Genomic DNA, 225,363 nt, shown 5'->3' on the forward strand with positions numbered 1-225,363 from the left:
CTGCACCAGGGTACCCTCGCTCCAGGGGCTGACGACCGGGCCGAAATGGCTGGTCACGTTGGACGAGCCCATGGCGAACTCGTCCAGGTTGACCTTGCCCAGCATGACCGCGCCGTCCCGCCACAGGTTGGACGTCACGGTGGATTCATACGGGGGCTTGAAGCCTTCCAGGATGTGGCTGCCGGCGGTGGTCTGGAAGCCTTCCGTGCAGAACAGGTCCTTGACCGCGATCGGCAGGCCGTTCATCGGGCCGGCCTCGCCCTTGGCGCGCCGGGCGTCGGCCCGTTCGGCCATCGCGATCGCCTGGTCCGGTGTCTCGGTGATGAAGGCGTTCAGGGGGCGCGACGCTTCCACGGCGCGGACATGCGCCTCGGTCAGCTCGACGCTGGTGAACTCGCCCTTGGCCATCCCGGCCAGGGCCTCGGTCATGGTCAGCTTGGTCAGATCCGTCATCACTCGACAACCTTCGGCACGACGAAGAAGCCCTCGGCACTGTCCGGGGCGTTGAGCAGCACGGCGTCGCGGATGCCGCCGTCGGTGACGGCGTCGGGTCGGCGGCGCAGCTTGTGGGGTGCCACGCTGGTCATCGGTTGCACGCCGACGGTATCGACCTCGTTCAATTGCTCGACGAAGTTCAGGATGTTGCTGAGTTCGCCGGCCAGGTGGTCCTGGTCGGCCTCGGGCACCTTGATGCGGGCCAAGTGGGCGATCTTCGCCACGGTGGCCTTATCGAGCGACATGGGGTAAGTCTCTCCGTCCGCGAACGCCTCGTGCCGGAGCACTGCCCCGGCCGACGGCAGAAAATGGTAATTTTCCGGCAGTGTGCCTTTATGACTGTGTGCCGAAAGTAACACCCGATATGGCGATCCGCAAGCTCACGGACCTTCTCGACGTCGTACCCCGCGGCAAGCGGCTGCTGGGGCTCGACCTGGGCACAAAGACCATCGGCATGGCGATCTCCGACCCCGGATTCTCCGTGGCGTCGCCGATCGGCACGATCAAGCGCACCAAGTTCACGGTGGACGCGCGCGAACTGGCCCGGATCATCAAGGACCGGGAGGTCGGCGCCGTTGTGATCGGACTGCCGGTCAACATGGACGGCAGCGAGGGGCCCTCGGCCGAGCGCGCCCGGCAGTTCGGCGCCAGCATGCTGGAGCACAGGGACATCCTCGGCGGGGAGCAGGAGATCGCGTTCTGGGACGAGCGGCTGTCCACCAGCGCGGTCCAGCGCATGATGATCGACGCCGACATGCCCCGGAAGCGCCGCGCCGAAGTGGTGGACAAGATGGCTGCCGCCTACATCCTCCAGGGCGCGCTCGACGCGCTCGCGGGAATGCGCGCGGCGGCGCGGCTGGCCGAGGAGGAACGGCTCGAACAGGAACGTTTCGACCGGGAAAGCGGCGGGGAGGAAGGGACCGAAGACGGCAATTCCTGAATGTCCCAGATCTTCATCGTCTTCACCGCCCTCACGCCGATCTTCATCCTGATCCTGCTGGGATACGTGCTGCGCCGGCGCCGGTTCGTCCCGGACGAAGCCTGGGTGCCGGTCGAGAAGCTCACCTATTACATCTTCTTTCCGCTCCTGCTGCTGGACAACCTGTCCAGGGCGAACCTGGGCGACCTCGCGGTTCTCCCCATGGGACTGGCCCTGGTCTCGGCGATCCTGACCACCACCCTGTTCCTGCTCCTGCTGCGCAGGCACCTCCATCCCGACGGTCCCGCCTTCACCTCCGTCTTCCAGGGATCGGTGAGGCCGAACACCTTCGTCGGGCTGGCGGCCGCCGCGGCACTGTTCGGCAAGCCCGGCGTCACGCTGTTCGCGATCGGTCTGGCGACGGTCGTGCCGCTGGTCAACGTGCTGTGCGTGATCGTGCTGTCCCGCTACGGTTCCGGCAACGGCAGCTCGATCCGGGCGGTCGCCCTGGGCATCCTGCGCAACCCCATCATCATCGGCGTCGCGGCCGGAGCGGCGCTCAACCTCAGCGGCATCGGCCGGCCGCCCCTGATCGGCCCCGTCTTCGAGATCCTGGGCGACGCGGCCCTGCCGCTCGGCCTGCTGGCGGTCGGCGCCGGCCTGGACCTCGCGGCGGCGCGTTCCGCCGGAGGGGCCGTGCTCCAGTCGTCGCTGACGAAACTGCTGGTCGTCCCGGGGCTGACGGCGCTGTACGGCGCCGTCTTCGGGGTCCACGGCCTGACACTGACGGTGGCGGTGCTGTTCAACAGCCTGCCGGCCGCAGCGTCCGCCTATGTGCTGGCACGCCAGATGGGCGGCGACGCCCGGCTGATGGCCGGCACGATCACCCTCCAGACGGTCCTGGCCCTGCCCTCCATTCCGCTCGCATTGCTGCTGTTCGGATGAAACCTCAGTCCCTCCCGGACTGTTTCAAGGCAGAACGGGTCATCCGGAGCCGAATGGGTCGGGGGTGGTACAGAGGTTGGATTGCGAAACGCGACAGAGCCGGCATTTGCCGCCCCTCACCGCTATCAGGGCGTTCGAGGCGGCGGGGCGGCATGGCAGCTTCACGGGTGCCGCGCATGAATTGGGCGTGACCCCGGCGGCGATCAGCCATCATGTCAAGATGCTGGAAAGCTGGCTTGGCGTCGTCCTGTTCCGTCGGTTCGCCCGTGGCCTGGAACTGACCGGGGACGGGCGCCGCTACCTGCCGCGGCTGACCAGCGCGCTGGACGAGATCGCCTCGGTGACCGGCGACCTGATCAGCGAACGGGTCGACCGCGACTGAGCCGGCCCGTCGCCCGGCGGGCAGCCGTCAGGCGCGCCAGAACGGCTTGGCCGCTTCCCGTTCCAGATCGGCACGGGACAGGCCGATGTCGCGCAGCAGGTGATCGTCCATCTCGCCCAGGCGGTGGCGCTGCCGAACCCGGTCCTGCCAGTCCAGCAAGGTATCGAAGACGGTCACCAGAAGGCGGCTGATGCTCTTTAGGCTGGCGCTCTTCAGGCTGATGTCGAAAGCAAGGGGTGCGAACTTGCGAATACCGACGGTCATCTTGGCTCTCCTCATGCGAAAGCGGGGTCGGGGCGGCTCCGGCTTCGGCCGGTCATCATCGAGGGACATCATCGTGATGACCGAATATTTGCGCGACCCGGTTCTTGCGCACAAACGACGCTTTCTCATAAAACCAATTAGGAAAACTAATCCGCTTGTGTGACGCTGTTTACAGGAGCGGGACGCTCTTCGTGCTTTACTTCCATTTGCCCGGAAGCAAATCGACGAAGGTGTCGCCATGCCCGAACGATCGCAGCAGCAAGGCACGAAGCCGGTATTCAACCCGCGGGATCCGGACTTCATCCGGGATCCCTATCCGGCATACCGCCGCCTCGGAAGGGACGGTCCGATCCGCTGGGACGCCGCCGGCGGATACTGGCTGGCGACTGGCTACGAGCTTTGCGCCTCCATACTGAAGGACAGGCGGTTCGGCCGCCGGTACGAGCTGGTGATCGAGCACCGCTACGGTCCCGGGATGATGGCGGAAACAGTGTTCCGCAGGCTGGGCGCCACCATGCTCATGCAGGAACCGCCGACGCACACCCGGCTCCGCGGCCTCGTCAGCAAGGCTTTCACCGCCAGGCGCGTCGAACGGCTCCGGCCCGGGATCCGGTCGATGGTGGCGCAAATGCTGGACAGCATCGCACCCTTGGGGACCATGGACGTCATCCGCGACTTCGCCCAGGTACTGCCGGTGAACGTCATCTGCGACATGCTTGGCATCCCGACCGCCGACCGGTGGCGCTTCAGGAACACGGCCGCCGCCAGCACCAGGATGCTCGACCCTGTTCCCATGGACCGGAGGGAGATCGACGAGGCCAACACCATGTTCGATGAACAGTTCGCCTATTTCACCGACCTGTTCGCCCTCCGCCGGCGCGATCCCGCCGACGACCTGATCACCGCGCTCCTGCATGTGGAAGACGAAGCCGGCGGGCTGACGCACGACGAACTGCTGGCCAACATATGGCTCCTGTTCGTCGCCGGACACGAGACGACACGGAACCTCATCGGTAACGGCCTGCTGGCGCTCCATCGCCACCCGGGAGAACTCGCCCGGCTGCGAGCCGACGCCAGTCTCCTTCCCACGGCGGTCGACGAGCTGCTTCGCTTCGATTCCCCGGTCCAGTTCGTCAGCCGGACCGCCTTCGAGGACGTGACGATGGGCGAGGTGCGGATCGCCAAGGATCAGGTGGTTCTCTGCCTGCTGGGAGCCGCGAACCGCGACCCCGTGATGTTCGCCGACCCCGACAGGCTCGATGTCGGCCGGCCCGACGTCAGGCCCCTGTCGTTCGGCGGCGGCATCCATTACTGCCTCGGCGCCCAGCTGACCCTGATCGAGGGGCAGGAAGCCTTCGCGGGATTGATCGGCCGGCTGCCCGGCCTGCGGCTGGACGATATCGACGCCCCGGCCTGGCAGCCGAACTTCACCATCCGCGGATTGGCTAGGATGGGAGCGAGGTGGTGACGAAGCTTGCGCGCGCCGCTCATGGGAACCGCGGCCGGCGGGCTTAGCCTCCTTGCATCCCGGTCCGGCCTTCCCATAGACTCCATGAGCAAAACTAATCATCGAACTGGACCATGGGCCGCCGCCTGCCACCGCTGAACGCCATACGCGCCTTCGAGGCCGCCGCGCGCCATCTCAGCTTCACCCGGGCGGCGGAGGAGCTGAACGTGACCCAGGCCGCGATCAGCCACCAGATCAAGGGGCTGGAGGACGTGCTGGGCGTGCCGCTGTTCCGGCGGCTCAACCGGGCGCTGGTGCTGACCGAGGCCGGCCAGGGCTACCTGCCGCCGCTGCGGGAAGCGCTGGACCAGATCGCCGACGCGACGGCGAAGCTCAAGGCCGCCGACGGCGGCGGCTCGCTCACCATCAGCACCATCGCCTCCTTCGCCGCCAAATGGCTCGTCCCCCGGCTGCCTCGTTTCCAGGAGCGACACCCCCACCTGGACGTCCTGCTGTCCACGACGCCGCAGATGGTCGATTTCACCCAGCAGGACGTGGATGCGGCGATCCGGTTCGGGCGCGGCGGCTGGGACGGGGTGCGGGCGGAGAAGCTTCTGACCGAGGACATCTTCCCGGTCTGCTCGCCCGCCCTGCTCGAAAGCCCCAAACACCTGCGCAAGCCGGAAGACCTGGCCGGGTTCACCCTGCTGCACGACGATTTCCTGATCGGCTGGACCATGTGGCTCCAGTCGGCCGGCGTGCGCGGCGTGGACGCGGCCCGCGGTCCCCGCTTCACGGATTCGGCCCTGGTGCTTCAGGCCGCGGTGGCCGGCCACGGCATCGCCCTGGCGCGGCGCGTGCTGGCGGCCGACGACCTGGATGCCGGCCGGCTGGTCGCTCCCTTCGGTATCACCCTGCCGACCGAGCTGGCCTATTACTTCGTGGCCCCGCCCCGCTACTTCGACCGGCCCAAGGTGGCGGCCTTCTATGACTGGGTTTGCGGCGAGGCCCGTGACTACAGGAAGGCAGAGGATCGCGCGGGCACGGCGGCCGCGCTTGTCAACGGCGCCGGCCAGTCCCTATAACCGGCCAGTCCCTATAAAAGGGCGACGACCCGCCGTTTCCCAGCCCCGTGAATTTCCCTCTCCGCTGCCGGATGCACCGTCCATGACATCGACCACCCGTCCCGCCCCCTCCGGTCCGCTCGCCGGGCTGAAGGTCTTCGACATGAGCCGCGTCCTGGCGGGTCCCAGCGCCACCCAGGTGCTGGGCGACCTGGGCGCCGACGTGGTCAAGGTGGAGCGGCCCGGCCAGGGCGACGACACGCGGAAATGGGGACCTCCCTATGTGTGCGACGCCGACGGCAACGACACGACGGAGAGCGCCTATTACCTGTCGGCCAACCGCAACAAGCGGTCGATCACACTCGACTTCACCAAGCCGGAGGGGCAGGCCCTGGCCCGCCGCATGATCGCCCGAAGCGACATCCTGCTGGAGAACTACAAGGTCGGGACGCTGAGCCGGTACAATCTCGGCTACGAGCAACTGAAGGACGAGTTTCCGGGACTGATCTACTGCTCGGTCACCGGGTTCGGTCAGACCGGCCCCTATGCGCCCCGGGCGGGCTACGATTTCCTGGTCCAGGCCATGGGCGGGATCATGAGCGTGACCGGCGAGCCGGACGGCGACCCGCAGAAGCTGGGCGTCGGCATCGCGGACCTGATGACCGGGATGTACGGCCTCGTCGCCATCCTGGCGGCGCTGCACCACCGCACCCGGACCGGCAAGGGACAGCATATCGACATGGCGCTGCTGGACACCCAGGTCGCCTGGCTGTCCTATGCCGGCCAGTATTACCTGACCAGCGGCGAGACGCCGCCGCGGATGGGCAACGCGCACCCGACGATCGTTCCCTACGAAGCCTTCCCGGCTTCCGACGGCTACATCATCCTGGGTGTCGGCAACGACGGCCAGTATGCGAAGTTCTGCCAGTTCGCCGGCCATCCGGAACTGGCGACCGACCCGCGCTTCGCCACCAACGAGCTGCGGGTGCGCAACCGGCACGACCTGATCCCGACCCTGCGCCAAGTGATCTCGACCAGGCCACGGGACCACTGGCTGAAGGGCCTGGAGCCCCTGGGCGTCCCGTGCAGCCCGATCAACCGGATCGACCAGGTGTTCGACGATCCGCAGGTGAAGGCCCGGGGCATGGAGATCGCCCTGCCCCATCCGCTGGCTCCCGAGCCGGTCCACCTGCTCGCCAGCCCGATGCGGTTCTCCGACACGCCGGTCGATTACCGCCACGCTCCGCCGACGCTGGGCCAGCACACCGACGAGGTGTTCGGCGACTGGCTCGGGCTGGACGAGGCCGAGGTCCGGCGGATGCGGGAAGCCGGCATCATCTGATCACCGCGTCTCGACGTCCGGATCGACGGCGGCCTGGGCCACCGTTTCCGATTCCTCCGCAGCCCGGTCCCAGTCCCGGTAGCGCCTGCGGGCCTCGGTCACCTTCACCAGGTAACGCCGGGTCTCCTCGAAGGGCAGCCGCTCGCTGAGATGGTCGAACACCTCCTCCGGCGGGAGCTGGTTGATTAGGGGAGCCGCCCTTCCGATGTTCGTCGTGCCGTTGAACGCCCGCGCCACGTTGCCCGCCCCCGTGTTGTAGGCGGCGATGGCGCTGTAGAGCCGGCTTTCAGGATGCTCGACATCCTTCAGGTAGCGGGTATCCAGCAGCTTCAGGTAGGCGGTGCCGAGCTTGACGTTGGTATCGACGTCATACAGCGTTTCGGGGTTGAGCATCGGGGCGGACTCGCCGTTGACGAACCGATGGGCGTCCAGCCCGCCGCTGGTCGGCACCAACTGCATCAGGCCGAAGGCCGGGATATGGGAACGGGCGCGCGGGTTGAAGGCGCTCTCCGTCTCGATGACCGCGAGGATCAGCGAGGGCGGGATGCCGAACTCGCCGGATTCCCGGAACACCGCCTCCGCGTACCGCGCGGCCAGTTTCGCATAGGCTCCTTCCGTGAAGGGAATGCGGTAGCTCAGCATGGTGCGCTCCCGGCCGTCCTCGCCGACGACGGCGGTCCTCGTCACCGTTTCGGGCGACAGGCTCCGGGCGGTATCGGCCGGCAGGATCTCGGCCAGCACGGCCCGGCCGCCGGGCTCCTCCGGGCCGGCGGCGTCCGCCCAGTCCGGGGGCAAGGGCATGCCCTGCTCCTCCATCATGCCCATGGCTTTCTCCAGGACACGGTCGCGCCCCGGCAGGTCGGTAGACGTGTCGGTCAGCGCCCTGTCCACGACCTTGCGAAGGCGCTCCAGCCCCGCCGCTTCCCCCGCGCCCGCCTCGTCTTCCGGCTCGACCAGGACCTGGGCCAGGAACTCCCCGTGCTCGAAGTCCGAGACGCCGCGGCTCAGCCAGCCGTCCTCGTAGAAGACCCACTCCTTGCGGGTCGGCAGGAGGGCGTTCTCCTCGCCCCAGAAAGCGGCGCATTGCCCCCACATCTCGGTATGCATGTCGCTGACCGCCTCCGCCAGCATGGCCATGGCCCGCTGCTCCTCCGCGGAGGGTCCCAGAGGCACCGGAGGTGCCGTCGCGGCGATGGGATAGACCGCCTGCACCACGGGGGCTGCCCGAGTTCCGGCGGTGACCCGCGGCTCCAGGGGTTCGCCCTCCCTGCCGGCCAGCCCGGTCACGCAGCCGGTGAGGAGAGCCGCCGTCATGCAGGCCGTCAGGAGCGGTGCCGCGCGGCGCGCGGCCCGGTCGGTGTCATGATGGTTCCTGGACATTGTCGTTTCCTCCGGTTGGATGGCCGCTCCGGCGGACCCGGACTCGGACTAGGCCCCGTGCCGGGCGGCCGTCGCCTTCACTCGGCCGCGCAGGCGACCATGCGGGTGCGGCCCAGCTCCGCGCGCAGTTCCGCCACCTCGGCACGGAGCCGCTCGACGACACCGTTCAGGTCATCGGCCGGAGGCTTGGCCGACGGGTCGCGCCCGCGAAGCTGGGCCAGCCCGTCGAGGATCAGCGTGCGATGGACGTACATCACGCAGCCCAGCTCCCCGCCGGTCCGGTACGCGGCCGCGGCCTCGGCGCGGCGGCGCACCGCCAGCCAGATGCCGGCCCCGACATAAAGCGCGATGAGCACGACCACGGCGGACACCATCGCCGTCATCACGAACCCCAGCATGGCCAGGGTCTGCCGGAGCGGACCGAACCAGCCGGCCGCCGTATCGACCAGGGCGCCCACCGGTTCGCCGAGCTTCCTCACCTCGCCGACCGCCTTGCCGATCTCCCCTTGCGCCGCCTGGACGGCACGGCCGATCGGACCGCCCGGCCCCAGCGGAGCGAAGGCATCGCGCAGCGGGCCGATCGGGATCGTGACCGGCCGGTCGGGAATGCGGATGGCCGGCAGCGTCTCGTTCAGCAGCTTTCCCGTTTCCACGTCGATCTTCGCGAAGCCGCTCCCGAACGAGACGGTGCGCGACGGCACCTGGATCTGGCGCGCGCCGGCGAAGCCGAGCTGCCCCGCCTCGATGCGCAGGTCCTGTATGCTTCCCAGCCGCTGGAAAACGCCGTCGATCTGGCCGTTCAAGCGCTCCAGGCTGTCGGCCACCCCGCCATAGGTCCGCCCGATCGTCTCCAGCCTCGGCATGATCTCCCCGTTCACGGTCTGGACGACGGTCTCGATCCTTTCCCGCGTCGCCCGGCCGGCTTCCAGCACCAGCATGCCGGCGAACAGCACGCCGCCCAGGATCACGGCAGGCGGCGCCAGGGCCAGCGTCAGCAGCGAAAGTCCCTTCAGTCTTACGGTGATGTCGTGCATCTCTTCGCCTCCTTCGTCTTGAGGAGCGCACGAAATCACAAGACTTGAAGCCGGATCAGTGAAGCAGTTCACGCCGATCTACAGTAACCGATACAATCAAATTCGCCTCGTCTACGGTTTTTCTCCAAGTATATATTATATCGATTTAGGTATATTCGGGGATCGGCCCCCGCGCCGCCGCGTGAAAAATCCGCTCCCGGCCGTTCTCCAGCCCTATATGAAGCGCATTGGCAGTCCTGCACCGGGAGATCCCGATGATACTGACAGACAAACGCACCACGCTGGCCGCCGCGGCGGCCCTGGGCGTCCTGGCCGCCACGCCGGCGGCCCTGGCGCACCATGGCTGGGGCAGCTATGACAGCACCGCGCTGACGACCCTGGACGGCACCGTCCAGTCCGTGTCCTTCGGCAACCCCCACACCTCGATCCAGCTGGAGGCGCAGGGCAAGACCTGGTTCATCGTGCTGGCACCGCCCTCGCGCATGACCACCCGGGGACTGCCTGACGGCACGCTGCGCCAGGGACAGACGGTCAGCCTCGACGGCTATGTCCACAAGAACGAGCCGGCGGAGCTGCGGGCGGAGCGGATCCGGGTCGACGGCAAGTCGGTCGAGCTGCGCTGATGGAGCACGCCGGCGCCGGGCCGGCCTGGGCGCTCGCCCTGGAGCATTCCGCGCTGGGCGAGACGCTCCGCCAGGCCCTCTGGCTCTATCCCGCCGCCAACGTCCTGCATGTGCTGGCGGTCGTCGCCATGGTCGGCAGCATCTTCGCCTTCGACCTGCGGATCATGGGCGTCGCCCGGTCGTTGCCCGTGGCGGCGCTGGCGCGGCTCCTGCTGCCGATCGCCGCAGGCGGGTTCGCGGTGGCGGCCGTGACCGGCTTCCTGCTGTTCACCGCCGATGCCACGGCCGTCTGGAACAATCCGGTCTTCGTCTACAAGCTGGGCCTGATCGGCCTGGGCCTCGTCAACATCGTCGTCTTCCACGTGATACCGTGGCGCGGGGTGGAGACTTGGAACGCGGAGGTCCCGTCGCCCGCTCCCGCGATGGCGGGAGCTTTCGTTTCCGCCGGGGTATGGGCGGGCACCGCGACCCTGGGGCGTCTGATCGCCTATTTCTAGGTGATTGCGGGGCGGGAACCACGTCCTTATAGTCCCGCCCCATCATGACCATCCCGCCGCGCGCTCCCGGTCGCCCCCGTCACCTGCTGGCTCTGCAAGGCATGCCGGCCGCGGAGCTGACAATCCTGCTCGATCGAGCCGACGATCCGCCCACGGATCGGCCGCTCGCCGGGCGCCGCGTCGGCGGCCTTTTCCCGGCCGATGCCGAACCCCTGCGCGCGGCCTTCGAGACGGCCGTGCTCCGGCTCGGCGGCGAGGCTTCCGACGATCTGCCGGGCTGCGCCGCGGCACTCGTCCGGCATGCCCGACCCGGCGGCGTCCCATGGGTGGCGAGCCACGCTCCCTGCGCGATCGTCAATGCGGGCGACGGCGGCCACGAGGATCCCGTCCGGGCGCTGGCCGACGCCGTGGAGATGCGCCGCCGCCTGGGCGACCTGCGGGGCCGGGTCGTGGCGCTCGCGGGCGACATCCTGCACCATGGCGCGGCCTTGTCGTCGATCCACATGCTGAACGCGCTGGGCGCCTTCGTCCGCGTGGTGGCACCCCCGACCCTGCTGCCTCCCGAAATCGACCGGCTGGGCGCCGAGGTCCACCACCTCCCGGGGGACGGCCTGCGCGGGGCCGACGCGGTGATCCGTTACCCGCTCGATGCCGGGCAATCTCTTGGCACCCTCGTCCCGTCGCGGCGGGAGTTCGACGAGGTCTTCGAGATCAGCGGCAAGGCGCCCCTCGTCCGGACCGATCAGGCGACCCTGGCCTCGGCGATCGCCGCCTGCCTCGACCATGTCACCCGCGAGGCTGCGTGATGGCGCGGCGCATGGCGTACCGGAATGCGAGGCTGCTGGACCCCGCCACCGGCCTCGACGCGGCGGGGGCGTTGCTGACCGACGGCGAAGTGATCGCCGACCTCGGCCCGGGGCTGTTCGCCGACGGCGTGCCGGACGGGATCGAGGTGATCGACCTCGGCGGCCAGTGCCTGGCGCCGGGCCTGATCGACATGCGGGTGACGGCCGGAAACCGGGAGGAGGCGACCCACGAGGCCGCCGCGGCCGGCGGCGTCACCGCCATGGTCTGCCTGCCGCCGGGCGCGGGCCACGGTTCCGGCTCTCCCGTCCGCACTTTCCATTACGGCCGCGCCACCGACGGATCGGGCGGCCTCGCCGAGATGGCGCTTGCCGCCCGCTCCGGCGCCCTGGCCTTCACCGACGGCGAAGCCGCGATCGCCGACGCGGCCGTCATGCTCCGCGTGCTGCGCTACGCGGCCGGCCTCGGACGCCCCGTCATCCAGCACCCGGAGGAACCGGCCCTTGCCGAAGGCGGCCAGATGAACGCCGGCGAAGTGGCGACCCGCATGGGCCTGCCGGGCATCCCGGCCCAGGCCGAGGTCATCCTGATCGAGCGGGACCTGCGCCTGGTCGAACTGACGGGAGCCCGCTACCACGTCGCCCACGTCTCGACCGGTGCCGCCGTGGAGGCGATCCGCGACGCCAAGCGGCGCGGCCTGCCGGTCACCTGCGACACCGCGCCGGCCTATTTCGCTCTGACCGAGACCGACGTCATCGGCTACCGCACCGCCGCCAAGCTGTCGCCGCCGCTCCGCGGGGAGATGGACCGGCGCGCCGTCGTGGAAGGCTTGGCGGACGGCACCATCGACGCCGTCGCCAGCGATCACAGGCCCCACCCGGACGACCGCAAGGATGTTCCCTTCGTGGACGCCGCCTGCGGCATCGTCGGCCTGGAAACCCTGCTGCCGCTGCTGCTGGAACTGGTCCACAACGGCAAGCTGCCGCTGCTGCGGGCCCTGGCCGCCGTGACCTGCAATCCGGCCGATCTGCTGGGACTGCCGCTCGGGCGCCTCGCCCCGGGAAAGGCCGCCGACCTCACCGTGTTCGATCCCGACCGGCTGTGGCGGGTCGATGCCGCCCGTTTCGCAAGCCGCGCCCGCAACTCGCCCTTCGACCGCCGTCCCGTCACCGGCCGCGCCACCCGCACCGTCGTCGGCGGCGCCACCGTCTTCAACCTGGACGCATGATCCCCTCGATCAACCGGAATTCAGCAGCATGCCCGATCCGATAAGCTGGGGTTTCTCCTGGCCCTACCTGCTCGCCGCCGCCGTCGCGGGATATCTCCTGGGGTCGATCCCGTTCGGCCTGGTGCTGTCCCGGATCGCCGGCTACGGCGACATCCGGAAGATCGGCTCCGGCAATATCGGCGCCACCAACGTCCTGCGCACCGGCAACAAGCCGCTCGCCGCGCTGACCCTCATCCTGGACAGCGGCAAGGGCGCCTTCGCCGTCCTGATCGCCAAGCAATTCGGTCCCGACGCCGCCGTGCTGGCGGGGGCCGGGTCGATGCTCGGGCACACCTTTCCGGTCTGGCTCGGCTTCAACGGCGGCAAGGGAGTCGCCACGGCGCTGGGTGTCCTTCTGGCCATCTCCTGGCCGGTCGGGGTGATCGCCTGCCTCACCTGGCTGCTGGTCGCCTTCGCGCTGCGCTATTCGTCCCTGTCGGCCCTGGTGGCGCTGGGAATCAGTCCGCTGACCGGCTGGTACTTCGCAGGTCCCCAGGTCGGCCAGCTCTGCGCCTTCATCGCGCTGCTGGTCTATATCCGCCACCACGCCAACATCCGCCGCCTGCTCAAGGGCGAGGAGCCCAGGATCGGGTCGAAGAAGAAGGCCGAATCCGCTTCCTGACAGGCGGGAGTTGCCACCCCTTGGCACGGGGGACTATCGTTGCCGTCGAGATTGACCCCGGGGAGAAGCGTCCAGCCATGCCGATCAAATCCATCCTGCTCCACATGGCCAACGACGAGCAGCACGCCGACCGCCTCCACCGGGGGATCGAGCTGGCGAAGCGCTTCGACGCCCATCTGGAGATCCTGTACATCGCCACCCCGGTCACGATGCCGGCCGGCATCACCGGACGTGGCGCCTCCTACGCGTATCTGGCCGAGGCGACGGCCATCGCCCACGAGAAGGCGGATGAGGTCGAGCACGAGGTCAGGAGGCACTGCGCCGACGTGACCTACTCCTTCCGGGTCGAGGAGGGCGACCACGTCACCCTGCTGGCCCGGCGGACCCCGTTCGTCGATCTGGCCGTGGTCAGCCAGTCGCACCCGGCGAACCTGGAGGACCGCGTCCGCCTCCAGATCCCCGACCAGCTGCCGATGCAGGCGGCCTGCCCGACGATCGTCCTGCCGTGGGAACGGCGGACCCCCACTTCCGGCAAGCACACGCTGATCGCCTGGAAAAACACGCGCGAGGCGGGGCGCGCCGTGCGCGACGCGATCCCCTTCCTGTCCGACGCGGAAGCCGTGACCGTCCTGACCATCGAGCGGCCCGGCAAGCCGGACCCCTCGGGCGCCGAGATCTGCGACTACCTGTCCAAGCACGACGTAAACGTCACGTTGCGCAACAACATCAACGACAACGACTCGAGCGTCGGCGAGATCATCCTCCAGGTCGCCGGGGAGTTGGACTGCGACGCCCTGGTGATGGGCGCCTATGGCCACTCCCGCCTTCGGGAACTGATCATCGGCGGGGTGACCCGGCACATCCTGGGCCACATGGACCTGCCCGTCCTGATGTCGCACTGACCCTAGGGCACCCGGGCCGGAAGCCGGTCAGGACTGCCCGGGTCCGGCCTTGCGCCCTTCGGCGCCCTTCGCCTTGTTGTCCTGGCCCTGCCGTTCGGCCTCGATCCTGTTGCGTGCGTTCGGACCGGTTCCGATCGGCTGCTCGTTCCCATGGGTCGGCTTGCCTAAGGGATCGATCTCTTCGCTGTGCGTGCCCTTCGTCATGGCGTTTCTCCGGCCTGGTTTGATGGGACTGCCGATCCTCGCCGTCTCGGCGGGGGCGGCAGGGTTCCCAACAGGTCCCGGCAGCTCCTGTCACGCCCCTACAGGAAGAACACCACCGTCGTCAGCGCGAACAGCGGGATCAGGATCAGCCCCGACCAGGCCATGTAGCCGAAGAAGCTGGGCATGTTGACCCCGCGCTCCTCGGCGATCGCCTTGACCATGAAGTTCGGCGCGTTGCCGATATAGGTGTTGGCGCCCATGAACACCGCGCCGGCCGAGATCGCCAGCAGCGTGTTGGGCACGTCGTGCATCAGGTGCATCGGGTCGCCGCCCGCCGTGTTGAAGAACACCAGGTATGTCGGCGCATTGTCCAGGAAGCTCGACAGGATGCCGGTCGCCCAGAAATACATGTAGTTGACCGGCTGCCCGTCCGGCGTCGTGACGGCGGTGACGATGCCGCTGAGCGCGCCGTCGGTTCCGGCCCGCAGGATCGCGATGGCCGGGATGATGGTCAGGAAGATCCCGGCGAACAGCTTGGCGACCTCCAGGATCGGGAACCAGCTGAAGGCGTTCAGCTGCCGGCTCTCGTTGCTGGTCAGCTTCAGCGACAGCAGCGCGATCCCGATCAGCAGGACGTCCCGCGCGACGTTCTGGATGTCCACATGCACATGATACACCTCGAAGCCGATGCCCGGCTTCCAGACGCCGCTGAGCAGTACCGCGGCGATCACGCCCACCAGCAGCAGGATGTTGATCCCGCCCTCGATGCCCAGCTTCTCGGCATCCCGGGGCTTCTCCTTCCGGGGCGGCTCCCTGGTATAGAGGAAGCTGTCCATCGCGAAGAAGATCACCAGCAGGACCGCTGAGATCAGCGCCATGGGCAGCAGCATTTGCCGCGTCGTCCAGAAGAAGTCGACGCCCTTCAGGAAGCCCAGGAACAGCGGCGGGTCCCCCAGCGGCGTCAGCGATCCGCCGATATTGGCGACCAGGAAGATGAAGAAGACGACCACGTGGACCTTGTGGCGCCGCCCGTCGTTGGCCTTCAGCAGCGGGCGGATCAGCAGCATGGCGGCCCCGGTCGTGCCCATCCAGCTCGCGATCACGGTGCCGAGCAGCAGCATGCCGGTATTCACCATCGGCGTGCCGGTCAGGCTCCCGGTCACCCTGACGCCGCCGGCCACCGTGAACAGGGCCAGCAGCAGCACGATGAAGGGGATGTATTCCAGCAGGACGGTATGAAGGACCTCGTAAAGGGCGAGGTCGAATCCATATGTCAGGGCGAACGGGACCAGGAAGGACAGCGCCCAGAAGGCCGATATCTTGCCGAAATGATGGTGCCAGATGTTCGGCGCCAGCAGCGGGAAGAGCGCTATGGAGAGCAGGATCCCCGCGAACGGCAGGACCCAGAGCAGCCCCAGCGACGCTCCGTCCAGATGGGGCGCGCCGCCATGCTCCCCCGCCGCTTCGGCCGCCGCCGCCAGCTCGGGGAAGGTGAGCACGAGGCAGGAGATGAACAGCGCAACGAGGGCGCCGGGCGCACCCACGATGCGGCGGAGGGGTGCTGTCACGTCGCTTTCCATGTATCTCGGCAATTTTCGACAAGCCATTCGGTAAGGCGGCGGAGTATGCCGCCGGATACGATACAAGCCAAGCTGAAAGCCGCCCTCACCGGGCCGGGCAGGCGAAAAGCGTCAGCGGCCGGTCCGCGACCCCGGTGACGGCCGCCAGATCGCGGCAGCCCTCCGCGGAGCAGATCCGGTAGTCGGCGGTAAAGCCGGAGTTGGCGAGGTCCAGGCGGTCGAGGGGCGGAACCGCGGGCCGGTAGACCCAGGAGCCGTCCACCAGCCTCGCCCCGTCCGGCACCTCCATCCCGGCGCCGCTGCCGCGCACGCGCGCCTCCTCGACCAGCAGGCGCCCGTCCACGATCCGCCAATCCTCCCGCCACTCGATCTTCTCGACCGAGTGGGTCCATCCCAGGGAGAAGGCTTCGACCGGAAGACGCGCCAGCGGCGCGCCCGCGGCCGAAGCGCCGGCCAGGGCGATGCACAGGGCCGCCGCCGGAGCCGCCATCGCTCAGACGGTCCGGTCAACCGGCTGGCTTTCCGCCGCCTTGCGCGTCCGCCACCAATGGAACGCGACGAAGCCGGCGGACAGGGCAAGTCCCAGCTCGTCGGTGATCGGCAGGGCGACCACCAGCAGGAATGCCGCCGCCGTCGCCCAGATCCGCTCGAACACGTTCAGCCGCGCCCGCAGGTATCCGATCGACGCGGCGCCCCACAGCCCGACCGAAATGAATGCCTTCACGACGATATAGACAGTCGCGATCGGATCGTCGGTCTGGAGCATCAGGGCCGGCGCATAGACCGCCATGAACGGCACGACGAAGCCGGCCACGGCGATCCGCATGCATTGCAGGCCGATCTGCAAGCCGCCGGCCCGCGCGATCGGGGCGGCGGCGAAGGCGGCCAGCGCCACCGGCGGGGTCAGGTCGGCCATGATGCCGAAATAGAACACGAACATGTGGCTGACGATCAGCGGCACCCCCAGATCGAGCAGCGCCGGCCCCACCAGCGAACTGGTGATGATGTAGTTGGGGATGGTCGGGATGCCCATTCCCAGCACCAGGCAGGTCAGCATGGTCAGCACGAGGCTGAGGAACAGGCTGCCTTCGCCCACCGACACGATCACGCGGACGAAGTTCGATCCCAGGCCGGTCAGGGTCATGGTGCCGATGATCACGCCAACCAGGGCGCAGGCGACGCCGACGCTCAGCGCGTTGCGGGCACCCTCGGCCAGGCTTTCCACGGCGAGGTTCAAGGTTTCCCGCCCGCCCCGGGTCGCCAGGTTCACCGCGATCAGCGCCAGGATCAGAAGGTAGACCGCCGTGATTCCGTACTGGAAGAAGGCCGATGCCGCGAAGCCCAGCACGATCCAGAAGACCACGCGAAGCGCCATCGGTCCGAGCAGCGTGGCGACCGAGGTCCCCAGGATGATCAGCGCGGTCAGGCCCAGGCCCACGGTGCCGGCGAACAGCGGCGTATATCCGGAGAACAGCAGGTAGACCAGCACCGCCAGCGGCAGGATCAGGTACCATTTCTCCCGGATCGCCGCCAGCGGGCTCGGGCAGTCCTCCTTCGGCAGCCCCATCAGGCTCAGGCGCCCGGCCTCCAGGTGGACCATCCACAGGACGGTCGCGAAATACAGGATCGCCGGGATGATCGCCGCCTTGACGATCTCGACGTAAGGCACGTTGATCGTCTCGGCCATGATGAAGGCGACCGCGCCCATGACCGGCGGCATGATCTGGCCGCCCATGCTGGCGGTTGCCTCTACCGCTCCGGCGAAGGCCGGGCGGTAGCCGAAGCGCTTCATCAGCGGAATGGTGAACTGCCCCGTGGTCACCACGTTGGCGACACCGGAGCCGTTGATCGTTCCCATCAGCGCCGAGGAAACGACCGCCACCTTGGCGGGACCGCCGCGCTGGTGCCCGACGGTGCCCATGGCGACGTCGGTGAACAGGCTGATCATCCCGGCGCGTTCCAGGAAGCTGCCGAACAGGATGAACAGGAAGATGTAGGTCGAGGATACGAAGATCGGCGTGCCGTAGATGCCCTCGGTGCCCAGGAACATCTGGTCGACCACCTGGTCGAAGCCGTAGCCGCGATGGTCCAGCGGCGCCGGCAGGTACTCCCCGAACAGGGCGTACCCCAGGAAGACCGCGCAGACGATCGGCAGGGCGATGCCCATGATCCGCCGCGCCGCCTCGAACACCAGCGCTATGCCGATGAACCCGATCACGATGTCTGTCGTGCTGGGATCGCCGGCCCGCAGCAGCAGGTCGTTCTCGAAATACCAATGGTAGAGCCCGATGACGAACCCCAGGACGCCGATGGCCCAGTCCGACCAGAACGCGCCGCCGCGCCCCGGACGGAGCGAGGCGCACAGGGCGAAGGTCAGCAGCAGCAGGAAGCCCACATGGAGCGACCGCACCACCAGGCTGGACAGCGGCGTATAGGACGCGGTGTAGACCTGGAAAAGCGAGAAGACCACCGCGATGGCGAAGATCACCTTGCCGGTGGACGTGGACCTGTCCGTCGGCCCGGCATGCAGCGGACTGGAAGTCTCCGCCGGACCGCGGCCGGGTTGAAGGATCTCGGCTTCGGTATTGGCCGCCATGCGGCTTTACCTCCGGAAGGCGTCGGAAAGGAATGGGACGGACGCCGTCCCCGGGAGGTCCCGGGGAACGGCGGTCGGTTTCGGCATCGTCACTTCAGGATGCCGGCTTCGCGGAAATACTTCTCGGCGCCGGCATGCAGCGGGATCGGCATGCCCTTGACGCCCTCTTCCGGCTTGATGTCCTTGGCCGTCGCATGGGCCGAAGCCAGCGACCCCAGGTTCTCGTACATCGACTTGGTCATCTGATAGACCAAGTCGTCGCTGACACCGGAGTGGGTCACCAGGAAATTGACCACGGCGGCCGTCGGGACGTCCTCGGTCTGGCCGTCATAGGTGCCGGCGGGGATGGTCTCCGCCACGTAGACCGGGTTGCCCACGCCGGAAACCACGTCGGCCGGGATCGGCACGATGGTGATCGGGTTGGTCGCGGCCAGGTCGCGGATCGAGGCGACGCCCAGGCCGGCGGACTGGAGCGTGGCGTCGATCTGGCGGTTCTTGACCAGCTCGACCGATTCCGCGAAGGGCAGGTACTCGACCTTGCCGAAATCCTCGTAGGTCATCCCGGCGGCCTTGAAGATGGCGCGGGCGTTCAGTTCGGTGCCGGAGCGCGGCGCCCCGACCGAGACCCGCTTGCCCTTCAGGTCGGCCAGGGTCTTGATCCCGCTGTCGCCGCGGGCGACGATCTGGATGAAATTCGGGTAGATAGCGGCCATGCCGCGGATCTTGGAGAGCTTGCTCTTGAAGCCGGCCTCCTCGTCCCCGGCCCACGCGGCGGCGACCGAATCGCCGAGCGAGAAGCCCACCTCGCCTCGGCCCTGCTGGAGCAGGTTCAGGTTCTCCACCGATGCCTTGGTCGACTGGACGGAAGTCCGCGCCTCGGGGATCTTGTCCGCATAGATCTTGGAGAGCGCCACGCCCAGCGGATAGTAGACGCCGCTGGTACCGCCCGTAAGGACATTGACGAACTCGTCGGCTTTCGCCCCGCCCGTCCCAGGTGCGGCCACGCCGACCGCCATGAATGCGGCCGTAGCGGCGGCAAGGAGCATCCTCTTCATCATCAACCTCCCGGACTTATGGATTTTTCTCACGCGCAATTGCGAGGGTAATCGTCGCACCGGCGATTTGCCACATAGAACAACAGCGCGCAACGATGCTTGTCCGCCGCCCACCCGCGGATTACGGTCCTCAAGCCCAGCTTTCGGCGCGACGCGAGGAACGACATCATGGACATGACCGGAGAATACAGAATCTCCGCCCCCCGTTCGCGGGTATGGGAAGCGCTCAACGATCCCGAGATCCTGAAGCAGTGCATCCCCGGCTGCGAGGAGATCCAGAAGCAGTCCGACACCGAGATGACCGCGAAGGTGACCGCCAAGGTCGGCCCGGTGAAGGCCAAGTTCGCGGGCAAGGTGACGCTCAGCGACATCGATCCGCCCAACGGCTACACCATCACCGGGGAGGGCAGCGGCGGCGCCGCCGGGTTCGGCAAGGGCGGGGCAAAGGTCAACCTCGCCGACGCCGGTTCCGACACGGTGCTGACATACACCGCCCATGCCCAGGTCGGCGGCAAGCTGGCCCAGATCGGCTCCCGCCTGATCGACGGCACGGCGCGCAAGATGGCCGACGACTTCTTCGCCAAGTTCACCGAAGTCGTCGGCCGCCCGGCGGATGCGCCGGTCGCGGAACCGGCGGTGATGGACGCGTCCAGGGCCGAAGCCTCCCCTGTCGTCGAGTCCCCGGCGGCTTCCGCTTCTCCGTCGGTCGAGGACACCCTGGTGCAGCCGGCCGCCGCCCTGAGCAGCGAGACGGCAGCCGTCCCGCCGCCGGCACCCGCCCGGACGGAAGCTCCGGCACCCGCCACGGTCGAGCAGAGCCGCGGCCTGCAGCCGATGATCTGGATCCCGCTGGTCATCGTTCTGGTCGGCGCGCTTCTCTGGGCTTTCACCTGATTCCCGGCCACTTCAAGGCCCACGCCGTGGTTCTGGATGCGTAGGCTACGGCGAGGGCATCGCGGATCGCCACGCGCACGGGGCATGGTCCCGGTGAGGCAAACTTACCTGCCTGGAAGGGCCTTCAAGGGATTGGCGAAAGCGACTCCCAGGGGCTCGAAATGGCGCTCGTTGGCCGTCAGGACGGTCAGGCCGTGCGCGGCCGCGGTGGCGGCAATGGTGATGTCCTCGAATCCGGGATCATGGCCGCGCGCCCGGTCGAGGATAAGGCCGGCATGACGTGCCACCGCGATATCGAACGACAAGATTTGCCCGGCATGGAAATGCTCGACGGCGGCCAGCCAGCGGCGCAGGTTCTGCGCCTTGGTCGTCGCGGCGATCCGGAGGCAGCGGGCAATGCCCGCTTCGATCTCGGCTATGGTGATCGCAGAGAGATAGAGCCGATCTCCATTCATCCGCATCCAAGCCGCGAACGACTCCGCGCCGACCTGTTTCTTAGTCGGCGCGGAGGCAGACAGGATGTTCGTATCCAGAAGATACACGGTCAAGGACCATCGTCTTCCAACGTACGGGCGGGTTTTCGCGACCGTTCGGGAATGTCTCCCGGTTCGCCGGGGAAAGCCAGCAACAGATCGGCGAAGTCCGGAACTTTGGAAATCCTCTCCCACTCTTCGAAAGATACGAGCACGGCCTCCTTGCGGCCATGTCGGGTGATGACGGCCGGCTCACCGGCCACGACCCGATCGACCACGGCGGAAAGCGTCGCTTTTGCATCCTTGAGCTGGATTTCCCTCATGGGAAGCCTCCATATGACCATCGATAGTCATATACTGTCCGCGTGACACTCTCAAGGACGTAAGGATAACCGTCGCAGTGTCGGAGATCCGCCCCCGGCCGAGCCCACCCTGTGCGTCCGTCCTCAAGCCGCGGGGAATAGCTTCAAGTCCACTGGCCGCCGCCAGGATCGCTTGACCTGCCCAACCCGCTCTCATAGCCTGTCATGCATGATTGTTGCCGGTGGAACAAGGCAGTGGGACAAGCTGCCGTCCGGCAGGCGGAGCGATCGTCGGACCGGGTAATTGGGGGAGAGTACACATGCCAACCGTTTCCTTGCAGGTTAACGGCAAGTCCGTATCGCGCGAGGTCGAAGGGCGCACGCTGCTGGTGCAGTTGCTGCGCGAGCATCTCGGGCTGACCGGCACCCATGTCGGCTGCGACACCAGCCAGTGCGGCGCCTGCGTCGTCCATGTGGACGGCCGCTCGGTCAAGAGCTGCACCATGCTGGCGGTCCAGGCCGAGGGCACCGAGGTCACCACGATCGAGGGCCTCGCGGCACCCGACGGCACGCTTCACCCGATGCAGGCGGCGTTCCGCGAGCACCACGGCCTGCAGTGCGGCTTCTGCACGCCCGGCATGGTGATGAGCGCCGTAGACCTGGCGCAGACCCACGGGCACCTTGACGAGAAGACCGTCCGCGAGGGGCTGGAGGGCAACATCTGCCGCTGCACCGGATACCACAACATCGTCAAGGCCGTGCTGGCGGGGGCGGAGGCGATGAGCGCCGGCGTTCCCAAGGCCGCCGAGTAAGCGGCGGGGAGGGAAAGAGCCATGTACGCCTTCGAATATCACCGCCCGGCGACCCTGGCCGAAGCCGCGCAGCTCGCTTCCGGCAACGAGGACGCCAAGATCCTGGCCGGCGGCCAGACCCTGATCCCGACGCTGAAGCAACGGCTGGCGCAGCCCAGCGACGTGGTCGACCTGGGCGCCGTGGCCGAGCTGCGCGGCATCTGCGAGGACGGCGACACCCTGGTGATCGGCGCCACCACGCCGCACGCCGAGGTCGCGGCGAGCGCCGTGGTCAAGCGCCTGATCCCGGCGCTGGCGAAGCTGGCGGAGGGGATCGGCGACGCCCAGGTGCGCAACCGCGGCACCCTCGGCGGGTCGATCTGCAACAACGACCCGTCCGCCGACTACCCTGCCGCCCTGGTCGGGCTGGGCGCCACCGTTCACACCACGACGCGGAAGATCGCGGCGGAGGATTTCTTCACCGGCATGTTCGAGACCGCGCTGGAGCCGAACGAGATCGTGACGGCGGTGGCTTTCCCGAAGCCGGGCAAGGCGGCCTACGTCAAGTTCCCCAACCCGGCCAGCCGCTACGCCACCGTCGGCGTGTTCGTCGCCGAGACCGGCGCGGGGATCCGGGTGGCGGTCACCGGCGCCGCGCCGTCCGTGTACCGCTGGACCGAGGCCGAGCAGGCCCTGGCCGGCGGGCTGAGCCCCGCGGCGCTGGACGCCTTGGCCGTGGATGCCGACGGCCTCAACGCCGACATCCATGCCAGCGCCGAGTACAGGGCCAGCTTGGTCAAAGTCATGGCCAAGCGGGCGGTCGCGGCCTGCGGCTGACAGTCGGCGCATAGCAACGCGGAAAGGATCATGGATGAACACGGATAGGCACGGATGAGCACGGATTCTTCGTGCGGAACTCCTGCCGGCAGGATCCGTGTCCATCCGTGCCTATCCCGTTCATCCGTGCTCCCTGGACGTCCTTCGGACCCGACATTCCATTGAAATCACCGAGATCATGACAAATCCCCTGCCCGCCTCCGTCGATGAAACACTGGAGCTGCTTCAGCGTGGCGATTACGTCGCCGAGCGGTCGCTGGCGACGGCCCTCTATCTCGCCCTGAAGCTGAACCGCCCGCTGTTCCTCGAAGGGGAGGCCGGCACCGGCAAGACCGAGATCGCTAAGGTGCTGAGCGCCACGCTCGGCCGCCGGCTGGTCCGGCTGCAATGCTACGAGGGCCTGGACGTCGCCTCCGCGGTGTACGAGTGGAACTACGCCCGCCAGATGATCGAGATCCGCCTTGCCGAGGCGACCGGCGGGAAGAGCCGCGAAAGCCTGGGCGGGGACATCTTCTCTCCCGAGTTCCTGATCAAGCGGCCGCTGCTCCAGGCGCTGGAGTCCGATGCCGCCGGCCCGCCCGTCCTGCTGATCGACGAACTGGACCGCACCGACGAGCCGTTCGAGGCCTACCTCCTCGAGGTCCTGTCCGACTTCCAGATCACCATCCCGGAAATCGGAACCATCAAGGCGGAGCAGCCGCCGACCGTCATCATCACCTCGAACCGCACGCGCGAGATCCACGACGCGCTGAAGCGCCGCTGCTTCTACCACTGGGTCGACTATCCGAACGCCGCCCGCGAGCAGGACATCCTGCGGGTCAAGGCCCCGAACGTGCCCGAGCACCTTTCCCGCCAGGTCGTGGGCTTCGTCCAGCGGCTCCGGGGCATGGACCTGTTCAAGCTGCCCGGCGTCGCCGAGACGCTGGACTGGGCGCAGGCCCTGACCCAGCTCGACCGCCTCGAACTCGACCCGGAGACGATCAACGACACCCTGGGCACCCTGCTGAAGTACCAGGACGACATCGCCAAGATCCAGGGCAGCGAGGCCAACCGCATCCTGACCCAGGTCAAGGCCGAGCTGTCCGCCGCCCACCCGGCCTGAGGCCGCCATGGTCCAGGACACAAGCGACAGCCAGCAGGACATCCAGATCGACGGCGGACGCCTCTCCGCCAACATCATGCATTTCGCCCGCTGCCTGCGCGCCGCCGGGCTGCCGATCGGCCCGGGCAAGGTGCTCCAGGCGCTGGAAGCGGTCGAGGCCGTCGGCATCGGCAACCGCCGCGATTTCTACTGGACGCTGCACGCCGTCTTCGTCAACCGCCGCGACCAGCGGGAGCTGTTCGACCAGGCATTCCACGTCTTCTGGCGCAACCCGGACATACTCAAGCGCATGATGGCGCTGCTCCTGCCCGCCCTGAAGGCGGACCTGAAGCAGGAGGGACCCGAGATGTCGCGCCGCCTCGCCGAGGCGTTGCAAACCAACAAGCCTAGACCTGGCGAGAGCGACGGCGGCGAGCAGGACCAGGAGATCGAGATCGACGCCTCGCTGACCTGGTCGGACCGCGAGCTGATCCAGACCATGGATTTCGAGAAGATGTCGGCGGCCGAGATCGCCATGGCGAAGTCGGTGATCAAGCGCATGTCGCTGCCGATCATGACCGTCCCGACCCGCCGGTTCCAGCTCAGCCACCTGGGCCACCGCGCCGACCTGCGCGCGACCCTGCGGCAGACGCTCCGCTCCGGCGGCGACGTGATCGATCTGGCGACCAAGCGGCGGCGGGAACGCCATCCGCCGCTGGTAGTCCTGTGCGACATCTCCGGCTCCATGAGCCGCTATTCGCGCATGCTGCTCCATTTCCTGCATGCGGTGACCAACGACCGCGACCGGGTCCATACCTTCCTGTTCGGCACCCGGCTGACCAACGTGACGCGCTACCTGCGCTACAAGGACATCGACGTGTCGCTGGAGAAGGTCTCCGGCGCAGTTCAGGACTGGTCGGGCGGCACCCGCATCGGACGCAGCCTGCACGAGTTCAACCGGGTCTGGTCTCGCCGGGTCCTCGGGCAGGGCGCCGTCGTCATCCTGATCACCGACGGCCTCGACCGCGATGCGGCGGAGGGACTGGGCGAGGAGATCGAACGCCTCCACAAGAGCTGCCGGCGGCTCATCTGGCTGAACCCCCTCTTGCGCTATGACGGGTTCGAGCCGAAATCCAGTGGCATCAGGGCCATCATGCCCCATGTCGATGATTTCCGACCGGTCCACAACTTGGCCAGCCTCGCCGATCTGGCGAAGGTGCTCGACCATGTCGGACCCCGACGCCACGGCGGCATGGCGCGATGGCTAGCGGAGGTGGCTTCAGCATGACGTACGAGAACAACATCCCGGAGATCGCGGCGGCGCTGCGGGCCGAGGGCAAGCGCGTAGCACTGGCAACCGTCGTCTCGACCTGGGGCTCCTCGCCCCGGCCGGTCGGCAGCCAGCTCGTGGTGGACGAGACCGGCGCCATGCAGGGCTCCGTGTCGGGCGGCTGCATCGAAGGAGCCGTGGTCCACGAGGCCATGCAGGCCATGCAGGACGGCGAGCCGCGCATGCTCAGCTTCGGCGTCGCCGACGAGCAGGCCTGGGAAGTGGGCCTCGCCTGCGGCGGCAAGGTGCAGGTCTATGTCGAGGCGGTGGAATGAAGACCGAGATCCTTCAGCGCCTGGTCAGGGCGCGCGCGGAGAAATGCCCGGTGGCCCTGGTCACGGACCTCGGCTCCGGCCTCCAAACGCTGGTCCACGAGGACGTCGCCCACGGCGGCTTCGGCCTCGACCGGGAGGAACTGGCCGAGGTCCGCCGCTTCCTCCGCGAGGACCGCAGCGGCATCGTGGAGATCGGCGATGCCCGGCTGTTCATCCACTCCTACAACCCGCCGCTGCGGATCATCATCATCGGCGCCGTCCACATCGCTCAGGCCCTGGCGCCCATGGCCTCGCTGGCCGGCTACGACGTGGTCGTGGTCGATCCCCGACGGGCCTTCGCGACCGACGCGCGCTTCCCCGGAATCTCCATGAACGGCGAATGGCCGGACGACGCGCTGAAGCAGCTTGCGGTCGACAGCCGCACCGCCATCGTCACCCTGACCCACGATCCCAAGCTGGATGATCCGGCGCTCCACGTGGCGCTGCGCTCCCCGGCCTTCTATGTCGGCTCGCTGGGCAGCCGCAAGACCCACGGCAAGCGGGTGGACCGCCTGCGCGAGGCCGGCTACACCGAAGCCGAGATCGCCCGCATCCACGCCCCCGTCGGCTTGGCCATCGACGCGGTCACCCCGGCCGAGATCGCCCTGGCGATCATGGCCCAGATCACCCAGGTGCTGCGCCGGGAACCCTCCGCCGCCGTGGCGGCGGCCTGACCGGGCATGCGCTTCGGTCAGGTCTCCCCCGCAGACGCCGTCGGCGCCATCCTGGTGCATTCCGTCCGGACCGGCGGCATCGCCTTCAAGAAGGGACGGCTGCTCACCGCCGAGGACGCCGCGGCGCTCGACCGCGCCGGCATCGGGCGGGTGACCGCCGCCCGCCTGGAAGACGGCGATGTCGGCGAGGACGCCGCGGCGTCCCGTATCGCCCGGGCCGCGGCCGGTCCCGGCCTGGACGTGGCCGCCGCCTTCACCGGCCGGGTCAACCTGTTCGCCACGGCCCCGGGGATTTGCGTCATCGACGTGGACCGGTTGAACCGGCTGAACCTCCTGGACGAGTCGGCAACCGTCGCCACCCTGCCCGCGTCAGCGCCGGTCGAGGCGGGCCAGATGGTCGCGACCATCAAGATCATCCCCTTCGCGGCTCCTGAAGCCGTCGTCGCCCGGGCCGAAGCCATCGCCGCCGAAGGTGGGCCGCTGATCCGGGTCGCCGCGTTCCAACCCCTGCGCGCCGCCCTGATCCAGACCCGCCTGGCCGGCATGAAGGAGTCCGTCCTGGACAAGACGGTCGGCGTCACCCGCGGCCGGCTGACCGCCATCGGCTCCGAACTGGCGGGCGACATCCGCGTGGACCATGCCGAGGCCGCGGTCGCCGACGCCGTCGCGACCGCGGCGTCCTCCGGCATCGACCTGCTGCTGATCGCGGGCGCATCGGCCATCACCGACCGGCGCGACGTGCTGCCTGCCGGCATCGAGCGGGCCGGCGGCACCGTCGAGCATTTCGGCATGCCGGTGGACCCCGGCAACCTGCTCCTGCTGGCGCGCGTCGGCGGGATGCCCGTCCTGGGCCTCCCCGGCTGCGCCCGATCGCCCAAGCTCAACGGCTTCGACTGGGTGCTCCAGCGTATGGCGGCCGGCATCCCGGTGACGCGGCGGGACATCATGATGATGGGAGCCGGCGGCCTGCTGACCGAGATCCCGACCCGCCCCCTGCCCCGCGCCTCGACTCCCGCGGCCGAGCCGCAGGCAGCCCGCGCTCCGCGCATCGCTGCGCTGATCCTGGCAGCCGGCCAGTCGCGCCGGATGGGCGCGCTGAACAAGATGATCGCTGATGTGGACGGCAAGCCGATGGTGGCCCATGTGCTGGATGCCGTCACCGCCTCCCGGGCCGGCCCCGTCACCGTCGTGACGGGCCATGACCCGGACGCGGTCCGGGCCGTGCTGGCCGGCCATGAGATCCGCTTCGTCCACAATCCCCGCTACGCCGAGGGGCTCAGTACCTCGCTCCGCGCCGGCATCGCGGCCCTGCCCGACGACATCGACGGCGTGCTGGTCTGCCTGGGCGACATGCCGCGCGTCGGGGCGGAGACGCTGAACCGCCTGATCGCCGCCTTCAGCCCGCAGGAGGGCCGCGCCATCTGCGTTCCGACCGTCGGCGGCAAGCGCGGCAATCCCGTCCTGTGGGATCGCCGCTTCTTCGCCGAGATGCGGGGCCTCGCCGGCGACGTGGGCGCCAAGCACCTGATCGGCCTCCATGCCGACCAGGTCTGCGAGGTCGCCATGGAAGGCGATGGCGTCCTCCTGGACATCGACACGCCGGAAGCGCTCCATGCCCTGAATTCTTGAGGGTCATGAAGTCTTGTGGGGCGGAAAACCGTTCCCGGCCGTTCCATCCGGGACAGGCCGACCAGGGAGAACCCTTATGCAGAACCAGAAACCGCAGATGGACGAGGAGACGCTTGCTTTCCTGCTCCAGGTCTTCCAGACGGTCAGGGCGGGCCAGGCCGCGGAACTGCACGAATATCTGATACGCGGCCTGCCGCCCAACCTGCGAAACGAGAAAGGCGACAGCCTGCTGATGATCGCCGCCTACCACGGGCACGCCGACGCGGTGCGGGAGCTTCTCGCCCATGGCGCCGACATGGAGATGGCGAACGACCGCGGGCAGACCCCCCTGGCGGCAGCCGCCTTCAAGGGCGATATCGGGATCGTCCGCATGCTGCTCGATGCCGGTGCCGACGTGGACGGCTGCGGCGACACGGGAAGGACGGCGCTGATGACCGCCGCGATGTTCAACCGGACCGAGATCGTCGACCTGCTGCTGGAGCGCGGCGCCACCATAGACCGCGTCGATGCCGGCGGCCACACGGCCCGGGCCGCCGCCGAGGCCATGAACGCGCCCGACACGCCGGGACAGCTTGCCCGCGCCGCGGCACGTAGCTAGACCGGGCGTTCCAACCTTCCCTACCCTCCTCGCGCGCAGGCCCGACCCATGACCAGCATTCCCTACATCGACGAAGCCCGGCTCTGGAAACGCCACATGGCGATGGCCAGGATCGGCGCGCTGCCGGGCGGCGGCGTCAATCGCCCGGCGCTCTCGCCCGGCGATGCGCAATCGCGCAGTCTGCTGGCCCGGTGGGCCGGAGAACTCGGGTTCTCCGTCGCGACCGACCCCATCGGCAACCTATTCGTCCGCCGCCCCGGCACCGACGACTCCCTGCCGCCCGTAATGAGCGGTTCCCACCTCGACACCCAGCCGACCGGCGGCAAGTTCGACGGCGCTTTCGGCGTGCTCGCGGCCTTCGAGGCGCTTCAGGCGATCCACGAGGCGGGAATCGTGACGAAGCGCCCCATCGAGGTCGTTTCCTGGACCAACGAGGAAGGTTCCCGCTTCCAGCCCGGCTGCTCCGGCTCGTCGGCCTTCACCGGTGCCGTGCCGCTCGACCGCATCCTGACTGCGGTCGACCGCGACGGCATCTCGGCGCGCGACGCCCTGGCCGCCGTCCTGGCGAGCGAGCGCGGCATGGCGATGCGTCCCCTCGGTTTCCCGGTGGCGGCATTCCTGGAATGCCACATCGAGCAGGGGCCGAAGCTGGAGGAGGCCGGGCTGCCGGTCGGCATCGTCACGGGCATCCAAGGCTCGCGCTGGTTCGCGGTGGAAGTGCTGGGCGACGAGGCCCATGCGGGAACCACGCCCCGGCGCAACCGCCGCGATGCGCTGGTAGCTGCTATCGGCATGGTCTCGGCGCTGGAGCGGCTGATGCACGACGAGGAGGACCGGGTCCGCTTCACGGTCGGCCGGTTCGAGGTCCAGCCCGGATCGCCCAACACCATTCCCGGCCGGGTCTTCTTCACGATCGATTTCCGTCATCCCGAGGCCTCGACCCTGAAGCGGCTCGGCGACCAGGTGGACGCGGTCTGCCGGGCCCATGCCGGCCCCTGCGCCGTGACCATCGAGGAAACCTTCCACAGCCTGCCGACCGAGTTCGACCCAGCGGTGATCGCCGCCATGCGCGGCGCCGCCGAACGCCTGGGCATCCGGACCCTGGACCTGGCGTCGGGCGCGCTGCACGACGCCAAGTTCCTCCAGGACGTCTGCCCCAGCGGCATGGTGTTCGTTCCCTGCGAAGGCGGCATCAGCCACAACGAGGCGGAGAACGCCAAGCCCTCCGACCTGGCGGACGGTGCCCGGGTCCTGGCCGAAGCCCTGGTCACCCTCGCCAACGCCTGACGGCTTCAAGGCGAGGTGCGACGCATCGCCCAGGGGGCGGCGCGGCATGCGGCGGTGCACAATGCCCGCCGCACCCCGCGCATCCCATCCGGAGAACCGCCCCATGGCCGAAGTCCTGTTCTACGCCAAGCCCGGCTGCCCCGCCAACGCCAAGCAGAAGACCCAGCTCGAAGCCGCCGGCCACACGGTCGTCGCCCGGGACCTGCTGTCCGAGCCCTGGACGCCGGAGACGCTGCGCCCCTACTTCAACGACCGCCCGGTCGAGGAGTGGTTCAACCGCTTCGCCCCGGCGGTCCGCAGCAAGGAAGTCGTGCCGGCCGACCTGGACGAGGCGGCGGCGCTCGAAGTCCTGATCAGGGACCCCGAGCTGATCCGCCGCCCGCTGATCCAGGTCGGCGACCGGCGCGAGGTCGGCTACGATCCGACCACCCTGAACGCCTGGATCAGCCTGATCCCCGTCTCCGACGGCCTCTCCTGCGACGAGAAGCACGCCCAGGGCCGCTGCGACCACGGCCACGGGCACCACCACCACTGAACTCCAGCAAGTCCGCCCCTGGCGGCGCTCAGGGGACCTGGGCGCCGCGGGTGTTGACGTACACCGCGTAGAGCGACGTGCTGGCGGTCATGAACAAGCGGTTCTTCCGGGGACCGCCGAAGCAGACGTTCGAGCAGACTTCCGGCAGATGGATCTTGCCGATCAGCATACCCTGGGGATTGAAGACGTGGACGCCGTCATACCCTTCCCCACCCCAGCCGGCCGACGCCCACAGGTTCCCGTCCACGTCGGTGCGCATGCCGTCGGCGGCGCCGGCGCCCATGTCGGCGAAGACCCGGCCGTTGGTCAGGCGCGTGCCGTCCGCCACGTCGAACACCCGGATGTGCTTCGGCCCGTCGTCCCCCGTGTCGGCGATGTAGAGCTTCGTCTCGTCGGGTGAGAAGCACAGGCCGTTCGGCCGGCGGAAGTCGCCGGCTACCACGGTCGCCTGACCCGTCGCGGGGTCCAGGCGGTAGACGTTGGTCGGCAGCTCGAACTCGGCCTTGCCGCCCTCGTAGTCGCCCAGGATGCCGTACCCGGGATCGGTGAACCAGATGCCGCCGTCCGAATGCACGACGGCGTCGTTCGGGGCGTTGAGCCTCTTCTCCTCGAACCGGTCGATCAGCACCGTGACGGTACCGTCGTACTCCGTCCGCGTGACCCGCCGGGCGCCGTGCTCGCAGGTGATCAACCGGCCCTGGCGGTCGCGGGTGTTGCCGTTGGCATAGTTCGACACCGGACGGAAGACGCTGACCGCCCCCGATTCCTCGGTCCACCGCATCAGTCGGTTGTTGGGAATGTCGCTCCACACCAGGTAACCGCCATCCCGGAAATAGACCGGCCCCTCCGCCCAGCGGAGCCCCTTGGCCAAGCGTTCGACGTTGGCGTTGCCGATCCGGTACTTGGCGAAGCTCGGGTCCAGCACCTCGACGGCCGGGTCGGGGTATCGCACGGGTTGCGGGTCGCCCCAGTCGCGGGCCAGGACGGGGCCTGCCGCGAAGGCCGCTGCCGAAGCAGCACCTGCTTTCAGAATCGTACGCCTGTCCATATTCATGGTGTTTCCTCCCGTGTCGGCAGCAGATTTTCAGGCTGCATTCTCTGGTTGACCAGGAGAGGATCGCATTCGATCGCCGTCGTGGCGATATGCAAAGTCAGTCTATACCGGTTCGAACTCTCCCGGGCCTTGCGAGGGAACTAGTCGCATCCTTGCTGGTTGTAGGGCAACGCGGGCGTGACCCGCGATCTTCAACTGCCGACGAGAGTGTGATGTCATGCCAATAACGTCCGAAGTACGGGGATTGGGCAGACTGTGCCTCGTGGCCGGTGCTGCCCTGGCGCTGGCCGCCTGCGCCAACGATATCCCGGCGCCAACCGAACAAGTGACGCTGTCGGACAACATCATCCGGAATGCCGAGAACGCCGGCGCGGTCCAATACTCCCCCGTGGAACTCAACATGGCGCGCGAGAAGCTGGAAGCCGCCCGACGCGAGATGCAGGACGAGAACAACGCCGAGGCCCGGCGCCTCGCCGAGCAGGCCGAGGTCGATGCCCGTCTCGCCGAACTCCGCTCCCGCACCCAGACCACCAAGGACGCGGTCGCCGCGGTCCAGGCCAGCATCGACACGCTTCGGCGTGAGCTGAACGCACGGCCGACCAGTTGAGGGAGACGCGACCAATGGGAAATCACATGACCGTCATTCGCCGCCTGGCGCTGGGCGCCTCGGCCTGCGCGCTGCTGGCCGCCTGCGCGAACGCCCCGACCGAAACGTCCAGCGTCAGCCAGGCCAACTCGGCCTATCAGTCGGCCCGCAACGATCCGCAGGTGGTCAACACGGCCGCGCTTGAGCTGCAGCGCGCCGAGCAGGCCCTGCGCGAGGCCCAGGACGCGCAGTCGGCCGGCGAGGAGGTCGACGTGGTCGACCACGAGGCTTACCTGGCGTCGCGCCGGGCCGAGATCGCGACCCAGACCGCCGAGCTCAAGGCGGCGCAGCAGCAGATCGAGCAGGCGAACCAGAGCCGCGACCAGGTCCTGCTAAATGCCCGCTCCGGACAGGTCCAGAGCCTCCAACGCCAGCTTTCGGAACTGCAGGCGAAGCAGACCGAGCGCGGCATGGTCCTGACTCTGGGCGACGTGCTGTTCGAGGTCGGCAAGGCCGAGTTGCGGTCGAGCGCCCAGCGCACCATCACCGATCTCGCCGCCTTCATGCGCCAGAATCCGGAACGGTCGGTGGAAGTCACGGGCTTCACCGACAGCACCGGCAGCGTCGAGCTGAACCAGGAACTGTCCGAAAACCGCGCCGAGGCCGTTCGCCGCGCCCTCGTGGCCCAGGGCATCAACCCGCAGCGGATCGTCACGCGGGGCCTCGGCCCGGCGCTTCCGGTCGCCAGCAACAACACGTCCGGGGGACGGCAACAGAACCGCCGCGTCGAGATCACCATCTCCGACGAAACCGGGTCGATCCCCCCGCGGGCCTGACCGGGAACCATCCGCCGCCCGTCCGGTTGGCCAGGAGATGGTACGCGGACAGGCGGCGGAGGGCCCAGGCTCCATGAAACCATCCCGGATCAGAAACGCCGCGCGATCGCTCGGGATCGTCATGTTGACGGCCCTGAGCGTCGGCGCCGCGGCCCGGCACTCCCCGGCGCTCGACCGGCAGGCCTCCGAAGGAACGGTTCCCACCGAGGTGATCGACGGCGATACCGTGCAGGCCGGTTCGGAAGTATACGAACTGGCGGGCATCGACGCGCCGGAACTGGGACAGCGGTGCCTGAACAGCGCTTCCCTGTACGCCTGCGGGCAGGAAGCCAGCTTCGCGCTCCGCAAGATGATCGGGATCACGGCGGTATCCTGCACGCGCCAGCCCGATGGCGACGGGGTGGAATGCGCGGGCAGCGCCGGCAACCTCGGCCTCCTGCTGGTGAAGCAGGGCTTCGCCGTGGCCCGTCCGGGGGCCGCGCCCGCCTATCTGGAAGCGCAGCGGGTCGCCAAGGACAGCAAGCTGGGGATCTGGCGGGGCGACTTCGTCCCATCGGTCCGCTGGCGGCAGGGCGACAGGCTGGAGGCGGAGCGACAGTCCCCGGCTCCTTGCCCCGTCAAGGCCGCCGTCGAGCAGTCGGGCCGCAAGGTCTACCTGGTGCCGACCGACAGCGTCTACGACAAGGTCACGCCCGATCAGGAAGCCGGGGGCCGCCTGTTCTGCAGCGACGAGGAAGCCCGTGCCGCCGGTTTCGAGCGGCCGGCCTCCTGACGCGGACGTCCGGATCTCCGGGAACTCGAACGCCTTTGAAATGGTTTGCCCCATGCTGGACGACGCCCCGGACGTCGGGGTGCGCGCATGTGGGAGCGGGAGTGGACAATGCAGGAAAACCGGACGGTTGACATGCCCTTGAGCGGTCTTTTCGCCAACCTGAGGCAGGAGGCGACGCTGCTGGTCAAGCGGGAGATCGAGCTGGCCCGGGTCGAGGCCGGACAGAAGGTGGGGCAGATAAGCCGCGGCGCGGTGGCCCTGGCGGTCGGCGGCGCCGTGCTGTTCATCGGCATCCTGTTCCTGATGCTGGCGGGAACCTGGGGCCTGTCCGAGTATATCGAGCCCTGGATTTCGGCGCTGGTGGTCGGCGGCATCGTGCTGCTGGTCGGCGTCGTCATGCTGCTGAAGGGCATCAGCAACATGAAGAAGCTGAACCTGACGCCGGAGCGGACGCTGGAAACCCTCAAGGGCGACGCCAGCCTGGTCCGGGGCCGCACGCCATGACCGGCTACGGCCGCTCACCGGACGAGATCCAGCGCGAGATCGGCGAGACCCAGGCGAACCTTGCCCGGGCGATCTCGCAGCTGGAGCGCAAGTTCAAGCCGAGCGAGTGGCTGGAGGATGTCACGGGAACGCTGCGTTCCCGCGGCGGTCACCGGCTGGCCGATGCGATCCGGGACAATCCGGTGCCTGCCGGACTGATCGCCCTCGGGATCGCCTGGCTGGCGGTCTCCGTCGCATCGACCACGCCCCAGCCCGACCGCTTCGCCGCCGATGGCAAGGGATGGCGCCGCCGGGCGGTCCTGTCGGCGCAATCGCTGATCGGCGACGAGGTCCGCAACCTGGAGAACCAGGGGCTGGGCCGGATCGAGGACATCATGATCGACGTCCCGACCGGGCGCGTCGCCTACGCCGTGCTGTCGTTCGGCGGCATCATGGGGATGGGAGGCAAGCTCTTCGCCCTGCCCTGGCAGGCGCTGCGCGTCGACGAGCGGCGCCGGCAGGTCTGGATCGACATCGACAGGGCGCGCCTGCGCGAGGCTCCCGGCTTCGACAAGGACGACTGGCCGGACATGGCCGACCTGTCCTGGGGGCACCGTGTCCACGGCTTCTGGATGGGGCGCGACGGCGACGTGCTGCACAGGCGCGTCATGTCGGCCGGGAGCCTCGCCGGCGACACCGTGCGCAACCGGGCCGGCCAGGATCTGGGGACCATCGAGGCCACCATGGTGGACCTGGCGGACGGCAGGGTCGTCTACACGGTCCTGGCGTTCGGCGGCACCCTGGGCTTCGGGGAGAAGCTGTTCGCCGTTCCCTGGCGCGTGCTCAGGCTCAACGAGCAGGAAAAACGCTTCATCCTGGACGCCGATCCGGAGCGGCTGAAGCAGATGCAGGGCTTCGACAAGGACAAGTGGCCCGACATGGCCGATCCCGCCTGGAGCAGCCGCATAGAGATGCAGTTCGCCCGCTGACGGCCCGCCGGCCCTCAGTGGCCGGGCAGGACGAGGATCTGGCGGTACGGGAGGGTCTGGCGGGACAGAGTCACCGTGGCGCTGTCCGACGTCCTGACCTCGTAAGTGCCGCCCATCCGCTGAAGGAAGCCCGCGAGCGTCGAGGCGTTGAAATAGTGCATCGGGACCACCAGCGCCGGCTGGATCTGGGCGATCACCTCGACCATGTAGTCCTGCGCCATGGTGTATGAACCGTCCACCGGCACCAGCAGCACGTCGATGACGCCCAGTTCCGCCAGGTGCATGTCGGTCAGGGTATGGTGCAGGTGGCCCAGGTGGGCGACGCACAGGCCGCCGGCCTCGAACACGAAGATCGAGTTGCCGCTCACCCGCGTGCCCCCGTAATCCCTCACGTTGGTCGGGACGTTCCGCACCCGCATGTCGCGCAGGGTCACGTCATGGACCGCCATGCCGTCCTCGTCGCCCCAGCCGCGCAGCACATGCCGGATTCCGGGGTCCGGCCGGTCGGTGTAGTGGGTCGAATGCGCGTTGTTCATCGTCACGATGTCGGGCAGCCGGTCCGGCCGCAGATAGCCGTTGTAGTCGGTCACCGCCGACACGTCCTCCGGGCTCTCGATCAGGAAACTGGAATGGCCGAGGAAGGTCAGCCGCAGCGATCCCGCGGCCGGGGCCGCCGCCTGCCTGATCGCCGCGAGGTGGAGCAGCGTGCCGGGGCCGGACGCCACCGGCTGGCACATGGCCATGGCGGCCGACGGGCCGGCCAAGCCGGCGAGGAACGTGAGGATGCCCGCGATCAGGCGGCGGAACATGGCTTGGAACGGCATCGAAGCGACCTCCCCGATTGGTCCGGCCCCCTTGGGTCCGGGAAGCCCCATCAAGCTTGAAGCGGAAGCGCTCTCGATCAAGCCTCGCCGGGTGAACTACAGTGCCTCCTGTACTGTTTTCCAAGAAACAATATGAATCCCGGACACCGGGCCGGGACATCGGGCCAGGACATCGGAAAGGAGCGTGAGGTGAGGGGATCAGCGTCGATCAGGACCATGCTTGTGCTGGGTGCCGCCGCGGCGGCATTGGCATCCTGCGCAAACCCCAATGCGGACAAGGCCGCCGACGCGCGGCGGACACTCGTCGGCATGCCGAAGGAAACCTTGCTGTCCTGCGCCGGGGTGCCGCAACGCTCCGCCCAGGTCGACGGCACGGAGTTCATGACCTACACCAGCCGGGAATACAGCGGCGGCGGACCGAGCACCTCGTTCGGCGTTGCCGGCGGCAGCGGCGGCTCCGGCGTCGGTTTCGGCATCGGCATCCCCCTGTTCGGCGGGGGCGGCGGCTACTCCAGCAGTTGCGACGCGACCTTCACGGTACGCAACGGCGTGGTCGAGCAGCTCTCCTATACCGGCTCGGCCGGCGCTTCGGCCTCGCTGGGGCAGTGCTACCGGATCGTGGAGAACTGCCTGGAACTCGTGCCGGGAGGCACCCTGCCGCCGCGCTGACGCCGGCAGCCCCCGTCAGCGGGCGGTATCCCGCAGGTTCGCGCTGAAGACGCGGATCGCGTCGGCCAGGTCGGGCACGGCCCGCTCGGTCGCGGCCGCGCCCTCCTCGATGGCGTCCGCCGCCCGGTCGAACTCCAGCAGCCCGACATGGCCGAGCCGGGGCGCGATCTGGACGTCGGGCGGATCGGACGCGAGGCGCGCCCGCCCGATCCGGTCGGTGATGATCCCCAGGGAGGACACCATCACGCCGAACAGGCTCGGCCCCTCGTAGTCGCGGCTGAAGACGCGCCGGGTCAGGGAGTCCAGCCGCGACGGCGGCGGCGTTTCCGGAGTGCTCTGCGTCTCTTCGAGCACCTGGAGCAGATCGAATCCGGCGGCGGTCGCGATGCTGGCGCCGGGTTTGCGCGCCTTGCCCAGGATGTCGGCGTTGAGGTTGACCGCGATCACCATCTCGGCGCCCAGCGCCCGGCAGGCCGCCACGGGAACGGGGTCCACCAGGGCGCCGTCCACCAGCCAGCGCTGGTCGATGCAGATCGGCGGAAAGACGCCGGGAAGCGAAAAGGACGCGCGCAGCGCCTCCGCCAGGCCGCCCGTCCTCAGCCACACCTCGTGGCCGGTCACCAGGTCGGTCGCGATGGCGGCGAAAGGGATCGGCAGATCCTCGATCTGCTGGCTGCCCATGTGCTTCTTCATCTCGGCCATCAGGCGGCCGCCGCCGATCAGGCCGCCGCTGCGCACCCGCAGGTCCAGATAGCTGACGATCTTCATGCGGCTGAGATTGCGCGCCCATTCCTCCAGCGTATCGAGGTGGCCGGCGAGGTAGGAACCGCCGACCAGGGCGCCGACGGAGGTTCCGGTGACGATGTCCGGCTCGATGCCGAGGCGCTTCAGGCTGCGGATAACCCCGATATGGGCCCATCCGCGCGCGACGCCGGCGCCGAGCGCCAGGCCGATGCGGGGACGGGTGCGGATCAGGCTGGCTTCGTCGGGCATGCGAGCACCTGGCTGATGCTTTGAAAAGACCACCGTGTAACGAAAGGCTACACGGTCATAGTTAATGCTTGGTCAAAGGATATGGCCCCGGCCACCCTGCGGCTGTGGCGTCATTCACCCCGTCTGTCTTCCCGCATCCACCTCCGGCCGGCGGGGGACAGGCACCCATGGGACAAGTCACCGCTGGCTAAATGCCTTCGGATCGGTCAAGTTCCGATCGATCCCTGAACTCGCCGGCTTCGACGGGCGAGCATCCGCGTCCTGTTCCGCGCCTCATGAAAACCAATCCGTCCTCATCCGTGACAAAAACCTTCGACCAGCCGACGACCCGCCACACGGCCACCTGGCCGCTGCTGAAGCGCCTGGTCCTGACCTACCTGAAGCCCTACCGCTGGATCCTGGCGCAGGCTCTGCTGTGGATGGCCGTGGCGGCTGCGACGACCGGCATGATGGCCAAGCTGATGGAACCGATCATCGACGAGGTGTTCCAGAACCGCAATCAGGCCATGCTGCTTCCGGTCGCCGCCGGTGTGCTTATCGCCTTCGGGTTGCGGGGGATATCGACCTACTTCCACAGCGTCCAGATGAACAAAATCGGCCAGCGGATCGTGGCCGACGTCCAGGGCGACATGTATGCCCACCTGCTGCGCTCCGACCTGTCGTTCTTCCACGGCACCTCGGCCGGGCAGCTCATCTCGCGCATGGTCAACGATGTCGGACTGATGCGGCTGGCCGTCGCGGAATGCCTGACCGGACTGGGCAAGAGCGTGCTGACCCTGGTGATCCTGGTCGGCGTGATGTTCCACCAGGACTGGGTGCTGGCGACCGGGGCCTTCGTGGTCTTCCCGGTGGCGGCCTATTTCGTGGCGCGGATCGGCAAGCGGCTGCGCAAGGTCTCGGCCAACACCCAGGCGGAGTTGGGCCACTTCTCGACCATCCTGAACCAGACGCTCCAGGGCGCGCGCCACGTCAAGGCGTACGGAATGGAGACGTACGAGCAGAAGCGGGTCGGCGGGATCATCGAGAACCTGTACGAGCTGGTCCACAAGGGCTTCAGGGTGTCGGCCATGTCGGGACCGGTTACGGAGATCCTCAGCGGCCTGGCGATCGTCACGGTGATCGTCTACGGCGGCTACCAGGTGATCAGCGGGGAGCGCACCCCCGGCGCCCTGTTCTCCTTCATCACCGCGTTCCTGCTGGCCTACGAGCCGATGAAGCGGATGGCGAAGCTGAACGGCCAGCTCCAAGGCGGCCTCGCCGCGGCCGACCGGGTCTTCGCCCTGCTCGACACGGCGCCCGCCATCGTGGACCGGGCCGGCGCCCGTACGCTCGACGTCGCCCGGCACGACGTCCGGTTCGACGACGTCCATTTCTCCTACGGCGACGACAAGCAGGCGCTCCACGGGATCACCCTCGACGTGCCGGATGGCCAGACGGTGGCGCTGGTCGGCCCTTCCGGCGCCGGCAAGTCGACGCTGCTGAACCTGATCCCGCGCTTCTACGACGTCACCGGCGGCGCCGTCAGGATCGGCGGCGTCGATGTGCGCGACGTGACGCTGGAGAGCCTGCGGAGCCGCATCGCCCTGGTCAGCCAGGAGGTGGCGCTGTTCGACGACTCGATCCGGGCCAACATCGCCTATGGCAGGATCGGGGCTACGGAGGACGAGATCATCGCCGCCGCCAAGGCGGCCGCCGCCCACGACTTCATCCTGGGCCTGCCCGACGGCTACGACACGCTGGTCGGCGAGTTCGGCGTCAAGCTGTCCGGCGGGCAGCGCCAGCGGATCTCGATCGCGCGCGCCATGCTCCGGAACGCCCCGATCCTGCTGCTCGACGAGGCGACCTCGGCCCTCGATACGGAATCGGAACGCGCCGTCCAGGGCGCCCTGAGGGCGCTTCAGCGGGGGCGGACGACGCTCGTGGTGGCGCACCGGCTGTCCACGATCGTCGATGCCGACCGGGTCTACGTGATCGACGGGGGACGGGTCGCCGAGACCGGAACCCATGCCGAGCTCCTGCGGCGCGACGGGATCTATGCCCGACTGTGGGGCATGCAGAGCGGCAACGCCGCCGCCGCCTCGGAACCCATGATGCAAGCGAGGTCGGTCTGACGGGCAGATTTTTTTAACGGAGGGGGGATTGCACCGGGTGGCCCATCCGTTAATCTAAGGATGATGCGTTGAGAGCAAGACCTCCCGCATATGCTTCCCCCGCCATATTCCGTTCTCCAACACGGTAGGTCGCCGTGCCAGATATTGTCATCTCCGAACCCATGCACGAAGCCGCGGTCCATGACCTGGGCCGCAGTTTCGAAGTCCGATACGACCATGCACTGGCGCGCGACGGCGCCGCCCTCAGCGGGGCTGTGGCCGATGCCCGCGCGCTGATCGTGCGCGACCGCACGATCATCGACGCAGACCTGCTCGACGCCGCGCCTCGCCTGCGGGTGATCGGTTGCCTGGGCGCCTGCGCGGCGCAGGTCGACCTGGAGGCTTGCCGCGCCCGGGGCATCGAGATCCACGCCTACGAGGCGGGGGCCGAACAGACGCCGGTCGACCGCGTCGTCGCCGGACTGGTCCGCCTGCTCGGCCGTTCCGGCTGGACGCCCGGCGGCGGCGACCGGACGCTGGGCCTCGTCGGGTTCAACCCGGTCGCGCGGGAGGTCGCCGGCCGGGCTCGTGCCCTGGGTCTGACCGTCTGGGCCTACGACCCGCTGGTCGACAGCGAGAGCCCGCTGTGGGCCGACCTGGGCGTCCATCCCACCGGCCTGCTCAGCCTTCTGGAGAGCTGCGACGCGGTCAGCCTCCACCTCCGCCTGACCGACGAGACCCGCGAGTTGATCGACTGGGAAACCATCACCGAGATGCGCCCGGGCGCCGTCCTGATCAACGCGTCCCATCCGGGCCTCGTCGACAACGGCGCCGTCATCGGCGCGGTCCGGACCGGGCGACTGGCCGGCGCGCTGCTCGACCTGGAAGAGGGCGATTCCGAACCCGAGCTGGACACCCGCAACGCGGCCGACGCACGGATCGGCGCCTTGATCGCCCACAAGGTTCGGACCACACTGGAGCGGCGCGAGGAGGCTTGAGCGCCGCCGACGGGGTAATCATAAAACGGGAGGAAGGCCGATGCGTGTCGTCATCGCGCTGCTGAAGCACGAAACGAACACCTTTTCTCCCGTGCCCACGCCGCTGGAGCGGTTCGGCAACGGCGGGCCGGCGTGGGGGGCGGACGCGTTCCGCGCCTACCGCGGGACCGCCACGCCGATGGGCGCCTTCATCGACCTGGCCGAGGCCGAGGGGGCCGACATCGTGACGCCGGTCGCGGCGGAGGCCTGGCCCAGCGGCCCGGTCAGCGACGACGCCTATGCAAGGTTGACCGACTCGATCCTGGAGGAAGTCGCCCGGGGCTGCGACTGCGTGCTGCTGGACCTGCACGGCGCCATGGTGACCCGCAGCTTCGAGGACGGCGAGGGCGAACTGCTGGCCCGCGTCCGCGCCGCCGCCCCCCATGTGCCGATCGGCGTCGCCCTCGACCTTCACGGCAACCTGTCGGAAAAGATCGTCTCCAACGCGACCGCCATCGCCGGGTTCAAGACCTATCCCCACGTCGACATGTACGAGACCGGTGACCGCGTCGGCAGGATCACGCTGGGCGCCCTGAAGGGGACCTGCCGGCCCGCCATGGCCTGGGGCAACCGGCCGATGCTGCCGCATGTGATGCGCATGGGCACCGATGAAGCCCCCATGCGCGACCTCATGCAGGAGGCGCGGCGGCTGGAGCGGAACGGCGCCCTGGCGGTCAGCGTGTTCGGCGGCTTTCCCCATGCCGACATCCGCGACGCCGGGATCAGCGTGGTCACCGTGACAGAAGGCGACCGGGCCGGCGCCGAAGCGATCCGCGACAGCCTCCTGGACGAAGCCTGGCGCCGCCGGGAGGAGTTCGTCTACCACGCCGAGCCGCTTGACAGGTCGGTGGGCCGCGCCCGCGACCTCGCCGACGGCCCGGTGCTCCTGCTCGACCACTCCGACAATTGCGGCTCCGGCGGCACCCAGGACGTGACCGCCGTGCTGGCGGAGATCATGCGGCAGGGCCTGAAGGACGTCGTCGCCTTCGCGATCCACGACCCGGCCTCGGTCGCCCGGCTGATCGAGGCCGGGGTCGGCGCCCGGGTCACGCTCGACATCGGCGGCAAGCTGCCGATGCCCGCCCTCGGGCTGGAAGGGCGCCCGCTCACCGTCGCCGGCACGGTCCGCGTCATTACCGACGGCGAGTACACGATCCGGGGGCCGATGTATACGGGAGTGCGCGTCGGCATGGGCCGTACCGTGGTGCTCGACACCGGGACGGTCGAGATCGTGCTGATCGAGCGCCACCACGAGCCCTGGGACCTGGGTTGCCTGCTCAGCCTCGGCATCGATCCCGCGGCGAAAAAATACATCATGCTGAAGTCGCGCATCCATTATCGTGCCGGCTTCCAGCCCATCGCCCGGCACATCGTGGAATGCGCCGGCGAGGGGGTGACAACCTCGGACTACGGCCGGCTCCATTTCGAGCGGGTCCGCCGTCCGGTCTTTCCACTCGACAAGATGTGAAGCCCTGCCATCGTGCGTATCCTCGTGGTCCAGAACAGCCGGCGCGCGCCCGCCGGGCTGCTCGGCGAATATCTCTCCGACTTCGGCGCCGACCTCGTCACCGTCACTCCGCCCGAAGGTGAAGCCCTGCCCGCCGGCATCGACGGCTTCGACGGCGCGCTGGTGCTCGGCGGCCCGCAGTTCGCGGGCGACGACCAAGCCAATCCCTACCTGCCCGAACTGCTGGACCTGATGCGCCGCTTCGCCGAGGCGGACCGGCCCCTGCTGGGCGTCTGCCTGGGCGCGCAGCTGCTGGCCCGGGCGCATGGCGAACGGGTCTACAAGCACAGTCAGGTGGAACGCGGCTTCTGCCCGGTCACCCGGACGGATGCCGGAGCCGCCGACCCCCTGCTGGGTCCGCTGGGACCCGTCCGCCACATCATGCAGTGGCACTACGACACGTTCGACCTGCCGCAGGACGCCGTCCTGCTGGCGACCGGACCGGACTGCGCCAACCAGGCTTTCCGGCTGGGCGGGACCCAGTACGGCCTCCAGTTCCACCCGGAAGTCACGCCGGAGATCGTCCGCGACTGGGTCGCCATGTTCCGGACCGAAGCCGGCCCGGACGAGGATTACGACTCGATCGCCCGCGAGATGGAGGTCGGTCTCGCAGAACACCTCCCCGAAGCGGCATCCTTCGCCCGCGACCTGGCCCGCAATTGGCTTGACCTGGTGGCCCGCCGGGCGGATCGGTAGAGCGGGTTCCGCCCACGGCTGTCCGGCACGATACTTGCCTATCTACCAAAAGATGATTCTTGGGATACTTTGTCTTCTTTTTGTCGTCATGCCCGGACTTGATCCGGGCATCTCCGGCCACGGAGCCCTGGTGAGACCTGCGATACGATGCCCGGATCAAGTCCGGGCATGACGAAAAGGGAGCGTTTTCGTCCGAGACCAAGCCTTTTGAGAAAAAAGCAAATATCGTGCCGTACAGCCGTGGGTTCCGCCCGGGCTGACCCCGTTCTCCATGCGGCCTGCCGCTCTACTCGCCGTGATGCATCGGCCCACCTGTCCCGGTTGGGTCGAACTGGACGAAAACCGCGCTGGTTCATGCGGAGGGGCGGCGTCCCGCCGCCCAAGGTGCGCGGGACGCGCACCCTCCAACAGTGATCTACCGCTGTGCCGCGCGAACAGCCTCCAGCAGGGCTGAGTCCGGTTCCGCTCCGGCGGCGATCGCGTGGTCGCGCCTGAACGCCGCGATGGCCCCGTGGGTCTTCGGTCCCATCAGGCCGTCGGCCGGACCCGGATCGTAGCCGGCGGCCTTCAGCAGCGTCTGGATTTCCCGCAGCTCCGCCCTGGTCACCGGCCGCGGCCGTTCCGGCGCCTGCACCGCCGCCGGTGCGGGGGCGCTGGGCGCGGGAACCGCCTCGCGCGCCGGCGCCACGGCCTGCGGGACCGGCGCCGCCGCGACCGGCTTGGGCGGCCGGACGATGCCGGGATTGTTCAGGGCCGCCAGATAGAACAGGCCGAACAGCGAAGCGGACAGCAGGCCGATGACGATGACGGGAGCGGCCCCGATGCGCGGCATGCTCACGGCACCCTGAAGCCTGAACTGGGCAAGATCGATCGCCATGGAAGCACCCCGGCCGCCGATGATGTGGAAGTGCCCCGGATTTTATCAGCTTCCCTGTCTGGAGGTGACGGAAATCTCACGCCATTCGCCGGGTGCCAGCCCTTCGACGGTCCAGTCCCCAACGGCGCGCCGAATCAGGCGCAGCGTCGGAAACCCGACCGCGGCCGTCATCCGGCGGACCTGCCGGTTGCGCCCCTCGCGGAGCGTCAGTTCGATCCAGGATGTCGGGATGCTGGCCCGGTACCGGATCGGCGGATCGCGCGGCCAGAGATCGGCCGGCTCGTCGATCAGCCGAGCGCCGGCCGGCAGCGTCGGGCCGTCCTTGAGCGTGACGCCGCGCCGGAGCGACTCCAGCGCCGACTCGTCCGGAACACCCTCGACCTGCGCCCAATAGGTCTTCGGCCGCTTGTGGCGCGGGTCGGCGATCCGGGCGTTCAAGGCGCCGTCGTCGGTCAGGACCAGCAGCCCCTCGCTGTCGCGGTCGAGACGGCCGGCGACATAGACCCCGGGGATCTTGACGTAGTCGGCCAGGGTCGCCCGGCCATGCTCTCGGTCGGTGAATTGCGAGAGGACGTCATAGGGCTTGTTGAACAGGATGACCCCGCCCCGCCGCCGCCCCGACCTCACGGACCAGCCCTCATATATGGCACGAAGCCATGCCGCGGCGTTCCAGATAGCGCTGGTGATACTCCTCCGCGCGCCAGAAGGTGGAGGCCGGGGTGATCTCGGTCACGATCGGCCGGACGAACCGGCCGGAGGCCTGGGCGCGCTCCTTCGATGCCCGGGCCTCCGCCTCCTGCTCCGGCGAATGGGTGAAGATGGCCGAGCGGTACTGGGCACCGACATCCGGCCCCTGGCAGTTGAGCGTGGTCGGATCATGGATCTGCCAGAACACTTCGAGAAGCTGCGCGTAGGATACCCGCGCCGGATCGTACTCGACCTGGACGACCTCCGCATGGCCGGTCTCGTCGGTGCAGACATCGTCATAGGTCGGGTTCTCCCGGGTTCCGCCGAGATACCCGACCGACGTGTCGGTCACGCCGTCCACGTGGCGGAACGCCGCCTCCACGCCCCAGAAGCAGCCGGCACCGAATGTCGCTTTCTCCATGATCCGCCTCCAGTCGGGATGCCGCCTCCAGCAGGCGGCAGCCGTTTGCGAGTATGTTGAGGCGCCCGGTCCGTCCGTCCAGTGCTCCGGCCCTGCTAACGCAGATACAGGCTCAGGAAATCGAAGGTGCGCTGCTCGGCCAGCTTGCCTGCCGCCGCCTCGGCTCCCGTGGTGCCGCTCCGGGCGAAGCCGTGTCCGACACCAGGATAAGTGTGAATGGCGACCCCTGCAACGGGACACAGGCGTTCCACCAAACGCTTGCGCGTTTCGGGCGGAATGAAGGGGTCCTCCGCGCCCAGGTGCATCATGAACGGGCGGGTCAGCTTCACGGCCTCGCCGAGATGCTTCTCGATCCTTGTGCCGTAAAAGGCGACGTTGGCCTGCGTGTCGCCTCGGCACGCCATCAGGTAGGCGATGCGCCCGCCCATGCAGTAGCCGACGGTCGCGACGCGCTCGTTGCAGGGCCCCATTTCCCGCAGGTGGAGGACCGCGGCCCTGACATCGTCCAGCATCTGATCGTCGCTCACTTCCGACATCCGGCGCCGGCCTTCCTCCAGCGCCTGGTCGGTTCCCGGCTCCAGCTCCGGCAGGCTGCCCTGCCGCCAGGTGAGATCGGGGCAGACAGCCAGGAACCCTGCCTTCGCGAACCGGTCGGCCGTTTCCCGCATTGACCTGTTGAGCCCGAAGATCTCGTGGATCAGCACGACCCCGCCGACGCGCTCGCGCTCGGGCACGGCCAGGTAAGCCGGCATCCGCTGGTCATGCACATCGATCATTATGTCCGGCATCTGTCTTCCCCCTGCGACTACGGCCCTCGTTGATTCGGGAAACCGTGTATTAACCAAACGATGCTACACGGCTGGGTGACGCGTGGGGAGACTCCCGAACGCCATAGCCAACCTAAAGATGATCCACCCATGACGCCCAGGCTTCCGGCCTTCCTGCTTGCCGTCGGAATGACCCTCTGCACGGGGCTTTCCGCTGGGGCCCAGCCAAGCAGAACGGGAGATTGGGGCAAGGTCGCGGCGCCAGCACCCGGTCCGCCCAGGATCTTCGGATCATACACGAACGGATGTATCGCCGGGGCGCGGTCCCTGCCGCCCGAGGGTCCGGGGCATCAGGTCGTCCGCCTGTCGCGCAATCGCTATTTCGGCCACCCGGAAACCGTCGACTACCTGCTGAACCTGGGGCGCCGCGTCGCGGGCGCCGGCCTGGGGATCGCGCTGATCGGCGACATGTCCCAGCCGCGCGGCGGGCCGATGGCGTTCGGCCATGCCAGCCACGAGATCGGACTGGATGCCGACATCTGGTTCCGCCTCGACCTGCCTCCCCTGCCCCGCAGCGGGCGCGAAGACCTCGACCTGCCCAGCATGGTCGACTTCAAGGCGAGACGGGTCGATCCCAGGCGCTTCACCGCCCGGCAGGCCGACCTGGTCCGGTTCGCGGCGATGGATCCCCGCGTCGCCCGGATCTTCGTCAATCCCGCCATCAAGCAGGCGCTGTGCGAGCGTCCCTGGAGCGATCGGTCCTGGCTGCGCCTGGTCCGTCCGTGGCACGGACATGACGCCCATTTCCATGTCAGGCTGAACTGCCCTGCCGGTCAGCCCGACTGCATCTCCCAGGATGCGCCGCCGGACGGCGACGGCTGCGGCGCGGAACTGGCCGATTGGCTGGCCCGGCTGACTCCGCCGGCCAAGGCACCGGCCAAGCCTAGGGCCGCTCCGGCGAAGCCGGCCCTTGCCCCGGTACCGTCCGCCTGCTCCGCCGTCCTCGCGATGCCGCCGCGCTAAGCAAGCCGCTGTTCAAAACATCGGCAGAACGCCTCGCTATTGAGCATTAAATTTCCGTTAACAAACGTCTTGCGCAAGTTTCCATCATCTGCGTACTATCGTTATCGATAATGATACTGGCGAGGGCGGTATGGCGCGGCTCGGCGAAGCGGGAGCGGTTCAGTTCAGCAAGGCGCGCAAGGGCAGCGTGCTCTACGACGACCTGCGCCGCCAGATCGTCAAGGGCGCGCTGAAGCCCGGCGAGACGATGCTGGAGATCACGGTCGCCCGGGAATACGGGTGCAGCCAGGGCACCGTCCGCGAAGCGCTGATGCGCCTGCAGGAGGACGGCCTCGTGGTCCGCAGCGGCTACCGGGGAACGACGGTCTCCGTCACCGGCCCCACCGAGGCGCGGGAGATGCAGTTCCTCCGCCTCCATCTGGAGACCCAGGGCATCCGCCGCGCGGCGCTGCTCGCCGACGACAGCCTTCTGGCCCGGCTGTCCAGGGTGGTCGACGAGATGGAACGGGTTGCGGAAGCCGGCGACGAGTATGCCCTGACCGAACTGGACTGCGAGTTCCACCTGGCGATCTTCGCGCGGGCCGGCATGCCGGCGCTCGACGCGATCCTCAGCCGCTGCCTGCTCCACCTGCACCGGCTGACGCTGGCCGAACCGGGCCGCACCCGCCCGCTGCTGATCTCGGCGCGGCGCCATTGGGACGTGGTCGAGGCGCTGCGGACCCGCGATCCCGAGACCGCGGTGACCGCGATCACCCATCACATCAACACCGTTCTGGAAACCGGCTTGGCCGGGGAGGAGGGCTGATGGCTCTTCAAGGAGCCGAATCCATGCTGACCGATACGCCGGCGCCCCACGTGCCGGCCGCAGGAACGCCGGTCGCCGAGGTTCGCGACCTCCAGGTGGGGTTCCGTACCGACGACGGCAGCTTCAACGTGCTGGACGGCGTGTCCTTCACGGTGCGCAGCGGACGCACCCTGTGCCTGGTCGGCGAGTCCGGCTGCGGCAAGAGCGTGACCGCCCTGTCGCTCATGGGCCTCCTGGCGCCGACCGCCATCGTCGGCCGGGGCGAGATCCTGCTGGACGGCACGGACCTGCTCAAGCTGAATCGCAATGAACTCAACGAGCGGCGCGGCGACCGGATGGCGATGATCTTCCAGGAGCCGATGACCTCGCTCAATCCGGTCTTCACCATCGGGGATCAGATCGTCGAGGGCATCCGGCGCCATCGTCCCGTCGGTCGGGCGGAGGCCGAAAGGCACGCGGTGGAGATGCTGAAGCGGGTGCGCATCCCCGCGGCCGAGCAGCGGATGAAGGACTATCCGCACCAGCTCTCGGGCGGCATGCGGCAGCGGGTCATGATCGCCATGGCGCTCGCCAACGATCCCCGCCTGCTGATCGCGGACGAACCGACCACGGCGCTCGACGTGACGATCCAGGCGCAGATCCTGGACCTGATCCGCACCCTCCAGGACGAGACGGGCACCGCGGTCCTCCTGATCACCCACGACCTGGGCGTGGTGGCGGAAGTCGGCGACGACGTGGCCGTGATGTATGCCGGCCGGATCGTCGAGCAGGCGTCCGTGGCCGACCTGTTCGCCGATCCGCAGCACCCCTACACCCTGGGCCTGCTCAGCTCGATCCCCCGTCTCGACGCCGACATCGGGCGCCTGCCGACCATCCTCGGCTCGGTCCCGGCCCCGGCCGACATGCCGCAGGGCTGCCGCTTCTCCACCCGATGCCCCTTCGCCGTGGAGAAGTGCAGGACCGAGGAGCCGCCGCTGGCCGACCTGTCCGCCGGCCACGCCGTCGCCTGCTGGAGGGCGCCGCTGGAAGAGCGCGCCGCCTGAGCCGCTGGAGACTTGACAAGGGAGACCGCCATGAAGACGGCACCCGACGACACCATTCTCGAAATCGAGAACCTGACCAAACACTTCGCGACCTCCAAGTCGCTGCTGCCCGGAAGCGGCCGCTCCGTCAAGGCGGTGGACGGCGTCAGCTTCACCGTCCGCAAGGGCGAGACCCTGGCGATCGTCGGCGAGAGCGGCTGCGGCAAGTCCACCCTGGCCCGACTGATCCTGCGCCTGATCGACCCGACCGGAGGCACCGTCCGCTTCCACGGCCAGGACATCGCGACCATACCCGAACGCAGCATGCGCCCGCTCCGCGCCCGCATGCAGATGATCTTCCAGGACCCCTTCGCCTCGCTCAATCCGCGCATGACCGTGGCGGAGATCCTGACCGAGCCGATGCAGGTCCACAAGCTCGGCACCCGCCGGGAGCAGCGCGAGCGCATGGTCGAGTTGCTGGAACTGGTCGGGCTGACCGCCCGACACGCCGACCGCTACCCGCATGAGTTCAGCGGAGGCCAGCGCCAGCGCATCGGCATCGCCCGCGCCCTGGCCGCCGGCCCCGAACTGGTGATCGGTGACGAGCCGGTCTCCGCCCTGGACGTTTCGGTCCAGGCGCAGGTGATCAACCTTCTGGAGGACCTGAAGCGGCGACTGGGCCTGACGCTGGTGATCATCTCCCACGACCTTGCCGTGGTCCGGCACATGTCCGACCGGGTCGGGGTGATATACCTGGGCAAGATGGTCGAGCTGGCGGACACCAAGGCCCTTTTCTCCTCGCCCCGCCATCCCTACACGCGGGCGCTGATGTCGGCGGTGCCGCTGCCCGATCCCGGCGCCCGCCCGGAGCGGCAGTTGCTGGAGGGCGACGTGCCAAGCCCTCTCAATCCCCCGAGCGGCTGCCGGTTCCACACCCGCTGCCCCTACGTCCGGGAGCGCTGCCGGACCGAGGAGCCGGTGATGGGCATGAACGACGACGATCACGGCGTCGCCTGCCATTACTGGCGGGAGATCGATGCCCTGCCCCGCCCCGGCACCGCCGAGGCCCGTCCGATCAGCGCGGCCTATGCCACGCGCCGCGCCCTCTACATGGAGCGCAGGGCGCTCCAGGAAGACGCGCCGACACCGTAAGGCGCCGGCGTAACAAGCAAGAACAGGGAGCTTCGAGACAGATGACCATGAAGAACTGGCAAACCGGCCTGCTGGCCGCGGGCTTCATCGCCCTGACCGCATCCGCAGCGGGCGCGCAGACCCTGCGCGTCGGCCTCCAGGAGGACCCCGACCTGCTCGACCCGGACCTCGCCCGGTCCTTCGTCGGCCGCATCGTCTTCACCAGCCTGTGCGACAAGCTGGTGGACCTGGGTCCCGACCTGGAATTCGTGCCTCAGCTCGCGACCGAATGGTCGTGGTCGCCCGACAACAAGGCGCTGACCCTGAAGCTGCGCCAGGGCGCGACCTTCCACGACGGCGAGCCGTTCAACGCCGAGGCGGTGAAGTTCAACATCGAGCGCTCGCTCACCCTCCCGGGCTCGACCCGGCGGAGCGAGATCGCCGCGGTGACCTCGGTCGACGTGGTCGATCCCTACACCGTGCGCCTCAACCTGTCTCAGCCGTTCGCCCCGCTTCTGGCGGCCCTGTCGGACCGCGCCGGCATGATGATCTCGCCCAAGGCGGCCCGCGAGGCCGGCGATAACTTCAGCCGCACCCCCGTATGCTCCGGCCCCTACAAGTTCGTCGAGCGGGTCGCCCAGGACCGGATCGTGCTGGAGAAGTTCCCGGAATACTGGAACGCCGACGCCTATCCGCTGGCGCAGGTGAGCTACCTGCCGATCCCCGACACCACGGTCCGGCTGGCGAACCTCCAGTCCGGCGGCCTCGACATCATCGAGCGGACGGCGCCGGCCGACCTGCCGACGGTCCGCGGCGACAGCTCCCTCAAGCTGGAGCAGGCGACCAGCCTGGGCTACCAGGGCATCACGCTGAACGTCGGCAACGGCCCCCGCGCCGACCAGCCGCTCGGCAAGGATCCCAAGGTGCGCGAGGCGTTCGAGCTGGCGATCGACCGCACCATCATCAACCAGGTCGGGTTCGAGGGCGAGCACACCGTCGGCAACCAGCCGGTGGCTCCCACCAACCCGTTCTACGCCAAGGGCGTGCCGGTGCCGGAGCGCGACCTGGAGCGGGCCAAGAAGCTGCTTGAGGAAGCCGGCCACGGCCGGGTGAAGGTCGAGCTGATGACCCCCAACGCCCCGGACAGCCTGCGCGTCGCCGAAGTGATCCAGGCGCTGGCGGGCGAGGCCGGGTTCGACGTGTCGGTCAACGCGACCGAGTTCGCGACCGGCCTGGACCGGCAGACCCGCGGCGATTTCGAGGCGTTCCTGATCGGCTGGAGCGGCCGGGCCGACCCCGACGGCAACATCCACACCTTCATCTCGTGCAAGGGCGGACTGAACGACGGCAAGTACTGCAACCCCCAGGTCGACGAACACCTGAACGCCGCGCGGACCACGACCGACACCGCGGCGCGCAAGGCCGAGTACGCCAAGGCGGCGGAACTCTACCTGGCCGACCGGCAGCGGATTTACATGTACCACCAGAACTGGTTCTGGGCGATGACGGCCGGCCTGGAAGGCTTCAAGCCCCACCCCGACGGCATGATCCGCCTGGAAGGCGTCTCGCTCAAGAAGTAATCCGCGACGCTCCCGGACCCCGAGACACCCCTGGACCCTGTCCCCTCGCCCTTTTCGGGGGCGAGGGCGAGGATACGCAAAGGAACGTCCCTTGCTGGCTTACATGGCGCGGCGTCTCGCCGTCAGCATCCCGACCCTGCTGCTGATCTCCATGCTCGTCTTCTCGCTCCAACTCCTCCTGCCCGGCGACCCGGCGCTCGCCATCGCCGGGGAGGAGCGCAGCCCGGAGGTGCTGGAGGCGATCCGCGAGCGGTACCACCTGAACGACCCCGTGCCGGTCCAGTACTGGTACTGGCTGACCGGCGTGCTGTCCGGCGACATGGGTGAATCGATCCGCAGCCGCATGCCGGTGACCGAGCTGATCCTGAGCAAGCTGCCGGTCACCATCCAGCTCGCCGTCATGGCGATGATCATAGCGCTGGCGATCGGCATCCCGGCCGGCATCGTGTCCGCCGTCCGCAAGGGCTCCGGCTGGGATGTCGGGGCCAACGTGGTGGCCCTGTCCGGTATCTCGATCCCCAATTTCTGGCTCGGCATCATGCTGATCATGCTGGTATCGGTGCAGTGGGGCCTGCTGCCGGCATCCGGCTACGCCAACCCGCTGGAAGACCCGATCCGCAACATCCAGACCATGATCATGCCGGCCTTCGTGCTGGGCACCGGCATCGCCGCGATCATGATGCGGCACACCCGCAGCGCGATGCTCTCGTCGCTCCGCGCCGACTATGTCCGCACCGCCCGCGCCAAGGGGCTGTCGGAGCGGGTCGTGGTGCTTCGCCACGCGCTCCGCAACGCGCTGATCCCGGTCGTCACCCTGGGCACGCTCCAGCTCGGCGAACTGCTGTCGGGCGCCGTACTGACCGAGCAGATCTTCACCATCCCCGGCTTCGGCAAGCTGATCGTGGACGCCGTGTTCAACCGCGACTACGCGGTCGTGCAGGGCGTCGTCCTGTTCACCGGCACCGCCTTCATCCTGATGAACCTGCTGGCCGACATGCTGTATTTCCTGCTGAACCCGCGGCTTCGCGCCTGAGGGAGGGCACCGCCATGAGCATCACCAACGCGGTCGCGACCGCACCCCCCGCCGCCTGGTACCGGTCGCGCGTCTGGCGGAAGCTGGGCCGCAACCGGACGGCGCTGGCCGGCGGCGTCATCGTGCTGCTGTTCGTCCTGATGGCGATCGCGGCCCCGCTGATCGCCCCCTACGAACCCAACGTGTCGAGCTGGCTGACCGTCCGAAAGCCGCCCAGCGCCGCCCACTGGATGGGCACCGACGATGTCGGCCGGGACGTCATGTCCAGGCTGATCCACGGCAGCCGGGCCTCGCTGTCCGCCGGCATCATCTCGGTCGTCATCGCCCTCGCGATCGGCGTGCCGCTGGGCGTCGTCTCCGGCTACTACGGCGGCTGGCTGGACGCCGTGATCTCCCGGGTGACGGAGGCGGTGCTGGCCTGCCCGTTCCTGATCCTGGCGATCGCGCTGGCGGCCTTCCTCGGCCCCAGCCTGACCAACGCCATGATCGCGATCGGCATCTCCGCCGCCCCGATCTTCGCCAGGCTCGCGCGCGGACAGGTGCTGTCGGTCAAGACCGAGGACTATGTCCAGGGCGCCCGCGCGGTCGGCTGCTCCGACCTGCGGATCATCCGCCGCTACATCCTGCCCAACATCTTCCCGCCGCTGCTGGTCCAGTCCACCCTGACCATCGCCACCGCGATCATCGCGGAGGCCAGCCTGTCCTTCCTCGGCCTCGGCCAGCAGCCGCCCGACCCGAGCTGGGGCAGCATGCTCAACACCGCCAAGAACTTCATCACCCAGGCGCCCTGGATGGCGATCTGGCCGGGCATCGCGATCTTCGTGGTGGTGTTCGGCTTCAACATCCTGGGTGACGGGCTGCGCGACGCCCTCGACCCGCGCGACAGCCGCTGAACGAAGAAAACCAAAGGGAATCGCTCATAATGTTCACCACCCGTCCGGAAATCCTCGGCACCTTCGGCGCCGTCACCTCGACCCACTGGCTGGCCTCAGCCGCCGGCATGGCGGTGCTGGAGAAGGGCGGCAACGCCTTCGACGCCGCCGTGGCTACCGGCTTCGTCCTCCAGATCGTCGAGCCGCACCTGAACGGGCCGGCCGGCGAGGTGCCGATCCTGATCTACAACGCGTCGGAGGACCGGGTCCGAGTGATCTGCGGCCAAGGCACCGCGCCGGGCGCCGCGACGATCCAGGCCTATCGCGACCAGGGCCTGTCGCTGATCCCCGGCACCGGCCTGCTCGCCGCCGTGGTCCCCGGCGCGTTCGACGCCTGGCTCACCATGCTGCGCGACCACGGCACCATGGAGCTGGCCGACGTGCTGGAGCCGGCGATCTACTACGCCGAGACCGGCCATCCCATGCTGGCCCGCGTCTCCCAGTCGATCGACACGGTCAGCGCCATGTTCCGGGAGGACTGGCCGACCTCCGCCGCGACCTGGCTGCCGAACGGCGAGGTGCCGAAGCCGGGCGCCCTGTTCCGCAACGAGCGCCTGGCCGCCACGTACAAGCGGCTGGTGCGCGAGGCCCAGGGGCCGACCCGCGAGTCCCGCATCCAGGCCGCCCGCGACCAGTTCTACCGCGGCTTCGTGGCCGAGGCGATCGACGGCTTCTGCCGGACCAACGAGGTCATGGACGTCTCCGGCCGCCGCCACCGCGGGCTGCTGAGCGGGCAGGACATGGCCGGCTGGAAGGCGACCTACGAGGACCCGCTGACCTACGACTACCGCAACTACACCGTCTGCAAGACCGGCCCCTGGGGCCAGGGTCCCGTCTTCCTCCAGCAGATCGCGTTGCTGAAGGGCTTCGACCTCGACAGCATGGACCCGAACGGCCCCGACTTCATCCATACCGTGATCGAGTGCATGAAGCTCGCCTTCGCCGACCGGGAGGCCTATTACGGCGATCCCGACTTCGTCGAGGTGCCGGTCGAGACCCTGCTGTCCGACGCCTACAACGACGAGCGCCGCAAGCTGGTCGGCGACACGGCGTCGCTGGAGCTGCGGCCGGGCCGCATCCCCGGCTTCGAGGGGCAGGCCGACCGGGCGGTTCCCGGCGTCGCGGGCCATGCGGGAAGCGACAGCGGCGCCGGGGCCGGCGAGCCGACCATGGCGCACCTGTCCGAGCAGCGCGGCGAGCGGCGCGGCGACACCTGCCATATCGACGTGATCGACCGCTGGGGCAACATGGTCTCCGCGACGCCCAGCGGCGGCTGGCTGCAAAGCTCCCCGATCATCCCGGAGCTGGGCTTCGCCCTGACCAGCCGGGCGCAGATGTTCTGGCTGGAGGAAGGCCTGCCGTCCAGCCTGGCGCCGGGCAAGCGCCCGCGTACGACGCTGACCCCGTCCATGGCGCTGCGCGACGGCAAGCCCTACATGGCGTTCGGTACCCCGGGCGGCGACCAGCAGGACCAGTGGCAGCCGATCTTCTTCCTGCGCCATGTCCATTACGGCCTGAACCTGCAGGAGACGATCGACCAGCCGCTGTTCCACACCGACCATTTCCCCGGCTCGTTCTATCCGCGCGCCAGCCGTCCGGGCAGCCTTTCGGTGGAGGCGAACCTGCCCGCCTCGACCATTGAGGAATTGCTGCGGCGCGGGCATAACGTCGAAGTAATGCCGGAATGGTCGATCGGCCGTCTGTGCGCTGCATCCCGGGAGCATGGCATCATCAAGGCGGCGGCGACGCCGCGCCTGATGCAGGCCTACGCGATCGGGCGTTAAGACAGGGGGCTCCCTCCTTCCGGGGAGGAGGGAGCCTTTTCAAGGAAGGCCCCACCGTAATGGACTCGAAGTGACCCCGGAGATTACCCAACTCGCCGTCATGGCGGCCGTCCTGCTGGGCGTCGGACTGTTCGGCGGGATTCTCGCCGGCCTGCTGGGCGTCGGCGGCGGTATCGTCATCGTTCCCGTGCTCTACCACCTGCTCGACCTGCTCGACATCGACAGCGACGTGGCGATGCAGCTCGCGGTCGGCACGTCGCTCTCCACCATCATCCCGACCTCGATCATGTCGATGCGCGCTCACCTGAAGAAGGACGCCGTCGACGTGGCCCTGCTGAAGAGCTGGGGACCCGCCATCGCGTTCGGCGTGGTGATCGGTGCCGTCCTCATCGGGCTGGTCGAAGGCGAGGTGCTGATCGCGGTGTTCGCCGTCACGGCCGCCGCGGTCGCCCTCCACATGGCGTTCGCGCCGGAGAGCCTGCGGCTGTCCGACCACCTGCCCGGGGGCATTCCCCGCTTCGGCATCGGCACCCTGATCGGCCTGATCTCCACCATGATGGGGATCGGCGGCGGCACCCTGACCGTGCCGACGCTGGTGCTGTGCAGCTATCCGATCCGCCGCGCCGTCGGCACCGCCTCCGCGATCGGCCTGATCATCGCCTTCCCAGGCACCATCGGTGCCATCATCGGCGGCTGGGGCAACGACGAACTGCCGCCCTTCTCGCTCGGCAACGTCAACCTCGTCGCCTTCGCGATCCTCGCCCCCGCCACCATGTTCGCGGCTCCCTGGGGCGCCAGGATGGCCCACGCCATCGCGACCCGCGCGCTCCGCGCCGTCTTCGCCCTGTTCCTGGGCATCACATCGGCCCGGATGTTCCTCGACCTGCTGACGTAGGTCGGCCTCGGCCGAAGGCCGACCTACGCCGCGGGCACGCAGCTCCTGACCTAATTTTGTCACAGCTTCCGGTCTCGCAGGCAATCCTTCGTCAACTTTGGATCGTCACCCTTAAGGTCCGACGCCAAAGTAGCAGACGAAGGACCGACCGTGCACTCAGCCATGCCCTCCACGCCGCCCACCAACCTGTCGCTGGCCGATGTCGCGCGTCTGATGGATCAGCCCTCGGTCGCCAATCGGATCGATACGGCCGGCAAGGTCGCGGAACAGATCCGCCAGGGCGGGCTTTCCGGGTCGGCCGCCGACATGGCCGCCGACATCCTGATGCGTTTCGCGCAGGATGCCGAGATCGCGGTCCGCCAAGCCGTCGCCTGGCAGTTCCGGAACAACGACCGTCTGCCGGAATCCCTCGCGATCCATCTGGCCGAGGACGTGGCGGAGGTGGCGGCCCCCGTGCTGAGCCACCATGCCGGCTTCGAGGACGCCTTCCTGACAACCCTGATCGGCAAGGGCGACCAGCGCAAGATGGAGGCGATCGCCGGACGGCCCCGCCTGTCCACCGTGGTCTCAGATGCCCTGATCGACGCCGGCGACGTGGCGGTCGTGTCCTGCCTGCTGGCCAATTCGGGCGCCGAGATCGCGCCGGACGGGTTCGGCCGCATCGTGGACCGGCACGGCGACCACCAGTCGGTGGCGACGATGGTCGCCCAGCATCCGATGCTGCCGGCGCCCGTCGCCTGGAAGCTGCTGGGCCGGGTTTCGGCTGCGGTCATGCGCGACCTCGCCAAGCGCCACAAGATCCCGGACATGGTGCTCGAACGCTGCATCACCCGCGGCCGGGAAGCCGCCATGATGATGATGATCCGTCCCATGCTGGCCGACGGCGCGCATCTGCGGGGCTTCCTGGAGCAGATGCACTGGCAGCGCCAGCTGACCACCGACCTGCTGTTCCGCATGCTGTGCGCCGGCGACCTGGAGGCCTTCATCACCGGGATGGCCGTCCGCTGCGGCGTCACCCGCGAAGCCGCGGCGGTCATGGTGATGGACGAGCGCCCGGCGGGCCTCCGCGCCGCCTTCGACCAGGCCGGCATGAAGGCCTGGCTGATGGAACCCTTCCGCATCGCCCTGGGCGTCGCGCGGCGCTGGCCCCGGGCGACGCTGGCCAGCCGCCGCCGCGATTTCCAGATCGAGGTGCTGGCCCGCGTCTTCGCCGAGTGCGCCGACACCGAGGAGCGCGACGTCAGCGACCTGATCCTCCAGGTCTTCGACCTGAGGGGCGACCGCTCCGTCGCCGAGGCCCGGGACCGGCTCAACCTGCCGTCTCCCGGCGTCCGATAATCCTAACGAAGGGGTTAATACGGCCTTGTCATTCCGTTCGGACCGACGGTTGGGCTAATAACCCCGGATGACCAGCCCACGACCCGAAGCGCTCCCTGGCGGGCGACCGATGACGAGCGGCATACGAATCATACCCCATGGCATCGCCCCGCCTCAGGAACCCGCACCCGATCCGCTGATGCAACGGGATGCGGTGTTCAACGCCGTGCTGATGGCCGTGATGGCGGGCCGGCGGGTGATGGTCGTGTCCGATGCCGGTGCGGATGCCGGCAGGGCGCTGGGCCGCCGCCTGGCCGGCCACATGAACTCGTCCTGCGGCCTGGGGCTGGTGGCGACCGCCCATCGCGGCGCCACCGTCGAAGATCTGCTCATGCAGGTATCGTCCGACCTGGGCGCCGGAGAGTCCCACGACCTGGAACAGTTGGCGCTGGCGCTGGAACGCGGGCTGGAAGCCGCCGGATCGGGCCTGCTGGTCGTCCTGGACGCGCACCTGCTCGACGTCGGCACCGTGACCGACCTGTTCGAGCTGTCCGGAAGCGATACCGACGACGGCCTCTACATGCAGGTCCTGCTGGCCGGAAGCCCGGCACTGGACCAGCTTTTCGACCGGCCTGCCCTGGCCGGCGCCGCCCGGCAGGTGGCAAGCGCGCGATGGAGCATCGGGCAGGCTGCGCCCGAACCCTCGCCGGAGCCCGCTCCCGGCATTTATCCGAATCCCGCACCTGCCCGCCCGGCACCGGCAGCGGAGCCGCGGCCGCCGGTCGGCGGGGCTCCCGCCCGACCCGCGTTCCGGCCCATTCCCCTGCACATGCTTGAACCCGATCCGCCGCCGCCCGATCGTCGGGGGCTTCGATGGGCGGTCGCGGGATTCCTGGTCCTCCTGGCGTTCGGCGCCGGTTTCGTGACCAACGCCCTGTGGCCGGAGGCGCCCCGTTCCACGGCCGATCTGCTGGACGGCGACGGGCGGTCGGCGCTGACGGCCGGCTTGCCGTCCCCGCCGCCGACGCCGTCTTTCCCGCAGGCGGCTCCCGGAATCCTGCCGGCCGAGCCCGCGCCGCAGCCTGCCGCGACCGAACTCCCGCCCGAATGGGATCAGCCGGCCGCCCAGCGTCCGCAGCAGCCGGCGCAGCCCCGGAGCGCGGCGACCCAGCCGAAGGCGCCGGAACGGCCCGGTGCATCCGCCGCTCCGGCTCCCGCGGATGCGCGCCCCGTCGTGGCGCCCCCCGTCCGGCTGACGCCGCCGCCGCCACCTCCCGAACCGGCCCCGCGCCGGCAGGTCGCCCAGCAGCCGGCCGCGCCCCGCGACGTCTGCGCCGAGGGGGCCGGCGGCCGGGCGGCGCGCGACGCGTCCCTGTCCGGCTTTGCCGAGGGGTTCATGTCGGACCTGAAGAGCCTCGGCCGCTGCCTCGGCAGCCTCGCCCAGCCGTGACCGGTGCCGGGCGGCCTGTCTAACGGCCGCGGAACACCGGCTTGCGCTTTTCCATGAAGGCGCGCCTGCCCTCGGTGTAATCCTCGCTGGCGAAGCAGCCGCGCACCAGGCGTTCGCACATCTCGGCGTCGGGTTCGCCCGCCGGCTTGCCCAGTTCCTCGATCATCAGCTTGACCGAGCGCACGGTGAGCGGCGCGTTGTCGGCGATGGTGGCGCAGGTCTCCGCCACGGCGCGGTCCAGGTCGCCGTCCGGCACCATCCGGTTGATCAGGCCGATCCGCATCGCCTCCTCCGCCGGAAAGCGCCGGGCGGTGAAGAAGATCTCCTTCGCGAAGGCCGGCCCGACCAGGTCGTGCAGCCGCTTGACCCCGCTGAAGCGGTAGCCCAGGCCCAGCCGTCCGGCCGGAATGGCGAAGGTCGAGCCTTCCGCCGCGATCCGGATGTCGCAGCTGATCGCGACCCCCAGGCCGCCGCCGATGCAATAGCCCCGGATCATGGCGATCGTCGGCTTCGCCACCGTCTGAAGCGCCCGCATCGATCCCTCGGCCAAGTCCTCGTAGGCCAGCACGGCCTCTTCCGAGGAGCGCATCTCCTCGAACTCGGAAATGTCCGCGCCGGAGATGAAGGCCTTGTCGCCGGCCCCGCGCAGCACGATGACCTTGACGTCCTCGTTGGCCTCGAACCGGGCGAGCGCCTCCGGCAGGGCCTGCCACATCTCGACCTTCAGAGCATTGTGGCGTTCCGGGTTCGAGAAGGTGATCCAGCCGATCGGCCCCTGCCGTTCGGCGATCAAGCGGTCGGTCATGCGTTTCCCCTGAAAAGCGGTCTGTCTGCCGGTGCTGTCCGGACGACCTTACAGTCAGACCACTTCGAGCGCCACGAGCGCCTTGGCGAAATCGGCCGCGAAATCCTCTCCCTTGCGGACCACCAGGATACCGCCGCCCTGGCGCCGCAGCCGGGCGCCGACCGGCTCCGCGTCCAGCTTGGAGGCGACCACGATCAGCGGGATGCACTGGGTCACCTCGCAGACCCGGATCATCCGGGCGACGTCCACGCCGTCCAGGATGTCGATGATGTTGCTGATCAGGATCAGGTCGGGCCGGGTCCGGATCGCGCTTTCGATCCCCTGGAACGAGTTGGACAGGGCCACCAGCCGGAAGCCGGTCGCCCGGATTTCCGGCTCCATCAGGCGGAGCTGGATGTTGCGCGGGCCGATGAACAGCACCGTCTTCTGGGCCGCCGTCCGGCGCAGCGCCGGCGAGGGGTGGAAGTCCGGCAGCGACTTGAGGACCCGGCGGCCCTCCTCGCTGCCCGGATCGCGCCGGGACTCGACGATCCGCCCGATCGCCTGGACATGCTCCAGGATGCCCTCGACCGCCGCTTCGCGGAAGTTGCCGGTCGCGATGATGTAGTCTTCGAGGTGGTGGGCGATCAGCGCGATGGTCGGAAAGCCGAAACTGGCGGCGGCGCCCTTGATGCTGTGGACATGCCGCAACAGTTCGAACGAGTCCGGCTTGACCGCAGTCTCCTTGGAGAAGCGGACGACCATCTCCTCTACGGTGCCTAACCTTTCGATGACGTCGTCGATGAAGAAAGGTAATAGTTCAGCAACCAGATCGGCATCAATGGTATGGTCGCTTGCCATCGTTGGCCCCGAAAAACAGTATCCCTACACTATACAGCGCCACACTTCCGAAGGCATCGACATCCTGGCCGCGTATTAAAATGCCGCACCGGCGATACCCCTCGCGAACATGCTTTAAGTTCGTTTACGAATTTACTTGGACTTCCCGGCGCCGCGCACCGTTTTGCGCCGGCGGGAATCTACGCTATAGGAGGGCTGTCGGGTGACGCAGCGTAGCGGAGAGGTTCGGGTTTAATGAATGTCAGCATCGACATGGGTTCGACGCAGGGAGGATCGCCGGCGACGCTGAATCTGGAGGAACTGCTGGCGACCCGGCTGCTGGTCCAGGGCAACTCCGGTTCCGGCAAGTCGCACCTCCTGCGCCGCCTGGTCGAACAGAGCGCCGCCTGGGTCCAGCAGGCGATCCTCGACCCCGAAGGGGATTTCGTGACCCTGGCCGAACGGTTCGGCCATGTGGTGGTCGATGCCTCGGCCCATTCCGAAGGGCAGCTCCAGCGGATCGCGGCGCGGGTGCGCGAGCATCGCGTGTCGGTCGTGCTCAACCTGGAAGGGCTCGACGTCGAGCTTCAGATGCGCCACGCCGCCGCTTTCCTCGGCGGGCTGTTCGACGCCGACCGGGACTTCTGGTACCCGATGCTGGTCGTGGTGGACGAGGCCCAGATGTTCGCCCCCGCGGCGGCCGGCGAGGTCGCGGACGAGGCGCGCAAGGTGTCGCTCGGCGCCATGACCAACCTGATGTGCCGCGGGCGCAAGCGCGGGCTTGCCGGCGTCATCGCGACCCAGCGCCTCGCCAAGCTCGCCAAGAACGTCGCGGCGGAAGCCTCCAACTTCCTGATGGGCCGCACCTTCCTCGACATCGACATGGCGCGCGCCGCCGACCTGCTGGGCATGGAGCGCCGCCAGGCCGAGATGTTCCGCGACCTGGAACGCGGCCATTTCATAGCCCTGGGGCCGGCCCTGTCCCGCCGCCCGCTGCCGCTCCGCATCGGCACGGTCGAGACCACCGGGCGGACCGGCAGCCCCAAGCTGACTCCGCTGCCCTCGACCGCGCCGGAGGACGCCCGGGACCTGATCCTCCAGCCCGGCGAGCCCGAGCCGCCGCCCCGCCCGGTGATTCGCCGGCCGGCCCCGGCCGCCGCCCCCAACATGGACATCCTGTTCCAGCTCGCCCAGTCGCGCCCCGTCCTGACGCCGCCGCCCGAGGAGGCGGAGGAGCAGGGGCCGGAGATCGACCGCGAACCTCTTCTGGACGACATCCTGCGCAAGATCCTGGCCGACCCGGAAGCCGCGTTCCGATCGGTCGCGGTGCTGTACCAGGATTTCCTGGTCCGCTGCCGCATCCACAAGGTTCCCGGCGCTCCCCTGGACCTCGCCGCCTTCAAGCGCCGACTGTCCGCCGCCCGCGCCGGCGTCGGCGAGCAGACCGCCGACGGTCCCGAATGGGAGCAGGCGTCCGCCATCGCCGCCGACCTGCCGGAGGACATCCAGGGCGTTTTCCTGCTGATCGCCCGCGCCGCCATCGAGCGTGCGCCCTGCCCGTCCGACGCCGAACTGGCCCGCGCCGTCGGCAGCCGGTCGCCGGGCCGCGCCCGCCGGCTGCTGACCTACATGGACCAGCGCGGCTTCGTGGTCAGCCGCAACGACGGCGCCGGCAACCGCATCATCGCCCTGCCCGGCCTGGGATGGGAGACCGCCCCCGGCGACCCCAACGCCTCCGACGACGCGGCGGCCCCGCAGGGCGGCCTGTTCGACGTGGCGTGACAGGTCGGGGTTCGGATAAAGGAGGAGGGTGCGCGTCCCGCGCACCATGGGCGGCGGGACGCCGCCCCTCCGCACAGATCCCCTACCCCTCCAGCCGCGCCGGGGAGACCAGCCCGTAGCGGTTGATCTTCCGGTGAAGGGTCGAGCGGCTGATATGCAGCTCGTCAGCGGCACGGGTCACGCACCACTGGTGGCGGCGCAGGACCGACAGCAGGATGCCGGCCTCGCCCGACGGCAGCGGGTCCGGCGGGGTCGGCGCCGCCGGGGGTCGGGTGACCTCGGCCGGCAGGTCCTCCAGCCGGATCACGCCGCCTTCCGACAGGGCAGAGGCCACCCGCATCACGTTCTGCAGCTGGCGGATGTTGCCCGGCCAGCGGCAGGCCAGCAGGGCCGACAGCGCCGGTGGGTCGATCCGGGCCGGAGCCGCCACGCCGCGGATCAGGTCGGCCTTGTCGGACCGATCGCGCAGCGGCGGCAGGGTCAGGGACAGGCCGTTCAGCCTGTAATACAGGTCCTCGCGGAACCGCCCGTCGGCGACCAGCCTCTCCAGGTCCTGGTGGGTCGCGCAGATGACGCTGAGATCGACCGCGATCGGCCGGTCATGGCCCAGCGGTAGGATCTCCCGCTCGGCCAGCACCCGCAGCAGCCGGGTTTGCGCCCCCAGCGGCATGTCCCCGATCTCGTCCAGGAACAGCGTTCCGCCGTCCGCCAGCTGGACCTTGCCGCGGACGCCGCCGCGCCGGGCGCCGGTGAAGGCGCCCTCGGCATAGCCGAACAGCTCGCTCTCGATCAGGCTTTCGGGAATGGCCGCGCAGTTGATCCCGACGAACGGCCGGGCGGCGCGGGCGCCCGCCCGGTGGATCGCCTGGGCGACCGCTTCCTTGCCGGTGCCGGTCTCGCCCAGGATCATGATGCCGATGCCCTTGTCCAGCACCCGCCGGATGCGCTGGACATTGCCCGCCATCGCGGGATCGTTGCCGGCCAGCCGGTCCAGGTCGAGCGGCCCCGAGACCGCACCCGGCAGCGACGGGGCCGGCACCTCCCGCCGCGGCCTCTCGCCCACCGCCGATCCCCGCAGCAAGCGCCCGGTCGGCGGGCGCAACGTGGCATACCAGGTGGCGCCCGTCGCCAGGCAGCGCAGCGGCTGCGGGATGCCGGTGCGCTGACGGCCGATCAGCGCCTCCATGGTGATGCCGAACAGCTCGTAAAGGCTCCTGCCCAGCAGCGGCCCCGCGTCCCCCGTGAGGCCCGCCCGGAGCGCGGTCTGGTTGGCGCCCAGGATCGTACCGCCGCCGTCCACCGCCAGCAGCCCGTCGATCACCAGATCCGCCAGTTCGCGCCCGGCGCTCAGGCCGACCACCCAGTGCCGCCGCGACCGCGCCAGGAAATAGCCGTCCTCCATCAGCCGGGCGGATCGCTTGACAAGTTCCAGCGCCAGCATCTGGCTGCGCCGGTCCGCCGGGGCCGTCATGTTGGAAACGTCCAGCACGCCCAGCATCTGGCCGGAAGGGTCGAAGATCGGCGCCACCGTGCAGGTCAGGCTGGTGTGCCGGGTGCGGAAATGCTCCTGCCGGTGGACGGTAAGCGGCTCGCGCGTTGCGATGCAGGTGCCCACCCCGTTGGTGCCCTCCTGCGCCTCCGACCAGATCGAGCCGAGATAGAGGCCGGCCTGCTTCAGCTCCTGCTCGAAGCTGGCATGGCCCAGGTAATCCACCGCGATGCCGTTGGCGTCGGTCAGCATGACGACATAGTCGGACCCGGCGACCTGCGCGTAGAGGCGCCGCAGTTCGGCGGTGGCGATGCCGATGAACTCCTCCATCGGCTCGCGGAACCCGCCCAGCTCCGTCTGGGTCAGGACCACCGGGCGCCCCGGCCGGGCCGGATCGAGCTGGTGGCTGTTGAGGCAGCGCGCCCAGGAGCGCCGGATCAGGTCGGGCGGGTCGGCTTCCCGTCCCGCCGCCGCTCCCGTTACGCTGGACAGTATCAGATCGACGTGCTCCCGCTCTGGCGCATGGAGACGGACCATTGCCTTCCTCCCATCATGCCGACGTTGGATCGCCGTTATCGGTCGAGTGTAGCACCAGCCCGCCGCCCGCGGTATCGGCACGCTCCCTTATGCACTGGTCATAAAGTCGGACATCAGCCGGTTGAACTCCCCGGCCTTCTCCATGTGGACCATGTGCCCGGCGCCGTCGAGCACGTGCCGCCGGCCAACCGCCTCGGCGTGCGCCGCCGGGATGATCCGGTCCGCGGCACCCCACACCGCCTGCACCGGCGCCGTCACCTGCCCCAGCCTGCCGGCCAGCACATGGGCCTGGCGCCCGCCCGCGAAGGCCGCGTCCGCGATCGACCGCAGCGCCGCCCCGACCCCGTCCAGCCGCTTGTACTTCAGCAGCTCCTCGATCATGTCGCGGCTGACCAGCGACGGGTCGGCGAACAGCATCTCCAGCACCGACTTCATCTCCTTGCGCCGTTCGGCGGCGATGAAGCCTTCGATGTAGTCCAGGTTGACTTCCTCCCCCAGCCCGGCGGAGCAGACCAGGGTCACCGTGGCGACCCGCGAAGGCTCCTCCGCCGCCAGGTGAAGCGCCACGGCTCCCCCCATGGAATGCCCGCCCAGGTGCGCCCGCCGGATGCCCAGCGCGTCGAGGAAGTCCCGCACCGCGCCGGCCAGTTCCGGCACGCCGCCTTCCACCCCGTGCTTGACCGACCCGCCATGCCCCGGCAAGTCCAGCGCATAGACGGGGCGGTCCTCCGCCAGCGCCGGCTGGTTGAACTGCCAGTTGTTCAGGTCGCCGCCGAAGCCGTGGATCAGCACCAGGGGCGCCGCCCCTTCCGCTCCCTCGCCCATCACCAGATAGCGCAGCCGCCGCCCGCCGGCCTCGACGAACCGGGGTTCCGGCCCGGCCGCCTCGCCCGCCTCCGCCGCCTCGACCGCGAACTCCTCCTGGAACCGCGCGATGAAGGCGTCGATGTCGGCGTCGGGCACGCCCGGGTCGGCGACGACGCCCAGCAGCGCGCCGACCGGGACGGTCTGCCCGGCCTCGACCGTGCGGCGGCGCAGGGTGCCGGCGACCGGGGATTCATAGACGTTGGTGATCTTGGTCGTCTCGATCTCCAGGATCTCGTCCCCTTCCCGGACGGTGGCGCCTTCCTCGACCAGCCACGCGGTGACGGCACCCTCGGTCATCGCCAGGCCCCATTTGGGCATGGCCAGGGCCTTGATCTCGTTTGTCATGGATTGAAGTCCTTTCCAGGCAATCACCCGCCGGCCGGCACCGCTCCGGCGCCGGCCGGTCCGTTTCCTCCGGTCACGCCATGACGTGGCGGACGGCCTCGGCGATCCTGTCCGGCGACGGGATGTAGGCGTCCTCCAGCTCCGGCGCGAAGGGCACCGGCACGTGCGGCGGCGTCACCATGCGGATCGGGGCCTTCAGCGCCTTGAAGGCGTTCTGCGCCACCAGCGCGGAGACGTCGGCCGCCATGCCGCAGCGCGGGCTGGCCTCGTCCACCACCACCAGCCGGCCGGTATCCTCGACCGCCTCGATGATGGTGTCCTCGTCCAGCGGGGAGGTCGTGCGCGGGTCGATCACCGTGCAGGCGATGCCCTCCTTCTCCAGCAGGTCGGCCGCCTTGTTGGCGAAGCCGACCATCCGGCCGAACGCGACGATCGTGACGTCGTCGCCCTCGCGGGTCAGGTTCGCCTCGCCGAACGGGATCGTGTAGGGCTCGTCGGGCACCTCCTCGATCTCGTCGTACATCACCTTGTGCTCCAGGAAGATCACCGGATCGTTGTCGCGGATCGACTGGATCAGCAACCCCTTGGCCTCGTAGGCGGAAGACGGCACCACGACCTTCAGCCCCGGAATGTGGGTGAAGACGGGATAGAGGCACTGGCTGTGCTGGCTGGCGGCGCGGAACCCGGCCCCGTACATGGTCCGGATCACCACCGGCGTGACCGCCTTGCCGCCGAACATGTAGCGGAACTTGGCCGCCTGGTTGAAGATCTGGTCGAAGCAGACGCCCATGAAATCCACGAACATCAGCTCGGCCACCGGCCGCAACCCGGTCGCGGCGGCGCCGACGGCGGCGCCGATGAAGGCGCTCTCGGTGATCGGCGTGTCGAGCACCCGGTCGCGCCCGAACTCCGGCATCAGCCCCTTCGTCACGCCCAGCACGCCGCCCCAGGCGTCGTCCTCGCCGGGAGCGCCCATGCCGCCCACATTGTCCTCGCCCATCACGATGACGGTCGGGTCGCGCCGCATCTCCTGGGCCAGCGCCTCGTTGATCGCCTGGCGGTATGACTTCTTCGACATGATGGCACCCTCTCAGTACGAGACGTAGACGTCGGTCAGCAGGCGGTCGGGGGCCGGCGGCGGGGCCGCCTTGGACTCCATGACGGACCGGTCGATCAGCGACTTGACCTCGCCCTCGATCTCGTCGAGCTGGGCGGGCTCCAGCAGCCCGGCCTCGGTCACACGCTGGCGGAAGAATTTCAGCGGGTCGCGCTCGCGCCGCGCCGTCTCGACCTCGCCGGGCGCGCGGTAGGTCATGGCGTCGCCCTCGAAATGGCCGTAGTAGCGGGTCAGCCTGACATGCAGCAGGCTCGGCCCGCCGCCGCCCCGCGCCCGCCCGACCGCCTCTCCGGCGGCTTGGTGGATCGCGAAGAAGTCGTTGCCGTCCAGTTCATAGGAGGGAATGTCGAACGCCGCCGCCCGCTTGGACTGGCTGCCGGCCACCGACCAGACGCTGGCGGTCGCCTCGGCATAGCCGTTGTCCTCGACCACGAAGATGACCGGCAGGTTCCAGACCTTGGCGAGGTTGTAGCTTTCCAGCGTGGTGCCCTGGTTGGACGCGCCGTCGCCGACGAAGGCCACGGCGACGCCGCCCGTCTTCAGGGTCTTGGCGGTCAGGGCGGCGCCGCAGACCAGCGGCGGGCCGCCGCCGACGATGCCGTTGGCGCCCATCATGCCGCGCGACAGGTCGGCGATGTGCATGGAGCCGCCCTTGCCGCCGCACAGCCCGTCGCCCCGGCCGAAGATCTCCTTCATCATGCCGACGACGTCGCAGCCCTTGGCGATGCAGTGGCCGTGGCCGCGGTGGGTGCTGGCGATGTTGTCGCGGCCGTCCAGGTGCATGCACACGCCGACGGCCGAAGCCTCCTCGCCGGCATAGAGATGGACGAATCCCGGAATGCCGCCTTCGGAGAACTCGGTATGCACACGCTCCTCGAACTCGCGGATCGTGCACATGGTGCGATAGCTCTGGAGTAGCTCTTCTCGATTGAGCTGCATGTCTGCTCCTCCCTCGGGTGCGGACCCTTGTGGACCGGGTCCGTGACGAGGGAAGAGCAACCGCCGTGCCATCAGGCCAAGCTATTGGCGGACAACGGTTTTCGGCTGAAATCCAGGCGCCGGTGCGACGCCTGTTGCGACAGGCCTGCGACAGGTGTCGCAGGCGCGGTTCAGGACTCGGGCGTCTTCGGCACCCACTGGCGGGCGAAGTCCAGCATGGCGGCCCGGTGCTCCTCCAGGAAACGCATCTGGAGCGCCACGAGATCCACCGGTGACCGCACTTTGGCGAACTCCTCCATGAACCGGGCGTTGATCTCGACCGACAGGCGCAGATAGGTGTTGACCCCGACCAGCGTCGGCACGACCCCACCCCCGGAGGTGGCCACCTGCATCGCCTTCTGGAAATTGTGCGCGACCTCCCCGGCCATCGCCTCGGCCTCGTGGACGACCTGCTCGGCGAGGCTCGCCAGCTTGTCCACGTCCTGGTCCACGCCAAGCTCCTCGGCCATGGCCTCGGCCGCCTCTTCGGAAGCGGCGGCCTCCGGCTCCGAAGCGGGGGCCTCGGGCTCGGGAATCGCGGCCTCGAGGGCGGCGGGCTGCGGCACAGGTTCGGCAGGTGCCGCTTCCGCCACCGGAGCCGCTTCCGCGACGACCGCGGCCTCTGGCTCGACCGGGATCTGCTCTGCGGTTTCCACCGGGTCCGTCACGGCGTCCGGCACATTCTCCGCGCTTTTCGAGCGGGACCGTACGGCGGGCTTACGGGCGGGGGTGGCAGGCTTGGCGTCGGATTGGGCAGACTGTCTGCCGGTCCGCCTTGTAGGATTCTTGGTGGCAACCATCGCTCGATCCGCTCCAGCAGAATTGCATTGCCTCCATCGTGCGACATCTTTTGCTGCTATGCAACATCGATACTACGGAGGCATTCTGACAGAACGCCGCAAGGGATGTTCACTTGAAGTTGCATAAATATCCTGGAGCTGCATCAAGGCGCCCAGGACGGCGCGTCGCAGGCCGGTCCCGGCAGGAAGCGCCGGGACCGGCCTGCGATCCGAACCGCCGGCATTTGAAGGCGTTACCGGCCGATTTCGAACCGGACCGCCTTCACCGCCATCAGACCCTTCGGCGGCCCGCGACGGCGTTGTAGATCCAGAGCACGACGATGGCGCCGATCACGGCGACGATCAGGCTCCAGATATTGAAGCCGGTGACCCCGGTCCCGCCGACCGCGCTGAACAGAAAGCCGCCGACGAAAGCGCCGACGATACCGAGCACCAGGTTGGTGACGAGGCCCGACCCGGAGCCGTGCATGATCTTGCTGGCGATCCAGCCTGCGATAAGTCCCAGAATGACCCAAGCGATGATCGACATTTTTCCCCCTGTGGATTGATCAAGGGTTCAACAAACACCGCCGGTTCCCGTTCAATGCCAAGATGCGCCTGCCGTAATATCCCGTCATATCGCCGCGTCGGAGGGCAGCAGTTCCGTGATCCAGCCCGGCACGATCCGCGCCAGGTCGAGTGCGGAAGCCCCTGTCTCCCCGTCGTCCAGCGCATCCCCGCGTTCCAGGAATTCCCGGAGCGCGGTTCCGATGCGCCCGCCGGGATCGTCAGGCACGGCATAGCGGGCCGGGTCCCCGCCGAACGGATCGGGCAGCGACACCGGCCCGATCACCACGCGGGGAGCGTGGAAGACGAACCGGGCGTTCTCCCCCGCCGCCCGGTTGCTGCCGGCCGCGAAGATGGCGGTGCAGGCCGAGGCGCACATGTTGTAACCGGCGACCACCGTCCCGACGGCCCCGTGATCCAGCACCGCCTCGCGCACGCGGTCGGCGGCCCCCGCGTAGCCGCCGGGGCTGTCCAGCACCAGACGGACCGGTTCGCCCCGGTGGGCCTCGATGAAGGCGACGATCTCGCGTCCCGCCCTGTGGGTCAGCCCGCCGGAAACGAACAGGTCGGTCCGCCTCGCCCCCACCGCCGCGTCGCGCACGTTCCCGACCGCGTCGGCCAAGCGATCCGACAGCACGACGCCCGCCGCGACCGCCAGGACGATCGCCACCCGCACGGCCAGCCCCCGCCTGCCCAAATTTGCAATCATGCCGACTGAACCTTGTTTTCCCAGGTCGTACCCGTCAATGGATAGCCAGCCTCAGCAAGGGAGACCAGACCATGAAATACGCTTTGGGGGATGTTCGGGTTCAGACCGAAGGCGATGCCTGGTGGATAGCGCCCAACGCCGTCGTCATCGGCAACGTGATCATGAAGCGCAACGCGAGCGTCTGGTGGAACGCGGTCATCCGCGGCGACAACGAGCCGATCACGATCGGCGAGAACTCCAACATCCAGGATGGCTGCGTGCTCCACACCGATCCCGGCTTCCCGATGGACATCGGTTCGGACGTCACGATCGGCCACATGGTCATGCTGCACGGATGCACCATCGGCGACGGTTCCCTGGTCGGGATCGGCAGCATCGTCCTGAACGGCGCGAAGATCGGGAAAAACTGCCTGATCGGGGCCAACAGCCTGATCACCGAGGGGAAGGAGATCCCCGACAACTCCATGGTGGTGGGGTCCCCCGGCAAGGTGATTCGGCAGCTCACCGAGGAACAGATCGCCGAGATGCGCAAGGGCGCCGACCGCTACGTCGCAAACTGGCAGAGGTTCAAGCAACATCTGGTTGCGGATAACTGAAGCCCGGCTTCCAAAATCCTGCTTCTCCACGCTTGTTTGCGCCGCACAAGACGTAGCTGATTGTGCGGCGCACTACGAGTCCGATGCTCCTCCTAAAGGCCGATGTTCGGCGCTCTGAAATGTAGCTATTCCAACTGTTGCATATGCAACCTGTTTGATACCAAACCGACGCGCCTCCCAAAGGCATGAATGGCCGGCATCAGGCGGATCGCATCCAGGCACACAACAGAGCACGCCAATCAGAGCCATGGGAGGACACGCAATGTGGCCCCAGATTTATGATCCATTCGGAAGCATGATGTTTTCGACCCTTGTGGCGGCGATTCCGATCGTCGTCCTGCTGGGGGCGATCGGCATCTTCCATATGAAGGCCCACTATGCCGCCGGGCTGGGTCTCGTCGCCTCGCTGGCGGTCGCCATCGTCGGTTTCGGCATGCCTGTCGGCATGGCGAGCATGTCGGCGGTGTACGGCGCGGCCTACGGGATGCTGCCGATCGGCTGGATCATCCTGAACGTTATCTTTCTCTACCAGTTGACCAACGAGAAGGGTGAGTTCACCGTCCTCCAGGACAGCATCGCCTCGATCACGCGGGACCGGCGCCTCCAGATCCTGCTGATCGCCTTCTGCTTCGGCGCCTTCTTCGAGGGAGCCGCCGGTTTCGGCACCCCGGTCGCCGTGACCGGCGCCATGCTGATCGGCTTGGGCTTTTCCCCGCTGGCGGCTTCCGGCCTGTCGCTGATCGCCAACACGGCGCCGGTCGCCTACGGCGCGCTCGGCACCCCGGTGATCGCGCTGTCGGCCGTCACGGGCCTCGACCTGCTGGAACTCAGCGGCATGATCGGCCGACAGCTTCCCTTCTTCTCCGTGATCGTGCCGTTCTGGCTGATCTGGGCCTTCGTCGGCTTCCGCGGCATGATGCAGATCTGGCCGGCCCTGCTGGTCGCGGGCGTCGCCTTCGCGGTGCCGCAGTTCCTGGTGTCCAACTTCCACGGCCCCTGGCTGGTCGACGTGGTTGCGGCGATCGTGTCCATGGGCGCGCTGACCTTCTTCCTCAAGGGCTGGAAACCTGCCGAGCTGTGGCTCTCGACCACGCGCGACAACTCCATGCACCGCGCCCGGCCCGTCGGCGCGCAGGTGGTCCATGACAGCGAGTACGAGCGCCGCGCCTCGCTTTATACCCGCAACCAGATCATCAAGGCCTGGGTACCCTGGATCATCCTGAGCGTCTTCGTCTTCCTGTGGGGGGTTCCGCAGATCAAGGCGTTCCTGGACGGCATCTGGATCCTGAAGATCCCGGTCGAGGGCCTGCACAACCTCGTCCAGAAGGTCCCGCCGGTCGTGGCGGCTCCGGTCGCAGAGCCTGCGATCTACAGCCTCAACCTGATGTCGGCGACCGGCACCGGCATCTTCCTGGCCGCTATCGTCAGCGGTTTCGTCCTGGGCTATTCGCCGGTGGCCCTGGTCAAGATGTACTTCAAGACCTTCTACCTGATCCGCTTCTCCCTGCTGACCATCGCCGGCATGCTGGCGCTGGGCTACGTGACGAAGTACTCCGGAACCGACGCGACCCTGGGCCTGGCCTTCGCCCAGGCCGGCTGGCTCTACCCCCTGTTCGGCACCATGCTGGGCTGGCTGGGCGTGGCGCTGACCGGCTCGGACACGGCGTCCAACGTGCTGTTCGGCGGCCTGCAGAAGATCACGTCGGAGCAGCTCGGCCTCAACCCGGTCCTGATGGCGTCGGCCAACAGCTCGGGCGGCGTGATGGGCAAGATGATCGACGCCCAGAGCATCGTCGTCGCCTCCACCGCGACTCGCTGGTACGGACACGAGGGCGACATCCTGCGCTATGTGTTCTTCCACAGCCTGGCGCTCGCGGTCCTGGTCGGCCTGCTGATCATGGCCCAGGCCTATGTCTGGCCGTTCACCTTGCTGGTCTGGTGATCCGAAAGTAAGGGGACGCCGCCGCCCTTAGGGGGCGGCGGCGTCCCGCCCCTTCCAACACGGGCCGGCACGGGTTTATGATGCCGATCCGGGAGGTATGGCCGATGGACCACCGTGACGCTCTGGCACCCCTGATCGAGCTGATCGGCGTCTTCGCCGCCTCGGCGGCAAGTCCCCTGACCGCCGCCGCCGTCTTCATCCTGGCCGTCTGTCTGGGCCGCTATCCCCGCTATCTTGCCCTCGCCGCCGCTATCGGCGTCTCCGACGGCGCCCTGGGCGAAATGGCCGGCGTCACTACCGTCGGAATGATCTTCGCAACCCTGACCGGCGCCGCCGCCACGCTCCTGCAAGCGTGGTGCGTCTGGCCGGTGGTATCCGTCATGAAGAACGCCGGAAACGCCGTCGTCAGGTTCGTGTCGGGCCGCGGCGCCGATATCGGGGAACCGCCATCGTGAAAGGGGCGATGCGTGTGAAAGTACCCACTCAAAGATCCGCCCGATCTGCGGCTGATTTGGCTCTCCCGGCAACCCACGATCACGATAGCTAAAATGCTTGACGGTACGAAAGGAAATAGGATAATTATCCTTACTATCCTTGACCGGCAGAGAAAGCATTCCGCATGAACGCCCCCGCCCCCCAGCTCGCCATCCGCCAGGAACTCTTCTGCGAAGCGATCGCCGCCGGGGCTTCGGCGGCGGAGGCTGCCCGCAAGGCGGGCTACTCGCCCAAGGGGGCGAAGCAGCGCGGGCATTTCCTGCTGGGCAAGGAAGAGATCCGCGTCCGCATCGACCGGCTTCGCGCCGACCGGCGGGCGTTCCACCAAGCCCGCCTCGACAAGGCCGCGGAGATGATGGAAACGATCATCGCCGATGCCATGGAAGCGAAGAAGCCCGGCATCGCCATGCGCGGAGTCGAATTCCAACTAAAGCTGCTCGGCGTCATCCAGGACCGCCGCATCAGCCACCATTTCCACGGTGAACGCGACGTGGCCGACGCCGATATCGAGGCCATGACCCCCGACCCGGTGGAATGGATGGACGCCGTCCCGCCCGCTCCCGTCGAGCCCGCTTCCGTCCAGCCTGCTACCGTCCCGGCGGCGCCCGAGCCGGAAATCGAAGCCCCGGTAGTGACCAAGGATGACCTTTCGCCGGCTTCGGAGGATGACCCCGCCCCTGCCCCCTCCCCGGTCCTGCCCCCGGGGTTGATCGAAGCCTTCAAGGCCGGCCTCCCGCCCGACTTCCTGGAAGATCTACCTGCCGATCTCCTGGACGACCTGCCCGACGAGATCGCCGGCCTGTCCTGGACCGAACTGGCCGCGCGCATCAGCCAGGTCGAGGCCGCATCGGGCGCCTGACCGGCCGCCGGCGCAGTGCCCTTGCATCGTGGTCATGAAAGATTCGCCGTAGATCCACCGTCGCCCGTCAGGGCGTACGCCGACCCGCGCACCCCGCCCCGCCGAACCCATCGGATTCACCGTGCGGGATCATTGGCCGCCCTTCGACCTCTCCGGCGCCCTCTCCGCCAGGGATGCCATCAGGTCGGAGAAGCGGTCGCCCTGGATCATGATATGGTCCCGCAGCAGGCGTTCCGCCCGATCGCCGTCCATCTTCAGGATCGCGTCCACCACGGCCTCGTGTTCGGCCAGCGAGTTCGCGACGCGGTTCATTACCTGGAGCTGGATGCGCCGGTATGGCTTCAGGCGGCGGTGAAGCGCCGCGCACTGCTCGATCAGGAAGGCGTTGTGGCTCGCCGCGTAGATCGCATGGTGGAACCGCTCGTTCTCATAATAGTAGGCGTCGGTATCGGCGGTCTCCGCCGCCCTACGGCAAGCCTCGTGGGAATCCGTCAGGTTCCGGCGGTCCGCGTCGGTCTGGCGCCGCGCGGCGAGCCGTCCGGCCATGCCTTCCAGTCCAGCCATCACTTCGAACATCTGGACCAGCCGCTCCGGCCCGACTTCCGTGACGACCGCGCCGCGCCGTGGGCGGATCTCGATCAGGCCGGCCGATGCCAGCTGGAACAAAGCCTCGCGGACCGGCGTGCGCGAGACGCCGAAACGCGCGGCCAGCGTCATCTCGTCCAGCCGGTATCCCGGCGGCATGGCGCCGGTGAGGATTTCGTTCTCGATCCGGTCCCTCAGCTTGAGCCGCGGTTCGTCCGGGTCCCGTACAGTCATGTCCACACAAACCTCATTCTTGTATACAAGACCGGTTGACTTTGTCTACAGGATCGCGCTTCATAATGCACACCGGCGCCGATCGCATACAAGACCCCTGTGTGGAGGAAGAATCATGCGAATGCCAGCAAAGCTGATGAGGCCCGCCCCATGAATACGAGCACTTCCTTCCTCGGCGACCTGATGGTCTCGATCGCGGATCGCGGCCGGTCGCTTCTCGGCCGCAGCGGGTCCGCCGGCGGACCCCTGTCGCCCGCCGACCTCGCCACCCTGTGCGAGGCGCTGCTGAGCGGGCGGGGCGAGGCATCCGGCGTGGCGCTGGCAGGCGAGATCCTGGCCCATTGGCGAAAGCTGGACACGGACGCGCGCCGCGCCTTCCTGATCCTGCTGGCGGAACGGTTCGGCCCCGACAAGGCCAAGCTGGAGCGCGCGATCGAGGGCTATCATGCGTCGGGCGACGCCAAGGCCATCCTGGCCCTGCACAAGGCGGCGGAGCCGCGGCGGCAGGAAGTGATCCGCCGCCTGAACCTGGCGCCGTGCGGGACGGAGGCGCTGGTCCGCATCCGGGAGGAACTGACCCGCCATCTCGGCAGCCATCCCGACCTCGCGGCGCTGGACGCCGACTTCGTCCACCTGTTCTCGTCCTGGTTCAACCGGGGCTTTCTGGTGCTGCGCCGGATCGACTGGACGACGCCGGCCAATATCCTGGAAAAGATCATCCGGTACGAGGCCGTCCACACGATCCGGGACTGGAACGACCTGCGTCGCCGGCTGGAGCCGACCGATCGCCGCTGCTTCGGCTTCTTCCACCCCCAGTTGATCGACGAGCCGCTGATCTTCGTCCAGGTCGCCCTGGCCAAGGACACCCCGTCGGCCATCGGCACCCTGCTGGCTGAGGACCGTCAGCCGATCCCGGCGGCCGAGGCGACCACCGCCGTCTTCTATTCGATTTCGAACTGTCAGGAAGGGCTGCGCGGCGTCTCCTTCGGCAACTTCCTGATCAAGCAGGTGGTCGAGGACCTGAAGCGGGAGCTTCCCGGCCTCTCGACCTTCGTCACCTTGTCGCCCGTCCCGGGTTTCGCCGGCTGGCTGGCTCGCGAGCGGTCGGACGAGGCTTCGATAATGCTGACATCCGATGACAAAACGGCGCTCGCGGCGCTGGACCGGCCGGACTGGCACGCCGATACCGCGGTCCGGGACAAGGTCCAGGCGGCGCTGATCCCTGCCGCCGCCAGCTATCTGCTCAAGGCCAAGTCGCCTTCGGGCAAGCCGGTCGATCCGGTCGCCAAGTTCCACCTGGGCAACGGCGCCCGGCTGGAGCGGCTCAACTTCCTGGGCGACCTGTCGGAGCGCGGTCTCCGCCAGGCCCACGGGCTGATGGTCAACTACCTGTACAAGCTCGACGATATCGAGACCAACCACGAGCGCTTCGCCGCCCAGGGCGAGGTCGTCGCCTCCAGCGCGGTGCGCAAGCTGCTGCGTGCCGACACGCAACAGCAGAAGCAGTCCGGCAAGGACAAAGCGAAAATTCCCGCAGGCAAAGGTTAGAGCGATGCCAAATCATCTGTTCGCGCTGATGCGCGACCGCATGCCGGCCGATGACCGGACCTTCATCGAGACGCCCGCCCCCGATAAATCCGGAAGCGGGTCCCGGGTCCTGACCTACGGGGACGCGGTGGCGCTGTCGTCGCGCATGGCGAACCTGCTGGTCAGGCTCGGCGTCCAGCCCGGCGACCGGGTCGCCGTCCAGCTGGAAAAGAGCGCCGAGGCGATCGTCATTTATCTCGCCTGCCTGCGTGCCGGTGCCGTCTACCTGCCGCTCAACACGGCCTATACCCTGGCCGAGCTGGATTATTTCCTGGGCGACGCGGAACCGCGGGTCGTCGTCTGCGCCCCCTCCGCCCGGCAGGCGCTGGAGCCGCTGGCCCGGTCCAAGGGCGTGGCGGCGATCGAGACGCTGGGCACGGACGGAACCGGCTCGCTGATGGACGGCGCCGCCGCGTGCGGGACCGATTTCATCGACGTGGATCGCGGCCCCGACGATCTCGCGGCGATCCTCTACACTTCCGGGACGACCGGCCGCTCCAAGGGCGCGATGCTCAGCCACGACAACCTGGCATCGAACGCCCTTGCCCTTGCCGACACGTGGCGCTTCTCGCCGGACGACGTGCTGCTTCACGCGCTTCCGATCTTCCACACCCACGGCCTGTTCGTCGCCACCAACGTCACGCTGATGGCCGGCTCCTCCCTGATCTTCGTGTCGCGGTTCGACGCCGAAACCATGCTCCGGCTGATGCCGCGCGCGACGGTCATGATGGGCGTTCCGACCTTCTATGTCCGCCTGCTCCAGCATCCGGGACTGACCCGCGACGCCGTCGCCCACATGCGCCTGTTCGTCTCCGGCTCCGCCCCGCTGCTGGCCGAGACGCACGACGCCTGGGCCGAGCGGACCGGCCACCGCATCCTGGAGCGGTACGGCATGACCGAGACCAACATGAACACCTCCAACCCCTATGACGGCGACCGGATCGCCGGCACGGTCGGCCCCGCCCTGCCCGGCGTCACCATCCGGGTGACGGAGCCCGACAACGGAAAGCCCCTGCCCGGCGGCGAGATCGGCATGATCGAGGTCAAGGGACCCAACGTCTTCAAGGGTTACTGGCGGATGCCGGAGAAGACGGCGGCCGAGTTCAGGCCCGACGGGTTCTTCATCACCGGCGACCTGGGCAAGATCGACGGTCGCGGCTACGTCCACATCGTCGGGCGCGGCAAGGACCTCGTCATCACCGGCGGCTACAACGTCTATCCCAAGGAGGTCGAGGTCGAGATCGACGCCCTTCCGGGCGTGGTCGAGAGCGCCGTGATCGGCGTCCCCCATGCTGACTTCGGCGAGGGCGTGACGGCCCTGGTGGTCCGCAAGCCGGGCACCGACATCGACGAGCGCTCGATCCTCCAGGCGCTCGAAGGCCGGCTCGCCAAGTACAAGCAGCCGAAGCGCGTCTTGTTCGTCGACGAACTGCCCCGCAACACCATGGGCAAGGTGCAGAAGAACCTCCTGCGCGACGCCAACAAGGATCTCTACGCCCGCGCCAAGACGGGCTGATCCCGGCACCGGGGCCGAAACACCATAAGATTCTGAGGAAACGTTCAAATGGTCATCTACGGAGTTGCACTCCTGTCGATATGCATGCTCGTGGGCATGATCGTCGGCGAACTGCTCGGCATGGCGATCGGCGTCCAGGCCAATGTGGGCGGCGTCGGCATCGCGATGCTCCTGCTGATCCTGGCGACCGACTACCTGAAGAAGGATTTCCGGCTGGACCAGTGGTGCCAGCAGGGCATCGGCTTCTGGAGCGCCATCTATATCCCGATCGTCGTCGCCATGGCGGCCCAGCAGAACGTGGTCGCCGCCCTGAAGGGCGGTCCCGCGGCCGTGCTGGCCGGCACCCTGGCGGTGGTCGTCAGCTTCGCCCTGGTCCCGGCGATCACCCGGATCGGCCAGCCGCGCGACGAAGCGGAGCGGGCCGATCCCGTGGCCGTCAAGGGCGGGGAGTGACGGGATATGCTTGAAGCCCTCGCCGATATCCTCGTCAAGAACGCTCTCGTCACCGCCTTCGCCGTGGTCGGCGTCACTATCTGGATCTCCTACCAACTCTCGGCCAAGCTCACGCGCGGCCGGCTGCACGGGTCGGCCATCGCGATCATCCTGGGGCTGGTCGCGGCCTATTTCGGCGGTCTGTTCACCGGCGGGAACAAAGGGATCGCCGACGTGCCCCTGCTGGCCGGCATCGGCCTGATGGGAGGCGCCATGCTCCGCGACTTCGCGATCATTGCGACCGCCTTCGGCGTCAGCTTCGGCGAGATCCGCAAGGCCGGCGTCAGCGGCGTGGTCGCGCTGTTCGCCGGGATCATCGTCTCCTTCGTGATCGGCGCCGCCGTCGCCATGGCCTTCGGCTATTCCGACGCGGTCAGCATGGCGACCATCGGGGCGGGAGCCGTGACCTACATCGTAGGCCCGGTGACGGGAGCCGCGCTCGGCGCCAGTTCGGACGTGATGGCCCTCAGCATCGCCGCCGGCCTGATCAAGTCGATCCTGGTGATGATCGGCACGCCCTTCGTCGCCAAGAGCATCGGCCTGGACAATCCCCGCTCCGCGATGGTGTTCGGCGGGCTTATGGGCACCACCAGCGGGGTCGCAGGCGGGCTCGCCGCGACCGATCCGAAGCTGGTTCCCTACGGCGCCATGACGGCGACCTTCTATACCGGCCTGGGATGCCTGTTGGCGCCGTCGGTGCTGTTCATCGCGACCCGTGCCCTGGTCGGCTGACGGCGGAGCCGAAGCGGCTTGACACCGATGCCCCGGATCGTGCCTCTGGTCAACACGCGATCCGGGACCACTTCTGGTAGGTTCCTGCGCCGCACCAACGACCAGCCCGAAGTTCCTGATGCCCACACTCTCCGGAAGCCGCCGCTTCCAGCAACTGCGTACGATCTCGGGACTGGTGCTGTTCGCCTATGTGCTGATGCACATGCTGAACCATTCGCTGGGCTTGATCTCGCTCGAGGCCATGGACCGCTGGCGCTTCCTGCTCTCCTGGCAGTTCGCCGGGGGCTGGATCGTCATCCTGACGGCGGCGGTGGTCCATGCTGCCCACGCGCTGTGGTCGTTGTACGATCGGCGGGTGATGCGCATGCCGGCGTGGCAGTTCATGCAGCTTCTGCTCGGGCTCGCCATTCCGTTCCTGCTGATCGAGCACGTGCTGGGCACGCGGGCAGTCACCGAACTCTACGGCGTGCAGCCCAGCTACGCCCTGGTCCAGCTGACGTACTGGCGGCTGGCGCCCCACCTCGGCATCCTGCAAAGCACGGTCATGGTCGTCTCCTGGGTCCATGGCTGCGTCGGGCTGCACTTTTGGCTGCGGCTCCGGCCCTGGTACCGATCCGTGGCGCCCGGCCTCTTCACCCTGGCGGTGCTGGTCCCGACCCTGGCGCTCCTGGGTTTCGTCGTGTCCGGGCGGGCTCTGCTGGTCGAGACGGCGGACGGCGCCGCGATCGCCGAAATACTCAAGGCGGCCCAGATCCCCGGGCCGACGTCGGCCGCCTTCGTCAGCCAGACGGCCCTGAACTTCCGCTACGGCTTCGCGGCGCTGATCGTCGCCATCCTGTTCGCCCGGGGCGTCCGCAACCTTCTGTCGTCACGGTTCGGTACGATCACGCTCAGCTATGCCGAAGGCCCCACCGTGACCCTGCTGCCCGGGGCCAGCATACTGGAGATGAGCCGGGCCTACGGCATCCCGCACGCGTCCGTCTGCGGCGGACGGGGGCGATGCTCGACCTGCCGCGTCAGCGTCAGGCACGGCCGCGACCGGCTGCCTCCGCCCTCCTCCGCCGAACAGCGCGTGCTGTCCCGGATCGGGGCGGCGCCCGATGTCCGCCTTGCCTGCATGGTCAGGCCGAAGCACAGCCTGACCGTGCGCCCGCTGATACCGCCGGCGTCGAATCCCGAACTGGCGCTCCAGCCTTCGACCCACCTGGAAGGCCAGGAGCGGGAGATCGTGATCCTGTTCGCCGACATACGGGGCTTCACCAGCCTGTCGGAGGCGCGGCTGCCCTACGACGTGGTGTTCATCCTGAACCGCTATTTCGAAGCCGTCGGGCAGGCGGTGGAAAGCAACAACGGCCACATAGACAAATTCATCGGCGACGGCATGATGGCGCTGTTCGGCATCAGCGACGACCCGGTCAGGGCCGCGAAGGATGCGCTCGTGACGGCCCGGGCCATCGCCGAGCGCATCGACCGGCTGAACCGCGACCTTGAACACGACCTGCCCCATCCCTTGCGTGTCGCCATCGGCATCCATGCCGGAACGGTGATCCTGGGCGAGATGGGCTATGGCCGCGCCCGCTCCTTCACCGCCATCGGCGACCCGGTCAACACCACCTCCCGGCTGGAGCAGATCGCCAAGGACAACGAGGTAGAGCTGGTGGTCAGCCGCGAGGTCGAGGCGCGGGCCGGCATCGACCTGGGCCGGCATCCCCTCCAGTTCGTCCCGGTCCGCGGCCGGAAGGCGGCGATGGAGGTGCGGCTCATCAGCTCGGCCGCGGCACTGGCGGCATCTCCCGTCGCCTGACGCCGGTCAGTCCTCGCCAGCGGCCGGCCGGACGGCCGCGAGGGTGGCGAGCGCCGCCTTGCCCGACGAGACGGGCTGGGCCGGCGGCTCGACGACGATCGGTCCGGGTCCGAGCCGATCGTCCTTCAGGCGGCCGACGACCCGGAAGGCGACGACCACGGCGGCCAGCCCGAAGACGAGCGCGCCCGCCGCCTGGCCGATCACGATCCCCTGCGCGCCGCCCGCCCAGGCGCCCAGCGTGACGAAGGGGATCGTTCCCAGTGTGGCGCGTCCCCAGTTGAAGCCGGTGGACAGCAACGGGAAGCCCAGGTTGTTGAAAGCCGCGTTGGCGACGAACAGGCAGCCGATGAACAGGAAACCTCCGGCGGTCAGCGTGCAGAACAGGCGCACGATGTCGGCCGCCACGCCTTCCACCGAGAAGACCTGCACGAGCAGGTCCTGGCCCAGGAACAGGACGAACCAGACCGACGCGACGTAGGTCAGCATCACCGTCAGGCTGGCCCGCAGGGTCTCGCGGATGCGCTCATAGATCCGGGCGCCCAGGTTCTGCGCGAAGATCGGACCGACCGCGCCGCTGAGCGCGAAGATCACGCCGAACGCGACCGGCACGACCCGGTCGACGATCGCCAGCCCGGCCACCGCCGCGTCGCCGAACTTCGCCATGGAGAAGGTCACGTAGGCCGAGGCGACGGGTGTCGCGACATTGGTCAGGATCGCCGGCCCCGCGACCCTGAACAGCTGCCGGGCGTCCCGCGGAAGCGCCGCCATCGAGGGACGTCCCACCAGCCCGTGGACCGTGGACGCGCCGTGCCACCCGATCGCGACCAGGACGCACCGGGAAAGCAGCGCCGCGATCGCGGCCCCCATCAGGTCGAGGTCGAAACCGAAGATCAGGATCGGGTCCAGCACGGCCGTCGCCAGCCCGGCGAACAGGGTCACGTTCATGGACCGCCGGGCGTCCCCGACGGCCCGCAGCAGCGCCGAGCAGCACATGCCGACGCCGAGCAGCGGCATGGTCGGCGAGACGATCGTCAGGTAGGTCTCGGCGAACCGCTTGGTCTCCCCCCGGGCTCCGAGCGCCGACAGGATGGGGTCGAGGAACGGAACCGTCAGGATGCCGACCGCGAGGCTCGCCACCAGCATGACGACGAGGCTGGAGCCGGCGAGCCGGCGGGCCTCCTCCCGGTCGCCGGACCCGATCGCCCGGGCGACGATGGCGCCGGTGCCGATGGTCAGGCCGATGCACAGGGAGATCTGGAAGAACAGGATCGTCCCGGCGAACCCGACCGCCGCGGCCAGTTCCCTGACCCCCAGCATGGAGATGTAGAACAGGTTCGCCAGATCGACCGCGAAGACCGCCATCAGGCCGACGGAACCGGTGGTCGTCATCACCACGACGTGGCGCAGCGGCGATCCCGACGTGAACTTGGGCGCCTGGGCCTGACCTTTGCCGGAAGCGACGGCCATGGATCCTATCCTTCGTTGTGCCAAGACCGGCAACATGCTGGAAAAACAAGCTATACCGTTTCGCGTAACCTGTCGTGAGCGGTCTCTGCTGATATGCAGAGACAGAGGTGTGTGGCAATGGCGGGCAAAAATAGGTATCCTCCGTCCTTCGCCCTCTCCTGAGATCCGACGCTTCCGTAACATCCAGCAAAAAGATTCATGCCACTGGTCAACCACACTGCGCGGGCTTCATCGCCTGCCGGCGCCCCGGTTCCCTTTGCCGAAGAGGACGTGTCGCGCGTCTTCGATCAGAAAACCCTTCAGCGTGCCCGCGGACTGCTGCTCGCCGGCGCTGCACGGCTTCTGCCTGCCCGGGAGCATATCGCCGCGACGGTGACGGACCTGGGACGGACCCACACGGTGATGGTGGTGCCGTCGCATCGCAACCAGCGCGTCACCCTGGAGCGGACCTGCACCTGCGGACGCTCGACCTGCGCGCACATGGCGGCGGCGGCACTCCTGGCGCTGGACAGCCGGCCCGAATGGCGGCGGGCGGTGCAGCCGTCGTTCCTGGACCGGGTGGCCGCCCCCAAGGCGCCGGCCGCGCCGGAGCCGGCCCCTCCCGGGGTCACTCCCGGAGCCCCCGCCGGAATTCCGCTGGCCTACTGGACGCTGGAGGCCGGCCAGGGCGACGCCGCCCTGTACGTGACCGCCACCCTGGCGGTCGGCGGCGCGCCCGAGCGGCCCGCCACTCCCCGGCAGGTGGTCGACCACGCCGCCGGGATCGAGCAGGCCGGAGCCGATCGGACCGTCGCCCGCCTGCTGGGCGCCGGAGCGCTGGTCCGCACGCCGGTGCCGAAGGGCAAGGCCGACGCGGTCGACAAGCTGCTCCGCTGCCTGCTGGCGACCGGACGGGTGCGGTGGCACAGCGGCGTTCCGCTGGTCTCCGGTCCCAAGCGCGTGGTCCGCGCGTTCCGGGATCCGCGGACCGGGACGCTGCGGCCGACCGGCCTGCCGGAGGGCGGAGCCCTGATCAAGGGCCTGGGCCACTGGTGCGTCGATCCCGGGGCGGGACAGATCTGCGCGGTCGATCTACAGATCGTCACCATGCCGAAGGCGGCGGCCGCGACGCCGCCGGCCAAGTCGGCATCGGCGAAGCCGGAGGTGCAGAAGCCACGCATCGTGACCCGCCGGACCGCGCAGCGGACTCCGGCGCCTCGGATGGTGCCGGCCGACGTTCCGCCCCGGCCGCCGCGGTCCGATCCCGCCGTGATCGTCGAGCGCAGCCCGAAGATCACGGCCCGCCTCGGCCGCGTCGTGTCGGCCGGTGAAGGCATGATCGACATCCTGCGGTTGGCGTTCGATTACGGCGATCCCGGCCAGCCGGCGGAGATCGAGGCCGACGACCAGCGCCAGTTCGCCCGGATCGAGACGCCGGACGGGCCGCCCGTGTTCGCGCGGCGCGACAAGGCCGCCGAGCAGGAGGCCATGGCGCGCCTCGCCCGGATCGGCTTCGCCCAGCTCCGGATCGACCCGCCGAAGGGTTCCTTGGAAGACCGGGGCACGCGGGTCCACCGCATGACCGGCAAGGATCCCGACGCCGCGTGGCGTGCCTTCTTCACCACCCAGGTTCCGGCGCTGGAAGCCGAGGGCTGGACCGTCCATATCGGTTCCGACTTCGGCACCCGCATGGTCGAGTCCGCCGGCGACGTCGCCATCACCGTGCGCGATGCCGGCGAAGGCTGGTTCGACATGGAGGTCGGCGTCGAGATCGAGGGCCAGCGCCGCTCCCTGCTGCCCATCCTGGCCCGCCTGATCGACCGCGGCGGAATGGCCGCGATGCGTGTGATCGACGGGCAGGCCCACGTGATGCTGGAGGACGGCAGCGTGCTGGCGGTTCCGGCCGACAGGATCAAGCGGCTGTTCAGCGTCCTCGAGGCCATGCTGGAGACCGGCCGGCGGTTCGAGGAGAAACTCCAGGTACCGATGGGCGAGGCCGACCTGCTGGTCGACATCGACGACCTGGTGTCCCGCCGCCCGGACGAGAGCGCCCAGATCGAGGCGTTCCTCCGCAAGCTGACCGAGGACGAGACCCTGCCCGAGGTGGCGGCTCCGGCCAGCTTCCGCGGCGACCTGCGCGACTATCAGCGCACCGGCCTTGCCTGGCTGCAGCGTCTGGCGGCCAACAACGTCGCCGGAATCCTGGCCGACGACATGGGCCTGGGCAAGACCGCGCAGACACTGGCGCACATCGCCCTGGAGCACGAGAGCGGCCGGCTGGAGGATCCTTGCCTGGTGGTGGTTCCGACCAGCTTGGTACCCAACTGGGTCAACGAGGCGAAGCGCTTCACGCCGCACCTGCGCACCCTGGTGCTGCATGGCCTGGACCGGCACGAGCGCCGGGCCGAGATCGCCTCGGCCCAGATCGTGATCACGACCTACGGCGTGGTCGCCCGCGACATGGACCTGATGAAGGATTGCCCGTGGCACCTGGTCGTGCTGGACGAGGCCCAGGCGATCAAGAACCCGGACTCCCGTTCTACCCGCGCCGTCTGCGCGCTGAGGGCGAAGCACAGGCTGTGCCTGTCCGGAACGCCGGTCGAGAACAATTTGGGCGAACTCTGGGCCCAGTTCGCCTTCCTGATGCCCGGGTTGCTGGGTGACCGGAAGGATTTCCAGAAGCGGTTCCGGACACCGATCGAGAAGCGCGGCGACGCGACCCGCGCCGGCCTGCTGGTGCGCCGGACCCGGCCGTTCCTGTTGCGCCGGACCAAGTCCGAGGTGGCGAAGGAATTGCCGCCCAAGACCGAGGTGATCCGGCATATCGAGCTGGACCAGGAACAGCGCGACCTCTACGAGACGATCCGCCTGTCGGTCCACGAGAAGGTGCGGGCGGCGATCGCCAACAGCGGCCTGTCCGGCAACGCCATCACCGTGATCGACGCGCTGCTGAAACTGCGTCAGGTCTGCTGCGATCCCAGGCTGGTCAAGATTCCGGCGGCGGCCTCCGTCGGCGAAAGCGCCAAGCTGAGCAGCCTGATCGAGATGGTCGGCGAGATGGTGCCGGAAGGCCGCCGGATCCTGATCTTCTCCCAGTTCACCTCGATGCTGGAGCTGATCAAGCCGGAGCTGCGCAAGGCCGGCATCGCCTTCGTGGAACTGACCGGGGCCACCCGCGACCGCAACGAGCCGGTCGAGCGGTTCCAGCGCGGCGACGTGCCGGTCTTCCTGATCAGCCTGAAGGCCGGCGGGCGGGGACTGAACCTGACCGCCGCCGACACGGTCATCCACTACGATCCCTGGTGGAACCCGGCGGCCGAGAACCAGGCGACCGACCGCGCGCACCGGATCGGGCAGGACAAGCCCGTCTTCGTCTACAAGCTGATCGCCGCCGACACCGTGGAAGAGCGGATCCTTGAGCTTCAGCGCCGCAAGGACAATCTCGCCGCGGCGACGATCGAGGGGACGGCCCTGTTCAGCACCCTCGGCACCGGCGACATCGACTACCTGTTCGGGGAGGCGGACGAGGAGGAATGAGCAGGCCGGGAAATAGATAATCCTGGCCGACGTTCCGCCGCATGTGTAGCTTGCGCCGATCTCCTCCAGCCGTGAGTTCGATGACCGAGTTCCGAGAACGCCGTATCCCGACAGGCCAGGGTGTCAGAGCCGTCGCTCTGGCGCTGGTGTTCTGCCTGTTGTCGGCCTTCTGCTGGACAGGGATCCCGACCGCGCCGGGATCCGCCGCCGCGCCGTCGTCGCCGTCCGGCGGGGCCTCCGGATCGGGCGGCGGCGATGCGGGCGCCGGTGAGAGATTCCATCTGCCCCGGCAGCTCTTCGTGGAGGCGTCGCGCGCGCCCTTGCGCGATCCGCCGATGCCGGAACCGATCTTCGCCGTCCTCGTGGCGATCGCCTTCATGGCGGCCGGGGACCTGATTTCCGCGCCGGACCGCCTGTACGCTCCGGTCCCGGTTCCGGGTATGGGCTGGGCAAGCCCCCGCATTCCCACGGGTCCCCCCGTCGCCGGCTGACAGCCTTCGAAACTCCCGCCATCGCTGCAATGCCTTGATCATGCCGAAAGCCGGCGTGAGAAAGTTGTCATCCGTGCTTCATTTCTCCAAGACGAAGATCTGGATCATCTCGGCCGTCTGTGCGCTGGGTGTCCTCTTCACGCTGCCAAACTTCATCCCCGCTGGAATCCTGCCGGGCTGGATGGCGCAGCAACGCGTAAACCTGGGCCTCGACCTCCAGGGCGGTTCCTACCTGCTGCTGGAAGTCGACATGGACACCGTCGTGCGCGAGCGCCTGGAAAGCGCGCTCGACAGCGCTCGGACGGCGCTTCGCACCGCCGGCATCCGCTACACCGACCTCGCGGTCCGCGACCGGGCGGTCACCTTCGCGCTGCCCGACCCGGACCAGGCGGAGGCCGCGCGCACGGCGCTCGCCGACCTGCTGGGAACCGGGCTGAGCCCGGCGCAGCGGGATTTCGCCTTCTCCTCGGACGGCGGACGGGTCCGCCTGGACTTCACCGATGCCGCGGTCAGCGACCGTGCGGCACGGGCCGTAGAGCAGTCGATAGAGATCGTCCGCCGGCGGATCGACGAGACCGGCGTCAACGAGCCGGTGATCGCCCGCCAGGGGACGAACCGCATCCTGGTCCAGCTGCCCGGCGTGACCGATCCCGACCGGGTGAAGCGTCTGCTCGGCCAGACCGCAAAGATGACCTTCCACCTGCTGGGCGACCAGACCGTTGCGCCGGGCACCCCCGCCCCCGCCGGAACCCAGTGGCTTCCTTCGGTCGATCCGGCGTCCCGCGGGCAGCAGTACCTGGTGCGCCGGAAGATCGAGGTGGACGGCGCCAGCCTGCTCGACGCCCGCCCCGGCAACGACCAGCGCAGCGGAAGCTGGGTGGTCAATTTCGAGTTCGACGGGCCGGGCGCCCGGCGCTTCGGCGAGATCACCAGGCAGAACGTGGGCCGGCCCTTCGCCATCGTGCTCGACGGCAAGGTGATCAGCGCACCGGTCATCCGCGAGCCGATCACCGGCGGCCGTGGCCAGATCAGCGGTAATTTTACCACCCAGGGAGCCAACGACCTGGCGGTCCTGCTCCGCGCGGGAGCCCTGCCGGCGCCGCTGACGATCATCGAGGAACGCACGATCGGGCCCGACCTGGGCGCCGATTCGATCCGCGCCGGCATCATCGCCTGCCTCGTGGGCTTCGTGCTGGTCGTCGGCTACATGGTGATGTCCTACGGGCTGTTCGGCGTGTTCGCCAACATCGCCCTGATCTTCAACCTGTTCCTCACCGTGGCCGCGCTGTCGCTTCTCCAGGCGACGCTGACACTTCCGGGCATCGCCGGAATCCTGCTGACGCTGGGCATGTCGGTCGACGCCAATATCCTGATCAACGAACGCATCCGGGAGGAAACCAGGCGCGGCCGGTCGGCCTTCGCCGCGATGGAGACCGGCTTCACCCGCGCCTTCGCCACCATCATGGACAGCAACCTGACGACGCTGATCAAGATGGTGCTGCTCTACGCTGTGGGAACGGGAACGATCCGCGGTTTCGCGGTCACGATCAGCCTGGGCATCATCACGTCGATGTTCACCGCCACGGTGGTGACCCGCCTGCTGATGGTCACCTGGCTCAAGCGGAATCGGCCCAAGGTGCTGCCGATCTCGACCGGGTTCCGGCTCGCGCCCGACGACACGAAGATCCCGTTCATGCGCGGCAAACGGATGGGGCTGATCCTGTCGGTCCTGTTGAGCCTCGCCTCGGTCGGCCTGTTCTTCAAGCCGGGGCTGAACTACGGCGTCGACTTCGCGGGCGGAATCGTGATCGAGGTCCGGACGGAGCAGCCCGCCGACTTCCCCGAACTTCGCGAGAGCCTCGCCCAACTCAACCTGGGTCCCGTGCAACTCCAGCAGTTCGGCCAGCCGACCGACGTGCTGATCCGCTTCGAGCGGCAGCCCGGCAACGAGGCGGCCCAGCAGCAGGCGGTCAGGGCGGTCCAGGACAAGCTGGCGTCCGAGTTCCCCGGCACCACGATCCGGCGCGTCGAATCCGTGGGGGCATCGGTCAGCGGAGAGCTGTTCGAGCAAGGGATGCTGGCGCTCGGTTTGGCGGCCATCGCGATGCTGATCTATATCTGGTTCCGCTTCGAGTGGCAGTTCGGCGTCGGCGCGGTCGTCACCATGCTGCTCGACGTGACCAAGACGATCGGCTTCTTCGCGCTGACCGGCATGCAGTTCAACCTGACGGCCATCGCGGCGATCCTGACCATCATGGGCTACTCGATCAACGACAAGGTCGTCGTCTACGACCGCGTCCGGGAGAACCTGCGGCTGTACCGCAAGATGCCGCTGGGAGAATTGATCGACCGGAGCATCAACGAGACGCTGAGCCGGACCATCGGCACCTCGGTGGCGCTCTTCCTGGCGACCCTGCCGCTCGCGCTGTTCGGCGGCGAGGCGCTGCAGGAGTTCGCGCTGGTTCTGCTGTTCGGCGTCGTGCTGGCGACATCGTCATCGATCTTCATCGCGGCGCCGATCCTGCTGTATCTGGGCGAGCACCGGCTGCGCCGGGGTACGACGGAGGCGGCCCCCGATGCCGTCGGCGGCGCTCCCAGCACGCCCTGATCCTGCAGGATTGTTCCCGCTCGGCTGTTTCATCAGTTCTGCCGGCGAGACGAAGACAGACGTTGGCAAGGCCGGCTCCTCTCAGAAAGCCGGCCATCGCCCGAATAAGGAAATTTGGACAAATGGAAGAATTCGGGCTGTGGCCCCAGATGGTTGCCCTCGGGCAGGTCATCGCGATCGATCTTGTACTGGCCGGCGACAACGCGATCGTCGTCGGCATGGCGGCCGCGGGAGTTCCCATCGAGCAGCGCCGCAAAGTCATCTTCTGGGGCATCGGCGCCGCCATCGGCCTGCGCATCTTCTTCGCGCTGATCACCACCCAGCTTCTCGCCATCATCGGCCTGACGCTGGCCGGCGGCGTGCTGCTGCTGTGGGTCTGCTGGAAGATGTTCCGCGAGTTGCGGGACCAGGGCAAGGGGGAGATGGCACCGGACGAAGCGCTGGCGTCGGATGCCCCGGCGCCAGGGCATACCAAGAGCTTCGGCTCCGCCATATGGCAGATCGTGGTGGCCGACGTGTCCATGTCGCTCGACAACGTGCTGGCGGTCGCCGGCGCCGCCAAGGAACACCCGACGATCCTCGTGATCGGGCTGCTGCTGTCGGTCGCCTTGATGGGCGCCGCCGCCAACATGATCGCCCATGTCCTGCACAAGTACCGCTGGATCGGCTGGGTCGGCCTCGCCATCATCACCTACGTGGCGCTCGACATGATCTACCGCGGAAGCCAGGAAGTCGCGCAGCATACCACGTGGCTGCTCTGACCTCCCGGAACTCAGGCCTTCGACCGCTGCTCCGTCCGCCGCAGCGCAGGCAGGCTGTGCGCACCCATCCCGGCCACCATGGCGACCACGAATAGCCATGTGGCCGGATCGCCGTATGAAAGAGCGGCGAGCGCCGGGCCGGGGCAGTAGCCGACCAGCCCCCAGCCGGCGCCGAACAGCACGGCACCGAGGGCAAGCCTGGCGTCCAATCCGGACTTCGTCGGCGCGGCGAACCGGTCGCCGCAGACCGGCCGCTCGCACCGGCGGGCCGCCCTGAAGCCGATCATCGCGATCGGAATGGCCGTCCCCATCACGAAGGCGAGGCTGGGGTCCCAGTTTCCGGCGACATCGAGGAAGGCAAGCACTTTCGCCGGATCGATCATTCCGGAGACGACGAGGCCGGCGCCGAACAGCAGGCCGGACACCAGCGCGACGATCATCATGGGCATGTCCTCATGCTCCCAGCAGGTGGCGGGCCACGAAGACGACCGCTGCCCCGCTCGCCATGAACAGACCGGTCGCGATGAGCGAGCGGAAGGACAAGCGCGCGAGCCCGCAGACACCATGGCCGCTGGTACAGCCGCTGCCCAGCCTGGTGCCGTAGCCGACCAGCAATCCGGCTACGATCAGCAGCATCGGAGAGGCCTGCAGGGCGGCAGGCCTGCCGATCCCGGCTCCTGCCCAGAGCAGCAGGGGAGCGGCGAGAAGGCCCGCCAGGAAACAGAGTCGCCAGCCGATATCGCTGCCGCGCGCGGTCGCCAGACCGCCGACGATACCGCTGACGCCCATGATACGCCCGGCCCCGTACCACAGCAGGGCCGCGGCGGCGCCGATCAGCGCGCCGCCCGCTGCCGAAGAATACGGCGTGAACGCGTCCATTTCGAGTGCCCCCGCTCGTTAAATTAGCATTGACTTATATAAAGCGGCGGCCCTAGCGTCGCAACTGCATTCTTCTCCATATCCGAGGTATCTCCCATGTCCGGAACCTGGACGAACACCACGGCCGACCTGTCGGCCGCCATCAAGGAACTGCGCGGCGGCGCTCCCGCGGTCATGCAGAGCTTTTCGGCTCTGGCGCAGGCCGCCTTGAAGGCCGACGCCCTGGACACCAAGACGAAGGAGCTGATCGCGCTCGCGATCGCCGTCGCCACCCGGTGCGACGGCTGCGTCGCCTTCCACGCCGAAGCCGCCGTGAAGCAGGGCGCCACGCGACAGGAAGTGCTGGAGACGATGGGCATGGCCGTCTACATGGGCGCGGGCCCCAGCGTCATGTATGCTGCCCAGGCGCTGGAGGCCTATGACGAGTTCCGCGATGTCAAGGCCCGCAACGGGTGACCTGGGCCGGGAGTCCACTACGGAAATGAGCATGGCGATCGGTTGGCTGCAATCGATTCCCGCCTTGCGGGACCTGGACGACGCGGCACGCGGAATCCTCGCCCGGCAGGCGGAGCTGGTCACCCTGAAGGCCGGGACGGTGCTGTTCCGGCCGGGCGATCTCTGCGCGAACTTCCTGATCGTCCTGGAAGGCTCGGTGCGTGTCCACCTGCTGTCCGAACTGGGACGCGAGATCGTGCTGTACCGGGTCGGCCCCGGTTCGACCTGTATCCTGACCACGTCCTGCCTGATCGGAAACGAAGGCTACAGCGCGGAAGGCGTGACCGAAGCGGAAGTATCGGCGGTGGCACTGCCCAAGGCTGCGTTCGATACCCTGATCACCCGATCCGGCATTTTCCGTGACTTCGTATTCCGGAGCTTCGGGGCCAGGCTGACCGACCTGATGAGGCTGGTCAGCGAGGTGGCGTTCGGCAGGATCGAATGCCGGCTGGCCGAGGCGCTGGTCAAGCATGCGCCCGGAGGCGGCGTGGTTCCCCTCACCCATCAGGCCCTGGCGACCGAGCTCGGCACCGCCCGCGAGGTCGTCAGCCGCCAATTGAAGGAGTTCGAGCACCGGGGATTGGTCGGCCTGGGACGCGGCAGGCTGGAGGTGCTGGACCCCGGCAACCTGCGATATCTTGCCACGGCGGCACCCGGCTGACACCGAATGTGACTTAGTCACTGAGCCAAACGGCGCACGGCGCGATGCTCGCGGCACGGCCCCAAGATGGAGCCCCCAAGATGGAAAGGGAACGTGCCATGTCGCTGCCAAAGAATATGGGAATGATCGACCGCGCCCTGCGGATCGTAGCCGGCCTCGTGCTGATCTCGCTGGTTTTCGTCGGTCCCCAGAGCCCGTGGGGCTGGATCGGCGTGGTTCCCCTGCTGACCGCCTTCATCGGCTTCTGCCCGGCCTACACCCTGCTGGGCATCCGTACCTGCCCGCTCAAGCAAGCCTGACCGGACGGATCGGCAACTACGCCGGTGCGACCCGGCGCAGTTGCCGGCCGATCACGTCCAGGAACGCGTCGGCGCCCGGCCAGCTCGTGATCCGCCCAAGCTGGCGGCGTCCGTGGAACAGGAAGAAGACCGGTATGCCATGGACGCCGAAGCGGGTCGCCATGTCGAAGTCGTCATAGACATTGTCATGGAACCAGCGCACGTCCGGGGACTGGAAGCGCTCCGGCGCCGTCATCATCGCCCGCTTGGCGATGTCGCAGTTGGGACAGTTGCGTCCCCACAGGAACAGAACCGTCAAGGCTTCCGGCGCGTCCTCGGCCAGCGCCGCGTCCAGGTCGGCACTGCCGACCCGGCGCATCGGGAACAGATCGAAGAAATCCGACAGCTCGGCTCCGGCCAAGGCGCTACTCTCCGGCGGACGGGTTGGTAACGGTCTGGATGACCTCGAAGCCTTCGAATTCCGGATGCCCCAGGTACAGGGGCTTGTTGCCGCCGGCACCCTTGTGGGCATCGCGGAAGGCCTCCGAGCGGGTCCAGCCCTGGAAGTGCTCCTCCGACTGCCAGACCGTGTGGGAGCTGTAGAGCCGGTGATCGTCACGCTGCGGGCCGCGCAGCATGTGGAACTCGACGAAACCGGGAACCTTGTGCAGGTGGCTCTCCCGGTTCAGCCAGACCGCCTCGAAATCGGCTTCCGCGCCGGGCACCACCTTGAAGCGGTTCATCGCGATGAACATTCCGCTGTTCCTCCTGCCTTGCCGCGCGGCGAACTCCGCCGCGGCTCCTTCGGTCCCAGACATGTCGCACCGGCGGGGCTTCTGGCAAGTGCGAATGCGCCGAACGCCGTTCACTCCGCCGGCGCGGCATGCGGAGCACGGCGGCCTCGCGTTCAGCGTGCCGCCGCTTAGATAGTTACCGGACCCCATAAAAAATACCCGGACAGTCTGGCGACGGTCCGGGGCGGGAAGTCTCGGTTGCGTTTGCTGGAGTTTAACGGGTTGCCGTTAGGGCTTCACGATCACTCCCCAGGGTGCGCGGCCGACCGGGATCGACTTGATGACCCTGCTGTTCTCGACATCGATAACGCTGATGTCACTGCTGACGCCGTTGGTGGAATAAAGACGCTTCTCGTCGGGCGACAGCGCCAGGTTCCAGACGCGCTGCCCGACCAGATGGTACTTGCGCACCTCGTAGGTCGCGGGATCGACTTCCGCCACGCGGTTGCTGGGTCCCAGGGCGACGAAGGCGCGCTTCATGTCCTTGGTGATCTGGATACCGACGGGCTGGATGGCCTCCTTCGATACGCCGCTGACGGCGAACTCGATCTTCTTGACCGGCTGGCGGGTCGCGGAGTCGATCACGCTGACGGTTCCGCCGATCTCGGCCGAGACCCACACGTGCTTGCCGTCGGAGGTGAACTCGGCCACGCGCGGCCGGCTGTCCACCAGCACGTTGGCGACGATCTCCTTGGTGGAGGTGTCGATGAAGTGGGCCATGTTGGTGGTTTCGGACGTATTTACCAGCAGCTTGCCATCCGGGCTGATGCCCATCCCCTCCGGCTCGACGCCGACCTGGATCTCGGCCAGGATCTTGCCGCCCTTCGTGTCCACGACGGAGACCATGTTGTCGTCCTCGTTGGCGACGTACAGCACGTTCTCGGTCGGATGGTGGACGAACAGTTCCGGGTCCGGTCCGGACGGCAGGCGGCCGACGACCTTGTTGGAGGACAGGTCGATCACGTCGATCCGGTTCTCGTCGCCGATGCAGACATAGAGCTGCGTCATGTCGTGGTTGAAGGTGATCCCGCGCGGCCGGCGCCCGACGCGGATCGTTTCCGTGACGGCCAGCGTTTCGCCGTCCACAACCGAAATGGTGTTATCCTTTTCGTTGGAGACGTAGATCGTGTCGGCCATGGCCGGCAATGAGGAGGCGACCGCGAGGACGCTTCCCAGCAAAATGCGCTTCAATGTGCCAAGGGAGGCCACCATGTGACGTTTCCTCATGTTTATCGCTCTTCTTCTCCGGATATACTTTCATAAGACACGTAAGTCAGCGCAACATATTTCTATGGTGGATTCACATATTCATTTTTTGACTGAACCGGGATTCCACTTCTTCCTTGGTGTGATTGCCGAATTTTCCCGAATCCTCCTTTTCAGTTCGGACTCAGGGCGTCACGCGATGCTCGACGGCGATGCGAATCAGATCCCGTATGCTGCGCGCGCCCAGCTTCGTCTTCATGATCGTGCAGGTATTGCTCACCGTCTTGTAGCTGACGCCCAGGCGTTCGGCGATGTCGGCGATGGCGCTCCCCTGCCCCAACTCCGCCAGGACGCGCAGTTCCCGGGCCGTCAATCCCTGCAAGGGACTGCGGTTCGGGGCGAAGCTCATCACGGCGACCTCGCGCGCCATGTCGCGGCTCAGGTAGATGCCGCCTGCCAGTACCGTCCCGACGGCCGCGACCAGCTCCTCCGGCGCATCGTTCTTGGTGACGTAGCCTCGGGCTCCTGCCTCCAGGGCGCGTGCCGCGAAGACGGCATCCTCATGCATGCTGAAGACGAGGACGCGGATATCCGGAACCATGCGGCGCAGCCGATCGAGCAGGTCCAGTCCGCCGATGTCGGGCAGTCCCAGGTCCAGGACGACGGCGTCGGGAGGCTCGGCCCCGCAGAGCTCCAAAGCCCGGGCGCCGCTGTCGGCTTCCATGATCTCGTAGGGACCAGCGGAGGCGAGGAGCCGCCGGCAGCCGGTCCGGACCACCGGATGGTCGTCCACCAGCAGCAGTCTCTCAGGCTTTCCGGCGGGCGTTCCTGCCATCTTCTTTCTCCTCTTGCGTCCGGGGGGAGCCCGGGACGAACGGGATCATCCCCTGGACCGTCACGCCGCCCCCGGGCTGCGACAGGATGGCGATCGACCCGCCAAGCGCCCTCACCTGGTCGGACATCGCATGGATGCCGATCCCGGCCCGGTCGTCGCTGGCGATACCCCGACCGTCGTCCCGAACGCTGAACCCGACCGCGTCACCCGCGCCGGGTTCCCGCACGGAACGGAGCTCGACCTCCACCCTCGTGGCGCCGGCATGACGGGCGACGTTCATCAGGCTTTCCTGCACGACCCGATAGAGGGTCACCGACGCGGTATCGTCAAGCCGGTCGATGGTATGGGCGACATCCCCGGGCAGACGGAGGTGCCAGTCGATGCCCGGCTCGTTGACGCGCCAGCGCTTGACGGTATCGGCAAGCACCGCGGACAGCGGCAAATGCTCCAGCGCCATGGGCCGCAGCCGGTCGAGCAGGCGCCGGCTCATGCGCTGGACGGTATCGGCGAGGCCCAGCACGGTTTCGCATCGCTCGGTGACGGCACCGCCGGCAGCATCGGGCAGGGTCCGGGCGACCTGTGCGAGCGACCGGATCTCGACCCGGATCCCGAAAAGGCAGGGTCCCAGCTCGTCATGGATCTCGCCAGCGATCTGGCGCCGCTCCGCCTCCTGGACCTCGATCAGCTTGCGGCCGAGTTCGCGGTTCCTGTCCTCCGCCTGGCGCAATTCCAGGGCCAGCGTGTTGATCGTTTCGCCGATGCGCCGGAGTTCGCGCACCCGGATCGGTTCCAGGTGGACCTGGTACTCGTGGCGGCCCAGCCGCTCCAGGGCTCCCGACAATTGCGCCAGGGGCCGCAGCGCCCGCTCCATGGCGATCCAGGAGAGGATTATCGCGGCAGCCGAGACCATCGCCAGGATCAGCGCCAAGTTCGTCAGATCGGCCCAGACCTCGGCGATCTCGTCTTCCGGCGCCGCCACGACCAGGACCCGCGCGGGCGCGCCGTTCGACAGGCGCATCCTGATCTCCTCCTGCCGGTGGTCGGGACCGACCAGCCGGTAGAACCAGTCCGGAACACGGGTCGTCACCAGCGCCGGCAGGGCGGTCGCGGCACCGTCGGCGGCGATCGCGATCCGGACATGCCTGAGCGGCAGCATCGCCAGTGCGGAACTGATGGCATCCGCCGCCGACCGGGGATCGGGAGCGCCGGCCAGCGTCCGGATCACCAGCGTCGTCGCCAGCTCCATGCCCGCGTCCACCTCCGTTTCGACCGCGGTCCTGGCATTGACCACGACCGCTATGCCGGCCACCAGCACCGCCAGGGCAAGCACGGCGGAGAACAGAAGCACGAAGCGGAGCTTGAACGACACGACGGGATCTCCTGAGGCACCCGACTGGCGGCGGACTCGCGGCCGCGATACGGTCCGGGGGCGCGGACAGGAAGTCCGCGCCCCCGGGGTCAGATTGCCTCAGCCTCGACGATGGGGAAAGCGTCAGATCTCCTCGTCGCCCCCGAAGAAATCGCCGCCCTCGTCGGCCGCGAACTCCTCGGGAACCTGTTCCTCGACCGCGCCGACGGCTTCATCGGCCATCGCCTCGCCCGACGAGAACATGCTGCCGAGCGCATTGCCGATCAGCATGCCGCCGGCGACGCCCATGGCCGTCTGCATGGCGCCCGCCATGAAGCCGCCGCCCTGGCGCTGCTGGTGTTGCGGGTTGGCGTAGGCGGCCACCCGCGGGTCGCCGGGAGGGGCGGCATGCCGCTGGCTTCCCCACGGCGAGTTGGACGGCGGCGCCGGCTGGCGCTGCTGCGACCCGCCGCCGAACAGGCTGCCGAACAGTCCGCCGCCCCCAGACGCCGGGCGGGACTGCAGTTCCTGCTCCAGCTCCTGGATGCGGGCCTGGGAGGCGGCAAGGGCCTGCTCCTGGATGACGATCGCTTGCGCCATCAGGTAGGGAGCCGCAGGCTGACGGGCCACCTGCTCGCGGATAAAGCCCTCGGCCTGGGCGTCGCGCGGGCCGGACTGGGCCTCCGCTTGCCGCAGCTTGCCGAAAAGCTCGTCGATGATCTGGCGTTCGTTGTTGTCCATGATTGTCCCGCTGAGATTGTTTTTATGGCGATGGGGCGAAGGATCGGTGTCCGCCCGGCTATTCCTCGCGCTGCCCGGTGAGCTGGAGCAGCATCTGGAACAGGTTGATGAAGTTCAGGTAGAGGCTGAGGGCGCCCATCACGGCCAGCTTCGTGTTGGTGTCATGGCCGTAATGCTCGGCGTAGCTCTCCTTGATGTTCTGGGTGTCGTAGGCGGTCAGGCCGGTGAACACCACCACGCCGATCACGGAGATGGCGAACTGCAGCGCGCTCGACCCGAGGAAGACGTTGACGATGCTGGCGATCACGATGCCGATCAGGCCCATGATCAGGAACGAGCCCATCTTCGACAGGTCGGTCTTGGTCGTGTAGCCCCACAGGCTGGTCGCAGCGAACATCGCCGAGGTGATGAAGAAGACCCGGGCGACGCTGGCCCCGGTGAAGACCAGGAAGATCGACGCCATCGACACGCCCATCACGGCGCAGAACGCCCAGAACGTCATCTGGAGCGCCGACGAGGACATCTGCTCGAAGCGCCAGGACAGCACGAAGATGAAGGCGAGCGGCGCCAGCATCACCACCCACTTCAGGGGCGTGGTGAAGATCGGCACGTAGAGCGCCGGGGTGCTGGCGACGAAGGCGGCGATCAGGCCGGTGATGGCCAGACCCAGCACCATGAAATTGTAGACCCGCAGCATGTGCTTGCGCAGGCCCTCGTCGAAGGCGCCCTGATCGACGGCACGGCCGAAGACTCCCGGCTGGTTGGGCGGCTGCCGGTTCGGATACTGGTTGAACATGGTTGCTCCCTGATCCTGGTTGTCTCAACAGGCTGGTTGATGTTTGGTCACAGGCCGGAGGGTCACCGGCTGATCCGGGCGGCCAGCGTCAGCAGGTCATCCCGGTCGGCCGATCCGCCCAGGACATAGGCGAACCATCCGGACTGCCAATAGGCGATGGTCACGCCGTCGACCTCCTCGGCATAGGGCTGGTCGATGCTGAAGCTGTCGGTCTCCACCGCGAAAAGGGTCAGCGACTCCCCGGACGGACCATGGAACAGAACCTGGACGGCATTGCCCTGGTCCCAGGGGACGAGGTGCGAGGCGACCGGCGTGAAGGTCCTGGGCAGGTGCGGCAGCGGTATCGCCGGGCTTGAGCCGGTGGCGAGGTCGGCGATACGTTCCGGCGCCGTCGCGGAGCGCGTGAACAGGGCGTTGCGCTCCTCCACCAGGATCGTCCGGTGAGCATCGACCGCCTCGTCGGCATAGACAGGCAGGATATGTGCCGCGGACGCGGGGTCCGCGCCGAGGCCGCCGAACGTTGCGTGGGCGAGCCAGCCCGTGGCGAGCAGAAGCGACGCCGCGATGGCACGCCGGCTGCGATGCAGCGTCCTGCGAAGCGCGAGGCGGCGGCCAAGGCGCTCGGCCGGAAGGATGGCCTTGTCCACCCCGGCGACGGTCGCGGCCTCCGTCAGGGCCAGCCGCAATTCGTCCCTCCGGCACAGGTCGTCCATGACCTGCGCGGCAAGCTGGGGATGCCGCGACAGGTATTCCTCTACCTCGATGCGGCGTTCGGCATCGAGCTGGTCGTCGACATAGGCCATCAGGTCGAGTTCGGATATCGGTTCGGTCATGGCTCACCTCACCAGGCGCAGGGAGGGTCTGTTCCCGGCCGGCACGTCGATCGGCGCGGCCGCCGAACTCCCGCGCAGGGCTTCCCGGGCACGGGCAAGGCGCGACATCACGGTGCCGACCGGGATGTCCAGCAGTTCGGCCGCGTCCTTGTAACTGAAGTTCTCGACGGCGATCAGCACCATCACCTCGCGCTGGTCGTCCGGCAGGCGCATCAGCGACGCGATGGTCTCGCTGAAATGCACCTGGGTGAACTGGGTGGGGGGAACGGCCTCCGACGCGAGGGACCCGATCTGGTCGGCGACCTCGCCCTCGAGAGCGCGCCGCCGCAGGGCCGAAGCATTCGTGTTGTGCATGATGCCGAACAGCCACTTGCGCAAGTCCCGGCGGGGGTCCCAAGACCCGGCGCCCTCGATCGCGCGCGCAAGGGTTTCCTGCACCAGATCGTCGGACTGGTCGGTGTTGCCGGTGAGCGCCAGGGCGTAGCGGCGGAGCGGCAGGATATGGTCTTTGAGCAGCGGGTGCATGGCCATCGTCTCGTTCCGCACATATTCGCGTGGCTCGACGATTTATTCCCCGGGCTTCCACGATCCGGGAAAATTTCTTCACCGGGATGGAGATCCCGCCGCCGGCTGCGATGCAGCCTTTGAATATCCCCCACGGGACCTTAGATTGAGACCATGACACATATCGACGACCGTAGGCTCGACCGCCGTTTCGAGCGACTGGAGCGGCAACTGCCTGCGAGTGCCGCGCGCGTGCTGCGCTGGCTGCGCGATCCCCAAGCCACCTGGGTCAGGATTCCCGTCGGACTGCTGCTGGTGATCGGCGGGCTTCTCAGCTTCCTGCCGATCCTGGGGATCTGGATGCTGCCGCTGGGTCTGCTTCTGCTGGCCCAGGACATACCCGTCCTCAAGCGCCCGACCAGCAGGGCGATGATCCGCCTGGAGCGCCGGTGGGTGGAGTGGCGCCGCCGGCGGGCGGCGAGGAACCAGTAACGCCCGGTCAACGAAAAAGGGGAGAGCCGGTATTGCGGCACTCCCCTTTCCGGATCTTCCCAAGGCTCAACCGAGCCACAGGCCGACATTCATCATCGCCAGGCCGAACACGGCCCTCAGCAGGATGGCCGTCTCGAGCGGGGAGCCGGTCATGCCGTGTCCCCTCAGGCGACCAGCCGGCGGCGGACATACTTGATGCGACCGGCCCGGAAGTCTTCGAGATCGCCGCGGCAGACCCCGATGTCCGCCAGATCTTCGTCGGTCATGCTCAGCAGCGTGCTGAGATCGGAGTGGCGTACCAGGGTGCCTCCATGCTGCCGGCGCGCGACCGACGGGATGCCGTCACGGTCGATGCCGATGTCGCTCAAGGCGCGGTCGCTGAGGCGGTCGAGCTGGGCCCTGGTCTGGTAAAGGGTCCAGTACCGGTAAAGGAGCGAGGAAACCCTGGCAAAGATGCTGCGATCCTCGGACGGCTTCGCCGTCTCGGGACGGGAGCCGCGGAAGCCGGAGATGGTCGGCTGGATCAGTTCGTTGGAATTGGTGGTGTAGGCGGTCATGAGTCGCTCCCAAGGAATACAGTACGGGTAGCGCTTCTCTCCCTGCTTCGATTCTTCGGCTCGAATGCTTGTTCGGTTCGGGTCGGATCGGTTCGTGTCAGGCCGACTCGGCGGCCGGACGTTCCAACCCTTCAGTTACCGATAGTGCCCCGCAGCGCTCCGACGCTGTTGAGGCCGCCGGTGTGGACACGGAGGCCATGGCGGCCTTCCAGCGCTGCGGCAGCCCAGGAAAGATTGCCGCTGGTGACATCGACGTCCTGGCGGTCGCGGGGGGAAAGCGAGTCCAGCTCGGCCTGCAGGCGACGCTGCTCCAGGTGCGCTTCGGCCCGATGGAACCACCCGGCGACGGTATTCGCCAGAATCCGGCGGGCAGCGTGGAAGAACCCGGTGTGGATGGGCTGAGTGACGTTCATGCTCGACATAGTGCCGTTCCTTTTGACTGGGCGGACGGCGCCTCTCTCCCGGATATCCGTAACTTGCTCTTCTTGGATAGGCTTTGGCGGCGTGAGGCTCAGTGGCTCTCACGCAGGATGCCGAACGTGCCGGCGGCTTTCGCGCCACCCTGGCTGTTGGCGGCCTTCGCAGGCGTCAGTCTGGTCTCGGCGGCGTCGTAGGCGATCCGCACGATGTCGCCGCGGTACAGACCCATGTCCTTGAGTTCGGCATCGGACAGCTGCGACAGTTCCGAATAGGTGGACCGGAAAGCGCGGTACTGGCTCCAGATCTGGCCGATATGCTTGAAGAGGTTCATAACTCGATCTCCGACGGTAACTGGCGCCGGCGAGGTCGATCGAGCCCCGCGATGGCCAGGAGTAGATTGCAAGCCGCATCCCTGTGGCGCGTCTTCCCTCCCCGGCTGGGCGTGGCTCTTGTTCGGCCCGATGCTTAGTAAGGTATGTTTGCACCGCCGGCCTCGCCAACGCATATGCTGCATAGCAGCATTGAGAGAGGCGATGAAACAAATGGCGCAATGAAAACGGTCCGTTAACCGGTTTTCGGCTGATGCTGCAGTGCAATATATCGGTCCGGAAAGCGCCGCGCGCAAGGGTGCTGGATAGCCAAGTCCGAAAGTATGCGGACTCTGTCGGGCAAGGCGCCCATTTCGGCCGTTTGACGGAACGGTCGGGACACCTATAGGTTCATTCGGAAGAATTACGAAGAAAACCGAAAGGGAGTCACGGATGCCCTCCGCAAAGCCATCGCTCGCGCTGGTCTCGATACTCGCGGCCGACCGTGTCGGCCTGGTTTCCGCCATCGCCGGCCGCCTCTACGATCTCGGCATCAACCTGCGGGACACGACTTTCGCGGCGATGGGCCAGGGCGCGGAATTCAGCGCAGTCTGCGAGCTTCCGGGCGATCTCGGGACCGCGGAACTGGAGCGCGAGCTGGCCGCCCTTCCCGAGCTGGCGGAAGCCCGGGTGGATGTCACCGAATACGAATACGAAGCGACGCCGGGACCCGAAAGCCTCGTCACCCATACCATCGAGCTGAGCGGCGGCGACCAGTTGGGGCTGATCGCCCGGCTGGCGGAGGTTTTCCGGGAGTACGGCGCGAACATCGTTCGGCTCGAGGCGCAGACGATCCCGGGTTCCGGCGGTGACCGCTACATGACTCGCTTCGCGGTCGCCATTCCGCCCGCCCGGGCGGAAATCTGCCTCTCGGCGGTGGCCAACACGGCAGGCAGCCTTAGACTTGATTGCAGCGTCGAGGAGGCGTGATTCCCCGGGACACGCGATCGCGATGGTGCAATCACGATAGGGCGTAGGCATGGCGAGCACTGCGAAACGGACCGACCCCAAGCTTTGGGAGAAGGTGAAGCAGGAGGTGACCGCCGGCGAAAAAGGCGGCCATGCCGGGCAATGGTCGGCCCGCAAGGCGCAGTTCGCCGTTCAGGAGTACAAGCGTCGGGGCGGCGGCTACGAGGGCGGCAAGAAGAAGGACAACAGCCTTCGCCAGTGGACCGAGGAGGAGTGGGGAACCCGGTCGGGCGCGAAGAGCACCGAGACCGGCGAACGTTACCTGCCGAAGGAGGCGCGCGACTCCCTGAGCCAGGAGGAGTACCGGCGCACTACCGCGAAGAAACGCACGGACATGCGCAAGGGCAAGCAGTTCTCGGGACAGCCGGCCGACGTCGCCGAGAAGACGGCGAAGCATCGCGGCACCGGCAAAGCGACGTAGCGCCCACCGGTCGATCAGCGCTGCCGGGTTATCTTTTCGGCGGAATCCCCCTGCCTGGAGCCCCAGGCAGGCACAATATGACCATGACCGATGTGTTGTGGCTGAACCGGGCAGCGAGGGACCTGGACATCGGACTATCCTGTACCCAACGCCCGGCAGGGGCCGAACAGGGGAGGAGACGATGGAGTCGACCAAGCACGGCGCGGCAGCCGGAGATGGCAAGCCTCCGGCCAGCGGGGACTGGACCATCGACCAGGGATGGGAGTCCTACGCCGCTGAGGAACACGCGGTCTGGAAGACCCTGTACGAGCGGCAGAGCAAGCTGCTGCCCGGCAGGGCCTGCGCCGAATTCATCGAAGGCATGCGCGACCTGGGGATGGATACCGACCGTATCCCCGATTTCCGCCGCCTCAGCGAGGTGCTGGAGAAGCGGACGGGCTGGCGGGTGGTGGCGGTACCAGGCCTGGTGCCTGACGGGGTGTTCTTCGATCACCTGGCCAACCGCCGGTTCCCGGCCGGGCAGTTCATCCGCAGGCCCGACCAACTCGACTACCTGGAAGAGCCCGACGTCTTCCACGACGTTTTCGGGCATGTGCCCATGCTGGTCCACCCGGTGTTCGCCGACTACATGGAAGCCTATGGCAAGGGTGGCCTGCGGGCGCAGGGCATGGGAGTTCTGGCCAACCTGGCACGGGTCTACTGGTACACCGTGGAGTTCGGCCTGATCCGGAGCGGGGATGACCTCCGGATCTATGGTTCGGGTATCGCCTCGTCCTATACGGAAACCATCTTCGCGCTCAACGATCCGTCGCCCAACCGCATTCGCTTCGACCTGGAGCGGGTCATGCGGACGCTGTACAGGATCGACGATTTCCAGGAAACTTACTTCGTCATCGACAGCTTCGATGAACTGCTGGCCCTGGCCGATATCGATTTCGGGCCGATCTATCGACGGGTGGCGGCTTTGCCCGACCTGGAGCCGGGAACGATCGATCCGGGCGACGACGTCCTGGACAAGGGTACCGGCGCCTACCACGCGGCCCGGCGGCGGGTGGCTTGAGACAGACAGCTTGAGGATCGACAGGTGGTCAGGATGGACTTCGAGAACCGCACCGTCGTCATCACCGGCGCGGCCGGAAACCTGGGCCGAGCCGCTGCGGCCGCCTTCGCCGAGCGCGGCGCCCGGTTGGCGCTGCTTGACCACGACGGAGGCATGCTCGACAAGGTCTTCTCGGATGCAAGCGACACCCGGTTGACGATCCAGGTCGACCTGCTGGACCGGAACGCGGTTGAGGGCGCCGTTCGGCAGGTCGTGGATCGGTTCGGCCGGATCGACGTCCTGTGCAACATCGCGGGTGGGTTCCGCATGGGCGATCCGGTCCACGAGACCGACGGCGCCACATGGGACTTCCTTATGGACATCAACGCGCGCTCGCTGATCCATGCCGCCGGAGCGGTCGTACCCCACATGCTGAGGGCGGGAGGCGGAAAGGTCGTCAACGTGGGAGCCAAGGCGGCCCAGCAGGGCGTGGCCGGAATGGGCGCCTACTGCGCGGCCAAAGGCGCGGTGATCCGGCTGACCGAATCCATGGCGGCTGAATTGCGCGAGCGCGGCATCAACGTCAACTGCGTGCTGCCCACAATCATCGATACCCCGGAGAACCGGGCCGGCATGCCCAAGGCCGACCCGTCGCGCTGGGTCGCCCCGGCCGATCTGGCCGCCGTGATCCTGTTCCTGGCGTCCGACGCCGCCCGTGCCGTCCATGGTGCAGCGGTGCCGGTGACAGGGCTGAGCTGACAGTCATCGGCCGAGGACGTGCAGCCGCAAGGCCTCGGCCAGATCCTCGTCACTGAAGGGCTTGGTAAGGATCGGACGTTCCCGGTGCTCCTCCGGCAAGGCATCCGCGCCGTGCCCCGTGGTGAAGATGAACGGGATGCCCTTCGCGGCGAGGGCATCCGCGACGGCATCGATCCGCTCGCCTCCCAGGCTGACGTCCAGGAGCGCACCGCCGAAGCCGCCGGCCTCTACCAGTCCGATCGCCTGCCCGACCGTGGTGGCCGGACCGACGAGACCGGCTCCCAGGTCCTCCAGGATATTCTCGACCACCATCGCGACCAGAAGCTCGTCCTCGACGACCAGGACCGATGGCGTGGCGTTCGGCTGACTGTTGCTCAATTGTGCCTCGCAATTGGATGGGCCCGGCACCCAGGGTGGCCGGCACCGACGAACACTCCTATTATGGGTTCGGACCACGGGAACGGCCAGGGGCCGTATCCTTCCGTACCTGTTCCCGTTTGCGCCGCATCGAACATGGTACCGGCGCGACGGTCGGCTTCTCCGACGCCGATGGATGTTGATGAGGGCAGTCCGCGCGGGATAGTTTGAACCCAACGGAACGTTGAGGTGTTCAGCATCCGCAGGTAGGGGAGGCGACCATAGCTATCCGTAAAGCCAAGGCCGGCGGTTCCGCCGCGTCGATCGGCGCGACTTCCATCGCCCAGCAGACGGGAGAGACCATCGAACGCGACCGTCTGCGGGCGGAGATCGACCGCCTGCGCCAGGAGGTCGGAAGCCTCACCCAGCGCCTGGACGAAGCGAACGATCAGCGGGTGGCGGACGCCGACCGCCACCAGATCGAAGTCGAGCGGCTTGAATCCACGCTCAGGCACTTGCGCTCCGAGTTGGAAGACGCTCGGCGCCCGTGGCTGACCAAGCTGTGGCGGAAGTGACGACGGCGGGCGGAGCCGAGCGCGGCTCCGCCCGGGCGGATCAGGCGGCCAGCAGGTCGGCCAGGGTCAGGGCTATCACCTGCGTCGCCTTGCGCAGGTCTTCCAGCACCAGCTTCTCGTCCGCCCGATGCCCGTTGGCATCCAGCAGCGAGCGCGGACCCGCGCCGTACAGCACGGTGGGAATGCCTGCCGCGCTGTACAGCCGCGCATCGGTGTAGAGCGGCACGCCGTTCGCCGGGATTTCCTCGCCGATGATGTCGCGCGCGTGGTGCTGGATCAGCGCCGCCAGCTTCTCATGACCCGGCAGCGGGGTAAGCGGCCGGGCGAGCAGGATCCGGCGGATGGCGACCCGGATCCCTGGGGTTTCGGCGCAGGTCCTCTCGATGAAGGCACGCATGTCGGCCTCCACCTGTTCCGGGTTCTCCTCCGGGATCATGCGGCGGTCTATCCGGAGCGTCACCACGTCGGGCACGACGTTGGTATTGATGCCGCCGCTGATCAACCCGACCACCAGGGTCGGATGGTCGATGCCATCCACTTCCGACCTGGTGCTCCCGAAATCGTCGTTGAGGGCATAGAGCGCGGTCAACAACCGGTTGGCGGCCCGGAGCGCATCCACACCGGTATCGGGCCGAGCGGCATGGGCCGACTTGCCTTCGACCCGCACTTCCAGGTGCAGGCAACCGTTGTGCGCGACGACGACGTTATAGGAGAAGCCGGCGCTGATCGCGAAGTCAGGCTTGCTGATCCCCTGCTCCAGCAGCCAGCCCGGACCGATCAGGCCGCCGGCCTCCTCGTCGTAGGTCAGGTGCAGCTCGACGGTGCCGGCCAGCGGCAGCCCGCTTTCCTCCAGGGCCTTCAGGGCGAAGGCGTAGGTCGCGAAGTCGGACTTGGAGACGGCGACGCCCCGCCCGTACATGACGCCGTCGCGGATCTCCGCGCCATAGGGATCGGTCGACCAGCCCTCGCCCGGCGGAACCACGTCGCCATGGGCATTCAACGCCACCACCGGCCCCGGACCAAACTTCCGCCGGATCACGAGGTTCGTGGCGCTGATCATGCCGTTGGCCTTGACTGTGGCCTCGGGCACCACATGCCGCTCGACGGTGAAGCCCATCCCCTCCAGCAGTTCGGCGGAACGCGCGGCGTGGGCGGCGCAGTCACCCGGCGGATTGTCCGACGGCACCTTGACCAGTTCGGCAAGAAACTCGGTCTGGGCCTTGTGCCGCCGGTCTATGCTGTCTCGGATCTTCTGCTGCTGGTCGGGAGTCATGGCGTCCTCATTCTGCGCGTGGCGTTCGCCTTCGAGATCCCGGAGCGTAAACCTTCAAAATGATGTTTTCAATATTGAGGAACAGTGAAAATGCATTTTTGGAAGCCGCAGACCTGGGTGGCCGGGGGCGTCCGGAACAAAGAAAAGGTTTCGACCGTTGGGCAGGCTTCATGCCGAGGCGATGCGACGAATGCCCGAGCCGACACCCTCCACCACGATAGTCATCGCGGCCCCCGCCCGCAGCAGGGTGCGGAGCAATTGACGGCACCCGGCCTGCAGGATCGGGCCGCCCCATGACCGCGACCGGACCGATGGAACCCGACTCCGATCCGCCGGTCCGTCATCCCTGGGCGGACCTGCCCTTGCGGTTGGCGGACCTGGTTATCATCGTGGCCCTGGCGATCGGCGCGCTGTTGGCCCTCCGGCTGTTCCTGACCCCTCGGGAGATCACCAGCGGCTTGGTGATATCCTTCCTGATCGGCCAGAACGTGGCCCTGGTGGCGATAATCTGGCTGATCGCGGTCGCTTGGCGACGGACGCCCTGGCACGCACTGGGCTTCGTGCCCGCCGGCGGACGCTGGTACCGCAGGATCGTCCCCTTGGCCTTGCTGGTCCAGGTCTTGGTCATCCTGACCAACGTCCTGATTTCGCTGGGCCTCGGCGAGCCGTTCGACAATCCGCAGATCGCGCTGATCATGCCGGAGCCGGGCGACTGGACCGCCATGGTCGGCATCCTGCTCGCGACCTCCGTGCTTGCCCCCTTCGCCGAGGAACTGGCCTTGAGGGCGGTGCTCTATGGCTGGCTCCGCCACCATGCCGGCCCGCTCCTGTCGGCGCTGGTGAGCGCCATGGTGTTCGCCATGTTGCACGGAAGCCTGATCCTATTGCCCGGAACGTTCCTGGTCGGTCTGGTGCTAGCCTGGGTCTATGAGCGGAGCGGTTCGCTGATCCCCTGCATCCTGCTGCATGGATGCTTCAACGCGATCTCGACTCTGCTCGTCTTCGCCGTCGCGGCCAATGCATGAGGGACCCCTTATCTGCATGAGTGAAGTTGCATGAGCGAGAAACCGGACAAGCGGGCCCTGGCCTGCGTCATGGGCGACATGAACATGGTGCGCGCCCTGGGCATGGGCGGCATCGGCTGCGCGCTGGTGACAGGACCCGGCGACCCGGCCCTTCATTCGCGCTACACGCGGCAGGCCATTTTCTGGGACGACTTCGAGAACGGCCACGCCGAGCTGATCGACCTTCTGGTCGGGTTCGCCTCCCGCCAGCCGGAACCGCCGGTGCTCTACTATCAGCAGGACGCCCAGCTGCTGATGGTGTCGAGGCACCGCGACCGGCTGGCCGGTTCGTTCAAGTTCGTCGTGCCGGAAGCCGGCCTGGTCGAGGATCTGGTGGACAAGGCCCGGTTCCAGATCCTGGCGGAGCGCCTGCGGCTGCCGGTTCCACGGACCCGCCGGATCGATTTTTCCGTCGGGGCGCCGGACGTGGTGCCGTCGGACATCGACCTGCGCTTTCCGATCATCGTCAAGCCGCTGACCCGCTACATCGCATGGGGTGCCATCGGGGGGGCCGGCAAGGCGTTGCGGATCGACAGTCCCGGGGAACTCCAGGCTTTGTGGCCCGACCTGGTCGCCGGCGGAATGGACCTGCTCGCCCAGGAGATGATCCCCGGTCCGGAAACCCGGATCGAGAGCTACCACTGCTACGTCGACACCGCCGGCAGCGTGGTCGGCGAGTATACCGGGCGCAAGATCAGGACCTATCCCGAAGCTCTCGGCCACAGCACGGCCCTGACGATAACCGACGAGGCGGACGTCAGGGCGCTGGGACGGGAGATGGTCGACAAGCTGGCACTGACCGGAGTCGCCAAGTTCGACTTCAAGCGCGCACCGGACGGCACGCTGCACCTGCTGGAGGTCAATCCCCGTTTCAACCTGTGGCACTATGTCGGGGCGGTCGCCGGGGTCAACCTCCCTGCCCTGGTCTACGGCGACCTGCTGGGCCTGCGCCGCCCCGCGGTGCCGCGCGCCCGGGCGGGAGCCTCCTGGTGCAACATCACCAGGGACAAGCTGGCGGCACGTGAAAGCGGGGTGCCCATGGCGGAGTGGTGGCCCTGGATGATCCGGTGCGAGGCCAAATCCATAACCTTGCGCGATCCCATGCCGTTCCTGCGCAAGACGGTGTCGCGCGTACTGCCGGCGCGCTGGCGATGATCGCCGTCATCTCGGACATCCATGCAAACCTGGAAGCCCTCGAAGCGACGCTCGCGGCGATCCGGACCGAGCGGGTCGCGCGTATCCTCTGCCTGGGCGACATCGTCGGCTACAATGCCGATCCGGCCGGATGCATCGACCTGCTGAGGGAAGCCGGCGCCGTCTGCGTCGCCGGGAATCACGACCGTGCGGTGACCGGGCAGATCACGACCGAAGGCTTCAACCCCCTGGCCGCCCGCGCGGTCGAGTGGACCAGGATGCGGCTCGGCCCCGGCGACCTGGACTGGCTGCGGGACCTTCCCCTCAAGCTCGACCTCGCCGAGGAGGGCGGCCCCGGACTGGTAGCCGTCCACGGTGCGCTCCACCCCGACACCGGATGCGAGCTGGTAAGGCTGGACACCGACGAGCGACGCGCGCTGAGCTTCGCGGCGCTGGAAGCGCACCCGTCGGGTGCCCGGATCTGCGCCTTCGGCCACACCCACCGCATCGGGATCTTTGAGAAGCGGGAGAATGCGGTGACCGCCCACCAGGGCGACGGGGCGGTCATCCGGGACGGATCGTTCTTTCTCGTCAACCCCGGGACTGTCGGCCAGCCGCGGAGTTCCGATCGCCGGGCCAGCTTCATGCTGGTCGACCCCGCGACCCGGACCCTCCAGGTACGCCGGGTTTCCTATGATTACCGGCGGGCGATGGCGAAGACCCGGAAAGCCGGCTTGGCCGCCCGCCTGTCCCGGGTGCCGGAGCCCTTGAGAGGCCCCATCCGCCGGATTTATCACGCGATCCGCGGCCGGACGTAGCGTATCGAGCGGCAAGTCATGGATTGCCTGGTGCTGCCCTCGGCTTCAGAAGCCGGCGGCGCAGCGACCGGAGCGATCTGTCGATGCGGCCGAGGCCGGCTTCGACCTTCCGGCCCAGCCGGTCGGGCCCGATGGAGACCCAGGTCATGGGCGCCTGGGCATTGGACAGGTGGGCCTTGTGTCCCGAGGACCCCGCCATGAAGTCGTAAGCGGCCTCGCCCCGGTCCAGGGCGTCCTCGATGGCCAGGACATGGCTGACGAGGCCGGGCTTCAACTTGTTGTCGGACTCGTAGGCGAAGCCGCTTTGGTAGTTCAGCACCGTGCCACGCCAGACGAAATTGTAGAGATAGCCGAAATCCGCGCCGCCGGCCGCGGCGCGGCATAGTCTCACCACGCCGGAATGGATGCCGCGCCGGATCAGCTCGCGATGGAACGTGCCGAACATGGGATTGCTGAAGGCGTCGGTCTTTCCCCGCGCGGCCCAGACTTGGCGGTGGAGCGTTTCGAGCCCGTCGAAGAAGGCCAGGGCTTGGCCCTCGTCAGAGGCCACCTGGAAGTCGATGCCGCCGCGCGCCTCGTACAGCCGGATGGCCCGGTTGACGCCGGCGCGGGTGCTCTTGCCGAGGCCGGCGCGGTAATTCCCTCCCCGCTTGCGCACGGCGCCCAGATCGACCCACTTGGCCGAGTCCGAGCGGCGCACCTGGAGGCGGTATCCGAGCTGGTCCGCCAGGGAGCGCACGGCCCCCTCCGTCCGCTGGTCCAGGCCCGCCAGCACCAGTTCGTCGCAGCCGGGAAGATTGCGCGCCATCCAGAGCAGGCAGGCCGAGGTCACCTCGTCGGCGCAGGACCGGTCGGCAAGGATCCCGTTGTACTCGATCGTCAGGTTATCGATCCCACGATCGCCGGTCTCGTGGAGCAGCCAGGACGGTGTCCGCACCACGCCGTAGCGCCAGACCGTCCGCCGGCACAGGATCGCCAGCCCCACGACCTGCCCGGCCCGCTTCGCCACCAGCACATGGGGCTTGGCCCATTCCGGCAGTTGGTCCAGCCAGCAGCCGATCCAGTGCCAAGACAGGAAGAACGAGCCGTCGGCCCGCGGCTCCAAGTCCGTCCAGGCGGCCTCCAGGCCGGGCATGCGACTGGCCGGCAGGAAATCGATTTCCACCGCCAAGTCGTGTTTCAACGAACTACCATCCATCCTGATCGCTTAGCTGCCTTGCAATTATACCCTGGGCGAAACGACTTTGCATAACAACCCGATGGAGCCGCGGGGCCAGCGTTCATTGGACTTACGACTGTTGTCGGGCGTGGCGCGACCGGCTGCCGAGCCTATCTTGAGGAGCGTGGGCATCCCCTCGGAGCTCATCCCGCAGCGGCTTAATTACATACCAGCCATGTCATACAGGGACCATCTGCGGCGCCCTGCCGCGGAAAATATTGTTGTGCGGTGCGCTGCGTTTGTACATATATGACGGCAACCCCGGTGACAGCCAGATAAGACGCGATGTCCAATATTCTGAGAGAGACGGTCCTAGAGGTCCACCACTGGACCGACAGCCTGTTCAGCCTGAAAACCACACGCGATCCCGGCTTCCGTTTCGACAGCGGCGAGTTCGCCATGATGGGCCTCGAAGTCGACGGGCGTCCGCTGCTGCGCGCCTACAGCGTGGTCAGCTCCCCCTACGAGGAGCAGTTGGAGTTCCTGTCGATCAAGGTTCCCAACGGTCCCCTGACCAGCCGCCTGCAACACGTCAAGCCGGGCGACACCATCCTGATCAACCGGAAAGCCACCGGAACCCTGCTGCTGCACAATCTGCTGCCCGGCAAGACCCTGTGGCTGCTGTCCACCGGCACCGGCCTGGCGCCTTTCCTGTCGATCGCCAAGGACCCGACCGTCTATGACCGGTTCGACCGGATCGTCATCACCCACACCGTGCGCCACAAGGCGGAGCTGGAGTGCGGGGAGAAGGCGCTGGAGATCCTTCGCGAGAACGAATATATCGGCGAACTCGCCGCCGAGAAGCTGGTCTACTATCCGACCGTGACGCGGGAGGCATTCCGCAACGAAGGCCGGATCACCGATCTTCTGCGATCCGGCAAGGTGTACCAGGACCTCGGCCTGACGCCGCTCGACCCCGCGGGCGACCGCGTCATGATCTGCGGCAACCCGCACATGACTTCCGAGCTGACCCGGTACATGGAAGAGCTCGGTTTCGAGATGGGCGCCAACAACAAGCCGGGCACCTTCGTCATCGAGAAGGCCTTCGCCCAACGCTGACCGGCGGGCGCTGACCGGCGGGGATCGGACGGAAGCCTCCGGGCCAGCCGTCCGATCCCGAAACCGTCAGAGTCCCGACGCCAGCGCCATCAGCCGCTGCCAATTCAGCGAAGACGCGATCTGGAGGTGGATCAGGCCGATCCAACCCTTCCGGCGGAAGTCCAGATACACGTCGTCCGGCAGGGCATCGAATTTCCCAGGATTGATTCCCAGGAATCCGGTCAGGTTGAACACCTCCCCGCCGTTCAGCTTGATTTCCGCCGTATAGCGGTCCAGCAGGTCATGGCTCCTGAGAGCCTCGGCGAACTGCCGGGTGTCGGCGATCTGGTTCTGGTAGGCCCGACAGAACTCCATGGCCTCCTGGCCGGCTTTCGAAAGCTCGCCGCCCGCCTCGAAGATCGGCGGGCCGTCCGGGAATTCCCCCGCCTCGTCGATGCAGACGGTGAACTCGCCGGGCTTCGCGGTTTCCATCAGGACCAGCGGGTAGCGCCTGACATAGGCGGGCACATAGGTGTCCGCCCGCCACGCCGGCCGGCCGTCCTGCTCGCGCAGGAACAGGTTCTGCCGGTCGCGCAATCCCAGCAGGACGATCGGCATGCAGACGGGGCCGTCCGTGAACAGGATCGGGTAGTCTCGCGCCGACAGGGCGAACTCCTCGATCATCACGGGGAGGCTGTTGGCCTCGGCCGCGAAGCCGAGATCCGACGACGCACGCAGGCGGGCCGCTCCGTGGCGGTTGCGGTCGAGCGGGACGGGCCTGCGGTAGAAAAGAGGCAGTTTGGATGCCGAATCGGCTGCCGCTTCGGGGCTGCCGGAGTGTTGGACGGCGCTGCTGTCGGTCACGCGTGGTGCTCCTGTGCTCAGGCTTCCAGAACGACCTCGACCTCCGGCATGTCGCTCAGCCGCTCGGCCAGCAGCGGCGTGCAGCTCACTTCCAGGATACCGAAAGCCGAAGAGGGGAGAACCCGGTCGAGTTCCCCCACTAGGCCATTGCCTGACAGAAACTCCTTAAGAATTTCTACGTTTACGTCGCGTTCCTGGCGCCCGCGGGATCGCGCCGGCGCCGGCTGCGAGAAGTGGACCTTGTACCGCCTGAACATCTATGCCGCCGCTCCGTGGCATTTCTTGTATTTCTTGCCGCTGCCGCAGGGGCACGGGTCGTTCCGCCCGATCTTTGACGCGACACGGGGTCGCGGGCCCATGATGCCGTCGACATAGTACCAGCGGTCGTCGCGCCGGGCGAAGCGGCCGGTCTCGTGATGCACATGGGGCTTTCCCTGCATCGTGAAGTGGGCCACGAATTCGACGAACCCTTCGGAGTCGTCCTTGCCGCCGTCGGTCGTCGAGCGCACTTCCAGCCCGGTCCACTCGCTGCCCTTCGCCCACTGCTCGGTGTCGGCCCGGCTGAAGTCGCCGCGGGTCTCCGGCAGCAGGGAGCTTTCCAGATAATCGACGTTGGCCGTCGCGAAGGCGGAGTAGCGCGAGCGCATCAGGGCTTCGGCCGTGGGCGGCGAGTCCGTGCCGGCAAGATAGGGGCCGCAGCAGTCGTCGAAGGCGCGGCCGGATTTGCAGTAGCAGTCGGTCATATGTCGGGTCTCCCTGTTTCGGGGCATTGGTTTAGCGGAACCGATCCTTCGATGCCACGGGCAACAGGGGTGCAAACGGCGCGGTAGGCGCGACGAACCCGCCGGGCTATGATGAGCGCCTCATTTCCCGATCGGGGCCCTGTGGTGACCAAGACGATTTCCCAAGCGCATCTGAGCAACGTGCTGCGCGACGCGACGATCCCCGAACTGCCAGGCCATTACCGGGGCAAGGTCCGCGACAACTACGATCTGCCCGACGGACGGCGCATCATCATCGCCACCGACCGGCTGAGCGCGTTCGACCGCATCCTGACCGCCGTGCCGTTCAAGGGGGAGGCGCTGACCCAGATCGCCCGCTTCTGGTTCGAGCGGACGGCCGACGTCTGCCCCAACCACGTCATCGACTACCCCGATCCCAATGTCGTCGTATGCCGCCGGCTGGAAATCATGCCCGTCGAGATCGTCGTCCGCGACTATCTCACCGGCACGACCAGCACGTCGATCTGGTCGATGTACAAGGCCGGGCAGCGCGACATGTACGGTATCCGTCTGCCGGACGGCATGACCGAGCACCAGAAGCTGCCGGACACCATCATCACCCCGACCACGAAGGCGTTCGACGCCGGCCACGACGAGCCGCTGACGCCGGCGGAGATCACGGGACGCAGGCTGCTGACCCAGGCGCAGTGGGACGAGGTATCGGGCTTGGCGCTGGCGCTGTTCGACCGCGGGCGCGAGATCGCGGCGCGGCAGGGCCTGATCCTGGTCGATACCAAGTACGAGTTCGGGTTCGACGGCGACGGCAGGATCATCCTGGCGGACGAGATCCACACCCCCGACAGCAGCCGCTACTGGTTCGGCGAAAGCTACGGGCGGCGGGTCGCGGCGGGCGAACGGCCGGAAAGCTTCGACAAGGACTTCGTCCGCACCTGGGTGACCGCGCGCTGCGATCCGTACAAGGACCCGATCCCGGAAATCCCGGACGAGGTTGTGCTCCAGGCGGCGGCCCTCTATATCGACGTCTTCCAGCGGATCACCGGGACGGATTTCCCCATTCCCGATGACCCGACGCCGGTCCTGGAGCGGATCCGCGCCAACCTCGCGCGCTATTTCTGACCGCTCCGCCGGCGGGTTTCCTCCCCGTCACCCCAGGGTTTGACCGTTGACCTACGTCGGCATCGATTTCGGCACCACCAACAGCGCGGTCGCCGTGGCGGAGGCGTCCGGCCCGTCGCGGCTGGTGCCGCTGGCGGCAGCCGGCCGGACATTCGACACCTTCCGCTCGGTCCTGTTCTTCGAGAAGCAAGAAGACCGGCTGGGATCGACGCTGGTCCACTGGGCCGGTCCCGAAGCGATCGATGCCTATCTGGAAAGCGACGGCGAAGGCCGGTTCGTCCAGTCGGTGAAATCCTACCTGGCCGCGAAGGACTTCACCGGCACCAGCATCCTGGGCAAGCAGTTCGGCATCGAGCCGCTCGTATCGCTGATCCTGAAGGACCTGAAGGCGAAGGCCGAAGCCTCCGCCGGCCCCCTGCCCGCAACCGTCGTCGTCGGACGGCCGGCGCACTTCGTGGGCGAGGCAGGCGAGGATGCCGAGGCGCTGGCGCTGGAGCGGCTGCGCGACGCCTTCGCCCGGGCCGGCATGACCGACATCAGGTTCGAGCTGGAGCCGGTCGCCGCCGCCTATCATTACGAAAGCGGCCTCGACCGCGACGAGACGGTGCTGATCGCCGATTTCGGCGGCGGCACGAGCGATTTCTGCCTGCTGCGGGTCGGCCCCAAGGCCCGTGGGCGGGCGGAAGCCGGGGAAGACCGCGCCGGCGACATCCTGGGCGTGGGCGGCGTCGGGATCGCCGGGGACAGCTTCGACAGCAGGATCGTCGAGCACTGCGTGACGCCGCATCTGGGCAAGGGAACGCGCTACCGGGCGATGGACGGGCAGATGCTGCCGATGCCGGTGTGGCCCTTCGAATACATGCGCCGCTGGCATCTGCTGTCGTTCCTGAACACCGGCCAGACCCGGCGGATGCTCGCCGACATCCTGCGCACCGCGGAGGAGCCGGAGCGGGTCCGCGCCCTGATCACCGTGATCGAGGAGGGCCTGGGCTTCCATCTGCACCGCGCGGTGGAGCAGGCCAAGGTCGCCCTGTCGGCGGAGCCCCGGACCCTGTTCCGGTTCGCCCTGCCCGGTACGGTCATCAAAACGCCGATCCGCCGAGCCGAGTTCGAGGAATGGGTGAGGCCGGAAACGGAAGCCATCGCCGCCTGCGTCGATGACCTGATGGCGCGTACCGGCGTCGGCGCGGCCGGGGTGGACCGGGTATTCCTGACCGGCGGATCATCGTTCATCCCGGTGATCCGCAGGCTGTTCGCCGACCGGTTCGGCGAGGGCAAGCTGAAGACCGGCGGCGAGTTGACCTCGGTCGCGAGCGGCCTCGCGCTGGCCGCCCGCAACGCCACCCGGTAAGGAGGAAGCTTCCGCTTAGGAAGCCCAGTTCTGCTTGAAGTCGCCGAACAGGGTCAGGCCGCCGCAGGCATAGATGGTCTGGCCGGTGATGTAGGACGCCTCGTCCGACGCGAGGAACGCGAAGACCGACGCCATCTCCTCCGGTGAGCCGGCACGGCCCATGGGGATGTGGGACTCCACGTTGTCGCGGGCCTCCTCGTCGTTGCGCCAGGCGTTGTTGATGTCGGTCAGGATGGCGCCCGGAGCCACCGCGTTGACCCGGATGCCGCGGTCGGCATATTCGAGCGCCAGGGTCCGGGTCATGTTGCCCATGCCTCCCTTGGAGATCGAATAGGCGATGAAGCCCGGCTTGGGGACGAGCTGGTGGACGCTGGAGCAGTTCACGATGGTCCCGCCGCCCGGCCGGGACAGGAAGTGCCTGATCGCCGCCTGCGAGCACACCAGGGCGCCCGTCAGATTGATGCTCAGGATCCTGTGGAATTCTTCCATGGTGTAATCATGGCTCTCGGCTTCCGACTGGACGCCGGCATTGTTCACCAGGATGTCGAGACGGCCCCAGCCGGCAAGGACATCGTCCACCATCGCCAGGGCCGCGCGCTCGTCGCCGACGTCGGCCTGGATGATCCTGTGGCGGGCGGCGGCCTCCTGGAAACCAGCCTGAACGGAAGCGTCGCGGGCGCGCTCCAGGGTCTCGTTGGCCGCATCCTCCGATCCGGCGTAGTTGATCGCCACGGCGGCGCCCTCTTCTGCATAGCGGACGGCGACGGCGCTGCCGATGCCCCGGGATGCTCCGGTGATGAGGGCATGCCGTCCCTTGAGCCGGGAAGCGGTCGCCTGACGAGATTGCGGCGCTGAACTGTCGGACATGTGGCTTGCTACCTCTCGGTCCTGTCGGGTGCTGGTTGACGGGATAACGCTTGCCGGAACCGTTTTGTCTCCGGCCGGATAGTGAGGATAGTCTCACCCGGTACGGCAAATGGACGGAGACGGGAATGGATGACGGATTGACCAAGGTGCGCGGCATCGAGGAACGCGCCTTCAACGCCTGGCCGGCGCTCGCGTCCGTCCAATGCGATGGCTGGCTGTTCCGTTTCTCCCGAGGATTGACCAAGCGGGCCAACTCCGTCAACGCGCTGCAACCCGCCGGCCGGTTCCGCGACACGTTGGGTCTGGCCGAGGACCTGTACCCGCGGCAGCGCCTGCCGGTGATCTTCCGGCTGTCACCCCTGGCCGGGGACGAACCGGACGACACCCTTCACCGCGTCGGTTACCGGCGGATTGACGAGACACTGGTCATGACCGCGGCGCTGGGCGACAGGAGGCCTGCCGATCCGGAGGTGGTGATCACCTGTTCCCCGGACACGTCCTGGAGCGAAGGCTTCGCCTCGGCCAACGGCATCAGCCCGACCATGAGGGAGATCCACGACCGCATGCTCGGCTCCATCCTGCTGCCGGCCGCCTTCGCCACCGTTCTCGACGGGGGGCGGGCGGCAGGCTATGGCTTGGCGGTGGCCGAACGCGGCATGGTCGGTCTGTTCGACATCGTGACGGTGCCCGAGTTTCGACGCCGCGGGATCGCCCGCCGGATGGTCGAGGCCCTTCTGGCCTGGGGCGCCGCACGGAACGCCGAACGCGCCTATCTGCAGGTCACCGCGTCCAACGAACGGGCGCTCAATCTGTACGAGGCTACAGGTTTCCGGGAAGCTTACCGGTACCACTACCGGATACGGTCCACCGCGATCTAGTGGTCCCGTACAGTGTTCTTCATGACATTCGGCGGAGCGGAGTGCGGTAGGTCGGCCTTCGCCCGTCAGGGCGAACGCCGACACCCTGCACCAACGCTCCGGCCACGCTGTCGGCGTCGGCCTTCGGCCGAGGCCGACCTACGGTAAATCAATAGAAACCATGTGCCGGACCACTGGCGCCCCACGCCGGAACGGCTGGATCACAGCATCTCCAGCGACCGTGGTCCGGTCGGCGGCGGAAAGACCCGGTCGAGGGCCACCAGATCCTCCTCGCTCAGAACCAGGTCCGCCGCGGCGCGATTGGCCTTCACATGGTCCGGATCGCTGGCCTTCGGGATGGCGACGACGCCTTCGTGCCGAAGCACCCAGGCAAGCGCCACCTGGAACAGGGTGGCGCCGAGACGATCGGCGATCGTCCGCAACGCGCCCTTCGCCGGCATGCGCCCCTGCTCGATGGGGCTGTAGGCCATGACGGGGATGGAGCGCTGGACGCACCAGGGAAGCAGATCCCATTCGATGCCCCTGCGCGTGAGATTGTAGAGGACCTGGTTGACGGCGCATGCTTCGCCGCCGGGAACCTCCATCAGTTCGGCCATGTCGTCGGGGTCCAGGTTGCTGACGCCCCAGGCGCGGATCTTGCCCTGCTCCTTCAGCCGCTCGAACGTTTCGACCGTCTCGGCCAGGGGGATGCCGCCGCGCCAGTGAAGCAGGTAAAGCTCCATGCGGTCGGTTCCGAGGCGTTTCAGGCTGCGCTCGCACGCCTCGACTGCACTGCGCCGGCCGGCATTGTGCGGATAGACCTTGCTGACCAGGAAACACTCGTCCCGGCGCCCCGCGATGGCCTCGCCGACGACCTCCTCCGCCCCGCCTTCGCCATACATTTCCGCCGTGTCGATCAAACTCATGCCGAGATCCAGGCCCAGCCGGAGTGAACGTACCTCGCGGTCACGCTGACGCCGGTCCTCGCCCATCCCCCAGGTGCCCTGCCCCAGGATCGGCACCTGCATCGACGCCAGGGAAATGGAACGGATCGGCATATCGGTCTCCTTGATCGATCATCATGTCGCTTGTCGGGCAAAGAACGCGGGCCGAACGGTTCCGGTTGCTTGGCCAAGCGACAGCACCCGTCCATGCCGCGATCTCTCGGCAATAAAATAAGATTTCATGAGCAATGAAATCACAAGGATTTCGAGAACAGACCGGTGCGGCTTGTTTTCCGGCCGGACTATTAACCTGCAGGATAGTCCCAACTGTCTACGCCGGAAATATGCTCCATAAAACCTTCATTTAACTCTACGTTCATGGTAACTCTTTCGGTAAGTTAACCCACGGTTGTTGGAGAGGTTGATGTTCCGTTCCCTTGGCATCGCCCAGCGTTTGGCGATCGCGGCGCTGTTGTTCCTGGCTCCGGTGGGCTTCGTGCTGACGGCGCTTGTCGGCAATCAGAACACGACGATCCGGTTCAGCGAAAAGGAATTGGCCGGAACGTTCCAGCTCAGGCAGGTCGCCGCGGTTCACAGGGATTTGGCTCTTGCGGAACTCCGGCGCGGCAAGCCGGCCGAAGGCGGCATCGCGGCATTGGAGTCGGCGGAGCGGAGCTTCGGCGAGGGAATGGAAAGCGCCGAACTGACACGCGCGGCGATGACGGCCTTACGGTCCGCGGCAGAGACGGGGGACGGCCTCGACGAGGCGCGAGCGGCATTGAGGGCGCTGACCGCCCGGGTCGGCGACAAGAGCAACCTGATCCTCGATCCGGATCTCGACTCCTTCTATGTCATGGACCTCATGCTGGTGAAGCTGCCCGAGGCGCTCGACCGGTTGGTCGCCATGGTGACGCTGGCCCGCCGGACCTTCGCCGACGGCGCGCTGGACCCGGACGAGCGGGTCGCCTTCTACGTCGAACTGGGCGGGTTGAAGACGGTGACCGATGGCCTCGAGTCATCGCTCGCCTCGGCCTACAGCGGCAGCGCGGACGGATCGGTCAAGGCTTCGCTCGACGGACCTGCGCGCGCCCTGATCGGCGAATTGGCCGCACTGCTGGGCTCGATCGAGCGCGGCACGCCGGATCCGGCGGCGGTGGAAGCCCTGATCGCCAAATGGAACGACTTCTACCAAGCCGCTTCGTCCGAACTGGAACGGCTGCTGGAGGCCCGTATCGGCGGTTTCCAATCGTCCCAGTTCTGGACCCTGCTGATCACGGCCCTGCTGTTCGGTGGGGCGGCGCTTGCCGTTCTCCTGGTGGTCCGGCGCGGCGTCCTCGTGCCGCTGCTCGGCTTGACGCAGGCGATGCAGCGGCTCGCCCAGGGCGACCTGGACTGCGCCGTTCCCGGCGTGGGTCGGCGCGACGAGGTCGGCGCAATGGCATCCGCCACCGAGGTGTTTCGCGACGCGGCACGCCGTAACCGGGAACTCGAGGCGGAACAGGCCCGGCAGCAGGCTAACCGGACGCGGCGCCAGGATGCGCTGGAGGCCCTGACCCATGACTTCCAATCAGCCATATCCGGCCAGCTGAGGGCGGTGGCCGCCGCCGCGACCCAGTTGCAGGCAACGGCAGGATCCCTGAACGCGGAGGCGGAGCGGGCATCGGAGCAAGCGGTGCAGGCGGCGGAGAGCGCGGATGCCGCGGCGCGCAACGCCGAACTCGTCTCGGCCGCGGCGGATGAACTGGCGGGAGCCAGCAGCGAGATCGGCGTGCAGGTCGAACGCACGACTCTGACGACGAGGGCTGCGGTCGAGCAGGCCGGACGCGCCGAATCCACCACCCGCCAACTGACGAGCGTCGCCGCAGGCGTTACGCAGATCGTCCAATTCATCCAGGACATCGCGTCGCAGACCAATCTCCTGGCCCTCAACGCGACGATCGAGGCGGCCCGCGCCGGCGAGGCGGGGAAAGGGTTCGCCGTCGTCGCGGGCGAGGTCAAGAACCTGGCGACCCAGACTTCCAAGGCGACCGAGGAAGTGACGGCCAGGGTCAGCGCGGTCGTCGAATCGGCCAACGGCGTCGCCGGCCTGATCGGAGAGATCTCCCGGACGATCGGCGCCATCGACGAGAGCTCCGGCATGATCGCCGCCGCGGTGACGGAGCAGGACGCCTCTACGTCGGAGATCAGCCGCAACGTCAAGGAAGCTGCGGACAAGAGCATGCATGCGTCCGGCAGCATCGGCATGGTCAAGGATACGACCGATTTCACCAGGGCCGCGGCGACCGAACTCCTGTCGGCGGCGTCCGAACTGTCGCTCCAGGCGGAGACGCTGCGCGGCGAGGTCGACCAGTTCCTGTCGGCCATGGCCAGCGCCGGGGAACGCCGCACCTACGAGCGGCGGCCGCACGACGCCCCGATCTCGGTCGTCATCGGGAACCAGTCGATCGCCGGGCGGATGGTCGACATCTCCAGCGGCGGTTCCGCGGTTCGGGTCGACGGCAGCTGGCCGATCGGCACGGCCTTGACGCTGGTCTTCACCGGGCATCGGATCGCCGGCCGTATCGTCGAGGAGCATGACGGACTGGTCCGTATCCAGTTCAGGTTCGACACCGAGACCAGGGCGCAGGTGGAACGCCTGTTCGAGAAGGAGCTTGCCGCCTGACCCGGGCCGTGACGACCGACTCCTGGAACGGAACGGCCTGTCGATGGTTGCCGGGGGCGGCGGGACATGTTATGGAACGATCAGTCCACAACAGGCGCCGCACCCCATCTTCGGAAGGCCATCGACATGATCGATCTGCATTACTGGACGACCCCCAACGGCCACAAAGTCACGATGTTCCTGGAGGAGACCGGTCTCCCCTACCGGATCGTCCCGGTCAACATCAGCGCCGGCGACCAGTTCAAGCCGGAATTCCTGAAGATCGCCCCGAACAACCGCATTCCGGCGATCGTGGACAACGATCCGGCCGGCGGCGGTGAACCGATCTCCGTCTTCGAGTCCGGGGCGATCCTGATCTATCTGGCCGAGAAGACCGGAGAATTCCTGCCCCGGGAGCCACGGGCCCGGGCCGAGGTGCTGCAATGGCTGATGTGGCAGATGGGCGGGCTGGGACCCATGGCGGGCCAGAACCACCATTTCGTGCAGTACGCGCCGGAACGCATCCCGTACGCCATGGATCGCTACGTCAAGGAGACGAACCGTCTGTATGGCGTGCTGGACCGGCGTCTGGCCGACCGGCAGTTCGTCGCGGGCGACTACTCCATCGCCGACATGGCGGCTTATCCGTGGATCGTTCCCTACGAGCGCCAGCAGCAGGATTTGAACGACTTCCCGAACCTGAAGCGCTGGTTCGAAACCATCCGGGAGCGGCCGGCAGTCGTCCGTGCCTATGACCGCGCCGCCGAGATCAACAGCCAGCCGACCATGACCGAGGAAGCCAAGAAGATCATGTTCGGCCAGACGGCATCGACGACGACAAGCTCCACGAAGTAACGGCGATCCTCAATCCAGCGGGGCGACGGCGACCACCGTGGACGCCGGCGCCGCCGAAGCGGGAGCCGGTACCGCGACCGGCACCGGCTCCGCGGTCGGCTGGGTCGCGGCGGTAGATGACTTGTCCCGGCGATAGGCGTTGCTCAACTCGCTCGCGACGTCGGAATGGGCCTTGGTCGCCGAAGACACGAATTCGGACTGCAGATGCTGGATCTCCACCCCGTCCGGACGAACGACGATCACCGCGCAGGGAACCACGCCACCGCCGCCACCGCCACCGCAGGCCTCGCCGAAGATTGATCCCCCGCCGGCGCCGACCCCGAAAGTCGTGACATAGATCGGGACCAGCGTCGTGTCGCCTACCTGGATCGGCGTACCCGCGACCCCCTTACCCAGTATCTTCTGAAACTCCTGAAGGGTCGAAACCATCAGGTCCTGGACCGGATCGGGCATGAACGGGTTGGTCAGCATCGCGCATCTCCCTAAGCAGCTGGAGAATGCTTATCATCACGGGCATTCCGGACGCGAGTCTCTTCCATAAGACGATCTAAAATTTCATCGGCATCCTCCGCTCCATACGGGGACCAGAGCCCGAAGCCTGACGCATCGTATCTGAAGCACGGACCCTGGACCGCGACTGACCAACGCGGAACGACGTTCCCTGATGCGGCGGCATGGTCACGAGAGGACCGCGGAAGAAATTTAGTTATAAAAGGAACGGCTTTCACGAGAAGTTAATTGCCGTCCGGTGCGCCTGAGTGATAAAATCGCCCAATGGGTTAACACGTGACAGGCCCCAGTGGGTGCCCCATTTCTGGCCGGCATATCGGATTAGCCCAGTTCACTGCTTTGCATTTCAGGTGAATGCAAAGAATGCGACACTGAATGCACCGGGCCGACAAACCCCAGGTGCAGCGGTCAGTTCACCCGCGCCGCCAACCTCATGGGGAAGATATGACCACCGTTTCCGATCTTCTGAATTCCAAAGGCCGCACCATCGTCTCGATCCTGCCGACGGAGACGTTGGAGACTGCGTCGAAGCTGCTGACGGAGAAGCGCATCGGCGCCGTCGTCGTGCGCGACCGCCGCGGCAAGCTCGCCGGCATCCTGTCCGAGCGCGACATCGTCCGTGCCATCGCCGACCGCGGGACCGCGGCATTGGGTCTCCGCGTCGAGGACCTGATGACCAAGGAGGTCAAGACCTGCCTGCCGACGGAGACGATCAAGGACCTGATGAGGATGATGACGCTCCGCCGCCACCGCCATGTGCCCGTCTGCGACACGGCCGGCGAACTGATCGGCGTCGTTTCGATCGGCGACGCGGTCAAGGCGCGGCTCGACGAGCAGGCCAGCGAGGTCGCGGTTCTGCGGGATCTGAACCTGATCAAGGCCTGATCGGAACAGGCCGGAGCCGGCCGGGCTGGATGACATTTTCTTGACTTAATCTTCGGGCGCCGGGATCAAAGCGACCGGTCCGGAGTTGAAGGGTCATGGATCCAGCCCGACACCGGAGGGACAGATGCTCGACGCTACCGGCCAGCGCGCCGACCTGACCGGCCTTCATCAGGAGCTTGATCCGGATGAAATCCTCGCCGCCGACCACACCCACCATGCCGTCATCGATATCGGCTCCAACTCCGTCCGCCTGGTGGTCTACAACGACCTGGGAAGGGCGCCTCTCCCCCGGTTCAACGAGAAGTCCCTGTGCGGCCTTGGTTCCGGACTGGACAAGACGGGCGAGCTTGCCTCGGGGCCGATGGCCTGCACGGTGCAGGCGGCCCATCGTTTCTGCGCCATCGCGGAGGCCATGGGGGCCGCCCGCATCGACATCATCGCGACCGAGGCGGTGCGCAGGGCCACGAACGGCGAGACCCTGATCAAGGCCATCCGGAAGCGCACGGGTCGTGACCTGCGCCTTCTGTCGGGATCGGAGGAGGCGCATTTCGCCACGCTGGGAGTCATCTCCGGTTTCCACCGGCCGAAGGGCCTGGTCGGCGACATGGGCGGCGGCAGCCTTGAGGTAGCCGAAGCACTGGAAGACCACGTCGGCGAGCGCTCGGTCAGCCTGCCGTTGGGCGCCTTGCCGGTCGAGGCCATGCTGGAAGAATCGGCGGATGGCGCCAAGCGGCGGATCGACGAGGTCATGAAAGAACAGCTTCCGCCGCTGCTGACCAAGCCGGTTTTCTACGCCGTCGGCGGCGGCTGGCGCGCCCTGGCCCGCGCCCACATGGAATCTGTCAACGCACCCCTGAAGGTGGCGCACGGCTACGACGTGGATGCGAACGACCTGAGGAGTTTCGCCAAGTCGGTCTGGAAGATGACGCCGGAAAAGATCTCAGCGCTTCCCGGCGTGCCCGGCCGACGCGCGAAAACGCTTCCGTCGGCAGCACTGGTGATGGACAGGCTGCTGAAGAACCTTCGGCCGGAACGGGTCGTCTTCTCCGCGCTGGGCCTGCGCGAGGGGTGGCTCTACTCGCAGCTGCCCCCTGCCCTTCAGCGACGCGATCCGCTGATCGAAGGCGCCCAGGCGTTCGGCCTTCCGATCGCGCGGGTCCCGGCCTTCGCGCCGGCGCTGGTACGCTGGACGGAGTCCCTGTTCCCCGACGAAACGGCGGATGAACGCCGCCTCCGACTCGCGGCCTGCGCGCTTTCCGACATGGCCTGGGCGGACCACGCGGACGTCAAGGCTCATCAGTCCTTCGCACGGATCGTCCATTTCCCGTTCATCGGCGTCACGCACACGGAGCGGGTGTTCATCGCCGCCACCCTGCATGCCCGTTACGGCGGCAAACCGGACGATCCGTGCCTTCAGCCCGCGCTGTCGCTGCTGACGGCGGCCGTGCAGCGTCGCGCCCAGATCCTCGGGCGCGCGATGCAGCTCGGTCACCGTTTCTCCGGCAGCGTGCCGGATATCCTGGATACGGCGCGGCTGAAGATCACCGCCGACGCCGTCCGCCTGGAGGTCGCGGAAGGCAGCGAGGACGTCCCCGACAGCGATGCCGTCCAGATGCGGATGAAGCAGCTGGCGAAGGTCCTGGGCGTGCCCAAGACCGAGTTCGCCGGGGCTTAAGGGCAGCCGGTCAGGTCCCGGAGGGAAGGCGGCGGCACGGATGTCGGCGACGTGACCGTCAGCGCCGCCCAGCGGGTTCCGATCGATAGGGCATCGCGGATCGACGCACCGCCGACCAGCCCGTGGATCAACCCGGCGGTGAAGACGTCGCCGGCGCCCGTGCTGTCCACGACGGCCGCGGGCTCGGCCGGAACATGGACCGGACCGGAAGGACCGAAGGCCGTGGCCCCCCTGGAGCCGTCGGTTACCACCATCCAGCGCAGTCCCTCCCCCGCGAGGCTCCTGGCCGCCCCATAGGGGTCGGACAACGCTTCCGCGGTCATGTGGGCAGCAGAATCGACCATCACGTGCGCCGGCCAAGCTGCCGTTCCGGCGGGCGGCGCGTGGCTGACCACCAGGGATGACCCCATTCTGTCGCGCAGCAGGTCGGCCACCTCCGGCGCGTATGCCTTGACGTAGAGAACATCCGACAGCTCCGACGGATCGGGCAAGAGCGGCGGCAGGACCACCGAGGGGCGTCCCCGGATGATCGTCCGCTCGCCGTTCGGGTCGAGCAGGACAAGAACCGGCGGCGTCGGTTCGGCGAGGCGCCGCACGCTCGAGACGTCGATGCCCAGGCCGGAGAGTTCGGCAAGCATGGTCGATCCAAGGGCATCCCCGCCGACATCGGCGAACAGCGCCACGTCGTGCCCGGCATAGGCGAGCGCCACGCCGGTGTTCGATCCGCCGCCGCCGAGGCGGCCCTGATCGAACTGTCCCTTCAGCTGTGCCCCGCTGGAAACGGCGCCGTCAAGTCGGACCACGACGTCGAGGTTGATTCGGGCGATGATCTGGATGCGGGCCATGATGTGAACGTACAGGAACCGGATTGGATTGGGAGTGCGATGTTTGGCGGCTCGCGAACCTGTGTCAACAACTCTCGATTTTCGCCCGCTCGCTCCTTACCTTTCGAACCATGGCTCGATGCATCCCGATCCTGGTCTCCAATCCGCCGCCCCTATGGCGTCCCCTGCTGGCCCATTGCCGCTCCATAATGCGCGATCTCGGCGCACCGGCCGTGCTGATCGACGGCTGCCTGCGGGACACCCCGTTCGGCCCAAGGATCATCGCCACGCTGGACCTGCCGCCCCGCATGGGCGATGCCGCCCTGTCACGGCATCCCTCGTACCGGCCGGCCATGCGCGACGCAGCGGGGATGGTCGCTTTCTCCCGCATGGCGGCCCACGGTGCCAGCGGCATCGATCCGGTCACCGCCAGCCGGGAACACGAGGACGTGCTGTGGCAGGTCATCGTGCTCCCGGCGGGAGTGGTGCTGATCGCCCGCACGGAGCGGGCGGACTACGGGCCGTTCCTGCTGGCCGAGAGCGAGCCGGACGAACGGGGAATCGATCTGGTCAGCCTCCAGCTCGACTTCGCGGTCGATACCGGAAGCCGCGAGGCGGGCTCGGCCTAGCGGTCCTGCACAGTGTTTTTGATGACGTTCGGCGGAGCGGAGTGCGGTAGGTCGGCCTTCGCCCGTCAGGGCGAATGCCGACCCCCTGCATCGACGCTCCGGCCATGCTGTCGGCCTCGGCCTTCGGCCGAGGCCGACCTACGTTCAATCATTCAAAACCACAGTGCCGGACCACTAGCGGACGGCCGAGACGCGCCAGATCCTGTCGGCCGCGTCGTCGGCCACCAGCAGCGACCCGTCGGGCAGCTCGGCGATGCCGCAGGGCCGGCCATACACCTCGCTCCTGGACTGTTCGGCGACGAAGCCGGTCAGGAAATCCTCGCCCGGGCCGCTCGGGCGGCCATTGGCGAAGGGGACGAACAGCACCTTGTAGCCCGACAGCTCGGACCGGTTCCAGGAACCGTGCTGACCGATGAAGGCACCGCCGCGATAGCGTTCGGGGAAGGCCGTCCCGCGATAGAAGGCGAGGCCCAGCGACGCGGTGTGGGAGCCCAGCGCCATGTCCGGCACGATCGACTTCGCCACGAGGTCGGGTCGCTGGCCGCGCAGACGGGGATCCTCGATCTTGCCGAAGTAGGAATAGGGCCAGCCGTAGAAGCCGCCATCCTGGACGCTGGTCATGTAGTCGGGCACCAGTTCGTCGCCCAACTCGTCCCGCTCGTTGACCGCCGTCCACATCACGCCGGTCTCCGGCTCCCAGTCGAGGCCGACGGGATTGCGCAGGCCGCTGGCGAAGATCCGCTCGCCGCTGCCGTCCGGGTTGATCTCCAGGATCGCGGCGCGACGATGCTCCTCGTCGATGCCGTATTCGGCCACGTTGCTGGCAGAGCCCACGGTCACGTACAGCTTGGTCCCGCCAGGGCCGACGCGGATGTTGCGGGTCCAATGGTTGTTGTAGCCGCCTGCCGGCAGGTCGAGGATCTTGCGGCCCTCGGCCTCCATGCGGGTCTGCCCCTCTGCATAGGGGAAGGCCAGGACGCCGTCGGTGTTGGCGACATAGAGCGTGTCACCGAGCAGGGCCATGCCAAAAGGCTGACTCAGACCTTCCAGGAAGGTCTCGCGGATTTCCGGAACGCCGTCGCCGTCGGCATCGCGCAGCAGGGTGATGCGGTTCGCGCTCTGGCCGAGCGCGCGGGAGCGCTTGTCGCCTTGGACCGCGGGCGAGTTGGGGTTGTGGTCCGGCTTGAGCTGGGTCCGGGCTTCCGATACCAGGACGTCGCCGTTGGGCAGGAGGTGGAACCAGCGCGGGTAATCCAGGCCGTCGGCGTAGAGGGTCACCTCGAAGCCGTCGGGAGCAGCCGGCTTCCGCCCCTCGGGCCAGCCGATCACGGTGGAGAAGTTGAGTGCCGAGGGAGTCTGGTACGGCTCCGGCAGAGGGGGCACGGCCGGTTCCGGAAACGGGGTCGCGGTCATGGGAGGCGTTCCTCTTGAGGTCTGGTTGGTTCAGGTCTGGTCGGATCCGCTGATGAAACGCATTCGGCGGTCGATCAGGTACGGGTTCGCCGCGCGGGCGGCGCCGAAAGCGGCGGGATCGAGGTCGGCAACCAGCAGGTGGGCGCCCGACGCCGGCGCGCGGGCAAGGTCGGAACCGTCAGGCGCCGCGATGCCGGACAGCCCGGCATAGGCGAACGCGGCGTCCTGTCCGGCGTGATTGGCGTAGGCGACGAACGCCTGATTCTCGAAAGCCCGTACGGGAATGATCGACCGGGCGATGAAGGCGGCGTGCTCGCTGGCCGGCAAGGCAGTCGGCACCAGGATCAGGTCGGCGTCGGATGACGCGAGATGGCGAACCATCTCCGGAAACTCGACATCGTAGCAGATCAGCAGGCCGGCCTTCAGGCCTCCCAGAGGAAATACCGCCGGAGCGGCCTCCCCGGGGCGGAACAGCCCCTTCTCGTAGTCGCCGTACAGGTGCAGCTTGCGATAGACGTGCCGGGTGCCGTCCGGCAGCACCGCGGCGGCGCTGTTGAAGACGGCTCCGTCCACAGCTTCGGCGAAGCCGCAGACCACGGCGATTCCGGTGCGGGCGGCGATCGCCGCAAGGCCCGCGACCTGCGCGCCATCGGCAGGTTCGGCCATGTCCCGGATGGCGGAACCGGCGCCATAGCCGGTGAGCGCCAGTTCGGGCGCCAGCAGGCAGCCGGCACCGGCGGCGGCTGCCTCCTCGGCGGCGGCGGCGATGCGGTCCAGGTTGGCGGCGACATCGCCCGCGACCGCTTCCATCTGGAGCAGGGCGAGACGCAGGGGGGCGTTGGTCAATCCCGCGAACTCCAGGCGCCGAGCAGTTTGGGCAGGTCGCCGAAGCGGGCGATCAGGCCGAAGATCAAGGCCGCCACCGCGACGAACAGGATGCTGACCGCCGCCATGGTCGGGGTGTAGCCGTAGCGCAGCGAGTTGAAGATCTTGATCGGCAGTGTCTCCAGCGTGAAGCCGACCGTCATGTAGGCGACGATGTACTCGTTCAGCGACAGCACGAAGGCGAACGCGAACCCCGACACGATGTAGGGGCGGATCAGGGGAAACACGATGGTTCGCAGGATGGTCCGGTCGTCGGCCCCCATGGTCGCCGCCGCCTCCACCAGCGCCCGGTCGATCGACGCGAACCCCAGCGAGAGCGTGACCAGCGGCAGGGTGACGAAGAAGATGCCGTGCGCCACCACCACCGTCCAGGGTTGCCCGTAAGCCCCGACCGTCGTCCAGAACGTCAGGAAGCCCAGCGCGGTGATCACCGGCGGCAGGATGAAGGGCGCCGTGCCGAGCATCTGGAACACGCGCGCCCAGGGAGCGTAGCGTCGCCACAGGAACCAGGAGAGCGGGAAAGCGATCGCCACCGCCAGCGCCGCGGAGAGCGCCGCGACGGCCACCGAGGCCGTCAGGGCGCCGCGCCAGGCGGCGTCGGTGAAGATCTCGCCGTACCAGCGGACGGAGAAGCCCGCGGGCGGGAAGACCAGGGTCCTCTGCGCGTTGACCGACACTCCGGCGATGACGATCAGCGGCGCCGCCAGGAACAGCGCGACCAGGGTGAACAGAACGCGCCGGAACAGCTTGCCGCTCATGCCGCGCTCTCCTTCCGGCCGACCAGCAAGGCGAGCCCCACCAGCGAGAGCGTCACCAGAACCAGGAACACGGCCATGGCGGCGGCGAACGGCAGGTTCGATTGATAGACCGCCTGGTCCGTGATCAGCACCGACAGGGTCCAGTGCTGCGGCCGTCCCAGGAGCTGGGGCAGCAGGTAGGAACCGAGCGCGAAGACGAAGACCATGATGAAGGTCGCCAGGATCGTGTTCCGCAACGCCGGCACGACGACGGTGAGGAACGCGCGGAGCGGGTGGGCGCCCAGGGTGCGCGACGCCTCCATCAGGGTCGGGTCCAGCCGCGCCATCGCCGGATAGAGGACCAGCACGGTATAGGGGAACGCCTGATAGACCATGCCGGTCAGCACGGCGCCGAAGTTGGGAGTCAGCGCCGTCGGCCTCTCCATCAGTCCGAGCCAGACCAGCAGGTTGGAGATCCCCGCGGTCCGCGACAGCAGCGTGGACCAGGCGAAGCCGATGATCACCTCCGACAGGGACAGCACCGCGAGCAGGGCCACCAGCCAGGCGACCTGGACCCGGCGGCGGGTCCGGGCCAGTTCATAGGCGAAAGGAAACCCGACCGCGACGCAGATCACGGATACCAGCGCCGCCAGCCCCAGGGAGAACCCCAGCACGCCGCCGAAAAAGGCGGTGAGGAAGCGCTCGTAGCTGCTGAACACGAAGTCCGGCGTGTAGAAACCGCCGGGCTGGCGCTGAAAGAAGCTGACCATCACCATGATGCCGAACGGCACCACGAAGAAGACGGTCAGCATCAGGGCTGGGAAGGCCAGCGGGGCGTAGTCCGCCGCCCGCTTCGGAGCATCCGCCCTCACGACGCAAGAACCCGGCAGGTTTCGGGATCGAGCCTCAATCCGACGGTATCGCCGACCTGGAAATGCGCCCGCTCGCGCGGGGAGGCGACCGCGACGATCTGGGTGCCATCAGCATCGACGAAGGTCTCGATGCTGGCGCCCAGGTCCCGGATGAAGCTGATCCGGCCGGTCAGCGGAGCCTCGCCGGCCGGGACGAGGTGGATGTCCTCCGGCCGGACCGACAGCGTCGCCTCCGCCTGGCCCGGCGCCAGGCTGACGCCGGGGATGGTGCCGCCGGGAGCCTCGACGCCCTGCCCGCCCGCACGGACCATGATCAGGTTGGTGGAGCCGATGAAGTCGGCGACGAAGCTGTTGACCGGACGCCGATAGATCTCGACCGGCGATGCCGCCTGCTGGATGCGCCCTTGACCCATCACGACGACCAGGTCGGCCATGGTCATCGCCTCCCGCTGGTCGTGGGTCACGACGATCGTCGTGATGCCCAGGCGCTGCTGGAGCTTGCGAAGCTCCACCTGCATGGCCTCGCGCAGCTTGGCGTCCAGCGCGGACAGCGGCTCGTCGAGCAGGAACAGCTTGGGTGACAGAGCCAGAGCGCGGGCGATGGCGACGCGCTGGCGCTGTCCGCCGGAGAGCTGCGATACCGGCCGGCCGGCATAGCCGCGCAGGTCGACCAGGGCCAGCAGTTCCTCCACGCGCGCCTCCTGCTCGGCCCGGCCGACGCCTCGGATGCGCAGGGGGTAGGCGACATTCTCGCCGACGTTCAGGTGCGGGAACAGGGCCAGCGATTGGAACACCATGCCGAAGTCGCGCCGATGCGCCGGCACCCGTGTCATGTCCTTGCCGTCGATCAGGATCCGGCCGGAGGTCGGCTCCTCCAGCCCGGCGATGGTCCGCAGCAGGGTCGTCTTGCCGCAACCGGACGGCCCCAGCATGCAGACGAAGGTTCCGTTCGGAACGGCGAGGTCGACATGGTCGACGGCGGCGACGCCGCCGAACCGCTTGGATATGCCCTCAAGTACCAGGCCGGACATGGATAGCCTCCCCCAGGTCAAGTCAGCCGGCGACGATCAGCTCGGTCCATTTCTGGTTCAGCCAGTCGGACTTGGTCTGGTAGAGGTCGTAACGCGGGATGATCGGCTCGATGTCGCTGGATACCGCCGCGAACTCCTGGTCCGTCAGGTCGGTCAGGCTGCGGGCGACGGTCGGCGCCGTCCCGACATTGCGCGACAGCTTCGCCTGGATCTGCGGCTGGCTCATGTAGTTGATGAATTCGTGGGCCTCAGCGGTCTTCTTGGAGGCCGCCGACACCGCCCAGCAGCCGGAATCCAGGATACCGCCCTCCTTCGGGAAAGTGGAGCGGACGGGGTTGCCGTCGGCAGCGGCGAGGCCGGTCACGTCGTGGTAGTACTGGCCCATGGGGATCTCGCCCGACTTCAGCGCCTGCTCGAATTGCGCCTCGTCCCGGTACCACAGCCGGACGTTCGGCTTGACCTCCGCCAGCTTGTCCATGACCTCCAGGATGCCATCCTCGGTGTCGAGCTTGGCGGGGCCGCCGAAGAAGGTCTTGGCGGTCACTTCGAGCAGGAAGGAGTTGGAGACCAGCGCCAGCAGGCCCAGCCGGTCCCGGTTGGCGGGATCCCACAGCGCGGCCCAGGATTCCGGCGCCTCCGGGAAGACGTCGGTGTTGGTCACCAGCGTGATGTACCAGGCGACCGCACCCACGCCGGCGATCCGCCCGTCGGGGTACTTGTTGACGAACTGCGGCAGCAGGTTGCCCAGGTTGGTAAGCTTGGCGGGGTCGAGCGGAGCCCACAGGTCGATGGCCTGCCCCTTCAGCATGGCGACCTGGGACATCATCGACACGTCGGCCGGCGCCTGGCCGGCGCGGGCGGCCTGGGACAGCTGGACCAGCCAGGCCTCTCCCGTCGGCTCCGAGATGGACTCCACTTCGATCCCGGTGGCGCTGGTGAAATCCGGGAAGATATGCTCGTCGAAGGATTCCTGGAAGTACCCGCCATAGACGCCGACCTTCAGCGAACGGTCGGCCGCCCGCAGGATGGAGGGCATGGCGAGCAGGGCGGCGCCAGCCGCGGCCCCCGCCAGGACGCTGCGCCGGGTGATCCCGAACTTGTTGAACTCGGTCATCGCTTCACCTTCCTGTTCTGTTCGTGCGGTCTTTTGTTTTTGGTTCGTTACTGCTTGGCGCCGATCGACGGGCTATAGACCATCAGGCTGAGGATCTCGAACAGCATCTGCGCGCCCGCCTGGGCCGTGTTGGTCGTGGCGTCGTATTGCGGGGCCACCTCGACGACGTCGCCGCCGACGATGTCCAGGCCCTTCAGCCCGCGCAGCAGTTCCAGCGCCTCGCGGGTGGTCAGGCCGCCGATCTCGGGCGTGCCGGTGCCGGGCGCGAAGGCGGGATCCAGGCTGTCGATATCGAAGGAGACATAGGTCGGGCCATCGCCGGCCACCGTGCGGGCGCGCTCGATCACCGCCGGCATGCCGAGGCCGGTGATCTCCTCCGCGTGGATGACGGTCATGCCGCTGTCGTAGGAGAACTCCCACAGGTACTCGGCCGAACCCCGGATGCCGATCTGGATCACCCGCTTCGGGTCCAGCACGCCTTCCAGCACCGCCTGACGGAAAGGCCCGCCGTGGTGGAACTTCGTCTGGTCGAACCCGCCGCTGGTGTCGCAATGGGCGTCGATATGGATCATGCCGACCGGCCGGCCCTTGCCCAGCGCCTTCAGGATCGGCAGCGAGATGGAATGGTCGCCGCCGACCGACAGGGGAGCGACGCCGGCCGCCACGATCCTCGCCACATGAGCCTCTATGTCCTCGTGGGACAGGTCCAGGCTGAAGCGGCTGCGGAACGGCACGTCGCCGATGTCGGCGACCCGGAGTTCGGTGACCGGGGCCGTCTGGAGCACATGGTTGTAGGGACCGATCCGCTCGATGGTCCGCAACGCCCGCGGACCAAAGCGCGACCCATTGCGATTGGTCACGCCCAGGTCCATCGGCACGCCGAGAAGTGCGACCTGCAGGTCGCCGAAATCCGGGTCCTGCGGGTCGATCGGCCGGTGCGGCGCCGTCAGGAAGGTCGGCATGCCGGCATAGGGGGCGAGCCGCGTGCCGCTCTTGGAGAAGATCGTGTCCGCGACCTTGCGGAAGGTCGGGTCGAACACCTCGCCGCCGTGCAGTTGGCCGTATTTCGCGCGCAGGCGCTCCAGTTCTTCCTGGTCCATGGATCGTCCTATCCTATCGTCAGGTTCAGGAACCGGTCGGGCAGTCCTTCGATGGCCGCCCGATCCGCGTTGGCGAAGGCGATGCGGAGATGGCTTTCGTTGCCCGGACCGAAATAGCTGCCGGGCAGGCACAGGACGCCGCGCTCCTCCGCGAGCCGCTCGGCGACGGCGGCGGCCGGCGCGTCGAAGGGATGGCGGAGAAAGGCGAAATAGGCGCCGATCGCGTCCAGTCGCCAGCCGTCCAACCGAGCCGCCGAAGCCCGGAAAGCCGCGGCCCGCCCGATGATCTCCCGCCGGTTCTCCTCCCGCCAGGCGGCCATCGGCTCCAGCGTGGCCGCCAGCGCGTGCTGGCCCACCCGCGGCGCGCAGATCTGGACGCAGTCCATCACCTTGGCGAACTCCGCGAGGAACGCCTCGCCGGCGACCACGGCGCCGAGCCGGTGGCCGGGGATGCAGAATGATTTCGAGAAGCTGTAGAGCTCGACCAGCGTGTCCTGCCAACCAGGCTGCCGGAACAGGTCGTGGGGTCGCGTCCCGGCATCGGCCAGGAAGTCCCGGTAGGTCTCGTCCAGGATCAGCGCCACGCCCCGGTCGCGGCAGATGCGATGGATCGCCCGCAGCGTTTCCGGCGGGTAGACGGCGCCGGTCGGATTGTTGGGACTGATCAGGACGACGGCGCGGACGCGCTCGTCGATGGCGGCGGCGATCCGCGCCGGGTCCGGCACGAACCCGTCCTCCGCCGATGCGGGCACAGCCCGGGCCTCGATCCCGAGCATGTCCAGCGTCATCTTGTGATTGAAGTACCAGGGGCTCGGCAGGACGATCGCCTCGCCGGCCTTCGCCAGCGCCAGCGCCGCGACGAAGAAGGCCTGGTTGCATCCCGACGTGATCGCGATCTCGGACGGCCGGATCGGCGCGCCGAAGATCCCGCACACATGGCCGGCATAGGCCGTCCGCAGGTCCTGGTCGCCGAGGATGGCGCCATAGCCGGCCAGCAGCGGCGACGCGGCGGCGCTCGTCAGGGCTTCGAGGATGTCGGGGTGGGGCGGGTAGCCGGGAACGGCCTGCGCCAGATCAACCAGAGGGCCGCGACCGCCGTCATAGCGTTTGGCCCAGCCCTGGGCTTCGGGTATCGGCGGACTGGCGGTTTCGTGAACGAGAGGGTTGACGCGTGTCACCAGGGTACTCCAGGCGCGGGACTTCGTTGCAGCCGGCCATACCCTGATACAGCGTCGAAAAATCGAAATCCAGGGAGCATCGTCGGCGGACGATGCTCCCTTTCGGAACTCCGGGCCGAAGGGCTCAGACCACGGTGACGTTCAGCTCGGTGACCCCGTCGACGCCGCCGACCAGCACGTTCCCGCGCTTGACGCCGCCCACTCCCGCCGGCGTCCCGGTGAAGATCACGTCGCCGGCGGCCAGGGTGAAGTAGTCGGAGAGGTAGCTGATCATCTCCGGCACCTTCCAGATCATCTGGTTCAGGTCGCCCTCCTGCCGCTGCTCGCCGTCGCACTTCATCCAGACGCGGCCCTGGCTCGGATGGCCGATCTCGGTGACGGGGATGATCTCGCTGCACGGGGCGGACGCCTCGAACGCCTTGCCGATCTCCCACGGGCGGCCGAGCTTCTTGGCCTCGCCCTGCAGGTCGCGCCGGGTCATGTCGAGGCCGACGCCATAGCCGAAAACATGGTCGAGCGCCTGGTCGATCGGGATGTTCTTGCCGCCCTTGGACAGTGCCACCACCATCTCGATCTCGAAATGCACGTCGTCCGACCGGTCCGGGTACGGGAACTTGCCGTCGGTGACCAGGTTGTCCGGGTTCTTCTGGAAGAAGAACGGCGGCTCGCGGTTGGGATCGTGCCCCATCTCGATCGCGTGGGCGGCGAAGTTGCGGCCGATGCAGTAGATGCGATGGACCGGAAAGCGCGCGTCGGAGCCGCGGATCGGCAGGCTGGGGATGGCGGCGGGTTCGAAGGCCCAGCGGCCGTTGCTATTGGCACTCATTGACGGACTCCAGCGTAGTATTCGATGCGTTTTTCGATGGTGCCGACCAGTTCGGACACCAGGATGGCGAAAGCGAAAACAAGGATGGTCAGCGCCCAGAACCGCTCCATCAGGAAATTGCGGGAGTACAGTTCGAACAGCTCACCATAGCCGATGATCGAGACCAGAAGCTGGCCGATCACCACTCCCTTCACGCCGCGGATCATGCCCAGGCGGATGCCGGCGAGTATCTCCGGCAAGGCCGCCCACAGCAGGATTTTCAGGTAGACGTCGCGCGGCTTGGCGCCGAACGACCGGCTCATCTCCACCAGCGAGCCGGAGATGTGCTTCACCCCGGCCTGGGTGTCCAGCGCGATGATCCAGACCGCGAACAGGAAGACCGTCGCGACGATGGTGGCGTCGCCCAGGCCGAACAGGATCATCAGGATCGGCACCAGCGCCGACAGCGGGGCGCTGACGAACAGGTTCACCCACATGCCGAGCAGGCGGTCGGCGGCGCGGAACCGGCCCATCAGCACGCCCAGCGCCACGCCCACCACGATCGCCAGCACCATGCCGGCAACGAAGCTGCGGAGCGTCACCACCGTGGCCGACTGGAACTGCGGCGACTGCACCAGCTCCACCATGGCAGCCAGGACCGCCGTGAACGGCGGGATCAGGAACATCAGGTCCAGGCGGCCGACCAGCTCCCACAGCAGGCACCAGACCAGCAGCGAGGACATCATGGGCACGCGGTAACCGAACAGGGTCATGGCCGTCCCTCCCCTTCCCCGCTCACTCGACGAACTGCTTCAGGCCGTCCCAGATGTCCTCGACGGTATCCAGGTAGCGCCGGTCGCGGCGGATCTCGTCGGGAGTGCCGTCCCGCGGGATATCGGGCCTGATGATGCGGGATACCCGGCCGGGCCCGCGCGACAGCAGGATGATTCGGTCGGAGACATAGACCGCCTCCTCGATGCTGTGGGTCACGAAGATGAAGGTCTTGCGCTGGACCCGGCGCAGGCTCAGCAGGTCCTCCTGGAACTTGCGGCGGGTCTGCTCGTCCACCGCCGAGAACGGCTCGTCCATCAGCAGCACGTCGGCATCGACCGAGAGCGCGCGGGCCAGGCCCACCCGCTGGCGCATGCCGCCGGACAGCTCGTGCGGGTAGCGTTCCTCGAAGCCGGCCAGACCGACCTCGGCGATGTAGCGCCGGGCGATCTCTTGGCGCTGGGGCTTCGGCATGCCCCGGAGCTCCAGCCCGAAGGCGACGTTGCGGATGACCGTCGCCCAGGGCATCAGCGCGAAGTCCTGGAAGACGAACGCGCGCTCCGGCCCCGGACCCGTGACCGGGCGACCCTTGACCAGGACCTCGCCCTTGGTCGGCTCGATCAGGCCGGCGATCATCTTCAGCAGGGTGGTCTTGCCGCACCCGCTGGGGCCGAGCAGCGAAATCAGCTCGCCGCGGGGAAAGTCCAGGTCGATCTCCTTCAGCGCCTCGAAGGTGCCGTAGAACTTCGACAGGCCGCGGACCTCGACGATGTTGTCGGCCTTGGCCGGGACGGGCATTTCGTGGATGCGGGGCATGGCGGCCTGCATCAGGCGATCTCCCTCTTCTCGGGGCGGAACAGGGACACTTCGAGGCGCTGCAAGCCCCCGACCGTGACCGCGGAGAAAACGATGATGGAGGTGATGGTCGCGTACATCTCGGCATAATTGGCGACCGAGCGATGGTAGGTGATCAGGTCGCCGATACCGGTCGGCGTGATCAGCAGTTCCGCCAGGACGATGCCGATGAAGCCGGCCGAGATGCCCAGGCGGAGGCCGGCGAAGATCAGCGGGCTGGCGTCGGGAATGACGATCTTCACGACCTGCTGCCAGCGGGTGCCCTGGAAGGAGCGGCACATGGCGACCAGGGACGGATTGACGTTGCGGACCGCCTTGTAGCAGTTGAGCACGATCACCGGCAGCGCCAGGACGCAGACCGACAGCACCTTGGAGGTCATGCCGATGCCGTAGACGAACGTGATCAGCGGGATCAGCGCCGCCATGGGGGCAGCCTGCATCACGATGAAGACGGGCGCGGCCAGCCACTCCGCCATCGGCTTCAGCCCCATCAGGATGCCGATGCCGACGCCGATGACGGCGGAGATGACGATGCCTATCACCAGGGGCTGGAGCGTGGTTGCGTATGCCGAGATCAGGCTGCCGTCCAGCACCATCCCGACGAACGCCATGAATGTCTGGGAGAAAGGCGGCAGCGCATAGTTGACCGGGATCTGCCCCGCCACCTCCCAGATGCCGCAGAACAGCGCGAGGGAGAGCAGCCGCCAGAACAGGCTATGGTCACGGGAGGCGGCCCAGCGGGCGAAGGCGGTTGCCGGCCCGATCGGCGGACCGGCGTTATGGACGAGAAGCTGCGACATGTCGGGTCCTTGCGGTCTTCGTCAGGTCTCCGTACCGGCCGGCGTCAGCGCCGGCCGACCTTCTGAAGAGCCTGGTCCAGGGGCTCCAGCGTCCAGAAATCGGCCACCTTCAGGCTCGCCGGATCGCCCTGCAGCTGTCCGGCGACGCTGTAGAACTCGAAGTCGTCGCGGGCCGCGTCCTCCCCGCCGCCATTGGCCGGGAACAGGCCGACATCCGCGGCATCCTTGTAGTAGGGCTCCAAGTCTGCGACGACTTCGGCCGGCAGGTCGGGAAGCAGGTTGTATTTCTGGCGGAACTCGGTGACGATGGCGGGCTTGGCGTCGATTTCCCGGAAGGTGTTCAGCAGTTCCTCGGTCAGGATGTTGACCGATTCCCGCTCGCGCTCCAGGAAATTGGTGTTGGCGTAGAGCGCCTCGTCGCTGGCGTCGATGCCCTCCACCGGCAGCACCTTGAACTTGCCGGGAGCCTGTGCCTGGAGCAGGCGCCAGCCGGCGGAATCGACGATGGTCGCCTTGACGTTGCCCTGGAGAAGCGCTCCGGTACGGACCTCCGAGCCCGGAACGTAGCTGACCTGGCCGTAACGGATGTCGTTCTTCTTGGCCAGCAGGTTCATGATCGCCTCGGTGCCCGAGCCGCGGGAGTGAACCGCGATCTCCTGCCCGTTCAGATCCTTCCAGTCCTGGTGGAACTCCGTGTTGACCACGGGATAGAAGCGCAGCGTGCTCATCTGGTAGAAGATCCGGATCGGGGCGCGGACTTTCTGGAGAAGCGCGTAGGGCGTGCCGACGCCGATGTCCGCCTGCCCGCCGACCACGGCCTGGGCGGCGATATCCTCGGACTTAAGGTATGTGATGTCGATATCGACGCCGCGCTCCTTGGCCCGCTCGATCGCGGTCAGGAAGCCCAGGGCTTCGACCGACGCGATGTCGCCGAAAGCGATTCGGATCTTGCCGGCCGCCTCGGCGTCGAACGGCGCGGCCGACAGGCCGAGGGCCACGACGAGCGCCGCCCCGGCGCGCGACACTGACTTGGACAGGACGTTCCGATCTAACAAAGCCATGGCTTCCTCCCTATAGGTTCGCCAATCACCGGATGTCTGCGAGACATGCTCACGGGCCGGGTTGATCCCGACCATTCTTAACCAATACCACAATGGTAAAGCTTGGTTTGAGCTTGAGTCAAGCGATATGACTTGATTTTCTCGGGCTGTCTGGCGATCATGGGGAACCAATCACGAAATTGGTTGAGGCTCCATGACGACCAACGGTGTCGACCCACAAGGCACGCTGACCCAACTCCGGGCATTCCTGGCACAGGCCCCGCTGACGGTGGACAGCCGCCTGCCGCCGGAACGCGAACTCTGCCGGCAACTCGGCGTCAGCCGAGGCGAGTTGCGGAAGGCCCTGGCGACGCTGGAGGCGGAGGGGCAGTTGTGGCGCCATGTCGGCAAGGGCACCTTCATCGGCAGCCGGCCGACGGAAAGCCTCGCCGATCTGTCCGTCACGACCAGCCGGACCAATCCGGCCGAAGTCATGCAGACTCGGCTGCTGATCGAGCCGGAGATCGCGCGGATGGCGGCGCTCAATGCCACGGCAGCCGACATCGCGGAAATGCGGGCCTGCATGGCGCGGTCGCGGACGGCAGCCTCCTGGCGCCAGTACGAGAGCTGGGACAACCGCCTTCACCGGTCAATCGCCGAGGCCACGCGGAACACGCTCCTGCTGACCATCTTCGATACGCTCAACGCGGTCAGGCGGGCGGTGGCCTGGGGCCGACTCCGCGCCAACAGGACGCAGCCCGATCCAAAGCACCACAGTTTCACCGAGCATGAGGAGATCGTCGCCGCCATCGCGGACCGGGACATGGAGCAGGCGGCGCAGGCGATGCGCCGCCATCTTCAGACGGTAGAACGCAAGCTTCTGAACCAGCATCAGTAGCATTGTCCCCGAAGTGACAACCGGACGCACCTGAAGTGCCTTGCCCTGCATGCCCCTGTAGTCCACAAGCTCCGCATGACACGCGGCAGCTCACACCACGACCATATCATCAAGACCCTGCTCGGACGTCCGGCGACCGCCGCGACCTTCCTGCGCGAACGGCTGCCGCCCGAGATCGTGGCGCTGATGACGCCGGAGTTGCCCGTGCTGCTGCCCGGCTCCTTCATCGATTCCGACCAGCGCGACAGCCACACGGACCTCCTTTACCGAATCGGCCTGCGAACCGGGAGAAGCGCGCTTGCCCAGGTCCTGATCGAACATGACGGCCGCAGACGCCCGACATCCGCCGTACTGTCCAAGCTTCTGCGCTACATCGCGTTGACCGGAGAAGACCATATCGCCAGCGGCGGGAAACCTCCGTTGCCTCCGGTCATTCCGCTGGTGATCTGTCATGGCACAAAGCCATGGGCGGAGCCACCGGACTATTCGGGCCTGTACGATGTCGGTCCGGAACTGGCACCGTTCGTGCCGAAATTCGCTTATACCGTCTTCGACATGCGCACGACGGTGGACGAGGATCTGTCGCGTGATCCCTTCCTGCGCTTCGGTTTGGCAGTCATCAAGCTGGCGCGCGGAACACGGGCATTTCGAAGTCGGCTGCTTGCCCTGGCCTCCGACGAAGTCTACCGGGATGACAGGATCGTCCAGCTTTTTATCTACATGATCAATGTCTATACTGACCTGGATCGGCCGACCCTCGACATGCTGACGGCCCCCTTGTCGAAAGAGGAGCGCGACGAAGTGGCGACGATGGCTCAAAGATTGTACGCGGACGGCAAAGCCGATGGCCGGGTGGAAGGCAAGGCGGAGGGCAAGGCGGAGGGCAGGGCCGAGTTGCTGCTCGACATTCTCGAATACCGCTTCGGCCCTATCCCCAACGAAGTACGGATGCGCATAGCCTGCGCGGATCCCGGTTCGATCACCTCGATGGTTCGCCGGGCCATGGAGGCCAAAACCTTGGATCAGGCGCTGAACCCGCAAAAAGGCTGACGGCTGCCATGCGGCCGGCCTGATCCGGATCGCGAAGGTTTTTGGGAACCCAAGGGATTTCGCACTGTTGGGCGGCAGGACACGTCCAGTGCAACCTTTGGGGAAAACCAGCCATGAGCACACGCTACTTCTCACTTGTCCTGGGAATCGTATTCCTTCTGGTCGGCGTCGCCGGCTTCATTCCCGGACTGATGCACATGCCTGAACAGGCTGCCGACGTGGAAGTGACCGAGAACTTCGGTCGTCTGTTCGGCCTGTTCCCGGTCAATATCCTGCACAACATTGTTCACATCATCTTCGGCATCTGGGGTATCGCCGCGTACCGGAACTATGGGGGCGCGCGCGTCTATTCCCGGGCAGTCGCCGTGATCTATGCCGTCCTGGCGGTCATGGGCTTCATTCCGGGACTGAACACCACCTTCGGCCTGATCCCGCTTTACGGTAATGACATCTGGCTGCATGCCGTGATCGCCATTGCCGCCGCGTATTTCGGATTCATGGTCAAGGACACCGAGGTGGGCCACAGCACCACGACGACGACCACGCACCGGATCTAAAGAAGCCGCATGATGCCGTCCGGCACGACCGGGCGGCATCGCTCCTTTGGCGTGAGCGGTGCAGCGTGATGGCTCCCGCTTCAGGCCTTGGCCGAACGCTTCGGCTTTTCAGACGCAGCTTTCGGCGCGGCGGCTTTCCGGCCCTTGGCCTTCGGCTCGGACGGCGGCGCTTCCTCCGCTTTGGGAGCCGCCGTCTTTCGGGTGCGCGTCTTGCGCACCGGCACCGCTTCGGCCGGGGGTGCTTCTTCCGCAGCGGCGCTCTCAGTAGAAAGGGACGCCTCCGCGGAACCCATCTGGCGGCCGAGATCGTCGGTCGGTCCGGCGGGATCGGCGGCATCGTCGACCCAGCCGTCCTCGGCCCTGATCTCCTGCGCGGCCATGTGCCAATGCACATCCCCACGACCCTCCGGCCGCCCTTCGCGCTCCCAGATTTCGTAAGCGCGTTGCTTGATCCGGTCTTCCTGTTCAGGCGACATGAAATCCTCCTCGTCTGCTCGTTTCGGATCCGGTTGTTTTGCCCGAAAACACATGCCACCTCACGATGTTCCTGGAAAGGAAAATCGACGCTTTCAAGGACTTAGCGGCGATCCGGTCTCACAAGGTCGGCACAGACAAGACGCCCCGGGAAGATGACTTCCCGGGGCGTTTCAGTTGGTCGGTCAGGAAGGTTCGTTGAACGCCCGTCTTTACATCCGACGGTCGGCACTCAGTGGGCAGATGCCCCCTCCGCCCCGATGCCGGTCTGGGAACGGATATACTGGGCTTCGAATGCCCGCTCCTCGTCGGCCGCGTTCTGGCTCTTGTCCAGCACCGAGAACAGCCAGGACCCGAAGAAGGCCAGCGTGACCGAGAAGATCGCCGGGTTGTCGTACGGGAAGGGAGCGCTGCCCTTGGGGTGGGAAAGCACGCTCTCCCACACGGTCGGCCCCAGGATGACCATGACGGTGGCGCTGATCAGGCCCATGAAGCCGCCGATCAGGGCGCCGCGGGTGGTCAGCTTCTTCCAGAACATCGACAGGAAGATGATCGGGAAGTTGGCGCTCGCGGCGATAGCGAAGGCCAGGCCGACCATGAAGGCGATGTTCTGCTGTTCGAACGCGATGCCCAGGATGATCGCCAGGATGCCGAGGCAGACGGTCGCGATCTTGGAGACCCGGATCTCCTGCTGCTCGTTGACCCGGCCGCGGCGGAACACCGAGGCATAGAGGTCATGCGACACCGCGGAAGCGCCGGCCAGCGTCAGGCCCGAGACCACCGCGAGGATCGTGGCGAAGGCGACGGCCGAGATGAAGCCGAGGAACAGGTCGCCGCCGACCGCGCGGGCCAGATGGATCGCCGCCATGTTGGTACCGCCGATCATGTTGGTGATCGGGTTGACCGTGCCGTCCGGACCGGGCCGGAAGAATTCCGGATTGTTCATCAGCAGGACGATGGCGCCGAAGCCGATGATGAAGGTCAGGATGTAGAAGTATCCGATGAAGCCGGTGGCGTAGAAGACCGACTTGCGGGCCTCCTTGGCGTCGGCGACGGTGAAGAAGCGCATCAGGATGTGGGGCAGTCCCGCGGTGCCGAACATCAGCGCGATGCCCAGCGAGATCGCCGAGACGGGATCGCTCACCAGCGTGCCGGGCTGCATGATCGCGACATGCTTCGGATGCATGTCGACGGCCGCCTGGAACAGGGCGCCGATATTGAAGTTGTAGTTGACCAGCACCATGATCGCCATGAACGAGGCGCCGGAGAGCAGCAGGACCGCCTTGATGATCTGCACCCAGGTGGTCGCCAGCATGCCGCCGAAGGTGACGTACAGGATCATCAGCACGCCGACCAGCACGACCGCATAGACATACTGCAGGCCGAACAGGAGCTGGATGAGCTTGCCGGCGCCGACCATCTGGGCAATCAGGTAGAGCGCCACGACGACCAGCGAGCCGGAGGCCGCCAGGGTGCGGATCGGGGTCTGCTGGAGGCGGTAGGAGGCGACGTCGGCAAAGGTGTACTTGCCGAGGTTGCGCAACTGCTCCGCGATCAGGAACAGGATGATCGGCCAGCCGACCAGGAAGCCGATGGAGTAGATCAGCCCGTCGAAGCCCGAGGTGTAGACCAGCGCCGAGATGCCGAGGAACGAGGCCGCCGACATGTAGTCGCCCGCGATCGCCAAGCCGTTCTGGAAGCCGGTGATACCGCCGCCGGCGGAGTAGAAGTCCTTGGCGGTCTTGGTCTTGGACGCGGCCCAGTAGGTGATCCCCAGGGTTCCCGCCACGAAGATCAGGAACATGACGATGGCGGTCCAATTGGTCGCCTGTTGCTGGACGGCGCCGCTGATCGCGTCGGCGGCGAAAGCCGTGCCGGATGCCGCCACGATCGGGGCGGCGACCAGTGCCGTCAGTCCGCCCGCCGCCATTGCTCCTTGCGTAAACCGTTTCATCGCCTGCTCTCCTCGATGATCTGCCGGTTCAATTCGTCGAACTCGCTGTTGGCGCGGCGCACATAGATGCCGGTCAGCAAGAAAGCCGAGATGATGATCACGAGGCCGAAAGGAATTCCGAGCGTGATCACGCCGTAGACCGGTACACCGAGCAGGGAGGGAACGAAGGCAACGATCAGGATAAAGCCGTAGTAGAGCGCCAGCATCAGGATGGAAAGTTGCCACCCGAACTTTGTGCGCTTTTGGGTTAATTCAGCAAATTTTGGGTTGTTTCTGATCTTATGCGTCAGTTCTTGTCGCATTTGGGGTCTCCTCGGAAGGCTGTTTCTTTGTGTCTGCCCTCATCGTGGACAAGGTTTAATACTACAACCCGACCGTTGGGAGCCCCGACCTTGGTCTAGGTGTTCGAAATAATTGTGCGGACAGGCGGTGATGGAGACCTGGATCGTTGCGCTGGTGGCGCTTGTGACCCTTTCAGTGTTGTTCGCCGTCGCTTGGCTAGGCGACCGCTGGTCCTCGGCCGGCCGCGGCGCGGCCCGGGCGCCGATCCTCTATTCCCTGAGCCTGGCGGTCTATTGCACGTCATGGACCTTCTACGGATCGGTCGGCCGCGCAAGCGTCAGCGGCTTCGATTTCCTGCCCATATATCTTGGGCCGATCCTGATGCTGGGTCTGGGCTCGCGGGTGCTGGCACGCATGGTCCGCATCGCGAAGTCGGAGAACGTCGTCTCTATCTCCGACTTCCTGGCCGCGCGCTACGGAAAGAGCCAGACTGTCGCGGCGCTGGTCACCGTCACGGCGGTGATCGGCGTATTGCCTTACCTGGCACTCCAGTTGAAGGCGATCGCGATCAGTTTCGAGGCGCTGACCGGAGCCGACGCCGGCGATCGCCTGATCTCGACGGACACCGTGATTTTGGTGACCGGAGCCATGGCGGTGTTTTCGATCCTGTTCGGCGTGCGGCATATCCACGCCAACGAGCACCATCGCGGCCTCGTCCTGGCGGTCGCTTTCGAATCCGTGGTCAAGCTGGCGGCGTTCCTGATCGTCGGCGGGGTCGTCACCTTCGCGATCATGGGGGGTCCCGGCGCCCTGTGGGAGCGTGTCGCGGGGCATCCCCGCCTGCCCGACCTGCTCGTGCCGGACCTGGGACGCTGGAGCTGGTGGACCATGACGCTGCTGTCCGCCTTCGCGATCCTGTGCCTGCCCCGCCAGTTCCACGTGGCGGTGGTCGAGAATGTCCATGTCGACGACGTGAAGGCCGCATCCAGGCTCTTCCCGCTCTATCTCGTCGTGATCAACCTGTTCGTGATGCCGGTAGCGTTGGCCGGTGTCCTGCTGTTCCCGGACGGCACCGTCAGCGCCGACACCTTCATGGTGTCGATCCCCATGGCAGAGGGCTGGCCGACCGTCGCCCTGATCGCCTTCGTCGGCGGATTGTCGGCCGGGACCGGGATGATCATCGTCGCCGCGGTAACGCTCAGCACCATGGTCTGCAACGACGTGGTCGTGCCCGCGCTGCTCCGCCTGCGGCCGGGCACCGCCGCGTGGCGGGACGATCCGGCGCGCACGCTGCTTCTCATCCGGCGTTCCGCGGTGGTCGGAATCCTGGCGCTCGCCTACGGTTTCCACCGGCTGATCGGTGCCGCCTACCCGCTGACCACGATCGGCCTCGTCTCCTTCGCCGCCGTCGCCCAGTTCGCGCCCGCCCTGTTCGGCGGACTGGTCTGGCGGCGGGGCAATCGCGCCGGTGCCATCGGCGGCATTGCCGCAGGCTTCTCGGTCTGGACCTACACCGCCCTGCTGCCGTCGTTGGCGGATGCCGGCTGGATGGACACGGCCCTGCTGGTGGAGGGGCCGCTGGGACTTGGCTGGCTGAACCCGCGCGCCCTTCTGGGCATGCCGGGCCCGGATCCGCTGACCCACTCCGTCCTGTGGAGCCTGGGGCTGAATATGGCCTGCTACGTAGTCCTGTCGCTCACGGTTCCCCAACGGGACGTCGAGAGGCAGCAGGCGGAACGGTTCGTCGCCATGCGGTCCGACGGCAAGTCCGGCGCCGTGCGGGGAATGACCCGGGTAGCCGATCTTCATGCCCTGGCGGCCCGATATGTCGGGAGCGAAAGGGCCGACGCCGTCTTCGCCGGCCGGCCCGGATGGCTCGACAAAGCCGATGGCGAAGCGGTTCGGCTGACCGAGAACCTGTTGGCGGGGGCCTTGGGATCGGCTTCCGCCCGCATCGTGGTGGCCGGCATGCTGAAAGGCGGCCGCCTGTCCCCGCTGGCAGCTCGCTCCATGCTGGACGAGGCATCCCGGGCCATCCTCGCCAAGCACGACCTGCTGCGCGCGACGCTGGAGAACATCCACCAGGGAATCTGCGTCGTCGACCGTGACGACAGGGTGATGACCTGGAACCAACGGTTCGCCGCCTTGAACGGCCTGCCCGAGAGTCTGCTCAAAGCCGACATGCCGCTGTCCGAGATCATGGGGAGCGGGCTGGTCCGCTCCGGCAGGTTCGAGCGGCGCCAGCCTGACGGCACCGTCCTGGAGGTGGCGGCCAATCCGATGCCGAACGGCGGCTTCGTGATGACCTGCACCGACGTGACCGAGCGCCACCGGACGGCCGCCGCCCTGAGGGAGGCGAACGAGGGGCTGGAACGCCGGATCGAGGAGCGGACATCCGATCTGGCCGCGGCCAAGGCCGAGGCGGAACGGGCCAACCGGAGCAAGACGCGCTTTCTGGCGGCAGCCGGCCACGACCTGATGCAGCCGCTGCATGCCGCCCGCCTGTTCCTCTCGGCGCTGGCGGAGCGCGATGCAGATCCGCTGATCGGCCAGGTCGACGCGTCGCTCCGCTCGGTGGAGGAACTGCTGGGCGAACTGCTGGACGTCTCCAAGCTGGACTCCGGCGTGGTTACCGCCAAGGTCGCCGATTTCAGGATCGAAGACGTGCTGAGCCCGCTACGCGACGAGTTCACCGTGCTTGCCGGTCGGCATGGGTTGGCTTTCCGCACGGTCGCCTCGACCGCGGCGGTCAGCAGCGACCCGGCCCTGCTCCGCCGCATCCTGCAGAACTTCCTGGCGAATGCTATCCGCTACACGGAGTCGGGGCGCGTCCTGCTCGGCTGCCGTCGGTGCCGCGACGGACTGCGGATCGAGGTCTGGGATACCGGAGTCGGCATTCCCGACGACAAGTTGAACGACATCTTCATCGAGTTTCGGCAGTTGGAGGATGTCCCTGCGGAGCGAGGCAAGGGACTTGGACTGGGATTGAGCATCGTCGAACGCTTGGCCGGCATCCTGGGCCACAAGGTGACGGTCCGGTCCGAGCGCGGTCGTGGAAGCTGCTTCGCGATCGCCGTGCCCTATGCCGCCGCCGCGGTAACCCGGCGGCGCCAGCCTTCCCGGCGGCCCAGCCGGGATTTCGGCGCGGCTCTGGTGCTGTGCATCGACAACGATCCCGCGGTGGCGCGCGGCATGGCGACACTGCTGGAGGGCTGGGGTTGCCGCGTGGTGACCGCCTCCGACTCCGGAAGCGCGCTTGCGGCATTGGACGGACGGATCCCCGACGTCATCCTGACCGACTATCACCTTGATTTCGGGTCGACCGGCCTTGAGGCGCTTGGCGAACTGGAAAGTCACCTGGGCGTCTCCGTCCCGGCCGCCCTGATCACCGCGGACCACGGTCCCGCCATTCAGGACGAGGCCGACGCCCGGGGCTTCGCGCTGGCCCGCAAGCCGCTCCGGCCGGGCGCCCTGCGGGCGCTGGTGGCGCAACTGGTTGCCCGCGCCCGACAGGCGGCGGAATAAACCGTTCCGTCAGGCCGAAGAAATTCGGCCGATTGGCTCCTCCCGGGGAGGCTCGACCACGAGGCGTCCGGCGGCGATGATCACCTGGGTGCGGCTGTAAAGGCCGAGCTTGCGCAGGATGACGGTCACGTGGGCCTTGACGGTCGCCTCGGATACCGCGAGTTCGAAGGCGATCTGCTTGTTCAGCTTGCCGGCCGTGATCCCCGCGAGGACGCGGAGTTGCTGCGGCGTCAGGGAGGCGATGCGTTCCGCGAAATCCGAATCGGGAACCGGTTCGGGCGTCGCTTCCCCCTCGATCGCGGGAAACCAGTCGCCGCCTTCCAGGACGGCGTGCAGCGCCTCGGCAATGGTTTCGATCGGCGCCGACTTGGGAACGAAGCCCGACGCCCCGTACTCCAGCGAACGCTGGATCGTCATCCCGTCCTCGAGCGCGGAGACGACGATCACGGGAATGGCCGGGTGTTCGCCGCGCAGCAGGAACAGGCCGATGAAGCCGTTCATGCCGGGCATGTGCAAGTCCAGCAGGATCAGGTCGATGGCGTCGCGGCGGCTGCCGACGATTTCCATCACCTGATCGAAGTTCCCGGCCTCGATCAGGGTGGCGTCCGGCAGGGACTGGGCGACGGCGTGCCGAAGAGCCGCCCGCATCAGCGGATGGTCGTCGGCTATGAGTATACGATATGCCGGCATGTCGGCTCTTTCGCGTTTCGCTCCCGGAAGCCGATTATCGAATCTCTGCCGGGCCGCCACAACGAAAGCATACGGCTATATCCGCATCAGCCGACGATTCTCCAGGTCCCGTCCGGCTGCTGGCATGCCTGCCCGAAGGCCGATCGCACCCTGCCGCCGACCACTATCTGCTGCCGGAATTCCCGGCAATAGGCCCCGGACGTCGACCAGCCGTCCCGTGTCGTCCGGACGGCCCCCATGTTCCCGGTCCGGGGATTGCTCCACTGGACCGGCATCCCGACCGGCGCCGAATAGGCGTGGGCCGCCGCCTGACGGGCGTAGGCCTCGTCGGCCCGGTCCAGCGATCCGCCGATCCCGGAGCCGAGGAAGGCGCCCAGCAGCGTGCCCGCGCCGACCGCAGCAAGCCTGCCGGTCCCCCCGCCGATGCCGGACCCGGCGAAGCCGCCCAGAGCCGCGCCACCCAGCGTCCCGAAGGTCTGCTTGGGCCCAGAGCCGAGCCCGAGGGCGTCACCGGACAGAACCCCGGGGGAGAGGCTGATCCCGGTTCCCACGTTGAAGCCGTTGTAGCCGGTGCCGTAGCCGACACCGGCGTAGGGCGTGCATCCGGCCACCAGCGCCGCGACCATGATGGCCATGATCGGATTTCCCATTCGGTCTCCTCCCCGGCGGTCCCTCCGCTCCTGGATGACCGGCAGCGTCAGGGGACGATCTGCCAGGTGCCGTCCTGCTGCTGGCAAGCCCGGCCGGTCGCCTGCTCCGCCCGTCCGCCGACATAGATCGTCTGGGTGAACTCGCGGCAATACTGGCCCGTCTGGGTGTTGCGTCCATCTCGAATCGGGGTCACCGTCCCGTAGTTGCCGCTCTCCGGGTTCTCCCAGCGGATTGTCTCGCCTACGGGCGCATCGTAGGCCCTGTTGGCCGCCTGGGTCGCATAGGCCTGGTCGGCCCTGTCGAGCGACTTTCCGACCTCGCCGCCGAGCAACGCTCCCAGCAGGACACCGCCCGCGGTCATCGCCAACTGCCCCTTACCCTTGCCGAACTGCGAACCGGCCAAGCCGCCCGCCGCGGCACCGCCGAGGGTACCAACGCCCTGCTTCGTGCCGATCCCGTCCGCGCAGCCGGCCGTGGCCAGCAGGGATCCGGACAGGAAGATCGATAGGACGAGCTTACGCATTATTCACCTCTGAACGTCGTGTCAGGGGTGTAAACACCCAAAAGGCTCGATCAAGCCAGCTCCCGAAAGAGGTAGTTCGCCGAACCGTCACCGGTCCCCGCCTTTTCGCGGTGCTTCAACAGTACTGGTCCAGGGACGCAGGCCACGATCCGCAGCGACAGTATCGACCCGCACGGAACCCGGCGACAGCCGGATCGCATGGGCGCCGTGGCGGCGCAAACGCCACAGGTCGATCACCAGTCCGGCGGCACAGCCGCGCGGCGCGGGATCGGCGGAAATCACGATGTCGACCACCGCGCAGTCTTCCGCCAATGCCTGCCTCGCCTTGGCCAGCGCCACGGTATGACCCTTGGAACGATAGAGGCAGCCGGCACGGTCGCACGACAGCATGCCGCCGGCGCCGATGCCCTCCCGCGGCCAAGTGTCGGCCTCCTGCGCTCCGTCGCGGCGAAGCCAGACCTCGGCGGCAAACCGGCCTGCGGTGCGTGACGACAGGGCCAGGGCGCCGGACGCGTCGCGCACCGCCATCAGCTTGCCCGCACCGTCGACCATTATGTCGGGCCGGTCGTCCAGCATCAGCGTCAGAAGGCCGGCGGCCATCGGCGGAATCCCCAGCAAGCGCCACCATTGCCGCCAAAGGGCCAACCACAGACCACCGCAGACCATGACGGGAAGGGCGAAGCCGGGCATCGCCGCGACCAGTTGGGACGCTCCCGGGAGTCCGGCCGTGACCCGCGCAGTCTCGATGATGACGGTCACGCCCCAGCCCATGGCGGTCAGAGGCAGCTGCTCCGTGCCGAAGGGCATCGCCAGATAGACGACCAGGCAGAGCGGCATAACCCAGAACGAGGTGACCGGCACGGCGATCATGTTGGCAAGCACGCCGTAGTACTGCACCTGCTGGAAATGGAACATCGAGAAAGGCGTGGTGGCGAGGCTCGCGATCACCGACGTCAGGGCGATACCCGCAAGATGGAGCGCCGCGCGTCCCACCGGCCCCGTCTCCCGGCGCATCCGGGTCCAATAGGGACTGATCACCTCATACGCCGCGATCAGGGCCGCCACGGCGCCGAAGGACATCTGGAAGCTCGCGCCGAGCAGGCTCTCGGGCTCCTTCACGATCACGACCGTCGCGGCGAAGGCGATCAGGCGCATGCTGAACGGGTTGCGATCCATCAGGATCGCGGCCAGGGCAAGGCCCGTCATCAGGACCGACCGCTCCGTCGGAACGGGCGAGCCGACCACCAGCATGTAACAGAACGACGCCGCCATGGCGACGACGGCGGCGATCTTCTTGATCGGCCAGTTCAGCGCCAACGCCTCGACCAGCGCCAGCAGGGCCCGGACCGCGAAGAACACCAGGCCGGCCACCAGCCCGACATGGAGGCCGGAGATCGACAGCAGGTGGGCGAGGCCAGAGCCTCGGAAGTCCTCCATCACCTGCTCGGGAATGGCCGTCTGCTGCCCGGTCATCAGCGCCGCGATCACGCCCCCTTCGGCACCGCCCACCGCGCCGTCGATTCGCATGGCCATGGTGAGACGCATGCGCTCGGTTCCGGCCATGAGGTCGGCCCAGGCGCCGGCCGGTACCGGCTCCACCTGCTGGACGGGTCCGACCGCGTATCCGACTCCGCCGATGCCGGCGAAGAAGGCGGCCCGCGCGAAATCATAGGCGCCCGGGGCGACCGGGACGCCGGGCGGGCCGACCACGGCCACGATTCGCACCCGCTCTCCCGGCATCGGCAACTGGGCGGCGTCGCGCAGCCGCAGGCGGATGCGGCGGGGTGTCGCCTGCTCTTCCACCCGCGGGATAGACAGGTCGCCCAGCAGGACCCTGCCGCCCTTCTCCAGCCGGTCGATAGCGATCACCCGACCGGTCACGGGGACCGGACCGACTTCCCGTACCAGAGCCGGGGCGGTAACGGACGCCGTGCGGATCTGGGCTGCCGTGAAACCCAGCCCGACCGTCAGGAGCGCCAGGCAGACCAGCGGCGCCACCGCCCGGCGCCGCACCAGGAGCATCGCCGACAGGAGAACCAGGACAGCGGCCGCACCGGTCCAGCCCGGAGGCTCTACGGGCAGCGCGAAGTAGCCGGCCACGCCTGTCCCGATGCCGACCGGCGCCCAGAGGATCCAGCGTTCCCGCTCCGCCGCGAGGCAGTCGGCGAGCGCCCGCAGAGCAACTCTTACCATCATCCCGCCGGTTGGGGTGCATGAAGGGTCCCTATGTGCTATGTCAGCCGTTACCATTTTGTCAGTGCAGATCGGAATTGCGGTTACGATGTCCGTCGTCACGCGTTTTGCGCCCTCGCCCACCGGATTTCTCCATATCGGCGGGGCGCGTACGGCCCTCTTCAATTGGCTGTTCGCCCGCCACAACGGCGGCACCTTCCTGTTGCGGATCGAGGATACCGATCGCGCCCGCTCCACCGACGCGGCTGTCGAGGCGATCCTCGACGGACTGAAATGGCTGGAGCTCCACTGGGACGGCGAGGCCGTTTCGCAGTTCGAGCGGCGGGACCGCCATGCCGAGGTCGCCCATCGGATGCTGGAGACGGGCCACGCCTACCGCTGCTTCGCCAGCCAGGAAGAGCTGGAAGCCATGCGCGCGGCACAGAAGGCGGCCGGCCAGCCGATGCGCTACGATGGCCGCTGGCGGGACCGCGACCCGTCCGAAGCGCCCGCCGGGGTCGCCCCGGTGATCCGGTTGAAGGCCCCGCAGGAGGGCGAGACCGTCATCAACGACCATGTCCAGGGCGAGGTGCGGGTGCAGAACGCGCAGCTGGACGACATGGTCCTGCTCCGGGCCGACGGCACGCCGACCTACATGCTGTCGGTCGTGGTGGACGACCATGACATGGACGTGACCCACGTGATCCGTGGCGACGACCATCTGACAAACACCTTCCGTCAGGTACAGATCTACCGTGCCATGGGATGGGACCTGCCCGAATTCGCGCATATCCCGCTCATCCATGGGGCTGACGGCGCGAAACTGTCGAAACGACACGGCGCCCTGGGGGTTGATGCCTACAGGGACATGGGTTACCTGCCCGAAGCGGTGCGCAATTACCTGCTCCGGCTGGGCTGGGGGCACGGCGACGACGAGATCATATCGACGGAACAGGCCGTCGAATGGTTCGATCTGGGCGGGATCGGCCGGTCGCCGTCCCGGTTCGACTTCGCCAAGTTGGACAGCCTGAACGCACACTATATGCGGCTTGCCGACGATGCCCGTCTCACCGGCCTGATCACGCCGATGATCGAGGCCAAACTCGGCAGGACGGTCGAAACTTCGGGCCGCGACCTGTTGACGCGGGCCATGCCGGGCCTCAAGCAGCGCGCCAAGACGCTCGTGGAACTGGCTGAGTCAGCGCAATTCTACGTTGCCGCCCGGCCGCTTGAGGTGACCGGCAAGGCGGCCGACCTGGTGACCGGGGACGGCGCCGCCCTGCTTGCCGACCTGGCCGAGGAACTGCGGCCATTCGACGCTTGGAGTTCGACTGAAATCGAGACGAAAGTAAGGGAATTCGCCGAGACCAGGGGTCTGAAGCTGGGCAAGGTGGCGCAGCCTCTCAGGGCGGCGCTATCGGGCTCGACAATTTCCCCACCCATTTTCGAGGTTGCAGAGTTATTAGGGAAAACCGAAACCCTCGCGCGCATTGCTGATGTTGCGCAGCCGCGCTAGGGCCGACGCGCTGCGTTGCCAAGACCGCTTTGCAGCATTATTCTCTCCTGATATGAGACGGTCCGGGGAAATCCGAGGCCGCAATCACAAGGAAGTGCCGAGATGAGCCAGAAAACGGTTACGCTGACTGATAACAGCACCGGGAAATCCTATAATTTTCCGGTACTTGAAGGCACGACCGGTCCGGAAGTGATCGATATTCGCAAACTTTATGCCGAAACCGGATATTTCACCTACGATCCGGGGTTCACCTCTACCGGCAGTTGCGAGTCGAAGATCACCTACATCGACGGCGATGAGGGTATTCTGCTGCACCGCGGCTATGCCATCGAAGATCTGGCCGAAAATTGCAATTTCCTGGAAGTCTGCTATCTGCTGCTCCACGGCGAGCTGCCGTCGCCCGACCAGCTCACCACCTTCGACAAGACCATCACCTATCACACGATGGTCCATGAGCAGATCAACTACTTCCTGCGCGGCTTCCGCCGCGACGCGCACCCGATGGCGGTCCTGTGCGGCGTGACCGGCGCGCTGTCCTCGTTCTACCACGACAGCACCGACATCGAGGATCCGCACCAGCGGATGATCGCCTCCCACCGGCTGATCGCCAAGCTGCCCACCATGGCGGCGATGGCCTACAAGTACTCGGTCGGCCAGCCCTTCATGTACCCGCGGAACGATCTCAGCTATGCCGAGAACTTCCTGTACATGACCTTCGGCGTGCCGTGCGAGACGTTCAAGGTCAACCCGATCCTGGCCAAGGCGATGGACCGGATCTTCATCCTGCACGCCGACCACGAGCAGAACGCCTCGACCTCCACGGTCCGGCTGGCCGGTTCGTCGGGCGCCAACCCGTTCGCCTGCATCGCCGCCGGCATCGCGTCCCTGTGGGGTCCCGCCCACGGCGGCGCCAACGAGGCAGTGCTGAAGATGCTGCAGGAAATCGGCGACAAGGACCGCATTCCCGAGTTCATCAAGCGCGCCAAGGACAAGAACGACAGCTTCCGCCTGATGGGCTTCGGTCACCGGGTCTACAAGAACTTCGATCCGCGCGCCCAGGTCATGCGCAAGACCTGCCACGAGGTGCTGGGCGAGCTCGGCATCAAGAACGATCCGCTGCTTGACATCGCGATGGAGCTGGAGCGCATCGCTCTCGAAGACGACTACTTCATCGAGAAGAAGCTGTACCCGAACGTCGATTTCTACTCGGGCATCATCCTGAAGGCCATGGGCTTCCCGACCAGCATGTTCACCGTGCTGTTCGCCGTCGCCCGCACCGTGGGCTGGATCGCCCAGTGGAAGGAAATGATCGAGGATCCGGGGCAGAAGATCGGCCGTCCGCGTCAGCTCTACACCGGTGCGACGCACCGGCAGTTCGTTCCGCTGAACGAGCGTGGCTAACCGGCGCATCACGCCTCATTTCGGCTCGGGCGGTTCCGACGGATCCGCCCGGAAGCCCCCTGTCGCGATCGCGACGATGCGGGGAACGCGCCATCTCGGCACGCCGGCGAACGACAATCGGCCGCCGTTGCGCCTGCGGCTGATCCGGCTGGCCAAGCTGGCCCTTCTGATCGCCGCCGTCGGCGGGATGCTCTGGTATCTGCTGCGGCAGTGACGTGCCGGCGCCTTCCCGGCCCGTGAACCGACTGAAAGGGCGCCCTTTCCAAAACGGGAAAGGGCGCCCTTTTCATGTCAGCTCCGCTCGATCAACTCGACCTTGTACCCGTCCGGGTCCTCGATGAACGCGATCACCGTGGTGCCGTGCTTCATCGGGCCGGGCGGGCGCGGGATCTTGACGCCTTCCGCCTCCAGCTCCTTGCAGGTGGCGTAGATGTCCGGCACGCCGATGGCGATGTGGCCGTAAGCGCTACCGAGATCATACGGCTCCTTCTGGTCCCAGTTGTGGGTGAGTTCCAGGACCGTGTGGTCCGACTCCTCGCCGTAGCCGACGAAGGCCAGGGTGAAGCGTCCGCCCTCGTAATCGTTGCGCCGCAGCAGCTTCATGCCGAGCAGGCGGGTGTAGAAATCGATCGACTTGTCCAGGTCATAGACCCGAAGCATCGTGTGCAACATGCGGAATTTGGCCATGTGTCTCCCTCCGTTTTCTTGACCTGTTGATTAACGTTGGACCGCGCCGTTCCGCCCCTTCACGACTGCGAGAACGACATCCGCGGCCCGTTCGCTTGGCGGTGGTCCGCCAAGTCCCAGCCACCGCGCGACCTCGGCGACCCCGTCCCGCTGTTCCCGGCGGGCCTCTGGATCATCGAGCAGCTTCGTGAGGGCCGCATCGAGCTTCTCCGGGGTACAGTTCTCCTGCAGCAACTCGGGAACCAGCATGCGGTCCAGCATGATGTTGACGAGATTGGCGTACTTGACGCGGATGAAGCGGCGGTACAGGCCGATGGTGACGGGGTGCATGCGATAGGCGATCACCGCCGGCAGGCGGGCCAGGGCCAGTTCCAGCGCCACCGTGCCGGAAGCCGCCAGCGCCGCCTCCGATGCCGCGAAGGCGTCGTACTTGCCCTGGTCCCCCTCGACCAGGATCGTCCGCACCGGCCAGCGGGATATCTCCGAGGCTACGCTGTCGCGCACATGAGGGACCGTCGGAACGGCGATCACCAAGTCCGGATAGCGCGGCGCCAAGCGCCCGATCGTCTCCCGGAAGACCGGCAGGAGCCGGCTGATTTCGCTCCGGCGGCTCCCCGGCAGCACCGTCAGCAGACGGTCCGTCGGCGCGATGCCGTGGACGGCGCGAAATCGCGGGCCATCGCCCGACGCGGCGCCTCCCTCGACGATAGGATGGCCCACGAAGGTGCAAGGCAGGCCTTCCCGCTCGAAATAGGGCGGTTCGAACGGAAGCAGCGCCAGCAGATGATCAAGCACGCGGGCGACCTTGCGCGCCCGGCCGGCCCGCCACGCCCAGACGCTGGGCGCCACATAATGCACGAACGGGATGCCCTGCCCTTTCAGTCGCTTCGCGATACGAAAGCAGAAATCAGGTGCGTCGATCGTGACCACCACCTCCGGCCTTCGGCGGCGGATCTCCGCGGCAGTCTGGGCCAGCCGCCGGATCAGGTTGGGCAATTTCGGCACCAGTTCCGCGATCCCCATCAGCGACAGCTCATGAAGCGGGAACAGAGTGTCGAGCCCCTCGGCGATCATGCGCTCCCCGCCGATCCCGGCGAACCGGACCGGGCCGTCGGCGCGGCGCTTCAGCGCCGCCATCAGTCGGGCACCCAGAAGATCGCCCGAAGGTTCGCCGGCGATCAGGAAGATCAGAGGACCCTGTTCCGTCACTGCGGCACTTCCAGGCCGACGATGAACAGGCCCCTCGCATCGGCCAGTTCGGCAATGGCTTCGCGGTCCAGCATGATGCTCTTCCCAGCTTCCACGGCGATCCCGCGCAGTCCCGCTGCGGCACAGCGCTCGACGGTGACCGTCCCGACGGTGGGAAGGTCGAAGCGGACGTCCTGTCCGGGCTTGCTCATCTTGACCAGCACGCCGCCGGGTCCGTCGCGGCGCAGGCCGCCGCATCGATCGATCAAGGCATCGGTGCCCTCGATCGCTTCGACCCCCAGGACGATCCCCTGCTGCACGATCACTGCCTGCCCGACATCCAGGCTGCCCAAAGCCCGGACTACGGCTATCCCGCGGGCGATGTCGGCTTCCGCCTGAACGTCCGGACCATGCATTCCCAGATTACCGATGGGCGTCAGCAGATCTCGGAAGACATCCTGTGTCGCCACCACCCGGAACCCCTCGCTTTCGAGCTCGCCGGTCACGGCCCTCAGGAGACCGTCGTCGCCCAAGGCGCGGGCGCCGATGCGGGCGAACAAGCGGGCCGCGCGCCAGTCCGGCTTCAGCTCGGCCAGACTGGGCCGGCGCACCCGGCCGGCCAGGACGATATCGCGGACCCCGGCCTGGCGCAGGGCGTCGAGCATGGCGCCCGCGGCGCCCAGGCGTGACCAGCGGTCGACGGGGAGCTTGCCCGCATCGCGGTCGGCATGCCCCTCCAATCCCAGCACGAACACTTCGCGCCCGGCGGAACGGCAGGCCTCGACCAGCCGGAGCGGCAGGTCGCCGCCCCCGGCGATGATGCCAAGCTTAGGAGGCATTCTCCGCACGGGGCTGGCAGATCGGGCGCGAGGCTTCGGCGCGGATGAAGGACAGGATATCGCTGACGACGGGCTGGTCCCCGAAATCGGTCCCGACCTGCTCGACCCGTTCGGCCAGCGTCTTCTCCGCGGCGAACAGCAGTTTGTAGGCTGCCCGCAAGGCACGGATATCGTCCTTGCCGAAGCCGCGGCGCTGCAGGCCGACGAGGTTGAGGCCGTTCAGGCGGGCGCGTTCCCCCATCACCAGTCCGAACGGAATGACATCCTGCTCCACGCCGGACATCCCGCCGATCATGGCATGGGCACCGATCCGGACGAACTGGTGGACCGCCGACAAGCCGCCCAGGATCGCGTGGTCGCCGACCGTGACGTGACCGCCCAGGGTCGCGTTGTTGGCCAGGATCACATTGTTGCCGATGATACAGTCATGGGCCACATGGGACGCCATCATGAACAGGCAGTTGTCGCCGACCCGGGTCACCATTCCGCCACCCTCGGTGCCGGGATTCATGGTGACATGCTCGCGGATCCGGTTATTGGCGCCGATGATCAGCTCAGAAGGCTCGCCGTGGAACTTCAGGTCCTGGGGTGCATGGCCGATCGACGCGAAAGGGAAGATCTGGGTACCCGGGCCGACCCTTGTCCGCCCCTCGACCACCACGTGGGAATGCAGGCGGACCCCATCCTCCAACACCACGTCCGCGCCGACCACGCAGAAGGGGCCGATCACCACGGACGACCCGACGCGGGCCGCTGGATCGACGATCGCCGTCGGATGGATGCTCTCGCTCATGGCAGGGATTCGCTCACTCATCCAGGATCATCGCGGCGAAGGTCGCCTCCGAACAGAGGACGCCGTTCACCTTGGCCTCGCCCTTGAACTTCCAGACGTTACGCCGATGCTGGAGCTTGGTCACGTGGATATAGACGGTATCGCCAGGAGTGACCGGCTTGCGGAAACGCGCGTCGTCGATCGACATGAAGTAGACCAGCTTGCCTTCGGCGTCCGCTCCCAGGGTATGCACCACGAGGACACCGGCGGTCTGAGCCATCGCCTCGACGATGAGGACGCCCGGCATCACCGGCCGCTGCGGAAAATGCCCCTGGAAGAAGTGCTCGTTGATCGTGACGTTCTTGACGCCCACGGCGCTCACATTGGCCACGACGTTGGTGACACGGTCGATCATCAGCATTGGATATCGATGCGGGATCATTTCCATGACCCGCAGGATGTCTATATCGATGCCGCGCTGCTCTTCGCTGCCCTGATGGTCGGTCGCCTGGGTGGCGGAAGTTACTTCCATGTCATTCTTCCTTGAGGCGGGTAGATTTCCCGCGGGTCAGGTTCGCCAACACCGCGACCTGACGCAACCATTGCTTCATGGGAACCGACGGGACTCCACCAACCTCGCCGCCGGGTGGAATGTCACGCATCACGCCGGCCTTGGCGGCGATGCGCGCGCCCGCGCCGATCTTCAGGTGCCCGGCCAAGCCGGCCTGTGCCGCCAGCACCACATGATGACCGAGCTGGGTGCTGCCCGAGATGCCGGATTGCGCGACGATCACGCATCCCGGCCCCATGGCCACGTTGTGCCCGATCTGGACCAGATTATCAATCATCGACCCGCGCCCGATCACGGTATCGGGTCCGGCTCCCCGATCGATCGTCGAGTTGGTTCCGACCTCCACGTCGTCCTCGACGATGACGCGGCCGAGTTGCGGCACCCGGACATACCCGGTGGGATCCATGGCGAAGCCGAAACCGTCGGTGCCGATCCGGGCGCCCGGATAGATGTTGACCCGGCTGCCGACAAGGCAATGGCTCAGCGAAGCGCAGGCTCCGATGATGGTGTCGTCGCCGACCTCCACCCGGTCGCCGATCACCGCGTTAGGCGCGATCCGGCAGCGGGCACCGATGCGGACCCCGGCGCCGATGACTGCTCCCGGACCGACTTCCGTCCCCTCTCCGATCTCGGCGGTCGGATCGACGATGGCATGGGGCGAAACCCCGGCTCTGGGGGCAGGCACCGGGTAGAATGCCTGCGCGACCAGCGCATAGCCCCGGTACGGCTTCGCCGTGACGAGGAGGGCCATTCCCGGCGGGGCTTTCGAAACCAGGTCGGGATGGACGATGCAGGCGCCGGCACGGCTCGCCTCGAACGCTCCGACGTATTTCTTGTTGTCCAGGAAGCTGACGTCCCCGGGGCCGGCGGCATCCAGCGGGGCGACGTCGGTGAACTCGGCTGCGGGATCGGCTCCAGGAGCCAGCTCAGCACCGGCGACGCTGGCCAGCCGTTCCAATGTGAAGGGGCCTGCGGCGGTAAAGAATCGAGGGTCCGGCATGGCTCCGTTCTTCGTTGGGTTCCGATCGGTTGCTTGTTCCCAAATCAGGCCTGTAGGTCAAGTCAACTCTTGGGTACGGTGACCGCCACCGTGGGCAGCTTCTTGTTCAAACGGTCGAGCACCGATCCGGTCAGATCCAGCGACTTCTCGGCGATGACCACCTGCTGCTTGGCCAGCACGAGGCTGGCCTTCTGTTCACCGGCGACTTCCGCAACCACTTCCAGCATGGTTTCGTGCAGCTTCTTCATGGACTCGTTGAAGGCTTGGTCCAGTACGCGCTTCCGCGTCTGGACCGACCGCTGGACATCGGCGACCTGTTGCTCGAACTCACGGCGCTTCTGCTCGAACGCCTCCGGAGCCAGGCTGGAGCGCTGGCGCCCCAACTCCTGTTCCGCCGCGCGAAGGTTCTCCTCCTGCTTCGAGATTTCCTTCTGGTACGTCTGACGCTGTGCGTCGAGCTGCTTCTGTATGCTCTGGGCGGCGGCCGACACTTGCATGATCTGCTGGACATCGACCACAGCCACGGCCGTCGCGGGCAGCTGCTGGGCAGCCGCCCCGCCCGGATAACCGCCCATGATGACCGCCAGGGCCATACCGGCAACGATCAGGACCTTTCCGGCGGCGCTCAGGTCACGCATCAGCTTAGAACCTGGTGCCGAAGCTGAAGCGGAATTGCTCCTTCTTGTCATAGTCTTCCTTCAGGATCGGGAAGGCCAGGTCGACGCGGATCGGGCCGAGCGGCGACCGCCAGGAGATGCCGGCGCCGATCGAGAGCCGGATCGCATCGTCGTCGACCAGACGTTCGCTCGCGTTCTGGGCGGTCGCGTCGACATCGCCCAGGGTGCCGAAGTCGGTGAAGGTATGGCCGGTGACGCCGAACTCGTCCGGCAAGCCGATCGGGAAAGCCAACTCGACGCTGCCGCGGGCAAAGCGGTTGCCGCCGAGGCTGTCGTCGCTGACCAGTTCGCGCGGACCGATACCGGCGGGAGCGAAGCCGCGCAGGCTGTCGCCGCCGATGAAGAACCGGTCGGAAATCGCCACGTCCTCGCCGATGCCGACGATGAACCCGACCTCACCCAGGAAGCTGAGGACCGTGCCTTCGGTCACCGGGAAGTAGACGCCGGCGCCCAGCCGGTTGCGCGAGAACTGCGCGTCGCCGCCCAGGCCCGCGACCTCGTTGTTGAGGCGGACGAAGTAACCCTCCGTCGGGTTGATCCGGCTGTCCCGCGCGTCGTACAGCAGCTCCTGCCCGACCAGCGAGACGATACGGCTTCCCTCCTGCTCGCGGATGAAGCGCGAGGCATCGGACGCGACGTTCTCGATCTCCGTCTGTTGCAGGGTGTAGTTCAGCCGCTGGCGCAGGCGTTCGGTCAGCGGATAACCCAACCTGAAGCCGATGCCGGTATTGGCCTCGTCGTACGAGCTTTCGTCCTGGTTATCGCGGGTGATGCGGAACAGGTCGATGCCCGCCGCCAGGTCGCGCTCCAGGAAGTAGGGCTCGGTGAAGCTGAGGTCGAATTCCTGGGTCCGTCCGGAGACGGTCGCCGCGAAACGCAGGTCCTGGCCACGGCCGAGCAGGTTGCGCTCGCGGATGCCGAAATTGGCGAGCGGACCGTCGATCGTCGAGAAGCCGGCGCCGATCTCGATCTCGCCGGTCGACTGTTCCTGGACGTCGACCTGGATGACCGACCGGTCGGGCTGCACGCCTTCCGCCGTCGAGATGTTGACACGCTCGAAGAAGCCCAGGTCGCGGATGCGGCGCTCCGACCGCCTCAGCTTCGAGGTGTTGAACGGGTCGCCTTCGACCAGCAGCATTTCGCGCCGGATCACCCGATCGAGGGTGCGGACGTTGCCGGTGATGTCGATCCGGTCGACGAAGACGCGCGGGCCTTCGCCGATTTCGTAGATGACGTCGATCGTCCGGGTCTCGCGGTTTCGGACGATCCGCGGCTGGATGTCCACGAAGGCATACTGGAGGTCGCCGACCGCGTTGGTCAGGTTGGCGATGGAGGTCTCGACCTCCTCGGCGTTGTACCAGTCGCCTTCCTCGGTGGTCAGCCGGTCACGCAGGCTCTCGGCGTCGAGGTCACGGAGCTCGGTCTCCAGCCCGATCTTGCCGAACCGGTAGCGCTCGCCCTCCTCGACCGTGAAGGTGATGAAAAAACCGTCGCGGTCGGGGGTCAGCTCGGCTACGGCCGAGACCACCCGGAAATCGGCATAGCCGCGCGACAGGTAGAAGCGCCGCAGCCGGTCGCGGTCGAAGGTGAGACGATCGGGATCGTAGGTGTCGTCGGTGGTCAGGAACCGGTACCAGCGCGACTCGCGGGTCTGGATCTCCTCCCGCAGCCGGCTGTCGCTGAACATCTCGTTGCCGATGAAGTTGATCCGCCGCACCCCGGTGCGCGCACCCTCGTCGATCTCGAACACCAGGTCGACGCGGTTCTGGTCCAGCTGGATGACCTTCGGTTCCACCGTCGCGGCGAACCGCCCGCTGCGCCGATAGATCTCCAGCAGGCGCTGGACATCGTTCTGCACCCGCGTCCGGGTATAGACGACGCGGGGCCGGAGCTGGACCTCGCGCTCCAGGTCGGCGTCCTCGATCCGCTGGTTACCCTCGAAGGCGATCCGGTTGATGATCGGGTTCTCGACCACGTTGACGACGAGGGTGTTGCCCTCGCGACGCAGGGTGACGTCGGCGAACAGGCCGGTGGCGAACAAGGCCTTCAGCGAGTCGTCGATCCGTGACGGATTGAACGGATCGCCGGGACGGACCACCAGATATGAACGTACCGTCGTCGGCTCGATTCGCTGGGTGCCCTCGACCCGGATGTCCGAAATGGTACCGCCGGAGAAATTGGCCTGCGCCACCGTGGTCGGCAGCCCCTGGGCCAGTGCGATGGTCGACGTAGCCGTCGTCGTGCACGCAGCCAGCACGCAGGCTGCCAAAAACCTGTTCAGCCCCAACTGAAACCCCCAATAACTTCCTATCCCGTCAGGAAATCAGGTCACGGAAGAAGTCGACCACACGCAGGTGCACCAAGTCGTTCCAGGTCGCGAAGACCATCAAGGTGAGCACCAGGGCCAAACCAATCCGAAAGCCATATTCCTGAGCCCTGTCGCCGAGCGGCTTACCACGGATCGCCTCAACGGCATAGAACAACAAGTGGCCGCCGTCCAACATCGGGATGGGAAAAAGGTTAATGAGGCCGAGATTGACCGAGAGGATCGCCATGAACCAGACCAGCGCCACGACGCCGCTCTGCGCCACCTCGCCGGACATCTGCGCGATGCGCAGCGGGCCGCCCAGCTCCTCGGTCCCGCGCGAGCCAGAGATCATCTGGCCGACGGCGCCCAGGGTGCCCACGGTCAGGTTGACGGTCTCCCGTCCGGCCTGCCAGAGGGCCGTCAGCGGATCGTGCCTGCGGTACTCCATGCCGGCCCGGCCGATCCCGAGCAGGCCGATGGAGTGGGTATTCCCCATCCGGTCGGTGATCTCCGTGACCTCGGGGGTGACGGACAGCGGAACGCGGTTGCCGTCGCGCTCGACCACCAGCGCCAGGGGGGTTCCCTGATTGAACCGGACGATCTGCTGGACTTCCTCGAAACGCTCGATCGGTTGGTCGTCGATCTCCACGATGACGTCGCCCGGCAGGATGCCCGCGCGGGCGGCCGCACTCTGCTCCTGCACCGTGCCGATGTCCGGCGGCGTGTAGGGCTGCCCGTAGAGCGAGAAAAGCAGCGTCAGGCCGATGATGGCGAACAGGAAGTTGGCGATCGGACCGGCCGCCACGATGGCGGCGCGTTGACCCAGGCGCTTGTGGAAGAAGGAAACCTCGCGTTCCTGCGGGGTCATGGTCCTGACCGCGCCGCTGGGCGTGCTGGCCGCGTCGGCGTCGCCGAACATCTTGACGTAGCCGCCGAGCGGAATCGCGCTGAACTTCCACCGGGTGCCCGCTCGATCCGTGCGGCCGAACAGTTCCGGGCCGAAACCGATCGAGAAGGTCTCGATGCGCACGCCGTTACGGCGGGCCACCCAGTAATGGCCGAGTTCGTGAACGAACACGAGCACGGTCAGCACGACCAGGAAGGGGATGACGTAGGTCCACAGACCGGTGAGGAATTCCATTGGTTCTCCCGCCGCCCGCGGCTCAGGGTTTCATTCGCTGCAACGGGCCAAGTTTTCGCCCGCTTCACGGCGAGCTTCCGCGTCGATGTGGCGCACATCGTCCAGATGATCAAGGCGGGAATGAGGCACCCGCTCCAGCGTTTGCTCAACCACGCGCTCGATGTCCAGGAAGCCGATGCGCCCTTCCAGGAATCCCTGGACGGCCACTTCGTTCGCCGCGTTCAAAATTGTAGGAGCGCCTCCGCCGCTTTGCAAGGCGTGGCGGGCAAGGCGCAGCGCCGGGAATCGCTGCGGATCCGGCGCCTCGAACGTCAGCGTGCCTGCGCTGATCAGGTCGAGGGGAGCTGCCGGCGTGGGGATCCGTTTCGGCCACCCCAGCGCGAAGGCGATGGGCGTCCGCATGTCGGGCGTGCCGAGTTGGGCAAGCACCGAGCCATCGACATATTCCACCATGCTGTGGATCACCGACTGGGGATGGACCACCACGTCGATGCGCTCCTCGGGCATGGCGAACAGGAAGTGCGCCTCGATGATCTCCAACCCCTTGTTCATCATGGTGGCGCTGTCGACCGAGATCTTGGCGCCCATCCGCCAAGTCGGGTGGGCGCATGCCTGCTCCGGCCCGGCCTCGGCCATGTGGGTCCGGGAAGACTGCCGGAACGGTCCGCCTGACGCGGTCAGAAGAAGGCGCCGGACCGATTCGCGCCGATCGAAGTCGAACACCTGGAAGATCGCGTTATGCTCGCTGTCGACCGGCAGGAGCGTGGCGCCCGAGTCCCGCACCAGGTCCATCATCAACGGCCCGGCGCACACCAGGCACTCCTTGTTGGCGAAGGCGACGATGGCGCCGCGCCGGGCGGCGGCCAGGGTCGGTTCCAGCCCGGCGGCGCCCACGATGGCGGCCATGACCCAGTCGGCCGGTCGCTGGGCAGCCTCGACCACCGCCTCGGGTCCGGCGGCAACCTCGATCCCGCTGCCGGCCAGCGCGTCTCGCAGCGGCTGGTAGCCTGCGGGATCGGCGATCACCGCCAGCGCCGGGCGCAGCGTCCTGGCCTGCTCTACCAGATGCGCGACATTGCGGCCGGCGGTCAGCGCCTCCACCGCGTAGGCCCCCGGATCGCGGGAGATCAGGTCGACCGTGTTGCGGCCGACCGAGCCGGTCGATCCGAGGATCGTGACTCGCCGGGGAGATCCGGTCCGCTCCGACGTGCGCGCGCCTGCTACCACCATGCGAGAGCTTTCCCCAAAGTCGCGTGGAACAGCGCAAAGACCGGCGCTGCGACAATAAGTCCGTCCACGCGGTCGAGCAGACCGCCGTGGCCGGGAATGAGACGCCCACTGTCCTTGACGTCGAAGCGGCGCTTGATGCCCGACTCGAACAGATCGCCGATCTGGCCGACCACGGCGAGCACCATGCCCAGCACGGCCGCCAGCCAGGGCCGCTCGGCATCGAACGCCACGGCGACGCCGGCACCGAACGCCGCGGCGCTCAGCATGCCGCCGACCAGCCCGGCCCAGGTCTTCTTGGGGCTTATGCGGGGAGCCAGCTTCGGTCCGCCTATACTCTTGCCGGCGGCGTAGGCGCCGATATCGGTCGCCCAGATGCAGAACAGCAGGTAAATCAGAAGTCCCAACCCGTCCTCCGGATCGCCCCGGACCCAGATCAGGGAGACGCTGCCGAAGACGATGTAGGGAATGCCGAAGGAGAAAAGCCAGCGGTGGTCCGAATGGGACATCCAGGCATAACCCAGCAGCGCCACCGTCAGGATGGCCGCCAGGAGGAGCGACACTGTCGCCCCCATGATGAAGTCCGCGATCAGGACCGCCGCGACCGCCGCCACGGGCAGCGAAGCGATCCACCTGGATCGGTCCGGCTCGACCAGACGGGTCCACTCCGCGACCGCCAGGACGGCGAAGGTCAGGATCAGGACTTCGAAGATCCAGCCGCCGAGATAGACCGCCAGAAGAACGATGGGTCCGAGAACCAGAGCCGAGAGGATCCTGGTACGCAGGTTTCCCGTTCTACCGAGTCCCGACTGCGCCGTAGCGCCTGTCGCGCTGGTTGAATTCTCGGATTGCATCTTCCAGATCGCGCTTCGTGAAATCAGGCCACAGCGTATCGACGAAGACCAGCTCGGTATAGGCCAATTGCCACAGCAGGAAATTGCTGATCCGTTGCTCGCCGCTGGTGCGCAGCAACAGGTCGGGATCGGGAATGTCCCGGGTCAGCAGGCGGCCCGAGAAGGACTCCTCGGTCACGTCCTCGGGGTCGAGCCGCCCTGCCAGGGCTTCCCTGACCATCTGCCGGGCGGCATTCGCGATCTCCTGCCGGGCGCCGTAGCTGAGCGCGATGGTCAGGTTCAACTCGCGGTTTCCGCGGGTCAGTTCCTCCGCGTTCTCGATCATTGTGACGATGTCGCCGGACAGGCGGGAGCGATCTCCGATCACCCGCAGGCGGACACCGTTCTTGTGAAGTTCTGCGATCTCGCTGCGCAGGTAGAACCGGAGGAGTTGCATGAGGTCGAAAACCTCGCCCTCCGGCCGCCGCCAGTTTTCCGATGAGAATCCGAACATGGTGAGGTAGGGGATGCCCAGTTCACGGGCAGCCTCCACCGTCCGCCGTACGGCTTCGATGCCTTTGCGATGCCCTGCGGTCCGCGGCAGGCCGCGGGCTTTCGCCCAGCGGCCGTTACCGTCCATGATGATCGCTACGTGCTGCGGCAAGGTGCCCGTCGTTGTCAAAGTCCCCTGCATCGAGGTCAGACCTGCATAATCTCTTTTTCCTTGGCCGCGAGCGCTTCGTCGATCTTCTTGATGTGGGCGTCGGTCATGGACTGGACCTCGTCGGCCCAGGTTTTGTGTTCATCCTGGCTGATGTCCCCGCCTTTTTCCATGCGCTTCAGCATGTCCATCCCGTCGCGGCGCACGTTGCGCACGGCGACACGGGCCTGCTCGGCATAGCGGGAAGCGACCTTGGACAGTTCGGCCCGGCGTTCCTGGTTCAGGTCGGGGATCGGCACGCGCACGTTCTGGCCGTCGGTCTGTGGATTCAGCCCCAGTCCGCCGTCGCGGATCGCCTTCTCGACGGCCTTGACCATGCCGCGGTCCCACACCTGCACCGTGATCAGCCGCGCTTCGGGCACGCTGATGGTCCCGACCTGATTGATCGGCATCTGCTGGCCATAGGCCTCGACGGTGATCGGTTCCAGCAGGCTGGCGGAGGCGCGGCCGGTGCGCAGCCCGCCGAATTCCTTGCGCAGCGATTCCAGGGCGCCGTCCATGCGGCGGCTGAGCGAGTCAATATCAGGGTCTGCCACGGTAGTTCAGCCCTCTTCCGTGATGATCGTGAACTTGCCGCGCCCCGCCATGACTTCGGCGAAGGCTCCGGCCGTATGGATCGAGAACACTAGGATGGGTATTTTATTCTCGCGCGCCAGCGAAATGGCGGAGGCGTCCATCACCTGGAGATCCTTCGCCAGAACCTCAAGGTGGGTCAACGTCTCGAAACGCTGAGCCGACGGGTCCTTGTTGGGATCGGCGGAGTAGACTCCGTCCACCTTGGTGCCCTTCAGAAGCGCGTCGCAGCCCATTTCGGATGCGCGCAAAGCCGCCGCGGTATCGGTGGTGAAGAACGGGTTACCCGTTCCGGCACCGAAGATCACGACCCGCCCCTTCTCCATGTGACGCACTGCGCGCCGCCGGATGTAGGGTTCGCAGACGCTGGCCATGGGGATGGCTGATTGCACGCGGGTCTGGACGCTCCTGCGCTCCAGCGCGCTCTGCATCGCCAGCGCGTTGATCACCGTCGCGAGCATGCCCATGTAGTCGGCCGTCGCCCGTTCCATCCCCGTCGCGGCACCCGAGACGCCGCGGAAGATGTTACCGCCGCCGATCACCAGGCAGACCTCGACGCCCATGCCGACGACCGACTTCACCTCGTCGGCGACGCGGTCGACGATTTCGGGGTCAAGCCCGTATTCCCGATTGCCCATCAGCGCCTCGCCGGAAATCTTCAGCAGGACGCGACCATACCGGGCGTTGGTGGGCATAGCCCCCTCCATCGCAGTCATCAAAGGTAACCCCTCAGCCAGCGCTCGTTGGAGCCGGCGACCGCCCCGGGGAGCGGCCGCCATGAGCCTCAGCGGCCGACGTTCGCCTGCGCGGCGACCTCGGCGGCGAAGTCGGACTGCTCCTTCTCGATGCCCTCGCCCAGGACGAACCGGGTGAAGCCTACGACCTTGATCGGGGCGCCGATTTCCTTGGCTACCGCATCGACGACCTTGCGGACCTTGTTCTCGCCGTCGATGACGTAGACCTGCTCCAGAAGCACCACTTCCTCGTAGTACTTGCGCAGCCGGCCCTCGACCATCTTGGCGATGATGTCTTCCGGCTTGCCGCTGGCGCGCGCCTGATCGGCAAGAACGCTCCTCTCGCGCTCCAGCGAGCTGGCGTCGACATCCTCGATGTTCACCGCTTCCGGACGGGCCGCGGCGATGTGCATCGCGATCTGCTTGCCGAGTTCCAGAAGGCGGGCACGGTCGCCGGTGGACTCCAGGCCGACCAGAACGCCGATCTTGCCCAGGTTCGGGGCCAGCGCGTTGTGGACGTAGCTGGCGACGGCGCCCTGGCCGACGGCGATCCGCGAAACGCGGCGCAGGTTCATGTTCTCGCCGATCGTCGCCACCATGTTGGTGACCTCGTCCGCGACGTTGCGGTCGGTGCCGGGGAACGCCTGCTGCTGCAGCGCCTCGATCGTGCCGTCACCCTCGAGCGCCAGCTGCGCGACCTGGTTGGCGAATGCCTGGAACCGGTCATTGCGGGCAACGAAGTCGGTCTCGGAATTGACTTCGACCGCGGCGCCGACGGTGTCGGAGGTGGCGACCGCGACCAGACCCTCGGCGGCGACCCGGCCGGCCTTCTTGGCGGCGGCGGCGAGGCCCTTCTTGCGCAGCCAGTCGACGGCACCTTCAAGGTCGCCCGACGTCTCGGTCAGCGCCTTCTTGCAGTCCATCATGCCGGCGCCGGTCTTTTCGCGCAGTTCCTTGACGAGCGAGGCTGTGATTTCGGCCATCTTGGACCTCTTCCTGAATGATCGTAGTCAGTAGATAAAAATAAGGGCAACCGGACGCACCCAAGCGCCCGGTTGCCCGATCTGACGGATCAGGCCTGGGCGCCTTCCGAGACCGCGGCTTCGCCGTCGGCACCGTCGGTGGCCTCGGCGACGACGACGTCCTCGTCCGCCGGCAGCTCTTCCTCGACGCCTTCGGCCTGCTCGCCGACATCGATGCCCGACGCGATCATCTCGGCCTGCAGGCCGTCAAGGACCGCGCCGGAAACCAGCTCGCAGTAGGTGTCGATCGCGCGCAGCGCGTCGTCGTTGCCCGGGATCGGGAAAGCGACGCCGTCGGGATCGGAGTTGCTGTCGATCACCGCGACGACCGGGATGCCGAGCTTGTTGGCTTCCTGAACCGCGATCGACTCCTTGTTGGTGTCGATGATGAACAGGATGTCCGGCAGGCCGCCCATCTCCTTGATGCCGCCGAGCGCCCGTTCCAGCTTGTCGCGCTCGCGGGTGAGCTGGAGGGTTTCCTTCTTGGTCAGGCCGATGTTGGTGTCCTGAAGGCGCTCTTCCATCTCGCGGAGACGCTTGATCGACTGGGAAATGGTCTTCCAGTTCGTCAGCATGCCGCCGAGCCAGCGGTGGTTGACATAGTACTGGCCGCAGCGCGAGGCGGAGTCGGCGACCTTCTCCTGAGCTTGGCGCTTGGTGCCGACGAACAGCACGCGCCCGCCGCCCGCCACCACGTCGCGGACCGCGCTCATGGCGCGATGCAGCATGGGAACGGTCTGCTCGAGGTCGATGATATGGACGCCGTTGCGCACGCCGAAAATATACGGCTGCATCTTCGGGTTCCAGCGGCGGGTGTGGTGGCCGAAGTGGACGCCGGCTTCCAGGAGCTGGCGCATGGTGAATGAAGGCATCGGCATGGAAAACAGTCCTTTTCCGGTTACTCCGCCGCGGGCGTGGTTCACGACATGCGAACACCGGAGCGGGCCGCCGGCCTATGAGCCAGTGGACCGCAAGCCCGCGTGAGGTTTTGCGACGGGCGATAGATAGCCCGGCGTCCCGCGTTTGGCAACCATATCCGCATGCTTCGCGCGGTGCGCTCCCGGAGGAAACGCCTAAAGATCGAGCACGTCCGCCACGCCGGGGATCGCCTTGATGGCGGCCCTGCCTTTCGCCGACACGGCATAGGCCCCGGGAAGGGCGATCTCGGCCTCTCGCATCCCGCCGACATCCACCAGGATCGATATCTTGCCCCGGCCCCGTCCGATCTGGTCCAGGATGTTGCGCAGGTGCGGGGCCGCCTCCGGCTGGCTGAGGATGATCTGCAGCCCCTCGGCGGCACGGGCGACCTCGTCCTCGAGCGGCTTCACGTCATGGCAGGTCAGCCGCATGTCCTCGCCGGTGACCTGGACGTCGACCATCAGGACCACGCTCTTGCCCGGCTCCAGCAACTCCCGGGAGGTCGCCAGCAGCTCCGAGAAAAGGGTCACCTCGTAGACGCCCGTGGAGTCAGACAGGCTGACGAAGGCGAAGCGGTTGCCGCTCTTGGCAACCCGCTCCTGCCGGTTGATCACCACGCCCGCCATGGGAAAGCGAGTCGAGCCGCCGCCGGTCGCCTTCTTGAGCAGATCGGCCGAACTGACCACCCGCAGACGCGACAGGGGCTTGGCGAAGCCGTCCAGCGGGTGGGCCGACAGGTAGAAGCCGATGGCATTGAACTCGTGTGCCAGCCGGTCGAGCTGGTCCCAATCGGCCACCTTGGGCAGGTCGGGAACCTTGAGAGTCACGCCGCCCCCGCCGCCGAACAGGCTGGACTGCCCGCTCTCACGCTCGGCCGCCGCGGCCTGGGCGTAGCGGATCAGCGTCTCGATGCCGCCGTGGACCTGCCGCCTGTTGCCGTTGAGGCTGTCGAACGCGCCGGCGCAGGTCAGGTTCTCCAGCTGGCGCTTGTTGATCACCTTGGTATCCAGCCGGCGCGCCAGGTCGAACAGGTCCTTATAGCGGCCGCCCTCGTTCCGCCGGGCCACCACCGCCTCCATGGCGGGCATGCCGACGCCCTTGACGGCGGCCAGGGCGTAGCGGATCGCACGCTCGCCGTCGGGCAGCAGCTCCACCCGGAAGACCGGGTTGGACTTGTTGATGTCGGGAGTCAGCAGCCGGATCTTGAGGCGGACCAACTCCTGCCGGAAAGTGTTCAGCTTGTCGGTGTTGCCCAGGTCGAGCGTCATGGAGGCGGCCAGGAACTCCACCGGGTAGTTGGCCTTCAGGTAGGCGGTCTGGTAGGCGACCAGCGCGTAGGCGGCGGCGTGCGACTTGTTGAAGCCGTAACCTGCGAACTTGTTCACCTGGTCGAAGATCAGGCCGGCCTGCTCGCCGTCCACGCCCTTGCCCACGGCGCCGTCGATGAACAGCTTGCGCTGGGCGTCCATCTCGGCCTGGATCTTCTTGCCCATGGCGCGGCGGAGCAGGTCGGCGCCGCCGAGCGAATAGCCGGACAGCACCTGGGCGATCTGCATGACCTGTTCCTGGTAGATCATGATCCCGAAGGTGTCCTTCAGGATCGGCTCCAGCCAGGGGTGCATGTAATCCGGCGCTTTCTCTCCGTTCTTCACCGCGATGTAGGTCGGGATATTGTCCATCGGGCCGGGACGGTAGAGCGAAACCAGCGCGATGATGTCGTCGAACCGGTTCGGCTTCAGGCGGCGCAGCACGTCGCGCATTCCCGAGCTTTCAAGCTGGAACACGCCGGTCGTCTCGCCGCGCGACATCATCTCGTATGTCCTGACGTCGTCGAGCGGCAGGTTGGACAGGTCGATGACGTCGCCGCGCTCGGTGATCAGCTCCACCGCGCGCTGGAGCACGGTCAGGGTCTTCAGGCCGAGGAAGTCGAACTTCACCAGCCCGGCCTGCTCGACATACTTCATGTTGAACTGCGTGACCGGCATGTCGGAGCGCGGGTCGCGGTAGAGCGGCACCAGCTGGTCCAGCGGGCGGTCGCCGATCACCACGCCGGCGGCGTGGGTCGAGGCGTGACGGAACAGTCCTTCCAGGCGAAGCGCTATCTCGATCAGGCGCTTGACGGTCTCGTCCGAATCCCGGGCCTGCTGAAGCATCGGCTCGCCCTCGATCGCCTGTCCCAGGGTCACGGGATTGGCCGGATTGTTGGGCACCAGCTTGCAGATCTTGTCGACCTGCCCGTAGGGCATCTGGAGCACGCGCCCGACGTCGCGCAGCACGGCGCGCGCCTGGAGCTTACCGAAGGTGATGATCTGGGCGACGCGGTCATGGCCGTAATAGCCCTGCACGTAGCGGATCACCTCGTCGCGGCGGTCCTGGCAGAAGTCGATGTCGAAGTCGGGCATCGACACGCGCTCGGGGTTCAGGAACCGCTCGAACAGCAGGCCGAAGCGCAGGGGGTCGAGGTCGGTGATGGTCAGCGACCACGCCACGACCGAGCCGGCGCCCGAGCCGCGGCCCGGGCCGACGGGGATGTCATGCCGCTTCGCCCACTTGATGAAGTCGGCGACGATCAGGAAGTAACCGGGAAACTTCATGTTCTCGATCACGTTCAGCTCGAAGTCGAGCCTTTCGCGATAGGTCTTCTCGATCTCCGCGCGCTGCTCCGCCGTCATCTCCGGCGTGAAGACCTGCTTCTCCAGCCGCAGGGTCAGGCCCTCGTGGGCCTGGTGGCGCAATTCCTCCGGCTCGGTCCTGCCACCCTCGGCAGCCGCCTGGAAAGCGGGCAGAATCGGCTTGATCGGCTTCAGCAGGTAGCTGCAGCGGCGCGCGATGACCAGGGTGTTGTCGACGGCCTCCGGCAGGTCGGCGAACAGCTCGCGCATCTCGGCGGCCGACTTGAAGCGGTGTTCCGGCGTCAGGCGCCGTCTCTCCGCCTCGACCACGTAGGAGCCCTCGGCGATGCAGAGCAGCGCGTCGTGGGCCTCGTACATATCCTCGGTCGAGAAGAAGCTGTCGTTGGTCGCGACCAGCGGCAGGTCGAGCTCATAGGCGAGGTCGACCAGATCCGGCTCGATGCGGTCCTCCAACTCCAGCCCGTGGCGCATCAGCTCGACATAGAGCCGGTTGGGGAAGAGCCGGCGCAGCTGCTCGGCGACATCGCGCGCGACCGGTTTGTGACCCTCGGCGAACAGGCGCCCGATCGATCCGGAAGGTCCGCCGGTCAAGGCGATCAGACCGTCGGTGTATCCTTCCAGATCCTGCAGGGCCAGCTGGGGAGCCGACGTAGGATCGCTCTCCATGAAGGCCTTGCTGATCAGCTTCGTCAGATTCTGGTACCCGATCTCCGATTGGACCAGGAGCACCAGCTGGTCGGGCAGGTTCAGCCCCTTCCCCACCGGCTTGCCGCCGCCGTTCGCGGCCGGTCCCATGCGCCGGATGCCGAGCTGGCAGCCCAGGATGGGCTGCACGCCGGCATCCATGGCGGCCAACGAGAACTCCAGCGCGCCGAACAGGTTGCCGGTGTCGGTGACGGCGACGGCCGGCATCTCCTGCTTCTGGCAGATCTTGACCAGCTCCTTGATCTTGATCGCCCCTTCGGAGAGCGAATAGGCGGAGTGGACGCGCAGGTGGACGAAATCGGCGATCGGCATCGGGTGCTGTACTCGGGCGTCGGGATAAGCTGGATGGGCAAACATGCCAAGACCAGCGCCGGACGTCATGCCCAAGTTTCGCTTGACGCCCTTATGAGCGTGTCACGGCAGCGCCGCCTCCCGCTCGCGAGCAGCGGCTTCCCCGCCGCCAATCCTCCCTGCCGACGGTTCAAGTTCGGCGAGCTGCTCCAGCCAGAAAGCCCGGTCCATGCGCGACCAGGCGTGGCAGCCCAGCGGCAGCCGCCCACCGGTCAGGTCGAAGGCGACGCGGGGGCGCGCCTCGAACGCGAAACCCAGCGCCTCGCGCGGGGCAGGCAGGCTATAGCGGTCCAGGAAGAAAGGCGCGTACTGGCTCCAGAACTCGTCCTCCGGCCGCTCGAAGCCGGCCGCGAATCGGGTCGCGAGGGAGCCGCCATCACTTGTCCACGCCCGGAACAAGCCGCCCGCCAGGAGCTTCAGGTGCTTCCAACCGGCGAAGTGACACCGCTGCTGTGCGAATCGGAAATGCGGATAGAAGCGGTCGCTTCCGAGAACCGCCAGCATATGATCGATCCGACGGAGCGAGAAACCGCCATTGCCGACCGACTTCAGATCGTCCGGCCCCCGATTGCCGAACCAGGGCGCTCCGACATAGCTCCAGCCGCGTTCGCACCACCGGCCGATTCCCTCGCCGAGCAGCAGACAGTCGAGCTGATACAGCAGGATATGCCGATATCCGGCGAACAGCCGGTAGAACCACGGCGTGATCATCATCCGATTGTAGGCGGCGATGCCTGCCATGGCGGCCGCCGGCACCCGGACGACGGAAAAGTCCGCGTGGTCGAACTCCAGTTCCAGCCCTTCGGGAATGACGAGATATCGCGGAACCCCGGAAGCGTGCCGCCACAGGCGGTCGAACGACAGGCGCTCGTCATCGACGGGCGCGGCGACGGCCAGCGGAACGACGACGGCCAGACCGCCGCTCCCGGTCGTGGGCCATGGATCGGGCGGCTCGACGAAGCCATAGGCAACGGAAAGGTCCCGCTTGGAAGTCTTGCCCGAATTCCCCTTGCCCATGCGTCCCATCTCCGACCCGCTGCGCACCCGTCACCGCGAGCCGGAGAATAGAGCCCAAGGATTAAGCCTTTCCGCAGAGCCTGGAAAGGCTGCCCAGGAGAGGCTCAGCCGCCCAGGCTGGTCTTCAAGAAATCGATCGTCCTGGTCCAGGCCAGTTGCGCGGCCGCCGCATCGTAGCGCGCCGGGGCCGTGTCGTTGTTGAAGGCGTGGTTGGCGCCCTGGTACATGTGCAGAGTATAGTCGACATCGGCCTTCTTCAGCGCCGCCTCGAAGGCCGGCACGCTCTCGTTGATGCGGTCGTCCAGGCCGGCATAATTGAGCAGCAGCTTGGCCCGGATGTTCGGCACCACATCGAGCGGCGGCGTCCGACCATAGTAGACCACCGAGGCATCGAGATCCGGCGACGCCGTCGCCAGGGTGCCCGCCATGCCGCCGCCCCAGCAGAACCCCATGGCGCCGACCTTGCCGGTCGACTCGGCATGGTTCCGGAGGAATCCGACGGTCCGGACCAGGTTGTCCAGGGTTTGCTTGCCGTCGAGCTGGCCGATCAGCGTTCGGGCCTGATCCTCGTCGGCCGGCGTTCCTCCGAGGGGGCTCAGCATGTCCGGTCCCAACGCCAGGAAGCCCTCCAGCGCCACCCGGCGGACCACGTCCTCGATATGCGGGTTCAGGCCTCGGTTCTCGTGGATGACGATCACCGCCGGCAGCTTGCCGGCCCCCTTGGGCCTTGCCAGATATCCCTTGAGGTCGCCGGACGAGCCCGGCCAGGTGACGCGGGAGGTTTCCAGCCGCGCGTCGGTGGGGGGCACGACCTGCGCCAGGGCATAATTGCTTTCCAGCAGGGGGAGCAGCGCCGCCGCGGCGGCGGCGCTGCCGGCCAGGGCGGTCAGCCGGCTGATGAAGATCCGCCGGTCCAGCGGGGCATGGGTGTATTCATCGTAAAGCTCGATGATCTTGCGATCCATGGCGCAACCCTCCTGTGGTGGTCCGGGGCGCTGTTGCCAGCCCCGGACACAAGGTAGGCCATAGCTCAATGCTGGACCAGCACACCGTCCTTCAGCTCGAGCACCCGGTCCATCCGGGCCGCCAGGTCCAGGTTATGGGTCGCCACCAGCGCCCCGAAATCACCGCCGCGGACCAGGTTCGCCAGCACGGCAAACACGTCCTCCGCGGTCTTGTGGTCCAGGTTGCCGGTCGGCTCGTCCGCGATCAGCAGCTTCGGACGGTTGGCCAGGGCCCGGGCGATCGCGACTCGCTGCTGTTCGCCGCCTGAAAGGCGCGCCGGCCGGTGGCCGGCCCGGGCGCCGAGCCCGACCAGCTCCAGCAGCTCCATGGCCCGCTTCCGCGCCACGGATTTCGCGATGCCCGAGATCATCTGGGGCAGCACGATGTTCTCCAGGGCGCTGAACTCCGGCAGCAGATGGTGGAACTGGTAGACGAACCCGATGGACTGGCGGCGCAGTGCCGTCCGGTCGGCGTCGGACAGCGTATTGGCCAGCTTGCCCGCGATGCGGATTTCGCCGCCGTCGGCCTGCTCCAGCAACCCGGCGATATGGAGCAGCGTCGACTTGCCGGCTCCCGACGGTCCGACCAGGGCCACCAATTCGCCACCAGCTACCTGGAGGGACGCGCCGCGCAGCACGTTGAGCGGCTGCCCCGCCTGCTTGAAGGTCCGGACGACCCTGTCGATCCGGATCATGGGCTCGGCGGCCGGTTGGCTCCTCGTCTCACTCATAGCGGAGCGCCTCGACCGGATCGAGCTTGGCCGCCCGCCACGCCGGGTAGATGGTGGCGCCGAACGACAGCCCGAGCGCCATCAGGACGACCCGGGTCACCTCGGACCAATCGATCTCCGCTGGCAGTTGGGTCAGGAAATAGATCTCCGCGGAGAACAGCTCGGTTCCCAGGAGATTCTGGATGACCTGCCGGATCGCTTCGATGTTGTCGGCGAAGGCGACGCCCAGGACGAGGCCGAACACCGTTCCGATCACGCCGATGCTGGCGCCGGCCAGGAAGAAGATGCGCAGGATCATGCCCCGGGTGGCACCCATCGTACGAAGGATCGCGATGTCCCTGCCCTTGTCCTTCACCAGCATGATCATGCTGGAGATGATGTTGAACGCGGCGACCAGGATGATCAGCGTCAGGATCAGGAACATGACATTGCGTTCGACCTGAAGGGCGTTGAAGAAGCTGGCGTTGGACTGCTGCCAGTCGACCAGCCGCGCCCGGCCGCCCAGCACCTCCTGTACCGGGCCGCGATACTCCCAGATCAGCCGGGGCTGTTCGACCATCAGCTCCAGCGTCGTCACCGCGTCGGGCACCCGGAAGAAGATCTGGGCGGCCGGCAGCGGCATGAAAATGAAGTTGTTGTCGTACTCGAACATGCCGACGTCGAAGATCGCGCCGATCGTGTAGGCCCGCATGCGCGGCACCGTCCCGAAGGCGCTGGTATTGCCCTGCGGGCTGATCAGCGTCAGCTGGTCGCCGACGGCCAGCCCGAGCCGCTGCGCCATCCGGATGCCGATCGCCACGTTCTCGTTCTCGAAACGGTCCAGCGATCCCCGCACGATGTGGTTGGAGACCGTCGGCCGGACCCGGAAATCCTCGGGCGCTATGCCGCGGACGATGGCGCCGGACGATACTCCCCGCACGGTCACCAGCGCCTGCGCCTCGACCGTCGGCGTCACGGAGGTGACGCCCGGCACCTGCCGAAGCCGGTCGGCAAGCGGCTGGTAGTCGGGCAGCGGACCCTGGATCGCATAGACGTTCATGTGGCCGTTGAGGCCGAGCACCCGGCCCAGCAGTTCCGACCGGAAGCCGTTCATCACCGCCATCACGATGATCAGCGTCGCGACGCCGAGCCCGATACCCAGCAGCGAGAAACCGGCGATCACCGAGATGAAGCCTTCCTGCCGCCGCGCGCGGAGGTACCGCATCGCGACCATGCGTTCGAAAGCGCCGAAGATCATGCCTGTAAGGCCTTTTTGGACTGATGGGCGATGGGTGCCGATCTCAGGCGGTCAGCTTGGCGAGGGCGGCATCGCGCGACAGTTCCTCGCGCTCGCCGGTGGCGCGGCGCTTCAGCTCGACCACGCCGTTCTTCAGCCCCCGGGGACCGACGGTCAGCTGCCACGGAATGCCGATCAGGTCCATGTCGGCGAACTTGCCGCCGGCCCGCTCGTTGCGGTCGTCGTAGATCACCTCGACGCCCGCTGCGTTCAAGTCGCGGTACAGTTCGTCGCAGACCCGGTCGCACTCGGCGTCGCCGGTCTTCAGGTTGATCAGGCCGACCTTGAAGGGCGCCACGCTGTCCGGCCAGATGATACCGGCTTCGTCATGGCTCGCCTCGATTATGGCGCCGACCAGCCGCGACACGCCGATGCCGTACGACCCCATTTCCAAGGTGACCTGCTCGCCGTTCGGCCCGGCGACCACGGCGCCCAGCGGAGCCGAGTACTTGGTACCGAAGTAGAAGATATGGCCGACCTCGATCCCCCGGGCGTTCACCAGCTCCTCCGGCGGCAGCGGCGAGGTGGCGGGGTCGTGCTTCTCGTCGGTGGCCGCATAGATGCTCGTGTATTTCTCGAAGAACGGCCCGAGGTCATCGTCGAATCCGGGCGCGCTGGATAGGACGTCCAGGTCCAGCCATTCCTTGTCGCAGAACACGCCGCTCTCGCCGGTTTCCGCCAGGATGATGAATTCGTGGCTAAGGTCGCCGCCGATGGGGCCGGTATCGGCCTGCATCGGGATCGCCTTCATGCCGAGCCGGGCGAAGGTCCGCAGATAGGCCAGGAACATCTTCTGGTACGAGCGGCGGGCGCCGGCCTGGTCCAGGTCGAAGGAATAGGCGTCCTTCATCAGGAACTCGCGCCCCCGCATCACGCCGAATCGGGGCCGGATCTCGTCCCGGAATTTCCATTGGATATGGTAGAGGTTCCTCGGCAGGTCGCGGTAGCTCTTGACCGCCGACCGGAAGATGTCGGTGATCATCTCCTCGTTGGTCGGGCCGAACAGCATCTCCCGCTCGTGCCGGTCACGGATGCGAAGCATCTCCTTGCCGTAATCGTCGTACCGGCCGCTTTCCTTCCAAAGCTCGGCCGGCTGGATCGTCGGCATCAGCAGTTCCTGCGCGCCCGCGGCATCCTGCTCCTCGCGCACGATCTGCTCGATCTTCTTCAGCACGCGGAACCCCAGCGGCAGCCAGGCATAGATGCCGGCGCTGGTCTGCCGGATCATGCCGGCGCGCAGCATCAGCCGGTGCGAGACGATCTGCGCCTCGGTGGGGTTTTCCTTCAGGGTGGGCAGGAAATAGGCGGACAACCGCATTCGAATTCTCACGGGGCTCGGGGACGACCGGCCCATGGCCAGTCCGATCGGAGCGGACTGTAGGGAATAGCGCCGGACAAGTCCATGGCGGCAAGTCCATGCCGGGGGCGCGTCGCACGCCCCCGGCAGGCGCCGCTTACTTGGGCAGGGTCCCCTGGACGCCTTCCACGTAATAGGCCATCGACAAGATCTCCTGGTCGGTGGCGGTCTTGCCCTCGGCGATCACGACCTTGCCGGACTGGTCCTTGATCGGGCCGGTGAAGGGATGCAGGGCGCCCGACTTGATGTCCTCGATCGCCTTGTTGCCCAGGGCCTTCACGTCCGCCGGGACGGCGTCGTTGAACGGCGGCAGGAAGACCGTCCCGGTCGCCAGGCCACCCCAGTAATCCTCCGACTTCCAGGTGCCGTCCAGCACGGCCTGGACCCGCTGCTGGTAGTAGGGGTTCCAATCGTCGACGATCGAGGTCAGGTGCGCCTTGGGGCCGAACCGGCTCATGTCCGACGACTGGCCGAAGGCATGGATGCCGCGGGCCTCGGCTTCCTGGATCGGCGCCGGGCTGTCGGTGTGCTGGGCCAGGATGTCGGCGCCCTGGTCGATCAGCGCCTTGGCGGCGGCCGCCTCCTTGCCCGGGTCGTACCAGCTGTTGACCCAGACCACCCGCACCTGCGCCTGCGGATTGACGCTGCGCAGCGCCAGGGTGAAGGCGTTGATGCCGCTGACCACCTCGGGGATCGGGAAGGACCCGATATAGCCGATGATGTTCGACTTGGTCATCTTGCCGGCGAGCAGGCCGCAGACGGTGCGACCCTCGTAAAATCGGCCGGAATAGGTCGCCACGTTGGCGGCGCGCTTGTACCCCGTCGCGTGCTCGAACTTCACCTTGGGAAAGCGCTGCGCAACCTTCAGCGTCGGGTTCATGAAGCCGAACGATGTCGTGAAGATCAGCCCGGCGCCGCCGGCCGCCAGTTGGTTGATCACGCGCTCGGTGTCGGGGCCCTCGGCCACGTTCTCCACATAGGTGGTCTCGATGCGGTCGCCGAAATGCTCGGCGATGTGGCGGCGGCCCAGGTCGTGCTGATAGCTGTAACCGTGATCCGAAATCGGGCCGACATAGACGAAGCCGACCTTCAGCTTGTCGGCGGCGAACGCGCGGCCGACCGTCGGACCGACACTGATGGCTGCGGCGGTCCCGGCCACCGAAAGACCGAACTGGCGTCTGTTGAGCATGTTTCTTGTTCCCTCCGAGAGAGTTGGTTCAAGTGACGGGACAGGTGGGAAGCCGGCCGCAGGCACCCCGGCGCAGAATGAAGACCCGCAGGCTGGCTTGGAAGCCGGGATTTTGCTGAAAGACCTTACGAATTTCCAGGCAGGTGTACCGTTGCCCATGACGCGAGACGCCCTGCCCTTATAAGCCGCGTGTGACCGAGTGCCTTTGTACCAATTCGGCGGTATCGGCAACAACCATTTTGCCCGACGCACCCAGCACGCTCGGCGGAACTCGTTTGTTCGGTCCGGCCGAACCGTGATCTGATCGGTACCAGAGCAAAGAGTCATCATTTGGGCAGAAAATGAGTGACGAGGACGCAAGCATGGCGTAAGGTTTCGTCCACAAAAAGAAAAGGGCCGCGCTGTCACCGCAGCGCGGCCTGAAGTTAGGGAGGAATCGCCACCAGGCGTCGGTAAGAGGGATAAACCCTCTCAGCGATAAAAATTATTGTATGAGGCACTTAGCAAGGCAAGCCACAAAATGGAGCTTGCCTTTTCTTTTGCTCATTTTCTTGCTCTTTTGCTTATGGATCGAGCAAATGAGCGAGTTTCATCCAGTGATCTGCCTATTTTTTAGACTCGGTATCCGCTGAACCCCGCCCTCTCCGCCCGAATCCACGGCGGATCGAGCGATTCGACGTGCCGATGCACTGGGCAGCCTGGATGATGGGCACCGGGCAGGTACCCGAGACTCATCAGGAACTCGTTCACGATCTCCCCGCCGGTGAAGCGGAACTGGCTCTTGAACAGCTTCACCCAGCCGGCCTTGTCCAGGGGGTGGTGGCGATCCAGCCAACCGGCGAAACCGCCATGGCTGTCGCGCAAAGCCCGCACCCGGCGCGCATTCTCGATCACGGCATCGATCTTCAGCCGGTTGCGGATGATGCCGGCGTCCCCCAGCAGGCGCGCCCGGTCTTCCTCGCCGTAGGCGGCGATGCGGTCTACGTCGTAGCTCTCGAACGCGGCGGCGAAGGCTTCGCGCTTCTTCAGGATGGTCAGCCAGGACAGCCCGGCCTGGTTGATCTCCAGGACGAGCCGTTCGAACAGGACCCGCTCGTCGTCGGAGGGGAACCCGTACTCGGTGTCATGGTAGGGCCCGTGCCACGGATGCCCGGGTGCCGCTTCGCAATAGGACAAACCCATGGTGCGACGGAACTCCCGCTGGGGTCACGTCCGGAAGGAGATCAGCCCGGACGTGACGATGAGATAGATGATCAGCCAGACGACCGCCGCGACCACGGTGGTGACCAGGAACTTCAAGCCGATGCGCGGCTTGGCCGGCGCTCCGGCCGCCATGCCGGGCTCCGGTTCCTCCGGCGCGTGGGAGCCCCAGGGAAGCACCGCGAAGAGGACTGTCCACCAGACGACGAAATAGACGGCGATGCCGGTTACCCACCCCATAGATCAGGCCTGCTCCAACTCGACCAACGTGCCCAGGAAGTCCTTGGGATGGAGGAACAGCACCGGCTTGTCGTGGGCGCCGATCTTCGGCTCGCCGTCGCCCAGGACGCGGGCGCCGTCGGCCTTGAGCTTGTCGCGGGCGGCCAGGATGTCAGGCACCTCGTAGCAGACATGGTGGATGCCGCCCGACGGATTTCCGGCCAGGAACTTGGCGATGGGGCTGGAGTCCCCCAGGGGGTACAGCAGTTCGATCTTGGTGTTGGGCAGTTCGACGAACACCACCGTCACCCCGTGGGCCGGCTGGTCCACCGCGGCGGAGACGGTGGCCCCCAGGGTATCGCGGTAGAGGGCCGTCGCCTTTTCCAGGTCGGGCACGACGATAGCCACGTGGTTGAGTTTGCCGATCATGGTTCCCCCTTGGTCTTTCTGACTTGGTCCGTTGAAGGCGGCGGCGTTCGGCGCGCCCGCCCCATCCCTATAGCCGAACCAGATGGACTTCGGTGAGCGGCTTTTTGCCCTGGCTCGCGTTGAGGCTCCGGCGGACCGCGATGCGGGTCGCCTGGCGCACCGCCTCGTCGTCGAGCCGAGACTGGCGGGACAGTTCCTCCACGGCCTTCCGAACCGCGAACCCGACTTCGGTCAGGATCTCGCCGGCCTCGGGTCCCTCGAGCAGGCCCATGACGGCGACCTGGGGATGGGTGACCAGTTCCCCCTCGGAATCCATGACCAGGGTGGCGACGGCGGCGCCGTTGTACATCATGCGGTGCCTTCCCCGCATGACCCCGGCGTCCAGCGGCACGATCCGCTTGCCGTCCAGCGCCAGCCGCCCGTGCTGGACCTGTCCCACCACCTCAGCGGGGCCGGGAGCAAGCCGGATGATGGAGCCGTTCTCCGGAATGATCGTGTCGGGCACCTGGCAGGCGCGTGCCAGCCGGGCGTGCTCCGTCTGGTGGCGGATCTCGCCGTGGATCGGGACCGCCAGTTTCGGGCGCACCCACTGGTACATGCGGACCAACTCGTCCTGGGCCGGATGTCCGGACACATGGACGAACTCGGTATCGGCGGTGATCACCTCCACCCCCTGGCCGATCAGCATGTTCTGAACCCGGCCGATCGCCCGCTCGTTGCCGGGGATCTCGCGCGACGAGAAGATCACGGTGTCGCCGCGCTCCAGCACGATCTCGGGATGGTCGTCCGCGGCGATCCTGGACAGCGCGGAACGCGGCTCGCCCTGGCTTCCGGTACAGACCAGCACCGTCTTTTCCCGCGGCAGGAAGCCGGCATCGCGCTCGCTGAGAAACGGCCGGACATCCTTCAGGTAACCGTTGGCCCGCGCGGCCTCGTTGATACGCCACAGGGACCGCCCGACCAGGGCCACGTCCCGGTCGGCCGCGGCGGCGGCCGCCGCGATGCTTTCCAGCCTCGCCACGTTGGTCGCGAAGCAGCTGATGGCGATCCTGTTCTTGAGCCGGCCGAACAGCTTGACCAGACTGTCGCGAACGGCGGCTTCCGATCCGGAGGTCCCCGGAACCATGGCGTTGGTGCTGTCGCACACCATCGCCAGCACGCCTTCGCCGCCCAGGCGCATCAGGGCCGCCTCGTCCGTGGGTGTGCCGACGACGGGATCGGGGTCGAGCTTCCAGTCGCCGGTGTGCAGGACGGTGCCGAGGGGTGTGCGCAAGACCAGGGCGTTGGGCTCGGGCACGGAGTGGGTGACCGTGATCAGTTCCACCTCGAACGGCCCTGCCGAGAACCTTCCCGACAGGGGAACCTCTATGATCTCCACCTTGCCGGCCAGGTTGCGCTCCAGCAGCTTGGCCCGCAAGACCGACGCGGTGAAGGGCGTCGCGTAGACGGGACAGCGAAGCTCCGGCCATAGGTACTGGACCGCTCCCAGGTGATCCTCGTGGGCGTGGGTCAGGACGATGCCGACAAGGTCCTCCCGGCGGTCCCGGATGAAGGTCGGGTCGGGCATGATCACGTCGACGCCCGGCATCGTCTCGTCGCCGAACGAGATCCCCAGATCCACCATCAGCCATTTCCCGGCGTGACCGTACAGATTGAGGTTCATGCCGATCTCGCCGGACCCGCCCAGTGGCAGGAAGTAGATCGCGTCTGAACCGGGCCGGTCGGGGTCGAAGGAACTGGAAGCGGCGGGTTGGGGATCAGGGGATGATGTCATGTAGCCATGTTGCGTTGGTGGACCAGCAGGAGACCGCGCAGGGTCAATTCGTTGTCGATGTGGTGGATCATCGAGGTAGCTTCGGCGAACTGCGCGCCAAGCCCTCCGGTGACGATCACGGTCACCGGCGGATCGCCGGTCGGCGACAGCTCGGCCTGGATCCGGGTCAGCAACCCCTCGATCATGCTGAGATAACCCCAGAACATGCCGGATTGCATCGCTCCGACGGTACCTTTGCCAATGACGGCGGCCGGCCGGACGATGTCCACCTTGGGAAGCTGCGCCGCGACCCGGTGCAGGGCGTCGAGCGCCAGGCTCGGCCCCGGAGCGATCACTCCGCCGCAGAAGCCGCCCTCAGCGTCAACGATGTCGAAGGTGGTCCCGGTCCCGATATCCACCACGACCAGGGGCGACGGATATGTGGCGACCGCCGCGATGGCATTCAGCAACCGGTCGGCGCCGGCCTCGCGCGGGTTGTCGATCCTGATCTCGATGCCAAGCCGTACCCCCGGCTCCCCGATCCGCATTGGCTCGACGCCGAAATGGTCGCGGCACAGCCGCTGGAGATTGAAGGTCGCGGCGGGTACGACGCTGCCGAGGATGGCGGCGTCCACGTCCTCGCGCTTCAACCCTTTCATGGCCATCAGGCTGGTCAGCCAGACGGCGTACTCGTCGGCGGTCCGCCGGCCGTCGGTGGCGATCCGCCACTGCCCCTGCTTGCGATCGCCGTCGAAGATGGCGAAAACCACGTTCGTGTTGCCGGCATCGATCGCAAGCAGCATGTCAGGTTCCCTCGCCCGAACCCGATGGAACCAGACCCGGGAAGAAGACGTCCCCGGCGGTGATCCGGCGACGCTCGCCGGTATCCAGGTCCAGCAGCAGGGCCCCGTCCTCATCGAGATCGGCGAAGATACCGTTCAGCGTGCGGTCGGCCAGCCTCACGGCGATCGGACCGCCGATGCCACGGGCCAGCTGGAGCCAGCCCTCGCGAACGGGGGTAAACCCCTCCTCCTTCCACACGTCGTACCAGGTGGAGAATGCCTGGACGAAACGGACCAGGACCGGACCGGGCTCGTCGAGCCTGCCGCCTTCGTTGCGCAGGGATGTCGCGGGGAACTCGGATTCCTGCGGATAGTGCTGGACATTGATGCCGACACCCACGACGAGCCATTCGATGTTGCCGGCATCGTCGGTTTCCGATTCCAGCAGGATGCCCGCCGCCTTCCTGTCGTCCAGAAGAACGTCGTTCGGCCATTTGCACTGGCAGATGCCCTCGGGAAGCAGCGGCTGGAGCGTATCGGCCAGCGCCCCGGCCGTCACGAACGACAACTGCGCCGCCGAAGCCGGCGTGCAGCCCGGACGAAGGACGAGGCTGGCGTAGAGGTTTCCCTCCGGCGAGATCCAGGGCCGGCCCCGGCGTCCGCGCCCCTCGGTCTGCCGCAAAGCCCAGACGAGGGTGCCGTGGGCGGCACCCTCGTCACGGGCCAGGCGCTTAGCCTCGTCGTTGGTGCTGCCCAAGCTGTCGTAAGCCGCCAGCCCGTAGGCCGGCGGCAGGCCGGGCAGCGCCCGGTTCACAGGAACCGGCTTGCTCATCCCGCGAACAGCGACGCCGCCGCCGCCGCCGCGCCGTCCAGCAGGGGTGACGGAAAGAAGAAGAACAGCAAGGTGAACAGGCTGGTACCGGCGATGACCAGGGTCATCTCGCTGCTGATGTTCCGGTCGAGCGGCTCCACCGGCTCATCGAAGTACATGACCTTGATGATGCGCAGGTAGTAGAACGCGCCCACGACGCTCGCCAGCACGCCGAGCACGGCCAGCGAATAGAGGTGCGCCTGGATCGCCGCCTGGAAGACGAACAGCTTGGCGAAGAAGCCGGCGGCCGGCGGAATGCCGGCCATCGAGAACATGAAGATCAGCATGGCGAGCGCCAGCATCGGGTGGGTTTTGGACAGGCCCGCCAGATCGCTGATCTCCTCGACCATCCGGCCGTTCTGGCGCATGCACAGGATCACGCCGAACGTGCCGATGTTCATGAAGATGTAGATTGCCATGTAGAACATGACGCCGCGCACGCCCAACTCGGTACCGGCGGCGAGGCCGACCAGGGCGAACCCGATATGGCCGATCGAGCTGTAGGCCATCAGGCGCTTGATGTTGGTCTGGCCGATCGCGGCGAACGAGCCCAGCACCATGGAGGCAAGCGCGGTGAAGTAGATGATCTGGCGCCATTGGTCGACCATTGCGCCGAACGGCTCGATCAGCAGGCGCACGAACAGCGCGATGGCGGCGACCTTGGGCGCCACGGCGAAGAAGGCCGTAACCGGGGTCGGCGCGCCTTCGTAGACGTCCGGCGTCCACATGTGGAACGGCACAGCCGAGATCTTGAAGGCGAGCCCCGCCGCCACGAAGGTCAGCCCGACGATCAGGCCGACCGAGGCATGCCCGGCCTCCTGGGCATGGCCGGCGAAAAGCTGGGCCAGGGTGGTGAAGTTGGTCGTGCCGGCAAAGCCGTAGACCAGGGAGGCGCCATACAGAAGCATCCCCGACGACAGCCCGCCGAGAACGAAGTATTTCAGCCCCGCCTCGCTCGACTTCGCGAAGTCGCGCCGGAAGGCCGCGATCACGTAGAGCGCCAGGCTCTGAAGTTCCAGGCCGACATAGAGGGAGATGAGGTCGTTGGCCGACACCATCATCAGCATGCCGACCGTGGCGAGCAGCATGAGCACCGGGAACTCGATCCGCTTCATCTGCTCCCGCTCGATATAGTTTATCGATACGAGAACGGACAGGGCGGATCCGATCAGCACCAGCACCTTCATGAAGCCGCCGAAGCTGTCCATGATGAAGAGATTGCTGAAGGTGAGTTCGCGGGTACCCGGGCCGGACAGCACCAGGACCGCGGCGACGAGCAGGACGCCGACCGTCAGGTAGGAGATCAGCCGCGTGCTGCCGTCGCCCCGGAAGACGCCCAGCATGAGCAGGGCCATGGCCGACAAGGCCATGAAGATCTCCGGCAGCGCCGGCATCAGATCGGGAAATTCGGTCATTTTGCTTGTTCCCCCGCCTTATCGTACCGCAACGGCAGTACTGGCGCCGTCGGCCAGAGCGGTTTGGTAATTCGTGATCAGCGCCTCGACCGACACCGACATGACGCTCAGGAAGCTTGTGGGATAGATTCCCATCCACAGGACCAGTACGACCAGCGGCACGAAGATCGCGACCTCGCGCGGGCTGAGGTCCATCATGCCCTTGACGTCGTCCCGGGTGATCTTGCCGAAGATGATGCGGCGATACAGCCACAGCATGTAGGCGGCCCCCAGGATGATGCCGATGGTCGCCAGGAAAGCGACCCAGGTATTGTCCTGGAACGCGCCGATCAGGATCAGGAACTCGCCGACGAAGCCGCTGGTGCCGGGCAGCCCGACGGAAGCCAGCATCATCAGCATGAACACGACGGCGTATTTCGGCATGTTGTGGACGAGGCCGCCGTAACGCGCGATCTCGCGGGTGTGCAGCCGGTCATAGACCACGCCGACGCAGAGGAAGAGAGCGCCGGACACGATGCCGTGGCTGAGCATCTGGAACAGCGATCCTTCCACGCCCTGCTGGGTCATGGTGAACATGCCGATCGTGACGAAGCCCATGTGTGCGATCGACGAGTAGGCGATCAGCTTCTTCATGTCCTCCTGCGCCAGCGCAACCAGGGAGGTGTAGATGATCGCCACGACGCTCAGGGTGTAGATCAGCGGCGTGAAGTACTCGGTCGCCTCGGGCAGGATCGGGATCGAGAAGCGCAGGAAACCGTAACCGCCCATCTTCAGCAGCACGCCGGCCAGGATGACGGAGCCGGCGGTCGGCGCCTCCACGTGGGCGTCGGGCAGCCAGGTGTGGACCGGCCACATCGGCACCTTGACGGCGAAGGAGGCGAACAGCGCCAGCCACAGCCACAGCTGCATGCTGCGCGGGAAATCGGTCTGCATCAGCGTCGGCAGGTCCGTGGTGCCCGCCACGAAATACATGGCCAGGATCGCCAGCAGCATCAGCACCGAGCCGAGCAGCGTATAGAGGAAGAACTTGAACGCCGCGTACACGCGCCGCGCACCGCCCCAGACGCCGATGATCAGGAACATCGGGATCAGCACGCCTTCGAAAAACATGTAGAAGAGGACGAAGTCCAGCGCGCAGAACATGCCGACCATCAGGGTCTCGAGGACCAGGAAGGCGATCATGTATTCCTTGACGCGGGTCTTCACCGACTCCCAGCTCGACAGGATGCAGAGCGGCGTCAGGAAGGTGGAAAGCAGGACGAACAGCACCGAGATGCCGTCCACGCCCATGTGATAGTAGACGTTGAACGCCGGGATCCACTCGACGCGCTCCACCATCTGGAACGCGGCCGAGGAACTGTCGAAGTTCAACCAGATGAACACCGACAGCACGAAGGTGATCAGCGAGGTCCACAACGCCACGTTACGGGCGTTGCGTGCCACGACATCGGGTTCGCCGCGGATCAGCAGGATGAACGCGGCACCGACGAGCGGCAGGAATGTCGTCAGCGACAGGATGGGCCAGCCAGCCATGATCAGTCTTGCCTCGCCGTATCAACCGAAAAAGTAGAACCAGCCGACCAGCAGCACCACGCCGATCACCATCGCGAAAGCGTAGTGATAGACATAGCCGGACTGCAGGCGGGCGGCGCGGAGTGCGACGTCGCGGGTGGCGGCGGCGACGCCGTCGGGACCGACGCCGTCGATGATGGCCCCGTCACCGGACTTCCACAGGCCATAGCCCAGGTACTTGGCCGGCTGGACGAACACCCTGTCGTACAGTTCGTCGAACATCCACTTGCGATAGACGAACTGATAGACCGCGCCGAGCTTGGACGAAACCAGGGACGGCAGGTGCGGCATGAACATGTAGAAGAGGTACGCCAGCGCGATGCCGATCACGCCGGCCACGAACGGAGCCAGAGGCACCCAGCCGGGGACGTGGTGCGCCGCCTCGACGGTGTCGTTCTCGTGCAGGACGAAGATCGCCTTGCCCCAGAAATCCGCCCTGCCCTCGCCGACGAACCAGTTGTAGGCCACGACGCCGGAGAACAGCGCGCCGATCGCCAGGACGCCCAGGGGGATCGTCATGATGAGCGGGCTCTCGTGGACATGGGCCATGACCCGGTCGTTGGCCTGCGGCCGGCCGTGGAACGTCATGATGATGAGGCGCCAGGAGTAGAACGCCGTCATGAGCGCCGCGGCGATGCCGAGCCAGAAGGCATAGGTGCCGACTCCGGAGTGGGCGGCATAGGCCGCCTCCAGGATCATGTCCTTGGAGTAGTAGCCGGCGAAGAACGGGATGCCGGCGAGCGCCAGGCTGCCGATCCACATCATGGCGTAGGTCAGCGGGATCAGCCGCCAGATGCCGCCCATCTTCCGCATATCCTGCTCGTCCGACATGGCATGGATCACCGAGCCGGCACCGAGGAACAGGAGGGCCTTGAAGAAGGCGTGGGTCATCAGGTGGAACATCGCGGCGCTGTAGGCAGAAACGCCGAGCGCGAAGAACATATAGCCGAGCTGGCTCATAGTCGAGTAGGCGATGACCCGCTTGATGTCGAACTGGGTCAGGCCGATCGTCGCCGCGACGAAGGCGGTCGAGGCGCCGACGATGGCGATCACGTTGAGCGCGATCGGGGCGTACTCGAAAATCGGCGACAGGCGGGCGACCATGAAGACGCCGGCGGTCACCATGGTCGCGGCGTGGATCAGCGCCGACACCGGGGTCGGGCCCTCCATCGCGTCCGGAAGCCAGGTGTGCAGGCCGAGCTGCGCCGACTTGCCCATGGCGCCCATGAAGAGCAGCAGGCAGGCGACGGTCAGGGCGTCCAGGTCGAAGCCGAGGAAGTTGATGGAATGGCCGGCCATCTGCGGCGCGGCGGCGAACACGGTGTCGAAATGGACGGAGCCGAACAGGAAGAAGATCGCCATGATGCCCAGCGCGAAACCGAAGTCGCCGACCCGGTTCACGATGAACGCCTTCATGGACGCCGCGTTGGCGCTCGGCTTCTCGTACCAGAAATTGATCAGCAGGTACGAGGCCAGGCCGACGCCTTCCCAGCCGAAATACATCTGCACGAAATTATCGGCCGTCACCAGCATCAGCATGAAGAAGGTGAACAGGCTGAGATAGGCCATGAACCGCGGCTTGTGATGGTCGTGGCTCATGTACCCGATCGAGTAGACATGGACCATGGACGACACGACGTTGACCACGATCAGCATGACCGCGGTCAGCGTATCGAACTTGAGCGCCCACGAAACCTCGAAGGTGCCGCTGTCGATCCAGGTCATCAGCTCGATGGTGCGAGCATTGCCGTTCAGCGCGACATCGACGAACAGCCAGATGGAGATGAGGGCCGAGACGCAGACCGCGCCCGCGGTGACGATCTGGGATCCCCGGTCGCCGATGAAGCGCCCGAAGAATCCCGCGATGAAGGCCGCCAGGAGCGGCAGGAAAATCGCTGCAACTTCCATGATCGCCGCCTCAGCCCTTCATCATGTTGATGTCGTCCACGGCAATGGTGCCGCGGTTGCGGAAGTAGACGACCAGGATGGCCAGACCGATCGCGGCCTCGGCCGCGGCGACGGTCAGGATGAACATCGCGAAGACCTGGCCGACCAGGTCATTGAGGAAGACCGAGAACGACACCAGATTGATGTTGACGGCCAACAGGATCAGCTCGATCGACATCAGGATGATGATCACGTTCTTGCGGTTCAGGAATATCCCGAAAACGCCGAGCGTGAACACGATTGACGCGACGGTGAGGTAGTGGGCGAGACCGATTTCCATTCAGACACCTCCCCGGGTCGGGACCTTCCGGATCGCGACCACTTCTTCGCGACGACGGCTCACCTGGTTGCCGATGTTCTGACGGCGCACGCCCTCGCGCTGCCGCAGGGTCAGCACGATGGCGCCGATCATCGCGATCAGCAGGATCAGGCCGGCCGCCTGGAACAAATAGGCATAGTGGGTGTAGATCAGCAGACCCAGCGCGTGGGTGTTGGTGACCTCGCCGGGAGCCGGCATCGGCGCCGCGGAGACGGCGGCCAGGTCCGGTGCTATCACCCAGGTGCCCAGCACCAGGGCGAGTTCGACCAGCAGGACCAGACCTACGGTGATGCCGATCGGCAGATACTGGAGCGCACCCGACCGCAGTTCGCGGAAATTGATGTCCAGCATCATGACCACGAACAGGAAGAGCACTGCCACGGCGCCGACATAGACGATCACCAGGATCATCGCCACGAACTCCGCGCCGATCAGCACGAAGAGCCCCGCGGCGTTGAAGAAGGCGAGGATCAGGAAGAGCACCGAGTGCACCGGGTTGCGGGCCGCGATCACCATGACGGCCGATGCCACCAGGATCGCGGCGAAAAGGTAGAAAGCCAGGCTCTGCACGATCATGGCGTTCCCCGCCTCTTAAGATGAGGGAAGGTGTCTGTGCTCACTTCCGGAGTCCCTTTGTCGGGTTCTTGCAGTGTCTTGCGGACCGTGGGGGTCCGGCCGCGGATGCGGTTCAGACCCCACACGGGTTAAGGGTTTTAGCGATAGGGAGCGTCGACCGCAACGTTCGCGGCGAGCTGGGCCTCCCAGCGGTCGCCGTTCTCGAGCAGCTTTTCCTTATTGTAGAAGAGTTCCTCACGGGTCTCCGTGGAGAACTCGAAGTTCGGTCCCTCGACGATCGCGTCCACCGGGCAGGCCTCCTGGCACAGGCCGCAATAGATGCACTTCGTCATGTCGATATCGTAGCGGGTCGTCCGGCGGCTGCCGTCGTCACGGGGCTCGGCCTCGATGGTGATGGCCAGGGCCGGGCAGACGGCCTCGCACAGCTTGCAGGCGATGCAGCGCTCTTCCCCGTTGGGATAGCGGCGCAGCGCATGCTCGCCCCGGAACCGCGGGCTGATGGGGCCCTTCTCGAACGGATAGTTCAGGGTCACCCGCGGCCGGAACATATAGCTGAAAGTCAGGCCCAGTCCGGACAGCAGTTCCGTCAGGAAAAAGCCCCGCGCAGTGCGATCCAGGAATGCCATGTCTTCAGTTCTCCTGTCGTGCGCACCCGGGATCAGAAGATCCGGCGGCGCGCACGAAATCATGCAAGGGTTAGGGCAGCCAGTCGAAGGCGACGAGAACGCCCGCGGTCAGGATCACCCAGAACAGCGAGAAGGGCAGAAACACCTTCCAGCCAAGCCGCATCAGCTGGTCGTAGCGGTAGCGCGGCACGGTGGCGCGGACCCAGAGGAAGACGAACAGCACGAAGGCGATCTTCAGCGCGAACCAGATCGGTCCCGGGATCCAGTTGAGCGGAGGGATGTCCAGGGGAGGCAGCCAGCCGCCCAGGAACAGGATCGACGTCATCGCGCTCATGAGGATCATGTTCGCGTATTCGCCCAGGAAGAACAGGGCGAAGGTCATCGCCGAATATTCGACGTTGTACCCGCCGACCAGCTCCGACTCGCCTTCCGGCAGGTCGAACGGTGCCCGGTTCGTCTCGGCAAGCGCCGAAATGAAGAACACGACGAACATCGGCAGCAGCGGGATCGCGAACCACACCGTCTTCTGCGCCATCACCACGTCGGTCAGGTTCAGCGACCCGACGCAGAGCAGCACCGTGATGATCACGAAGCCGATCGACACTTCGTATGACACCATCTGCGCCGCCGAGCGGAGTCCGCCGAGGAAGGCGTATTTCGAGTTGGACGCCCAGCCGGCCATGATGATGCCGTAGACCCCCAGCGAGGAGATCGCGAACAGGTACAGCACGCCGACATTGATGTTCGCCAGGACCATGCCCGCATCGAACGGGATCACGGCCCAGGCGATCAGGCTGAGCAGGAAGGTCAGCATAGGCGCGAAGACGAACACCACCCGGTTCGCGCCCGCCGGTATGACAGTCTCCTTGCCGAAGAGCTTCAGCCCGTCGGCAAGCGGCTGGAAGAGGCCGAACGGACCGACCATGTTCGGTCCCTGGCGCAGCTGCATGGCGGCCAGGACCTTGCGCTCGGCATAGGTCAGGTAGGCGACGCCGAGCAGCAGCGGGATGATGATGGCGACGATCTGGAGGACGATGATGATCGTCGGCCAGGCATAGCCGGTCCAAAGTTCAGCCATGGGTGCCGGTCCTCTCGTTCCCAGCCAGCACGAACGTCTCGGTGCACTTCGCCATGGTGGCCGAAGCGCGGCTGATGGGGTCTGTCATGTAGTAGTTTTCGATCGGGCAGCGGAACGGCGCCGCGTCGACCGGACCGGGCCGGCCGAACGGTCCCCATTCGGCCGCCGCCAGCCCCTCGATGGTGCGGAACGTCGGGCTGGTCTCGGCAAGCCGCTTCCGGACCTGGGCGAGGCTGTCATACGGCAGCCTGATGCCGAGCTGATCGCCCAGCGCGCGCAGGATCTTCCAGTCCTCCCGGGCCTCGCCGAGCGGAAAGACCGCCATGCGGGCCATCTGGACCCGGCCCTCGGTATTGACGTAGAGGCCGTTCTTCTCCGTGTAGGCGGCACCCGGCAGGATGACGTCGGCGCGGTGGGCACCCCGGTCGCCGTGGTGCCCCTGGTAGATCACGAAGGCGTCGCCCAGCTTGGCGGTATCGATCTCGTCGGCACCCAGCAGGTAGACCACGTCGATCTGGCCGGCGGCCGTCGCCTCCAGGATGTCGGCGGTGCCCTTGCCGCCCCGGCCCGGCAGGAAGCCCATTTCCAGGCCGCCGACCCGTGCCGCCGCGGTGTGCAGCACGTTGAAGCCGTTCCAGCCGTCCTGGATCATGTTGTTGGTTTCGGCAACCTGGCGAGCCAGCGCCTGGATCGCCGGACCGTCGGCGCGCCGCAACGCGCCGGTGCCCAGGATCAGCATGGGACGCTTGGCGTTCTTCAGGACCTCGCAGAACTCGTGCCGCCCCTCGGCGATCTCCTGCAGGGTCTGCGGACCGGCGCCAAGATAGGCGTAGGGATAGGTGAGGTCCCGCTGCTCGCCGACCACGCCGACCTTCAGGCCGCCCATCAGGTAGCGCTTGCGGATCCGCGCGTTGACCATCGGTCCTTCCCAGCGGGGATAGGTCCCGATCAGCAGGATCGCGTCGGCCTTCTCGATTCCGGCGATGGTCGTGTTGAACAGGTAGCCGGCCCGCGCCGAGGTGTCGAACGCGGCGCCGTCCTGGCGGCAGTCCATGTTGGCGGAACCGAGCCCTTCGACCAGGTCCTTCAGGGCGATCATCGACTCGGCGTCGCACAGGTCGCCGGCGAGAGCTGCGATCCGCTCTCCCGGAACGCCCTTGACGCGCTCCGCGATCGCGGCGAAGGCTTCGGCCCAGGTCGCCGGCTGCAGCTTGCCCTCACGGCGGACATAGGGCCGGTCCAGACGCTGGCGCTTCAGGCCGTCGTAATGGAAGCGGCTCTTGTCCGCCAGCCACTCCTCGTTGACGTCCTCGTTCAGGCGCGGGGTCAGCCGCATGACCTCGGGACCGCGGGTGTCGACGCGGGTGTTGCTGCCGACCGCGTCCATGACATCGATGGTCTCGGTCTTGCGCAACTCCCAGGGCCGGGTGGTGAAGGCGTAGGGCTTGGAAGTGAGCGCGCCGACCGGGCAGACATCGATCAGGTTGCCGGACAGCTCCGAGGAGATGGCCTGCTCGATATAGGTGCCGACTTCCATGTGTTCGCCGCGACCGGTCGCCCCCAGTTCGGGCACGCCGGCGATCTCGTCCGCGAAGCGGATGCAGCGGGTACAGTGGATGCACCGGGTCATGATCGTCTTGATCAGCGGCCCGAGATACTTGTCCTTGACCGCCCGCTTGTTCTCCTGGAACCGCGAACGGTCGAAGCCGTAACCCATCGCCTGGTCCTGCAGGTCGCACTCGCCGCCCTGGTCGCAGATCGGGCAGTCGAGCGGATGGTTGATCAGCAGGAATTCCATCACGCCCTTGCGGGCCTTGTGGACCAGCTCGGTATTGGTCTTGATGACCATTCCCTCGCCGCACGGCATCGCGCAGGACGCGACCGGCTTGGGCGCCTTTTCCATCTCGACCAGGCACATGCGGCAGTTGGCCGGCACCGACAGCCGTTCATGGTAGCAGAAGCGCGGGATTTCGATGCCGATCTGCTCGCAGGCCTGCAGCACGGAAGTACCCGGCTCGACCTCGACCTCGATCCCGTCAATCGTTAGTTTGGGCATAGTGATGTCTCGTCGCTACGTTCGGCTGCCGGTTCATTCCGCCGCGGCGCGCTGGGCGCCGGTGTACTGGAGGATTCGCCGTTCCATTTCGGGGCGGAAGTGCCGGATCAGGCCCTGGACGGGCCAGGCCGCCGCGTCACCCAGGGCGCAGATGGTGTGCCCTTCGATTTCCTTGGTGACCTCGAACAGCATGTCGATCTCGTCGATGCGGGCCCTGCCCTGCGCCATGCGCTCCATCACGCGCCACAGCCAGCCGGTGCCTTCGCGGCACGGCGTGCACTGGCCGCAGCTCTCGTGCATGTAGAACTTGGACAGGCGGGCGATCGCCTTGACGATGTCGGTGGACTTGTCCATGACGATGATCCCGGCGGTGCCGAGGCCCGACCGGACCTCGCGCAGGCTGTCGAAATCCATCAGGACGGTGTCGCAGATCGACCGGGGCAGCACCGGCACCGAAGAACCGCCGGGAATGATGGCCAGGAGATTGTCCCAGCCGCCGCGCACGCCGCCGGCGTGCTTCTCGATCAGCTCCTTCAGCGGGATGCCCATCTCCTCTTCCACGTTGCACGGCTTGTTCACGTGGCCGGAAATGCAGAACACCTTGGTCCCGGTGTTCTTCGGACGGCCGAGGCCGGCGAACCAGGCGGCGCCCCGGCGCAGGATCGTCGGGACCACCGCGATGCTCTCGACGTTGTTGACCGTCGTCGGGCAGGAATAAAGGCCCGCCTGGGCCGGGAACGGCGGCTTGTTGCGGGGCTGGCCCTTCTTGCCTTCCAGGCTCTCGATCAGCGCGGTCTCTTCGCCGCAGATATAGGCGCCGGCGCCGCGGTGAAGGTAGAGGTCGAAGTCCCATCCCGACCCACACGCGTTCTTGCCGATCAGGCCGGCCGCGTAGGCCTCGTCGATCGCACGCTGGAGGTTTGAGCCCTCGTTGTAGAACTCACCCCGGATGTAGATGTAGCAGGCGTTGGCGCCGATCGCGAAGCTGGCGATCAGGCAGCCCTCGATCAGCTTGTGCGGATCGTGACGCATGATGTCGCGGTCCTTGCACGTACCCGGCTCGCCCTCGTCGGCGTTGATCACCAGATAGTGCGGCCGGTCGCCGGTCTGCTTGGGCATGAACGACCATTTGAGACCCGTGGAGAAGCCGGCGCCGCCGCGGCCGCGCAGCCCGGACTCCTTGGTCTCGTTGATGATCCATTCCCTGCCCTTCAGGATCAGGTCCCTGGTGTTGTCCCAATCACCCCGTCCACGCGCGGCGTCCAGCCCGAAATCCTCGAAGCCGTAGAGATTGGTGAAAATGCGGTCTTCGTCCCGAAGCATCACGCCCCCTCAGTCATCGCCGTGGGTGGAATCTGCGGCCGTCGCCGACGTCGCCTGAGGCACCCTGCCCTTCAACGTCGTCGGCCCCCCGGCCGGGCTTGAGGTCTGACGGCCCGAAACCGGTCCCGGCGCGGGCCGTTCGCCGCGCTTCAGGGCGTCCAGCAGCGCTTCCGTGCTGGCGGCGTCCAGATCCTCGTAATAGTCGTCGTTGACCTGGACCATCGGCGCATTCACGCAGGCGCCCAGGCACTCCACCTCGATCACGGTGAACTGACCGTCCGGAGTCGTCTCGCCCAGACCGATGCCCAGCTTGCGCTCGCAGGCCTTCACGACATCGTCCGACCCGCGCAGCCAACACGGAGTGGTGGTGCAGATCTGCACGAAGTGCTTACCGACGGGCTTCAGATTGTACATGGTGTAGAAGGTAGCCACCTCGTACACCCGGATGCGCGGCATGCTCAGCATGTCGGCGACATAGTCCATGGCCGCGCGCGGCAGCCAGTTGTCGTTCTGGCGCTGTGCCAGGTCGAGCAGGGGCATCACCGCGCTGGCCTGCTTGCCGGGCGGATACTTCGCGATGATGTGCTTGGCCCGTTCCAGGTTCTCCGCCGTGAAGGCGAAATCCTTCGGCCCAGCGGGTGCCGTTCCGTTTGCGCTCATCGATCGATCTCTCCGAACACGACATCCATGGACCCGATGATCGCCACCGTGTCCGCCAGCATATGGCCCTTCGACATGAAGTCGAGGCCCTGGAGGTGGGCGAAGCCGGGCGCGCGGATCTTGCAGCGATATGGCTTGTTGGTTCCGTCGGACACCAGATAGACCCCGAACTCTCCCTTGGGCGCCTCGACCGCGGTATAGGTCTCGCCGGCGGGCACGTGGTAGCCCTCGGTATAGAGCTTGAAGTGATGGATGAGGGCTTCCATCGACCGCTTCATTTCGCCGCGGCGCGGCGGAGCGATCTTGTGGTCCTGCACCTTCACCGGACCGTCCGGCAGTTTTTCGAGGCACTGGCGCATGATCTTGTTCGACTCGCGCATCTCCTCCATACGGACGAGATAGCGGGCATAGCAGTCGCCGGTCAGGCCGACCGGGACGTCGAAATCCATCTGGTCGTAGACATCGTAGGGCTGCGCCTTGCGCAGGTCCCAGGCCACGTTGGAGGCGCGCAGCATCGGGCCGGTGAAGCCCCAGTCCAGCGCTTCCTGCTCGCTGACGATGCCGATGTCGACGGTCCGCTGCTTGAAGATCCGGTTTTCGGACAACAAGCCTTCCAGATCGTCCATGAACTTCGGGAAACGCTCGGTATATTCCCAGATGTCCTCGGCCAGGCCGGCCGGCATGTCGAAGGCGACCCCTCCGGGGCGGAAATAATTGGCGTGGAGCCGGGCGCCGCTCACCCGCTCGTAGAACTCCATAAGCTTCTCGCGCTCTTCGAAGCCCCAGAGGGACGGCGTGATCGCACCGACGTCGAGCGCGTAGGTGGTGATGTTGAGCAGGTGGTTCAGGATGCGGGTGATCTCGCTGAACATCACCCGGATGTACTGGGCGCGCGGCGGCGGCGCTATGCGAAGCAGCTTCTCGACGCCCAGGGCGAACGCATGCTCCTGGCACATGGGCGAGACGTAGTCCAGGCGGTCGAAATAGGGCGTCGCCTGAAGGTAGGTCTTGTATTCGATCAGTTTTTCCGTACCGCGGTGAAGCAGCCCGATATGGGGGTCGGCACGCTCGACGACCTCTCCGTCCATCTCCAGCACGAGGCGCAACACCCCGTGGGCCGCAGGGTGCTGCGGCCCGAAGTTCATGGTGAACGGCTTGATCTTCGACTCGGCGGTGTTGGTCGCGGTTGCCATTATTTGTTGCTCCCCGGCCGGGTAGCCCCCGTGGGCGCCTCAGCCTTCTCGTCGCCCGGCAGCATGACATTGGTCATGCCCTCCCACGGGCTGAGGAAATCGAAGGATCGGAAATCCTGCGTCAGTTTGACCGGTTCGTAGACGACCCGCTTCTGCTCGTCGTCATAGCGCAGTTCCACATAGCCGGTCAGCGGAAAATCCTTGCGCAGCGGGTGCCCCTCGAACCCGTAGTCCGTGAGGATCCGCCGCAGGTCGGGGTGATCCGAGAAGAAGATGCCGTAGAGGTCCCATGCTTCACGCTCGAACCAGGGGGCTGCGCTGAACACCTCCGAGATGGACGGGACCGGCGTGTCCTCGTCGGTCGTCACCTTCACCCGGATGCGAAAATTGTGCTTCAGGCTGAGCAGATTGTAGACCACCTCGAAACGCTCTTCGCGCGAGGGATAATCCGCCCCGCAGAGGTCGATCAGCTGCTTGAACTGGCAGCTGGTGTCGTCGCGCAGGAACGTCATGACGCGCACGATCGACTGGCGTTGCACCTTGACGATCAGCTCGCCCAGTTCGATGCCGGCGGACAATATGACATCCGCCAGGCGCGCCTGGAGGTGATCGCTCAGTTCCTGAAGCGCTTGGTCGCTCATGATCCGGGACTGCCTTTATTAACGCGCGATGCGGTTGCCGCGCTTGATCTTCTTCTGGAGTTGCAGAATCCCATAGACCAGGGCTTCCGCAGTCGGCGGGCAACCGGGAACGTAGATATCGACCGGAACGATCCGGTCGCAGCCGCGCACCACCGAGTAGGAGTAATGGTAGTATCCGCCGCCGTTGGCGCACGACCCCATCGAGATCACCCACCGGGGCTCCGCCATCTGGTCATAGACCTTGCGCAGCGCCGGCGCCATCTTGTTGCACAGCGTGCCGGCGACGATCATCACGTCGCTCTGACGCGGGCTGGGTCGCGGGATGACGCCGAACCGGTCGAGGTCGTAGCGGCTCATGTAGGCGTGGATCATCTCCACCGCGCAGCAGGCCAGGCCGAAGGTCATGGGCCACAGCGATCCGGTGCGCGCCCAGTCGAGCAACGCATCGAACTTGGCGACGATGAAGCCCTTGTCCTGCAGTTCGTCCGTGACGGTCTTGAGATACGCGTCCTGGTCGGCCCCCGGCGCCAGCGGCGCTCCCCGGTCCGGCAGGATCAGGCCCTGGGACGGCTGCCCGTGACCGGGTTGACCCAGGATGGTCTGGCCGGCGGACGGCTGGTTGGAAGTCACTCCCATTCCAGCGCTCCTTTCTTCCATTCATAGATGAAGCCGATGGTCAGCACGCCAAGGAACACGACCATCGACCAGAATCCGAAAAGTCCGATGTCACCAAGGGATATGGCCCATGGGAACAAAAACGCAACTTCCAGGTCGAAGATGATGAACAGAATGGCGACCAGATAGAACCGCACATCGAACTTGCTGCGGGCGTCATCGAAAGGTTCGAACCCGCACTCGTAGGCGGAGACCTTCTCGCTGTCCGGCTTCTGGGAGGCGACCAGGAAGGAGGCACCGACGGCGGCACCTGCGATGACCACCGCAATCCCGAGGAAGATCAGAATCGGCAGATATTCGACGACCAAAGGATTGGCCATAACGCTCCTCGCAGTGGACTGCCTTTCAGCGTGGCGAGCCCGGCGCATAACGGCCGACTCGGAGCCAGCATGGCAGCTTTTCAATTGGTTACCCGACCCGTCGGGCAGGGGCGAATATAGGCTGAAAGGGAGTCCAAGGAAAGACAATTAGGCGAAATTCCGCACGCGCAAAACGCGTCGCAGCTCGCGCTGAACGATTGATACTGCTTAGATTTTTTAGGGAAAATGGCGCGAGTGACGGGACTTGAACCCGCGGCCTCCGGCGTGACAGGCCGGCGCTCTAACCAACTGAGCTACACCCGCGTCGTGGTGGGCGGTAAGTACGACACGGCCCCGCCGCTGTCAATGGCTGAACGACATCAATCCGTCATCCGCCTCCAGAAAGGTCTGTTTCCAACGGACAGGATTTTCCGATTTGCAGCGCCGAGCGAAACGGGTGCGCCATTAGATCGCACCCCGCTGACGGAGCGGCGTTGCCGCCAAAGCGGCCCCGGATATGGGGGAAGAAGGAATGGTGGGCGATGACGGGTTCGAACCGCCGACCCTCTCGGTGTAAACGAGACGCTCTACCGCTGAGCTAATCGCCCCTCCGACCGGCGGTTGCCCTGCCGGATGCCGTCCTTCTAGCAACTGGCGCCCAAACACACAAGCCCGCGACCGGTGATGCGGTCGCGGGCTTGTGCCGTTCCGAACTGATCCCGGCGAAGATGCTCGCCGTCAGGTTTCCCGTTGGGAACGCCTCAGTTGAGGGCGTCCTTCAGGGTCTTGCCGGGCTTGAACTTCGGCTGCTTGGACGCGGGAATGTCGATCTTCTCGCCGGTACGCGGGTTGCGCCCCTCGGATGCCGCCCGTTCGGAAACCGCGAAGGTCCCGAACCCGACGAGTCGCACTTCCTCGCCCTTCTTGAGAGTGCTGATGATGCCATCGAAAACGGCGTCGACAGCCTTGGTCGCGTCCGCCTTTGACAGGCTAGCCGCGTCCGCCACGAACGCGACGAGATCGTTCTTGTTCACTGGTGAGCCCCCCGTTGAAAACCGCCTAAACAAAGCATTGAACCCCCCGGCTCAACCCTCGCGCGGAAAAATGTCTGCTGGGTCCGCCGCGGCCCTCGGGAGAGCCGCGGCGCAGGGAATTTAGGCGGTTTCCGGGGCCGATCTCAATGCCGAATTACTTCCTCGCGATCGGTATCACCACCCGGAGGGGTTACCTGGGCCTCCTCGGACGGCTCGCTCCACTCGATCGGCACGAGCGGCTGGGTCAAGGCATGCTGGAGCACCTCGTCGCCCATGGAAACCGGAATGATTCGCAGCCCCTTCTTCACGTTGTCGGGGATCTCCGCGAGGTCCTTCTCGTTGTCCTTGGGAATCAGGACCGTCTTCAACCCGCCGCGGAGGGCCGCCAGAAGCTTCTCCTTCAGGCCGCCGATCGGCAACACCCGGCCGCGCAGGGTGATCTCGCCGGTCATGGCGACATCCTTGCGGACGGGAATGCCGGTCAGCACCGACACGATCGAGGTCACCATGGCCACGCCGGCGGATGGGCCGTCCTTCGGAGTCGCCCCCTCCGGCACGTGGACGTGGATGTCCTTCTTGCCGAACAGGTCGGGCCTGATGCCGAACACGACCGCCCTCGATTTGACGTAGCTCTCGGCCGCCTGGACCGATTCCTTCATCACGTCGCCCAGCTTGCCGGTGGTCGTGACCTTGCCCTTGCCGGGCAGCATGACCGCCTCGATCGACAGCAGCTCGCCGCCGACTTCGGTCCAGGCCAGACCCGTGGTGACGCCGACCAGATCCTCCAGCTCCGCCTCGCCGTAGCGGAACTTGCGCACGCCGGCATACTTGTCGAGGTTTCGGCGGTTGACCTGGATCTTGTCGAGACCCTTCATCAGGATCTCCTTGATCGCCTTCCGGGCCAGGTTCGCGATTTCGCGTTCCAGGCTGCGGACGCCGGCCTCCCGCGTGTAGTAGCGGATCAGGTCGCGCAACGCGTCGTCGGAGACCGTGAACTCACCCTTCTTCAGGCCATGCGACTTGAGCTGCTTGTCCAGCAGATGGCGCTTGGCGATCTCGACCTTCTCGTCCTCGGTGTAACCGGCGACCCGGATGATCTCCATGCGGTCCAGCAGCGGCTGAGGCATGCGCAACGTGTTGGCCGTGCAGACGAACATCACGTCCGACAGGTCGTAATCGACCTCCAGGTAGTGGTCGGCGAAGGTACCGTTCTGCTCCGGATCGAGCACCTCGAGCAGAGCCGACGACGGATCGCCGCGCCAGTCGGAGCCGAGTTTGTCGACCTCGTCCAGCAGGAACAGCGGGTTGGATGACTTGGCCTTCTTCATGCCCTGGATGACCTTGCCGGGCATCGAGCCGATATAGGTCCGGCGGTGGCCGCGGACCTCGGCCTCGTCACGGACGCCGCCGAGGGACATGCGGACGAAGTTGCGGCCGGTCGCCTTGGCGATCGACTTGCCAAGCGAGGTCTTGCCGACGCCGGGCGGACCGACCAGGCACAGGATCGGACCCTTAACCTTGGTCATGCGCTGCTGCACGGCAAGGTATTCGAGGATACGCTCCTTGACCTTCTCCAAACCGAAATGGTCGGCGTTCAGCACGCCCTCTGCAAGCTTGATATCGCGCTTGATCTTCGTGCGCTTCTTCCAGGGAATGCTGACGATCCAGTCCAGGTAGTTGCGCACGACGGTCGCTTCGGCCGACATCGGGCTCATGGACCGAAGCTTCTTCAGCTCGGCCAGCGCCTTCTCGCGCGCATCCTTGGACAGGCGGGTCTTGTTGATCCGGTCTTCAAGCTCCGCGACTTCGTCGCGACCGTCCTCCGACTCGCCCAGTTCCTTCTGGATGGCCTTGAGCTGCTCGTTCAGGTAGTACTCGCGCTGGGTCTTTTCCATCTGCCGCTTGACGCGGTTCCGGATGCGCTTCTCGACCTGAAGGACGCCGATCTCGCCTTCCATGAAGGCATAGACCCGCTCCAGCCGTTCGCCGACGGTGGCGGTCTCCAGCAGCTGCTGCTTCTCGGGGATCTTCAGCGCCAGATGCGAGGCGACCGTATCGGCCAGCTTGCCGGCCTCGTCGATCTGGTTGATCGAGACGAGGACCTCGGGCGGAATCTTCTTGTTGAGCTTGATGTACTGCTCGAACTGCGAGACGACGGCGCGGGACAGGGCCTCGAGCTCCTGGGCCTCTCCGGCCTTCTCGTCGATCAGTTCGGCGTGGGCCTGGAAGAAATCGTCGTTCTCGGAAAACTTGGTGATCGACGCCCGCTGACCGCCCTCGACCAGCACCTTGACGGTGCCGTCCGGCAGCTTCAGCAGTTGGAGCACCGTACCGACGGTACCGACGGAGTAGATGTCCGCCGGGGAAGGATCATCCTGGGCCGCGTTCTTCTGGGTGACCAGCAGGATCTGCTTGTCGTCCTTCATCACGTCTTCCAGCGCCCGCACGGACTTCTCGCGCCCTACGAACAGCGGCACGATCATGTGCGGAAAGACGACGATGTCCCTCAGCGGCAGGACCGGGTACAAAGCTCCACGGGGGATTTCAAACATATGGTGCGCCTCTCGTGTGAAGGCCGTCAGCCCGATATGGGCCTGAAAGGAGTCTCACCCCTTGTGGGCGTAAGGACAGGTGGCGGCTTGGTCCTAACGTGGTCCAGGCCGGCCGCCCCTTCAAGGTCTTGACACCTCGGAGGAGCGGCATAGGAACTCACGCTCCGGGCGCCAGGTCGCCGCGCCGGTCGGAATAGATGTAGAGGGGCTTGGACCGTCCCTCGACAACCTCCTTGTTGATCATGATCTCCTCCACTCCTTGGAGCCCGGGCAGCTCGAACATCGGATCCAGCAGGATCCCTTCCATGATCGACCGCAGACCGCGGGCGCCGGTCTTGCGCGCAATGGCCTTGTTGGCGATGCCCTTCAGCGCCTCGTCGGCGAATTCCAACCGGACATCCTCCATCTCGAACAGTCTCTGATACTGCTTCACCAGGGCGTTCTTCGGCTTGGTCAGGATCTCCATCAACGCCGCCTCGTCCAGGTCGGACAGGGTGGCGACGACCGGCAACCGGCCGACGAACTCGGGGATGAGGCCGAACTTCAACAGGTCTTCCGGCTCCACGTCGCGCAGGATGGCGCCGGTCTGGCGCTCGTCCGGTCCCCGCACGTCAGCCCCGAAGCCGATCGAGGTGCCGCGGCCCCGCTGGGCGATGATCTTCTCGAGCCCGGCGAAGGCGCCGCCGCAGATGAACAGGATGTTGGTGGTATCGACCTGCAGGAATTCCTGCTGGGGGTGCTTCCGTCCGCCCTGGGGCGGCACCGAGGCGACGGTCCCTTCCATGATCTTCAGCAGCGCCTGCTGCACGCCCTCGCCGGAGACGTCGCGGGTGATCGAAGGGTTGTCGGACTTGCGGCTGATCTTGTCGACCTCGTCGATATAGACGATGCCGCGCTGGGCGCGCTCGACATTGTAGTCGGCGGCCTGAAGCAGCTTCAGGATGATGTTCTCGACGTCCTCGCCGACATATCCCGCCTCGGTCAGGGTCGTGGCGTCGGCCATGGTGAACGGCACGTCGATAATCCGTGCCAGCGTCTGCGCCAGCAACGTTTTGCCGCACCCGGTCGGGCCGATCAGGAGGATGTTGGACTTCGCCAGTTCGACGTCGTTGTGCTTGGTGCCGTGGGCGAGTCGCTTGTAATGGTTGTGGACCGCGACCGAAAGAACCCTTTTGGCGTGATCCTGGCCGATCACATAGTCGTCCAGCACGGCATGTATGTCGCGCGGAGTCGGCACCCCGTCGCGGGACTTCACCAGCGTCGTCTTGTTCTCTTCGCGGATGATGTCCATGCAGAGTTCGACGCATTCATCGCAGATGAACACCGTCGGGCCGGCAATCAGCTTGCGCACCTCATGCTGGCTCTTCCCGCAGAATGAGCAGTAGAGGGTATTCTTCGAATCGCCGCCGGTGGACTTGGTCATATGGGCTCCGTCACAGCACCGAGTGGCGTTCGGTCCGGCGACCCGTTGGTACAGCTTGGGCGTACAACCGTTCCAAACGCCTTTCAGAAACAGGGTGTCCCGGGAAAACCCGGCGGCAAGACCAAGCGTTGATCTTGCCGCACTGGAACAATCCTATTCAACAACACGCAATACGCGGCGATCAATATCTAGTTGGTGCGATCAACTCGCCGGCGTATCGCCCACGCCCGCCGGACGGCTCGTCACCACCTCGTCGATCAGGCCGAAGCTCTTGGCCTCCTCGGGCGACATGAACTTGTCGCGCTCCATCGCCGCCTCGATCACGTCCAGGGACTGGCCGCTGTGCTTGGCATAGATGTCGTTGAGGCGCGACCGCAGCTTCAGGATCTCCTGGGCCTGGATCTCGATGTCGGCCGCCTGCCCCTGGGCACCGCCGGAGGGCTGGTGGACCATGATCCTGCTGTTCGGAAGCGAGAACCGCTTGCCCGGCGCACCGGCGGTCAGCAGCAGCGAGCCCATGCTGGCGGCCTGGCCGATGCAGACGGTCGAGACAGGCGGCCGGATGTACTGCATGGTGTCGTAGATCGCCAGGCCGGAGGTCACGTACCCGCCCGGCGAGTTGATGTAGAAGGAGATGTCCTTGGTGGGGTTCTCCGACTCCAGGAACAGGAGCTGGGCGCAGATCAGGCTGGCAACGCCGTCGTTGACCGGGCCGATCAGGAAGATGATGCGCTCCTTCAAGAGGCGCGAATAGATGTCGAACGCGCGCTCGCCGCGATTGGTCTGTTCGATGACCATCGGGACCAGAGCGTTCATCCGCGGCTCGAAATCGTTCATTCTTTTCGACTCTCCCGTTTCCCTGCCTCGCGCGGCCCGAAGGCTCGGGCCCGCAGCCAGGGCTTTGATCCCTGATGAAGGCCCGCCGGCTGGTGCCGCCGGGCCGTCCGTCCCACCGATTCCGTGCCGCGGGTCCGGTCCCCCGGACCCGATAGCACCGGCCCCGAGTCTCCGGGCGCGGTCCGCCGAGAGCCCGATCAGGCCGCGGCGGTATCCTCGGACTCGTCCGGATCGCGCACCAGCTCCTCGACCGAGACGGTCTTCTCGTTCACCTTAGCGAGTTCGAGGATGAAGTCGATGACCTTGTCCTCGAACAGCGGCGCGCGAAGGTTGTCGATCGCCCGCGGATTGCTGCGGAAGAACTCGAACACCTCGCGCTCCTGCCCCGGATAGCGCTGGGCCTCGGTGATGAGGGCCCGGTTCAACTCGTCCTGGGTCACCTGGATATTGTTGCGGCGACCGACTTCGGAAAGGAGCAGGCCGAGCCGGACGCGCCTTTCGGCGATGCCCCAGTACTCCGTCTTCAGCTCCTCCTCGCTCTTGCCGGCCTCCTCGGCGTCGGCGCCGCCGCGCTTCAGCTCTTCCTGGAGCCGGTTCCAGATGGTCTCGAACTCGATCTCGACCATGCCTGCCGGGACTTCGAAGCTGTGGGTATCCGCCAGCTTGTCGAGCAGGGTGCGCTTCACCTTGGAACGCGAGATGCCGGCGTAGTCCTGGCCGATGCGGTCCTTGATCATCTGCTTCAAGGCGGCCAGATCGTCGGCGCCGAACTTCTTGGCGAACTCGTCGTCGATCGTGGCCGGCGCCGGCTCCCGGATCTCCTTCACGTCCACCTCGAACACGGCTTCCTTGCCCTGGAGCTCGGCCGCGGCGTAATTCTCGGGGAAGGTCACTGTCACGGTGCGGTGGTCGCCCGGCTTGGAACCGACGAGCTGCTCCTCGAAGGTCCCGACGAAGCTGTTGGTCCCGAGCTCCAGCCGGTGGTCCTTGGCGTCCATGCCGGGCTTGGCCTCGCCGTCGACGGTGCCGGCGAAGTCGATCACCAGTATGTCGCCGTTGCGGGCGGGACGATCCTCGGTCACGGGCTGGGAATCGCGGCTGCTCTTAGCCAGCCGCTCCAGGGTCTCGTCGACCTGCTTGTCATCCACGTCCGCGACGACCCGCTCCAGCTCGATCGTGGAGAAGTCCACCGGCTCGATGTCCGGCAGCAGTTCCACGGCCATGTCGTATTCCAGGTTCCCGCCTTCCGCGAACGAGGTCACCTGGATCTTCGGCTGGAGCGCCGGACGCAGGCCGCGCTCGTCGATCGCCTGCTGCGAGCTGTCATTGACCGCCGCTTCCAGGACTTCGCCCATGACCGACTGAGCATAGCGCTGCTTCACGATGGGCATCGGGACCTTGCCCGGGCGGAAACCCGGTATCCGAAGCGTCTTGCCCAGCTCCTGGAGCCGGCTGTTGACCTTCGTCTCGATCTCCTGGGCGGGAATGACGACCTTGTATTCACGCTTGAGGCCGTCGGCGCTCGTCTCGGTAATCTGCATTGGACTGGAAGCCTGTTTCGTTGGCGACCGGTGCTCGCCGGTCGCGGCTTGAGAACCTCGGGTACGGCTGGCCTGATGGTGCGGGCGAAGGGACTCGAACCCCCACGACTTGCGTCACCGGAACCTAAATCCGGCGCGTCTACCAATTCCGCCACGCCCGCACAGGCAGCCCCGCGCAGGCGGAATTGAACACCCGCCCGCCGGGTTTGCCTCTATAGCACACCGATTTCGGGACAAACAGGCTAAGATTTCCGCAGGAACGAAAGGACTCGAACCGGGGCACCGCAGGCTGCGCGCCGCCGCCCCGGACGGGCCGGAGACGTTCAGGCAAGCACACGCTCGCTGAACAGTTCGGAGAAGGAACTGACGGCCAGGGTGCGCAGCTCGTCCGCCGTATCGACGCGCTCGTAATGCACGCTGAAACGGACATGGGGTATTCCTACGCTGTCCTTGGAAACCGCCAGCACGCGCGCGGTCTCAACCGTCTTGCCGGGGGTGGTTCGCCGGAACACCGAACCTTCGATAATATCTACCGGAGCCTTCCGCCGTCTCAAGAACATGGGTCCGTCCCGCTCTATCCTGGTTGATGTCGACACCGGAAAGACTAGATCCCGCCTCTTTATGAAGAGTTAAAGCACAATCGATCGAATTTTATATAATTACAGTGACATCATCCAGTACTCTTGAGATGCGCGCGCACATATGAGGAAACGTTGATATTTCCCTCACCCGTATATGCTTCATGGTTCGATTCGATATCGGCCAGCTTGTAGCGGTAATTGATCATCATGCCGGCGGATTGGCGAAGTCCGTTGTCCGACGTATCGCCCAGCCAGTTGAGCCGTTCCATCCGCGCGCCGTTCGACAGGTGGAAGTGGGCGACCGGGTCCCGTGCCCGCCTGCCCGCCTTCGCCTCGATCAGGTACGTGGCGCACAGCCGCATCAGGATCGGCTTCACCACCTTCACGATCGCATCGTCACGGTACCAGTCGGGCCGGTCCAGCACCGTTGCGAGCCCGCCGGCCGCGTCCGGCGGGACGGTATCGGGATCCGTAAGCAGGTCGGCGATCCGCACCCTTTCCGCCGTGGTCAGGATGTCGCCGTCATCGCTCGCCGCCGCCGTCTCGGCGTCGAGCCAGCGCCGGAAGCCGGGGATCGGCGACAGGGTCGCGAAGTATTTCAGCTTGGGGAACTCGGCGGTCAGGCTGTCGACGACGCGTTTGATCAGGAAATTGCCGAAGCTGATGCCCGCCAGCCCCTTCTGGGCATTGGAAATCGAATAGAAAATGGCGGTATCCGCCGTGTGGGGGTCCTGGACCGGCGCCGCTTCGTCCAGCAGCGTCTGGACATTGTCCGACATGCCGCTGACCAGCGCGACCTCGACGAAGATCAGCGGCTCGTCGGGCATGCGGGGATGGAAGAAGGCGAAGCAGCGGCGGTCGGAATCAAGGCGGTCCTTCAGGTCCTGCCATCCCCTGATGGCGTGTACCGCCTCGTAGGCGATCAGCTTCTCCAGCAATGCGGCCGGACTGTCCCAGGTGATTCGCCGCAGTTCCAGGAAGCCGACGTCGAACCAGTTCTTCAGCAGCGTCTTCAGGTCGGCTTCCAGCGCGGCCATCAGGGGGTCTTCCGCCCCCCACTCCAGAAGCTGGGCTCGCATGTCCACGAGGAACTTCACCCCTTCTGGCAGGCCGTTGAACTGGGTCAGCAGCCGCATACGGCCCGGCTCCAGGGCCTCGCGGAGCTTCCGTTCCGCCTTGCCGCGGAGCACGGGGTCCGACGCCTTGTGGAATGCGTCCACGGCCTGGTCGACCGTGGCCCGGTCCACGTCGAAATCGCGGGACAGGATGGTCAGGAAGTTGCGCCGCCCCGTCGAATCGAGGCTCAGGTACGTACGCCCCAACTCCGCCGCCCGGGCGCGGGCCGAAACTTCGCCGCCCCTTCCCGCCAGGCAAGCCTGCATCTGAACGCGGAGCCGGTCCGCATCCTCCCGCGGCAGGTGGGGACGCGGCATCGCGCCGACCGCCTCCCGCGAGAAGGCGGCGATGTCGCGCCAGGCGGAGCGCAAGTTTTCCATGGTGCGGTCGAACAGCGAGGGAGGAGGCTGCTCTTCGAGGGATGTCGGAAGCTGGGTCATGTCCGCGATTTTGGTGGAATCGCAGCAGGCCGATCAAGGGTAAAGCCGCCTCGGAGGGCAACCTTCACGGAAGCTTCACGCCCCCTCCCGCAGGCGTCGCAGCACCGCGGGAAGCGCCTCCGCCAGATCTTCGGCGATCAGCCCGGGACCGACGGCCCTGGCCGCCTCCCCGTGCAGCCAGGCCGCCGCGGCGCCGGCCGCGAACGCCGGCATTCCCTGCGCCATCAGGCCGACCGCCAGCCCCGCCAACACGTCCCCTGCCCCGGCCGTCGCCAGTTCGGGCGGCGCGTTGGCGTTGATCACCGCGCGGTCGTCGGGCGCGGAGACGACGGTATCGGCGCCCTTGAGCAGCACAACCGCGCCCGCGCGAGCCGCCGCCCGGCGAGCTTGCGACAGTTTGTCACCGTCGATCCCGAACAGGCGCTTGAACTCCCCGCCATGGGGCGTCAGCAGGCAGCGGTCGTTCAGGACGCGGTAGAGATCGGCCGAATGGTCGGCGAAGGCGGTCAGTCCGTCCGCATCGATCACCATGGCCTTGCCGGCCCGGAGCGCGCTCAGCACGTGGCCGCAGGTCGTCGCCCCGGGTCCGGCCCCCGGCCCGACCAGCACGGCGTTCCGCCGCGGATCGGCCATCAGGTCGTCGAAGCTCTCCGAGTCGTCCAGCGGGGACACGATGGTGCCTGGATCGGCTGCGGCATAGATCGGGAAGGCCCGCGGATCGCAGGCGATGCTGACCAGCCCGGCGCCGACCCGCCGGGCTGCCCGGGCGGCCAGCCTTGCCGCACCGGTCATCCGGGCGCCCCCGAACACCACCGCATGGCCCCGGTCGAACTTGTGGCCGTCGAGCCTCGGCCATGGGAAGCCGGAAAGCCAGAGCGCAGGCCCGTTTTCGGCAAGTCTCGGCGCGATCCCGTCCAGCACCCGGTCCGGAATCCCGATGTCGGCAACCACGAGGTCGCCGCACAGGACGCGCCCGGGCAGCAGGAGATGCCCCGGCTTCTTGCGGAAGAAGGTAACCGTGACCGAGGCCGGGGCCGCGGCGCCGAGCACGGCGCCCGTGTCGCCATGGACGCCGCTTGGTACGTCCACCGCCACCGTTGGAAGCGCACGGGCGGCCAGGTCCTCGATCACTGCGCGCGCGGTCCCCTCCAGGGGCTTGGACAAGCCGGCTCCGAACAGGGCGTCGACGACGAGGTCGGCCCCGTCCAGCAGTGACGGCGCAAGCGGGGCCATCGCGCCGCCCCAGCGCCCGGCCATGACGGCGGCATCGCCCCGCAGGGCCTCGCGGCTGCCGAGCAGCCCCACGCGCACCGACCAGCCCTGCGCCGCCAGAAGCCGGGCGACGACGAAGCCGTCGCCGCCGTTGTTGCCCGGCCCGCAGAGCACGGCGACGGTGCCGGGAGGCCGTCGCGCGGCGACGACCCGCGCGACGGCGGCCCCCGCCGCCTCCATCAGAATCCTGCCCGAGACGCCGCCCTCGATCGTCAAAGCGTCCGCGCGATACATCTCGGCTACCGTCAGCAAAGCGTTCTGTGCTGCCATCGGAGAACTCCCGGTTCGAACACGGCCGAGCCGGCCGGCTGCATGCCGGCGAAACGGCACCGGTCACAGCATATCAGCCCGCGCACCCCAGAGGGGCCGCAGGATGCGCCGACGTCGTTTGTTATTGAGAGTTCTTACCGGAAGGGATGGGGCGACGGATGGGACTCGAACCCACGACCACTCGGACCACAACCGAGGGCTCTACCAACTGAGCTACCGCCGCCACCGTTGGGGCCGTGTCTATGCCAAATCACCGAAGCCGCGTCAAGGGACGAAATCGACCTCCAACGGCGGCAGCGCGCCGCGCCGGCGCAACATGTCAATTCGCATACTGTTTAGGCAGTTTGCACACCGGTTCATCATATCCGTGCCGGGTATAAGGGCAAGGGCGGCAGAAGAAAGGCCGGCCCCCTCGTTCCGGCAAGGCAATAGGGCGTTGGCATGCCTCGTGCTTTACGGGATGATGAGCACCGCTCGGTGGCGCGCCGCCATCCACGGGGAGTCGTTGATCAGCATCATGAAAAAAATCGAAGCCATCATTAAGCCGTTCAAGCTCGACGAAGTGAAGGAAGCCCTTCACGAGGTCGGCATCAAGGGCATTACCGTCACCGAAGCCAAGGGCTTCGGGCGGCAGAAGGGTCATACGGAACTGTACCGTGGCGCGGAATACGTCGTGGACTTCCTGCCGAAGGTGAAGATCGAGGTGGTGATGGACGACAGTCTGGTCGACCGCGCCATCGAGGCCATCCAGACGGCTGCCCACACCGGCCGCATCGGCGACGGCAAGATCTTCGTGACTCCGGTCGAGGAAGTCGTCCGGATTCGCACCGGCGAGAAGGGAAGCGACGCCGTCTGACGTGCCTCGACGGCCCCTGACCGCTTCACCCCATTCGGACGGCTCCCGGCGTTTCGCGCGCAGTGCGGAAAGCCGCGGCGGCCGGTCCCGGATAAGACCTTGGCGCCGGCCGGATCAGGCCGCGCGTTCGGCTCCATAAGATCGCGGGCGAAGCCGGCCGGACAGCCACGTTGCCGCAATTCCGACGGCGGACAAGCTGTGGATTGTGCGTCCGGAAAGGTCGTGACATAACAACGCCCGCGCGCGTCACCAAAATCGGTTTCTCCGTGCCTTCCTCGGCGGGAGCGAACCAGCGTCAACCATAGAAACGGATCCCGAGGCATGTCTGACATCAGCAAGGTCTTCGACCTGATCAAGGAACACGACGTCAAGTACGTCGACCTTCGCTTCACCGACCCGCGCGGCAAGCTGCAGCACACCGCGCAGCACGTCTCCACGATGAACGAAGAGGCCTTCACCGACGGCATCATGTTCGACGGTTCATCGATTGCGGGCTGGAAGGCGATCAACGAGTCCGACATGACGCTGATGCCGGACGCAGCGACCGCGGTGATGGACCCGTTCGCCGCGCAGCCGATGCTGAACATCTTCTGCGACGTGTACGAGCCCTCCAGCGGCCAGCCCTACAACCGCGACCCGCGCTCGATCGCCAAGGCGGCCCAGGCGCACATGGAAGCGGCCGGCATCGGCGACACCGCCTATTTCGGTCCGGAAGCCGAGTTCTTCGTGTTCGACGACGTCCGCTACGAAGTCTCGATGAACCAGTGCTTCTACAAGATCGACAGCGAGGAAGGCCCGTACATCACCGGCAAGGAACTGCCGGACGGCAACCTGGGCCACCGGCCGACCGTCAAGGGCGGCTACTTCCCGGTTCCGCCGGTCGACTCGGGGCAGGACCTGCGCGCCGAGATGCTGACAGTGCTGGGCGAGATGGGCGTCGACATCGAGAAGCACCACCACGAGGTGGCCGCTTCCCAGCACGAGCTCGGCATCAAGTTCGACACGCTGGTCAAGACCGCCGACAACATGCAGCAGTTCAAGTATGTCGTGCACAACGTCGCCGCAGCCTACGGCAAGACCGCCACGTTCATGCCGAAGCCGGTCTACGGTGACAACGGCTCGGGCATGCACTGCCACCAGTCGATCTGGAAGGACGGCCAGCCGATCTTCGCCGGCTCCGGCTACGCCGACCTGTCCGACCTGGCGCTGTATTACATCGGCGGCATCATCAAGCATGCCCGCGCGCTGAACGCCTTCACCAACCCGTCGACCAACAGCTACAAGCGTCTGGTCCCGGGCTACGAGGCTCCGGTGCTGCTGGCCTACTCGGCCCGCAACCGCTCGGCGTCCTGCCGCATCCCCTACGTCGCGAGCCCAAAGGGCAAGCGCGTCGAGGTCCGGTTCCCCGATCCGTCGGCCAATCCGTACCTGGCCTTCGCCGCCATGCTGATGGCCGGCCTGGACGGCATCCAGAACAAGATCCATCCCGGCGACGCGATGGACAAGAACCTGTACGACCTGCCCCCGGAAGAGCTGGCCGCGGTCCCGACCGTGTGCGGCTCGCTCCGTCAGGCGCTCGACAGCCTGGAAGCCGACCACGAGTTCCTGACCAAGGGCGACGTCTTCGCCCCGGACATGATCGCGGCCTACATCGAGCTGAAGCGCGAAGAGCAGATGGCCTTCGAGACCTCGCCGCACCCGATCGAGTACAAGATGTACTACTCGGTCTGATCGGACCGGTTCGAAGTTCAGGTTCCGACCGGAAGGCGGGGCGGCGGTTTATCCGCCGCCCCGTTCTTTTTTGTCCGTGTCGAGGGTGCATGCCCCAGTTCCGCCCAGCGGCAGCATCACCGCGCCGGCCGCGAACGGCACACCCAAGGTGGCCGGCCATACTGCCCTGCCCAGATTTTGACCATTAATGGAACGGCCCGGAGAAGTTCCGGAATACCGTGCCGAACTCGGCCTGAATTCCGCATCGTTGCACTCAGCGTGGAATTCGTGCAGGTTTATGCATGTTCTTGCACTCGATGCAGGAGGACGTGCAGCCGGTCACCGTCTCCTGCGACCCGTCAATTCCAGGAAGCCGGATGCGCGACGAACCCACCAGCCTGCCGCTTCGCCTCGAAGGCGTCCGCTATGCGGTCGGGGGAACGACGCTGATCCCGGGGATGGACCTTATTCTGGAAGGGCGCGCTCCCACGGCCGTCCTCGGTCCGAACGGTGCCGGCAAGAGCCTCACGTTGCGTCTCTGCCATGGCCTGATCCGCCCGACCGCCGGCACTGTGGATTGGTTGGGACCCGGCGCCTCGCCCGGGCGCAGGCGGGACGCCATGGTGTTCCAGCGGCCGGTGATGCTGCGACGATCCGCGTTCGGGAATCTCGTCCATGCGCTTGCCCTCGCCGGGCATCGGTACAAGGCCCGCCGCGAGGCGGCCCGCGCAGCACTCGACCGATTCGGCTTGGGTGCGCTGGCGGACCGGCCGGCCCGCGTCCTGTCGGGCGGCGAGCAGCAGAGGCTTGCATTGGCGCGCGCGTGGTCCCTGAAACCCGAAGTGCTGTTCCTGGACGAGCCGACCGCCAACCTGGATCCGACGGCGACCCGAGCCGTCGAGTCGATGATCGGGGAGTTCGTGCGTGACGGCATCAAGATCGTCATGACCACCCACGACCTCGGGCAGGCGCGCCGACTCGCGCAGGAGATCATCTTCATCAATCGCGGCCGGGTGATCGAGCAAACGCCGGCGGCATCATTCTTCGACCAACCGCGGACCCAAGAAGCCGCAGCCTTCCTGAGAGGAGACCTCCTATGCTGACCACCCTGACGCGGCGGCGCCTGTTCGGCGCCCTGATGGCTGCGGGCCTGTGCGCGACCTTCGGCCTGCCCGCCCTGGCGCAGGACCGGTTCATCACGGTCGCATCGACTACCTCGACCGAGCAGTCCGGCCTGTTCGGCCACATCCTGCCGCTCTTCAAGGCGAAGACCGGCATCGACGTCCGCGTCGTGGCCCAAGGCACCGGCCAAGCGCTGGAGACCGGCCGCCGCGGCGACGCCGACGTCGTTTTCGTCCATGACACCAAATCTGAGGAAAAGTTCGTCGCCGACGGTTTCGCCAGGAAGCGCCACGACGTGATGTACAACGACTTCGTGATCGTCGGCCCCAACTCCGACCCGGCCGGGATCAAGGGCATGAAGGATATTTCATCGGCTCTCAAGAAGATCGCCGCGGTGAAGGCCCCGTTCGCCTCCCGCGGTGACGACAGCGGGACCCACAAGGCCGAACAGCGGCTTTGGCAGGTGGCCGGCGTGGACACCGCCTCGGCAGCGACCGGCTGGTACCGGTCTACGGGTTCAGGCATGGGGCCGACGCTGAACACCAGCGCCGCGATGGACGCCTATTCCCTGACCGACCGTGGCACCTGGCTGAACTTCAAGAACCGAGGCAACCTGACCATCCTGCTTGAAGGGGACAAGCGCCTGTTCAACCAGTACGGGGTCATGCTGGTCAATCCGGAAAAACATCCGCATGTAAAGGCCGAGGACGGCGCCAGCTTCGTCGATTGGCTCACCTCGGCCGAGGGGCAGAAGGCCATCGCCGGATACAAGATCGGCGGCGAGCAGCTCTTCTTTCCCAACGCCGACAAGTCGGGAAGCTGACGACGGCAGGACATTCCTGGCATCGGCCTGCGCGGTGGATATAGTGTCGAACGGCGCGACCGCGTCCAAGAGCGCAGGCCCGATGCGAAAGAGGTCCGGGAATGTCCGACCTGATGAATACCCAGGAGGTGGCTGCCTATCTCCGGATCAAGGAACGCAAGATCTATGATCTGGTCCGCCAGGCCGCCATCCCCTGCACCCGCGTCGGCGGCAAATGGCTTTTCCCCAGGGCGCAGATCGACCAGTGGCTGAAGCTGGGCGAGCCGCCCGCGGCCGAACGCCCTGCTCCCGCCGCCATGGCCGCGCCCCGCGTGATCGCCGGAAGCCATGATCCCTTGCTCGAATGGTGCGTCTCCACGTCGGGGTGCGGCCTGGCGCTGCTGACCGGCGGCAGCTTGGACGGGCTGGAGCGGCTGGCGGCCGGTCAGGCGGCCGCATGCGGCATCCATATCCTCTCCCCCGATGATGGCGATTACAATGTGTCCGCGATCCGGCGCGCGCTTGGCGATCTCGATGTGGTGGCGATCGAGTGGGCATGGCGGGAGCAGGGCTTGGTGGTCGCTTCGGGAAACCCGCTCGGCTTGTCGAGGATCGAGGATCTCGCCGCCGGGAAGCCCCGCGTCGCGGCACGTCCGCCCGCATCGGGCGCCCGGGTGCTGATGGACCATCTGCTGGAGCGCGCCGGAATCGGATGGAACGACCTAGCAGTCGCAGAGCACCCCGCGCGGAGCGAGCTGGAGGTCGGCCTCGCCATTCTCGACGGTCGTGCCGACACCGGCGTGGCGGTCCGTGCCGTGGCACGGCAGCTCCGGCTGGATTTCGTGCCGCTGCACCGGGAGCGCTACGACCTCGTGATGCGCCGACGGGATTATTTCGAACCCGAAATGCAGGCGCTCCTGGCCTTCGCCCGCACGGACGATGCAATCGGAAAAGCCCGGGATCTGCTCGGCTACGATATCTCGACTTTCGGCAAGGTCTGGTACAACGCTCCCTGACGGAGTCCCTCAAACCTAGCCCTGAAACGAAACAACGCCGCAGCATGTGCTGCGGCGTTGCCGAAGGGTTACCCTCTAGAACTTGGCTCCCGGTGCTGGACTCGAACCAGCGACAGGCGGATTAACAGTCCACTGCTCTACCAACTGAGCTAACCGGGATCAGTGAGACGGTTTCTAGCAGCCGGATTCCGGGTCCGCAAGGGGAAATTCACGGAAAATCGACCCCATGGTTTCACTTGATCCCAACGCTTCTCCGGATCGCCTGGATGTCCTGGTCGAGCTGCTGGAGAAAGCGCGAACGGTCCTGTTTTCCCAGCGGCGCCGGCCCGCCGGAGATCAGCCCGCTCTCGCGGAGATGCTGGCTCAGCTCGCGTCCGGCCAAAGCCTGCCCAATGGTGGCGTCGGTGAAGGGCTTGCCGGTCGATCCGATCACCCGCGCGCCGTTCTTCAGGCAGCGGGAAGCCAGCGGGATGTCGGCGGTGACGACGATATCGCCTTCGCCGGCATTCTCTACGATCCAGTCGTCCGCGGCGTCGAAGGCGCCACCGACGACCACCAGCCTGATCCGCTCGTCGAACGGCACCCGGAACGGGCTGTTTGCCACCAGCGTGACCTTGAGCCGGTACCGTTCGGCGACCCGGTAGACCTCGTCCTTCACCGGACAGGCGTCGGCATCGACATAGATGTGGAGCACGTTCCGACCCTTCTTTTCGAATGCTTAACCGGACCTGTTCTATCACATGGCATGAGATACGCGACGGGAAGACGGATAGGCCGGGTGCCGGCCCTGGGTTTGGCGGCCCTTGCGGGAGCCGCGGCGGTACTTGCGCCGGCACTCCCAGCGGCGGCGAGCCAGGCCGAGGCGCGCTCCGTAGCACTCGCCGCAAACTGCAAGCCGGGCAAGATCGAGCCGCTGCGCCAGATCGTCGGCGGCGCAGGGGAAACGGTCTTCAAGGTGTCCTGCACCGGCGGAAAGTCCAAGGACGCCTTCGTTCTCGTCCAGTGCCGGGTGCACCAATGCGTGCTGCTGCGATGAAACGGTACCGCGTTGCCGGAGCGGCGCCCCGAGTCCTCGCGCCTCTGGCCGCGGCCGGCCTGCTCGCCGGCTGCTCTCTCCTCGAAGGCCCGGTCGGCATGGCCACCACGGGCGCTTCGGCCGTGCTGCTGGTCAATACCGGCAAGACGATCACCGACCATGCCGCCTCGTATATAATGGACGAGGATTGCAGCCTGGTGAACTACGAGCGGACACGCCATTACTGCCGCCCCAACCCCGAGGTTGTCACCCGCGCCGAACCCGAACTCTACTGCTACCGGACCCTCGCCCAGGTCGAGTGCCACACGAGGCCGGAGCCCTACGGCAACAAGGAAACCCTGGTCGGCATCAGTCCGGCTTGGCCCCGCAAATCGGAGCGGAAACCGGAATAGGCTCGGCCCGCGACGGACGGCTTCAGTTCTGGTGCTTGCGCGCGTAGAGCGCGGCGAGCGCCCGCATGGTCTGCTGGTGTTTGGCGCCGGCCTTGGTCGGCGGAACCGGGTTGGTCGTCCCCAGCTTCAGCGCGCCCGCCGATCGGGGAGGTGGTGCGGCGGCCGGACGCGGCGGTACGCCCTGCCCCATCATGGACAGGGCCTTGTCCAGCGCCTCCGGCGACAGCTGGCGCGGCGCCGACGGCCGGCCCGCAGGTTTCTGGACCGTGGGCTTCGGAACCGAGGATTTCGGGACTGCCGGCGCCGGAGTGGACATCGCCGCCGAGCCGGATCCCGCGCGGGTGACCCGCTCGACCGTTCCGGTCACGATACCCTTGAGATAGGGCGTGACCAGACCTCGCAGCAGCCGGTCGTCGGCCTGGGCCCAGCCCAGCAGGATATCCTGGGCGCGGGCGCGGCTCCCTTGCGAGGCGACCAGGGCCTCCCGGACCTTGGCATTGGTGTAGCTGTCGGACATGGCTCGCCACCGGATCGGAACTCCGAGCCATAGTCTTTCGCGACGCGGTTAATAAAGCGTCACCGCCACCCCCAGAAATCCATGCCCTCGTCCATGTAGAACCGGCTGAGCACCATCTTGTGAACCTCCGAAGCCCCGTCCACCAGCCGGGCCTGCCGGGCATAGCGGTACATCCACTCCAGCGGGGTGTCCTTGGAATAGCCCTTGGCCCCGCACAACTGGATTGCCGTGTCGACCGCCTTGTGCAGGGTCTCGCTGACCTGGATCTTGGCCATGGAAACCTCCTTCCGGGCGAAATCGCCCTGGTCGAGCTTCCACGCGGCCCGCATGGTCAGCAGGCGGCCCACCTCGATCGCCATGGCCGCCTCGCCCATCAGCCACTGAACGCCCTCGTGCTGGTGCAGCTTGGAGCCGAAGCTGTCGCGCTCCCGGACATAGGCCGCCGCGATCTCGGTCGCGCGCTTGGCCATGCCGAGCCAGCGCATGCAGTGGGTCAGGCGGGCGGTGCCGAGCCGGATCTGGGTCAGCTTCAGCCCGTCGCCGATATTCATCAGCACGTTCTCCGGCGCGATCTCCAGCCCGTCGAAGCGCAGCTCGCAATGGCCGCCATGCTCCTCCGGCCCCATGATCGGGATGCGGCGGATGATCTCCCAGCCGGGCTGGTCGGCATCGAACAGGAAGGCACTCAGTCCCTTCCGGGAATCGTCCGAAGTCCGGGCGATCAGGATGAAGTGCCGGGCGACGCCCGCCCCGGTGATGTACCATTTGTGGCCGTTGACGACCCAGCGATCGCCGCGCCACTCGGCCCGGGTCCTCATCGCCGAGGGATCGGAGCCGGCCCCCGGCATGGGCTCGGTCATTGCGAAGGCGGAACGGACCTTGCCATCGACGATCGGCTGGAGCCAGCGCTCCTTCTGGGCCTCCGTGGCGACTTTCTCCAGCACGATCATGTTGCCGTCGTCGGGAGCGGCTGCGTTGAACGCCACCGGGCCGAAGATCGACCGGCCCATCTCCTCGTACAGTGCCGCCATGCCGACGACGCCTAGGCCCAGCCCGCCGCGCGACTTGGGCATCTGCGGCGCCCACAGCCCGGCCTCCTTCGCCTGGGCGCGCAGGCTGGCGAGGGGAGCGTCGGCGATGTTCTCGTGCTCATCGTAGTTCGCCGGATCGGCTTCGACCGGCAGGATGCGCTGGGCGACGAAGTCGCGCACGCGGAGCCGATAATCCTCGACCTCGGGGGGGAGCGTGAAATCCATGGAGGTTCACCAGAACAGTTAGTGAAATTCTTAGAGCGATCCGACCAGATGACCGCCGTCGACCGCAAGCACGCTGCCGGTCATGTAGCGGCTGCCGTCGGAAGCCAGCAGCAGCAGCGGCCCATCCAGGTCCGACGCCTGGCCGAGCCGCCGCTGCGGGATCCGCCGGATCAGGGCCTTGCCGGCGTCGGTGCCGAAGAAATCGCGGTTTATGTCGGTCTCGATATAGCCGGGCGCCAGCGCGTTGACACGGATCTGGTAGCGCGCCAGTTCCAGGGCCAGCTGCTTGGTCAATTGGACCAGCGCCGCCTTGGACGTCGCATAGGCGGTCACCTGACCGCCCTGGCGCAGCCCCAGGATAGACGCGATGTTGATGATGCTGCCGCCGTGGCCGAGCCTTACCATGTGCCGCGCCACCTCGGTCGCGACCAGCCAGGCGCCCTTCAGGTTGGTGTCGATCACGCGGTCCCAGGACTCCTCGTCCTGGTCGAGCGCCGCGACCGTCTCGGTCACGCCGGAATTGTTCACCAGCACGGTGATCGGCCCCAGTTCGGTTTCGGCCGCTTCCACCGCGGCGCGCACCGATGCCGCGTCGGTGACGTCCAGGGGTACGGCGATGGCCCGCCCGTCGAAGCCCTCGATCTCCTGGGCGACCGATTTCAAGGCGTCCGGACGTCGCGCCGCCAGGGCGACCTTGGCGCCGGCGCGGGCCAGGGTGATCGCGAAGTGGCGCCCGAGTCCGCCGGACGCGCCGGTGACGAAGGCTATGTGGCCGGAAAGGTCTGTGCTGCTCATGGTCTTCTTTGCCGATTTCTTTTCAAATGCCGACGGTGCCGGGAGCACCAGCGGGCATTTCGTTTGTTCTACTGGCGGAGGCTCCCTCGGTCCCCAGCCGGATGGTTGGACCTGAACTCCGAAAGGTCAAGCACCCTCGCAATCGGAACGCTTAAGAGACTATAATCAGCACCATGATAGTGGAGATATATTCCGACCTGATCTGTCCGTGGTGCTACATCGGCAAGCACCGGCTGGAGCTCGCGCTCGCGGAGCGCCCCAGGCTCCCGCTGGAGCGCCGCTGGCAGCCCTATGAGCTGAACCCGGACTTGGCGCCGGCCGGGATCGACCGCGTCGCCTATCTCGCCGCGAAGTTCGGCGGCATCGAGCGGGCGCGGCAGGTCTATGGCGTGATCGAGGAGACCGCCGCGAAGGACGGCATCCCGATCCGGCTCGACCGCATCCGGCGCACGCCCAATACGCTGGCGGCGCACCGGCTGGTCCGGCTTGCCGGCCGCTCCGGCCTCGCCGATGTCATGACCAACCTCCTGTTCCAAGCCTATTTCATCGAGAGCCTGGACATAGGCGACCGCGACGTCCTGCTCGCCAAGGCGGCGCAGGCCGGTCTCGACCCGGACCTCACCCGCGACTACCTGGGGAGCAACCTGGACGTGGCGGCGATCCGGGCGACGGAATCCGTCGCCCGGCAACTGGGCATCCAGGCCGTTCCCTGCTTCATCTTCAACAGGCGCTATGCGCTTGCCGGCGCCCAGGAGCCGACCGCCTTCATGCCTCTGCTCGACCTCGCGGCGGAGGAGGTCGAGACTGTCACCCAGCAGGTCACCCCGCCGGGGTAAGGCGGGCGGCCTCACGCCGCCAGCTTGGCGAGGTCCTGCATCAGCCGCTGTACGCCCTTGACCCGGGTCGCCGTGTCGTCCCAAGTACGGGTAAAGACCAGCTTGTGGTCAGGCCGCAGCTTCATGGTCGCGGCCTGCTTGCCGATGAAGATCACGAGCTGGTCGGGCCGGGCGAAGCTGTTGTTGTGGAAAGACAGGACAGCCCCCTTGGGCCCGGCGTCGACCCGTTCGACCCCGGCGGTACGGCAGAGCTGCTTGATCGTCATGACGTTCAGCAGGTTCTCCACCTCGGGCGGCAGCGGTCCGAACCGGTCGATCAGTTCCGCCGCGAAGCTGTCGATCTCGCCCCGGTCCACCAGTTCGGAGATCCGGCGGTACAGCCCCAGACGGACGTTCAGGTCGGCGATGTAGGCTTCCGGGATCAGTACCGGCATGCCCAGGTTGATCGTCGGGGTCCAGGTGTCCTCCGAGTCCGCCGCAGCCCCGGCACCGCTCCGGGCGGTCGCCACCGCCTCCTCCAGCATGTGCTGGTACAGCTCGACTCCGACCTCCTTGATATGCCCCGACTGCTCTTCCCCCAGCAGGTTCCCGGCGCCGCGGATGTCCATATCGTGGCTGGCGAGTTGGAATCCCGCGCCCAGGCTGTCCAGGGTTTCGATCACGTGCAGCCGCTGGGTCGCGGTGGCGGACAGCACGGTCCGGGGCGCATAGGTCAGGTAGGCGTAGCCCCGGACCTTGGACCGGCCGATCCGGCCGCGCAGCTGGTAGAGCTGGGCCAGCCCGAACAGGTCGGAACGGTGGATGATCATCGTGTTGGCGTTGGGCACGTCCAGGCCCGATTCGACGATGTTGGTCGCCAGCAGCACGTTGAACTGGCCGTCGTCGAAGGCGGTCATGACCTCCTCCAGCTGGGTCGCCGCCATCTGGCCGTGGGCCATCACGACCTTGACCTCCGGCACCAGCTCCTGAAGGCGCTCGTAGACCCGCGGCAGGTCTTCCAGCCGGGGGCAGACATAATAGGTCTGGCCGCCGCGGTAGTGCTCGCGCAGGATCGCCTCCCGGATCACCACCGGGTCGTAGGGCAGCACGAAGGTCCGCACCGCCAGCCGGTCCACCGGCGGCGTCGCGATCAGGCTCAGCTCGCGCACGCCGGCCAGGGCCATCTGGAGCGTCCGGGGAATCGGGGTCGCGGTCAGGGTCAGCACGTGGACGTCGGCGCGGAGCTGCTTCAGCCGCTCCTTCTGCTTGACGCCGAAATGCTGCTCCTCGTCCACGATCACCATGCCGAGATCCTTGAACAGCACGGTCTTGGACAGCAGCGCGTGGGTCCCGATCACGATGTCGATCGTTCCGGCGGCGAGACCTTCCTTGACCAGCTTCTGTTCCTTCGCCGGCACCAGGCGGGAGAGCTGCCCGATCCTGACCGGCAGGCCGGCGAACCGCTTCTCGAAGGTACGCGAATGCTGGCGGGCCAGAAGCGTGGTCGGCACCACGACCGCGACCTGCATGCCGGACAGGGCGGCGATGAAGGCGGCGCGCAGCGCCACCTCGGTCTTGCCGAACCCGACGTCGCCGCATACCAGCCGGTCCATCGGGCGACCGGACTGAAGATCCTCCAAGACCTCCTCGATCGCGCGGAGCTGGTCTTCCGTCTCGGGGTATGGGAACCGCGCCGCGAACTCGGCATAGATCCCGTCCGGTGCCGAAACGGGCGTTCCCCGGCGCAGCTCGCGCTCGGCGGCGATCTTCAGCAAGGCCTCGGCCATGTCCTTCAGGCGCTTCTTGACCCGCGCCTTGCGGCCCTGCCAGCCGACGCCTCCCAGCTTGTCCAGCTGGGCGCTGTCCTCCGACCCGTAGCGCGACAGCAGCTCGATGTTCTCGACCGGGAGATAGAGCTTGTCACCGCCCTCGTAGATCAGCCGCAGGCAATCGTGCGGCGCGCCGGTCACCTGGAGCGTCTCCAGGCCGTCGTAGCGCCCGATTCCGTGGTCCACGTGGACGACCAGGTCGCCCTCGCTCAGGCTGGACAGCTCGGCGATGAAGTTGGCCGAGCGCCGACGTTTCTTGGTCGGCCGCGCCAGCCGGTCGCCCAGGATGTCCTGCTCGGTGATCACCGCCACGTCGGGCGCGGCGAAGCCTGTCTCGATCCCCAGGACGATCAGCGCGGTGGTGCGCCGGTCGAGCCGCCTGGCCCCTTCCCAGCTCTCGCAGATTTCGACCCGCTCGATCCCGTGGTCGCGCAGCACGGTCAGCAGCCGGTCGCGGGCACCCTGGCTGTAGCCGGCGACGACGCAGCGCCGGTCGTGCTTCTGGAGTTCTTCCACATGGGACTTCAGCGCGTCGAACACGTTGACGTCGGGCTTGGCCCGGGCGTCGGCGAAGTCCCGGCCGCGCCGCCCACCGGCGTCCACCCCCGCCTGCCCCTCCGCGAGGGCGAACGGCACCAGCTGGCCCACCGCCCGCGCGCCCAGCAGCGCGTTCCAGCCATCCTCGTCCAGGTACAGCATCGCGGGCGGCAGCGGCTTGTAGACCGGATTGTTGGCCTTCTTCTCCACCGCCTGAAGCGTCTTCCGCGCGTGATAGAAGTCGGCGATCTGCGCGAACCGGGAATCGCGGGACTCTTCCGCCTGCGGATCGAGCGTCACGACCGCTTCCGGTACGTAGTCCAGGATCGTTTCCATGCCGGAATGGAACAGCGGCAGCCAGTGCTCCATGCCGCCATGCTTGCGCCCGGCGCTGACCGCCTCGTATAGCGGGTCCTCGTCCAGCACGGCGCCGAACAGCTCGCGATAGCCCGAGCGGAACCGGGCGATCGACTGCTCGTCCAGGAAGACCTCCGACATTGGCTTCAGGGCGATGCCGTCGCGCTTCTCCGTCGTCCGCTGGCTCATCGGGTCGAAGGCGCGCACCCCTTCCAGCTCGTCGCCGAACAGGTCGAGCCGCAGTGGCTCCTCGGTGCCGGGCGGGAACAGGTCCACGATGCCGCCGCGGATCGCGAACTCGCCGGGCTCGCGCACTGTCTGCGCGCGGGTATAGCCATTGTGGGCCAGATAGGCCTGAAGCTTGTCCAGGTCGATGCGGTCGCCGACGCCGGCGCGGAAGGCGGCATGGGCGAAGGTCGCGCGCGGCGGCACCTTCTGGAGCAGCGCGTTGACCGTCGTCAGGACCAGCCTCGGCCGCCCCTTGCCGGGCTCGATCAGGCGGGTCAGCCCATCGACCCGGCGGCTGACGATATCGACGTTGGGCGACACGCGGTCATAGGGCAGGCAGTCCCAGGCCGGGATCTGCACAAGCTCGATCTCCGGCGCGAAGAAGCCGACCGCCTCGGCCAGGCGGGCCATCCGCTGGTCGTCCAGCGCCACGTGCAGCAGCCCGGAGGGACCGCGTCGCTTCGCGATGTCGGCGAGGACTCGGGCATCCTGCCCTTCCGGCGCACCGGCGATCAGCAGGCGGGACGGTTGGCCGGGATCTAGTTTGATCTTTATCAAGGGACTTTTATCGAAACAGGGGGGTCAAGCGACGGTAGTCTTGAAATTGAACGCGATCAGCAGCCGCATCACGTCGTTGTCGTGCTCCGGCGGGACCGGCTCGCGTGCGGACATCCAGTTATAAAGATCGGGATCGCTCAGTTCCAAGAGGCGCTCGTACCGGTCCAGCTGCTCGGCGTCGAAAGCGGGCAGATGCCGGTCGGCGAAACGGCCCAGCAGGATATCCGCCTCGCGCGTGCCGCGATGCCAGCTCCGGAAGGTCAGCCGCTTGCGCCGCACCTCGATCGTCTCTGCTGGCTTGGTCGTACCGGATTGGTCGGCGGAGCTGGTCATGATGGGGTCACTCTCTATGGCGCTGCGCCATCGATATAGCCCCCGCCGCCCGTTCTGTCAGCGGCCTATCGGCATGTCCGGTGAAGGCGACGCGAAAGGCGCCGGCAGGTCGTGCCGGCGCCTTCGCCCCAGTTCGGCGTCTTCCGAGACTTGCCGCCTCAGGCGCAGCGGACATCCGCCAGGAAGCGGGCGACCTCGCCGCGCAGCCGCTCGGCCTCCTGGGCAAGGCTTCCCGCGGCGTTGAGCACCTGCCCCGCCGCCGCCCCGGTCTCGTTCGACGCCTGGGAGACGCCGGCGATGTTCCCCGACACCTCCTGTGTCCCGGCGGCCGCCTGCTGGACGTTTCTCGAGATGTCGCCGGTGGCCGCGTTCTGCTGCTCCACCGCGGCCGCCACGCTGGAGGAGATTTCGTTGATCTGGGCGATCGTCCGCGCGATCCCCTGTATGCCGCCCGCGGCGTTGCCGGTCGCCTGCTGGATCTCGATCACCTTGGCCTGGATCTCCCCGGTAGCGCGCTCGGTCTGGGACGCCAGCGCCTTGACCTCGGAGGCGACGACCGTGAAGCCCTTGCCGGCTTCCCCGGCACGCGCCGCCTCGATCGTGGCGTTCAGCGCCAGAAGGTTGGTCTGTCCGGCGATCGAGTTGATCAGTTCGACCACCTGGCCGATCTCGCGGGCGGCGTCGGTCAGGCCGCGCATGAGGGCATCGGTCCGCTCGGCGTCCTGGACCGCCTGGGCGGTGATCCTCAGCGAGCTGGACATCTGCCGGCTGATCTCCTGGATCGAAGCCGACAGCTCCTCCGCCGCGCCCGCGACGGTGTTGACGTTGGTGGTCGCCTGCTCCGAGGCCGCGGCGACGATGACCGCTTGGTGCGAAGCTGATTCCGCGGTCCTCGACATGACCCCGGCGCTGCGCTCCATCTCGGTCGCGGCGGACGACACGGCATCGACCACGCCCTTGACGTTCGCCTCGAAGCCGTCGGCCAGCCTCATCAGGTCGGCCTTGCGCTCCGCCTCGCTCCGGCGTTTGATCTCCTCCTGCTCCTCCTGCAGCCGCCTCACTTCCAGGGCATTGGCCTTGAAGGTCTCGACGGCCCGCGCCATCCCTCCGATCTCGTCGCCTCGACGGGTGAAGTCGACCCGGACCGAGAGATTGTCGCCGGCCAGTTCTCCCATGATCGAGCTGAGCGACCGGAT

At 67.0% G+C, this 225,363-nt stretch carries 226 protein-coding genes and 5 tRNA genes (2 of these 231 running past the window's edge); 93 read left to right on the plus strand and 138 right to left on the minus strand.

Translation table 11 applies throughout. The features are described from left to right. Both JL100_RS13610 and gatC read right to left on the minus strand, forming a co-directional pair. Positions 1-453, minus strand: the 5' end (the start) of a protein-coding gene (locus JL100_RS13610) for an amidase family protein (RefSeq protein ID WP_202680238.1). It extends 1,119 nt beyond the left edge of the window; the window shows 453 of its 1,572 coding nt (coding positions 1-453); the start codon lies at positions 451-453; its stop codon lies off the left edge, out of view. Then, the gene (gatC, locus tag JL100_RS13615) at positions 453-740 is read right to left on the minus strand and encodes an Asp-tRNA(Asn)/Glu-tRNA(Gln) amidotransferase subunit GatC (RefSeq protein ID WP_201080879.1); all 288 of its coding nucleotides are present in this window, start codon (positions 738-740) and stop codon (positions 453-455) included. The genes JL100_RS13610 and gatC overlap by 1 nt, the downstream gene beginning before the upstream one ends. Before the next feature lie 119 nt (positions 741-859). Between gatC and ruvX the strand changes: the two genes are divergently transcribed. The 3 genes from ruvX to JL100_RS13630 all read left to right on the plus strand — a co-directional run bounded on the left by ruvX (position 860) and on the right by JL100_RS13630 (position 2,741). Next, entirely contained in the window at positions 860-1,435 is a 576-nt protein-coding gene (ruvX, locus tag JL100_RS13620) for a Holliday junction resolvase RuvX (protein WP_202680239.1), read from the plus strand. Continuing rightward, positions 1,436-2,359: an AEC family transporter gene (locus JL100_RS13625; RefSeq protein ID WP_202680240.1), complete on the plus strand. Its 924-nt coding sequence runs from the start codon at positions 1,436-1,438 to the stop codon at positions 2,357-2,359. Between the two features lie 106 nt (positions 2,360-2,465). Then, the gene (locus JL100_RS13630) at positions 2,466-2,741 is read left to right on the plus strand and encodes a LysR family transcriptional regulator (RefSeq protein ID WP_202680241.1); all 276 of its coding nucleotides are present in this window, start codon (positions 2,466-2,468) and stop codon (positions 2,739-2,741) included. A gap of 27 nt (positions 2,742-2,768) precedes the next feature. Here JL100_RS13630 and JL100_RS13635 read toward each other — a convergent pair whose 3' ends face one another. Next, positions 2,769-3,005: a DUF1127 domain-containing protein gene (locus tag JL100_RS13635; protein WP_202680242.1), complete on the minus strand. Its 237-nt coding sequence runs from the start codon at positions 3,003-3,005 to the stop codon at positions 2,769-2,771. Positions 3,006-3,243: 238 nt separating this feature from the next. On the opposite strand from JL100_RS13635, the gene JL100_RS13640 reads away from it, so the two are divergent. From JL100_RS13640 to JL100_RS13650, 3 genes are all read left to right on the plus strand, one after another. Next, on the plus strand, positions 3,244-4,473 hold the full coding sequence (locus JL100_RS13640; protein WP_202680243.1) for a cytochrome P450: 1,230 nt from the start codon (positions 3,244-3,246) through the stop codon (positions 4,471-4,473). 113 nt (positions 4,474-4,586) lie between these two features. After that, positions 4,587-5,537 (plus strand): transcriptional regulator GcvA, encoded by a 951-nt coding sequence (locus JL100_RS13645; RefSeq protein ID WP_202680244.1) that lies wholly within the window; start codon positions 4,587-4,589, stop codon positions 5,535-5,537. Positions 5,538-5,619: 82 nt separating this feature from the next. After that, the gene (locus JL100_RS13650; protein WP_202680245.1) at positions 5,620-6,858 is read left to right on the plus strand and encodes a CaiB/BaiF CoA transferase family protein; all 1,239 of its coding nucleotides are present in this window, start codon (positions 5,620-5,622) and stop codon (positions 6,856-6,858) included. Here JL100_RS13650 and JL100_RS13655 read toward each other — a convergent pair whose 3' ends face one another. Together JL100_RS13655 and JL100_RS13660 are read right to left on the minus strand one after the other, a co-directional pair. Next, on the minus strand, positions 6,859-8,238 hold the full coding sequence (locus JL100_RS13655) for a transglycosylase SLT domain-containing protein (RefSeq protein WP_202680246.1): 1,380 nt from the start codon (positions 8,236-8,238) through the stop codon (positions 6,859-6,861). A gap of 77 nt (positions 8,239-8,315) precedes the next feature. Then, entirely contained in the window at positions 8,316-9,272 is a 957-nt protein-coding gene (locus JL100_RS13660) for a hypothetical protein (RefSeq protein WP_202680247.1), read from the minus strand. 254 nt (positions 9,273-9,526) lie between these two features. On the opposite strand from JL100_RS13660, the gene JL100_RS13665 reads away from it, so the two are divergent. The 6 genes from JL100_RS13665 to JL100_RS13690 all read left to right on the plus strand — a co-directional run bounded on the left by JL100_RS13665 (position 9,527) and on the right by JL100_RS13690 (position 13,987). Next, a complete protein-coding gene (locus JL100_RS13665) occupies positions 9,527-9,895 on the plus strand; it encodes a DUF6152 family protein (RefSeq protein ID WP_202680248.1) in 369 nt (122 codons plus the stop codon). Next, positions 9,895-10,392: a hypothetical protein gene (locus JL100_RS13670; RefSeq protein WP_202680249.1), complete on the plus strand. Its 498-nt coding sequence runs from the start codon at positions 9,895-9,897 to the stop codon at positions 10,390-10,392. Before JL100_RS13665 ends, JL100_RS13670 begins: the two co-directional genes overlap by 1 nt. Positions 10,393-10,436: 44 nt before the next feature. Continuing rightward, complete coding sequence (locus tag JL100_RS13675; protein WP_202680250.1) at positions 10,437-11,198, plus strand: aspartate carbamoyltransferase; 762 nt, start codon at positions 10,437-10,439, stop codon at positions 11,196-11,198. Next, the gene (locus JL100_RS13680) at positions 11,198-12,424 is read left to right on the plus strand and encodes a dihydroorotase (protein WP_202680251.1); all 1,227 of its coding nucleotides are present in this window, start codon (positions 11,198-11,200) and stop codon (positions 12,422-12,424) included. Before JL100_RS13675 ends, JL100_RS13680 begins: the two co-directional genes overlap by 1 nt. A gap of 28 nt (positions 12,425-12,452) precedes the next feature. After that, complete coding sequence (gene plsY, locus JL100_RS13685; protein ID WP_202680252.1) at positions 12,453-13,085, plus strand: glycerol-3-phosphate 1-O-acyltransferase PlsY; 633 nt, start codon at positions 12,453-12,455, stop codon at positions 13,083-13,085. A 77-nt stretch (positions 13,086-13,162) separates the two neighbouring features. Then, on the plus strand, positions 13,163-13,987 hold the full coding sequence (locus tag JL100_RS13690; RefSeq protein ID WP_202680253.1) for a universal stress protein: 825 nt from the start codon (positions 13,163-13,165) through the stop codon (positions 13,985-13,987). Between the two features lie 27 nt (positions 13,988-14,014). Here the strand turns inward: JL100_RS13690 and JL100_RS13695 are convergent, their stop codons facing one another. The 5 genes from JL100_RS13695 to JL100_RS13715 form a co-directional block, all read right to left on the minus strand. Further along, on the minus strand, positions 14,015-14,191 hold the full coding sequence (locus tag JL100_RS13695) for a hypothetical protein (protein WP_202680254.1): 177 nt from the start codon (positions 14,189-14,191) through the stop codon (positions 14,015-14,017). Positions 14,192-14,289: 98 nt separating this feature from the next. Then, positions 14,290-15,759, minus strand: coding sequence for a sodium:proton antiporter (locus JL100_RS13700; protein ID WP_228421244.1), 1,470 nt, complete (start codon positions 15,757-15,759; stop codon positions 14,290-14,292). 97 nt (positions 15,760-15,856) lie between these two features. Continuing rightward, positions 15,857-16,261 (minus strand): DUF1850 domain-containing protein, encoded by a 405-nt coding sequence (locus JL100_RS13705; RefSeq protein WP_202680256.1) that lies wholly within the window; start codon positions 16,259-16,261, stop codon positions 15,857-15,859. Positions 16,262-16,264: 3 nt separating this feature from the next. Then, complete coding sequence (locus JL100_RS13710; RefSeq protein ID WP_202680257.1) at positions 16,265-18,367, minus strand: TRAP transporter permease; 2,103 nt, start codon at positions 18,365-18,367, stop codon at positions 16,265-16,267. Between the two features lie 89 nt (positions 18,368-18,456). Then, positions 18,457-19,422, minus strand: a complete 966-nt coding sequence (locus JL100_RS13715; RefSeq protein ID WP_202680258.1) for a TAXI family TRAP transporter solute-binding subunit — start codon at positions 19,420-19,422, stop codon at positions 18,457-18,459. Positions 19,423-19,590: 168 nt separating this feature from the next. Here JL100_RS13715 and JL100_RS13720 point away from each other — a divergent pair, with 168 nt between their 5' ends. Then, on the plus strand, positions 19,591-20,316 hold the full coding sequence (locus tag JL100_RS13720; RefSeq protein WP_202680259.1) for an SRPBCC family protein: 726 nt from the start codon (positions 19,591-19,593) through the stop codon (positions 20,314-20,316). A gap of 104 nt (positions 20,317-20,420) precedes the next feature. Here JL100_RS13720 and JL100_RS13725 read toward each other — a convergent pair whose 3' ends face one another. Then, positions 20,421-20,858, minus strand: a complete 438-nt coding sequence (locus JL100_RS13725; protein WP_202680473.1) for a PIN domain-containing protein — start codon at positions 20,856-20,858, stop codon at positions 20,421-20,423. 2 nt (positions 20,859-20,860) lie between these two features. Next, complete coding sequence (locus JL100_RS13730) at positions 20,861-21,112, minus strand: type II toxin-antitoxin system Phd/YefM family antitoxin (protein ID WP_202680260.1); 252 nt, start codon at positions 21,110-21,112, stop codon at positions 20,861-20,863. A 299-nt stretch (positions 21,113-21,411) separates the two neighbouring features. Between JL100_RS13730 and JL100_RS13735 the strand changes: the two genes are divergently transcribed. The 10 genes from JL100_RS13735 (at position 21,412) to JL100_RS13780 (ending at position 30,167) form a co-directional block, all read left to right on the plus strand. Beyond that, a complete protein-coding gene (locus JL100_RS13735; protein WP_202680261.1) occupies positions 21,412-21,903 on the plus strand; it encodes a (2Fe-2S)-binding protein in 492 nt (163 codons plus the stop codon). 21 nt (positions 21,904-21,924) lie between these two features. Continuing rightward, positions 21,925-22,719, plus strand: coding sequence for an FAD binding domain-containing protein (locus JL100_RS13740; protein ID WP_202680262.1), 795 nt, complete (start codon positions 21,925-21,927; stop codon positions 22,717-22,719). A gap of 178 nt (positions 22,720-22,897) precedes the next feature. Beyond that, entirely contained in the window at positions 22,898-23,821 is a 924-nt protein-coding gene (locus tag JL100_RS13745; RefSeq protein WP_202680263.1) for an AAA family ATPase, read from the plus strand. Between the two features lie 7 nt (positions 23,822-23,828). Then, positions 23,829-25,088, plus strand: coding sequence for a vWA domain-containing protein (locus JL100_RS13750; protein ID WP_202680264.1), 1,260 nt, complete (start codon positions 23,829-23,831; stop codon positions 25,086-25,088). Next, the gene (locus JL100_RS13755; protein ID WP_202680265.1) at positions 25,085-25,405 is read left to right on the plus strand and encodes an XdhC family protein; all 321 of its coding nucleotides are present in this window, start codon (positions 25,085-25,087) and stop codon (positions 25,403-25,405) included. The genes JL100_RS13750 and JL100_RS13755 overlap by 4 nt, the downstream gene beginning before the upstream one ends. Next, positions 25,402-26,118, plus strand: a complete 717-nt coding sequence (locus JL100_RS13760; protein ID WP_202680266.1) for an XdhC family protein — start codon at positions 25,402-25,404, stop codon at positions 26,116-26,118. The genes JL100_RS13755 and JL100_RS13760 overlap by 4 nt, the downstream gene beginning before the upstream one ends. Positions 26,119-26,124: 6 nt before the next feature. Next, a complete protein-coding gene (locus tag JL100_RS13765) occupies positions 26,125-27,747 on the plus strand; it encodes an NTP transferase domain-containing protein (protein ID WP_202680267.1) in 1,623 nt (540 codons plus the stop codon). Between the two features lie 76 nt (positions 27,748-27,823). Next, positions 27,824-28,345 (plus strand): ankyrin repeat domain-containing protein, encoded by a 522-nt coding sequence (locus JL100_RS13770; protein ID WP_202680268.1) that lies wholly within the window; start codon positions 27,824-27,826, stop codon positions 28,343-28,345. Between the two features lie 48 nt (positions 28,346-28,393). Continuing rightward, positions 28,394-29,632 (plus strand): Zn-dependent hydrolase, encoded by a 1,239-nt coding sequence (locus JL100_RS13775; RefSeq protein ID WP_202680269.1) that lies wholly within the window; start codon positions 28,394-28,396, stop codon positions 29,630-29,632. A 103-nt stretch (positions 29,633-29,735) separates the two neighbouring features. Further along, positions 29,736-30,167 carry an ArsC/Spx/MgsR family protein gene (locus JL100_RS13780; RefSeq protein ID WP_202680270.1) on the plus strand — a complete coding sequence of 144 codons (432 nt, stop codon included), beginning with the start codon at positions 29,736-29,738 and terminating at the stop codon, positions 30,165-30,167. Positions 30,168-30,195: 28 nt separating this feature from the next. Here the strand turns inward: JL100_RS13780 and JL100_RS13785 are convergent, their stop codons facing one another. Further along, a complete protein-coding gene (locus tag JL100_RS13785) occupies positions 30,196-31,221 on the minus strand; it encodes an SMP-30/gluconolactonase/LRE family protein (RefSeq protein WP_202680271.1) in 1,026 nt (341 codons plus the stop codon). 244 nt (positions 31,222-31,465) lie between these two features. Between JL100_RS13785 and JL100_RS13790 the strand changes: the two genes are divergently transcribed. The 5 genes from JL100_RS13790 (at position 31,466) to JL100_RS13810 (ending at position 34,887) form a co-directional block, all read left to right on the plus strand. Beyond that, on the plus strand, positions 31,466-31,828 hold the full coding sequence (locus JL100_RS13790) for a DUF4398 domain-containing protein (RefSeq protein WP_202680272.1): 363 nt from the start codon (positions 31,466-31,468) through the stop codon (positions 31,826-31,828). A gap of 26 nt (positions 31,829-31,854) precedes the next feature. Continuing rightward, positions 31,855-32,643 carry an OmpA family protein gene (locus JL100_RS13795; protein ID WP_202680273.1) on the plus strand — a complete coding sequence of 263 codons (789 nt, stop codon included), beginning with the start codon at positions 31,855-31,857 and terminating at the stop codon, positions 32,641-32,643. Between the two features lie 121 nt (positions 32,644-32,764). After that, positions 32,765-33,415, plus strand: coding sequence for a thermonuclease family protein (locus JL100_RS13800; protein WP_202680274.1), 651 nt, complete (start codon positions 32,765-32,767; stop codon positions 33,413-33,415). Positions 33,416-33,553: 138 nt separating this feature from the next. Further along, positions 33,554-33,919: a phage holin family protein gene (locus JL100_RS13805; RefSeq protein ID WP_228421245.1), complete on the plus strand. Its 366-nt coding sequence runs from the start codon at positions 33,554-33,556 to the stop codon at positions 33,917-33,919. Next, positions 33,916-34,887, plus strand: coding sequence for a PRC-barrel domain-containing protein (locus JL100_RS13810; RefSeq protein WP_202680276.1), 972 nt, complete (start codon positions 33,916-33,918; stop codon positions 34,885-34,887). The genes JL100_RS13805 and JL100_RS13810 overlap by 4 nt, the downstream gene beginning before the upstream one ends. Positions 34,888-34,901: 14 nt before the next feature. On the opposite strand, the gene JL100_RS13815 is transcribed toward JL100_RS13810, so the two are convergent. After that, the gene (locus JL100_RS13815) at positions 34,902-35,711 is read right to left on the minus strand and encodes an MBL fold metallo-hydrolase (RefSeq protein WP_202680277.1); all 810 of its coding nucleotides are present in this window, start codon (positions 35,709-35,711) and stop codon (positions 34,902-34,904) included. A gap of 189 nt (positions 35,712-35,900) precedes the next feature. Between JL100_RS13815 and JL100_RS13820 the strand changes: the two genes are divergently transcribed. Further along, positions 35,901-36,380, plus strand: a complete 480-nt coding sequence (locus JL100_RS13820) for a hypothetical protein (protein ID WP_228421246.1) — start codon at positions 35,901-35,903, stop codon at positions 36,378-36,380. A gap of 15 nt (positions 36,381-36,395) precedes the next feature. On the opposite strand, the gene JL100_RS13825 is transcribed toward JL100_RS13820, so the two are convergent. Beyond that, positions 36,396-37,373, minus strand: coding sequence for a patatin-like phospholipase family protein (locus tag JL100_RS13825; RefSeq protein WP_202680278.1), 978 nt, complete (start codon positions 37,371-37,373; stop codon positions 36,396-36,398). Between the two features lie 299 nt (positions 37,374-37,672). On the opposite strand from JL100_RS13825, the gene JL100_RS13830 reads away from it, so the two are divergent. From JL100_RS13830 to JL100_RS13845, 4 genes are all read left to right on the plus strand, one after another. Next, complete coding sequence (locus tag JL100_RS13830; protein WP_228421247.1) at positions 37,673-39,484, plus strand: ABC transporter ATP-binding protein; 1,812 nt, start codon at positions 37,673-37,675, stop codon at positions 39,482-39,484. A gap of 134 nt (positions 39,485-39,618) precedes the next feature. Further along, positions 39,619-40,461, plus strand: coding sequence for an NAD(P)-dependent oxidoreductase (locus JL100_RS13835; protein ID WP_202680280.1), 843 nt, complete (start codon positions 39,619-39,621; stop codon positions 40,459-40,461). Between the two features lie 40 nt (positions 40,462-40,501). Further along, on the plus strand, positions 40,502-41,968 hold the full coding sequence (locus tag JL100_RS13840; RefSeq protein ID WP_202680281.1) for a M81 family metallopeptidase: 1,467 nt from the start codon (positions 40,502-40,504) through the stop codon (positions 41,966-41,968). 12 nt (positions 41,969-41,980) lie between these two features. After that, positions 41,981-42,703, plus strand: coding sequence for a type 1 glutamine amidotransferase (locus tag JL100_RS13845; protein ID WP_202680282.1), 723 nt, complete (start codon positions 41,981-41,983; stop codon positions 42,701-42,703). A gap of 415 nt (positions 42,704-43,118) precedes the next feature. On the opposite strand, the gene JL100_RS13850 is transcribed toward JL100_RS13845, so the two are convergent. The 4 genes from JL100_RS13850 to JL100_RS13865 form a co-directional block, all read right to left on the minus strand. Next, a complete protein-coding gene (locus JL100_RS13850) occupies positions 43,119-43,580 on the minus strand; it encodes a peptidoglycan-binding domain-containing protein (RefSeq protein ID WP_202680283.1) in 462 nt (153 codons plus the stop codon). Between the two features lie 45 nt (positions 43,581-43,625). Continuing rightward, the gene (locus JL100_RS13855) at positions 43,626-44,207 is read right to left on the minus strand and encodes an rRNA large subunit pseudouridine synthase E (protein ID WP_202680284.1); all 582 of its coding nucleotides are present in this window, start codon (positions 44,205-44,207) and stop codon (positions 43,626-43,628) included. A gap of 10 nt (positions 44,208-44,217) precedes the next feature. Further along, entirely contained in the window at positions 44,218-44,688 is a 471-nt protein-coding gene (gene msrA, locus JL100_RS13860) for a peptide-methionine (S)-S-oxide reductase MsrA (RefSeq protein WP_202680285.1), read from the minus strand. A gap of 95 nt (positions 44,689-44,783) precedes the next feature. Beyond that, a complete protein-coding gene (locus JL100_RS13865) occupies positions 44,784-45,476 on the minus strand; it encodes a dienelactone hydrolase family protein (RefSeq protein WP_202680286.1) in 693 nt (230 codons plus the stop codon). 129 nt (positions 45,477-45,605) lie between these two features. Here JL100_RS13865 and mepA point away from each other — a divergent pair, with 129 nt between their 5' ends. The 11 genes from mepA (at position 45,606) to JL100_RS13920 (ending at position 58,427) form a co-directional block, all read left to right on the plus strand. Next, positions 45,606-46,478 (plus strand): penicillin-insensitive murein endopeptidase, encoded by an 873-nt coding sequence (gene mepA / locus JL100_RS13870; protein ID WP_228421248.1) that lies wholly within the window; start codon positions 45,606-45,608, stop codon positions 46,476-46,478. A gap of 130 nt (positions 46,479-46,608) precedes the next feature. Continuing rightward, a complete protein-coding gene (locus JL100_RS13875; protein WP_202680288.1) occupies positions 46,609-47,283 on the plus strand; it encodes a GntR family transcriptional regulator in 675 nt (224 codons plus the stop codon). After that, complete coding sequence (locus JL100_RS13880) at positions 47,283-48,326, plus strand: ABC transporter ATP-binding protein (RefSeq protein WP_228421249.1); 1,044 nt, start codon at positions 47,283-47,285, stop codon at positions 48,324-48,326. Before JL100_RS13875 ends, JL100_RS13880 begins: the two co-directional genes overlap by 1 nt. Before the next feature lie 30 nt (positions 48,327-48,356). After that, positions 48,357-49,457, plus strand: coding sequence for an ABC transporter ATP-binding protein (locus tag JL100_RS13885; protein WP_202680289.1), 1,101 nt, complete (start codon positions 48,357-48,359; stop codon positions 49,455-49,457). Between the two features lie 47 nt (positions 49,458-49,504). Continuing rightward, on the plus strand, positions 49,505-51,016 hold the full coding sequence (locus JL100_RS13890) for an ABC transporter substrate-binding protein (protein ID WP_202680290.1): 1,512 nt from the start codon (positions 49,505-49,507) through the stop codon (positions 51,014-51,016). A 91-nt stretch (positions 51,017-51,107) separates the two neighbouring features. Continuing rightward, positions 51,108-52,049, plus strand: coding sequence for an ABC transporter permease (locus tag JL100_RS13895; RefSeq protein ID WP_202680291.1), 942 nt, complete (start codon positions 51,108-51,110; stop codon positions 52,047-52,049). A gap of 14 nt (positions 52,050-52,063) precedes the next feature. Further along, positions 52,064-52,942, plus strand: coding sequence for an ABC transporter permease (locus JL100_RS13900; RefSeq protein WP_202680292.1), 879 nt, complete (start codon positions 52,064-52,066; stop codon positions 52,940-52,942). A gap of 29 nt (positions 52,943-52,971) precedes the next feature. Beyond that, complete coding sequence (locus JL100_RS13905; protein WP_202680293.1) at positions 52,972-54,765, plus strand: gamma-glutamyltransferase family protein; 1,794 nt, start codon at positions 52,972-52,974, stop codon at positions 54,763-54,765. Between the two features lie 70 nt (positions 54,766-54,835). After that, positions 54,836-55,660 (plus strand): sulfite exporter TauE/SafE family protein, encoded by an 825-nt coding sequence (locus JL100_RS13910; protein ID WP_228421251.1) that lies wholly within the window; start codon positions 54,836-54,838, stop codon positions 55,658-55,660. 150 nt (positions 55,661-55,810) lie between these two features. Further along, the gene (locus tag JL100_RS13915; protein WP_202680294.1) at positions 55,811-56,998 is read left to right on the plus strand and encodes a DUF2336 domain-containing protein; all 1,188 of its coding nucleotides are present in this window, start codon (positions 55,811-55,813) and stop codon (positions 56,996-56,998) included. A gap of 178 nt (positions 56,999-57,176) precedes the next feature. Continuing rightward, positions 57,177-58,427, plus strand: coding sequence for a hypothetical protein (locus JL100_RS13920; protein ID WP_202680295.1), 1,251 nt, complete (start codon positions 57,177-57,179; stop codon positions 58,425-58,427). Positions 58,428-58,446: 19 nt separating this feature from the next. On the opposite strand, the gene JL100_RS13925 is transcribed toward JL100_RS13920, so the two are convergent. Both JL100_RS13925 and JL100_RS13930 read right to left on the minus strand, forming a co-directional pair. Next, positions 58,447-59,232 (minus strand): enoyl-CoA hydratase, encoded by a 786-nt coding sequence (locus tag JL100_RS13925; protein ID WP_202680296.1) that lies wholly within the window; start codon positions 59,230-59,232, stop codon positions 58,447-58,449. 54 nt (positions 59,233-59,286) lie between these two features. Further along, entirely contained in the window at positions 59,287-60,072 is a 786-nt protein-coding gene (locus JL100_RS13930; protein ID WP_202680297.1) for an Hpt domain-containing protein, read from the minus strand. 234 nt (positions 60,073-60,306) lie between these two features. Between JL100_RS13930 and JL100_RS13935 the strand changes: the two genes are divergently transcribed. Then, positions 60,307-61,833, plus strand: a complete 1,527-nt coding sequence (locus JL100_RS13935) for an ATP-binding protein (RefSeq protein WP_202680298.1) — start codon at positions 60,307-60,309, stop codon at positions 61,831-61,833. A gap of 82 nt (positions 61,834-61,915) precedes the next feature. On the opposite strand, the gene JL100_RS13940 is transcribed toward JL100_RS13935, so the two are convergent. The 7 genes from JL100_RS13940 to JL100_RS13970 all read right to left on the minus strand — a co-directional run bounded on the left by JL100_RS13940 (position 61,916) and on the right by JL100_RS13970 (position 69,221). Beyond that, positions 61,916-63,859, minus strand: a complete 1,944-nt coding sequence (locus tag JL100_RS13940; protein WP_202680299.1) for a sigma-54-dependent Fis family transcriptional regulator — start codon at positions 63,857-63,859, stop codon at positions 61,916-61,918. 87 nt (positions 63,860-63,946) lie between these two features. Further along, positions 63,947-65,071 carry an acetoin dehydrogenase dihydrolipoyllysine-residue acetyltransferase subunit gene (locus tag JL100_RS13945; RefSeq protein WP_202680300.1) on the minus strand — a complete coding sequence of 375 codons (1,125 nt, stop codon included), beginning with the start codon at positions 65,069-65,071 and terminating at the stop codon, positions 63,947-63,949. A gap of 73 nt (positions 65,072-65,144) precedes the next feature. Further along, complete coding sequence (locus JL100_RS13950) at positions 65,145-66,149, minus strand: alpha-ketoacid dehydrogenase subunit beta (protein ID WP_201069902.1); 1,005 nt, start codon at positions 66,147-66,149, stop codon at positions 65,145-65,147. A gap of 12 nt (positions 66,150-66,161) precedes the next feature. Further along, a complete protein-coding gene (locus tag JL100_RS13955; protein ID WP_202680301.1) occupies positions 66,162-67,127 on the minus strand; it encodes a thiamine pyrophosphate-dependent dehydrogenase E1 component subunit alpha in 966 nt (321 codons plus the stop codon). A gap of 170 nt (positions 67,128-67,297) precedes the next feature. Then, positions 67,298-67,834 (minus strand): hypothetical protein, encoded by a 537-nt coding sequence (locus JL100_RS13960; RefSeq protein ID WP_228421252.1) that lies wholly within the window; start codon positions 67,832-67,834, stop codon positions 67,298-67,300. A 403-nt stretch (positions 67,835-68,237) separates the two neighbouring features. Next, a complete protein-coding gene (locus JL100_RS13965; RefSeq protein ID WP_202680303.1) occupies positions 68,238-68,495 on the minus strand; it encodes a GlsB/YeaQ/YmgE family stress response membrane protein in 258 nt (85 codons plus the stop codon). Between the two features lie 84 nt (positions 68,496-68,579). Continuing rightward, positions 68,580-69,221 carry an ATP-dependent Clp protease proteolytic subunit gene (locus JL100_RS13970; protein WP_202680304.1) on the minus strand — a complete coding sequence of 214 codons (642 nt, stop codon included), beginning with the start codon at positions 69,219-69,221 and terminating at the stop codon, positions 68,580-68,582. A 71-nt stretch (positions 69,222-69,292) separates the two neighbouring features. Between JL100_RS13970 and JL100_RS13975 the strand changes: the two genes are divergently transcribed. The 4 genes from JL100_RS13975 to JL100_RS13990 all read left to right on the plus strand — a co-directional run bounded on the left by JL100_RS13975 (position 69,293) and on the right by JL100_RS13990 (position 73,113). Continuing rightward, a complete protein-coding gene (locus tag JL100_RS13975) occupies positions 69,293-69,817 on the plus strand; it encodes a gamma carbonic anhydrase family protein (protein WP_202680305.1) in 525 nt (174 codons plus the stop codon). 298 nt (positions 69,818-70,115) lie between these two features. Next, entirely contained in the window at positions 70,116-71,759 is a 1,644-nt protein-coding gene (locus JL100_RS13980) for an L-lactate permease (protein WP_407696995.1), read from the plus strand. A 104-nt stretch (positions 71,760-71,863) separates the two neighbouring features. Next, complete coding sequence (locus JL100_RS13985) at positions 71,864-72,214, plus strand: hypothetical protein (protein WP_202680307.1); 351 nt, start codon at positions 71,864-71,866, stop codon at positions 72,212-72,214. Between the two features lie 164 nt (positions 72,215-72,378). Further along, entirely contained in the window at positions 72,379-73,113 is a 735-nt protein-coding gene (locus tag JL100_RS13990; protein WP_202680308.1) for a terminase small subunit, read from the plus strand. Positions 73,114-73,242: 129 nt separating this feature from the next. Here JL100_RS13990 and JL100_RS13995 read toward each other — a convergent pair whose 3' ends face one another. Beyond that, on the minus strand, positions 73,243-73,932 hold the full coding sequence (locus tag JL100_RS13995) for a GntR family transcriptional regulator (protein WP_202680309.1): 690 nt from the start codon (positions 73,930-73,932) through the stop codon (positions 73,243-73,245). 150 nt (positions 73,933-74,082) lie between these two features. Between JL100_RS13995 and JL100_RS14000 the strand changes: the two genes are divergently transcribed. The 5 genes from JL100_RS14000 (at position 74,083) to JL100_RS14020 (ending at position 80,063) form a co-directional block, all read left to right on the plus strand. Beyond that, the gene (locus tag JL100_RS14000; protein WP_202680310.1) at positions 74,083-75,480 is read left to right on the plus strand and encodes a malonyl-CoA decarboxylase; all 1,398 of its coding nucleotides are present in this window, start codon (positions 74,083-74,085) and stop codon (positions 75,478-75,480) included. 4 nt (positions 75,481-75,484) lie between these two features. Further along, a complete protein-coding gene (locus JL100_RS14005; RefSeq protein ID WP_202680311.1) occupies positions 75,485-77,035 on the plus strand; it encodes a malonate--CoA ligase in 1,551 nt (516 codons plus the stop codon). Positions 77,036-77,083: 48 nt separating this feature from the next. Beyond that, entirely contained in the window at positions 77,084-77,488 is a 405-nt protein-coding gene (gene madL, locus JL100_RS14010; protein ID WP_202680312.1) for a malonate transporter subunit MadL, read from the plus strand. 6 nt (positions 77,489-77,494) lie between these two features. Next, positions 77,495-78,259 carry a malonate transporter subunit MadM gene (madM, locus tag JL100_RS14015; protein ID WP_202680313.1) on the plus strand — a complete coding sequence of 255 codons (765 nt, stop codon included), beginning with the start codon at positions 77,495-77,497 and terminating at the stop codon, positions 78,257-78,259. A 118-nt stretch (positions 78,260-78,377) separates the two neighbouring features. Further along, positions 78,378-80,063 (plus strand): adenylate/guanylate cyclase domain-containing protein, encoded by a 1,686-nt coding sequence (locus JL100_RS14020; RefSeq protein WP_202680314.1) that lies wholly within the window; start codon positions 78,378-78,380, stop codon positions 80,061-80,063. A gap of 6 nt (positions 80,064-80,069) precedes the next feature. Here the strand turns inward: JL100_RS14020 and JL100_RS14025 are convergent, their stop codons facing one another. Then, positions 80,070-81,530, minus strand: a complete 1,461-nt coding sequence (locus JL100_RS14025; RefSeq protein WP_202680315.1) for an MATE family efflux transporter — start codon at positions 81,528-81,530, stop codon at positions 80,070-80,072. Positions 81,531-81,800: 270 nt separating this feature from the next. Between JL100_RS14025 and JL100_RS14030 the strand changes: the two genes are divergently transcribed. The 4 genes from JL100_RS14030 to JL100_RS14045 all read left to right on the plus strand — a co-directional run bounded on the left by JL100_RS14030 (position 81,801) and on the right by JL100_RS14045 (position 88,906). Continuing rightward, a complete protein-coding gene (locus tag JL100_RS14030; RefSeq protein ID WP_228421255.1) occupies positions 81,801-85,046 on the plus strand; it encodes a DEAD/DEAH box helicase in 3,246 nt (1,081 codons plus the stop codon). 80 nt (positions 85,047-85,126) lie between these two features. Then, a complete protein-coding gene (locus tag JL100_RS14035; RefSeq protein WP_202680317.1) occupies positions 85,127-85,537 on the plus strand; it encodes a hypothetical protein in 411 nt (136 codons plus the stop codon). 73 nt (positions 85,538-85,610) lie between these two features. Next, positions 85,611-88,145, plus strand: a complete 2,535-nt coding sequence (secD, locus tag JL100_RS14040; RefSeq protein ID WP_202680477.1) for a protein translocase subunit SecD — start codon at positions 85,611-85,613, stop codon at positions 88,143-88,145. A gap of 122 nt (positions 88,146-88,267) precedes the next feature. After that, entirely contained in the window at positions 88,268-88,906 is a 639-nt protein-coding gene (locus JL100_RS14045) for a TerC family protein (RefSeq protein WP_202680318.1), read from the plus strand. Between the two features lie 11 nt (positions 88,907-88,917). On the opposite strand, the gene JL100_RS14050 is transcribed toward JL100_RS14045, so the two are convergent. After that, complete coding sequence (locus JL100_RS14050; protein WP_228421256.1) at positions 88,918-89,355, minus strand: YeeE/YedE family protein; 438 nt, start codon at positions 89,353-89,355, stop codon at positions 88,918-88,920. Between the two features lie 4 nt (positions 89,356-89,359). Further along, the gene (locus JL100_RS14055; protein WP_202680319.1) at positions 89,360-89,785 is read right to left on the minus strand and encodes a YeeE/YedE family protein; all 426 of its coding nucleotides are present in this window, start codon (positions 89,783-89,785) and stop codon (positions 89,360-89,362) included. A gap of 96 nt (positions 89,786-89,881) precedes the next feature. Here JL100_RS14055 and JL100_RS14060 point away from each other — a divergent pair, with 96 nt between their 5' ends. The 3 genes from JL100_RS14060 to JL100_RS14070 all read left to right on the plus strand — a co-directional run bounded on the left by JL100_RS14060 (position 89,882) and on the right by JL100_RS14070 (position 91,240). Then, positions 89,882-90,241: a carboxymuconolactone decarboxylase family protein gene (locus JL100_RS14060; protein WP_202680320.1), complete on the plus strand. Its 360-nt coding sequence runs from the start codon at positions 89,882-89,884 to the stop codon at positions 90,239-90,241. 31 nt (positions 90,242-90,272) lie between these two features. Then, entirely contained in the window at positions 90,273-90,941 is a 669-nt protein-coding gene (locus tag JL100_RS14065) for a Crp/Fnr family transcriptional regulator (RefSeq protein WP_202680321.1), read from the plus strand. Positions 90,942-91,039: 98 nt separating this feature from the next. Beyond that, positions 91,040-91,240, plus strand: a complete 201-nt coding sequence (locus JL100_RS14070; RefSeq protein ID WP_407696996.1) for a YgaP family membrane protein — start codon at positions 91,040-91,042, stop codon at positions 91,238-91,240. Between the two features lie 16 nt (positions 91,241-91,256). Here JL100_RS14070 and JL100_RS14075 read toward each other — a convergent pair whose 3' ends face one another. From JL100_RS14075 to JL100_RS14115, 9 genes are all read right to left on the minus strand, one after another. After that, on the minus strand, positions 91,257-91,640 hold the full coding sequence (locus JL100_RS14075) for a thioredoxin family protein (RefSeq protein WP_228421258.1): 384 nt from the start codon (positions 91,638-91,640) through the stop codon (positions 91,257-91,259). A 4-nt stretch (positions 91,641-91,644) separates the two neighbouring features. Beyond that, positions 91,645-91,974, minus strand: coding sequence for an antibiotic biosynthesis monooxygenase family protein (locus tag JL100_RS14080; RefSeq protein WP_202680322.1), 330 nt, complete (start codon positions 91,972-91,974; stop codon positions 91,645-91,647). A gap of 267 nt (positions 91,975-92,241) precedes the next feature. Continuing rightward, positions 92,242-93,225: a PQQ-dependent catabolism-associated beta-propeller protein gene (locus JL100_RS14085; protein ID WP_202680323.1), complete on the minus strand. Its 984-nt coding sequence runs from the start codon at positions 93,223-93,225 to the stop codon at positions 92,242-92,244. A 178-nt stretch (positions 93,226-93,403) separates the two neighbouring features. Further along, on the minus strand, positions 93,404-94,054 hold the full coding sequence (locus tag JL100_RS14090; RefSeq protein WP_202680324.1) for a response regulator: 651 nt from the start codon (positions 94,052-94,054) through the stop codon (positions 93,404-93,406). Beyond that, complete coding sequence (locus tag JL100_RS14095; RefSeq protein WP_202680325.1) at positions 94,026-95,423, minus strand: histidine kinase; 1,398 nt, start codon at positions 95,421-95,423, stop codon at positions 94,026-94,028. Before JL100_RS14095 ends, JL100_RS14090 begins: the two co-directional genes overlap by 29 nt. Before the next feature lie 123 nt (positions 95,424-95,546). After that, positions 95,547-96,143, minus strand: a complete 597-nt coding sequence (locus JL100_RS14100; RefSeq protein WP_202680326.1) for a DUF2076 domain-containing protein — start codon at positions 96,141-96,143, stop codon at positions 95,547-95,549. A gap of 58 nt (positions 96,144-96,201) precedes the next feature. Then, positions 96,202-96,939: a Bax inhibitor-1/YccA family protein gene (locus tag JL100_RS14105; RefSeq protein ID WP_202680327.1), complete on the minus strand. Its 738-nt coding sequence runs from the start codon at positions 96,937-96,939 to the stop codon at positions 96,202-96,204. A gap of 62 nt (positions 96,940-97,001) precedes the next feature. Next, positions 97,002-97,772: an anti-sigma factor family protein gene (locus JL100_RS14110; RefSeq protein WP_202680328.1), complete on the minus strand. Its 771-nt coding sequence runs from the start codon at positions 97,770-97,772 to the stop codon at positions 97,002-97,004. Between the two features lie 3 nt (positions 97,773-97,775). After that, positions 97,776-98,303, minus strand: a complete 528-nt coding sequence (locus JL100_RS14115) for a sigma-70 family RNA polymerase sigma factor (protein WP_202680329.1) — start codon at positions 98,301-98,303, stop codon at positions 97,776-97,778. Between the two features lie 147 nt (positions 98,304-98,450). Between JL100_RS14115 and JL100_RS14120 the strand changes: the two genes are divergently transcribed. Further along, positions 98,451-98,768 carry a hypothetical protein gene (locus JL100_RS14120; protein ID WP_202680330.1) on the plus strand — a complete coding sequence of 106 codons (318 nt, stop codon included), beginning with the start codon at positions 98,451-98,453 and terminating at the stop codon, positions 98,766-98,768. Between the two features lie 164 nt (positions 98,769-98,932). On the opposite strand, the gene JL100_RS14125 is transcribed toward JL100_RS14120, so the two are convergent. From JL100_RS14125 to JL100_RS14135, 3 genes are all read right to left on the minus strand, one after another. Next, positions 98,933-99,325: a DUF1127 domain-containing protein gene (locus JL100_RS14125; protein ID WP_202680331.1), complete on the minus strand. Its 393-nt coding sequence runs from the start codon at positions 99,323-99,325 to the stop codon at positions 98,933-98,935. A 131-nt stretch (positions 99,326-99,456) separates the two neighbouring features. Next, positions 99,457-99,747, minus strand: a complete 291-nt coding sequence (locus JL100_RS14130) for a hypothetical protein (protein ID WP_202680332.1) — start codon at positions 99,745-99,747, stop codon at positions 99,457-99,459. Positions 99,748-99,836: 89 nt separating this feature from the next. After that, positions 99,837-100,076, minus strand: a complete 240-nt coding sequence (locus JL100_RS14135) for a DUF1127 domain-containing protein (protein WP_202680333.1) — start codon at positions 100,074-100,076, stop codon at positions 99,837-99,839. 430 nt (positions 100,077-100,506) lie between these two features. On the opposite strand from JL100_RS14135, the gene JL100_RS14140 reads away from it, so the two are divergent. From JL100_RS14140 to JL100_RS14155, 4 genes are all read left to right on the plus strand, one after another. Then, positions 100,507-101,043, plus strand: coding sequence for a glycine cleavage system protein R (locus JL100_RS14140; RefSeq protein WP_202680334.1), 537 nt, complete (start codon positions 100,507-100,509; stop codon positions 101,041-101,043). 49 nt (positions 101,044-101,092) lie between these two features. Continuing rightward, positions 101,093-101,503: a DUF5872 domain-containing protein gene (locus JL100_RS14145; RefSeq protein ID WP_202680335.1), complete on the plus strand. Its 411-nt coding sequence runs from the start codon at positions 101,093-101,095 to the stop codon at positions 101,501-101,503. A 181-nt stretch (positions 101,504-101,684) separates the two neighbouring features. Then, positions 101,685-102,563 carry a phenylalanine 4-monooxygenase gene (gene phhA / locus JL100_RS14150; protein ID WP_202680336.1) on the plus strand — a complete coding sequence of 293 codons (879 nt, stop codon included), beginning with the start codon at positions 101,685-101,687 and terminating at the stop codon, positions 102,561-102,563. A 33-nt stretch (positions 102,564-102,596) separates the two neighbouring features. After that, positions 102,597-103,301 carry an SDR family NAD(P)-dependent oxidoreductase gene (locus tag JL100_RS14155; RefSeq protein WP_202680337.1) on the plus strand — a complete coding sequence of 235 codons (705 nt, stop codon included), beginning with the start codon at positions 102,597-102,599 and terminating at the stop codon, positions 103,299-103,301. A gap of 3 nt (positions 103,302-103,304) precedes the next feature. On the opposite strand, the gene JL100_RS14160 is transcribed toward JL100_RS14155, so the two are convergent. From JL100_RS14160 to JL100_RS14170, 3 genes are all read right to left on the minus strand, one after another. Further along, positions 103,305-103,679, minus strand: a complete 375-nt coding sequence (locus JL100_RS14160) for a response regulator (RefSeq protein WP_202680338.1) — start codon at positions 103,677-103,679, stop codon at positions 103,305-103,307. Further along, complete coding sequence (locus JL100_RS14165; RefSeq protein ID WP_202680339.1) at positions 103,676-104,173, minus strand: hypothetical protein; 498 nt, start codon at positions 104,171-104,173, stop codon at positions 103,676-103,678. The genes JL100_RS14160 and JL100_RS14165 overlap by 4 nt, the downstream gene beginning before the upstream one ends. A 100-nt stretch (positions 104,174-104,273) precedes the next feature. Further along, positions 104,274-105,506 (minus strand): ArgE/DapE family deacylase, encoded by a 1,233-nt coding sequence (locus tag JL100_RS14170; RefSeq protein WP_202680340.1) that lies wholly within the window; start codon positions 105,504-105,506, stop codon positions 104,274-104,276. A 293-nt stretch (positions 105,507-105,799) separates the two neighbouring features. Between JL100_RS14170 and JL100_RS14175 the strand changes: the two genes are divergently transcribed. The 3 genes from JL100_RS14175 to JL100_RS14185 are packed head-to-tail and all read left to right on the plus strand — an operon-like array spanning position 105,800 to position 108,522. Then, entirely contained in the window at positions 105,800-106,531 is a 732-nt protein-coding gene (locus JL100_RS14175; protein WP_202680341.1) for a CPBP family intramembrane glutamic endopeptidase, read from the plus strand. Positions 106,532-106,561: 30 nt separating this feature from the next. Next, positions 106,562-107,725, plus strand: coding sequence for a carboxylate--amine ligase (locus tag JL100_RS14180; protein WP_202680342.1), 1,164 nt, complete (start codon positions 106,562-106,564; stop codon positions 107,723-107,725). After that, entirely contained in the window at positions 107,722-108,522 is an 801-nt protein-coding gene (locus tag JL100_RS14185) for a metallophosphoesterase family protein (RefSeq protein ID WP_202680343.1), read from the plus strand. The genes JL100_RS14180 and JL100_RS14185 overlap by 4 nt, the downstream gene beginning before the upstream one ends. Positions 108,523-108,538: 16 nt before the next feature. Here the strand turns inward: JL100_RS14185 and JL100_RS14190 are convergent, their stop codons facing one another. Continuing rightward, entirely contained in the window at positions 108,539-109,705 is a 1,167-nt protein-coding gene (locus JL100_RS14190) for a GNAT family N-acetyltransferase (RefSeq protein ID WP_202680344.1), read from the minus strand. Between the two features lie 321 nt (positions 109,706-110,026). Here JL100_RS14190 and JL100_RS14195 point away from each other — a divergent pair, with 321 nt between their 5' ends. Further along, positions 110,027-110,800 carry a ferredoxin--NADP reductase gene (locus JL100_RS14195; RefSeq protein ID WP_202680345.1) on the plus strand — a complete coding sequence of 258 codons (774 nt, stop codon included), beginning with the start codon at positions 110,027-110,029 and terminating at the stop codon, positions 110,798-110,800. 66 nt (positions 110,801-110,866) lie between these two features. Here JL100_RS14195 and JL100_RS14200 read toward each other — a convergent pair whose 3' ends face one another. Genes JL100_RS14200 through JL100_RS14210 form a run of 3 tightly spaced genes read right to left on the minus strand, consistent with a single transcriptional unit; the run spans position 110,867 to position 112,386 of the window. Continuing rightward, on the minus strand, positions 110,867-111,643 hold the full coding sequence (locus tag JL100_RS14200; RefSeq protein ID WP_202680346.1) for a SapC family protein: 777 nt from the start codon (positions 111,641-111,643) through the stop codon (positions 110,867-110,869). A 17-nt stretch (positions 111,644-111,660) separates the two neighbouring features. After that, on the minus strand, positions 111,661-111,900 hold the full coding sequence (locus tag JL100_RS14205; protein ID WP_158045623.1) for a hypothetical protein: 240 nt from the start codon (positions 111,898-111,900) through the stop codon (positions 111,661-111,663). Then, positions 111,901-112,386 (minus strand): YchJ family protein, encoded by a 486-nt coding sequence (locus JL100_RS14210; RefSeq protein WP_202680347.1) that lies wholly within the window; start codon positions 112,384-112,386, stop codon positions 111,901-111,903. Between the two features lie 144 nt (positions 112,387-112,530). Here JL100_RS14210 and JL100_RS14215 point away from each other — a divergent pair, with 144 nt between their 5' ends. Together JL100_RS14215 and JL100_RS14220 are read left to right on the plus strand one after the other, a co-directional pair. After that, positions 112,531-113,502, plus strand: a complete 972-nt coding sequence (locus JL100_RS14215) for a phosphoribosylaminoimidazolesuccinocarboxamide synthase (protein ID WP_228421260.1) — start codon at positions 112,531-112,533, stop codon at positions 113,500-113,502. A 46-nt stretch (positions 113,503-113,548) separates the two neighbouring features. Further along, positions 113,549-114,853, plus strand: coding sequence for an Hsp70 family protein (locus JL100_RS14220; protein ID WP_211113057.1), 1,305 nt, complete (start codon positions 113,549-113,551; stop codon positions 114,851-114,853). Between the two features lie 15 nt (positions 114,854-114,868). Here the strand turns inward: JL100_RS14220 and JL100_RS14225 are convergent, their stop codons facing one another. Further along, positions 114,869-115,720: a glucose 1-dehydrogenase gene (locus tag JL100_RS14225; RefSeq protein WP_202680348.1), complete on the minus strand. Its 852-nt coding sequence runs from the start codon at positions 115,718-115,720 to the stop codon at positions 114,869-114,871. 125 nt (positions 115,721-115,845) lie between these two features. On the opposite strand from JL100_RS14225, the gene JL100_RS14230 reads away from it, so the two are divergent. Further along, a complete protein-coding gene (locus JL100_RS14230) occupies positions 115,846-116,598 on the plus strand; it encodes a GNAT family N-acetyltransferase (RefSeq protein WP_202680349.1) in 753 nt (250 codons plus the stop codon). A 200-nt stretch (positions 116,599-116,798) separates the two neighbouring features. Here the strand turns inward: JL100_RS14230 and JL100_RS14235 are convergent, their stop codons facing one another. Beyond that, the gene (locus tag JL100_RS14235) at positions 116,799-117,635 is read right to left on the minus strand and encodes an aldo/keto reductase (protein WP_202680350.1); all 837 of its coding nucleotides are present in this window, start codon (positions 117,633-117,635) and stop codon (positions 116,799-116,801) included. A gap of 310 nt (positions 117,636-117,945) precedes the next feature. Here JL100_RS14235 and JL100_RS14240 point away from each other — a divergent pair, with 310 nt between their 5' ends. Next, positions 117,946-120,183 carry a methyl-accepting chemotaxis protein gene (locus JL100_RS14240; RefSeq protein WP_202680351.1) on the plus strand — a complete coding sequence of 746 codons (2,238 nt, stop codon included), beginning with the start codon at positions 117,946-117,948 and terminating at the stop codon, positions 120,181-120,183. Positions 120,184-120,309: 126 nt separating this feature from the next. Then, on the plus strand, positions 120,310-121,017 hold the full coding sequence (locus JL100_RS14245; protein ID WP_202680352.1) for a glutathione S-transferase N-terminal domain-containing protein: 708 nt from the start codon (positions 120,310-120,312) through the stop codon (positions 121,015-121,017). A 9-nt stretch (positions 121,018-121,026) separates the two neighbouring features. Here the strand turns inward: JL100_RS14245 and JL100_RS14250 are convergent, their stop codons facing one another. Then, a complete protein-coding gene (locus JL100_RS14250; protein ID WP_202680353.1) occupies positions 121,027-121,488 on the minus strand; it encodes a GerW family sporulation protein in 462 nt (153 codons plus the stop codon). A gap of 483 nt (positions 121,489-121,971) precedes the next feature. Between JL100_RS14250 and JL100_RS14255 the strand changes: the two genes are divergently transcribed. Both JL100_RS14255 and JL100_RS14260 read left to right on the plus strand, forming a co-directional pair. Then, a complete protein-coding gene (locus JL100_RS14255) occupies positions 121,972-122,412 on the plus strand; it encodes a CBS domain-containing protein (protein WP_202680354.1) in 441 nt (146 codons plus the stop codon). A gap of 124 nt (positions 122,413-122,536) precedes the next feature. After that, entirely contained in the window at positions 122,537-124,087 is a 1,551-nt protein-coding gene (locus JL100_RS14260) for a Ppx/GppA phosphatase family protein (protein WP_202680355.1), read from the plus strand. Here the strand turns inward: JL100_RS14260 and JL100_RS14265 are convergent. Then, the gene (locus JL100_RS14265; protein ID WP_202680356.1) at positions 124,084-124,932 is read right to left on the minus strand and encodes a carbohydrate kinase family protein; all 849 of its coding nucleotides are present in this window, start codon (positions 124,930-124,932) and stop codon (positions 124,084-124,086) included. The genes JL100_RS14260 and JL100_RS14265 overlap by 4 nt on opposite strands. Positions 124,933-125,042: 110 nt before the next feature. On the opposite strand from JL100_RS14265, the gene JL100_RS14270 reads away from it, so the two are divergent. Then, entirely contained in the window at positions 125,043-125,540 is a 498-nt protein-coding gene (locus JL100_RS14270) for a hypothetical protein (protein ID WP_202680357.1), read from the plus strand. A 174-nt stretch (positions 125,541-125,714) separates the two neighbouring features. Here JL100_RS14270 and JL100_RS14275 read toward each other — a convergent pair whose 3' ends face one another. The 13 genes from JL100_RS14275 to JL100_RS14335 all read right to left on the minus strand — a co-directional run bounded on the left by JL100_RS14275 (position 125,715) and on the right by JL100_RS14335 (position 138,162). Next, on the minus strand, positions 125,715-126,953 hold the full coding sequence (locus JL100_RS14275; RefSeq protein WP_202680358.1) for a PQQ-dependent sugar dehydrogenase: 1,239 nt from the start codon (positions 126,951-126,953) through the stop codon (positions 125,715-125,717). A 30-nt stretch (positions 126,954-126,983) separates the two neighbouring features. After that, positions 126,984-127,799 carry a carbon-nitrogen hydrolase family protein gene (locus JL100_RS14280; RefSeq protein ID WP_202680359.1) on the minus strand — a complete coding sequence of 272 codons (816 nt, stop codon included), beginning with the start codon at positions 127,797-127,799 and terminating at the stop codon, positions 126,984-126,986. Then, on the minus strand, positions 127,796-128,596 hold the full coding sequence (locus JL100_RS14285; protein ID WP_202680360.1) for an ABC transporter permease: 801 nt from the start codon (positions 128,594-128,596) through the stop codon (positions 127,796-127,798). Before JL100_RS14285 ends, JL100_RS14280 begins: the two co-directional genes overlap by 4 nt. After that, positions 128,593-129,447: an ABC transporter permease gene (locus tag JL100_RS14290; protein WP_228421262.1), complete on the minus strand. Its 855-nt coding sequence runs from the start codon at positions 129,445-129,447 to the stop codon at positions 128,593-128,595. The genes JL100_RS14285 and JL100_RS14290 overlap by 4 nt, the downstream gene beginning before the upstream one ends. Further along, a complete protein-coding gene (locus JL100_RS14295) occupies positions 129,444-130,478 on the minus strand; it encodes an ABC transporter ATP-binding protein (RefSeq protein WP_202680361.1) in 1,035 nt (344 codons plus the stop codon). The genes JL100_RS14290 and JL100_RS14295 overlap by 4 nt, the downstream gene beginning before the upstream one ends. Before the next feature lie 22 nt (positions 130,479-130,500). Next, the gene (locus tag JL100_RS14300; protein WP_202680362.1) at positions 130,501-131,592 is read right to left on the minus strand and encodes an ABC transporter substrate-binding protein; all 1,092 of its coding nucleotides are present in this window, start codon (positions 131,590-131,592) and stop codon (positions 130,501-130,503) included. Between the two features lie 47 nt (positions 131,593-131,639). Beyond that, positions 131,640-132,692: an agmatinase gene (gene speB / locus JL100_RS14305; RefSeq protein ID WP_202680363.1), complete on the minus strand. Its 1,053-nt coding sequence runs from the start codon at positions 132,690-132,692 to the stop codon at positions 131,640-131,642. A gap of 8 nt (positions 132,693-132,700) precedes the next feature. Next, positions 132,701-133,870, minus strand: a complete 1,170-nt coding sequence (locus tag JL100_RS14310; protein ID WP_228421264.1) for an aminotransferase — start codon at positions 133,868-133,870, stop codon at positions 132,701-132,703. Between the two features lie 124 nt (positions 133,871-133,994). Then, a complete protein-coding gene (locus JL100_RS14315) occupies positions 133,995-134,696 on the minus strand; it encodes a fumarylacetoacetate hydrolase family protein (protein WP_202680364.1) in 702 nt (233 codons plus the stop codon). After that, on the minus strand, positions 134,693-135,448 hold the full coding sequence (locus tag JL100_RS14320; RefSeq protein ID WP_202680365.1) for an ABC transporter permease: 756 nt from the start codon (positions 135,446-135,448) through the stop codon (positions 134,693-134,695). Before JL100_RS14320 ends, JL100_RS14315 begins: the two co-directional genes overlap by 4 nt. Before the next feature lie 22 nt (positions 135,449-135,470). Next, positions 135,471-136,274 carry an ABC transporter ATP-binding protein gene (locus tag JL100_RS14325; protein ID WP_202680366.1) on the minus strand — a complete coding sequence of 268 codons (804 nt, stop codon included), beginning with the start codon at positions 136,272-136,274 and terminating at the stop codon, positions 135,471-135,473. Next, complete coding sequence (locus JL100_RS14330) at positions 136,274-137,101, minus strand: ABC transporter permease (RefSeq protein ID WP_202680367.1); 828 nt, start codon at positions 137,099-137,101, stop codon at positions 136,274-136,276. Before JL100_RS14330 ends, JL100_RS14325 begins: the two co-directional genes overlap by 1 nt. A gap of 44 nt (positions 137,102-137,145) precedes the next feature. Beyond that, the gene (locus JL100_RS14335) at positions 137,146-138,162 is read right to left on the minus strand and encodes an ABC transporter substrate-binding protein (protein ID WP_202680368.1); all 1,017 of its coding nucleotides are present in this window, start codon (positions 138,160-138,162) and stop codon (positions 137,146-137,148) included. A 193-nt stretch (positions 138,163-138,355) separates the two neighbouring features. Between JL100_RS14335 and JL100_RS14340 the strand changes: the two genes are divergently transcribed. The 3 genes from JL100_RS14340 to JL100_RS14350 all read left to right on the plus strand — a co-directional run bounded on the left by JL100_RS14340 (position 138,356) and on the right by JL100_RS14350 (position 140,646). After that, positions 138,356-139,039, plus strand: coding sequence for a FadR/GntR family transcriptional regulator (locus JL100_RS14340; protein ID WP_202680369.1), 684 nt, complete (start codon positions 138,356-138,358; stop codon positions 139,037-139,039). 75 nt (positions 139,040-139,114) lie between these two features. Next, positions 139,115-140,089 carry an Rpn family recombination-promoting nuclease/putative transposase gene (locus JL100_RS14345; protein WP_202680370.1) on the plus strand — a complete coding sequence of 325 codons (975 nt, stop codon included), beginning with the start codon at positions 139,115-139,117 and terminating at the stop codon, positions 140,087-140,089. Positions 140,090-140,202: 113 nt separating this feature from the next. Then, positions 140,203-140,646 carry a DUF4383 domain-containing protein gene (locus JL100_RS14350; RefSeq protein WP_202680371.1) on the plus strand — a complete coding sequence of 148 codons (444 nt, stop codon included), beginning with the start codon at positions 140,203-140,205 and terminating at the stop codon, positions 140,644-140,646. Between the two features lie 80 nt (positions 140,647-140,726). Here JL100_RS14350 and JL100_RS14355 read toward each other — a convergent pair whose 3' ends face one another. The 3 genes from JL100_RS14355 to JL100_RS14365 all read right to left on the minus strand — a co-directional run bounded on the left by JL100_RS14355 (position 140,727) and on the right by JL100_RS14365 (position 143,376). Then, entirely contained in the window at positions 140,727-141,122 is a 396-nt protein-coding gene (locus tag JL100_RS14355) for a DUF2934 domain-containing protein (RefSeq protein ID WP_202680372.1), read from the minus strand. A gap of 230 nt (positions 141,123-141,352) precedes the next feature. Beyond that, the gene (locus JL100_RS14360; protein ID WP_407696999.1) at positions 141,353-143,074 is read right to left on the minus strand and encodes a cation acetate symporter; all 1,722 of its coding nucleotides are present in this window, start codon (positions 143,072-143,074) and stop codon (positions 141,353-141,355) included. Beyond that, positions 143,071-143,376: a DUF485 domain-containing protein gene (locus JL100_RS14365; RefSeq protein ID WP_202680373.1), complete on the minus strand. Its 306-nt coding sequence runs from the start codon at positions 143,374-143,376 to the stop codon at positions 143,071-143,073. The genes JL100_RS14360 and JL100_RS14365 overlap by 4 nt, the downstream gene beginning before the upstream one ends. Before the next feature lie 130 nt (positions 143,377-143,506). Here JL100_RS14365 and JL100_RS14370 point away from each other — a divergent pair, with 130 nt between their 5' ends. After that, the gene (locus JL100_RS14370; RefSeq protein WP_202680374.1) at positions 143,507-146,881 is read left to right on the plus strand and encodes a PAS domain-containing hybrid sensor histidine kinase/response regulator; all 3,375 of its coding nucleotides are present in this window, start codon (positions 143,507-143,509) and stop codon (positions 146,879-146,881) included. Between the two features lie 9 nt (positions 146,882-146,890). Here the strand turns inward: JL100_RS14370 and JL100_RS14375 are convergent, their stop codons facing one another. From JL100_RS14375 to JL100_RS14390, 4 genes are all read right to left on the minus strand, one after another. After that, a complete protein-coding gene (locus tag JL100_RS14375) occupies positions 146,891-147,571 on the minus strand; it encodes a response regulator (protein ID WP_202680375.1) in 681 nt (226 codons plus the stop codon). An 86-nt stretch (positions 147,572-147,657) separates the two neighbouring features. Further along, positions 147,658-148,221, minus strand: a complete 564-nt coding sequence (locus tag JL100_RS14380; protein ID WP_228421267.1) for an RT0821/Lpp0805 family surface protein — start codon at positions 148,219-148,221, stop codon at positions 147,658-147,660. Positions 148,222-148,268: 47 nt separating this feature from the next. Further along, positions 148,269-148,745, minus strand: a complete 477-nt coding sequence (locus JL100_RS14385; protein ID WP_202680376.1) for an RT0821/Lpp0805 family surface protein — start codon at positions 148,743-148,745, stop codon at positions 148,269-148,271. Positions 148,746-148,832: 87 nt separating this feature from the next. After that, on the minus strand, positions 148,833-150,938 hold the full coding sequence (locus JL100_RS14390) for a ComEC/Rec2 family competence protein (RefSeq protein WP_202680377.1): 2,106 nt from the start codon (positions 150,936-150,938) through the stop codon (positions 148,833-148,835). Between the two features lie 88 nt (positions 150,939-151,026). On the opposite strand from JL100_RS14390, the gene gltX reads away from it, so the two are divergent. From gltX to JL100_RS14405, 3 genes are all read left to right on the plus strand, one after another. Continuing rightward, positions 151,027-152,433, plus strand: coding sequence for a glutamate--tRNA ligase (gltX, locus tag JL100_RS14395; protein ID WP_202680487.1), 1,407 nt, complete (start codon positions 151,027-151,029; stop codon positions 152,431-152,433). Positions 152,434-152,535: 102 nt separating this feature from the next. Beyond that, positions 152,536-153,834, plus strand: coding sequence for a citrate synthase (gltA, locus tag JL100_RS14400; protein ID WP_202680378.1), 1,299 nt, complete (start codon positions 152,536-152,538; stop codon positions 153,832-153,834). Next, a complete protein-coding gene (locus tag JL100_RS14405) occupies positions 153,827-154,048 on the plus strand; it encodes a hypothetical protein (protein ID WP_202680379.1) in 222 nt (73 codons plus the stop codon). Before gltA ends, JL100_RS14405 begins: the two co-directional genes overlap by 8 nt. 77 nt (positions 154,049-154,125) lie before the next feature. Here the strand turns inward: JL100_RS14405 and gloA are convergent, their stop codons facing one another. The 55 genes from gloA to JL100_RS14680 all read right to left on the minus strand — a co-directional run bounded on the left by gloA (position 154,126) and on the right by JL100_RS14680 (position 210,231). Further along, positions 154,126-154,521, minus strand: coding sequence for a lactoylglutathione lyase (gene gloA / locus JL100_RS14410; protein WP_201080669.1), 396 nt, complete (start codon positions 154,519-154,521; stop codon positions 154,126-154,128). A 30-nt stretch (positions 154,522-154,551) separates the two neighbouring features. Next, entirely contained in the window at positions 154,552-155,730 is a 1,179-nt protein-coding gene (gene lpxB, locus JL100_RS14415) for a lipid-A-disaccharide synthase (protein WP_202680380.1), read from the minus strand. Continuing rightward, the gene (locus JL100_RS14420; protein ID WP_202680381.1) at positions 155,727-156,548 is read right to left on the minus strand and encodes an LpxI family protein; all 822 of its coding nucleotides are present in this window, start codon (positions 156,546-156,548) and stop codon (positions 155,727-155,729) included. The genes lpxB and JL100_RS14420 overlap by 4 nt, the downstream gene beginning before the upstream one ends. Then, positions 156,538-157,341: an acyl-ACP--UDP-N-acetylglucosamine O-acyltransferase gene (gene lpxA, locus JL100_RS14425; protein ID WP_202680382.1), complete on the minus strand. Its 804-nt coding sequence runs from the start codon at positions 157,339-157,341 to the stop codon at positions 156,538-156,540. Before lpxA ends, JL100_RS14420 begins: the two co-directional genes overlap by 11 nt. Positions 157,342-157,354: 13 nt before the next feature. After that, on the minus strand, positions 157,355-157,768 hold the full coding sequence (gene fabZ, locus JL100_RS14430; protein ID WP_456115321.1) for a 3-hydroxyacyl-ACP dehydratase FabZ: 414 nt from the start codon (positions 157,766-157,768) through the stop codon (positions 157,355-157,357). An 85-nt stretch (positions 157,769-157,853) separates the two neighbouring features. Beyond that, complete coding sequence (lpxD, locus tag JL100_RS14435) at positions 157,854-158,891, minus strand: UDP-3-O-(3-hydroxymyristoyl)glucosamine N-acyltransferase (protein WP_202680384.1); 1,038 nt, start codon at positions 158,889-158,891, stop codon at positions 157,854-157,856. A gap of 62 nt (positions 158,892-158,953) precedes the next feature. Next, positions 158,954-159,529 carry an OmpH family outer membrane protein gene (locus tag JL100_RS14440; protein WP_228421269.1) on the minus strand — a complete coding sequence of 192 codons (576 nt, stop codon included), beginning with the start codon at positions 159,527-159,529 and terminating at the stop codon, positions 158,954-158,956. A gap of 4 nt (positions 159,530-159,533) precedes the next feature. Beyond that, complete coding sequence (gene bamA / locus JL100_RS14445; RefSeq protein WP_228421273.1) at positions 159,534-161,837, minus strand: outer membrane protein assembly factor BamA; 2,304 nt, start codon at positions 161,835-161,837, stop codon at positions 159,534-159,536. Positions 161,838-161,883: 46 nt separating this feature from the next. Further along, the gene (rseP, locus tag JL100_RS14450; protein ID WP_202680387.1) at positions 161,884-163,017 is read right to left on the minus strand and encodes an RIP metalloprotease RseP; all 1,134 of its coding nucleotides are present in this window, start codon (positions 163,015-163,017) and stop codon (positions 161,884-161,886) included. A gap of 30 nt (positions 163,018-163,047) precedes the next feature. Beyond that, positions 163,048-164,247: a 1-deoxy-D-xylulose-5-phosphate reductoisomerase gene (locus JL100_RS14455; RefSeq protein ID WP_202680388.1), complete on the minus strand. Its 1,200-nt coding sequence runs from the start codon at positions 164,245-164,247 to the stop codon at positions 163,048-163,050. Next, positions 164,238-165,098 (minus strand): phosphatidate cytidylyltransferase, encoded by an 861-nt coding sequence (locus tag JL100_RS14460; protein WP_202680389.1) that lies wholly within the window; start codon positions 165,096-165,098, stop codon positions 164,238-164,240. The genes JL100_RS14455 and JL100_RS14460 overlap by 10 nt, the downstream gene beginning before the upstream one ends. Next, the gene (locus tag JL100_RS14465) at positions 165,040-165,771 is read right to left on the minus strand and encodes an isoprenyl transferase (protein ID WP_202680390.1); all 732 of its coding nucleotides are present in this window, start codon (positions 165,769-165,771) and stop codon (positions 165,040-165,042) included. The genes JL100_RS14460 and JL100_RS14465 overlap by 59 nt, the downstream gene beginning before the upstream one ends. Positions 165,772-165,776: 5 nt before the next feature. Next, positions 165,777-166,334: a ribosome recycling factor gene (gene frr, locus JL100_RS14470; RefSeq protein ID WP_202680391.1), complete on the minus strand. Its 558-nt coding sequence runs from the start codon at positions 166,332-166,334 to the stop codon at positions 165,777-165,779. Between the two features lie 6 nt (positions 166,335-166,340). Then, positions 166,341-167,066: a UMP kinase gene (gene pyrH / locus JL100_RS14475; protein ID WP_202680392.1), complete on the minus strand. Its 726-nt coding sequence runs from the start codon at positions 167,064-167,066 to the stop codon at positions 166,341-166,343. Between the two features lie 89 nt (positions 167,067-167,155). Next, positions 167,156-168,088, minus strand: a complete 933-nt coding sequence (gene tsf, locus JL100_RS14480) for a translation elongation factor Ts (protein ID WP_202680393.1) — start codon at positions 168,086-168,088, stop codon at positions 167,156-167,158. A gap of 89 nt (positions 168,089-168,177) precedes the next feature. Further along, entirely contained in the window at positions 168,178-169,005 is an 828-nt protein-coding gene (gene rpsB, locus JL100_RS14485; RefSeq protein ID WP_202680394.1) for a 30S ribosomal protein S2, read from the minus strand. Between the two features lie 195 nt (positions 169,006-169,200). Next, positions 169,201-172,695: a DNA polymerase III subunit alpha gene (gene dnaE, locus JL100_RS14490; protein ID WP_202680395.1), complete on the minus strand. Its 3,495-nt coding sequence runs from the start codon at positions 172,693-172,695 to the stop codon at positions 169,201-169,203. A gap of 102 nt (positions 172,696-172,797) precedes the next feature. Next, positions 172,798-173,751, minus strand: a complete 954-nt coding sequence (locus tag JL100_RS14495) for a DUF5672 family protein (RefSeq protein ID WP_202680396.1) — start codon at positions 173,749-173,751, stop codon at positions 172,798-172,800. Between the two features lie 104 nt (positions 173,752-173,855). Next, entirely contained in the window at positions 173,856-174,716 is an 861-nt protein-coding gene (locus JL100_RS14500; protein ID WP_202680397.1) for a dienelactone hydrolase family protein, read from the minus strand. 65 nt (positions 174,717-174,781) lie between these two features. Continuing rightward, positions 174,782-175,486 (minus strand): ABC transporter ATP-binding protein, encoded by a 705-nt coding sequence (locus JL100_RS14505; RefSeq protein ID WP_228421275.1) that lies wholly within the window; start codon positions 175,484-175,486, stop codon positions 174,782-174,784. After that, the gene (locus JL100_RS14510; RefSeq protein WP_202680398.1) at positions 175,479-176,723 is read right to left on the minus strand and encodes a lipoprotein-releasing ABC transporter permease subunit; all 1,245 of its coding nucleotides are present in this window, start codon (positions 176,721-176,723) and stop codon (positions 175,479-175,481) included. Before JL100_RS14510 ends, JL100_RS14505 begins: the two co-directional genes overlap by 8 nt. 43 nt (positions 176,724-176,766) lie before the next feature. After that, the gene (gene proS, locus JL100_RS14515) at positions 176,767-178,080 is read right to left on the minus strand and encodes a proline--tRNA ligase (protein WP_202680399.1); all 1,314 of its coding nucleotides are present in this window, start codon (positions 178,078-178,080) and stop codon (positions 176,767-176,769) included. Positions 178,081-178,216: 136 nt separating this feature from the next. After that, on the minus strand, positions 178,217-179,308 hold the full coding sequence (locus JL100_RS14520) for a BMP family ABC transporter substrate-binding protein (protein WP_202680400.1): 1,092 nt from the start codon (positions 179,306-179,308) through the stop codon (positions 178,217-178,219). Between the two features lie 612 nt (positions 179,309-179,920). Continuing rightward, a complete protein-coding gene (locus JL100_RS14525) occupies positions 179,921-180,490 on the minus strand; it encodes a DNA-3-methyladenine glycosylase I (RefSeq protein ID WP_202680401.1) in 570 nt (189 codons plus the stop codon). Between the two features lie 24 nt (positions 180,491-180,514). Next, complete coding sequence (locus JL100_RS14530) at positions 180,515-180,748, minus strand: DUF1467 family protein (RefSeq protein ID WP_202680402.1); 234 nt, start codon at positions 180,746-180,748, stop codon at positions 180,515-180,517. A gap of 3 nt (positions 180,749-180,751) precedes the next feature. After that, positions 180,752-181,156 carry a methylmalonyl-CoA epimerase gene (mce, locus tag JL100_RS14535; protein WP_202680403.1) on the minus strand — a complete coding sequence of 135 codons (405 nt, stop codon included), beginning with the start codon at positions 181,154-181,156 and terminating at the stop codon, positions 180,752-180,754. 67 nt (positions 181,157-181,223) lie between these two features. Further along, positions 181,224-182,930, minus strand: coding sequence for a ribonuclease J (locus JL100_RS14540; RefSeq protein WP_202680404.1), 1,707 nt, complete (start codon positions 182,928-182,930; stop codon positions 181,224-181,226). Beyond that, positions 182,927-183,712: a type III pantothenate kinase gene (locus tag JL100_RS14545; RefSeq protein ID WP_202680405.1), complete on the minus strand. Its 786-nt coding sequence runs from the start codon at positions 183,710-183,712 to the stop codon at positions 182,927-182,929. The genes JL100_RS14540 and JL100_RS14545 overlap by 4 nt, the downstream gene beginning before the upstream one ends. 1 nt (position 183,713) lies before the next feature. Further along, entirely contained in the window at positions 183,714-184,523 is an 810-nt protein-coding gene (locus JL100_RS14550; protein ID WP_202680406.1) for a biotin--[acetyl-CoA-carboxylase] ligase, read from the minus strand. Beyond that, positions 184,520-185,977 (minus strand): NADH-quinone oxidoreductase subunit NuoN, encoded by a 1,458-nt coding sequence (gene nuoN, locus JL100_RS14555; RefSeq protein ID WP_202680407.1) that lies wholly within the window; start codon positions 185,975-185,977, stop codon positions 184,520-184,522. Before nuoN ends, JL100_RS14550 begins: the two co-directional genes overlap by 4 nt. Before the next feature lie 18 nt (positions 185,978-185,995). Continuing rightward, positions 185,996-187,510 (minus strand): NADH-quinone oxidoreductase subunit M, encoded by a 1,515-nt coding sequence (locus tag JL100_RS14560; protein WP_202680408.1) that lies wholly within the window; start codon positions 187,508-187,510, stop codon positions 185,996-185,998. Positions 187,511-187,531: 21 nt separating this feature from the next. Beyond that, positions 187,532-189,457, minus strand: a complete 1,926-nt coding sequence (nuoL, locus tag JL100_RS14565; RefSeq protein WP_202680409.1) for an NADH-quinone oxidoreductase subunit L — start codon at positions 189,455-189,457, stop codon at positions 187,532-187,534. A gap of 10 nt (positions 189,458-189,467) precedes the next feature. Then, complete coding sequence (gene nuoK, locus JL100_RS14570) at positions 189,468-189,776, minus strand: NADH-quinone oxidoreductase subunit NuoK (protein WP_158045687.1); 309 nt, start codon at positions 189,774-189,776, stop codon at positions 189,468-189,470. After that, positions 189,777-190,391: an NADH-quinone oxidoreductase subunit J gene (locus JL100_RS14575; RefSeq protein ID WP_202680410.1), complete on the minus strand. Its 615-nt coding sequence runs from the start codon at positions 190,389-190,391 to the stop codon at positions 189,777-189,779. A gap of 137 nt (positions 190,392-190,528) precedes the next feature. Continuing rightward, positions 190,529-191,017 (minus strand): NADH-quinone oxidoreductase subunit NuoI, encoded by a 489-nt coding sequence (gene nuoI, locus JL100_RS14580; protein ID WP_158045689.1) that lies wholly within the window; start codon positions 191,015-191,017, stop codon positions 190,529-190,531. A 70-nt stretch (positions 191,018-191,087) separates the two neighbouring features. Beyond that, entirely contained in the window at positions 191,088-192,095 is a 1,008-nt protein-coding gene (nuoH, locus tag JL100_RS14585; protein WP_158045690.1) for an NADH-quinone oxidoreductase subunit NuoH, read from the minus strand. After that, the gene (gene nuoG, locus JL100_RS14590) at positions 192,088-194,151 is read right to left on the minus strand and encodes an NADH-quinone oxidoreductase subunit NuoG (RefSeq protein WP_202680411.1); all 2,064 of its coding nucleotides are present in this window, start codon (positions 194,149-194,151) and stop codon (positions 192,088-192,090) included. The genes nuoH and nuoG overlap by 8 nt, the downstream gene beginning before the upstream one ends. A gap of 33 nt (positions 194,152-194,184) precedes the next feature. Beyond that, complete coding sequence (gene nuoF / locus JL100_RS14595) at positions 194,185-195,474, minus strand: NADH-quinone oxidoreductase subunit NuoF (protein ID WP_202680412.1); 1,290 nt, start codon at positions 195,472-195,474, stop codon at positions 194,185-194,187. A 9-nt stretch (positions 195,475-195,483) separates the two neighbouring features. Beyond that, positions 195,484-196,134 (minus strand): NADH-quinone oxidoreductase subunit NuoE, encoded by a 651-nt coding sequence (gene nuoE / locus JL100_RS14600; protein ID WP_202680413.1) that lies wholly within the window; start codon positions 196,132-196,134, stop codon positions 195,484-195,486. Next, positions 196,131-197,327: an NADH-quinone oxidoreductase subunit D gene (locus tag JL100_RS14605; protein WP_202680414.1), complete on the minus strand. Its 1,197-nt coding sequence runs from the start codon at positions 197,325-197,327 to the stop codon at positions 196,131-196,133. The genes nuoE and JL100_RS14605 overlap by 4 nt, the downstream gene beginning before the upstream one ends. Then, positions 197,327-197,968, minus strand: a complete 642-nt coding sequence (locus JL100_RS14610) for an NADH-quinone oxidoreductase subunit C (RefSeq protein ID WP_202680415.1) — start codon at positions 197,966-197,968, stop codon at positions 197,327-197,329. The genes JL100_RS14605 and JL100_RS14610 overlap by 1 nt, the downstream gene beginning before the upstream one ends. Positions 197,969-197,986: 18 nt before the next feature. Then, positions 197,987-198,604, minus strand: coding sequence for a NuoB/complex I 20 kDa subunit family protein (locus JL100_RS14615; RefSeq protein ID WP_228421277.1), 618 nt, complete (start codon positions 198,602-198,604; stop codon positions 197,987-197,989). Next, entirely contained in the window at positions 198,595-198,963 is a 369-nt protein-coding gene (locus JL100_RS14620) for an NADH-quinone oxidoreductase subunit A (RefSeq protein WP_037447254.1), read from the minus strand. The genes JL100_RS14615 and JL100_RS14620 overlap by 10 nt, the downstream gene beginning before the upstream one ends. A gap of 226 nt (positions 198,964-199,189) precedes the next feature. Further along, positions 199,190-199,266, minus strand: a tRNA-Asp gene (locus JL100_RS14625). Between the two features lie 209 nt (positions 199,267-199,475). Then, positions 199,476-199,550 (minus strand) — tRNA-Val (locus tag JL100_RS14630). Positions 199,551-199,703: 153 nt separating this feature from the next. Continuing rightward, positions 199,704-199,976 (minus strand): HU family DNA-binding protein, encoded by a 273-nt coding sequence (locus JL100_RS14635; RefSeq protein ID WP_202680416.1) that lies wholly within the window; start codon positions 199,974-199,976, stop codon positions 199,704-199,706. Between the two features lie 143 nt (positions 199,977-200,119). Beyond that, positions 200,120-202,528: an endopeptidase La gene (gene lon / locus JL100_RS14640; protein ID WP_202680417.1), complete on the minus strand. Its 2,409-nt coding sequence runs from the start codon at positions 202,526-202,528 to the stop codon at positions 200,120-200,122. A gap of 157 nt (positions 202,529-202,685) precedes the next feature. Beyond that, complete coding sequence (gene clpX / locus JL100_RS14645; protein ID WP_201080750.1) at positions 202,686-203,951, minus strand: ATP-dependent Clp protease ATP-binding subunit ClpX; 1,266 nt, start codon at positions 203,949-203,951, stop codon at positions 202,686-202,688. A gap of 201 nt (positions 203,952-204,152) precedes the next feature. Beyond that, positions 204,153-204,788 (minus strand): ATP-dependent Clp endopeptidase proteolytic subunit ClpP, encoded by a 636-nt coding sequence (gene clpP, locus JL100_RS14650; protein ID WP_202680418.1) that lies wholly within the window; start codon positions 204,786-204,788, stop codon positions 204,153-204,155. A 197-nt stretch (positions 204,789-204,985) separates the two neighbouring features. Then, a complete protein-coding gene (tig, locus tag JL100_RS14655) occupies positions 204,986-206,329 on the minus strand; it encodes a trigger factor (RefSeq protein WP_202680419.1) in 1,344 nt (447 codons plus the stop codon). 76 nt (positions 206,330-206,405) lie between these two features. After that, positions 206,406-206,490, minus strand: a tRNA-Leu gene (locus JL100_RS14660). A gap of 162 nt (positions 206,491-206,652) precedes the next feature. After that, the gene (locus JL100_RS14665; protein WP_202680420.1) at positions 206,653-206,889 is read right to left on the minus strand and encodes a hypothetical protein; all 237 of its coding nucleotides are present in this window, start codon (positions 206,887-206,889) and stop codon (positions 206,653-206,655) included. Between the two features lie 110 nt (positions 206,890-206,999). Continuing rightward, the gene (locus JL100_RS14670; RefSeq protein ID WP_202680421.1) at positions 207,000-208,466 is read right to left on the minus strand and encodes a malonyl-CoA decarboxylase; all 1,467 of its coding nucleotides are present in this window, start codon (positions 208,464-208,466) and stop codon (positions 207,000-207,002) included. A 75-nt stretch (positions 208,467-208,541) separates the two neighbouring features. Then, positions 208,542-210,008, minus strand: coding sequence for an NAD(P)H-hydrate dehydratase (locus JL100_RS14675; protein ID WP_202680422.1), 1,467 nt, complete (start codon positions 210,006-210,008; stop codon positions 208,542-208,544). Positions 210,009-210,155: 147 nt separating this feature from the next. Further along, a tRNA-His gene (locus tag JL100_RS14680) sits at positions 210,156-210,231 on the minus strand. A gap of 237 nt (positions 210,232-210,468) precedes the next feature. Here JL100_RS14680 and JL100_RS14685 point away from each other — a divergent pair. From JL100_RS14685 to JL100_RS14705, 5 genes are all read left to right on the plus strand, one after another. Continuing rightward, positions 210,469-210,864, plus strand: coding sequence for a P-II family nitrogen regulator (locus JL100_RS14685; protein ID WP_192498946.1), 396 nt, complete (start codon positions 210,469-210,471; stop codon positions 210,862-210,864). 321 nt (positions 210,865-211,185) lie between these two features. Continuing rightward, positions 211,186-212,595, plus strand: a complete 1,410-nt coding sequence (glnA, locus tag JL100_RS14690; protein ID WP_202680423.1) for a type I glutamate--ammonia ligase — start codon at positions 211,186-211,188, stop codon at positions 212,593-212,595. Positions 212,596-212,951: 356 nt separating this feature from the next. Next, positions 212,952-213,677: an ATP-binding cassette domain-containing protein gene (locus JL100_RS14695; RefSeq protein WP_202680424.1), complete on the plus strand. Its 726-nt coding sequence runs from the start codon at positions 212,952-212,954 to the stop codon at positions 213,675-213,677. Next, entirely contained in the window at positions 213,671-214,519 is an 849-nt protein-coding gene (locus tag JL100_RS14700) for a substrate-binding domain-containing protein (protein ID WP_407697000.1), read from the plus strand. Before JL100_RS14695 ends, JL100_RS14700 begins: the two co-directional genes overlap by 7 nt. Before the next feature lie 101 nt (positions 214,520-214,620). Continuing rightward, on the plus strand, positions 214,621-215,514 hold the full coding sequence (locus JL100_RS14705) for a helix-turn-helix transcriptional regulator (RefSeq protein ID WP_202680425.1): 894 nt from the start codon (positions 214,621-214,623) through the stop codon (positions 215,512-215,514). 83 nt (positions 215,515-215,597) lie between these two features. On the opposite strand, the gene JL100_RS14710 is transcribed toward JL100_RS14705, so the two are convergent. Then, positions 215,598-215,673, minus strand: a tRNA-Asn gene (locus JL100_RS14710). A gap of 73 nt (positions 215,674-215,746) precedes the next feature. Continuing rightward, on the minus strand, positions 215,747-216,208 hold the full coding sequence (locus JL100_RS14715; protein ID WP_202680426.1) for a YaiI/YqxD family protein: 462 nt from the start codon (positions 216,206-216,208) through the stop codon (positions 215,747-215,749). A gap of 84 nt (positions 216,209-216,292) precedes the next feature. On the opposite strand from JL100_RS14715, the gene JL100_RS14720 reads away from it, so the two are divergent. Together JL100_RS14720 and JL100_RS14725 are read left to right on the plus strand one after the other, a co-directional pair. After that, a complete protein-coding gene (locus JL100_RS14720; protein WP_228421279.1) occupies positions 216,293-216,550 on the plus strand; it encodes a hypothetical protein in 258 nt (85 codons plus the stop codon). Next, the gene (locus tag JL100_RS14725; RefSeq protein WP_202680428.1) at positions 216,547-216,942 is read left to right on the plus strand and encodes a hypothetical protein; all 396 of its coding nucleotides are present in this window, start codon (positions 216,547-216,549) and stop codon (positions 216,940-216,942) included. The genes JL100_RS14720 and JL100_RS14725 overlap by 4 nt, the downstream gene beginning before the upstream one ends. A gap of 22 nt (positions 216,943-216,964) precedes the next feature. On the opposite strand, the gene JL100_RS14730 is transcribed toward JL100_RS14725, so the two are convergent. The 3 genes from JL100_RS14730 to JL100_RS14740 are packed head-to-tail and all read right to left on the minus strand — an operon-like array spanning position 216,965 to position 219,510. After that, positions 216,965-217,459 carry a hypothetical protein gene (locus JL100_RS14730; protein WP_202680429.1) on the minus strand — a complete coding sequence of 165 codons (495 nt, stop codon included), beginning with the start codon at positions 217,457-217,459 and terminating at the stop codon, positions 216,965-216,967. Positions 217,460-217,518: 59 nt separating this feature from the next. After that, positions 217,519-218,715, minus strand: a complete 1,197-nt coding sequence (locus JL100_RS14735; protein WP_202680430.1) for an acyl-CoA dehydrogenase family protein — start codon at positions 218,713-218,715, stop codon at positions 217,519-217,521. A 30-nt stretch (positions 218,716-218,745) separates the two neighbouring features. Beyond that, positions 218,746-219,510: an SDR family NAD(P)-dependent oxidoreductase gene (locus JL100_RS14740; protein ID WP_202680431.1), complete on the minus strand. Its 765-nt coding sequence runs from the start codon at positions 219,508-219,510 to the stop codon at positions 218,746-218,748. A 173-nt stretch (positions 219,511-219,683) separates the two neighbouring features. On the opposite strand from JL100_RS14740, the gene JL100_RS14745 reads away from it, so the two are divergent. Beyond that, on the plus strand, positions 219,684-220,346 hold the full coding sequence (locus tag JL100_RS14745) for a DsbA family oxidoreductase (RefSeq protein ID WP_202680432.1): 663 nt from the start codon (positions 219,684-219,686) through the stop codon (positions 220,344-220,346). Positions 220,347-220,357: 11 nt separating this feature from the next. Here JL100_RS14745 and mfd read toward each other — a convergent pair whose 3' ends face one another. From mfd to JL100_RS14760, 3 genes are all read right to left on the minus strand, one after another. Continuing rightward, the gene (mfd, locus tag JL100_RS14750) at positions 220,358-223,834 is read right to left on the minus strand and encodes a transcription-repair coupling factor (protein ID WP_202680433.1); all 3,477 of its coding nucleotides are present in this window, start codon (positions 223,832-223,834) and stop codon (positions 220,358-220,360) included. 24 nt (positions 223,835-223,858) lie between these two features. After that, the gene (locus tag JL100_RS14755) at positions 223,859-224,167 is read right to left on the minus strand and encodes an FAD assembly factor SdhE (protein WP_202680434.1); all 309 of its coding nucleotides are present in this window, start codon (positions 224,165-224,167) and stop codon (positions 223,859-223,861) included. A 158-nt stretch (positions 224,168-224,325) separates the two neighbouring features. After that, positions 224,326-225,363: the 3' portion of a methyl-accepting chemotaxis protein gene (locus JL100_RS14760; RefSeq protein ID WP_228420717.1), read on the minus strand. The gene runs 942 nt beyond the window's last position; 1,038 of the gene's 1,980 nt are visible here — the last part of the coding sequence; the start codon falls outside the window, past its right edge; its stop codon occupies positions 224,326-224,328.

The sequence above is a fragment of the Skermanella mucosa genome (assembly GCF_016765655.2).
Lineage (GTDB): Bacteria > Pseudomonadota > Alphaproteobacteria > Azospirillales > Azospirillaceae > Skermanella > Skermanella mucosa.

Coding starts and splice junctions, on each gene's coding strand:
- JL100_RS14055 (WP_202680319.1), bottom strand. CDS start 89,785: ATGGACGCGTTCACGCCGTATTCTTCGGCAGCGGGCGGCGCGCTGATC.
- JL100_RS13765 (WP_202680267.1), top strand. CDS start 26,125: ATGCGCTTCGGTCAGGTCTCCCCCGCAGACGCCGTCGGCGCCATCCTG.
- JL100_RS14695 (WP_202680424.1), top strand. CDS start 212,952: ATGCGCGACGAACCCACCAGCCTGCCGCTTCGCCTCGAAGGCGTCCGC.
- JL100_RS14545 (WP_202680405.1), bottom strand. CDS start 183,712: ATGCTGCTTGCGATCGATGCCGGCAACACGAACGTGGTTTTCGCCATC.
- JL100_RS14730 (WP_202680429.1), bottom strand. CDS start 217,459: ATGTCCGACAGCTACACCAATGCCAAGGTCCGGGAGGCCCTGGTCGCC.
- JL100_RS14530 (WP_202680402.1), bottom strand. CDS start 180,748: ATGGGGTGGGTAACCGGCATCGCCGTCTATTTCGTCGTCTGGTGGACA.
- JL100_RS13840 (WP_202680281.1), top strand. CDS start 40,502: ATGCGTGTCGTCATCGCGCTGCTGAAGCACGAAACGAACACCTTTTCT.
- JL100_RS13650 (WP_202680245.1), top strand. CDS start 5,620: ATGACATCGACCACCCGTCCCGCCCCCTCCGGTCCGCTCGCCGGGCTG.
- JL100_RS13880 (WP_228421249.1), top strand. CDS start 47,283: ATGGCTCTTCAAGGAGCCGAATCCATGCTGACCGATACGCCGGCGCCC.
- nuoI (WP_158045689.1), bottom strand. CDS start 191,017: ATGGCATTCCTGGATCGCACTGCGCGGGGCTTTTTCCTGACGGAACTG.
- JL100_RS13935 (WP_202680298.1), top strand. CDS start 60,307: ATGAATGTCAGCATCGACATGGGTTCGACGCAGGGAGGATCGCCGGCG.
- JL100_RS14265 (WP_202680356.1), bottom strand. CDS start 124,932: ATGGCCCGCATCCAGATCATCGCCCGAATCAACCTCGACGTCGTGGTC.
- JL100_RS13970 (WP_202680304.1), bottom strand. CDS start 69,221: ATGATTGCAAATTTGGGCAGGCGGGGGCTGGCCGTGCGGGTGGCGATC.
- JL100_RS14610 (WP_202680415.1), bottom strand. CDS start 197,968: ATGAGCGACCAAGCGCTTCAGGAACTGAGCGATCACCTCCAGGCGCGC.
- JL100_RS14345 (WP_202680370.1), top strand. CDS start 139,115: ATGACACGCGGCAGCTCACACCACGACCATATCATCAAGACCCTGCTC.
- JL100_RS14355 (WP_202680372.1), bottom strand. CDS start 141,122: ATGTCGCCTGAACAGGAAGACCGGATCAAGCAACGCGCTTACGAAATC.
- JL100_RS14505 (WP_228421275.1), bottom strand. CDS start 175,486: ATGAGTGAGACGAGGAGCCAACCGGCCGCCGAGCCCATGATCCGGATC.
- JL100_RS14115 (WP_202680329.1), bottom strand. CDS start 98,303: ATGGCCATGCACCCGCTGCTCAAAGACCATATCCTGCCGCTCCGCCGC.
- JL100_RS13900 (WP_202680292.1), top strand. CDS start 52,064: ATGAGCATCACCAACGCGGTCGCGACCGCACCCCCCGCCGCCTGGTAC.
- JL100_RS14035 (WP_202680317.1), top strand. CDS start 85,127: ATGACCGAGTTCCGAGAACGCCGTATCCCGACAGGCCAGGGTGTCAGA.
- JL100_RS14005 (WP_202680311.1), top strand. CDS start 75,485: ATGCCAAATCATCTGTTCGCGCTGATGCGCGACCGCATGCCGGCCGAT.
- speB (WP_202680363.1), bottom strand. CDS start 132,692: ATGGACCAGGAAGAACTGGAGCGCCTGCGCGCGAAATACGGCCAACTG.
- JL100_RS14050 (WP_228421256.1), bottom strand. CDS start 89,355: ATGCCCATGATGATCGTCGCGCTGGTGTCCGGCCTGCTGTTCGGCGCC.
- nuoK (WP_158045687.1), bottom strand. CDS start 189,776: ATGGAAATCGGTCTCGCCCACTACCTCACCGTCGCGTCAATCGTGTTC.
- JL100_RS13675 (WP_202680250.1), top strand. CDS start 10,437: ATGACCATCCCGCCGCGCGCTCCCGGTCGCCCCCGTCACCTGCTGGCT.
- JL100_RS13980 (WP_407696995.1), top strand. CDS start 70,116: ATGTTTTCGACCCTTGTGGCGGCGATTCCGATCGTCGTCCTGCTGGGG.
- nuoE (WP_202680413.1), bottom strand. CDS start 196,134: ATGAGCGCAAACGGAACGGCACCCGCTGGGCCGAAGGATTTCGCCTTC.
- JL100_RS13720 (WP_202680259.1), top strand. CDS start 19,591: ATGGACATGACCGGAGAATACAGAATCTCCGCCCCCCGTTCGCGGGTA.
- gltX (WP_202680487.1), top strand. CDS start 151,027: ATGTCCGTCGTCACGCGTTTTGCGCCCTCGCCCACCGGATTTCTCCAT.
- phhA (WP_202680336.1), top strand. CDS start 101,685: ATGGAGTCGACCAAGCACGGCGCGGCAGCCGGAGATGGCAAGCCTCCG.
- JL100_RS13665 (WP_202680248.1), top strand. CDS start 9,527: ATGATACTGACAGACAAACGCACCACGCTGGCCGCCGCGGCGGCCCTG.
- JL100_RS13955 (WP_202680301.1), bottom strand. CDS start 67,127: ATGCAGCTCAATCGAGAAGAGCTACTCCAGAGCTATCGCACCATGTGC.
- JL100_RS14465 (WP_202680390.1), bottom strand. CDS start 165,771: ATGCAGGGGACTTTGACAACGACGGGCACCTTGCCGCAGCACGTAGCG.
- pyrH (WP_202680392.1), bottom strand. CDS start 167,066: ATGCCCACCAACGCCCGGTATGGTCGCGTCCTGCTGAAGATTTCCGGC.
- JL100_RS13940 (WP_202680299.1), bottom strand. CDS start 63,859: ATGGTCCGTCTCCATGCGCCAGAGCGGGAGCACGTCGATCTGATACTG.
- JL100_RS14615 (WP_228421277.1), bottom strand. CDS start 198,604: ATGGGAGTGACTTCCAACCAGCCGTCCGCCGGCCAGACCATCCTGGGT.
- JL100_RS13795 (WP_202680273.1), top strand. CDS start 31,855: ATGACCGTCATTCGCCGCCTGGCGCTGGGCGCCTCGGCCTGCGCGCTG.
- JL100_RS14295 (WP_202680361.1), bottom strand. CDS start 130,478: ATGTCCGGCCTGGTACTTGAGGGCATATCCAAGCGGTTCGGCGGCGTC.
- plsY (WP_202680252.1), top strand. CDS start 12,453: ATGCCCGATCCGATAAGCTGGGGTTTCTCCTGGCCCTACCTGCTCGCC.
- JL100_RS13705 (WP_202680256.1), bottom strand. CDS start 16,261: ATGGCGGCTCCGGCGGCGGCCCTGTGCATCGCCCTGGCCGGCGCTTCG.
- JL100_RS14170 (WP_202680340.1), bottom strand. CDS start 105,506: ATGACTCCCGACCAGCAGCAGAAGATCCGAGACAGCATAGACCGGCGG.
- JL100_RS14460 (WP_202680389.1), bottom strand. CDS start 165,098: ATGCAATCCGAGAATTCAACCAGCGCGACAGGCGCTACGGCGCAGTCG.
- JL100_RS13715 (WP_202680258.1), bottom strand. CDS start 19,422: ATGAAGAGGATGCTCCTTGCCGCCGCTACGGCCGCATTCATGGCGGTC.
- JL100_RS13995 (WP_202680309.1), bottom strand. CDS start 73,932: ATGACTGTACGGGACCCGGACGAACCGCGGCTCAAGCTGAGGGACCGG.
- JL100_RS13695 (WP_202680254.1), bottom strand. CDS start 14,191: ATGACGAAGGGCACGCACAGCGAAGAGATCGATCCCTTAGGCAAGCCG.
- JL100_RS14300 (WP_202680362.1), bottom strand. CDS start 131,592: ATGACCGAGTTCAACAAGTTCGGGATCACCCGGCGCAGCGTCCTGGCG.
- proS (WP_202680399.1), bottom strand. CDS start 178,080: ATGCGGTTGTCCGCCTATTTCCTGCCCACCCTGAAGGAAAACCCCACC.
- JL100_RS14210 (WP_202680347.1), bottom strand. CDS start 112,386: ATGACCGACTGCTACTGCAAATCCGGCCGCGCCTTCGACGACTGCTGC.
- JL100_RS14520 (WP_202680400.1), bottom strand. CDS start 179,308: ATGCTCAACAGACGCCAGTTCGGTCTTTCGGTGGCCGGGACCGCCGCA.
- JL100_RS14540 (WP_202680404.1), bottom strand. CDS start 182,930: ATGACATCATCCCCTGATCCCCAACCCGCCGCTTCCAGTTCCTTCGAC.
- ruvX (WP_202680239.1), top strand. CDS start 860: ATGGCGATCCGCAAGCTCACGGACCTTCTCGACGTCGTACCCCGCGGC.
- JL100_RS13730 (WP_202680260.1), bottom strand. CDS start 21,112: ATGAGGGAAATCCAGCTCAAGGATGCAAAAGCGACGCTTTCCGCCGTG.
- JL100_RS14255 (WP_202680354.1), top strand. CDS start 121,972: ATGACCACCGTTTCCGATCTTCTGAATTCCAAAGGCCGCACCATCGTC.
- JL100_RS14130 (WP_202680332.1), bottom strand. CDS start 99,747: ATGTCGAGCATGAACGTCACTCAGCCCATCCACACCGGGTTCTTCCAC.
- JL100_RS13635 (WP_202680242.1), bottom strand. CDS start 3,005: ATGACCGTCGGTATTCGCAAGTTCGCACCCCTTGCTTTCGACATCAGC.
- JL100_RS13750 (WP_202680264.1), top strand. CDS start 23,829: ATGGTCCAGGACACAAGCGACAGCCAGCAGGACATCCAGATCGACGGC.
- JL100_RS14120 (WP_202680330.1), top strand. CDS start 98,451: ATGACACATATCGACGACCGTAGGCTCGACCGCCGTTTCGAGCGACTG.
- JL100_RS13850 (WP_202680283.1), bottom strand. CDS start 43,580: ATGGCGATCGATCTTGCCCAGTTCAGGCTTCAGGGTGCCGTGAGCATG.
- JL100_RS14495 (WP_202680396.1), bottom strand. CDS start 173,751: ATGGGCAAGGGGAATTCGGGCAAGACTTCCAAGCGGGACCTTTCCGTT.
- gatC (WP_201080879.1), bottom strand. CDS start 740: ATGTCGCTCGATAAGGCCACCGTGGCGAAGATCGCCCACTTGGCCCGC.
- JL100_RS13975 (WP_202680305.1), top strand. CDS start 69,293: ATGAAATACGCTTTGGGGGATGTTCGGGTTCAGACCGAAGGCGATGCC.
- nuoH (WP_158045690.1), bottom strand. CDS start 192,095: ATGGCTGAACTTTGGACCGGCTATGCCTGGCCGACGATCATCATCGTC.
- JL100_RS14175 (WP_202680341.1), top strand. CDS start 105,800: ATGACCGCGACCGGACCGATGGAACCCGACTCCGATCCGCCGGTCCGT.
- JL100_RS14735 (WP_202680430.1), bottom strand. CDS start 218,715: ATGGATTTCACGCTCCCCCCCGAGGTCGAGGATTATCGGCTCCGCGTG.
- JL100_RS14325 (WP_202680366.1), bottom strand. CDS start 136,274: ATGCAGGCCGCCATGCCCCGCATCCACGAAATGCCCGTCCCGGCCAAG.
- JL100_RS13890 (WP_202680290.1), top strand. CDS start 49,505: ATGAAGAACTGGCAAACCGGCCTGCTGGCCGCGGGCTTCATCGCCCTG.
- JL100_RS14420 (WP_202680381.1), bottom strand. CDS start 156,548: ATGCCTCCTAAGCTTGGCATCATCGCCGGGGGCGGCGACCTGCCGCTC.
- JL100_RS14235 (WP_202680350.1), bottom strand. CDS start 117,635: ATGCCGATCCGTTCCATTTCCCTGGCGTCGATGCAGGTGCCGATCCTG.
- JL100_RS14350 (WP_202680371.1), top strand. CDS start 140,203: ATGAGCACACGCTACTTCTCACTTGTCCTGGGAATCGTATTCCTTCTG.
- JL100_RS14755 (WP_202680434.1), bottom strand. CDS start 224,167: ATGACCAGCTCCGCCGACCAATCCGGTACGACCAAGCCAGCAGAGACG.
- tig (WP_202680419.1), bottom strand. CDS start 206,329: ATGCAGATTACCGAGACGAGCGCCGACGGCCTCAAGCGTGAATACAAG.
- JL100_RS13865 (WP_202680286.1), bottom strand. CDS start 45,476: ATGCCGGACATAATGATCGATGTGCATGACCAGCGGATGCCGGCTTAC.
- JL100_RS14390 (WP_202680377.1), bottom strand. CDS start 150,938: ATGGTAAGAGTTGCTCTGCGGGCGCTCGCCGACTGCCTCGCGGCGGAG.
- JL100_RS14360 (WP_407696999.1), bottom strand. CDS start 143,074: ATGAAACGGTTTACGCAAGGAGCAATGGCGGCGGGCGGACTGACGGCA.
- mce (WP_202680403.1), bottom strand. CDS start 181,156: ATGATCGGCAAACTCAACCACGTGGCTATCGTCGTGCCCGACCTGGAA.
- JL100_RS13710 (WP_202680257.1), bottom strand. CDS start 18,367: ATGGCGGCCAATACCGAAGCCGAGATCCTTCAACCCGGCCGCGGTCCG.
- clpP (WP_202680418.1), bottom strand. CDS start 204,788: ATGAACGATTTCGAGCCGCGGATGAACGCTCTGGTCCCGATGGTCATC.
- lpxD (WP_202680384.1), bottom strand. CDS start 158,891: ATGCCGGACCCTCGATTCTTTACCGCCGCAGGCCCCTTCACATTGGAA.
- JL100_RS13640 (WP_202680243.1), top strand. CDS start 3,244: ATGCCCGAACGATCGCAGCAGCAAGGCACGAAGCCGGTATTCAACCCG.
- JL100_RS13755 (WP_202680265.1), top strand. CDS start 25,085: ATGACGTACGAGAACAACATCCCGGAGATCGCGGCGGCGCTGCGGGCC.
- JL100_RS13945 (WP_202680300.1), bottom strand. CDS start 65,071: ATGACAAACGAGATCAAGGCCCTGGCCATGCCCAAATGGGGCCTGGCG.
- JL100_RS14020 (WP_202680314.1), top strand. CDS start 78,378: ATGCCCACACTCTCCGGAAGCCGCCGCTTCCAGCAACTGCGTACGATC.
- JL100_RS14745 (WP_202680432.1), top strand. CDS start 219,684: ATGATAGTGGAGATATATTCCGACCTGATCTGTCCGTGGTGCTACATC.
- JL100_RS14700 (WP_407697000.1), top strand. CDS start 213,671: ATGCTGACCACCCTGACGCGGCGGCGCCTGTTCGGCGCCCTGATGGCT.
- JL100_RS13655 (WP_202680246.1), bottom strand. CDS start 8,238: ATGTCCAGGAACCATCATGACACCGACCGGGCCGCGCGCCGCGCGGCA.
- JL100_RS14455 (WP_202680388.1), bottom strand. CDS start 164,247: ATGGTGGTAGCAGGCGCGCGCACGTCGGAGCGGACCGGATCTCCCCGG.
- JL100_RS14440 (WP_228421269.1), bottom strand. CDS start 159,529: ATGCGTGACCTGAGCGCCGCCGGAAAGGTCCTGATCGTTGCCGGTATG.
- madL (WP_202680312.1), top strand. CDS start 77,084: ATGGTCATCTACGGAGTTGCACTCCTGTCGATATGCATGCTCGTGGGC.
- JL100_RS14245 (WP_202680352.1), top strand. CDS start 120,310: ATGATCGATCTGCATTACTGGACGACCCCCAACGGCCACAAAGTCACG.
- JL100_RS13735 (WP_202680261.1), top strand. CDS start 21,412: ATGCCAACCGTTTCCTTGCAGGTTAACGGCAAGTCCGTATCGCGCGAG.
- JL100_RS14320 (WP_202680365.1), bottom strand. CDS start 135,448: ATGACCCTGTTCGGTTACCGCGTGCCCATGATGTCCTCGCTGCTGGTC.
- JL100_RS14105 (WP_202680327.1), bottom strand. CDS start 96,939: ATGTTCAACCAGTATCCGAACCGGCAGCCGCCCAACCAGCCGGGAGTC.
- JL100_RS13645 (WP_202680244.1), top strand. CDS start 4,587: ATGGGCCGCCGCCTGCCACCGCTGAACGCCATACGCGCCTTCGAGGCC.
- JL100_RS13810 (WP_202680276.1), top strand. CDS start 33,916: ATGACCGGCTACGGCCGCTCACCGGACGAGATCCAGCGCGAGATCGGC.
- JL100_RS14275 (WP_202680358.1), bottom strand. CDS start 126,953: ATGACCGCGACCCCGTTTCCGGAACCGGCCGTGCCCCCTCTGCCGGAG.
- JL100_RS13920 (WP_202680295.1), top strand. CDS start 57,177: ATGCAACGGGATGCGGTGTTCAACGCCGTGCTGATGGCCGTGATGGCG.
- JL100_RS14340 (WP_202680369.1), top strand. CDS start 138,356: ATGACGACCAACGGTGTCGACCCACAAGGCACGCTGACCCAACTCCGG.
- JL100_RS14185 (WP_202680343.1), top strand. CDS start 107,722: ATGATCGCCGTCATCTCGGACATCCATGCAAACCTGGAAGCCCTCGAA.
- JL100_RS14620 (WP_037447254.1), bottom strand. CDS start 198,963: ATGGCCAATCCTTTGGTCGTCGAATATCTGCCGATTCTGATCTTCCTC.
- JL100_RS14250 (WP_202680353.1), bottom strand. CDS start 121,488: ATGCTGACCAACCCGTTCATGCCCGATCCGGTCCAGGACCTGATGGTT.
- JL100_RS14070 (WP_407696996.1), top strand. CDS start 91,040: ATGTCGCTGCCAAAGAATATGGGAATGATCGACCGCGCCCTGCGGATC.
- JL100_RS14180 (WP_202680342.1), top strand. CDS start 106,562: ATGAGCGAGAAACCGGACAAGCGGGCCCTGGCCTGCGTCATGGGCGAC.
- nuoF (WP_202680412.1), bottom strand. CDS start 195,474: ATGCTTCGGGACGAAGACCGCATTTTCACCAATCTCTACGGCTTCGAG.
- JL100_RS13965 (WP_202680303.1), bottom strand. CDS start 68,495: ATGTCGATCATCGCTTGGGTCATTCTGGGACTTATCGCAGGCTGGATC.
- JL100_RS13825 (WP_202680278.1), bottom strand. CDS start 37,373: ATGCCCGACGAAGCCAGCCTGATCCGCACCCGTCCCCGCATCGGCCTG.
- JL100_RS14725 (WP_202680428.1), top strand. CDS start 216,547: ATGAAACGGTACCGCGTTGCCGGAGCGGCGCCCCGAGTCCTCGCGCCT.
- JL100_RS14240 (WP_202680351.1), top strand. CDS start 117,946: ATGTTCCGTTCCCTTGGCATCGCCCAGCGTTTGGCGATCGCGGCGCTG.
- JL100_RS14225 (WP_202680348.1), bottom strand. CDS start 115,720: ATGTCCGACAGTTCAGCGCCGCAATCTCGTCAGGCGACCGCTTCCCGG.
- JL100_RS13885 (WP_202680289.1), top strand. CDS start 48,357: ATGAAGACGGCACCCGACGACACCATTCTCGAAATCGAGAACCTGACC.
- JL100_RS14045 (WP_202680318.1), top strand. CDS start 88,268: ATGGAAGAATTCGGGCTGTGGCCCCAGATGGTTGCCCTCGGGCAGGTC.
- JL100_RS14260 (WP_202680355.1), top strand. CDS start 122,537: ATGCTCGACGCTACCGGCCAGCGCGCCGACCTGACCGGCCTTCATCAG.
- JL100_RS14315 (WP_202680364.1), bottom strand. CDS start 134,696: ATGAGTGCCAATAGCAACGGCCGCTGGGCCTTCGAACCCGCCGCCATC.
- JL100_RS14740 (WP_202680431.1), bottom strand. CDS start 219,510: ATGAGCAGCACAGACCTTTCCGGCCACATAGCCTTCGTCACCGGCGCG.
- JL100_RS14110 (WP_202680328.1), bottom strand. CDS start 97,772: ATGACCGAACCGATATCCGAACTCGACCTGATGGCCTATGTCGACGAC.
- JL100_RS14090 (WP_202680324.1), bottom strand. CDS start 94,054: ATGGCAGGAACGCCCGCCGGAAAGCCTGAGAGACTGCTGCTGGTGGAC.
- gltA (WP_202680378.1), top strand. CDS start 152,536: ATGAGCCAGAAAACGGTTACGCTGACTGATAACAGCACCGGGAAATCC.
- JL100_RS14370 (WP_202680374.1), top strand. CDS start 143,507: ATGGAGACCTGGATCGTTGCGCTGGTGGCGCTTGTGACCCTTTCAGTG.
- JL100_RS14575 (WP_202680410.1), bottom strand. CDS start 190,391: ATGATCGTGCAGAGCCTGGCTTTCTACCTTTTCGCCGCGATCCTGGTG.
- rpsB (WP_202680394.1), bottom strand. CDS start 169,005: ATGCCGATGCCTTCATTCACCATGCGCCAGCTCCTGGAAGCCGGCGTC.
- JL100_RS14385 (WP_202680376.1), bottom strand. CDS start 148,745: ATGCGTAAGCTCGTCCTATCGATCTTCCTGTCCGGATCCCTGCTGGCC.
- JL100_RS14365 (WP_202680373.1), bottom strand. CDS start 143,376: ATGCGACAAGAACTGACGCATAAGATCAGAAACAACCCAAAATTTGCT.
- msrA (WP_202680285.1), bottom strand. CDS start 44,688: ATGGAGAAAGCGACATTCGGTGCCGGCTGCTTCTGGGGCGTGGAGGCG.
- lon (WP_202680417.1), bottom strand. CDS start 202,528: ATGTTTGAAATCCCCCGTGGAGCTTTGTACCCGGTCCTGCCGCTGAGG.
- nuoN (WP_202680407.1), bottom strand. CDS start 185,977: ATGACCGAATTTCCCGATCTGATGCCGGCGCTGCCGGAGATCTTCATG.
- JL100_RS13925 (WP_202680296.1), bottom strand. CDS start 59,232: ATGACCGACCGCTTGATCGCCGAACGGCAGGGGCCGATCGGCTGGATC.
- JL100_RS14550 (WP_202680406.1), bottom strand. CDS start 184,523: ATGAGCAAGCCGGTTCCTGTGAACCGGGCGCTGCCCGGCCTGCCGCCG.
- JL100_RS14670 (WP_202680421.1), bottom strand. CDS start 208,466: ATGACCCAGCTTCCGACATCCCTCGAAGAGCAGCCTCCTCCCTCGCTG.
- madM (WP_202680313.1), top strand. CDS start 77,495: ATGCTTGAAGCCCTCGCCGATATCCTCGTCAAGAACGCTCTCGTCACC.
- JL100_RS14335 (WP_202680368.1), bottom strand. CDS start 138,162: ATGGCTTTGTTAGATCGGAACGTCCTGTCCAAGTCAGTGTCGCGCGCC.
- gloA (WP_201080669.1), bottom strand. CDS start 154,521: ATGGCCAAATTCCGCATGTTGCACACGATGCTTCGGGTCTATGACCTG.
- JL100_RS13770 (WP_202680268.1), top strand. CDS start 27,824: ATGCAGAACCAGAAACCGCAGATGGACGAGGAGACGCTTGCTTTCCTG.
- JL100_RS13670 (WP_202680249.1), top strand. CDS start 9,895: ATGGAGCACGCCGGCGCCGGGCCGGCCTGGGCGCTCGCCCTGGAGCAT.
- JL100_RS13775 (WP_202680269.1), top strand. CDS start 28,394: ATGACCAGCATTCCCTACATCGACGAAGCCCGGCTCTGGAAACGCCAC.
- JL100_RS14380 (WP_228421267.1), bottom strand. CDS start 148,221: ATGGGAAATCCGATCATGGCCATCATGGTCGCGGCGCTGGTGGCCGGA.
- JL100_RS13625 (WP_202680240.1), top strand. CDS start 1,436: ATGTCCCAGATCTTCATCGTCTTCACCGCCCTCACGCCGATCTTCATC.
- dnaE (WP_202680395.1), bottom strand. CDS start 172,695: ATGCCGATCGCCGATTTCGTCCACCTGCGCGTCCACTCCGCCTATTCG.
- JL100_RS13740 (WP_202680262.1), top strand. CDS start 21,925: ATGTACGCCTTCGAATATCACCGCCCGGCGACCCTGGCCGAAGCCGCG.
- JL100_RS14205 (WP_158045623.1), bottom strand. CDS start 111,900: ATGTTCAGGCGGTACAAGGTCCACTTCTCGCAGCCGGCGCCGGCGCGA.
- JL100_RS14080 (WP_202680322.1), bottom strand. CDS start 91,974: ATGTTCATCGCGATGAACCGCTTCAAGGTGGTGCCCGGCGCGGAAGCC.
- JL100_RS14270 (WP_202680357.1), top strand. CDS start 125,043: ATGGCTCGATGCATCCCGATCCTGGTCTCCAATCCGCCGCCCCTATGG.
- JL100_RS13800 (WP_202680274.1), top strand. CDS start 32,765: ATGTTGACGGCCCTGAGCGTCGGCGCCGCGGCCCGGCACTCCCCGGCG.
- clpX (WP_201080750.1), bottom strand. CDS start 203,951: ATGACCAAGTCCACCGGCGGCGATTCGAAGAATACCCTCTACTGCTCA.
- JL100_RS14140 (WP_202680334.1), top strand. CDS start 100,507: ATGCCCTCCGCAAAGCCATCGCTCGCGCTGGTCTCGATACTCGCGGCC.
- nuoL (WP_202680409.1), bottom strand. CDS start 189,457: ATGGAAGTTGCAGCGATTTTCCTGCCGCTCCTGGCGGCCTTCATCGCG.
- JL100_RS13785 (WP_202680271.1), bottom strand. CDS start 31,221: ATGAATATGGACAGGCGTACGATTCTGAAAGCAGGTGCTGCTTCGGCA.
- JL100_RS13815 (WP_202680277.1), bottom strand. CDS start 35,711: ATGCCGTTCCAAGCCATGTTCCGCCGCCTGATCGCGGGCATCCTCACG.
- JL100_RS14085 (WP_202680323.1), bottom strand. CDS start 93,225: ATGGTGGCCTCCCTTGGCACATTGAAGCGCATTTTGCTGGGAAGCGTC.
- JL100_RS14285 (WP_202680360.1), bottom strand. CDS start 128,596: ATGAGCGGCAAGCTGTTCCGGCGCGTTCTGTTCACCCTGGTCGCGCTG.
- tsf (WP_202680393.1), bottom strand. CDS start 168,088: ATGGCCGAAATCACAGCCTCGCTCGTCAAGGAACTGCGCGAAAAGACC.
- JL100_RS14675 (WP_202680422.1), bottom strand. CDS start 210,008: ATGGCAGCACAGAACGCTTTGCTGACGGTAGCCGAGATGTATCGCGCG.
- JL100_RS14100 (WP_202680326.1), bottom strand. CDS start 96,143: ATGGACAACAACGAACGCCAGATCATCGACGAGCTTTTCGGCAAGCTG.
- mepA (WP_228421248.1), top strand. CDS start 45,606: ATGACGCCCAGGCTTCCGGCCTTCCTGCTTGCCGTCGGAATGACCCTC.
- JL100_RS13780 (WP_202680270.1), top strand. CDS start 29,736: ATGGCCGAAGTCCTGTTCTACGCCAAGCCCGGCTGCCCCGCCAACGCC.
- JL100_RS14060 (WP_202680320.1), top strand. CDS start 89,882: ATGTCCGGAACCTGGACGAACACCACGGCCGACCTGTCGGCCGCCATC.
- JL100_RS14510 (WP_202680398.1), bottom strand. CDS start 176,723: ATGATCTTCGGCGCTTTCGAACGCATGGTCGCGATGCGGTACCTCCGC.
- JL100_RS14525 (WP_202680401.1), bottom strand. CDS start 180,490: ATGGGTTTGTCCTATTGCGAAGCGGCACCCGGGCATCCGTGGCACGGG.
- JL100_RS13680 (WP_202680251.1), top strand. CDS start 11,198: ATGGCGCGGCGCATGGCGTACCGGAATGCGAGGCTGCTGGACCCCGCC.
- glnA (WP_202680423.1), top strand. CDS start 211,186: ATGTCTGACATCAGCAAGGTCTTCGACCTGATCAAGGAACACGACGTC.
- lpxA (WP_202680382.1), bottom strand. CDS start 157,341: ATGAGCGAGAGCATCCATCCGACGGCGATCGTCGATCCAGCGGCCCGC.
- nuoG (WP_202680411.1), bottom strand. CDS start 194,151: ATGCCCAAACTAACGATTGACGGGATCGAGGTCGAGGTCGAGCCGGGT.
- JL100_RS13950 (WP_201069902.1), bottom strand. CDS start 66,149: ATGTCGAAGAAGTCATACCGCCAGGCGATCAACGAGGCGCTGGCCCAG.
- JL100_RS14125 (WP_202680331.1), bottom strand. CDS start 99,325: ATGACCGCCTACACCACCAATTCCAACGAACTGATCCAGCCGACCATC.
- JL100_RS14230 (WP_202680349.1), top strand. CDS start 115,846: ATGGATGACGGATTGACCAAGGTGCGCGGCATCGAGGAACGCGCCTTC.
- JL100_RS13690 (WP_202680253.1), top strand. CDS start 13,163: ATGCCGATCAAATCCATCCTGCTCCACATGGCCAACGACGAGCAGCAC.
- JL100_RS13990 (WP_202680308.1), top strand. CDS start 72,379: ATGAACGCCCCCGCCCCCCAGCTCGCCATCCGCCAGGAACTCTTCTGC.
- JL100_RS13985 (WP_202680307.1), top strand. CDS start 71,864: ATGGACCACCGTGACGCTCTGGCACCCCTGATCGAGCTGATCGGCGTC.
- JL100_RS14065 (WP_202680321.1), top strand. CDS start 90,273: ATGGCGATCGGTTGGCTGCAATCGATTCCCGCCTTGCGGGACCTGGAC.
- JL100_RS14145 (WP_202680335.1), top strand. CDS start 101,093: ATGGCGAGCACTGCGAAACGGACCGACCCCAAGCTTTGGGAGAAGGTG.
- JL100_RS14135 (WP_202680333.1), bottom strand. CDS start 100,076: ATGAACCTCTTCAAGCATATCGGCCAGATCTGGAGCCAGTACCGCGCT.
- JL100_RS14375 (WP_202680375.1), bottom strand. CDS start 147,571: ATGCCGGCATATCGTATACTCATAGCCGACGACCATCCGCTGATGCGG.
- JL100_RS14330 (WP_202680367.1), bottom strand. CDS start 137,101: ATGTCGCAGCTTCTCGTCCATAACGCCGGTCCGCCGATCGGGCCGGCA.
- JL100_RS14000 (WP_202680310.1), top strand. CDS start 74,083: ATGAATACGAGCACTTCCTTCCTCGGCGACCTGATGGTCTCGATCGCG.
- JL100_RS14605 (WP_202680414.1), bottom strand. CDS start 197,327: ATGGCAACCGCGACCAACACCGCCGAGTCGAAGATCAAGCCGTTCACC.
- JL100_RS14155 (WP_202680337.1), top strand. CDS start 102,597: ATGGACTTCGAGAACCGCACCGTCGTCATCACCGGCGCGGCCGGAAAC.
- JL100_RS14705 (WP_202680425.1), top strand. CDS start 214,621: ATGTCCGACCTGATGAATACCCAGGAGGTGGCTGCCTATCTCCGGATC.
- JL100_RS13930 (WP_202680297.1), bottom strand. CDS start 60,072: ATGGCAAGCGACCATACCATTGATGCCGATCTGGTTGCTGAACTATTA.
- JL100_RS13905 (WP_202680293.1), top strand. CDS start 52,972: ATGTTCACCACCCGTCCGGAAATCCTCGGCACCTTCGGCGCCGTCACC.
- JL100_RS14665 (WP_202680420.1), bottom strand. CDS start 206,889: ATGTTCTTGAGACGGCGGAAGGCTCCGGTAGATATTATCGAAGGTTCG.
- rseP (WP_202680387.1), bottom strand. CDS start 163,017: ATGGAATTCCTCACCGGTCTGTGGACCTACGTCATCCCCTTCCTGGTC.
- JL100_RS14195 (WP_202680345.1), top strand. CDS start 110,027: ATGTCCAATATTCTGAGAGAGACGGTCCTAGAGGTCCACCACTGGACC.
- JL100_RS14685 (WP_192498946.1), top strand. CDS start 210,469: ATGATGAGCACCGCTCGGTGGCGCGCCGCCATCCACGGGGAGTCGTTG.
- JL100_RS14560 (WP_202680408.1), bottom strand. CDS start 187,510: ATGGCTGGCTGGCCCATCCTGTCGCTGACGACATTCCTGCCGCTCGTC.
- fabZ (WP_456115321.1), bottom strand. CDS start 157,768: ATGGAAATGATCCCGCATCGATATCCAATGCTGATGATCGACCGTGTC.
- JL100_RS14500 (WP_202680397.1), bottom strand. CDS start 174,716: ATGGATCGCAAGATCATCGAGCTTTACGATGAATACACCCATGCCCCG.
- JL100_RS13745 (WP_202680263.1), top strand. CDS start 22,898: ATGACAAATCCCCTGCCCGCCTCCGTCGATGAAACACTGGAGCTGCTT.
- JL100_RS14025 (WP_202680315.1), bottom strand. CDS start 81,530: ATGGCCGTCGCTTCCGGCAAAGGTCAGGCCCAGGCGCCCAAGTTCACG.
- JL100_RS13760 (WP_202680266.1), top strand. CDS start 25,402: ATGAAGACCGAGATCCTTCAGCGCCTGGTCAGGGCGCGCGCGGAGAAA.
- JL100_RS13660 (WP_202680247.1), bottom strand. CDS start 9,272: ATGCACGACATCACCGTAAGACTGAAGGGACTTTCGCTGCTGACGCTG.
- JL100_RS13875 (WP_202680288.1), top strand. CDS start 46,609: ATGGCGCGGCTCGGCGAAGCGGGAGCGGTTCAGTTCAGCAAGGCGCGC.